Genomic DNA, 230,686 nt, shown 5'->3' with positions numbered 1-230,686 from the left:
ATTTCTAAGTATACGAGCAGACTTGCTTCCCAGTAAATTTGTCGAACAAATTCAAGACTTAGTTGACAAAGTACCACCTTCTCCATGGGAAGATATTAAACTAGTCTTAGAAAGAGAATGGGAGAGTCCGATTGAAGATAAGTTGCAATCAATTGAAAAAACAGCAATAGCTTCCGCATCAATTGGGGAAGTGTATCGTGGCAAACTAAAAGATGGAACGGATATAGCGGTAAAGGTGCAGAGACCAACCATACGGTCCATTATTCGAACTGATTTTCGTTCACTTTCTATTATTATTTGGTTTGCTCACCATTTTGCACCTGTTCCAAAGGGATTCATTAATTTTAAAATGTTGTTCCAAGAACTAAAAACAGTGATTGAAAGAGAAGTTGATTTTTACAAAGAGATGGAATCCGTCAACCATTTTCGTCAGCGATTCCAAACAATTGAAAAATTTATGATACCAAATGTATATCCGCAACTTTGCACCTCACAGGTTTTAGTGATGGATTGGGTGGAAGGAACAAGGATTACAGATGAGGAGTATTTAGACCGCCATTCTATTAATAGAGTAGAATTATCTCAACGGCTCTTTCGAATTTTTATTCCACAGTGGTTAGAAGCGGGGACTTTTCATGCAGATCCACATGCAGGTAACGTATTAGTAAAATCAGATGGGACGATTGTCCTAATTGATTTTGGAATGGTGGGGGAAATATCGAAAAAAGATGCTGCCAATTTCCAAGAGCTGTTACAGGCAATCCTAGCGAAGAATTATTCAATGGCAGTAAAAGTTTTGTTTGATCTAGGCTTCTTATTACCGGAAACAAATCTAAAAACGATGGAACCAATTTTAAAAGAAGCACTTTCAATTGATCTGAATCAGTTAAAGGAAATGGATCTGTTTCAAGTGAAAAAAGATCTTAATGAAATGGTAAAATCACTTCCCATTCAAGTTCCTACCAGATTCATCTTTTTTGGGCGTTCCTTTGTTACGATTGAGGGAATGCTTCATACCATTAATCCAAATCAAGAGTTTTTAGAAGTTGCAAAACCTGCTTTTATGGAGTGGTTGAACCAAGGGAACCAAAATAAATGGAAGCTAATTTTAAAATGGATTCAGTCACAGCCGATTTTCCAAGTGTTTCATGCTATTACTGAAATGATTGAAATCCCACATAAACTTCTTGCGGTAAAGGAATCTGAGAAGCAGAAAGAATTTCAATTTCAAATCTATGAAAATCAGAAAAAGCAGTTGTCTTATTTAGGTATACTTGGAGTTATTGGCACTTTTACCGGGACCTATTTAAATCATCCTTTAATTTGGAAAGGATCCCTTGGTATAGCCGGAATATCATTGGTATCTTACATAGTGTGCAGTGTGAGACAAATAAGGTGGCTTAAGAAAATCACCTAAAAAATAGAGGTAGACCTATGTCTGCCTCTATCATATGCATTTTAAAAATTATTCATCATTGTTTCATCCGTTGTAATTCCGCTTTTGCTACCCATCATTCCACCATTCACATGGCAAGCTTTGTACATTTCCTTTAGCTCTTCCTTGGTTGAGGTAGGATACATTTTTTCCATAAAAGGAAACATCTTTTCAAAGCTAATTCCATTACTAGATTCAGTGTTTCCTGCAGCAAAGACTGCAGTACCTGCTCCAAGAATTAAAGCCGCACTAATAATTCCAACTGCAAATTTCTTCATAATTGACTTCCTCCTTTTCTTTATCACAAACCCATCATAGCTCTAAATTTTGCAGATTGTATGCATTTATGGTGTTGATGTTATGAAGATTTTTAAGCGTGAAAGGGCACAATTTTACAGTTCATAGGTAAAAATATTGACAGAAAACAACTAGATATGTTATTAAAAAATAGTGGTTAGCACTCTCTTTTGTTGAGTGCTAAATGTAGATGCGGCTGAACGATACAGCCTCCATATATTTTTATGAAGTTGAAAATAAAGGAGAGGTCTTAATGGAAACAAAACAGTTTAAAGCAGAATCAAAGCGATTATTAGACATGATGATCAACTCCATCTATACTCATCGCGAGATTTTCTTACGGGAGTTAATATCAAACGCAAGTGATGCGATTGATAAAATCTATTACAAGGCATTAACTGACGACTCATTAAGTTTTGACCAAGATAATTATTTTATTAAAGTGGTTGCAGATAAAGAAAACAGGATCTTGAAAATAATAGATACTGGTATTGGTATGACCAAGGATGAGTTGGAAACTAACCTTGGGACAATTGCCAAAAGTGGTTCCTTGGCCTTTAAAAAAGAGAATGAGTTAAAAGATGGCTACGATATTATCGGGCAATTTGGTGTAGGATTTTATGCAGCATTTATGGTTGCAGACGTTGTTACCGTTATTAGTAAAGCTTTAGGAAGTGACGAGGCTTATAAGTGGGAATCCGAGGGTGCTGAAGGCTATACCCTTGAGATGGTTGAAAAGGATTCAGTTGGCACAGAGATAATTTTAAAATTGAAAGAGAATACAGAAGACGAAAGCTACGATGAGTATTTAGAGGAATATCGCTTAAAGTCGATTATCAAAAAATATTCAGACTTTATTCGTTATCCAATAAAAATGGACGTCACTGATAGAAGACTGAAGGAAGGCAGTGAATCCGAATACGAGGACTATCAAGAAGAACAAATAATTAATAGCATGGTTCCAATTTGGAGAAAGAATAAAAGTGAGTTAACAGATGAAGATTACCAAAATTTTTATGCTGAAAAACGCTATGGTTTTGACAAACCAATCAAACATATCCATATCAGTGTTGATGGAACGGTAAGATATAATGCGATTCTATATATCCCAGAAAAAATCCCATTTGATTATTATTCAAAGGAATTTGAAAAGGGCTTAGAGCTTTATTCTAATGGTGTTTTAATCATGGACAAGTGTGCAGACCTCCTTCCTGACTATTTTAGTTTCGTCAAAGGGATGGTGGATTCGGAGGATTTATCACTAAACATTTCAAGAGAAATGCTGCAGCATGATCGGCAGTTGAAACTGATTGCTAAAAATATTTCTAAAAAAATCAAAAGTGAATTGCAGAGCATCTTAAAAAATGAACGAGAAAAATATGAAGAATTCTATCAATCATTTGGCCGTCAGTTAAAATATGGTGTGTATAGTGATTTTGGTGCTAACAAAGAGGTATTACAGGATCTGCTCATGTTCTACTCTTCTAAAGAGAAGAAATTAGTTACATTAGACGAATATATTTCTAATATGCCTGAAGAACAAAAGTACATTTACTATGCAGCAGGAGATTCAATTGAGAGATTAGAAAAACTGCCACAGACTGAGTTCGTTTCTGAAAAAGGCTATGATATTTTATTCTTTACAGATGATATCGATGAGTTCGCAATTAAAATGGTAATGACATATAAGGAAAAGGAATTTAAATCAATTTCTAGTGGTGACTTAGGAATCGAAGGGGAAGAGAGCAAGGAAGATTCCGAAACACAGGATAACGAAAATCAGGAACTCTTTGACTTTATGAAGAAAACTTTAGCTGGCAAAGTGAAGGATGTTAGAATTTCTAAAAGGTTAAAATCACACCCGGTTTGCTTGGCAACTGAGGGCGAAATTTCTATCGAAATGGAAAAAATTCTTGCTGCAATGCCAGATAACCAAAATATCAAAGCAGAAAAAGTATTGGAAATCAACAAAAATCATGAAGTATTCCAATCGTTAAAAGAAGCATTTGAAAACGATAAAGAAAAACTAGATCTGTATACAAAATTATTATTTAATCAAGCACTATTAATAGAAGGATTACCTATTCAGGACCCAGTTGAATTTACAAATGATATTTGTAAAATTATGGTGTAGTGATAAAGTAATAAAAAACCGTGTTCACATTAGTGAGTACGGTTTTTTACATATTGTTCATTGAATATAATTACCCCATATAACTCTTACTAGTAAGTTAAAAAGTGAACTAGGGTTCATTTTTTTGCTGAAATATGTTATAATAAGTATAGTGCTTTAAAGAATGAATACATTAAAGCGAAATTACAGAAGGGTGTGACTAAATGACAGAAATCACTAAAACTACTATCCAACACCGCAAACTTCCCCTCAGTAAAGTGATTCTTCGAGTAATAGCCATTACAATTGGTGCCATTCTCATGGCCACAGGGTTAGAAATCTTTTTGGTTCCCAACCATGTCATCGACGGAGGGATAACAGGTATATCTATTATGCTTGCTCATATCTCCGGATGGAAATTAGGACTGTTTCTATTCATCCTCAATTTGCCATTTGTTTATTTAGGGTATAAACAAATGGGGAAAACCTTTGCGTTTTCTACCATATATGGAATTATTGTTTTATCCATATTCACTTCATTTTTTCATCCAATTCCACCCTTTACAGAAGATATTCTACTTGCCACTGTTTTTGGAGGAATGATCTTAGGTATAGGCGTAGGTTTGGTCATTCGGAATGGTGGAGCTTTAGATGGTACAGAAATACTTGCATTAGTGATTACCAAAAAAGTGCCTTTCTCTGTAGGGCAAATTATTATGTTCATAAATGTGTTCATTTTAGCTGCAGCTGGATTTGTCTTTACCTGGGATCGTGCCATGTACTCCCTTTTAGCCTATGTCATTGCTATGAAGGCTATAGATACCGTGGTAGCAGGATTAGAAGAATCTAAATCTGTATGGATTATTAGTGATGAAGCAGAAGAGATAGGAAATGCGGTAAATGCTCGTTTAGGACGGGGAGTAACCTATCTTAATGGAGAAGGAGCCTATACAGGGGATAATAAAAAGGTCATCTTTAGTATCATCACAAGACTTGAAGAATCTAAACTTACCACCATTGTGGAGGAAATAGATCCTTCAGCCTTTTTAGCAATCGCTGATATCTCAGAAGTCCGTGGAGGACGCTTCAAGAAAAGGGATATCCATTAACAATTAAAAATGGATCTGCCGGGTTAACCGGAGATCCATTTTTTTCTTTAATGACCAATTTCGACATCATCTACGTGGTTAATATGTGATTTATTTATTAAGATAAATACCACAGAAATAAAGACAAATCCTGCTCCCACTAAAAACGGAAGACTTGGATTATAAAGTTCTGCTAGTTTCCCAGCTGTAAATGGAGCGATCGCGCCTCCAATAAACCGAAGGAAGCTATAGGCTGCAGATGCAGTTGCACGCTCAACTGGTGCTGCATTCATTACTGCAGTTGTAATCAACGTATTGTTATTTCCTAAAAATGCTCCTGCTAAAATAACTGATCCAATGACTACCCATTGTGTAGAGGTCCAGACACCCATTGCAACAAGAAGTAGGGCGAATAGTGTTAACATAGCACACATTGACTTAATCGTGCCAAACCATTGTTGAAGCTTTGGAGCCATGAATACAGAAGTAACAGCCAATAATATACCCCATCCGAGGAAAACATAACCTAATCCATGCTCATCCAATCCCATAACAAAAGGAGCATAAGCTAATAAAGTAAAGAACCCAAAGTTGTATAAAGCCGCAGCAATACCAAATATTAATAAGGAACGGTGTTTTAAGGCACGGAATGGATCTAATAATGATGTTTTTGTTTGTACGTTAGTTGTTTTTGTAGCCTTAGGCATTAAAACAACTAAACCAATGAAAGCGATAACCATAAGGCACGCAACACCAAGAAATGGACCTCTCCATGACATAGCACCCAACCAGCCGCCAAGAAGTGGTCCTACAGATATACCAAGTCCTATGGCTGCTTCGTATAATATAATGGCTTTGGCTGTTCCGCTATTTGAGAGTGAAACGATGGCAGCTAAAGCGGTTGCCACAAATAAGGCATTACCAAGTCCCCAGCCTCCACGAAGTCCAACGAGTGTCCAAATGCCATTCGAAAATCCTCCAAGTGCTGAAAATACAGCAATGATGACAATACCAGCTAGTAAGGTCCATTTAATACCCAGCCTTGAGGAAATCATTCCAGTAATGAGCATGGCTACGGCCATAACGGCATTATAACTGGTGAATAGCAACGTTACTTGACTATGGGAAGCGTGTAATTGCTCCGCTATTGCTGGTAAAATCGGATCCACTAGACCGAGTCCCATAAAGGCAATAATACTCGCAAAAAAAACAGCCCAAACGGCTTTTGGCTGGGTTAATAAACCTCCCTTTTTAGTGTTGTCAGAGGGTGTTTTAGTAACAGATTGTGTTGAAGATGACATGGACATTTCTCCTTTTCTTATTTACTTTCTCCTATACCTTTATTTTTAATTAGGCTCTGTTAAACTAGCCTGTTGATTTCCGCTCCAGGCACTTCGCTTTCCGTGGGTGTTTCGGCGAGCCTCCTCGGCGCATGCGCCTGCGGGGTCTCCCCTGAACCATACTCCCACAGGAGTCTTCGTGCCTTCCGCTCCAATCAACAGGGTGTAAAAATCAACATTGTTCTTTAACACAGCCTTTAATTAATACCTAATTGGTTTCCTAGTTTTTCAATTAGTTGTATTATGAAAGTACATGATTGTATTATACAACTATTTTACACTACGTCAATAGTGTTTTCTGATGGGAATAGTCGTCCTTCATTATATATTAAAATTTCATTGTGTTATCATTAAGTATGAAGAAATTTGTTTAATTGTGGGGTTAATGTTATGAATGAACAATCTTTGGAAATGATTGAACTGGAATTGGCTATCTTAATTCGTCGTTCAACCTCTATTTCAAGTCATAAAAGACTAGGTACTCTTGATCGCTCTGCCTATCTATTATTGAGAAGAATCGCTAATAGAGGCGCTGCAGGTGTGAAAGTATTAGCAGGTGAATTTCAGCTGGATATCTCCACCATCAGTAGACAAGCAGCTGCTTTAGAGCAAAAGGGGTATTTATATCGTATACCTGATCCTTTAGACGGCAGGGCCTATTCACTTCAAATTACCGAACTGGGAACCAAGGTTTATAAGGAGCACAAGCAAGCACGGTTGGAGAGATTAGAAGAAGTGATCAATGATTGGTCAGAAGAGGAACGTAAAGTCTTTGGTCAGTTACTAAAAAAATTCAATCACTCTTTCATATAGCTTGATTAAAAAAGGAGCTTTCAAAGCTCCTATTTGGTTTCAACTAATGCAGCAAACTCTTTAATGGTGGTGGAGTAAGAGACTCGGACACGATGCATGAATAAAAATTCATCTGGCTGGCCTTTTTCAATAAATTGGCCAGGCTTTGTGGTTGTAGCAAATTTGTAGTATTTTTTTGTTTCCTCCACTACTTGTTCGTTAAAATGACCATATGGATAGGCAATGGCAATTACTGGCTTCCCGGTTACTTGTTCAATTTTCTCCTTTGACACTTGTAGCTCTTCCTCAAAATTCGTTATTTTTGGAAGATCTGCATGTGACATCGTATGGGATTGAACGGAGAAGATTCCGGAGTTCACCATTTCTTTAATATCTTCAGTGGATAATCGGTAGGAGCCGCTATCGATATAACCTCCAATGACATATTCTGTCGCGGTGGGATTGAATGTCTCATCCTTTAATTTTTGTAAAATATGAAAAGCATTCAGGTTATTTTTCATCCCGTCGTCAAAGGTAACAAGAATGGGCTTGTTGACTTTATTAACTTCTCCCCATTGCTCAAACGTAAGGAGTGTATAGCCATTATCCTTTAAATATTGCATTTGAGCTTCAAAATTTCCTGGTGTCACAAACAGTTCTTTCAATCCCTCACCATTAAATTCATCAATGGCATGATACATTAAGATTGGAACGTGCTGTTGAAAGGTTACAGTTGACTTAGCCAAAAGCTCATCCGAGCCAGTTATTGTCTTTCCGTATACCTCAATCTGATACTCTCCGCGCTTTCCTGAAAATTCTTTCGGGCCAAATAAAAACGATAATTCTTTCTCTTTTTCAGTAGATGGAAATAACTTGCCATTTTCCACCCCGTCAGCTGTTCTCCAAATAAAGTAACTAACTCCTGAAACATCTGTTGGAAGGTTGGTTGTTGTCAAAACAGCATTACTAGAAGCAAATGTTACTGCACTTATTGATAAATCCGCCTTTGGTTTGAATAAAGGGTTTTCTTTCATTTTAGGTGATACTTTGCTCATCTGGACTTGTTTTGTTATGGTTGATACTGATTTTGTTTTATTAATATCTTTGGCAATAGCTGTCTTTAAACTGCATCCTGTTTGTAGCAGTAAAGCACAACATAGCGCGAAATATAGAACCTTCTGCATTTCATCCATCCTTGTAAATAGTAATCTCGCAGAATATCATAGCACTTACTAGTGTTTTAGAGAAGATACTGGCAATACATTTTGAAAAAAATAAGAAAACTTAGACTACTATGAATACTGTTATTAATGAAATAACAGTTAAAAGAGAGACAAAGAAAGTGTTTTCCTGTTATTATTTTGGTGTAATAAAATGTTTATATACAAGTATATATTTTTATTTACAAGGGTGGGAGACAGATGACAGCGGACATAAAAAGAGTAGAACAAGACTTCTTAGGGAAAAAAGACATACCAGCAGATGCTTATTACGGGATTCAAACACTTAGGGCGGTAGAAAATTTCCCTATAACGGGCTATCGCATTCAAGAAGAACTCATTAAAGCGTTAGCGATGGTTAAAAAGGCGGCTGCAATCGCAAATATGAATACGAAACGGTTGTATAGTGGACTAGGAGAGGTTATTAGTCAGGCAGCCGATGAAGTCATTGAAGGCAAATGGAATGATCAATTTATCGTGGACCCAATCCAAGGGGGAGCAGGTACATCGATGAATATGAATGCAAATGAAGTCATTGCCAATAGGGCACTAGAGTTACTAGGGCATGAAAAGGGAGCTTATAACCATTTAAGTCCAAACACTCATGTGAATATGTCTCAATCGACTAATGATGTTTTCCCTACCGCTATTCATATAGCTACACTAAGAATGCTTGAAAAGTTACTTGAAACGATGAAAGAAATGAACAAGGTTTTCAAGACAAAAGCCAAACAGTTTGAAAATGTCATTAAAATGGGACGGACCCATCTTCAAGATGCAGTTCCGATTCGACTCGGACAAGAATTTGAGGCATATAGCAGAGTATTGGAAAGAGATATAAACCGTATCCATCAATCAAGGGCTCATTTATATGAGGTGAATATGGGGGCAACAGCAGTTGGGACGGGTTTAAACGCTGATCCAGCTTACATTAAAGATGTTGTCATTCAACTCGCAGAAATTAGTGGACTGCCATTGGTTAATGCTGAACATTTAGTGGATGCTACCCAAAACACGGATGCCTATACAGAGGTGTCAGCAGCATTAAAAGTTTGTATGATGAATATGTCGAAAATAGCAAACGACCTTCGCTTAATGGCTTCTGGTCCCCGTGCAGGATTAGCAGAAATTTCTCTTCCAGCACGTCAACCAGGATCATCTATTATGCCTGGTAAGGTAAATCCAGTCATGCCAGAGCTGATTAACCAAATTGCCTTCCAGGTAATTGGGAATGATCATACAATTTGCCTAGCTTCTGAGGCAGGACAACTCGAATTAAATGTAATGGAACCCGTTTTGGTGTTTAACTTGCTCCAATCTATCAGTATCATGAATAATGGTTTCGCTTCCTTTACTGAACATTGTTTAAAAGGAATTGAAGCAAATGAAGCCCGTATGAAAGATTATGTAGAAAAGAGTGTAGGAATCATTACGGCGGTTAATCCTCATTTAGGATATGAAATCGCAGCTCGAATTGCTAGAGAAGCGACGATTAGTGGTAAATCAGTTCGAGAGCTTTGTTTACAGCATGATGTGTTAACGGAAGAGGAACTGGATCTCATTTTAGACATTTATGAAATGACAAAGCCTGGGATTGCAGGGGCGGCACTTTTAGAACGAGACTAATCAACATTCGAATAGTAACAACAACAAAACAAACCCAAAGGAACTCTTTGGGTTTGTTTTGTTGAACAAATTATTTTTTCTCTTCTTTTTTCGCCATTTTTACCTCACCTAATGAACGATAAATTTGAGTATACATGCTGCCTTCTGCGACATGCTCTAGAAAAAAAGGACCAATAAGCTCTAAATATTCCTCGTCCTCGAACATTTTCTTACTTTGTAATTCCATTTCCGCTAACCCTTCATAAGTCGAAAGCAAGGCATAGGTATAGTCCTCCCCAGATACAGGAGTTAAAATCTCTACCTTATGGTTGTAGTTTTCATTTCTAAATTTTTTAATCTCTCTTAAATTATCGATTCCTTCTTTAAATTTATCCTGTTTAATAATAAACGTTTGGTAAACAAAAACGGACATTTTTAGCACCCCTAGAAAAATTTTTCCTAGGTTTAAACTTACCTTAAAGTTGGTAAATTATTCAGCTTTATGCCAATTAACATAAGAAGCTGGGGCTTAGTTGGGTGTAATTAGAACTTATTTCAAAATTTCACTTAATGGCACAAGTTGGTATCCGTTTGTTTTTAACCATGGTATAACTTGGTCGACTGCTGCTGGTGTATTAATTCCTCCAATATGCATGAGAAGGATATCACCATTACTTGCACCACCTTTAATTCGCTCAATAATTACATCAGTAGAAGGTTGCTGCCAGTCAATTGTATCAAGAGACCATTGAACGCTATATGAATAACCAGCTTCCCCAACAATTTTTAGAGCGTCTGTATTATAAGACCCATAAGGAAAACGGAAAAATGGACGTGGTGATTTGCCGGTTGTGTTTTTAATTATTTGTTCTGCCTTCAGTATATCCTGTTTAAATGCATTGGCTGTAGTTTTGACGGCATCAGGGTGTGAGTATGAGTGGTTTCCGATTTCATGCCCCTCATTGGTGATTCTTTTGGCAAAGGATGGATATTTCTCAACCCATTTACCTGTTAAAAAGAAGGTCGCCTTCACGTTATGCTTCTTTAAGACATCAAGGATGCTGATACCTGCTGCATCGCTCCCGGCATCAAATGTTAATGCAATTTCCTTTTGGTTTGTTTTTCCATTAGAAATGATGACAGAAGGACCAGTAGTTGGAGGAGTCTCCTGATTAGGCTGATTTCTTGGCGGTTCAACATTCTTTCCATACAATTTTAAAACCTGGCCAACATAGATAGTATCGGATGAGAGATTGTTCCAATTCTTGATTTTTTCTACAGTTACACTAGCTTTTGATGCAATGGACCAAAGGGTATCTCCTTTTACTACTGTATATTCAATGATTTCATCTTCAGGAATTTGAATGTTTACAGGAGTGGAAGGGGTAGGTTGATCTGGTTTTTCTTCATCAGGTTCGTCTACTGAAGGGGAGTCCTTGACAGGAGTTTGTTGTTTTCCTGGATCAGTTTCATTTTGTTTATCATTTCCAGATGGGATTTCTATTTTAGGAGGATCATTTTTCTCCTCGTCGTTATAGGCAAGGAAATTCAAATTCCAATCATGATAAAACAACATAAAAATAATTCCCACTAAGCAAATGGATGCGAGGATAAAGTAAAGCCACCTTAGTCCATTCTGTTTAAAATAAGATACAACCCCTAATATAAGAAACAAAGACAATAGCAGGATGGCAAGAAGAATTAAGGCATCTAACAAGATACATTCCCCCTTTTTGATCCGCAAAAGACATAAGAAACCGTAAAAATCCCTTTATTTATCCTATTTGTTAACTAACCTTTTATTTCCATATTTTTATTATAAGAAAAAGTAATTTTATTAAAGAGAGATAATGGTAAAATAAAATCTATTGGTTTCATTCCTTTTAATTGCAGGAAAATGAAAATAAAAATGGAATACTATCTGAAACCAAATCCAGTCTAAAAACGTCAAATAGTATGTGAAAATGAAAAAGGAAATAATTAGATTTAATAAATAAATGGGGAAAAGATGGGGGAACATGGGAAAACTCACAAGGGTTATTTCAATTTTATTGGCTGGGAATTTTGTGTTATTGGCAGGTTGTACAGATCAACCGATTAAAGAGACAAAGGCATCTGAGCAACAACCGAAGACAAAAGTAGAGAAAAAAGTGGAAAAGAAAAAGGAAGTAGAAAAGCCGGTGTTTGTAAGTATAATTGATCCGACAACAAAAGCAACTATAAAAACTTTTAATCCGAAGGAATTGGGCTTTTCTACTGACCTTGAAAAGTATAAAGCAGAGATTTCAAAAATAGCTAGAGAATTAGCGAGGGGAACGGAAACAACCCCTGGCTATGATAGGAGAATGATTCTAGATAAGCTAGATGGAATGGGCCAGGTTATAAAAGGGACACCACAAACCATATTAGATGAGGATGAATTGATAGAAAAAGTGACTCAGTCATCTGTAAAAGGTGGAAATGTGGAAGTGCCATTATATGTGACAGCAAGTGGATATAAAGTGGAAGATGCAGCCCATTTAGGGGAAGTCTTAGTCTCATCTTACACTACTCATTTTAATAGCGGTGTCGTTGGAAGATCGAAAAATATAGCTTTATCAGCACAAGCCATTAATAATGTTATTCTTGGTGAGGGGGACTCTTTCTCGTTTAATACGACTGTGGGCCCAAGTGACGCAGCCCACGGGTTTCAAAAGGCACCCGAAGCTTTAGAAGGGAAACTGGTTGATGGTATAGGTGGGGGTATTTGTCAAACGTCATCCACCTTATTTAATGCCATTGACAAATTAGGTGTAAGTTATATCGAAAAGCACCATCATTCACTACAGGTAGGGTATGTTCCAACTGGAAGAGATGCGACAGTATCCTATGGAGGTAAAGATTTTAGATTTAAAAATACGACAGGTGCGCCAGTCATCTTGAAGGCAATTGTAAGAAAAGGATCCTTAACCGTAGAGGTTAGGACCTCAAAAGCGTATCAAGACATGATAAAGAAACGAATGTAAAGCTACTATAGCTACTATTGAAAAATGCCCAGTTTGAAAGATACTGGGCATTTTTAATGAGCAGAATTCAAATTTTACTATTTGATTGATGTTTCCACGGAATTATCTCAATTCTTCCCAATCCGTATAATGTCCGCTTCCTTGGCAACCGGGACATTCAAACGAATTATAGTAGGCATATTCATTATAAGGGTAAACAGTATAGCCACGACCTTGACAATCTGGACACTTACCTAAATCTTTCATATTGGTTACGTGGTTTTGATACCTTGTTTCTCTCCATTGATTAAATGAGTTTAGAAGTCCCATCATTTTCACCTCATCTTTTTTTATATTATGATGAAAAAATGGAAATGTTATGCAAAAAAATTACTATTTACTATCTAAACTCAATTTCTTCAACCGGTATTGTAAGCTTTGGCGGCTTAATCCGAGTGACTTAGCTGCTCTTGAAATATTAAAATCATTTTTCTTTAGGACATGCTCAATATAGGTTTTTTCAAATAACTCCATTTGGTCTTTTAAAGGTATAGTTACATCTGAATTTTCCTTTAAAAATGTATCGACAGTGGATAATGGCATCATTCTCTCTTTTAGCTGCAGTTTGCTACGATATTGGTAGGGTAAATGGGAGTACATGATGACTTCTTCATCCATCATAATGTTCATCGCTGCTTCAATAATATGCTCAAGTTCACGAACATTCCCGTGCCAATCATATTCAAGGAAAGACAAATGGACTTCCTCTGATAATCCTTTTACATTCATTTGAAAGCGCTCATTATATTTATCAATAAAATGAGCTACCAATAATGGAATATCCTCTTTTCGATCTTTTAATGGAGGGACAAAGATTGTTACAACACCGAGCCGATAATATAAGTCTTTTCGTAATCGGTTATTGGCAATAGCATCAATCGGATCCTCATTCATGTTCGCAATAACCCTAACATCGATCGGTGTATCCTTCGTATCGCCTATTCTCTTTATTGTTTTTTCCTGAAGAACCCGGAGCAATTTCGCCTGAAGATTTAAATTTAATGAATTAATTTCATCAAGCAACAAGGTTCCACCATTAGCTTGTTCAAATAACCCGGGTGTGTCGACTGCACCCGTGAATGCTCCCCGCTTTGTGCCGAAAAGGAGACTTTCAATTAAGTTATCAGGCAGTGCAGCACAATTTTGTGAAATAAATGGAGCAGATAACCGCCCGCTGGCATTATGTATGCTTTGAGCAAAAAGTTCCTTCCCAGTCCCTGTATCACCGACAATCAATACATAAGAAGAGGTCCGAGTTGCACGTTTAGCAGATTCTTTAACCTCTAAAATTGCAGGACTAGTTCCTATAATGGAATCAAATGTATATTTTGTTGACTCCCTATTCAAATTACCTTTAATTAGCCGTTCAAGTTTAGTAACATCCTTTGCAATTTCAACTGCACCCTTAAGATTTTCATCTAAATAGATAGGAATAGTATTGTTGATCGTGGTAACTTCACGGCCCTTGTTATTAAAATAAGTTTGCTTTACGTTACTTGTTTCTTTCTTCTCCTGTAGTGCTTTTACGAGAGTACTAGATTGGTCATCCTTAAACATGAAGACATCGAGTAGGTTTTTATCCATTACATCATGTATGTCCATCGATTCCATTTGCATCATTTTTTTATTATAGATAATCGTTTTTCCGGTTTCATCAACCGCATGCACACCAACATCCACTTCGTCTAAAATCCGTTTATACATTTGTGTTAAATAGAGTAAATCATTCTTTGTTTTTTCCATGATGGTTCAAACCCCTTGTTAATACTTTATGCACCTATTTAATCAAAAAAAACTTGATAACGCAAAATAATTTTGCGGTTTTTGCAAAAAAAAGAGATTGTTAAGCAAAAAAAATTTGCATTATATTTTTAGAAACTCGTATCAACATGCAAAAATATTGTTGGCACGAAACTTGCAATATAGTTTTACGAAGATAAAAGGGGGAAACTGTAATGACAGTAGTAACAAATAAATCAACCGAAATCATTGAGCAGACAAATAAATTTGGTGCCAATAACTATCATCCACTTCCAATTGTAATTGCAAAAGCGGAAGGTGTATGGGTAGAAGGACCAGAAGGAAATCGTTACATGGATATGTTAAGTGCCTATTCAGCGGTGAACCAAGGGCATCGTCATCCAAAAATCATTCAAGCCTTAAAGGATCAAGCAGATAAAGTGACGCTCACGTCACGTGCCTTTCATAATGATCAGCTGGGACCTTGGTACGAAAAGATTTGTAAACTAACTAATAAAAATATGGCCCTTCCTATGAATACAGGTGCCGAGGCAGTTGAAACAGCGTTAAAAGCTGCACGGCGCTGGGGCTATGATGTAAAAGGTATTGCTGAAAATCAGGCAGAAATCATTGCGTGCACTGGAAATTTTCATGGAAGGACAATGGGTGCGGTTTCATTGTCGTCTGACCCTGAATACAAACGCGGTTTTGGTCCAATGCTCCCAGGCATTAAATTAATCCCATACGGTGATATTGAAGCACTAAAAGAAGCCATTACTCCGAATACAGCAGCATTCTTAATGGAGCCGATTCAAGGCGAGGCAGGAATCATTTTACCTCCTGAAGGATTTTTAAAGCAAGCTTCTGAATTGTGTGAAGAGCAAAATGTCTTATTCATCGCTGACGAAATTCAAGTGGGCTTGGCACGGACGGGTAAGATGTTTGCGTGTGACTGGGAAGAAGTAGATCCTGATATGTTAATTTTAGGAAAAGCACTTGGTGGCGGCGTATTCCCAATTTCTTGTGTTGTGGCTAATTCTGATGTATTAGGCGTATTTAATCCAGGCTCACATGGATCTACTTTCGGAGGAAACCCACTAGCATGCGCTGTCTCACTAGCTGCACTAGATGTAATTGAGGAAGAAAAATTAGCAGAACGCTCACTTGAATTAGGGGATTATTTTCTTGAACAATTAAATACAATCACCAACCCTATGATAAAAGACATACGAGGAAGAGGTTTGTTTATTGGGGTTGAGTTAACTGAAGCAGCAAGACCTTATTGTGAGGCTTTAAAGGAAGCCGGCTTATTATGTAAAGAAACACATGATACAGTGATCCGCTTTGCCCCTCCACTAATTATTACAAAAGAAGAGATTGATTGGGCCATTGAGAAAATCAAAAAGGTATTATCATAAAAATATTTAATTACAATAGGGGTGGCAAAGATGCCTGCAAATACGCTAGTAAATGAAATGACAAAGGAACAGCAAAAAGAACAAGAGTCATTAAATTTATTTTATTCAACCCAAACGGTCATTCAAAAAGCACTTAATAAGTTAGGATATACAAACGAAATGTTTGAGTTATTAAAAGATCCTATTCGTTTACTGACTGTCCGGATACCAGTAAGGATGGATGATGGTTCCGTTAAAATTTTCACAGGTTATCGCTCTCAACATAATGATGCAGTTGGTCCGACAAAAGGCGGCGTTCGGTTTCATCCTGAAGTAGATGAAGAGGAAGTAAAAGCGTTATCTATTTGGATGAGTTTAAAGTGTGGAATTACCGACCTGCCATATGGGGGAGGTAAGGGTGGAATTATATGTGACCCGAGAAAAATGTCTTTTAGAGAGCTTGAGAGATTGAGCCGTGGATATGTTCGTGCAATCAGTCAAATTGTTGGTCCGACAAAAGATATTCCAGCCCCTGATGTATACACTAATTCGCAAATCATGGCATGGATGATGGATGAATATAGCCGTTTACGTGAGTTTGACTCACCAGGATTCATCACTGGGAAACCACTGGTGCTTGGTGGTTCAAAAGGCCGTGAAACAGCGACTGCAGCTGGTGTGACGATTTGTATTCAGGAAGCAGTGAAGAAAAAAGGGATAGACTTAATAGGTGCACGAGTTGTTATTCAAGGATTTGGTAATGCAGGTAGCTATTTAGCTAAATTCATGCATGATGCAGGTGCAAAGGTCATTGCTGTTTCCGATGTATATGGCGGCGTGTACGATCCAAATGGGCTCGATATTAATAATCTACTAGATAGAAGAGACAGCTTTGGCACCTTCTCTCAATTATTTAAGAACACCATATCCAATAAAGAACTTCTTGAACTAGAATGTGATATCCTTGTTCCTGCGGCCATTTCAAATCAAATTACGGCCCAAAATGCTGCTAATATCAAAGCTGCAATTGTTGTTGAAGCGGCGAATGGACCTACTACGCTCGAAGCAACAAATATTCTAACAGAACGTGGAGTGCTTCTAGTTCCGGATATTTTAGCAAGTGCAGGTGGTGTAACCGTTTCCTATTTTGAATGGGTGCAAAATAATCAAGGATACTACTGGTCAGAAGAAGAGGTAAGTGAAAAACTTACTAAAGTTATGGTCGGATCCTTTGAAAATATTTACAACACGGCACAAACACATAGTGTAGATATGCGCTTAGCAGCTTATATGGTCGGTATTAAAAAAGTTGCTGAGGCCTCCCGTTTTCGAGGCTGGGTTTAATAAGATAAAAAAATGCTCTTTCCATTTATGTGGAAAGGGCATTTTTGCATGTAATGTGCAAATTATTTTAATATAATGCAAAAATATTTTGCATACTTGTTCAAAAAATGTTCAAAAATAGCCTTTGTTATTTTGGCATAGAAATTGCAAGTAATAAAGATTGGAATAGTAAAAATATTAGAAAGATTGAAAGCGGATTCTATAAAGGGGGAAGGTATATGAACTTAAACGAGAACAATGCAACACATGAATTAAGAAGAACAATGAAAACTAGGCATTTATTTATGATTTCTTTGGGTGGGGTAATTGGTTCAGGTCTGTTCTTGGGATCTGGTTACACCATTAGCCAAGCAGGACCTGCAGGTGCTATTCTTTCTTACATTGTTGGCGGGTTCATCATGTTCTTAACTATGCTTTGTTTAGGAGAATTATCCGTAGCCATGCCTGTTTCTGGCTCATTCCAAACCTACACAACAAAATTCATTGGACCAGGAACAGGGTTTGCACTCGGTTGGCTTTACTGGTTAGGATGGTCTGTAACGGTCGCATTAGAGTTATTATCTGCTGGCCAACTAATGCAGAGATGGTTTCCTGATTCTCCAGTGTGGATTTGGTGTGCAATATTTGCAATCGTATTATTTTCGCTTAATGCACTTTCGGCTCGAGCATTTGGAGAGACTGAATTTTGGTTCTCGAGCATCAAAATTTTTGCTATTTTAGCTTTTATTGTACTAGGTGGAGCGGCAACCTTTGGTTTAATTGACATGGAAGGTGGGAAACCAGCGCCATTTTTCTCTAATTTTACAGCTCACGGTCTTTTACCGCATGGATTTACTGCTTTAATAATCACAATGATAGCGGTTAACTTTTCATTCCAAGGTACAGAATTAATAGGTATTGCTGCAGGAGAGAGTGAAGAGCCAGAAAAGACGATTCCTAAATCCATTAAGCAAACCGTTTGGCGTACTTTATTTTTCTTTGTTTTAGCTATTTTTGTATTATCAAGCTTAATTCCTATGAAACAAGCAGGAGTAGTTGAGAGTCCATTTGTTGTTGTTTTTGATAGTATTGGTATTCCCTATGCGGCCGATCTAATGAACTTTGTTATTCTTACAGCATTACTTTCTGTTGCCAACTCTGGTCTATATGCCGCAACAAGGATGTTATATGCCATGTCAAAAGAAAAAATGACAAGTCCTGCCCTTGCAAAAGTTAATAAACAAGGGGTTCCTTTAAATGCACTAGTCTTGACGATAGGTATTGCTTTATTATCATTACTTTCAGGATTTTTTGCTGAGGAAACAGTCTTTGTTTGGCTGCTTTCGGTTGCAGGCTTAGGTGCACAGGTTGGGTGGATCTCTATTACGGCTTCACAGATTGCCTTCCGAAGAAAATATATCCGTGAAGGTGGGAAAGTGGAGGACCTAAAATTTAAAACACCACTTTACCCTTTACTCCCGATTATCGCATTAACCCTAAACTGTATTGTATTAGGTAGTTTAGCGTTTGATTCAGAACAAAGGCTGGCCCTTTATTTAGGAGTTCCATTTGTAGCAGCATGTTATTTAATCTATCACTTAAAAATTAAAAAGAACCGCGAGCAGGATGAGGTTAGGGAGCAAGAATTACAGCTTCAAGATAATAAAAAAATGGTTATCTAACACCTTTCAAAAACGTTTGGAGTTTTCCGAGCGTTTTTATTTTTGGATAATGTGTTGTAAACATCAAATAATAATGATTGAGGTGATATGTAATGGGCAAATGGAATGAGCAAGCGGCACCGAATAATAATCTGCCACCAAAAACAATTAAACCTTGGGAATTATTAAGTCAAGATACTGGGCATGAATTTTCCGAGGAATTATCCGATGGTGGAGAGCGGGACCAATTCATTGAGAGACAAAAAAACAACCCTAAGCTGAAATAGTCAGAAATAGTGACGATTTATAATTCGTCACTTTTTTTCATTCCATACTTTACAAAATATTTATGACGTTGTAGAATTTCTATGTACCTAACAAAACTAGGTAGGTGAAAAAATGTTTAACCGTGAATTGGTAAAAGGAAGCACATCGCTTATCTTGCTTCAATTATTAAACGAACGTGATATGTACGGCTATGAATTAGTAAAAGAGCTTGAACAGCGTAGTGATAATGGTCTGAGTGTCAAGGAAGGTACCTTGTATCCAGCACTTCATAAGCTTGAGAAGCAAGAGTACATTGAATGTTATTGGGTTGAGCAGGAAAAGGGTCCTGCACGGAAGTACTATCGAATTACTAAAGCAGGAAAAGAGTTATTAAGCGAAAAAACCCGTGAGTGGCAGGATTTTGTTAAAGTAATGAACAAGGTAATAGGGAGATCAAAGCATGGAACGGCCGAAGAATAGGTTTCTAGCAGAACTTGCTGAGGGATTAGGAAACCATACAGATAAGAAAAGTATCCTATTGGAATATGAGACACATATTGATGAAATTCTCCTTGAATCATCCCATATGAATGAAGAAGAGCTGACAAATCATATTGTAACTAGGCTAGGAAGTCCTGAGGAAATAGCTGAATTATGGAAGGATGAACTATCCGTTACTCCAAGTAACATGAAATGGCTGTTTATTCTACTCAATATCCTTTTTTTTGGGGGAGGCAGCGTATTAACGTTAGCTCATAATCTTTTCGAATGGGAATGGTTAACGAACATTTGGGATCATTTAACTTCTATTCCTATCATTATTGCCTTCCTGTACATGTTCTTTTGGGCATTGCTCGGATATGAAATCGGGAAGGGTTTTGGTCAAAAGGGTCGAACGCTTCTAAGAAAAACGTTCTTATTATCGCTCATTCCTAATTTAGTGTTGATGATTCTAACTGTTTTTCACATCATACCACATGCCTGGTTCGCCCCTTTATTAACAAAAACATTTATTATTGCTTGTATCATTTTTACGATTACTCTTTACCCGATTAGCTGGTTAGGATATCGGTGGGGGAGAAAAGCTTCGATATGAGCAGTTTTTTTTGCCTATATACCTAGTAAAACTATATATATAGAAAATCTATATAAAAAGAGGGATGCTACATGGAAATCAAGATTGGAAAATCAGATTGGTTGTTTTTATTGTTATGTTTATTGCTCGGGATCGTAGCCGAAGAAGCATTTTTCCGAGGTGAAGTAGGGATTTCCTATATTGTATTCATTATGTCATTCTACTTCGTCTTCTTTTGGAAATATCGCAGCTTTCCGTTTTCACATCAGCGATTAGGATACTTGATTGTTTGTTGTATATGGCTTCTATCAGCAAGTTATTTACTCAATGATAACCAGCTTTTCAAAGCGTTGAATATCGTTGTTATACCAGGATTGGTTATTTCTCATTTAGTATTAATAACAAGCCCAAAAAATTTCAAATGGAACCAGCCTGCATTTATCACTCTAATATTTTCAAGGCTCCTTGATATGTTTAAATATAACTTAAAATTCAGTTCGGTTTTAGGTGAAGGACTAAAGCATGGTGTGGGTGGCGACAAGTGGTTAGTATGGAAAAAAATATTAATCGGGGTTGTCATCTCAATACCTGTCTTAATGGTTGTATTGAGATTACTCATGTCTGCTGATACGCAGTTTGAACGAATCATTGGTGGGATTCCGGATTGGTTCAATGTGATGGACGCAGAAGGGGTGTTTCGTTTAATCGTCATCCTTATCTCTACATTTGGTTTCTTTGGCTTTATGCAAGTGCTTCTAATCAAGCAGATAAGTGTGCTTAAACAACAAGACAATACGGTAAAGTTTCAAATGGACGGAATTATTTCAATTACAGTACTTGTCCTCATAAATATTGTTTATATTTTATTTACGCTGGTACAGTTTAAATACTTCTTCAGTGGCACTCTACAAGATAACTACACTTACGCGGAGTATGCAAGAAAAGGCTTTTTTGAGCTTTTATTTGTCACATTAATCAATTTATCAATTACTATTATTGTCATCACGTTTGTTCAGCGGACGAATTCTTTTATCAAGCGATTTACGCAAGTATTGCTTACCATCCTTGTTCTTTCAAGCTCAGTGATGCTAAGTTCAGCATTTCTTCGGTTAGGAATGTATGAGGAAGCGTATGGCTTTACTTTTACCAGGGTGCTTGTCCATTCGTTTATGATTTTTCTGGTCATTATTTTTGCTTATTCCTTGGTAAAAATTTGGGTGGAAAAACTTTCATTATTTCACTTTTATTTTATTTCATCCATGATCTATTACACAGCAATAGCAGTAATTGACCTAGATAAAATCGTAATCAAAGAAAACATGAACCGCTTTGAAACAAGTGGCAAAATTGATATAAATTATCTCAATCAGTTATCATACACGGGGGTGGTAGGATTAATCACCCTTTATGAGGAAAATCCTGATATACCTGGCTTGCGAAACATCTTGCTGGATAGAAAGAGGGAAGCACTCACCACTAACCTTCCGTGGCAATCCTATAATATAAAAAGAGAGCAAGCTTTTAGTAAACTGAAAAAATTAGATTTGGAATAGAGAAAGAGAAAATAATAAAATAAAGCGAAAAACCGGGCCTTGGCCTGGTTTTTTGCTTTATTAAGGGAGTTTGGCTTGCATGCTTGTAGGATTTCTACACGAAATTATCGTTTTTCTACACATTTTTAAGATATTTCTACACAAAATCATCGTTTTTCTACACTCATTTATGATTTTTCTACACACTTCTGCCACTTTTCTACACAAAATCATACTATTTCTACAAATCTGCATTAATCAAAAAAAGAAGCAGGACCCACAACGTGAGTCCTGCTTCGCAAAATAAATATTAGTCACCATTAAACATATCAAAAATTCCTCGTGCGATACTACCTTCATCCTTTGAACCACCGCGAGAAGGAGCTGCAGCAAATACGCGGCTTGCTAGCCTGCTAAATGGTAGCGATTGAATCCACACAGATCCAGGACCGCGTAATGTGGCGAAGAATAAGCCTTCACCACCGAACAGGGCCGTTTTCACACCTTTTACAAATTCAATTTCATAATTAACATCGCTCGTCATAGCCACTAAGCAGCCTGTATCCACTCTTAAAGATTGGCCAGGAAGGAGGTCCTTTTTAATAATGGTTCCACCCGCGTGAACAAATGCCATGCCGTCGCCTTCAAGCTTTTGCATAATAAAGCCTTCGCCGCCAAAGAAGCCGACACCCAATTTACGTTGGAATTCGATACCAACTTGAACGCCTTTTGCAGCAGCTAAGAAGGCATCCTTTTGACAAATGATCTTCCCGCCATACTCACTTAAATCCATAGGAATGATTTTTCCAGGATAAGGGGAGGCAAATGAAACTCGCTTCTTACCCATGCCGGTATTGGTAAAGGTGGTCATGAACAAACTTTCTCCTGTTAGGACGCGCTTACCTGCACTGAAAAGTTTACCCATCAGGCCGCTACCACCACTGCTGGAACCGTCTCCAAAAATCGTTTCCATATGTATGTCATCTTCCATCATCATAAAGCTTCCTGCTTCGGCAACAACTGTTTCCTGAGGATCAAGCTCTACCTCGACAAACTGCATATCATCTCCATAAATCTTAAAATCGATTTCATGGTTATTCATCTATATCCCTCCAATTTTTATTAAAATATAAGTCCATATTTATTATAAAAAAATTAGGGAAAAAGTGCTAATTTTAAGGGAAGGACTTTATAGGACAAATAAAAAAGACGTCTGTCGAAACAGACGTCTTTTTGCGTATTGAGGCGAAAAACCACACTCCACATAGTGCGCTCCAAAAGGAATGTTTCTCGACTTACACAACTCAGCTCATCGCTTTGCTATTGTAACACGAATACTTTTAGTAAACAAGAGACATTCAAAGAAAAAAATTTCCATTACTTTTATAGAAAGTGCTTGATAATAATGTTGAATTATTCTATATTCAAATAATCAGATATACAAAATTATAAGATAAGAAGGGTTAATATGTTTATTGATAAAAGATTCCATGATTATTCCTTAAGGAATGTACCAAAGGATCTCCTGTCAGGATTGATTGTTGGCGTAATCGCTATTCCACTTGGAATGGCATTTGCCATTGCTTCAGGGGTGAAGCCAGAGTATGGAATCTATACGACCATTGTAGCCGGGATTCTTATCTCTTTATTTGGCGGATCCAAATACCAAATAGGTGGTCCAACTGGGGCGTTTATTCCTATTTTATTTGGAGTGGTGATGACCTACGGTTATGAAAATCTGTTAATAGCAGGGTTCATGGCAGGAGTTATCCTGCTTCTAATGGGTGTTTTTAGACTAGGTTCATTGATTAAATATATACCTAGACCGGTAACGATTGGATTTACGGCAGGTATTGCCGTTACCATTTTCACAGGGCAGATTGCAAGTTTCCTAGGTTTAGAGGGAATAAAAAAGCATGAGGAGTTTATTGAGAACATTAACGAACTAGCTGTACATCTAAATACGTTGAACTTTTTTAGTATTCTAACAGCAGCTATTTGCTTGCTTACTGTGATCCTTACACCAAGAATTGCACCTAAGGTTCCAGGTCCGCTCATTGGATTAATGGTTTCCACATTGGTTGCCACTCTTTTTTTTCCAAGTGAGGTGGCCACGATTGGAACTGCCTATGGTCAAATTCCAAGTACATTGCCGCAAATCCAAATTCCAAGCATTGATTTGGATATGATTATGAAGCTTTTAAAGCCGGCAATTGTCATTGCTATGCTGGGTGGCATTGAATCTTTGTTATCTGCAGTGGTAGCAGATGGAATGACCAATAGTCGTCATAGCAGCAATAAGGAGTTAATAGGGCAGGGAATAGCCAATATGATTACACCCTTATTTGGTGGGATTCCAGCTACCGGGGCTATTGCCCGTACAGCCACGAACATAAAGAATGGAGCGATTTCTCCGTTATCAGGAATTATTCATGGGATTGTCGTATTACTTGTTTTACTATTTTTCGCACCATATGCATCCTATATTCCTTTGGCAAGCATGGCGCCTATATTGATGGTAGTTGCTTGGAACATGAGCGAGAGAAAAGTGTTCTCTCATATATTAAAAACAAAATCGACCGATTCACTCGTCCTAGCAGTCACCTTTTTACTAACGGTTTTTGTTAATTTAACGACAGCTGTTGAAGTGGGTTTAGTGATGTCTGCCCTTCTATTTGCGAAGAGAATGAGCGATGTGATGGTTACGGCAAAAGCATTGCCAAATAGAGAACATAAACATGAAAAGGTAGAGACAGGAATGGTCTCAGATACACACGATTGCCCGCAAATTAGTATTTTTAATGTGGAAGGACCATTATTTTTCGGCGCTGCTGACACTTTTGAAAAAACAATTATGAGCACAATTAACTATCGGCCAAAAATTCTACTTCTCCGAATGAGCAAAGTACCTTTAATAGATACAACTGGAGAAGCAAATTTGTCTAGTATTGTTCACCATTTTTCGAAAAATGGTATAGTAATGATATCGGGTTTAAATCCTCAACCAGAAAATGTGTTGAAAAAGACAGGTTTATATCAATTAATCGGGGAAGACTACTTCTTCAATCATACAGGAGAGGCTATACATTATGCTTTAGAGCATATAAACAAAAATAAATGTCTAGGCTGCAAGCATTTTGCCTTTAGAGAATGTAAAAAGCTATCAGCTGTTGAGACGGTGGAAGGCGGTAGGAAGAAGCTAACTGCTACCATCTAAAAAAGTATAGGAGTGACCAAATTGAATCTTGAAATGCAGCAATTTAAGGCGGAATTCTTCAAGGCATTAGCACACCCTTTGAGAATCCGTATTTTAGAGCTCTTATCAGAAGGGGATAAAAGTGTAAACGAAATTCAAACACTCGTTGGAAGTGAAGGTTCGGCTGTTTCTCAACAATTGACCATCCTACGAGCTAAAAATATTGTGACTGGTACAAAGGAAGGAAATAAGGTAATTTACACTCTTAAGGATCCAATGATTATTGAATTGCTAGCTGTTGCCAGGCAGATTTTCAATAACCATCTCGTTGATACTATTACGATTCTGGATAAATTTAAAGAAGTAGACGAAGAAGCCACTGCAACACCGAAGAATTAATTTTCTTCGGTTTTTTAATGCCCGTTGGAAGAGAAAAAGAACCGGACCGGTAAATAGAAGAAGGTTCTAATGCCCGTGGTAAGTGTAAAAGTGCCGGACCGGTAAATAGAAGAAGGTTCTAATGCCCGTGGTAAGTGTAAAAGTGCCGGACCGGTAAATAGAAGAAGGTTCTAATGCCGGTGGTAAGTGTAAAAGTGCCGGACCGGTGAATAGAAGAAGGTTCTAATGCCGGTGGTAAGTGTAAAAGTGCCGGACCGGTAAATAGAAGAAGGTTCTAATGCCCGTGGCAAGAGAAAAAGTGCCGGACCGGTAAATAGAAAAAGATCCTAATGCCCGCTGCAAGAGAAAAAGTACTGGACTGGTAAAAAGAAGAAGGTTCTAATACCCCCCGGCAAGGTTGCATGGCTACTAAAGGTAAAGAACTTTTGTACGCTTAAGGGTGACTACTGTGCCCCGCAAGCCAATCTACCAGTCTTCGTGATCGGTGCTGACCAAGTCACTTGCACTTTTCTGATTAGAGAAAAAAATCTCTATTTTGTAATAATTTATACCTGTTTTTTACAAAAAAAAGATTACTATTAAGATGTAGCCAAATAAAGTCATTTTAGGAAGGTGATTCAAAGATGTATGACTTGGTATTGCTGCATCCCCCAACGGTATATGATTTTAGAAAGGAGATGCTATTTACAGGTCCAATTAGCGATGTCGTTCCTTCTTCTCCCGTATTTGAGATGTACCCGATCGGCTTAACTAGCATCGGAGATTTTCTTGAACGGTATGGACTAAAAGTAAAAATCATTAATATCGCCAATCGTATGTTATTAAACCCTAAGTTTGATGTAGAAAAGAAAATCAGGAAAATAAAAACAAAGGCTTTTGGCATTGACCTCCATTGGCTTCCACATGCTCATGGAAGTGTAGAACTAGCAAAAATCATCAAAAAATACCACCCAGATACCCCAGTCATGTTCGGCGGACTTTCCAGTACTTATTTTCACAAAGAACTCATCCAATATCCGTTTATTGATTTTGTTTTGCGCGGTGATACAACGGAAAAATTAATTCTCTTGCTCCTAAATAAACTAGAGGGAAAGGAAACGGACAGTTTTTCTGATATTCCTAATCTTACATGGAAAAAGGGAACGGACTATCACTATAACGATATGACCTATGTTCCTGATAGTTTAGATGAATTCGATTTTCCAGGCTATCGATACATCATTAGGTCCGTATTTAAATATTTTAATCTACTTGATCCATTGCCTTATAAAGGGTGGCTACAGTATCCGAATACAGCCATCTTAACGTCAAAAGGGTGTACCTATAATTGTTTGATTTGCGGTGGCTCAAAGGATGCCTATGAGCTAAACTGTAATCGAAAAAAACTGGTGATGAGATCGCCTAAAAAAATGCTTGAGGACATAGCATTTATTCAACGATTTACACGTGCTCCCATTTTCCTGTTAAATGATATTAGGCAGGGAGGAAAAGAGTACGTTGAGGAATTCCTTGCCGGGTTAGAAAAAATGAAAGTGAAGAATGAAATTGTGTTCGAAATATTTAATTATGCAGACGAAGAGTTCTTTAAACGACTCCATAAATCCATTCCGAAATACAGTATTGAATTGACACTTGAATCAGCAGATGAGGATATCCGAAAGTATAATGGGAAGCTTCCATGTTCAAATGAAAAGGTCATTGAAATGCTGCAAGCGGCCTTAAAACACAATTGTGCCAAAATTGATTTATTCTTTATGACGGGGATACCGAATCAAGATTATGAAAGTGCAATGAGAAATGTAGATTTTTGTGAAATTATTCACAAAAGATGTGACGGAAATCAACGTATTTCATATTTTGTTGCTCCGCTCTCACCCTTTCTTGATCCTGGAAGTCCTGCTTTTGAACATCCAGAAAAGTATGGGTATAAGAAATTCTGTCATAAGTTCGAAGACTTCCGGGAGGCAATGAGACAGCCTTCGTGGAAAAATATGCTGAGTTATGAAACAAACAGTATGACAAGAGCGGAAATCGTAAGAGCTACCTATGATTCGGCTTTAAAGCTAAATGGCTTTAAATATAAAAACAACCTGATTACAAAAGATGTCCATGATGAGGTAGCTGTTAAGATAGATAAATCATTGGAATTCCTCCAGCGCTTGGATAGGATCATTCTTCTGCCCAAATCAAAACAAAAGCAGGAAATGGAGAAAATTAAGGAAGAAGTAGACCAAATCAATCGTCACAGCATCTGTGGAAAAAATGAACTAAAGTGGGAGGTGAAAAAGCTATTTGCTGATTTCCCATCCTTAACCTACATCGGCCTGGAATTATTAGTGAAGGATATCATTAAAGGTGTAAAGTGCAGGGTAGGAAAAATCGACAGAAATATTGTTTTTACAGGTGAGTCTCAAAATAGTAGCATGGAAAAGTAATAGAATTTGAGATAAATATTTAATGTTAAAAATAAACTATTATTTTCCTACAAAAAGTGACAGATTGTTCGAAAGTAGACACTCTAAAAGGGTGCTTTAACCTATGAAATTTGACGAGAAACCCGCTAGAAATGTAGAATTGTGGCGGTTTGTGTCGCCCTCTCCTTAATTGACAGTTGAGCTAATCCCATGGTAAATTTTAATCAGCCGTTGCACGAGATTAGATTTATAAATTACTAGCTTGTTCAAAGTTTTAACCGATGTTTGGATGAGAAAAATATGTAAAGCTATCACGTTGTAATTTGGTGAATTTTACACATGGCTTTTGTTAGCCAATAGGAGGATTTTTTCACATGAAAAACGGTAAAGTAAAATGGTTTAACTCAGAAAAAGGTTTTGGATTCATCGAAGCAGAAGATGGAAACGACGTATTCGTTCACTATTCTGCAATCCAAACAGAAGGTTTCAAAACTTTAGAAGAAGGTCAAGAAGTTTCTTTCGAAGTTGTTGAAGGAGCTCGTGGACCACAAGCTGCTAACGTTACTAAGAAGTAATTCTAACTAAAACAAACTTTAACAGTCCGGACATTGTTCCGGGCTGTTTTTCATTTTTTCGCTCAAAAATCCTTATTTTACCCCATTCTATAATGATTTCCAGCCTCATTGTTATTGGTATTTTGCTATAATGGTAGTATTCGTAAAAGTAAAAGTAAAGTTAATGAAAATTGAGGTGATTCTGATGAAATTTATCCATACCGCGGATTGGCATTTGGGCAAATTAGTTCACGGTGTCTATATGACAGAAAATCAGCGCGAGGTTTTGGAACAATTTGTGGCTATTGTGGCCGAAGAGAAGCCAGATGCGGTTGTCATTGCAGGAGATTTATATGACCGATCCGTGCCTCCGACGGATGCAGTAGAGTTACTAGATGAGATTCTTTTTAAGATTAATGTAGAGTTGAAGACGCCTGTGGTTGCAATTGCTGGTAACCACGACAGTGCAGAGCGTCTGTCGTTCGGCAGCTCTTGGTATAAACATAGCCAATTCTATTTGTCTGGTAAATTAACAAACAGCTTTAAGCCTGTAAGCATTAATGGAGTGAACTTCTATCTTGTTCCTTATGCAGAGCCTGGGGTTGTCCGCCAGCTTCTTGAAGACGAGACGATCCACTCCCATCAAGAGGCCATGAAAGCACTGATCGGCAAAATGGAAGAATCATTAAATCCAAATGAACCGAATGTATTGGTAGGACATGCCTTTGTCCTGGGGGGCCAAACCTCTGATTCCGAGCGAGTATTATCTGTTGGTGGTTCTGGATGTGTGGGTGCTGAATTGTTCGAACCATTCTCTTATACAGCTCTAGGTCATTTGCACAGTCCTGATGCCATCAACCACAGTAAAGTGAAATATTCAGGTTCACTATTAAAATATTCTTTTTCAGAAGCAAAACAGAGAAAGTCCATCTCAATCATCGAAATGGATGAGAAGGGGAATTTTACCCATCGGTACCGCTCTCTTACTCCAAGACACGATATGCGCGAGTTAGAAGGCCATTTGGAACAATTACTCGACCCCCATTTTTATGAAAAAGAACTGGTCCATGATTATTTGAAAGTTACTCTGCTTGACGAAGGGGCACTAATAGACCCGATTAATAAATTGCGCCAAGTGTACCCTAATGTTCTACATCTTGAAAGAAAAATAGACATAACTGATTTGAAAAAGAAGCAGTCATTTAGCGCAATCCGCAGCGAGAAAAAGTCGGAGCTTGAGTTATTTGAACAATTTTACTCAGAGATCACTACATCTGATTTTACTAGTGATAAAAAAGAGGTAATGGCAGAGATTATCGAAAAAGTACTGCGTGAGGAGGGAATCAAATGAAACCATTAAAGCTAACCATGCAGGCATTTGGTCCTTATGCAGGCAGAGAAGAGATTGACTTTTCCCATTTAGGTAATCGAACGATGTTTGTGATTTCTGGTAAAACAGGCGCCGGTAAAACGACTATATTTGATGCAATTAGCTATGCAATCTATGGAAAAGCCAGTGGAGAGGATCGGAATGGTCCAGAACTTCGTAGTCAATTTGCCAGCGATGAACATTTAACAGAGGTTTCTCTCGATTTTTCTCTTCGGTATAAAGTCTATTCAATAACCAGGTCGCCACAACAGTTAAAGAAAAAGGACAAGGGAGAAGGATTTACGCAGCTAGGTGCAAAAGCCGAACTATATCGGTGGGATGAAAATGGCGAGAAAAAGCTGCTGGCATCAAAGATCAATGATGTGGAAGAAAAAATTAAAGAAATTATGCTGATTGATGCCAATCAATTCAGGCAAATTTTGATGATTCCGCAGGGTGAATTCCGAAAACTACTGACTTCAGACAGTAAAGATAAAGAAGTGATCCTTCAGCGCTTATTCCATACCCAGTTATATAAAATGGTCGAAGAGAAGCTGAAAATAGAAGCAACGGATCTTAAAAAAGCGGTAGAAGATCAAGTGAAGGCACGAAACGAGGCAATTCGCCGCATCCAAGCAGTGACAAACGAGGAGCTGCGGGAATATATAGAGGCAAATAGTGTAAATGATACGATTATTCTACCTCTCTTAAAGGAAGAGATCTCTGGAATAGGTGAAAGGCTAGAAGAACTGAATAGCCAGTTTAAAGTTAAGGGTCTCGAACAGGATAAACTGAAGGAACAGCTTTTTGAAGCGGAAGCGATTTTAAAACAGTTGCAGACCAAAGAGGATTTAAAGGAGCAAAAAGAACGTCTTGTAGCACAAGAAGCGTTATTTGCGGAAAAAGAAGTACAAGTCCAACGAGCACAAAAAGCCGCTCTTTTAGCAAAACAAGAGGAGCTTTGTCACCGGTTAAAGAAGGAAGTAGATCAACTTCAAATTAATGTTGATACTATAAAAGCGGAAATGGAAAAGCTTGATCAATTAATGCAGCAGTATGAGCAGAAACTCCAAATGGAACTTGAGCGAGAGAGTGAACGCCAAATAGCCCTCAATGAAGTCAATCAATTAGTAAATATGAAAGAGGATGTCTATTCATTTGCTGCCTTGCTTAAAGAGACATCACAAAAGGATGCTGAGTTAAAAGCAGCTCAAGAAAAATTGAGACAATCCGAGCAAGCAATTGACCATTTGTATGAGCATATTACTTCCCTTAACAAAGACAGGGAAGAGATAGAAAAAGGAAAGCTTAGTTACTTTGAAAATGAAAGTAAAATGGAAAAGCTCAAGGCTGAGCTGGAACGATTCGATAAATATGAGACCTTACTTGGACGCTACAAAAAGGCTGAACAGGCTTTAAGGACCAGTACTGGTCGTTATGAAAATACGGTTGCCAAATTTACAGACGCCAGAGCGCTTGTTGATGAACTAGAAACGAAATGGATGCATGGACAGGCAGCGATTTTAGCTGCAAAGCTTCAAACGGGTGAGGCATGTCCTGTTTGCGGCTCTGAGCATCACCCGACTCCTGCTCTACAGCACGAAGACGTTATTCCGACCGAGGATGATTTGAAAGTTGCAAAGGAACAGGCGGCTAAATGGGATAGAGAAAAATCATTGGATGAAGCGAATTTTTACCAAAGTCAATCCGCTGAAAGAACACAGAAGGATGCAGTTCAGGAAATGCTTCAAGAAATACGTTCCTACCGAGCTGATTTTTTAGAAGAGGATTTATTACATGTAAAAATGGAGACGACCACTGCGAAAAATCAACTTGTAGAGACTCAAAGCAAACTGGCTGTACAAATACAACAATTGGACTATATAAAGGGTGCCATTGAAAAGCATGAAGCTGAAAAAAGCGAGTTGCAGCTCGCTATTCAACAGTTAGTGGCAAAGGTAAACAAAGTAACTGTTGATTTTACAGAAAAGAAAACGAATTTGACAAGAATGATGAAGCTCATACCAGAGAATCTTCGTTCAGAAGTTGAATACGAAAAAACACTCAATGCTTCACGTAACCGCTATGAGATTCTATTGAAACAGTTAGAGGAAGCTCAACAACGCTTACAGGGAGTGAAAGAAAAGCTGTCAAATGAATCAGCTAGGTTGCAGGATGCCGAGAGTCACTTCTCCATCAAGCAACAGGAGCTTCTTACAGAACGGGAAATCTTTAAAGAAAAGTTATCTGAGCAAGGGTTTGAAAACTATGGTGTGTATCATTCTTCGAAACAATCGGAGGATGAAATCCGCAGACTAGAGGGGCAAATCCGTGCTTATCGAGAAGAGTTACGTTCTGTTACAGATCGTTTGAACGAGCTGACAGAACTTTTATCAGATGTAAAAACGCCTGATGTTGAGGGATTAAAACTAGAGCTTGCAAAACGAACAAGCGAACTGGAAGAGCTAAACCAGCAACGTACGGATTTGTTTGTTAAAAAGCGTGATAATGAAGAAATATACAGCAGGGTAGTAAGTTTGAATGAACAGATGAAGGTTCTTGAGGAAAGGTATAAGCTAATTGGACATCTTTACGAGATTGCCAAAGGGCAAAATAATTTCCGAATTACCTTTGAGCGATATGTGCTTGCAGCTTTCTTAGACGATATTTTGCGCGAAGCGAATGTTCGCTTAAGAAAAATGACATCGGGTCGTTTCGAATTGCTCAGAAAAACGGACCGAGCGAAAGGGAATGCGCAAAGTGGTTTGGAACTGCTTGTGTTCGATCAGTATACTGGCCAGGAACGTCATGTTAAAACATTATCTGGAGGCGAGAGCTTTAAGGCTTCCTTGTCGTTAGCACTTGGGCTTGCGGATGTGGTCCAAAATTATGCGGGCGGTGTGTCATTAGAGACGATGTTTATTGATGAAGGATTTGGTACGCTTGATCCGGAGTCATTAGACCAAGCGATTGAAGCGTTAATGGATATTCAAAGCAGCGGCCGGTTAGTTGGGATCATTTCGCACGTACCGGAACTCAAGGAACGAATTGATGTTAGACTAGAGGTTATTGCGGGTCAGACTGGTAGTAGGACGGAGTTTGTGTTTATTAATTAGGGGATATTTTAGATAGCGGAGGTTCGTTACTTTTCTACGCGACCGATTTCTGTGAGAGGATGATCGGAAGGGTTCGCAGGATTGGTCTATGCGACCTTTGATCGTGAAAAAATAATCGGAAGGTCTCGTAGGGAGGTTCTATGAGACCGTTGAGCGTGAAAAAATGAACGGAAGGTCTCGTAGGGTGGTTCTATGAGACCGTTGTCTGTGAAAAGATGAAAGAAAGGTCTCATAGGGTGGTTCTATGAGACCGTTGTCTGTGAAAAGATGAAAGAAAGGTCTCATAGGGTGTGTCTATGAGACCGTTGAGCGTGAAAAGATGAAAGAAAGGTCTCATAGGATGGTTCTATGAGACCGTGGAGCGTGAAAAGATGAAAGAAAGGTCTCATAGGGAGGTTCTATGAGACCGTTTAGCGTGAAAAAGTGAAAGAAAAGTCTCATAGGAAGGTTTTATGAGACCGTTGAGCGTGAAAAAAAGAAAGAAAGGTCTCATAGGAAGGTTCTATGAGACCGTTTAGTGTGAAAAGATGAAAGAAAGGATTAAGTCCATATAATTGTGTAAAAAGAAAATGAGTCAAATTAATTCCTCATGGCTACAATGTTATCAGCGACGAAAACAATGTGGAGGAATTAATTATGACTCAAATACAGTTTAACCTAAATATTGATGATTTAAAAGATTCTGTTATGAACTCTGATATAGACGCTGTCATCAAAGCTTCTATTGTCCTTGTATTAAACTCTGTTATGGAAAAAGAACGCGATGAGTTCTTACAAGCCGGTTCTTACGAACGTTCAAGCTTACGTCGTGACTACCGCAATGGATATTATGATCGTGATTTATTATTTAGCATTGGAAAAATTACGCTTAGAGTACCTCGTACTCGTAGTGGAGAGTTTTCAACTACAGTGTTTGAACAATATGCCCGGTGTGACCAATCATTTGTATTAGCTATGCTTGAAATGGTGGTGAATGGGGTTTCCACAAGAAAGGTTTCCAATATTGTGGAACAACTCTGTGGGAATAAGGTCTCTAAATCATTTGTATCCACTCTTACAGAAAAGCTAGATCCTGTAGTGAATCAATGGGCAAGTCGGCCCCTGAACACAATGTACTACCCATATATCTTTGCAGATGCCATGTATATCAAAGTAAGAGAACATAACCGTGTCGTATCTAAAGCTGTTTATATCGCAACGGCTGTTGACGAGAACAATAGGCGTGAAATTCTTGGTTTGAGAGTAGATCATAAAGAGAGTACTGAAGCTTGGCAGCGTTTCTTCCAATACTTACAGTCTAGAGGTCTACAATCACCTAAGCTAATCATTTCTGATGCACACAAAGGGTTAAAAGCTGCCATCGGAACGGAGTTTGTAGGATCTGCCTGGCAAAGATGTACGGTACACTTCAAAAAGAATATCATAACCCATATGCCTAAAAAGGGTATGGATGAAGTCAAAATCGGGTTAAAGAGAATATTTGAAGTAGCGACCGTAGAGGAAGCCAGAAAATATAAGAAAGAGTTCATTGAGCAATTTAGTGGCAATTCAAAATTAGACAAGGCCATAGAAATATTAGAGGAAGGCTTCGAAGATGCCATTCAATACTTGAATGAGAAACCGAAATATCATAAGCATATTCGAAGTACAAACTCGTTAGAAAGAATCAATGAGGAAGTCCGGAGAAGAGAGAGGGTAATTAGAATATTTCCTAATACACAGTCAGCTTTCAGATTAATTGGAGCGGTCTTAATGGACTATGCCGAGGAAGTAGGAAGAAGAATAATTCAGGACAAAGAAGAGAAAAAATAGCGACCCGAAGCGCGAATTTTTGGTGTACTGGAAGGGGGTACCCCCTTCCAGTACACCAAAAATAAATCATCTGCTTAACATTGCTTTTCATGAGGAATGAATTTACACATAATAATGGGCTTGACTAAAGAAAGGTCTCGTAGGAGGGTTCAATGAGACCGTTTAGTGTGAAAAAAGAAAGAAAGGTCTCATAGGAAGGTTCAATGAGACCGTTTAGTGTGAAAAAAAGAAAGAAAGGTTTCATAAGAAGGTTCAATGAGACCGTGGAGCGTGAAAAGATGAAAGAAAGGTCTCATAGGAGGGTTCTATGAAGCTAAAACAGTTGGACGGGTTCCTAGAAGGGTTTTAACTAAAAAAGCAGTGATAACCAAACTAGGTTTCACTGCTTTTTTCCCCCTAGTAACCCAAGTCTTTAGCCAGTGCTCGACCTGCTTGCCTTCCTGTAAACAGACAGCCTCCGACAAACGTTCCTTCTAAAGATCGGTAGCCATGAATTCCCCCGCCACCAAACCCAGAAACCTCGCCTGCTGCATACAGACCTGGCACAGGATGACCAGAGGAATCCAGGACTCGACCAGACAAATCCGTTTGAAGACCGCCCAACGTTTTACGACTCACAATGTTTAACCGCACAGCAATCAAAGGTCCCATTTTTGGGTCAAGAATTTTATGTGGGGGAGCAACCCTGATCAATTTATCCCCTAGGTAATTCCTGGCACCCCGCATAGCAGTAATTTGAAGATCCTTCGTAAATTTATTTTCTATTTCACGATCTCTCGCTAAAATTTGCCTCTCGATGTGATCAAGCTTAAGTAATGGATCACCAGTAAGCTTATTCATTCCTTCCACAAGTTCAGGAAGGGTATTAGCAATGACAAAGTCCTCGCCCTTATCCATGAAAGCTTTTACAGGCGCAGTTGGACCTGGAAGTACACGAGCCAGCACTTTCTTTATACTCTTTCCTGTTAAATCTGGATTTTGCTCGGAGCCAGATAAAGCAAACTCTTTTTCAATAATTTTCTGAGTTAAAATAAACCAAGAATAATCGTAGCCTGTCTTCATAATCGCTTCAAGAGTTCCTAATGTATCAAAACCCGGAAAATTCGGTGCAGGGAATCGATTTCCGTTCGCATCTAGCCAAAGTGAGGAAGGACCAGGAAGGATTCGGATTCCATGCATAGGCCAGACGGGGGCCCAGTTTTTTATGCCTTCGGTATAGTGCCACATTCTGTCGCGATTGACGATGCGTCCACCAGCTTTCTCTGTAATACCAAGCATCCTTCCGTCAACGTGTTCTGGTACACCTGAAATCATATTCTTTGGTACTGCTCCAAGCCGTGCAGGCCAATTTTTCTTAATCAATTCATGATTGCCGCCAATCCCACCGCTAGTAACTACTACCGCTGAACTAAGAAATTCAAAATCACCAATGACTTCACGGGAACTTGCTTCCCCTCGGGCAGCATTACTTAGCTCAAGGACGTCACCACGGACCCCGGAAACCGCTCCATTTTCCTTTAATAATTCATTCACACGATGACGAGCGCGATAATCGACAAGCCCATTCTCCATTGCTTTTCTGACTCGCTCCTCAAATGGTTTAACAAGACCAGGACCAGTACCCCAGACAATATGAAACCTTGGTACAGAATTACCATGTCCTTCCGCTGTATAGCCTCCACGTTCTGCCCAGCCGACCACAGGGAAAAAACGAATACCCATCCCAGTCAACCACTCACGTTTTTCGCCAGCAGCGAAATTCACATAAGCTTCTGCCCATTTTTTCCCCCAATAATCTTCATCCTCTTCTCGATCGAAACCTGCGGATCCTAGCCAGTCTTGCCAGGCCAAGTCACGGGAATCTTTTATTCCCATTCGTCTTTGTTCGGGTGAATCCACAAGAAATAACCCTCCAAAAGACCACCAAGCCTGTCCTCCGAGAGACGCTTCAGGTTCTTGATCTAAAAGCAGTACCTTCTTTCCTGCATCAGCCAGTTCGGCAGTAGTAACTAAACCTGCAAGGCCGGCTCCAACCACAATGACGTCAAATTTCAAATGATTTTCCTCCCCGTCTATAACAACCCGTATATGTTAATGGTAAATATTGTTTTCTGAAAAATCAATATCTTTTATCTAGATAAAATTGTTAATAATTATTTGATATGATTAAGTTATCAAAAAAAACAAATGAATGGAGTTTACTAATGATAACCGAAAAGGAAAAAATGCTAAACGGAGAAATGTATAATCCAGCAGACCCTGAACTAGTGAACGGCAGAGAGAATGCACGAAGATTAACTCGCTTATTTAATCAAACATTAGAAACAGAGGTTGAAAAACGAACCGAATTACTTAAAGAACTATTTGGAACAACAGGGGACATTATATATATTGAACCTACTTTACGGTGTGACTATGGCTACAATCTTCATGTGGGTGAGAATTTTTATGCAAACTTTGATTGCGTATTTTTAGATGTTTGTGAGATACGCATCGGTGATAATTGTTTTATTGCACCAGGCGTACATATATATACGGCTACACATCCAATCAATCCTTTTGAAAGAATTTCTGGTAAAGAATTCGGCAAGCCAGTCACAATAGGGGACAATGTATGGATAGGAGGAAGAGTGGTCATTAATCCAGGAGTAACAATAGGAAATAATGTCGTCATTGCATCCGGGGCAGTGGTTACAAAAGATGTACCCGATAACGTTGTCGTTGGTGGAAATCCCGCAAAAATAATAAAAGAAATTGATTGCTAAGAAAAAGAGGAGGAGGCTTCGTGATGATAAAAGCTGCAATATTTGATCTAGATGGCACTTTGCTAAATCGCGATGCTACTGTACATAATTTTCTCTTGAATCAATATGAAAGACTAAACAATTGGCTTGGACATATTCAAAAGGAAGAGTACATATCCAGGTTTACTGAATTAGAATGCCGTGGGTATGTTTGGAAGGATAAAGTTTTCCAAAAATTGATTGATGAATTTAAGATAAAAGAAATAAGCTACGATGACTTACTAAAAGATTATGTTAAGCACTTTAAGTACCATTGTGTCTCCTTTCCATATGTTACAGAAATGTTGGAGGAATTAAAGAGTCGGTCAATTTCTTTAGGATTAATTACAAATGGATTAGGAAAGTTCCAAATGGATAATATTAAGGCTTTAGGGATTGAAACATACTTTCAGACGATCCTCGTATCAGAATGGGAAGGAATAAAAAAACCGAATCCTGAAATATTCAAGAGAGCCTTGGATTCACTTGGAGTTCAGCCGAATGAAAGCATATACGTAGGTGATCATCCTGATAACGATATACGAGCAGCCCGGGCAATTGGAATGTTAGGAATTTGGAAAAAAGATGCACAATGGAACCATGCTGATTCAGATTTTACTATTCAAGGATTGGAGGAAATTCCTCCAATTATTTACTCGCTTACCGTTCCTTATTGTATCTGAGAATAGTTTGTCCATAAAAACGAGCCGATATTTTCCCGCTATTATCCAATCATAAACCATTTCCCTATAAACCAAAATAAGATAGTTCACTCATTCAAACAAAGGGGATGATGGAGTTTGAAATGGCACAAAACGATTCTTTCTATGATACAGCAACGACTGGACAAAAAAGTGGCTTTAGCAGTAGACACATCCACTAATGAAGCACCTGTTATCCTTATTAATAACATAGTAAAGCTGTTTGAAACCGTTAAGCCAGACACGCTCTTGGTTCAAGCAGATTTTAAGATCCGAGATATTTCCCCAGTAAAAAGCGAAACCCTTACTTTTTATACACATGGGAAATCTTCCTATACATTAGTGCTTGAGTGGGCAAAAGAAGAAAAGATAGACACACTGTTTTATATTACGGATGTAACAGGCTTTTTTTCAGAGGACATGGAAACAGTGGATTTTGAACTATTTTGGCTTGTACCTGGGCAATTCTTACCGAGAGTACCATTTGGAAAAGCAATTAAAGTGGCATAAGATTCCTATCCCTCACTTAGTGGGGGATATTTTATTTTCACAAAAGAAGGATAGCTGGAAATACAAAGCGAATAAATGGGGGAGAGAAAATTTTGTGATAGAAGTTAATTAATATAGACGAGGTAAGAAATGAATGATTAAAGAGATTGATTTACATGATAGACATTTAGCGTGTCAGTTGTTAGAGCTTCAACGGGCTTCCTACCAGGTAGAGGCGAAGTTAATAAATTTTTTTGAAATCCCTCCACTAAAAGAGTCTTTGGAAGAATTAATAGAATGCGGGGAAACCTTCCTCTGTTATTTTGAAGAGAAAACACTCGCAGGAGCGATTTCCTATACGGTGGATGGGGACGAAATGAAGATCTGCCGAATGGTTGTAAATCCTGACCATTTTCGAAAAGGAATTGCACAGAAATTGTTGAGGGAAGTAGAGAGCAGGAATTCGCAAATGTCCGTTTATCTAGTATCAACGGGTAAAGATAATCCCCCAGCCAAGAATTTATATCTGAAAAATGGATTTACATTCGTAAGTGACATTGAGGTAGTACCAGGATTATATATTAGTAATTTTGAAAAAAGAAAGGTGAAAGAAGCATGACAACAACAGCGTTATCTCATAAGCAATTAGCGGTGAATTGTTTTAATATGGTGTGGGACCTGCTCGATTTGGCTGAAAGAACAAAGGAAGAGGAAGAAAAGATGATTCATCTTGCTCATACTTCTTTTTGGCATTGGACTCAAGTTCCAGATCATACGGCAAAAAATCTATCAATTGGATATTGGCAATTATCTAGAGTTTATTCCACTGCTAGATTAGGTGAAAGAGCGGTTTACTTTGGTAAACAGTGCCTAGAGGTAAGTTTAGAACATAATATTGAACCATTTTATATTGGATATGCGTATGAAGCCTTATGTAGGGCATACGCTTTATTAGGTCAGACGGACGCTTCTCAAAAGGCGTATTCAACTGCATTAGAATATGTACAACAAATTGTAGATGAGAATTCAAAAGAGATGTTAGTAAAGGATTTACAGGCGATAGAATAAAACAGTGGAGGCTGCCTTTTTGGTACAGTCTCCACTGTTTTATTTGTCAAAATTAATCTCAAATTCTTGAATCGAACGGCGTTTTTCATCATATTTTTCGCTATAATTTCCGTTAGTAAATGAAGAGATTATGCTCCTCCAAAACGCTTGGGCTGGATAATTTCTTTCGATTTGTGTAATGTACCACTTACCGGGGAACATCGTAAAAAGTTTGTTTACAGCAAGTTTTCCAAACCCTTTACCATTATATTTACGAATGATAAAAAATTCGAGGATAGTGTTAGGTTCAGTTCCACTAGCACTTTCAACTAAAGCAAAACCAATAAGCTCATTGTCTTTCTTAATGAAAAAAGGGTGGAGGTTATGGCGGCTCCAGTATGGGGTTAAATCAAAAGGCTTGTAAAGCCCGTTCTCTTCAAGGGTAATAGTTGGCAAATACTGTGCAAATTCATAGATGTAGAATTGCATTAGGCTATGTAAACATTGCTCCTCTTCCTTTAAAACTCGTACTAATTCAATCATTTTATCCTCCGACATTCTAATTCTTTTATTACTACATTTGACATGTTGCCCTTATTTTCCTTTATTTGCAAAAAAGGAATTTTACAAGTATGAATCAAATAATAACTATATCAATATTCTAGAATACGAGGGGAACTAGATGGATGAATCAAAATTTTATGCTTATTGTTTGCAAGGAGATGTTCCAGCAGCCTATGAATACCTTCGCTCAATAAAGAATAAGAGCAAAAAAATACAAGCACTAGAATTGAAGTATCGATATAGATTCTTTACAGATAAACCAATCTTTCGGATTAAATCTAAAGATCCTTGGATTAGGAAAGTATTACTAGCTTTCTATCAATACTTTATTGCAGTTTTAACAAAACAGAATACATCAGAAGCAGAAATCCAACTAGCACAATCACTTGCAACATGTATTCCCAATAACCCTTCTGATATGGATCTTGATCAGATAGAAGGTCAATTAGAGGTGTTATTTAAAAATAAGGGCTATCACTTCTTAGGTGGTTTAACTGGCCCTTTTAGAGGTCCTTTTATATGGAAAACGATGGAAAAGAAAGATTTTAAGGTTGAACTTCCATACCATACGGAAGAGATAACCGTGTATTTTTTATCGGATTTTCTACTGCAAAGTTGGATACATTTTTCGACCTTTGGGGAAAAACGGGCAGGTGGCTGGGCAAAGCCTGAAGGACTTTATTTTGTAAATGATCGATCGAAGAAAAAGAAAATAAATCTGGATGGTACCGAGTTTCAAGTTAGCTATTTAAAACATGAGGCCCAGCATTTAAGTGATTATACACGTTTCCCTAACTTGAAACCTAAGGATTTAGAATACAGGGCAAAACTTGTAGAGCTAATTTACGAGCCAAAGTCTTTTAGATTACTAAAGAAATTCTTCTATGAGGGGAAAAATGACCCAAGGTTTCCCCATCCGTATTCATCTTATGTGTTAATGGAAAAATTAACTAGACTAGCTTTTGATCAAGACAAGGCAGAAGAACTCGAAAAATGGAAAACGATGACACCATCCTTGATTCAGAAATGGGCACGGAACTTATATGACGAGCATACTATGCAATTAGAGAAAATCGGAGCAAGGGTAGATGGGGTAATTTAAAAAATATGGCGGATATCAACACCTTGGGATTAGGCATTTTTTTATTTTATCATAATTAAGGTTAAGAAGGATTAACGCTTATTTTATGAATTAACGCTTATTTTTGTGATGATTTTTAAAATATCGGTAAAGGTATTTGTAATAAGGTATTAGGGTTTAGGAATTTTCGATTACTAGGCAGCAACTACATGTCCATTAAATTAAGACTTAGTTAAGCCCGGTAGAGAGTAGGAAATAACCCTAAGCAACCTTCTGCATGAGTTCGTCGCTCCAATAATGGGAATCACAAAAAACGTCCGTTTTGTGCAATTTTTTGCTTAAGCAACTGATTTCATTTTCCTTCACATGCTATGACACTGTATAAGAATTATAACCGATGAATCTTTTCAAAATGATCCAAAGACGTACACATTACCTCCTTAATTAAAATATGAAGAACATATTGCCGCAAATAGCTTGAAGTGCTTCAAACGCCCTTTTTTTGTAAGTAGATCTTGAATTAAAGAATTTAGTGGAGGTGTTTCTGAATAGGTTGCCAACATAAGATAACATACTAAAGAACAAGTCCCACCGTCTCCACCATTACATATGTTAGTGGATTTTTTGTTTTTTGTTGTGACGTAAAGCATAAAATTTCCTTTTGGAAACTTTATGCTTTATTTTTTTTTAGGAAATTTCATGCTTGATTAAGATCTATTATGTGTAATTGCCTATATTAAAGATATCCTCAACATTATCTCCTTATATTGTTTTTGATAACAATTTTTACAAACCCACTTTGTTTTAAAATATTTACTAAAAATGTTTTAAAAAATACGACCACACTTAGACATCTTATTTAATAAATCTGATATTTACCGCATTTAGACACTTTAGCTAAAGTAACTTCTTTCGCCCTCTTTTTAGCAATAATAGTTCAATTGGTTAATTTCCCAATTTGCAGTAACATGCGTATAAAAAGTAGTCTTTTATTCCATTTAACGAGTTATCGCAAATATTTACAAATCTTAACAAAATTTGCATTTCAATGGTACAATTATAAATAAGGATACATATAGTAATAACTTAATAATATAATTAATAACTATATTTAGGAGAAGGCTATGGAACAAGAACAATTAGAAAAGTTAGTTGATTCTGAAATTGAATTATTTTCATCAAAAATTAGTGTTAACATCATAGAGACTAAATCCCATCATGCAATTATGATTACAGGAATTGAAAATGAACCTACATTGATTCGAAGTATTGCAATATATATGGTTGCACTAATTGCGAATGCAATAGAGGCTAATCTTCAAATTAGAGCAGATTTAATACAGTATACAGAAGTTGGGATGGAAGAGATAGTAGAAAGTGTAATCGACACAATAGGTGAAACCAATAATCTTAATCAGGATTTCAAAGAGGATGAAAGAAATCCTTGGTTAGCTGAAGCATTGATACATCTTTTGTTGTTCATATCGAATAAAGTTAAGAATATACACCCTGTAGGAGAGGTTCTAGCGGTAGGGTTAGTTCACGATGACCCTAAAGATAAGGGGTTAGATTTAACTGCTTTATATCAGTCGGAAACACTTGGCTTAACCATAGGAGAATGTAAAGCATATAAACTCTATCCTAATAAGGCGATATCTAATGCTATGAAATTTTTCGATGGCGTAGATACTAATAGAAAAACTGGAAAAAGAATTAGATCACAAGTACAGATATTAAGAAATTTCTTACCGAAAGAGCTATCTGAATTGGCGACTTATGGGTTTTGGAATAATGAAAAATGCTATTTAACAACTCCTATATACGATAAGTCTATAAATACAGATTGGTCTAAAAATAGACATAAAACTCTAGGATTATTAAGAGTTCCTATTGAAAAAAGATTAATTATCCCTTTAGCAATCGAAGGATTTGATGAATTCTTTGATTGCTTAGCTGATGAAATGAGAAATTTTGTAGGGGAGTTTACAGATGTTTGATAATTACTCTTTTCTTTTGTTTAACAACTTACCCGATTTACCAAATTTTAATATAGAGGAATGCAGAAGGACATTATCAAAAGCATATATTTACTCTATCAAAATGAAATTAGGGTTAGTTCATAATGAATATAAGACAATAGACTTTGATATTTTAAGTGAGGAAGAGATAGAAAAGATTGAGGAAGAAATTGAACAGGAATCTACTAGTTTATATAACGAGTTATATCATGAATTAAGACGTTTAGGTGATTCATTAGAGAGTAGTGCAATCTTTGATAATATTGATAATGAAGAAAGTATAAAATCTGCTTCATTTGTAGCAGCTGAAGCTCTTTCATTACTTGCAACTTTATTAAACCAAGAAATGGAACAAAACATAGGCCTGATACTTTCAAATGAATTTATATATACAAGAACTGAGGCAGCTTTGTTATATTTAATTTCCGGTTACGATGCTAATGCTCAGACCGAAATTAATGAAGCTGTTAAAGTTTTAAACAACATACAGAATAACCAAGAAGAAGATGAGTTAATTCAAATTGAGAAGTGGTTTATTAATAATCTGCTTTCTTTAGTAACAAACAACTTATGGTCAATTAATCGTAATAAACCAATATTTAAGGATAAGCATTACAAAAAGTCTTTAAGGAATTTAATTTTTGAAAATAAAATTCAGATGTATTCACTCATAGGGGATTCTATTATATATTATATCGATTGGCTAACAGGGGATATGGAAGAAGGTTTAAGGAATTCATTAGAGATACTGTCACAAATTAATCACAGCTCCTATAAAAATAAATATGCACTTTACCCAGAGGTGTATCACTTTTCAAAGGTTCTAATAGTAATGATAACTGAAACATCAAAGAGATCCTTATTCCATCATACACCACTACCCCAAAAAGCTACTTTGGATTTTATTACATACCTAAAGGGAAGGGTTAAGGGGAATTATGAAAATAAATCTAGACCGTTTATTTGGGAATCAGCGAAAGAGTTCATTGAGGAATGTTTGCCCGGACCTAGTAAACATACAATAGTAAATCAGCCCACTGGAAGTGGGAAGAGTTTTATAGCAGAGCTTGCCGTTACACAGTCTTTATCAAATGGATGGGTTTTATATTTAGCTCCAACTAATGCTTTAGTCCACCAAATAAAAAAGGATTTAAAAAAATCTCTCCAATTCTATGGATCTATTGATATCAGAAGCTTTGTTGGTGGGGATGAATATACAAAGCTAGAAAATGAGTTACTAAATGAAATTGAAAATCCAAATAGGTTTGTAGCTGTAATGACCCCTGAAAAATGTGCAATGTCATTAAGAATTACACCAGAGATTTTTAATGATTGTTCATTATGTGTTTTTGATGAATGTCACTTATTAGGAGAAGGAACTAGAGGGGCAACGGTCGATTTGGTTCTTGGACAAATTATTGCTTTTAATAACAATATCAAATTTGTATTGATGTCTGCAATGCTAAATAACCCAAATGATCTTTCGGATTGGCTAAGAGATGTAACCAATAAGGAAACCAAAATCAGTTCAATTTCCTGGAAGCCTACCCGTTCTCTAAGAGGGGCAGTTGGTGTTGAATATAATGATTTTAAAATAGGACTGAAAGCCGCAAGGGATCAATTAAACGAATTACCTGATCATAGGAAAAACGTGAGTTTTGAACCGGTATTATCTATATTATACTCTCTTTCAGGTGTATGGAAAAATGATTATAATGACTATTCCCTAATGCATACAAATTTTAAGGCAAAATATAAACTGTCAAGAACAAAAAATAATGAAGATATTTGGAGGTATGGAGTTTCAGCAACAAGTTGGGTAAACACAACCTCTAAATTACTGGGGCTTTCATTTGCAGAAAAGGGAATTCCTACTCTTGTATTTATCCCAACCAATAGGCACTATCCATTTACTTTAGCAAAGGATCTCAATCTTAATCCTGAAGAAACTAATAATCTAAATGGGATAGAAGAAAGTTTATTATTCTTAGCAGAACAGGAATTAGGTACTAGCTCTGAGGTGAAGAATCTTTTAATTAACGGGGTTGGAGTTCATACTTCTTATATGTTAGAGACTGAAAAGGAAGCAGTAGAGCGTGCATTTGTAAATCAAAGCATACAACTTTTATTTGCCACAGGTACTTTAGCACAAGGGTTGAACTTACCCTCAGTTGCTGTTGTGGTTGCTGGTACAAGAATTGGTGATGCTAGGGAAGCGAATACTCCTGAAGCACGACGAAGATCAAAAGCCCTTATATTGAATGCAATTGGTAGAGCAGGAAGAGCGGGATTCTCCAATCAAAGCTTTAGTATCATTGTCCCTAACGATCCAATTATATATAAGCAAGAAAATGATGATATCGACTCAACGATTTCGGCCATAGATGTATTAAAAGATAATGATGCATCCATAAAAGTAAGAAGTCCATTAAGTCAATTTTTGTATAACGTTATTGATGGTTCAATACAAGCTGATAAAGCTTCCTTAGATGAACTTACCATTATGTCAATGTTAACATTTAATAATGAGCAAGAAGAGATAGAAAAAACAAAAAAAATAATAAGTAAAACCTATGCATCTTCAAATATGAGACAAATAATAGATGATGAGGCTTTAATTGTAGCAACTAATAATATCAATAGTATAAAAAAGGAATTTCTAAAAAATGCTGATGCACCTGAATGGTCAATAGAGGTTGCAAGAAAAGCTGGTTTTGATTTCTTTACAACTAATACTTTTATAAGCAATGTATCTACTACATTGCAAAATAGTAGTAAAGAAGAAATGCTTGAATGGGATATAAGAAATTGGAAGGACTTTTTATTTGAGTGTATGAAAAACTTACATCCATTTTTTATTAAAAGATTATTGCCAAATAATGTTACTCAGAAGCCTACATTTATAAATAAAATCGCTCAAGCTGTTGGTTTTAACATTGATAAAGAGGTGATATGGAATAAGCCTGACCAATGGGACAGCTATTGGGATGAGTTTTCCTATATTACATGGATGTATATGGAAGGCAGGAGTTTCGCTGAAATAGCAAAAAAGTATTTACATATAGATGGAATAGTGGAATATACAAGAACAGCTGGTAAGCCGATCCCAGATACATTAGCTCTAGTAAAAAAACAAATAGAGACTATTTCAAGTTATGCGGGATTAATGGTATGTATCTTAGAAGAAATTCTATTTAAAGATGAAATACTTCCTTTTAGTTTAAATGTTCTCCCTTTAGTAATCAAAAATGGTTTAAAAGATCACTCAACCTTTTATTGGCATAGCTATGGATTAAGAAACAGAATAGCTGCCCATACATTGGGGTCAATCCTTCCATTAGATGAATTTGTTAATGAAGAAACCTCTAGAAAAAACGTTCTTCGATTAAAGAGAGAGTGGCTTGACAATCAATTAGAATTTGAAACCATTACACATGAAGAAAATGAAATATTAGAGGCTGCATATATGATATTAAAAAATATATAAAAAATACGTTTGATCTAATAAACAGCAGATTAACTAGTAAATTTTAGTTATTATCAAAAGCGTTTCGAGGGGAACTTGGAACTAATGATCAAACAGAAGAAAGCCCTATAACTTAATTGAAAGAATTTATAAATCCTAAATAGAAATTTTCATCTGGGCCTCTTATTTAATAATAGGGGCCACTTTTTATAGAAAAAATTTTTTGATTAATAGTATATATAGATCGGAAAGGAATGGATATAAGTGGGATTAAAAATCTTTGCTAGAATAAAACTGCCCTATATTATCAGAATGAAGGAAGCGGAATTAATAAGTACTCGCTTGCCCGCAACAAATGAGTTTTCTGAGTTCGTTATTTCATTCTATCCAAATATTGAATCAAATGATGAATTATACAATCCCCAATATCCGGATAATAAATGTTTCTTTATTGAAATTGAGGCTGTAACAGAACTTTATAATCATGATGATTATAAGGAAACACAAACAGGTGTTTATAGCACCTATGAGCTTCCTGAAGATGATCAGCTAGTTATCTTTAGTATGTTAAAAAATAGACTTAATGAGTATTTTGATTATTTATCGGAAATGACAAAAATGTTTTGGATTGAAGAGTTACCCCTTAATCCTATGAGTGGCGCAATTGCTAAACGGACAGATTTTGTTTTTCTTCACCCGGATTGTAAAATAAGTGGTAGTTCAAGGCTTTGGAATACTTACAGCGATGATTTTCAAACCGACATTCGCCTGAAATCGGTAAAGACTCTTACGCAGGAAATAGCCGATAAATTCAGTAGTACGTATATTGTAAGAGATGTATGGATTGAGTATAAGAATAAGGCAAAAAGATCACTATTTAGTAGTGAATATACTGATTTTATTATTTATTGTGCAATAGAAGCAGAGTCATTTATTAAAAAAACTGTGAATTTTATTCGGGAACGTAATGTAGGTAAAGATATTGTTTTAGATAAGCTCATTGATACAGGAAAAAATAACTTCGTAGATTCATATTACAAAATCATATTAAAGTATATTACTGGAAAGAGCTTAAACGAGGTCGAACCTGAATTATATAGAAATTTAATAATCATATATAAGCTAAGGAACGCAATAATGCATCAAGGAACTATTGCGAAAAAGGACTTTAAAAGTGCTGGAATGGAAGGAGCGGAAGATTTAAATTTTGATACTTGTCTAGAGATCTATAATAAACTTCAAAAAGCTATACGAACAACTTTAAGATTGTTGACACCAACAATTGAGAATATAATTTAGATACTGATAACATCCAATGACATGTACCATCCATGCCATATTTTTTACCACTGAACAACAAAAAGTGTACTAAAAAATGATAGGATGTTTAGTACTTCAAACCCTCTGGTAATAAAAGAAAAAACATACTTTTGAGAAACAAAATGTTAAGTTGTTATCCAAATTGAATTGATTCTGGTCTTCCACCAACGGGCCATAAATGGAGTAACATATTAAAAATGTCGTTATTGATTGGCGAATTGTGGAAATTTTCACTTAAAGGGTGCTTATTACGAATAAGATTTAGGTGTTGAGCCCATACAATCTGATGCAATTGTCGAGGAATCCAATTTAATTATAAAAAGAGGTGCAATATGCAACAAAAATGGTATCAAAAATCATGGGGGATTATTTTCTAGGTAGATTAGGTTTGTCAAATTTACTAGATATGCTTCAGTTAGTTTTATCCGATGAGGAGACAACTCAATTAAAATACAAAGTTGATTTTTCTAAGGTAACAAAGGCAATTAATGCAAGAAATAAGTTTATTCACGAGGGAATAGACACGATTGGAATTACCAGTTTAGAAAAAGCAGAGGAATTTGTTAATGAGATTAACCAGTTATGTGTAGAACTTGGAAAGATTGTGGGTATTGATCATTCACTTGATGAAGAAAAAACTGGGTGGTACAACTAATTAAAAGAAACCGTTACAGGAAGAATATTTTCCATTGACAGGTTATTTTAGTTAGTTGAATTTGCGATAATCAAAAGGACCAAAATTGGTCCTTTTTCTTCTAAAAATATACCATAAAGCTAATTTTGAATACTTCTTCTTCTTTTTTTAAGTATATCTTCAAGTGCTCTATCCCTGATAGTTAGAGAAATCCCGTTACCCTTTTGTCTTTTAGGTTCCCTAGTTTTTTCTATATCATAGAGGTTAAACTCTCTTTTTTGGTCTGTGTAATTTACAAGTGCATCAGGTTCTTTCGGCTCTATTGGTACTAGCCCCATATATTTAAGTTCATTTCTTGTAAAAAGGTTGTCTGGCACTTCTTTAGGTAAATAACTTTTTAGTGTATTTTCCATCTTTATTTTTCCCTTCTTTTACTTTTAAAATAGTATCTTAACATCTGTTTTATAGAATAAACATCTTTAAGGATTCCAATCACATGCAATCCCATCATGATCACGATCTAAATCATGAGGATCTTCTTCTGGGCCACCATTGGCTTCATAAAACAGTTGAGCGTCTTCTTGAGTTTCAAAATCACTACAATCTTTATCAATACTAGTATAGGAATAAGGATTATCGTTTTCTTCGGAACTAGCTGGTTCGGAACTGTATGTGGATTGATAAATATAAATTCCTAAAATAGAAAAGATAACGAATCCGCCGAGTAACCAAGGAATAATGGCCCTTATAGAGAATGTTTTGTCATTTTCTCCAGCTGCGTTAGTTTCACTTTTCTTCGCCCTTCGTTTGGATATTAACCATGATAAGCCAATTAACACTAGAATACTGGTTAAGATCGTGGCCCAGATGTACTTTTGGAATAAATAATAGTAAACGTTCTGGCCTAGACTTCCGCCGCCGCCTTCGATGTAACCTGAAAAATAGCCTTTCTTATAGTAAACTAGTTCATTTTTATTCAAACCAACTTCGTAGTCATCGTAAGTATAACCCTCCACAGCAGCTTCGTATCCTTCGTCGTACCCATCATCAAATGCAGACTCTCGATCGATTGAGCTAATCTCTTCTCCATCATAATAGGCTTCCTCTTCCGATTCGGTTGTTGAGTCATCTGAAGAAATGGAAGCAGAAACTTCTTCTACCTCACTATCGTCCTCACTTTCCGCAACAGACCATCCTTCATCGTAACCTTCTAGGTAAGTATCATAATCGTAAGTATCGTCAGGTTCACTATTGTATTCATATTCATCTATGTAGTCTTGATACCCTTGCTCATAACCAGCGTCACGGCTATTTTTATAGCAAACTTCCAAACCTTCCTCATGTCCGTCTTCTATTCCTTGTTCGTACCCGTCTCCGAACGACTGGGGACCTTTCCACCACCATTCGTATTCTTCCTCACATTTAGAGGTATAACTGTATGCTAGATTATAACCTCTTTTGTATCCATCGTCATAATCACTTCCAGACGTTGAATCATGAGAATGATACTCCCCGTAATCTAGGCCCCAATCCTCGCAATTTGTTCGGCAAGTATGTCCGCCGCTACTATCGGTACCTCCTGGATGTGCTAGAGCTAAATTTGACGACATGAGCCAAAGGAACAAACCTATAAAGAAAATTCTTTTCCTCATTACAAACTCTCCTCTTGTTCTTTGATAATACTATTTTATCATTCTAGGATTATACAATATAGGAATATAATACTATTTTTATTACATTTAATTACCAACCTGTAAATTAGGTTAACCATGATAAAATTTACAAAAGAGGTGATTTTATGTTTGTTTCACCAATGCTTTTGCATCGTGCTGAGTCCGCATTTAATGATGAAGATTTTATAACCGAATTGTGAAATTGGATGGGATTCGAGTTTATTCATCTAAAGCCAGAAATACAGTGTAGAGTGAAATTTAGAAACTATACAAAACACGGAATGTTAAGGATTCCTTCTTTTGTTGAATATATGTTTTTAAAGTTTTTATCCAATAATAAAATGAATAAAGGACCCAAATGGGTCCTTTATTCATTTTACAAGAAATGTTCAAACCCCTCCACCACACGGAAAAGGAATTGTATTCATGGAACATGGATTTCGACTGTATTTTTACCTATGTTAGTCCAAAAAGAAGCCAACAAGGATTTTATTAGTGAATCCATATTGATAAATAAACTTTCCTAAATTAAGTAAATTAGGGAATATATAGTACTTTTATAGTAAAATAGATATGTATCGTAGTAGTTTTACTATAAGGGAGAGGACCTATGATGTTGCAGGAAAGAATTAACGAAATGGACAGTGGTATCTTAACTATTGAAGGGGATCGAGTTCATGTAATGGGGTTCCGAAACGAAAAAATGTTAATGTCTTTTTTACACAATGGTAAAAAAAATTGGAGTTCCATCGGGCTATATGGTTCTCAAGAGTTAGATTTCAGTAGTATCAAGAACGATGCATTATTTATTGTAATGAGGGACGGAAAAGAAATAGCAAAATATCAATATGTTCCATTACACAAAGAAACAATCAATTACGTTAACGAAGAGGGAAAGAAGGCATCAATGACATTTACCATAAGAAGGGGTGTGTATAGCGACCATTATCATTTTTTTAGCGAAAAAATATCCCGAACTTTTGAAAGTAAAGAATCGATTATCAACTACGTAAAAGAAGAATTTGGAACCATTATTGATTTTTCAATTATGGGAGATGAAACCATGAAAAATATGATATTAGTCGATATTGAAACAGGAGGGTTTGATGTAGATTTAGGGATACTTGAAGTTGCCCTTCTTGTAGTAGAGAACGGTGAAATCGTCCACGAAGAGCATTTGGCTGAAGTGGAAGATCCTTCTTCTATTCATTTAGGAATGGGAGCAGGTTATGCCGATATTTCTGAAGTCCAAACAAAAAAGGAAATCTTCAAAGAGATATTGGCCAAGTATAACTATCCCATTGTTGCCCATAATGTACCTTTTGATAGAAAATTTCTAGTTTACTACGGATGGTTAGATGAAGATTATGAGTGCTTTGACTCCATCCGAGCTATTAAATATGCGAATCCTAATTTATTTTCTTATTCTTTACATTACTTAGCATCCTTTTATGAATTAGAACTTCCTGTGAGCCATATTGCTTTAGATGATGTTAAAACGCTTTTTGAAGTCATTAAACGGTCAGCACCAACTACTTGGCTACCTTTATTTAAAGTTAAACCGAAACAACTAGACCATATCGTTGAAACCATTGCAAAAATTGAAGGGGAGAGTACTATTTTTCAAGGAAAAACGATTGTTTTCACAGGGACAAGCCCATTTCCTAGAGTACTAATGACGGAGATTGCATTAAAGTGTGGAGCAAAAGTCACTGGAAGCGTGTCTCCAAATACAAATTATTTAATTTGCGGCGAAAAACCTGGAAGTAAATTAGAAAAAGCAAAAGAACTTGATATTGAGGTTTTGACAGACATGTGGTTCCTTGATGCCGTTTCAAAGGAATTAAACTTAGATTCTGTTACAATTGAAAAAAATCGAGTTCCAATTCAAAGCAGTTTTTCAGAAGGTCCATATTCGACATCATACAAGAGACTACAAGAATTTAAAGGCAAAATTGTTAATATTGCATGTTTGCCCGCTAGAGTTCAATCTCAAGTTGAAGAAATCTTGAGTTATATGGAAGTTGGAGGACTAAGTAAAGGTTCGAATGGCTACAAAGTTGATTTAATTATTTATTCTGATAACGGCGACTACATGCTTTTAGAAAAGGCAAAATCAATGAACATTCAAACAATACCACTTTCTAAATTCAACAAAATGATTTTGTAAATCCCACTATGACTAAAAATTATAAAATTTTAAGGAGTGGAAACAAATGTTGTTGGATTTACATAAAGAAAATATAATAGGAAACTTTGTAACAGAAGTTGTGGAAGAAATGAATGAAGCTGACCGAACCCTTGATGCTGCTTTTACTCGAATTTCTGCAAAGTGGTTGGGGTACGAATTGGAAGATAATTATTTTGTTGATGGATCTGGGGATAGAGGTTTGGATTTTTGGTATCCAACCGATTCTGGTTTTGACCTATTCCAAGTAAAAACACAAGAAAATTTAGACCCAAATTACATAAGCAATACAAATTTTGATAAAACAGGAGTAATGGATTTAGTCCGAATAAAAAATTATCTTACTGATAAAGATGGCATTCCTGAGCATAATGAACGTTTGAAAAGATTTAAAGAACGGTGGACTCATGTAATTAGTTCAAAAAGATTAGCTGAAAAGGAAAATAATGTTGAAAACTTACCCATATCAGTAAATTTAAATTTAATCCTTATCGGAAATGGCTTAACAAAGCAAGCTAATGATGAGTTTGAAGCCCTTAAACGTTCTTTTCTTGCACCATTCCAGTTTGACGATAAGGTAAAGATTGAATTTAGAGCTAACTTAATTAACGTTTCGCATATTATAGAAGCAAAATGGCGAGAGGAAAATCGAGAATGGAAGAACATAAGTGGTAAAAAACAAAATTGGATTGAATTACGCTGCGAAAATAAGCAAATTCTTAACAATTCCCTTAGTGCCGTTTTTTATTGCCCTGCAATTGATCTTGTTTCAGCATATAACAATTTTGGTTATCAGTTATTTGAGCCAAATGTAAGATGTAATATAAAAAAATCCAAAGTAAATTCGGCAATTAAGGATTCTATTAAGCACCGTGCGTCAAGGAAAGAATTTCGGTACCTAAATAATGGGGTAACTATTATTTGCAACAATTATACTTCCCCTTCAGATAACAGAAAGTGGTTTAGAGTAACAGAACCAGGGATTGTAAATGGACTCCAAACTGTCATATCAATAACAGAAGCTTACAATGCTCTATCTAATGACGAAAAAGAGGACTTTGAAAAAAATTGTTATGTTTTAGTTAGGCTTCTCCTCACAAATGCTGTAAAAAATGTAGATAAAGTCGTTAGAGCGACTAATACTCAAAATAAAATGGAATCTAGAAACTTGCTTTCAAACAACCCTGAACAAATACTGTATGAGAAATTGTTCGCAGAATTGGGTTGGTTTTATGAAAGGAAACAAGGTGCTTGGGATGCATTTGCTATGGACTCAAAAAGATGGAGTACATTAAACAACAAAAGGAAATCGGATTTCCTTATAAATCCTAAACATTTAGGTTCAAAAGCGAGAACAGTTGATAATGAGAGCATTGCTCAAACGTGGATGGCATTTATCGGCTTCTCTGAAGAAGCTGTACATGAAAAATCTAAGATATTCGATAGAGAAGATTGGTATAATTTAATTTTTATGAATCGTCCACAAGAACACGGGTTTGATTATAAATACCATTTACAAACCTTATCTCAAGAATCTTTAAACATAGCACCTACACCTGAACTTTTGCTTGTTTCAAATATTGTAAGAAATTTCGCTAGAAATGTAACACCCTCAGCTAAAGAAAATTTTTCAGCGGCTTGCTTAAGAAACGGTATCGATCCAAGTAAAAAATCTAGAGAAGAAGTAATTGCGGAGTTATCAAAGGATAGTGAGTATCTTTTAGGACTTGCACTTTCAGGAATGTCATTTAATTTCGTAGAATACTTTGGGTATGCTTTATTCCGTGCGTTCGGCCCAAATATATATAACATTGGTCAATCACTTTTGAAAAATGGTGTTATGGCAGACCTATATTTAAAACAATCATATAAGGAAATAAAGGATATTGTTGATAAGGAATTCTTCGATAAAAACGATATTTTATGTGTTTTATGGTATTCATTTAGACATGTAATTAATGAAATGTTGAGTAGTTTTTGGGCAGAAAGTTTCCGTTCAGCTGGTAACAGGTCCAGATTTATCACTCAAAAAGATACTAGAACAAAAATTATTCAAGGTCTAGAAGACTTGCACAAATACACAATAAGGACGCAATATACAAAAATTTGGGCTTCTGGTATTGAAACCGATAAAGGTCTTTTTGGCTTTATCCAAGATAGTCTAATTAATCCTAGACAGAAGATTGGTGTAACAAGGACTTAAAGATACCTAATCAAAACCTATAAGAACCAACACTCATTGACACCGCTATGCAATTAAGGGGGTAGTTATCTGAAGCTTTTATTAAATACATTAATAGAATCTATAATTATTAAATCTAGAGAACAATTTGAAACTGAGTTAAAGGATTGGCTTTTAGAGAAGGGATACAATATATTGCAAAATCATTCCTATGTCCTTCCTAGTTGCTTACCTTCTCCAATCAATGTAGGGAGTGGCATAGCAGTATTTCACTCTGAATATTCTCTGGAACATCCACACCATTCAACATACAGACGATATTTTTTATCCCGTTGTTGGGATAATACCTTACCAATAATGACCTTTTTCGGTATGAACCCAAGTACTGCTTCATCTTGCTCTAATGACGATACTGTTGAATTTATGATTAAGGTTGCAAAATACAATGGATTTGGTTCCTTATTTGTGGTTAATACAAGTCCCTACATTAAGAGCGGTGAAACAAAAAAAGAAGATTTTGTAGTGGATAATGAAACATGGGAGTATATTCAATTTGCTGTTCAGCAAGCGAGTTTGGTGGTATTGGCTTGGGGAGGAAAGGGACAGAAATATGGTATTCCTACCTTAACAAGAGACTATCCACTAAGAGATTTATTAGCTGCCAATTCAGAAAATCTAAGATTATTTGAGTGGGGAGGACTTAGCACAACTCAAAAATTCCCTAAGCATCCTCTACAAAGAGATCCTTTTAGCAAGGACCATAAATTACTGACTTTTACGTTAGATGACTTTAATGCTATTATTCCTCGCTCAAATAAAATTTAAAACTGGATAAGAAATTAAAATAATTTGTTTATAGAAATATAGTTAAATTTCTTGGAATGAATATTATTATGTGTAATTCCTTATAAAAATTTAAGGAGGGGTATGAGTGAGCATAATAAAATCCTTAAAGAATATGTTAACAACTACAAACGGGACTCACCCGTCCGAAAAGAGTGGAACCCAAGTTATCAAGCAGAATAAGTACTACAAGACAACACATAAACACCTTTTTAACTTTGTTCAGAGTTTCCCGTTGAAAACTGAGACAGAGGATAATTGGGATAAGTTTTTTACCATAGAAAAGAACGATCCAAAATTAATTGGGTTTGAAAAGCGGTCTAAAAAGAAGTTCCGCCTTCTTTATAAATCGAATGAACAATTCGTCGTTTATGCTGCCTACATAATTGAGATCGTAAATAAGGACAATGTAAAACGGGTTATCTTAAAGGATACACCTATTGAGAAAATGTCTATTGTGGCTGCCAATGATAGAAATGTAATATTGCGTGATAAGGAAAATATTGCTTACATCAACTTGGAAAGTGGCATAGCATATGTCTATCATTTTGATTGGCAACCTTTTTCGAGTGCAGTAGGGGACAATTTTTGGTTGGTAGGTACAAGGCAAACTTATGAGGGTCCTGGTGAGTTATACATGTTCGGTACTAACGGTGAATTGAAATGGGGGATCAGCTTCACTGAGCCCCCTATGGATACAATGTTTGGGCCTGTTCATTTCACTACCTACCATTTAAAAGTATCAGACGACTACAGTGACATTTTTGTTTCCAGTATGGATAAGCTTTATAGACTTATCCCAAATGGAGAACTTAAGGCGAGAATAGCCATTTCTGAACTTAAGGAAGAGGAATTAAGAAGAAAACATGAGGAGACTCAAAGAGCATTATCGGTTCCGCCCAAAAATAGGGATGAAGCTATAAACAGAATAGCTCAACAAATCGGCGAGCAGTTTATTGCTGGCTTTAGCCGTTTGACGTTCCATTCTCCCTTCACAGGATTTGCTCACGACCCATCAACGGATATGCTATTTATTTTGGAATATGAGGGAAGGGTAACAGGCTGGGACTCAAATGGAAGGCTTATATGGACCAATACCTTTAAAGAAAAGGGAAGGTACATAGCATGGATTGATAATAAGTTGGTGCTTTCTTTTGTTACAGGAGAGACTCTTTGGTTAGACCGAAATGGATTTTTCGTATATGGAGCAAAACTGCCAAAAGAGGCATGGACAATTTCTCCGATTCCTAATCAAAACAAATATTTAATCGTTTGCCAAGACAATCGTTTATATGAACTAGATAAAGATAGCGGCGGAATTATTCCTGGGACTGCAGGACATCCTGGAATGGAGTTATTTACGATTGCAGGTCATAATATCTTTTTTGACGGAGAAGGAAATAAAGCGGGTTATTTTTGGCTTTCTCCTCTTGGGCATAAGTGGGGAATCTTTGAACGAACTGAAATTAATGGAACAAACCATCCAAAAAATATGTCAACTAGTGTTGCTCCAGAAATAAAAGAAGTTAAGCCATTTAAATTACTGTGGGAAATTAAGAGTCCAACTGAAGATGGTTTCTTTGGTAAAAGGATAGTAGATTTTAATAACCAACGGATATATGTGAGTGAGCGTCCAAAAGTAGATGCCAGAAAAATTTATGACACGGTGAAGGATGAAGAAGAAAGACGAAAATATTTTGATGCACAAGACTTAGTATGTCTTGATTTTAAGCAAAATAGATTGTGGTCAAAACGTTTTTACAACTATTTGTTTTCAGTATTCTTAAGCCCAGATAAAGAGCACATATTTATAGGGGTTCCGCTAAAGACGAACATTTCTTATGAACCTGGGTTTATTGTAGTCCTTAACAAAAATGGAGTGGAAGAAGGGAAAATTAAAGCACCAGCACACGGATTCCATATTGAATTTGTTTCAAATAATGAAGGTATTATTCACTTTACAGTTGATCGAGGTGAAGAACCAAAAATATATCAGTTCGTAAAAGATAATATGGGAAATTGGAAACTAGGTCAGCGAATGAATAAAGACCAACTGCAAGATGAGTTTGGAGCTGGAATATCACAACTTAACACAAGTAATTTTTCGCTTATCAGGACGGATAAAAAGAAGTATAAAGGGTATTTCGGCGGAAGAGAGCATGAATTAAAAGTGAATGCTGCGATATATGAGGCTTATAAAGTTGGGCAAAATAACCTATTAGCAAGAGTGGGCAATAAAACAATTACTTATTTTGACCAAGAGTTTAATAAACTTTGGGAGATTAAAACAGAAAATGCTGTATCTAGTGTTATATTAGGGATAAATACTTTTATCATCGTATCAAAGGACGATATTGTAGCCTACAATATAGCCGATGGTCAACAGAATTGGAAGATGGCAGCTCCTCCAAAATCACGTGTTAACAAAGTGTATTGGTCGCATAGAATGATTACTTTTATATGGCAATGTGGAAATGAACAAGAATTCTATGTTGCAACGGTTAATGAACAAGGGATTATGCGTAATAGTCAACTATTTAAGGACTTAACGTTCTACAACGATACAGTATTCAGTCAAGAACAAAATACCTTCATTATCCAAAAGTCGAAATCAATTGAAGGATATAAAATATATTGAATCCAAAGGGCATCTGGTAATTAACAGATGCCTTTTTTGTTTTTAAAAAAGCGCTCTGAATATTCCAAAATTTGTATATTGATTCTCGTTATATTACTATTTATTTCAATAATAGGTGATTCGATGGAGGGAATTTAATATGGCATCACAGTATCCTTACCAAAAAACCATCTCCAACACTCATTTAGGAGTTAGCAAAACAATAAAAGCCAAAACTTCGGTTGAGTTAGATAACAAAGTAAAAGAACAAATGGAAAAGTGGAAAATACAAGTGGGAAAATTGAAAAGCAAAAATAAAGAGGAAAAAGATTTATTGAAAGCCGAAGCACTTACTAATGAAGCGGATCAGTTAATTAATGAATACCGAAACTTACTAATAAATTCGGCAAAAATAACCCATGAAGTAAACTGGGACAACCTTTTAATAAAAAAGGAGTTTGAACCATTCATATTTAATGATGTTGCACCAAAATTAGAAGAGTATTTTAAGAAGCACAAGGTACCTGGCACATCGTTTTGGGAGGACCTCTTACCATTTATAAAAAACTCCCGTCTTAAGATTGAGGAGGCTGCTAGATTAGATTATGAAAGGGAATATAGCCTATATAGAGAAAGGAAGGAAAAGCTTTATCAAAAATATCTAGAAGAGCAGTCAATTTTTGAAGCGGGTAAAAACAGTCATAATGAATCAATTCTAAAAATTAAAAATGGTCTTATTGAAGGGGATAAACAGGCAATTTGTGAACATTGCGATTTAGTCATAAGGAGAGCACCTTTACCGAACGACTTTAATCCAAAGTTTGAGATTAATTATATAGAGCAAATGAAAACCTTAATCGTTGATTATACGCTGCCCACGCCTGATAGGATGCCAAGAGTTATTGAATATAAATACATCAAAACCAAAAAAGAAATAGCTGAAAAATTAATGAATCAGAAAGAATTTGATTCATTTTATGATAATGTCATTTACCAGCTGTCGTTAAAGACGATTCATGAACTTTTTAGTAGTGATACTCAAAACAACATTAATACAATTGTTTTTAATGGTATTGTTCATGGGACTAGCCCAGCTACTGGCAATTATTTTACATCGTGCATTATAACTCAAAGTGTTGAGAAAGAGGATTATCAACCCTTAAATTTAGAAAGAGTGAACCCTAAAGAGTGTTTTCGAAAGTTAAAGGGTCTTTCAATTGGTGCATTAAAAGACATGGCACCTGTGAAACCCTTTATGGAATTTACAAAAAACGAAAAAAGATTTGTTGAATCCAAAGACATTTTAATAGGGGTGGAAAATATCCCAAATATCTCTAAAATGCCCTGGGAGGACTTTGAGCATCTAGTACGTGGTCTATTTGAGCGGATGTTTTCTATTAATGGGAGCGAGGTAAGAACCACAAAAGCGAGCAGGGATGGCGGAGTGGATGTAATTGTCTATGATCCTGATCCAATTCGTGGAGGAGTATTTGTTGTACAAGCTAAGAGATATAATAATGTTGTACCAGTTTCCGCTGTAAGAGACCTTTATGGAACCATGATTAATGAGGGTGCTGTAAAGGGATTATTAGTGACCACTAGTTATTTTGGAAACGATAGCCATAAATTTGTGAAGGACAAGCCTATTACCTTAATTGATGGTTCATATTTAATGGAACTTTTTCAAAAACATGGTTATACCGTAAAAATAGCCAATGAATAAGAATCACATTTTGATATACTACAAAGACATTGAAAGAAAGAAAACCCAAAAATAATATGTGTGAACGTTTCTGAATGGTGGGAAAATCCCACCATTTCTTTTTATAGGCTTTAGAGACTTTTTTGCCTAATATTGATTATTTTGCTCCTGATCATAATGATTCATATTATCCTCTAAGTTGTCTTGGTATGAGTTCTCCCTCTGAACTAAGAATATTTCAATCAATTTACTTTAATTGGAATCAGTCAGTTAAAATGGATTTTATTGTTATATTGGATAACTGGAACAAATCATATTGTTTGTGCTTTAAAGGAATTTAGAGGTATGGATATTTATGGAAAAGTAAAAGGCGATGTAAAAAAACGCTGCAACACTATTTTAAAGAAATGAAAAGTTAGGAGATTAATATGCAAAGTTCCAATAGTATTCCTTTTAATTTATATGACCATATTGCAGTGCAATTCCCAGGTGCAATTTTTCTCGGTTATATAGTTTTCATCACGAATAAAGTATTCCAAATTAATAACTTAAAAAATGTAATTTAAAAATCTTAAATAATGAGCCGGATATGCCAGTGGATAATATTGCTCAAATGGTTGTAGTAGATATTTCGCTTCTTCACAAGGCCAAACTGAATTTAAAAGGAGGAGCGTTTATTATTTTGAAGATTGAATTACAGGTGATTCGCAAAAAGTAAAAACAAAATTAATATTACTGATTAGAATTGTCCCCTTATATTATTTGTTTTATATTACATCTTATTAAAAATGTTTATAAAAAGATAAATTAGTTAAAGATTATTATAGGTTAGCATTAAAAAAGAGATGAGGTTAACAAATGAAAGAATCAAGAGATTACTGGAAGATTAACCTTGAGGATGAATCAACAAGGGCTGTTCTGGATGAATATTTGTTAGGTTTAAAACTTGAAAATAAAGCAGAACGAACAATAAGAAATTATCGTTGGTTTTTAGAACGTTTCTTTAGTGAGTGTACAGTTCCTTTAAAACTATTAACATCTGAAGATGTGAGAAAGTATTTTAATCATTTCACAAAGAATAAAAAGGAAAAGACCGTGGACGCTTACCTATCGGCACTTTCTTCATTTTTTCAATTTTGCCTCGCTGAAGAGTATATAGAAAATGTAATTATCAAAAAAAGATGGAGACCCAAAATTCCAATCTCCTTACCCAAGTATTTAAATGAGAAGGAGTTTGCTAGGATGAAAATTGCGGCAGAAAATTTGGCTCCTCGTGATCGTGCGCTGATACTATTTTTATTTTCGTCAGGATGCAGAAGTTCAGAAGTTTCTAATCTATCTATTAAAGATGTCAATTTAGAAAAAAGAACTGCAGAGGTAACGGGAAAAGGAAAAAGAATTAGAAAGGTACATTTTTCTGAAGAGTGTGCAATTGTAATGAGAGAGTATTTACAAACAAGAACCTATAGTGGGGAAGATCCATTATTTTTGGATAATTCAGGTCAACGAATGCAAACAAATTCAATTTATTACATTACAAGAAAAATCGGTAAAATGGCCGGACTACAACAATCGGTACATCCACATTGTTGTCGCCATACATTTGCTACAAACATGCTTGCAAGAGGGGCCACCATTGAATTAATTGCAGATGAATTGGGACATGTAAATTTAAATACAACTCGAATATATGCAAGTATTCTAACAGAAGACATTATTTTATCTTATCAAAATATTATGGGGTAGATAACTATGAATCAAAAAGTAATAAAATCTTTTTTTGATGATCATCAATCTAGGTTTAGTCTAGAAACAATTAGAAGTTATAGACTTTCACTCAAACAATTCTTTAGCTTTTGTGTAAAGAACTATAATGAGGTTAAAGCAACTGATATAAGAGCTTGGCTTGCTTCAATGGAGGAAAAAAGTCTTAAAAAAAGCACCCTTCATATTAAACTTTCGGGTTTGAAATCTTTTTACCAATATTGTATGGAAGAGAATCTACTAAAGAAAAATCCAATGTTAACGATTAAAACCCCCAAAAAAGATGATGTCCTACCATACTACTTAAGTAAGCGTCAGTTTGCCCAACTGCAAGAATTAACACGAAACAATTACCAATTTCGCCCCATCGTAGAAACCCTATATTCTACAGGAGTAAGGGTTAGTGAGTTATTAGAAATCCAACTAGAAGACATTAAATGGGATACCCGGCAAATTTGGATAAGAAAAGGTAAAGGAACTAAAGAACGTTTTGTACTTTTTTCACACGATTGTGCGGAACGTTTAAAGATGTACTTGGAAAAGCGAGAAACAGAAAGCATTTTTTTATTTGCAAATCGAAGAGGGGGGAAACTACACAGAGAATATATACAAAAAAACTTTCGTAAGTTTTCTGAATCTCTTGGGTTTAAGGTGGCCCCCCATATTTTACGCCATACATTTGCAGCACACTTAGCAGAAAAAAATATGCCTCAAAGTTACATCCAGGATTTACTGGGGCATGTTGATATTAATAGTACTCGGATTTATACACGGTTAATGGAACATGCACGTAAAAAACAATATGATCTTTATCATTAGGGGTGAAAAGAGTGGACAATTACTGGGAGTTAACTAAAGACTTACCGAATGAAATCAATCAGGAAATCATCGGAGAATTTTTATTAAGTTTGAAAGTATCGAACCGAAGCCAAATAACAATAACTACCTATCGGAATTTTTTAGAGCTTTTCTTTGGAGAAATGAGAGAACCATATACTTTCTTGGAGTCCAATACAATACTAGAATGGTTTAAAAATAATGGTGGCCATTATAGTGAAGCAACGTTGAGACTCCGTTTAAGTATTCTTTCTTCATTTTATAAGTTTTGCATAAGTGAGGATTATATAGACAGCTCCCCAATAAAAAGCCGGTGGTTTCCTCGTCTTCCACAGTCACTTCCTAAGTATTTGGAGAAAGAGGAAATTGCTAAAATTCGCAATCATAGCGAATTTACCTCACTTCGAAATCAGGCGCTGGTAGAATTTATGCTAACAACGGGATGCCGTGTAAGAGAAGTAAGTGAACTGAATCGGGAAGACGTGGATCTTGAAAACCGAACAGCACATGTTGTAGGCAAAGGAAAAAAGATCCGATACGTACATTTCACTGAGAAGTGTGCTCTCTTATTGGAACGTTATTTTGCATTAGTACCAGATTCTCCAAAGCCGCTTTTTGTCACCTCTACAGGAAAACGCTTAAATGTTCGACCGATCCAGAAACTTTTAAAGAAGTTAGGAGAGAGCGCAAATCTGAAGACCAATCTAAACCCCCATCGACTACGTCATACTTTTGCAACAGAATTATTGTCAAAAGGGGCAGATTTATCGTTTATTGGGGATGAGTTGGGTCATAGCGATGTGAGTACTACTCAAATCTATGCTAGACTCCCCAAGAGGGAGATAATTGCGCTTTACCGAAAATATATGGGATAAGGGGAAAGGGATCTTGATAACCACAGAAATTTGTTTGAAGCGATTTAAGGATGATTATAGTTTTCGCTTAGAAGAAAGCACAGTGAAACAGTATATATTAGCAGTGGAACAATTAATAACTTATTGTGATAAACCATTTACTAAAATTAATTCGAAAGAAATTAGGAGATGGATGTTTTCATTGGAATTAAAAGAATATAAAGCAGGTTCTTTGAAAACTAAATTAGCTGGTGTCAAGCTGTTTTTTAAATATTGCATAGAAGAAGGTTTACTTACTAAAGATCCAGTGAAAAATATCCCGTTTCCCGAAGTGGAGGATAAACTACCGAGTTATCTTCAAAGTGATGAACTAATTCAATTGCGCGAATTAGTCAAAGGACAGATTGAGGAAAGAGCAGTTATTGAGGTGCTTTATTCCACGGGAGTGCGCCTTATGGAGTTAGTTGAAATAAAAAAAGAGGACATCAATTGGCATGAACGCATAATTACGATACCAAAAGGGAAACGTAAAAAAGAGCGCATTGTGTTATTTACACGTGAGTGTGCGGAACATCTGAAAGCCTATTTAGACGTACGTGAGGATACACTTCCGTTTGTTTTTGTAAATACTACAAGTACAGGCTCCATGTGTCCGCGTACCGTTCAATTAAATTTTCAAACCTATACAAAAAAGCTAGGTATTCACATGTCACCACATACATTACGCCATACATTTGCTGCCCATTTAGCAAAGAAGGGCATGCCATTGGAATGTATCCAGGTTCTATTAGGCCATAACGGTCCACATCAAACCCAGCTGTATGCTCGCTTATATCATCAAGCAAGAAAAGAGATATATGATCAATGGATGTAAGCGGATAGGAAAAGAGGGAACTATTCGTATAACACCAATTAACGCTTCAATAACTTCGTATAAAAATGTCTTAAACCCTTGGTACATATGGGATTAGACATTTTTTTTATTATATCATAATTAAGGTTAAGAAGGATTAACGCTTATTTTAAGAATTAACGCTTATTTTTGCGGAAATTCCTTAACTAACGGAGCAGAATAGTTTAAAAAGCAAACTTGGATTGGAAATACTACTAAGTAGAAATCCATACGAAATGAAGTGGTGTAATTGAAGAGTATATTACGTTTTATAGTGGTCTTTATTTTAATTTCAAGTGTAAACTTAGAAGCTCAAGCAAAAGAAATTAGTATTTCTGAACTTAAGGAAAAGGTTGACTTTAAAGTTCTTTTCCCTAAGCAGATACCTATCAATTGGTCATTAGAAATAAAGACTTATCCTTGGGGAGAAAAAGATAATATTACCCATTTTAGATTACATTATATAGAGAAAGAAGATAAGTATCTGATGATTGGTATCGAAGAAAGAAAGGCATCTGAAGGAATGGAAAAGAAGAAGCAAAATGGAGAAGAGATAAATATAAACGGTAATATTGGTTACTTTCAAGAATGGGCTGACAATGGCAAATTAGATAGAAATGGGCATTTAATTTCTGGTGGAATACTTTCTTGGATACAAGAAGGGACATACATAGAAATGGATAGCTCGAATGTTGAAAAGGACAAGATAATCGAAATTGCAAAGTCAATGAAATTGAACTAATGGGGGGCTGATCCAGGCAGGATTAACCGCCTTTTTTGTTGAACTCCTTATTGAACAAACGGGCAGGTTAGTTTAACAAGAAAAGAGGGAACTTTTTATTTAAGTTCCCTTTTAAATATCCATTTAATTAAATTTTTTCCTTGTTCAATACTAATATGCCCGTTTGATATTACCTTTAAGATAGAACGCCAAGATGAGATTAATATGGTCTCTAACGGTAAAGTTTTATTTGTATTTATCTTAGCTAGAAATTGCTCTATTTTATCTGTTTTATTGTAAGGAACTTCTTCACTAATCAATCTGCAAATATTAAATTTAACCGCAAAGTCTATACCAGTGATAAGTGCAGCCTCCAATGCTTTATCCGAATCTTCGAATAAAGAAGTAGCTCCCTCCATTCTATCAATAATTCTTTGTTCCATTTCGTTTCTAATAACTTCATATAACTTTGCTTTGGAACCAAAATGGTGGTAAACCGCACCTGTGGTCATATTAGCTTTGGTTGCTAATTCCGTGATATTTACTTCTTCATAACTCTTACTGCTGAATTCCTCTAATGCTACTTTAATTAAAATTTCTTTACTTGAACCTGGTATTGGTATCCATTCCTTCATAATTTAATCATAACATATTGACATAACCGACGTAAATAGATTATGTTATACATAATCAACTTACGATATACATAATTGATTTATGTGGCTGTAAATTTATTTAGGGGAGGAAGCAGTATGAAATTAACTTTTTTGTTCCATCCAGTAAAAAATCTTAAGGATTCAATAGAGTTTTATAGAGATACATTAGGTTTTGAAGAATCCTGGCGTGAAGGAGAACATACAGCCGCATTAAAACTGCCTGGTTCAGATGTTCAATTAATGTTGGAAGATGAGGACGAGAATGATGGATTACCAGCAGGTGGAATATTTTTGGTTGAAAGTGTGGACCAATATTATGCGGAGAATAATGGGAAACTAGTATTTATAAAGGAGCCAATTGATATTCCACCAGGACGCTATGCTATATACCAAGATAATTCTGGTAACCCAATTAGGATTCTTGATTTTTCTAAGGATAAATAAGCATTTACTGTGAACTCGTCAAATTTGACGAGTTTATTTATTTTATGTCTTTTTAAGGAGGATTCGGTTTATCTTGAACTAACGGGGGCAAGAGTGAAATAAGTAACGCATTCAAGATACGTTGCTTTATTTATATTTTTAAAAATACTTCCTATGTAATTGCTGCCTAATACTGCCACTTAACTGAGCATATATCCGGGTAGTTTCACTTTTCTCATGACCTAAACGTAATAAAAAACACTAGTCTCTACTAGTGCTTTTATGGTTTAATTTTAGCTTCGATTCTGTTCACAGTTTCTTTGATCTCTTGAATATTGGTATTTACTTCTTTTATATCCTTTTGTAATTCTAATAAGATTTCTAAGATTTGTTTATCCATTCCGTTCACCATCCATTTGATATTTTTTTAAGGTATTATATTACTCCTTGCTAATATTTTTACGAATTACTTCATATCTGCCACCCATACTTTTTGCTACAATCATCACTAAAAACAAAGTGTGCAACAGCTATTGTACACCGATAATTTTATTCTAAAGTATTCGGTTTATTATTTAGAATTTTGTTCATCATTAGATCGAATTTCAATTATCTCTCTAATATCTGTTATGTTTAAAGCTGCTGATAACCGTTTGATATGTTCAAAATCAATTCTCTGTCTCTTGTTGTTTGCAAGATTACATAAGGAAGAGTGACTAATTTTAGATATACGACCTAACTTACGAATGGATATATTATTCTTTTTAGCAAGTTCTTTGATTTTGATAACGATTTCCATTTAATTCGCCTTCTTACAACTTTTATTTGTGAGACTGATTTAAGGATATGAAATTTAACAAGGTTAAATAGTAATAAACTATGCGTACTACGAATAAAGGCACAATTGCAAATTCGCGCTGAGGTGAAGAGGGGGAGTTTGAGAGAGTGGCTTTCGAGGATATTACTGAGCTTACAATCCATGAATAATTGTTAGTACAGATTCAAGTTTATCATAATGTTCGATTTTTTGAGTCTTGAGATAGGTTATTTCATATTGATTATATTTAAAGCACACAGACAAGATTGGGGTTTGATCTTCTTCTTTGAAAGTTGAATAAATCTCAGTATGATAAAAATATCTCATGGTCTCTAACAAACTTTTCGTATGGGCTAAAGACATATTCTTTCAGCCTCCTTTCCTTTAAAGGGAGAAGAATAAGAAAAGTAGGAAAATTCCCGATAATTTTATTGTATTTTAACTTTAACGTGGAAATATTTTCCTTTCTGTAGGTAATTAGAAGCGTTTATTTCGTAATGCGAACATTGTGTATTAGTAAGATATTCCTTATTAACTAAATGAATGAGTAAGGAAGAAAATGTGAAGAAATGCACTTAAACGGGGGCTTGAGTTTAAGAAGGGTTTGCTGCGGCGATCCTTTTTTAGTCAGTAAAGAAAGGTTTATTCTATACATGTATAGAATAAGTAGTTATATCTGTTAAAGGTGGGTATTTGGATGCTTCAACATGAATATGGATGGGTTCGACAGACTAGAGGAACTCTGTTAGATTTTTGTGGGAAATTAGATCCCAATCATTTTACACATACAAATGGATTCGGTTGGGAAAGTGTAAGAGACACATTGGTTCATATAGCTGACTGCTATGTTGCATGGCTTGGCTCATTTGTTTTATTGAAGACGAAAAAACCACTTACACCAAGGGAAGAATTACAAAATCTCAGTTTAGAGCAAATAATAGCACGATTTGAACAAGTGGATTCAATAGTTAATGAATTATTAGAACTACATCGACAAAATTTAAACATGCTAATTGAGAGAGAAATCCCTTGGAGAGAAGCACCTGAACTATTATCTATTACTCCTTGTAAATTGCTAATGCACACCATCACTCACGAGTTTCATCACAAGGGACAAATAGTAGCAATGCTCCGTCAGATGGGTTATGAGCCCCCAAATACAGATGTATTAGGAACAGAAGATTAATATATTATAGAAATATTTTGGCGATGTTTAATGGACATTGCCTTTTTCGTTGAGTAAGTTTGTGAAGTATCGTACTTAAAGTCACGGGGGCATTAATTGAAGAAGAAGTTGCTTCTAAATCACAAAAAACCCTCTCGATTGAGAAGGGCTTTTATTAATCACAAATATGTAACAAGGATTTTATTTCTTTCTATGTAATATTTCAATGTAGAAAGTTGAGGTGATTATTTTGCCAAACTGGTTTAATGAACTGTCTGATTGGTTTTGGTATTATCGTCGAGGAAAAGTAAAATACAAAGTTTGGGATTTTGTTAATGAGTACAACGCTATGGCATCAAACGGAATAAATAGCTGTATGGAATTGTTACGGTAGTACTCCAGAAAAAGCTAAGGAAATGGCACTATTTAAGTTAAATAAAGCAATTATAGATTTAGGAAATAAAGTGGGATAGGGTGATTGACTTGAATACTTTATCATTTTGGTTGTATGCTATCGGTTCCTTATTAAGAGGAGGCATTATTTTACGTATTGATGGCAGATACACCCTTATCGAACTTTATCGTGATGTGGATTGCTATATGGCAACGGCAGCTACTTATGATTGCTTAGTTTCGAATTGTTTTATGGTACCTCAAAACAAACTGCAAAAGAAATGGCATTACTGAGGTTAGAGCAAGCACTAAAAATGGACGTAAAGAAAGAAGAGGAAGAAGTATTAGTAGAAAAGGATGGATATGTTTTTTATCGTAGAAAGAACTGACTAAAAGCCCCTCTCGATTGAGAAGGGCTTTTACCATATGATCATCATTTCTTCTCAATTATCATGAAAATAAGTCTCCTTTAGTCATGAAAAATTAGAAAAGGGCGTGACTGGATTAAAGCCAATATTAGTATTTACAGCTCTAATCCATTTTCATTCTTTGTGGTGCAGCAATGCTGCATGGTTAGCTAGCGCGTGAGGTTTGTTAAATGAGGAGGTGAAATTTGTATTTTGTAGAAATAAGTAAATAAATACATTGAGAGGAATATTCTAATGAACCTAACGATTATTAAGAGTGTTAGAACTAATAATTTTAAAGATGATCTTATCATGAAAAGATTTCAGATATGTGGAAAGAGGCATCAAGTCTTTGGAACACTCAGGATGAGGTTACTTATGGCCTGCATTATAATTACGAGAGTGATTATAAAGGCGATTATACATTAAGTGCAGCTATAGAGTGTTAACAATTCCACAATTAAAATTCCGAACACCAGAAAATATATATGGAATACTTACTGCTTGGAAGGAGATATGGGGACGTGAAGAGAAAGGGATTTTGGAAAGAGCTTACAATGAATCAAGAAAGATGAAAATCTATTACATCTATTATGTCGCATTTAAAATACGAAGCAATATTAACTATATCACTTGATATTTTGCTATATACTCATCAAGTTGCTGACTAATTGCAATTGTTTTTTCACTTGCAAGTCCCTCTTTTAACCCAGCTTGAATCATTTCTTTTCGTAAGGACTTGATTATTAATAATAAGTTACTTTTTTTATCAGTAATTGACAGTGATAACATAAGAATGTCTCCTATTTACAAATATTTACTAAAAAATATAACAAACAAAACGAAGTATGTACAACCCATTTAACAAAATAGACACAAATTGTTCAAATTTAAATCAATGTCATAATTCGACTGAAATGTGCAAAAAAAGAGATGGGTGCTTCTTGAACTATCGTGGTGCGTTGATCCAGGAGGAAGGATTAACGCCTTTTTTGTTGAATTTCTTCTTATTGAACAAACGGAGCAGTTTAGTTTAAGTACAATCCTTCACAAAGTTAGAAAAAAAGCCGAGTTCCACATTTGGAAATCAGCTTTTTTCTATATATTAATTTCTAATTATAATTGATTTAGTGGACTTCTTATGGTTAATTCAAATCTTTTAAATAACACGCATTCTGAGCTATCGTATCCGTCGTAATCTGCTTTAGGAGAAAAGGTCATCTAACCGTCTGGTAAACGAGGGCTATGGCTCCAGAATCAAATGTCTTGTTTTCGATCAGTTTAAGATTGATCTTCTCCTTGAGACCTTGGAATAACGGCAATCCGCTACCGATCAGGACGGGAGAAACCGTAATTTTATACTCATCTATTAAATCAAGCTGCATAAGGTAGTGTGCTAACCTAGGACTGCCGAGGATGACCATATCCTTGCCTGGCTGCTGTTTGAGGTTCTTGATTTCTTCCTTGACATCTTCTTTCACCAGTCTGGAATTGTTCCATTCGACTTTCTCCAACGTCGTGGAAAAAACGATTTTGGGTGTCTTTTCGATCCACTCGGCATGATTCCGTTCATGCTGCGAAGCTGAGGGGTCAGAAGGCACAGATGTCCAGTAACTGTGCATCATCTGATAAGTCTCACGTCCCCATATGACAGTGTCGGCAGTACTTAGAATTTCTTTCGCGTGTTTCTCCAAGTCAGCATCGTATGAAACCCAGCCAATGTCCATTCCACCGTTCGGACCTTCTACAAAACCGTCAAGCGATGCGTGCAGAAATAGAACGAGTTTTCTCATTTAAAGTCTCCTTTGTTCATGAGGGATATTTTTTTCATACTTCTTTACCTCCAATGTAAGTATAACCAATTTTTTATAAATTTTGGTAAAAAAGTTCTATAAGTTACACAATTAAAATAAATTGGGACGGTGCCAGCATCAGTCCCGTTTTGTTTTGTTATAGAGAAGATTGTGAAGAACTACACTTAAACAAACCGGGGGCTTTAGTTGAACAATGATAAATTACAAAACATAGTTAAGTGGTTTTTATTGTACCCACAAAAAGTAAAAAGAAAATCTCTAGTCTATTTTAGACTAGAGATTTTCTTTTTCTGTCTTTCTTTTATCGTACTTGGCTTTGAGAACTTTAGCACCTTTAACACTTAAACCAATAAGACCTAAACCACCCAAAATGATTATCCTTCCTGCCATTTGCCTACGTGGTCTGTAATGTACATAATCCTCATATCCATATAATTGTTCCAAAGTTTTATCTTTCCCGTATCTCAAAACTGTTTTTTTAGGGTCATTATCGCCCCAAGCATAAAAGTATTCATTAATTCTTTTTGATAATTTAGACATAATTATCCTTTCTTAAGCAAGTATTTGTTAAAACATACAAAAATTGTCTACACTCAAAATTTTACTATAAAAAGTATAAGGAATTAAATAGAGAAAAATATTAAAAATTATTTACTGCTCCCTAAGAGCACTGTTCTTAGGGGGAATTTGTTCTTGTCTTTCATCTTTGCAGGAGTGATATTGGTAACAATTTGTTCATTTACTAAATTCTATCAAAATTGTAAACTATCCTAGTAAGATTATAGAGAAAAAATGGGGGCATTAAGATTGAAAAAGACACTAAAAGCAATTACCGTAGTAGCGGGTCTCACATTATTTTCCGCACCAGTTGCATCTTTTGCAGCAACGAGCGGAAGTACGGCTGTTCATTACCAAAATCAGTGGGTTAAGAAAGGTTCTTATTGGACGTATTACAATTCTAAAGGAGTTTTACAAAAAGGCTGGCTCCTGTTAAAGAACAAGTGGTATTTCTTTGATACAAATGGTTATATGAAAACTGGTTGGGCTTCTATTAGTAGTAAATGGTATTATTTTGATGCAAGTGGAGTTATGAAAACAGGTTGGGCAAAGATTTCTAATCAATGGTACTTTTTTGAAGGTTCAGGTGCCATGAAAACAGGTTGGCTTAAATCCGGTCAAGACTGGTACTATTTAAGCGCAAACGGCGCTATGAAGACTGGTTGGTTACAATTAAGCGGTAAGTGGTACTTCTTAGATCGTTCATCTGGCAAAATGGCGCTTGGTTGGAAGGAAATTGATGGCAAAACGTACCACTTCTATAGTAATGGTTGTATGGCAACAGATACTACTATTGATGGAAAGCATGTCGGTACTGACGGAGCTGTCGATATTGACCAAACTGACTTGATTTTTAAATTGATAGACGGATACGCACGCGATTTGGGTTTATCCGTAGGCTATGATGAAGATATTGAAGCATATGCTTTTACTAACAATAATGGAGAATATGTAGGTGCTTTTTCCTTTGATGGTAGCGTGTACGGTGATCCTTCCTACTTAGAACTGTGGAAAAGGGTTGCTATTGAACTAGGGGTACCTGCAACAGAAGCTGAGCTTAATACTTTAGTAGAGCAAGCAAAAATAGACAAAATAGTTTTTATTGATGACATATTTATTCAATATGATGAAGAATCATTTTCAATTTTTTGGAATTTAGAGGAGTGAATTTTTCCGCTCTCTAAGACACGTCTTAGAGAGCATTTTTTATTTGCTATATAATATATATTAATAATAAAGGTAACATATATTTTGATAACGGGTTCCGTTCCTTATCACAAACATTGAAAATGCAAGTTAAATTAATGGCAATTTGCATATGAATTTGCCACTCGTTTTTTATTGATTTAAAGCCAGTTGTGTTGAAATTTTATTATGTGAAGAAATGTACTCACGCTAACGGGGCAGTTTAGTTCAATAAGGAGTGGTAAAATTTTATATATAAGGCATTGTTTTATATGGGGGTAACGAAGGTGGGGAAATTAAACAAAGAACTACTTATCTCAGAGATAAGGGATTTAGGATATAGTATCTCTTCAATTGAAGAATTGAAGAAAATAGATAATAAAAATAAAGATGTCATACCGATTATACTAAGACACTTATCGCAAATTACCGAGGTTAATCATAAGGAGTTCTTGGTAAGGTGTCTGGGAGTAAAGGGGTTCATTTCTGCCTCCATTCCGTTAATCAATGAATTTAAAAACTCGTCTAATAACACTTATAAATGGGCAATTGGCAATTCATTATCGTTAATTCTCGATAAAAGTTCATTAAATGAGCTTTTGAAGATTGCAACAGATAAGAAACACGGTACAGCAAGACAAATGATTGTGGATGGATTAGGTAAATTTAAAGACAAAAAGGTAATTCCTGTTTTGGTGGGGCTATTAGAGGATAAAGATGTCCAAGGACACGCACTATCAGCTCTTTCAAAATTTAAAGACCCTGAATTGATACCCCATATAAATCCATTCGTTAATCACGAAATAACTTGGATTAGAAATACTGCTAAAAGGACAATAAATAAACTCGAAAAACTAAACAAAGAATAAATAATCCTTATTCAGCTACCATGAAAATTAACTTCTGTAACTTCGGCAAAAAGGCAATACTTAAATAGACGCAGCTCATTCACTTTTTAAAAAAGAGCGGGCGACTGATCAAGGCTTATGGACTACGAGAATAATGGATTAAGATGCTTCGGTAATTGTCACATTATAACCTAAGTTTTCTAGTCTTCGAACCGAATGCCGTACAATAGATACTTGTCTTTGTTTATCAAAATAATCTTCGCCTAAGTCAACGTACATTTCTTTTCGGGTTAGTAGGTAATAGGCGATTCGCAACATCGCATGGGCGACTACAATTGCTGCCTTTTTCTTTCCTTTTCGTCCAGCTGTGCGTCTATACAGTGCACCGAGATAGTTCTTTGACCCTCTTACTGATTGAGCTGCTTCTGTTAATGCGGATCTTAAATATTTATTTCCCTTTTTTGATCTGCTAGATTTCCTTTTACCTGCGCTTTCATTGTGTCCAGGAACTAAGGCTGCCCATGAACACAAATGTGAGGCAGACGGGAATTGGTTTCCAACGTTCGTACCAATTTCAGCTAAGATTTGTTCAGCCATTCTTGTGGCGATACCAGGAATGGAATCGAGTCGTTCTATATCTTCTTGATAAGTGCTTACTCTTTGAGCAATCTCTTGATCTAACATTTCAATTTGCTCAGTTAGAAAATCAATGTGAGTTAAAATCGTTTTTAACATTAAGCGTTGGTGTGGGTTAACATAGCCCTGAAGTGCCAATTCAAGTTCTTCTTTTTTCTTTTTCATTGTACGACGAGCGAAGTTTGCTAGTTTTTCAGGATCATCTTCACCATCTGCGATTGCTCGAAGCATATCTTTCGATGAAACACCCATAATATCAGATACAACAGAACCTAGTTTGATGTTGGCTCCTTCTAAAACCTTTTGAATCCTATTATGTTGTCTAGCGCGTTCTTCAATGATACTCCGACGATAGCGTACAAGCTCCCGAAATTCTCGTTGATTCCGATCAGGAATGAAGCTTGCTTTCAGTAGTCCATGTCGAAGAAGTTGGGCTATCCATTCGGCATCTTTAACATCCGTTTTGCGTCCCGGAAGTGCCTTCATGTGTTGAGCATTTACAACTAAAAACTCTATTCCTTCGGACTCTAATAAGTTAACAATAGGTTTCCAATAAACACTCGTACTTTCCATAGCTACGTGAGTACAATTATTCTCCTTAATCCAGTCCAATAACTTTAATAGAAAAACTGTTTTAGTAGAAAATGTTTGAACCTCCTTTCCTTCTGAAGTCATAATACAAGCAGTGATATTATCCTTATGGACATCTAAACCACATGCTCTTTCAATGATTACATCCATTGAAATCTTCCTTTCTAGGCTTAGAAATTGGAGGCTGGTGCAACAATCAGAATTAGGATTAATCTACCATGAGTGCTTCCCGTAAGGGAGCGACAGTTTGTGGTGCACCGTGGTCGTTGGAGTCAGACTAACGGATGGGCTCTAAGGCACCATAGTTTATCGACCTTCCTCTCCCAGCCTTAGGAATAGTATCGACGGATTCAATATATTTTCATTCTTTGTGGTGAAGCGCCGATTTTGCGCTTCATGGATGGCTAACGGGTGCTTTACTTTAAGTAGTGTGGCTGCTTCGGCAGCCCTTTTGCTTGTTCCGCTAACGGCAGTTCAAGAGGAGTATATGCCTATTTCACCGAACTATTACCATATTGAAATAACTGACTAATAGGGGGCAAATATGGGGAATTCATTTTTGTTATACATTTTACATCTTTTATCAAACTTAGATAAACTAGCTTTATATTTTTTGGCAATAATGTCTATTTGGATATTTGTAAGATTGACTCAGATAGCTTTCCATTTAAAAGACATTAAGGAAGAGTTGAAGAAGAAAAGTTTGTGATTGGGATAAAATTAAGAACAAAGGCTTGAAATATGATTGCTCATCATAAGTAACCCGTTCTTCTTCAAGTAAAGGTGCAAGAATTGAAAATCTCCAGCTGCTATATTGGCGGCTGTTTTTATTGAGCTAACGGTGCAGTTTAGTGGAAGAATCATCTTTAGCTCTTATTCAATAATTGGGACATATTGTTGAATAACGACTCCTGAATTAGGAATTGTTTTATTCGGGTAATAGGTAGATTATTTAAAAAAGAAGGAAGTCAAAAAGACCACCATCAGGTGGACTTTTCTCTTTTGTGTGCCAGGCATGTTCATTAACTTGGCGGTGCAAGTCCGCTATGGGCGTTGGGATATGCGAACCATTAGCCGAAGGCAAGGGTGTCCGTGGCGACGCGGAATCTGAAGGAAGCCCTAGGCAAATCCTCGGTCTGAGGTACACGAATCACATTCGAGGTTCCTTTTTTTCAGGACGAGTCTGCAAAACAAGACAAAGTCCAAAATATCCCCGGATGGAAGAGGGAATAAATGTGGCAGATATACGAGGTGAAAGTGAATGAACTTACCCTGGGAGGTCTCTTAATACCCTTTAAAATGGAACCTGTTTAGCGATAAACAATTGAATTAAGAGAAGTCAGCCGAGGTCATAGTACCAACCTAACGGTTGGGAAGGACTGAACGAAAGGAGCGACCATGTTAGAGGAATTTACAAAAGGACGATGACACAGCCAACCATAAGGGCTTCATTGGATGAATGTGAACGGAATTCACAAGATTTTATTGAAGTGTGGAGTTCTTTTTGTACAAACTTGATGACATGGAAACAATATGGAATTTAATAATGAATTAATTCGAAGAATTACAAGTCGTGATAATCTAAACCAAGCCTTTAAAAAGGTTAAAAGAAACAAAGGAGCAGCAGGAGTCGATGAGAAAGATATAGAAGCTACTCGCCTTTACCTCAAGGAACACGGGAATGAGATTATTAGACTTATACAGGACGGCAAGTACAAACCTCAACCGGTAAGAAAGGTTGAAATTCCAAAACCAAATGGTGGAAAGCGGAGGCTAGGAATCCCCACCGTTGCGGATCGAATCGTTCAACAAGCTACTATCCAGGTACTAACCCCCATCTTCGATAGAAAGTTTAGTCGATACAGCTATGGGTTTAGGCCAAACAAAAGTGCACACCAAGCCATAGAGCAAGCCAGACTATACATTCAGGAAGGCTATCAATACGTAGTTGATATGGACCTGGAAAAGTTCTTTGATAAAGTTAACCATGACAAACTGATGTCTCTTGTCTCCGAAACCATCACAGATAAACCAACCCTTAAACTAATCCGGCGGTATCTACAGGCAGGAATTATGGAAAATGGTTTGGTCACCGTGAATAAAGAAGGTACCCCACAAGGGGGACCACTAAGTCCGCTGCTCAGCAACATCATGTTAAATGAACTTGATAAGGAATTAGAGAAGAGAGGACACAGATTTGTTCGGTATGCGGATGACTGTAATATCTATGTTAAAAGCCTGAAAGCAGGAGAAAGAGTAAAGCAGGGAATCACAGCCTTTATCGAAAAGAAATTAAAATTAAAAGTGAATGAAGAGAAAACTGCCGTGGGAAAGCCGATGGCACGTGTATTCTTAGGGATGAGTTTCTACTCTTCGAGAAGAAAAACGAGGATATACGTGCCAAAGAAGTCTAAACAGAGGTTCGAAGAGAAATTAAGAAAGCTTTCCAATCGGAACTGGGGAATAAGTATGGAATATCGGATTTCGAAGATTAACCAACTAATCCAGGGATGGGGAAACTACTTTAAAGTCGCTGATATCAAGAAATACGCACAACAGATTGATAAACATATCAGGAGAAGGCTTAGAGCATGTCGCTGGAAAGAATGGAAGAAGACTCGAACAAAATATCGGAACCTCAAATGGTTAGGCATTAAACCTAATGAAGCGTGGAGATGTGCCAACTCCCGAAAGGGATATTGGAGAAACTCCCAAAGTCCTGCCCTGCACTTAGCCATGGGGAAAGAATATTGGATAGAACAGGGATTAAAACAATTAAGTACTATTATTTCATAAACTTTCGAACCGCCGTATACCGAACGGTACGTACGGTGGTGTGAGAGGTCGGGGGTTAATCACCCCCTCCTACTCGATTTTATTATAATTAATCCCAGTTTTTAGAATGTTTCTTTATTAAAGCAATCATACTATTGATTGATGGAGAGAGCCACTTGTCCTTATGGTATGCAAGGAACGTAGAAATAGCTGGAAGTTCTGGTTCTACTTCCTCTCCATGCAATTTCTGACTTTCTAATTCTTCTTTCACTGAAAAGTAGGGTACCAATGAAATCCCTAATCCACTTTTAACACATTGTTTAATTGCTTCAATACTCTGGAAATCTAAACTTTCTTTCACATCCATTTGTTTAAATTTTATATAGTGATCAAAAACAGACTTATAACTACATGATCTTTCCGTATATAAAACAGTTCTTGAGTTTACTTGCTTTGGAGGGCTTATTAAAACCATTCTTTCTCTTTTTAAAATTTCACAGTTAAGCTCGGGAAGAGACCAATCATCTTTTTCTAATATTAGAGCTAAATCAATGTCCCCGTTTTGAAGAGTTGATGCAACCTGATAATTTTCTATTGATTTGAGTGAAAGGTTAACTTTTGGGTAAGACATTTTATATTCGAGAAGAATAGATGGCATCCGACCGATAGTAAGTGATTCCGATATCCCTATGGTCAAATCACCTGTTGGTTCATCACTTGTATTTAATGCTTGAGAATATAGTTCTATTATCTTCACAGCATAAGGAAGGAAATGATGACCATATTGAGTTAAAATAACTTTTTTCCCTAAACGATCAAATAATGGTTTTCCTACCTCTTCCTCCAGTTCTTTAATATGAGCTGTTACAGAGGACTGAGCGTAACCAAGATGTTCAGCTGCTTTTTTAAATCCTCCTTTCTCCACAATTGTCTTTAGAGTTATTAAATGACGAAGCTCCATGAAATTACATCCTCCACTACTTATCAGTTTTACTGAATTAAATATTCATTTATATCTATTTTACTAAACTAAGCCGGTGATTTACAATGGAACAGTACACAGATACAAAAGTCTGTTTAATGTGATTAGTTTCCACCTTAAAAGGGAGGATATGTTATACATGCAACACATCTTAAACATTAAATAGGAGGTAATAACCCTGACGGTAAAGATAAAGGTGTATTCAGATTATGTATGTCCTTTTTGTTTTTTAGCAGAACAACCTCTTAAGGAAGCCATAAAAGGAAAAGATGTAAAAGTGGAGTGGATGCCGTATGAGTTGCGTCCATATCCAAATGAAACATTAAAGCCGGAAGGACATTATTTACAAAGTACGTGGAAACAGTCCGTTTATCCAATGGCTGACCGCATGGGGACTGAGATTGTTCTTCCCAAAGTCTCTCCCCAACCACATACTCATTTAGCCTTTGAAGGTTATCAATATGCAAAGGAAAAAGGTAAAGGTAATGAATACAATGACAGAATGCTGCGTGCCTTTTTTCAGGAAGAACAAGATATTGGCAACATCAATGTTCTAACAAAGTTAGCTGGTGAAATAGGATTGAATGAAAAAGAATATAAGGAGGCTTTAACAACAAGAAGGTACAAAGATGCACATAAAAAAGCATTGAAACATGCTTATGAAGAAGCAAATATTACTGCCGTTCCGACGTTTATTATTGGTGATACCAAAATTGCTGGGGTGCGTTCTAAAGAAACTATTGAACAAATCATTAAGGATGAATTGGATAAACAAAAGCCTCAAATATTAACAGAAGGTATGACCTGCGGCATTGACGGATGTTAATTCATTCAATGAAATGGAAAATACTATATATGCTTTTAATTTGAAAGGGGTTTAATTCATGACAAATAAAGACTTGTTGTTTGAAAAAGTGACATTAGGTAGCACAACAATAGATAACCGGGTAGGAGTTGCCCCAATGACACGGACAAGTGCTACACCGGAAGGGTATGCAACCGATCAAATGCTTTCGTACTATACGTCATTTGCCCGTGGTGGATTTGGACTGATTATTACAGAAGGAATTTACCCGGATGATAAGTATAGTCAAGGGTATTTGAATCAACCAGGCATTGTTTATGATGAACAAGTACAAGCTTGGAAGAAAGTAGTGGATTCTGTTCATCAAGCTGGAGCTAAAATATTTGCACAGCTCATGCACGCAGGAGCACTGTCACAAGGAAATCGTTTTGTGAATGAAACGATTGCTCCTTCTGCAGTTCCACCAAAAGGTGAACAAATGGAGTTTTACGGAGGAAACGGGGCTTTTCCAACACCAAGAGAAGCGACAAAGGAAGAAATCACAGAAGTAATAAACGGATTTGTGAATGCGGCTAAACATGCCCAAGCAGCTGGATTTGATGGAGTTGAAATTCATGGGGCAAATGGCTATATATTAGACCAGTTCCTAACGGATTATACCAATCAGCGTAAGGATGAATATGGTGGTTCTACAGAAAATCGTGTGCGTTTACTGGTGGAAGTTTCGAAAGCTGTTCGGGAAGCTGTTGGACAGGACTACACCGTTGGGATCCGAATTTCACAAGGGAAAGTAAATGATTACTCACACAAGTGGCAGGGAAAAGAAAGAGATGCTGAGATTATCTTTGGTCAGCTAGTCCAAGCTGGTCTTGATTTTATCCATGTCACGGAATATGAAGCATGGCAGCCAGCATTTCCGGAAGGAGAAGGCACGACCGCAACCGATTCAGCTTTTGGAGATGGTGGAGATTCACTTGCAAGGTTAGCAAAAAAATACAGCAACTTACCTGTTATTGCGAATGGGCACCTTGAAAATCCGGGAGCAGCTACAGAAATCATTGGAAAAGGAGAGGCTGACGTGGTTACCTTAGGAAAGGGGGCGCTAGCCAACCATGACTGGGTAAACAAGGTGAAAGCCGGGGAACCTCTAGCCGATTTCCAGTCGGAAAAGATACTAAGCCCGAATGCTAAGATTAAAGATTTTGAAGCTCAGGTATAGCTGTCGTTTTGTATTATAAAAAAACTACATGGTGCGTTAATCCAAAAAGGATTAACGCCTTTTTTTGAACTGCTTATTCAACAATCGGGCGCTTTTCTTTAATAAGAAGGCGTCTTTTTTAAATGAGTAAGATTTAAGGACAATCCACTTATAAGGGATTGGATTATATAAAATGAATAAGAGTTTGTGAAGGTTTCTACTGCGCGAAACGTTTCCTTATAAGTGCCAAAACACGAAATAGGAGAATTGCTATTAAGCAATTACAACTGATTAATTGAAACCCGGAATGAAAGCCGTCATGTTGAGCTGAAACGAGTTATCTGAGCACATAATGATAGTAGTTAGAATGTGTATGAAGCTAGGTAAAGTCGGCTGAAATGAACCTAAGTTGCTTATCTGATAGGTCGGGATGCTACAAAATATCTATGGTGAGAATGTCCAACTGGACTGACGAACTTGCGAATGTACGGGTCTAGAAATTAATACGCTCGAAAGGCGTATGCTTCGAACGCAGTGTCAAACACCGGAAAGTACGAGTAGTGTATAGGAACTTCGGGATATCTAACAAATGAGGATATAGGTTGGCAGGCTTAAAGTGAGCACCTACGGATATATGTAAAGCTAGGTTAATCGGAACGTTGTAAGTAAGAAACATCTACTATTAAACGACTACTATCGGGATGGTGTTTATAAGCTAATTATTTATCGAAGTGACTTTATTCTTGCGAAAGTAGGGACACAGTACCGTTGAAGCGTGTAACGAACGTGGAGGGATAGTCCCAAGTCTTCTCTTTGAAAACTAACATAATTAAATGAAACTCACAGGGGCGAGTAAGATGATGGGATTTTCCGCAAGGAAGGAGAAACAATCCATCGGTGAGTACAGCTTTACGACATGCAGAATATTACGGTATGCAGGACATATTTGATGACCTTTATGAGCGAGAAGTAAAAACAATGCTACAAAGGGTTTAAGGCTATATGAACATATCATATCGAAAGACAATATCTTATTAGCCTTTCGAAACATTAAAGCGAATACAGGTTCAAAAACAGCTGGAACTGATGGCATCACGATTGGCCAATACAAGATTGAAAACGCTGATGAATTTATCGAGGAAATTCGAAAAGTATTACAGAATTATAAACCTCAAACGGTACGAAGGGTTGAGATACCCAAACCCAATGGAAAGAAACGTCCATTAGGTATTCCGACTATGAGAGATAGACTAATTCAACAGATGTTCAAACAAGTATTAGAGCCAATATGTGAAGCTGAATTTTATCACCATTCATACGGTTTTAGACCAAATAGGTCAACTCATCATGTAATGGCTAGATGTCAGTTCTTAGTCAATAATGTGAAGTTGCATCATGTAGTAGACATTGATATACAAGGTTTCTTTGACAACGTGAACCATTTAAAGTTAATTAAACAAATGTACAATATAGGCATACGGGACAAGAGTGTTTTAACGATTGTCTCGAGAATGCTAAAAGCACCAATCAAAGGCATTGGTGATCCAACTAAAGGAACTCCGCAAGGAGGAATCCTGTCTCCTCTTTTATCAAAAATTGTTTGAAATGACTTGGATTGGTGGATAGCTAACCAATGGGAATGCCTAAAAACAAAACATGCTTACTCGACCAATAGTAAGACAAGAGCGTTAAGGAAAACGAATCTCAAACAAATGTATATCGTTAGATATGCAGATGATTTTAAGATTTTCACAAATTCTCATCAATCAGCTATCAAATTATTTCACGCTACCAAGGAATACTTAAAAAATCAGCTAAACCTTGATATATCAACCGAGAAATCAGCGATTACTAATCTTAGAAAGAGGAAATCTGATTTTCTGGGTTTTTCTCATAAATCAGTAACCAAGCGTAATACATACGTAGCCAATACACACGTTATGGATAATAAGATGAAAAATATACTAGAAAAATTTAGATATTTAATTCGCGAAATCCAAAATAAACCAACACCACATACTGTCATGGATTATAACGCTTATATTCTCGGAATAAAAAATTACTTCAAGGTTGCGACTCATATCAATAAAGATTTTGGAAAAATAGCCTATCGTCTATTGAAAGCCATGTATAATCGTCTAAAACCAATTGGCAAATATGGAAAACCTATAAAACCATCAGAAACATACAAGAGACTTCATAAGAATAATTTCAGAACATAAAAAATTGCTGGTGCATATTTATTTCCATTAGGAGATATTCAAACAAAGAATGCCATGAACTTCAGTCAAGATATATGTAATTATACAAAAGTAGGAAGGCATAAACTTCATCAAAAACTTAGAGCCGACGTTGCCATAGAAATTAACAAAATGTTAAAAATACCTTCAAGCAAAGACAATTTTGAAATTGCAGATAACAGAATTTCAAGGTACTCAATGCAATTAGGAATATGTGCAGTAACAGGGGAATTCTTAACATCTAATCAGGTACACTGTCATCATAAGTTACCCCGTCATTTGGGAGGTACAGATGAGTTTAATAATCTTGTAATCGTACATAAAGATGTCCATAGATTAATCCATGCTACAAGTGAAAAGACGATTGAACGATATAGGAACGTTCTTCAATTAAATGGAAAACACTTGAAGAAGCTAAACCAATTTCGTAAAGTATGTAATTTAGTTGCTTTAGTCTAAAAGAATAAGAGGGACGCCTAATGCGGTGAAAGCCGCACGTTGGGTGTGGAGCAGGGGAAAAGATGGAGATTACATCAAAGTCTTACCTATTGCTATTAAACAAACGGTGCGATGCTTCAATAAACGAAGAATCGCTTTTTCTTTATTCAAGTAACGGAGCTGTTTAGTGAAAAAGAAACTCAAAAATGGGCAGAATTAATTATTCAAATTCGTGGGGATGAGAGGTAAGTCTACAGATAATAGACTACTATTTTTTATTCCATATTATTAATAAAGAATTATGGTCGTAGAACCTTTTACGTTAACTAACAGCAGGAGTGTAACAGAATGGATATTATAATACAAGTTGAATTATAATTTAGAAAATAGATACTAAAAGGAGTAGATTTATAATGGAAAAGGTCACACCATTTTTAATGTTTCAAGATGGCAAAGCTGAAGAAGCAATGAATTTTTACACATCTCTGATTGAGGATTCAGCAATTACAAATATTGTTCGATATGGTGCAAATGAGAGTGGGAATGAAGGAACTGTCATGCAGGCTACTTTCACTTTAAAAGGACAAGAATTTATGTGCAGTGACAGTAATGTAAAACATCAGTTTTCCTTCACACCTTCGTTCTCAATATTTGTTACTTGTAATACTGAAGAAGAACTTGACAATCTTTATCAGAAACTGAACGAAGGTGGACAAGCACTTATGCCACTAGGAAATTATGGTTTCAGTAAGAAATTTGGCTGGCTAAATGACCGTTTTGGAGTTTCGTGGCAACTAAATCTACCTAAATAATAAAAGAACTTAATACCCTGTTCATACCAATAATAAAAAGCATAAATTGTTAAACTAACTGGGGGCATTAGCGAAAGAGCGAGGCTGTCTTTTTGATAGTTTTTCTTATTGAAGTAACGGAGCAGGTGTGCGGCCGAGCCTAGGTCGTATCATATAGCGGGTGGGATTCCCGTCGAGTAAGAACTAGCCATTCGCTCGTAGCGAGTCTTGGAGGACTATGGGTAACTCTAGTCTTTAAGCGTAGACAGTTAGGTGGCGGGCCGAAAGCCAAACGGCTGAAGGGATTGAGCTCCATAATCGTTAGTAAACCGAGAGGGCTGATGCCTTACCTGCGTGCAGAAAGCAACATTTTATCCTTCGTCAAAGGCAAGAAGGATGAAACCTCTCTGGAGTCAAAGACCTTGGCACGTTACACATTGATATGATACGGCAACTCGGGAGACCCTACCGGTCTTTTCTACTTTATAGAAGAGTATGGTCTACAAGCGATAATAAGCAAGGAAACCAAATGCCGATGTAGGGAGTCGGATAGCAGCGTAGTACCAATGAAGTTGGGTAATGCCGATGGAGGAAAGGCTAGCTACCAGTTATCACCCTTACTAGGGACACATTTACTACACACAGAGGTAGGAATAATAAATGGAAACAAAACTACTAAGGATAGCAGAATTAGCAAAATCCGAGCCCAAAATGAAATTCACATCTCTTGCGCATTTATTGAATGAGCAATCCTTAACTCAGTGTCATCATGAATTGTCTAATAAAAAGGCAACTGGTATCAACGGTACGACAAAAGAACAATACAGTGACAGCTTGGACGAAAACATAGTGAACTTAGTAAGCAGGCTTAAAAGCAAAAGTTATCGTCCTGTTCCAGTAAGAAGAATGTATATCCCAAAGCTCAACTCAAACAAGAGGAGACCATTGGGAATACCGGAACATGAAGATAAAATTGTTCAAAAAGACATTACGAAAATACTAAATGCCATCTATGAAAATGACTTTCTAGACTGCTCATTTGGGTTCCGTCCAAATAGAAGCTGCCACGATGCGCTGAAAATACTGAATCAATATATTGAGAAGAGAGCAGTAAGTAATGTAGTCGATGTGGATATTAAAGGCTTCTTTGATAACGTTGACCACAAATGGATGATGGAATTCTTGAAACTTCGTATCACTGACCCTAACCTACTGAGAATAATCAGCAGGTTTCTTAAAGGTGGATACATGGAGGAAGGTAAGAAATATAAGACAGATAATGGTACACCGCAAGGTGGAGTAATATCTCCGATATTAGCCAATGTCTATCTCCATTACGTTCTTGATCTATGGTTTGAAAAAGTGGTTAGGAAACAATGTAAAGGCCAGGCATATATAGTAAGATACGCAGATGACTTTGTTTGTTGTTTTCAGAATAAAAGTGAAGCCGAGCAATTCTTCCATTCATTAAAATCGAGATTAAAGAAATTTAACCTGGAAATAGCCGAGGATAAAACTAAAATTATTCCCTTTGGAAGGTTTGCAGAAAATAATGCAAAGCGTGATGGGAATAGTAAACCAGCTACGTTTGATTTCCTTGGGTTTACCCACTATTGTGGGAAAAGCAAACAAGGGAAATTTCGGGTAAAACGGAAATCTAGCAGGAAGAAAGTCCAAGGCAAACTAAGAGAATCTAAAGAATGGCTAAAGGCTAATAGAAATAAAGATATTCATACGATTATGGATAGATTTAGACGCTCACTAATAGGCTATTACAACTATTATTGCATCACGGATAACACTCAAATTGTTAACAACTTTAAAGAGAAAATCGAATACTTACTATTTAAATGGCTCAATAGAAGAAGCCAAAGGAAGTCCTTCACATGGGATAAATTTAATCTTTTTCTGAGTAAATATCCACTTCCTTTACCAAGAATCAAAGTGAACATCTATGAACTTCGAAAAGAGATTAGCTACATTCTGTAAATGATAACTAGGAGGAGCCGTGTGCGTTAATAGCGCAAGCACGGTTCTGTGAGGGGGAGGAGTACAATTTACCGTAAGGTAGAAAGGCTCCCTTCTACTCGACTAATTGAAAAAGGGATAAAAGCTTATTGTGTAGAATTATTAAAATGACAAAAAAACTAATAATGTAAATTTGGTTAGTGTATTAAAAAGTTTCACATTTTGTAAGTAAGGATGGGAACAGATGAGGAAAACAATGCTTGGGTTTTCATTAATGTTATCAGCTTCACTTGGATTAACCCCCATAATCAACGGTATAATGAAATATGTTTTGGGTTATAGCGGACCTTACCAGAAATGGCTCATATTGAATTTTATTACACGCTCTCATTTGCAATATTTAATTTTGTTGTTGATAGGGATTTGGATAATAGGTTTGTATATCTTATTCAAGGAATATGTTTCAAAGGATTGATATGGTATATAAAGCAAAGAAGACCTCGCGAAGTGCAAGGTCTTCTTCTATAACAAATAACTAATAGGCGTATTTGCAACTCTTTTGCTTGTTTAGCTAACGGAGCGATTGCGGAACCAGGCAATCGCTTTTTGTTCTAATGGAGCAGTTTAGTTCAAGAAGGATTTATTGGTAATTTTGTGGAATTAGATGTTGAATAGAAAAAATCTAGGGGGTCCGATTAAGTGAAAGAAAACATAAAGATTATTTGCTTAATTACTATCGCTATTAGTTTATCTATAATTGCTTACAATTCATCAAAAGAAGTCTCTTATCTTCAAATGATCGAAGAAAAGTTATTTACTATTGGAGAAAGAATAAGTAACTTGAGATAAAAAGTTCTTTTTCATCCATTGAAAAAGTACGATGGTTTAATTTAGGCATTGTACCTTTTGTACTTTGTGAAAAAATTAACTTAAACTAATGGGTGCGATGATCCGAGAAGCATTGTCGCCCTTATTTTGTAAAAGTCTTATTGAACAAACGGTGCAGTTTAGTTGAAGAAGAAAAACGAAGAATGCGTATTTGACCCAAAAGGCGACGCAGAAAAAATAAAAAATGGCATCATGTTGATGCCAAATTAGTTTAATCTTTTAAATTTTTTCCTAGTCGCTAATTTGTGTGCAGAAACGTATATCACTGAGTATAAGGGAATAGAAAAACCGAATTTCCAATTTGTGGGTTCATAAATTCCAAGCCATTTAAAGAATGGTTCTCCTACAAATGCTGTTAATATTCCGAATACGATTCCAATAAACCATGGGTTTCTATTGTGGAAAAATTGAATTAAAAACATAACGCTTATTGGCATTAATGAAAAATCAAATGGTAAGTATGAAGGAATCGCTGGTGTAACGGGTCTTAAATAATTCCAAAATGACAGTTGTACACCGATATTGTCGGCTGTTACCGACACAAGACATACGAAAAAACCAGAGTAAAGTAGACGATCTGTACTTTCTCTATTTCTAAAAATAACCCAGAGTACAATTGGAATTATTGTTAATGCAATACCTAACCACCATTGCCAAGTGAATAGTACTTCTTGTTTCCAGGAATTCATCCTGTGGTCATATGCTTGATGATATTCCCAAAATGATTTATGCATTCCAGATGTTGAATGCATGATAATCCCCCTCGTTAAATGTGATATATACATTTTGCCATATAAGGCATTCTTTAAACCAAAGAGGCTTTATCAATTTATGCATCGGGCAAGGAATGAAAATATATATAAATTTGTATCGTCTTTCGAACAAAAGACACCATTAAAGGTTCCAATAAAGATTTACTAAAATAATCTATAAAAATCTAAGTTCATAGGAATAGCCCAAATATATGCACCAATTAGTGCTGCTGGTCCCATTAAGTAATTTAGATCTTAGGTAACCATTTAAATAAAAATCGGAAAATAAAAAATGTAGAAAACATAAAAAATGTAATTAAGAATTCAGTGTTTCATCTTTTGATAAGTTAATATGTATTGATCTAACTTTTGACTAATTTCTAATGTTTTCTGGCTTGCAAATCCTTCTTTATAACCTATTTCAATCATTTCTTTTTGTAATGATTTGATTTCAAGCAATAAAGGGATTTTTATATCGAGAGTGGGAATTGGTAACATTAAACTAGCTCCTATTTAAAATTTTTTGAAAAACCTATCAAAAACCGTGACTATACTCATAGGGAAAATTTAGATAAATAGTCACTTTGATAATTATACAAAAAAGTAGAAAAATTGGAACGGATTCGACAAAAGAATTCAAAGTTAGACATAGGAATCTAGTTGCACTTTTCGATGATAGGCAACACTATCGAACCAAATTGCGAAGTTTAGCATTACAAAGAGGGTACTAATTAAATTCTTAGATACCCTCTTAATGACATTATTTTACCTAGACAATCATTAGTATCCTCCACGCATGAAGGATGCGCCAACAATGATTAAAAGGATGAATAGAACAACAATCAAAGCAAAACTTGTACCCATTCCGCCGCCGTCGTAGCTCATAGATACTCACCTCCTTATTTAAGAAGTAATACATTTTATGCTGTAAGAGATAACTTGAAATGGACAAGTATGGAATTATTCTTAAAAAAGTTGTTTAATCGCACTTCGATGATATTGTGAAGAAATGTACTTAAGCTAACGGGTGCGTTTCTTCAATACTTAAAAGGGAATTAGACCAGAACTTAAGGTCCAAGGTAGGTACCTAGTATTATTTATTCCAAACATCCCGCCAGATGGCAGCACACAAAGATTGGCTCCTCCCGAGTGGACAATGATGGATCGAGAATTTATTGATGGGAGCAGGCTCGGGAGCTTGCTCTTTTTTCATTTCTTCAATATGATTGTTTGGCTCTATTATTTAATATTCCTTTAGAAATCCATTGCCTTTCTATAACAAATTTATACAAAATTATACAAAAAAGTAGATATTTCTCGATATTTTAATATAATTATGCTATTAGTATAGTTGTGACTATTTTACTATTTGAAATGGGGTGCATAAATGTTAAAAGTACTACAATCATTGCGATTCAAAATGCTTTCTCTATTAATTATACTTTTGGTTATCCCTATTTCCATTGCAGGTTATTATTTATATTTGCATATAACCGATGATTTAACACAAATGGAAAAAGAAAGAGTTTATTCAACAAGTCTGGCAAGCGATAAACTAATAATGAACTTGGGCAATCAACTTTTAGACACGGCAAAGTCTAACGCCTATTGGGAAGATTATAGATTGGCAGTTGAAACCAAAGATGTAACATGGATAGATGATAATGTTAACACAATAAAAAGTACTGTTCCTAATTTACATTTTATTGCAACAACAGACTTAGATGGAAATGTCCTATCAGAGGTCGGAAATGTGAAAGAGTTTTCTGGCAAACTGAGTAATCCCGAGATTAAAGGGAAACTGAAAAATATCAATGACTTTTCAGGTCTTATAACTACCTCAAAAGGATTAGCAGTTATCGCTGTCTCAAAAATTACCAACGAAGAAGGCAATGCCAGCCCAACAGGGATAATAATTTTCGGGAGAATACTGGATAATAAGGCTCTAAATGAAATTAAGGCAACTTTACATACTGACATTGCTATATTAACCGAAAATGGAACATTATTAACTACTTCGTCTAAAGTTGATAAAAGTAAACTTTTACATTACGTAACTGAAAAGAATCCAAATCTGCTGAGTTTTAATACCTCACATTTTAAATCAATTGAATATGCTGAAATGGTATCTGCATTAAAAGACTTTACCAATAAACCGATAGGCGTTTTATTGGTGAACGAAAAACAAACAACAAGTACATCTGTTAAAAGCAGTTTAATCAACGTTTACCTTCTCATCAGTATGATTTTCATTTTTATATTGGGATTACTCTCTTTATTGATTTATAAGTTTATTATAAAACCCATTCAGCAAATAGTAGCCATCTCAGAAGATGTTTCAAAAGGAAACCTGAAAAATGAAGTAAACCAAAAGATCCTTAAGCGAAAAGATGAGCTGGGTACATTAGGTTTTTCAATGAATATTTTAATTATGAATTTCCGAAATTTAATGAAGGAAATTAAGAAAAACATCGATCATTCAGCCAATAATGCCCAAGAATTAGAAGGATCTATGAATAAAGCAAACGATTCCGTAAATAAGTTAGTTGTTTCTATTCAGCAAGTAGCAGGAAACACTAGTTTGTCTGCATCCAATATTGAGGAAATCGCTGCAGCAGTGGAACAAATGAGTGCTTCTATTAATTTAGTGGCGGAAAACGGGGAAAGTTTAGCAACTTCAGCTGAAGAAACTTCTTCTGCTATTCAAGAGATGATGGCATCCATTGAACAAGTGGCTGCTAATGTGAGTAATACGGAAGAAACGGTTGACCAGATTTCAACTTCCATTGAAGAAATGAGCCATTCTATTAAAGGTGTAAATAATAATGCCAATATATTAGCTTCAGCTTCAGAACAGACCGCTGAAACGATTGAGGAGATGGTAGTATCCATTAAGCAAGTGGCAGATAGTGCCCAAACAGTGAATCAACTTAGTCAATTCGTAAAAGGAGATGCACTTGAGGGAACTGCTTCTTTAAACGAAACATTGAATGGAATGAATGAGATTTCTCAAGCCATTGAACAAGCCAGCCTGGTCATGGAGTCATTAGGGGAAAATTCCAAAGAGATTGGCAGTATTATTGAGGTAATTGATAACATTGCCGACCAAACAAATTTGTTAGCGCTGAATGCAGCGATTGAAGCGGCCCGAGCGGGTGATCACGGAAAGGGCTTTGCAGTGGTTGCTGAAGAAGTGCGTAAACTAGCGGAACAGTCTGCTAATGCAACGAAAGAAATTGCTGTTCTGATTAAGGGAATTCAATCGGAAACTACCATTGCAGTCGCCTCTATTAAAGAGGGAACCGAAAAAGTTAATCAAGGAAATCGTTTAGCAGCAAAAACGAATCAGGCGATTATAAAAATTACAGACGGAATTGCTCGAGTAACAGAGGAAATGAACCAGATTGCAAAAGCAACAGTGGAACAAAGCGCTAAGAGTGAAAGGATCATTCAGTCAGTTGAAAATGCTAAAAAACTAGCAATGGAAATGACGCTTTCTACCAAAGAGGAGACAATCACTGCTGAAGAAATCTTTAACAGAATCCTCACAATAAAAGAACAAATTCAACAAATTTCTATTGCAACCTCTGAACAAGCAAAAGGCAGCCAAGCAATCGTTGCAGCAGTAGAGGACGTAACCCATAAATCTAGTTCTGTGACCATTGCAACAAAGGAGCAAGGACTTACTGCTGAGGACATCGTTCAAAATATCAATATCATGAAAGAAATGACTAGAGAAATGACAATTGCAACGAATGACCAAGCAAGATACGGAAAGGAAATTGCATTAGAAGTAGAGAATGTCCTTAAACAAACAGAAGAATTATATAATAGTATTGAAACTCAAACAAAAGAAGTAGGAGATGTAGCCCAAGTAATGATCAATGTTAGTACACAAGCCGAAAACTAAAAAATGACTTTCATCTTGTGATAACTAACAAAAGTTACTGCATATATAAATCGTAAAAAAGAAGACAAATTTCAAATGCTAACAATGGTAGAAGAATGTGTTGAGTCTTTTGGGCTCCAAGTACCAGGTGGCACTTTAGAGCCAGGAGAAAAATTGGAAGATTGTTTGTTAAGAGAGATCTATGAAGAAGCTGAACTTAGCAATGTAAAAGTAAATTCATACTTGGGAGAACATACTACTTTCTCAAAAAGAAAAACGCAGTGATAACTAGACACTACTTCCACTTAATATTAGAAGAATATAGAGATGAATTTACAGTTATTACCGGAAGTCGAGATGAAGACAATGGTTGGATTTATCATTTTCGCTGGATTGACATTGAAAGTGAATCTAATCCAACACTTGGAGGTCATTTAGGATTCGGTCTAACTAAGCTGTATAAATGTTTGTTTGGATAATGGATTTCTAGATAGTTTTTCACTAACGGTGCAAGAGTTAAAGATTGGGATGGCTGCGGCTATCCCGTTTTCTTTTTGTGCTAACGAAGCAGGAGTGGAAGAAGGATTTGGGAATAAAACATCGAATATAAGATACTTTTTGCATAAAACGTAATTCATCGTGGAAGGGTGAAACAAATTGAACCAACGCAAGTGGGTTACCGTATTGAGGCGTTTGTTGATGATAACAGGAGTTGTTTTGTTCATTATCCACGCATTCTTAGTCGCACCAGAGACTCCGTTTACATTATGGATTAACAGATTGGGCGGTCTTTTCTTTTTTAGTGGTGTCATTGTAGGTGGGGTTGAAGCGTATATGAAAAAACATAAAATTGTAGGTTATATATTGTTGGGGATAGGCAGTCTTATGATTTTTGATTTTGTTTGGTTGAAATTTTGGTTACATAAGTTTTAACAAAGTCAGACCTGTCCTTATTGAACTAAAAGGGTGCGATGCTTCAATAACGAAGGATCGCTTTTTCCTTATTAAAGTAACGGGCAGTTTAGTGCAAGAAGGAATTCAACTATGGGTAGCGAATATTCAATAGATCCAAGGTGATGGTAATATAGGCGAATTGATTCAATTTAAATGTATAGGGGGGAAAAGATTATTAAAAAATTTAAAGCTAGTCTAGCAGTTTTAACTATTTTTCTATTGGTAGCTTGCAATACAACTACTTCTAAATCAAAGGACAAAATAGAACATTTCTCTTCTAAAGAAAAGGCTTTTCAACATTACATAAAAATTGAAAATGTTGCAGGCAGTATTGATTTAATTACTACTTTACAAGGAGACAAGTTATTAGTAACCCAAGAGAGTACCAATATTTATTTTGTTGGAGAATTAAAAAAGGAAGCCAATGGGTTTTTTGCTGAGAAAATTACACCAGGTTTTCAGTTGACCGCAGAAACAGGTTTTGAACTAAACACAATGAATGGCAATAAATACACAATTTATTTTAAAAAGACTAAAGATGAACCTAATTACGTTTCAGTATCTAACGGTGAATATTTTGTCTCTATTCTAGAAGGGCATACCTTAAGTGAAGACATATTGACTGCAAAAAATGTAATAAATGATGTTGAAAATGTGAAAAAGTAAATTGGCTAAAACGTGTAAAAGAAGTTGAATTAGCTGCATTAAGGCAGCTTTTCTTTTGCACTAACGATGCAGGGTAGTTCAAGAAGGAAATATATATTAATCAAGAGTATAGTATCCTTATGATAATAAGTTATTAAGGAAAAGGAGAACTGATGGAGATTAATAATAGGATTACTGCTATATTGATTGAAAACTATGGAATTGAAGCAACGTCAATTGAACAACGTCCAGGCGGCTGGTCGGCTTTAGCATTTTTCGTGGAAGATCAATGTAAAAAGTATTTTTTAAAAGTATATAACAAAAGAAAGCCGTCCATTGCTCCATATATTGATGCAATTGATAGATATACTCCCTTAATAAAGTGGATGTATAACCATACTGATTTAAAAAACAATCTCGCTAATCCAATCTTTACGAAATACAAAAGTAATAAATGCGAAGACGAACAGTACGTGTATTTGCTTTCAGAATATATTGAGGGAACTACCATTGGAGACAAACAGCTAAGTCAAAATCATGTGAATGAACTGGCTAAGATTCTTGGATTACTTCATATGAACACTTCAAATATTCCTAATGGACTAAAACAGCAGCAGGTAAACGAAAATTTTGACATAGATTTCTGCGAAAACTTATATTCTTTTATAAAAAAGGATTTGGAAAATAAAGATAATAGGGTTTTAGAAATTGTGAAGCCTTATACCGGCACTTTATTAGAAAAGATTAACAGAAAGAGGTATTTATCAAATACTTTGATAAGCAAACCATATCAGTTTGTTTTGTCTCATGCAGATGCTCATAATTGGAATGTTATGCAAGGGGAATACCTTGTGCTTATTGACTGGGAATGTCTAAAACTTGCTCCACAAGAACAAGACCTGATTTTAATCATTACAGAGCCATATGCTGGACAATTCGTAAATGAATACAGGAAATATATGAAGTATGAGTCTCCTGATTTTGATGCCTTTGAATTTTATTTCTTAAAGAGGAAACTTGAAGATATATGGGAGTGGATTAAGAACTTACGTTTTGAGGGTCATATTAGATCGGAGGAAGTAACACTCGAACTTCTAAAGTTGAGTCTTGATTCCTGTACAAGAACTGAGAGCTTTCGGTCGGAGATTCAAGAAGTCTTTAATTAAAATGTAAACATAGATATTCTTGTTTAACAAACGGGGGCTTAAGTTATATATGAGGTTCTGGCAATGACTGTCACTGTTGCGGTCATTTTTTTATTGAACTAAAGAGGCAGGTGTGCGGCCGAGCCTAGGTCGTATCATATAGCGGGTGGGATTCCCGTCGAGTAAGAACTAGCCATTCGCTCGTAGCGAGTCTTGGAGGACTATGGGTAACTCTAGTCTTTAAGCGTAGACAGTTAGGTGGCGGGCCGAAAGCCAAACGGCTGAAGGGATTGAGCTCCATAATCGTTAGTAAACCGAGAGGGCTGATGCCTTACCTGCGTGCAGAAAGCAACATTTTATCCTTCGTCAAAGGCAAGAAGGATGAAACCTCTCTGGAGTCAAAGACCTTGGCACGTTACACATTGATATGATACGGCAACTCGGGAGACCCTACCGGTCTTTTCTACTTTATAGAAGAGTATGGTCTACGAGCGATAACAAGCAAGGAAACCAAATGCCGATTGTAGGGAGTCGGATAGCAGCGTAGTACCAATGAAGTTGGGTAATGCCGATGGAGGAAAGGCTAGCTACCAGTTATCACCCTTACTAGGGACACATTTACTACACACAGAGGTAGGTATTATATAATGGAAACAAAACTACTAAGGATAGCAGAATTAGCAAAATCCGAGCCTAAAATGAAATTCACATCTCTTGCGCATTTATTGAATAAGCAATCTCTAACTCAGTGTCATCATGAACTGCCTAATAAAAAGGCAACTGGTATTAATGGAACGACAAAAGAACAATACAGTGACAGCCTGGACGAAAACATAGAGGACTTAGTAAGTAGGCTTAAAAGCAAAAGTTATCGTCCTGTTCCAGTAAGACGAATGTATATTCCAAAACTCAATTCAAACAAGATGAGACCATTGGGTATACCGGAACATGAAGATAAAATTGTTCAAAAAGGCATTACGAAGATATTAAATGCCATCTATGAAAATGACTTTCTAGACTGCTCATTTGGGTTCCGTCCAAATAGAAACTGCCACGATGCGCTGAAAATACTGAATCAATATATTGAGAAGAGAGCAGTAAGTTATGTAGTCGATGTAGATATTAAAGGCTTCTTTGATAACGTTGACCACAAATGGATGATGGAATTCTTGAAACTCCGTATCACTGACCCTAACCTACTGAGAATAATCAGCAGGTTTCTTAAAGGTGGACACATGGAGGAAGGTAAGAAATACAAGACAGACAATGGTACACCGCAAGGTGGAGTGATATCTCCGATATTAGTCAATGTCTATCTCCATTACGTTCTTAATCTATGGTTTGAAAAAGTGGTTAGGAAACAATATAAAGGCCAGGCATATATAGTAAGATACGCAGATGATTTTGTTTGTTGTTTTCAGAATAAAAGTGAAGCCGAGCAATTCTTCCATTCATTAAAAGCGAGATTAAAGAAATTTAACCTGGAAATAGCTGAGGATAAAACTAAAATAATTCCCTTCGGACGGTTCGCAGAAAATAATGCAAGGCGAGAGGGAAACAGTAAACCAGCTACCTTTGATTTCCTAGGGTTTACCCACTATTGCGGGAAAAGCAAACAAGGGAAATTTCGAGTAAAACGAAAATCTAGCAGGAAGAAAGTCCAAGGCAAACTAAGAGAATCTAAAGAATGGCTGAAGACTAATAGAAATAAAGATATTCATACAATTATGGATAGATTTAAACGCTCACTTATAGGTTATTACAACTATTATTGCATCACGGATAACACTCAAACTGTTAACAACTTCAAAGAGAAAATCGAATACTTACTATTTAAATGGCTAAACAGAAGAAGTCAAAGGAAGTCCTTTACATGGGATAAATTTAATCTTTTTCTTCGTAAATATCCACTTCCTTCACCAAGAATCAAAGTGAACATCTATGATCTTAGAAAAGAGATTAGCTACATTCTGTAAATGATGACTAGGAGGAGCCGTGTGCGTTAATAGCGCAAGCACGGTTCTGTGAGGGGGAGGAGTACAATTTACCGTAAGGTAGAAAGGCTCCCTTCTACTCGACTAGTTAAAAAGGAAATTGGGTAATATATGGAACGTTTTGGAATATGGTTCGTATATAAATTTAAAGAGATAATAAATAAAGTTTTAATGGTTCTATATGATTACTAGATATCAGGAGCAGATGCTCCACAGATTGCATTTTAATGAAGAGGCATTTTTCGTTAGGTGCGTTGAGCCCTTTTGAACCTCCCTACTTAAAAGTAAGGCCATTATTGTCATTCCACTATTGATAAGGAGTAAAATAGGAGTATTGAAAGAAAAAAATTGGGGGTATAAAATTGGAAAATAAAATATCCAACGGTAAAGCTATTGCATCTTTAATTCTAGGTATTCTATCAATTATTACTGTAATTCTTCCGGGGGTCATACTTGGCATAATTGGTCTTATACTTGGAATTATCGGCTTAAAAGAAATAAATGGTTTTACTCAGCAGGGGAGGAAAATGGCAGTCGCAGGAATCATTTGTAGCGGTATCGGTATTTCATTTTCGATACTAGTACCAGTTATCGGTTATTTAGTTTTTATGACCAATATTTTTGATTAAAAAAGGGTGATTATATAGTAATTCAAGTGGCAGCAATGATGGCTTTTGTTAAGTAATAATGGGTGCAAGAGTTTGAAGTAGGATCCCATTTTTGGTCGTCCTCATCTTGTTCTAACGGGGCAGGATTGTTGAAGAAGATATTTTTTAAATATAAAATGTTAAAGTACATAATTTGTATATATAGGGGATGGGAGAAATGATAAAGGGGCTTTATGAAGCACATTTACCTGTGAAAAATTTAGAATTTTCAATTGAATTTTACCGAAAATTAGGTTTGAAATTAGCTTGGCGTAATGAAGACAGTGCATTCTTTTGGATAGAAGAAGGAAAAAGCTGGTTGGGATTATGGGAAGGAAAGGAATACCAAACTCCATACCATCCTTCTTTAAAGCATATTGCATTTAGAGTCACATATCAGGATTTAAAAGAGTCTTTAAAATGGCTTGAATCCATCCAAGTTGAACCTGTACAATTTGGAAGAAGAACATCAATAGAACCATTTATAAGACCAAATCAAGGAAATGCATCGGTATATTTTAATGACCCAGATGGAAATAGTTTAGAATTGATGTGCTATGTTGACGTTCCAAATGAATTAAAACATATTACGGAGAAGTTGTCAGTTGAGGACTGGGAGAATTTAGTTAATAATAAATTAAAATAATCAAACCCTCTTTTCCTTGATATTGTGAAAAAACGCACTTAAACAAACGGGGGCTTTAGTTGAAGAAATAACAAAGAGGCTTAGAGAGGTTTCCTTTAAGCCTTTTTGATGTGAAATATACTAAAATCTTTCATTTAGCCTAAAAACGTCTGAATAACCAACCACACATTTAATCCCAATATAGTGATAGCAAATAGTGTGGCTAATACTGTTGTTATTCGTTTATTCGTTAATACCCCCATTAGATCTTTCTTTTGGGTAAAGTAGATTAATGCAATAATGGGAAAAGGCAAAACAATACTTAAAACAACTTGGCTAATAACAAGTGTTCGGGTTGGGTCGACCCCCATTGCAACGATTATTACCGTTGGGAGCATGGTAATCAGACGACGGAACCAAAGCGGTATGGTAAAACCAACAAACCCTTGCATGATCACCTGGCCAGCCATCGTACCAACCACAGAACTTGAAATCCCTGAGGCAAGTAAGGAAATGAGAAACACACTAGCTGCGGCAGAGCCAAGCAACGGAGTGAGTGTGTGATAGGCAGATTGAATGTCAGCAATTTGACTGTGACCAGAAGAATTGAAGACAGATGCCGCCATGTACATCATCGATAAATTAACGAAACCAGCTAAGGTCATAGCAATGAAAATCTCTTTCGTACTAAACTTTTGGATTTTCACTTTTTCTGAGTCATTTCGAGGAACAATCCGTCCTTGAGTTAAACTAGAGTGTAAATAAATCGCATGTGGCATAACTGTAGCACCGATTACTCCAACTGCAAGCAGGATACTTTCATTATTGCCTAGCCATGGGACAACACTATGATAAGCAATTTGCGAAAGATCTGGTTGCGATAGCACGGTTTCCACTAAGTAACATAACCCAATCAATACGGCAAATGCTGCAATAAACTTTTCAAGTGGGCGAAATCCATACTTTTCTAACAATAATATTAAATAGGTAACAACCCCGGTAATAATAGTAGCAAATAACATTGGTATACCTGCAAGAAGGTTTAAGGCCAGTGTTGCTCCTAAAAATTCTGCAAGATCGGTTGCCATTGCTGCTAACTCTGAAACAATCCACATAATTAGGACAAGCCATTTTGGCATATAATCCCGACAAATTTCAGGGAGACTTCTACCTGTTGCAATACCTAGTTTTCCTGACATGTTTTGTAAAAGCATCGCCATTAAGTTGGCTAAAACAATTACCCATAACATTTTATAACCAAAGCGTGCACCGCTCTGAATGTTAGTAGCAAAATTCCCTGGATCGATATAAGCAATGGAGGCAATGAAGGCGGGCCCAAGGAACGGTAGTAATGCCCGTATGCCTTTAACCTTTCCGTCAATGGCATCTCTAGCGGCAGAAACTGTTCGGTGTTCTGCTGCTCGAGCCCCTTCAACTGCTAGTGATTCGGTCTGGCTCATAAGACACCATCCTTTCATTTTGTTTGTTTTTCTGTAATGCAAGGTTTGTTCGCGAATGAACAAATGTTGCATCAGTGCAAATTTATAAAACTATTATATATAATCTACAAAGATTTGTGAATACTTTTGCCTATGATAGAAGATTAAACTTTGATTAGAATGGGCAGTAACTGTCTAAAAATGTTCTCTTGAACAATTGCTCTATAAAGGCTACAGTTATATGAAAGAACGATTTTAAGAAGGTGGCAAACTTGGAAAAACGATATTTTACAATTGGTATGGCAGGGCATATTGATCACGGGAAAACATCCTTAACAAAAGCGCTGACCAATGTGGATACAGATCGGTTAAAAGAAGAAAAAGAACGACAAATCTCCATCGAATTGGGATTCGCTCCTCTGTATGAAGATGACGAAATACAGATTTCAGTGATAGATGTTCCAGGCCATGAACGGTTTATTAGGCAAATGATAGCTGGAGTAGCGGGAATCGATTTGGTGGTGTTAGTGGTAGCTGCGGATGAAGGCGTTATGCCGCAAACTAGGGAGCATTTAGATATATTAAAATTCTTAGGTGTAAAAAATGGTCTGATTGCCATCTCTAAAATTGATCGGGTAGATGAAGAATTCATTGAACTTGTTAAGGATGATATTTTAGAAGAGCTAATGGGGACTGTTTTTGAAGAAGCCCCTTTTGTACTTGTAGACAGTTTATCAGGAAAGGGCATTGAGGAAATAAAAAATGTAATTATTAAAACGCTAAAAGAACAGGAAATGCGAGATGCGAAAGGGGCATTCCGTCTGCCAATCGATCAAGTGTTTACCGTGAAAGGTCAAGGAACCGTTGTTCGTGGAACTGTTTATGAGGGAACGGTGGAAGAGGGACAAGTGCTGAAGATCATGCCTAAAGGACTGGAAGTAAGAGCACGGCAGATTCAAGTACATCATAAGCCTGCACAAAAAGCCTATGCAGGCCAAAGGACAGCGATTAACCTCTCTAGTATTTCAAAGGAAGATTTAGAGCGGGGGGATGTTCTCGTTTCTTCCGAGCATTTTATTGTTACAAAAACAGTAGATGTTGCTATTCGTGTGGTTGAGGATCTTGAACATATGGTCAAGCAGCGGATGCCAATTAAACTACATATTGGAACAGCAGAGGTTATGGGTAGAATTGTTTTCTTTGATCGTAACGAAATTAAAGAGGAAAATGGAGAAATCCTTTGCCAGCTTCGTCTAGAAGAAGAAATCCTAACAAAGCGGGGCGACCGCTTTATTCTACGTAGACCTAGTCCACAAGAAACCATCGGCGGTGGCTGGGTAATTGATCCACGTGGAAGTAAGTACCGATTCGGGAACCAAACCATAGATGAGCTGGAAAAGAAAAAAGTAGGCTCACCAAGAGAACGGATTACTGCGGCTCTAATTGAAGCGAAGAGTCTTCCGTTAGCGGAGTTAATAAAACGTACTGCACTGGATGAAGCGATATTAATTCAACATTTAGATAATCCTGAATTTGTTTTCTACAATGGAAAAGAGTACACATTACAATTATTAATTAATGCCATAGAAGAAGACATATTCGATCGATTACAGGAATTTCATCTGTCTCATTCAATGAAAATCGGTATAAATAAAGCTGAGTTGTTACAAACCATGCAAAAAGGATTTCCAAAATCCTTACTTGATTTTGTCGTGGAAAATGGAATATCTAAAGGAGTATTTAATCGGAAAGAACAATTTGTATTCCTGGCTTCCTTTGTACCACATGTTCCAAAAAACTGGTCAAGGCGGACAGAGAATTTGCTGGAGGAAATGAAAAAGGATGGCTTAAAGGTCCGCTACTTAAATGACTATTTTTCAGCAGCAGGGATTCCTGAAAATCTTGTATTCGATTTAAAAAAGTTTTTAGAGGAACAAGCACTAATCGTACCATTAGATGAGCAATTTGCCTATCACTTAGATATTTTTACTGAGGCTGTTAGTAAGCTTCAAAGTCAAACCGGATCTGAATTTGAGGTTGGCGAAGCAAAGGATATCTTAGACTTATCGAGAAAATATATGATTCCATTTTTAGAAAGATTGGATGCCAAAGGATTAACAAAAAGAGTAGAAAATAAGCGCAAATGGGTTAGTTAAAAAAATCCTCTATTCCTTGCTGGAATAGAGGATTTTTTTACGATTACGAAAGGAATTCAGCAGGGTTTAAGCCAAGTTCACGACAGATATCAGCCACCATTTGTTTTTCATTGTTGTCAAAATTTCCATCCGCATAGCCGATTGCAATGCAATAACGGGCAACCAATCGGGCTATTTCAGGTTTGGTTCTTACTTTTCCAAGAGCTCGGAACGCTTCTGCGCTGCCCATCATCCGATCATTTTCAATTCTAGAAACAAAGAAGTTGAATTTCTGAATGACCTTATTGGTGTCAAAGACTCGTAATTCATCACTTTGATGAACAAATTCTATCATTTTCTGACGTTCCACTGTGTCTAGATATCCATCAGCCATGGCTACCAACGCGCAAGCCGCTACAACTGCTTCAAGAACATCCTGGCTTTTATAACGATTAAATAATTCTTGTGCTCTTCTTTTTTGATTATTGGCCCATTCCGCATAATCTGTTTGGGAAGGGGACCATGTACTGCCACAGTTATTACATGAGAACTTTAGTTGATTCTTTCCAATAAAGCCGCCAAGTAAACCAACTGGCCCAAGGATTAACCCTCCAATAGCCGCTTTTCCTAGTCCGAATCCTTTTTTACCCGTTCGAACATTAGAGGAATGACAGCGAGGACATACAATTTCGTCTCCACCATACGTATGGTTGGAACCAGAAGTCGATGGAAAGGCAGACTGTGCCGGATATCCATAAGAAGGCTGCTGGAACGCTGAGTCTGGCTGAAGATGAACTGGCTGTTGGTAGGAGGTTTGCATTCCTTGGCTTTGCTGGTATGGATTTCTATTATTTTGTTGGAACGTTTGTGATTGCTGATTATAGTTAGTGGTAACGTTTGGTTGGTTAGTAGATTGTTGGTAGGGCAGTGTCGATGGCGCACTCACAGGAGGGTCATCAACAGTAATCCCAAAATTCCGGCATAGTGCTGCTAATCCGCCTTGAAAGCCGCTAGCGATCGCATTGAATTTCCATTCTCCATTATGCCGGTATAATTCAGCAGCAACTATCGCTGTTTCCACGGTAAAATCTCTACCAAGGTTAAATCTAATTAATTCTTCGTTGGTCATTTCATTAAAGATGCGAACATAAGCATCGGATATTTGTCCAAAATTTTGCCCTTTAACCTGTGCATCGTGAATCGTGATCGTAAAAGCAATGCGGTGGATATGGGATGGGACACGATTTAAATCTATTCTGATTTGTTCGTCGTCTCGCTCTCCAACTCCTGTGCGGTTGTCACCGCTATAAATGATTGAACCATTTCCACCAGAGGGATGATTGTAAAAAACAAAGTCTTGATCACTATTTGCCTTGCCAGATTCTCCTAGTAAAAATGCTGAAGCATCCAAATCAAAATTTGACCCCATATGACTAATATTCCAACCTAAGCCGACTACGACATTTTGAATGCTAGGATATGATTTCGTTAAATCCACTTTTTGCCCCTTGCTAAGAGTAACACCCACATTTTCCACTCCTCACAGTATTTTTCATATGTAAATAATATATCTACTCTCATTAAACATAAACATCCCATTAACAAACCACTTATATAATTTACGGAAGTAGGGGCGAAAAGTTTCAGATAAATAAAAAAGAAAGGACTAACTCTAAAAATAAAGTTAATCCTTTCTATCATACTGCAAAATCATCCAGTCTTTTCTTCTTTTTCAAGAGGCTTAGAATATTCTTGCTCCCAGAAATCGGCATCTTTAATCCCTAATTTTACAGGATCAAACACCGGATCTTTTCCATCTTTAAGCTGTGCTTCGTAATCTTTAAGTACTTTAAGTGCTGGTTTTGTCAGAAGGAGAATGGCAATAATATTTAACCAAGCCATACTTCCAACACCAATATCACCTAATGTCCACGCAAGGCCTGCAGTTTTTACACTGCCATAGAATACCATTCCTAAAATAGCAATTTTGAGCACATAGTCAGTCCACACACGTTTTACTTTTTGATTGATATAGGCAAGATTGGTTTCTGCCATATAATAATATGCCATAATCGTCGTGAATGCGAAGAAGAATAAAGAAATGGCTACAAACGGAGCTCCAAAGCCCGGCATAACCGATTCAACAGCAGATTGTGTATACGCTGGACCAGGTTCGATATCTCCAAGATTATTGACAATTTGCGCCTTTCCTTCTGGGGCAACATTATACATGCCAGTAATAAGAATCATGAACGCAGTGGCCGAACAAACAAATAAAGTATCGACATATACGGAAAAGGCTTGAACAATCCCTTGCTTTGCAGGGTGGGAAACCTCGGCTGCCGCTGCAGCATGTGGGGCAGTACCTTGTCCTGCTTCATTCGAATAAATACCACGCTTAACTCCCCAAGAAATGGCTGCACCTAAAATTCCTCCGAAGGCAGCATCTGCACCAAATGCGCTGGAGAAGATTAGTTTTAAGACCCCAGGAAGCTCAGAAATATTTAATGCAACAATAATAAGAGCAACGAGAATATAACCTAATGCCATGAAAGGAACAACGAATTCAGCTACACGTGCGATCCGTTTAACACCGCCAAATATGATTGCTGCTAGAAAAATGACTAGAGCAGCACCAGTAATTGCCGGACTAATTCCAAAGGCATTATCAACACTAGCCGCAATACTATTTGCTTGAACCCCAGGTAAAAGGACCCCTGTAGCAATAACAGTTACAATGGCAAAAAGGACTGCATACCATTTCATCTTTAATCCTTTTTCTATGTAATAGGCTGGCCCACCACGGAATTGTCCGTTTTGTTTAACTTTGTATACCTGACCTAATGCTGCTTCAACAAATGCTGAACCTGCTCCTAAGAAGGCAATAGTCCACATCCAAAATACGGCACCAGGTCCTCCAAAAGCAATAGCTGTTGCCACGCCCGCAATGTTACCAGTCCCTACGCGACCAGATAAGGCAAGGGTTAATGCTTGGAAAGATGAGATCCCAGCATCTGATTTTCCGCCTTTAAACATTAATGGAATAATGTCCTTCATATGTCTTACTTGCAGAAATCTTGTAGCAAAAGAGTAAAATAAACCTACACCTAAGCATAAATAAATGAGTGCCGGGCTCCAAATAATCCCACTTAGCCAATTAACAAACTGTTCCATATATTTCCCCCTTTGTTTAGATTACTTTTTTATTATATAACAGAGTATTATGTAATTAAAAGAATTTTTTTAATTGTGTAATTATTCTAATATATTAACACGTTAATGGATTAAAAAGCGTACCGAACGTTGAGGTTCAATGCGCTTTGTCTTGTTTATTTTTTGGCTTTGTTAAACTTGTCTGTTGATTTCCGCTCCAGGCACTTCGCTTTCCGTGGGCGTTTCGGCGAGCCTCCTCGGCGCTTGCGCCTGCGGGGTCTCCCCTGAACCGTACTCCCACAGGAGTCTTCGCGCCTTCCGCTCCAATCATCAGGGTATAAAAATCAACAAAGTTCTTTAACACAGCCTACTTTTTTATAAATGGCCACCAGTTGGCTTGACCGAAGGTTTTGACCATAACTGGTACGAATAGTGGTAAAACTACGAGGGAGTATAAGGCCAATCCTATTAATAGAATGGTAGCTATTTCAAGCAATGATAATACACCTGATGGCATCATTGCTGCGAAAGTACCACCTAAAATAACGGCTGCAGAAATAATGACTTTGCCCATTTTTTTCATAGAGAGAAGGATTGCTTGTTGGACTGACATATCTCGATATTCGTTAAATCGATCCATTAAGAAAATGCTGTAGTCGATACCTAGCGCCACCAAAATGACAAATGCGAAGAATGGTACCGCCCAGCTGATACCTGTATAGCCTAACCAATTCACAAAAATCGTTTCAGAAATGGCCATGGAGGTAAAGTAGGTTAAGACTAATGAGCCGATTAAATAGAGTGGCATAATGAGCGAGCGAAGTAAAATAATTAATATAATACTAATACCTACCAACATTAAGACAACTGTACGAGAATAATCAGCTTTTGAAATGGTGTCTAGATCATAGTGCATGCTAGAAACACCGCCAACTGCTACTTTCGCATTCTCAAGCTTAGTATCCTTGACTGCTCGTTTGACCGCCTGCTTAATTTCTGGAATACGGTCAATTGCTTCATTCGAATAAGGATTTTTATTGAAAACCACATCAATAGTCATTACTTTACGGTCGTTTGACATATAAGCATCAAGAGCCTGCGCAAAGTCCTTACTGTTAAGCACTTCTTGTGGAATGTAAAAGCCATTCTGTTTTTGCTTAGACACAGCGGAAAGATAATCTTGTGCAGAATCTAGTCCATCATATACTTTATTTAGACCATCAGCACTTTGGGCCAATCCGTCTGAAAGCACCATTGTTTGACTTTTCGTTGTTTCAAACCCTGTCAGAAGCTGCTTCTGACCCTCACTAATAGTATTTAATCCCCCAGTAAATTGCGGAATCCCATTAACTGCTTTTGCCTGACCATCAGCCATTTGATTGAGATAGCCTTCTAGTTGGTTGATACCTGAGATGATTTGCTCCATCCCTTTAATTAACGCTTCCTGACCTGCAATTATTTCGGTAAATTTACTGTTGGCATAAGCGATCCCATCTTGGGCACCTTTTAAGCTAGTATTTAGTTGATCCATCCCTGCAGACAATTCTTTAGTAGCTGATTGAGAGCCCTGAACAGTCTGTTTAATAGTTTGATAGTTTTGATTCTCTTGTATACCAATATAATCTTTTTCCAAATTACTAAAATATGGATTTGTGGATAGTAATGCTTGGTGCAGAGAGTCTAGTCCGCTTGCCGTTTTTTCATAGTTCTCTCTTAGAGTACCTAACCCAGCTTCTGTTTTTTTGTATCCGTCAAGGAGCTGTTTACTTCCGGCTAAAATATCAGCAGAATTTGCCTTAATCTGCTCCAATCCTTTTTTAGCCTTACCAGCCCCTATAGAACCAGCTTCCAGTCCCTGTTCAATCTGTGAGAGACCACCTTGTAACTCTCCCAATTTTGTTTTTATCGTATTGGTTCCGGTAATTAACTGACTAATTCCATCAGTTGCTTCTTGCATTTTTGGTTGGTTCGAGCTCATTTGGCTTGCCGCTTCTTCTAGGCCGTCACTGATTTTTTTAATTCCCTCATTACTCTGGCCAAGCCCGTCTTCTAGACTAACAACTTGTTTAGAGATGTAAAAGTCGTCAATGGGTGTACCAGTTGGACGTGTAACAGAACGTACGCTGTCTACATCGTTCACTTTTTTTAACTCTTGACTAATTTTTTCTGTAATCGCAATATATTCCGATGTGTTCATTTGATCATCATTTTTAATGACAATTTGAGTTGGCATGGATTCACCAGGTCCAAATGAATCAGAGATAATATTGAAGCCTTTTATAGAAGGGTATTCATCGCTAATTTCTTCAAGCGAGTTAAATGACAATTGATCATCATAGGTAAATAAGAATGGTACGGATATAAGAGCCACTAGGATAAAAGCGATTAAGGGACGTGCTAACGCAAATTTACCCATAAAGCCCCAAAATTTACTTTCACCGTGCTCAAGGTTCCCCTTTGAGGGCCAAAACAGTTTTTTACCTAATACAGCCATGAAGAAAGGGACGACGGTGACGAGTGCAACTAACAAAATGGCCACACCCACAGCTACCGCAGCAGCAGATTTGTAAAGCTGGAATGTGGAAAGTCCGATGGATGCAAATCCAATCATCACGGCAACCCCACTAAAGAATACCGTCTTACCTGCTGTACGATAAGTGGTGATAATAGCTTCAGTTACATCTTTTCCTTCAGCCACTTCTTCTTTAAAACGGCTTAGGAGCAAAATACAATAGTCGGTTCCTATTCCAAAAAGTACAGCTACTAAGAAAATCTGAGTAAAGGTTGATAACGGAAAATCAACCTTATCAACTAACAGTGCGACAATGGATTGGGCAGTAAGGTAACTAAAACCTACTGTAACCAAGGGAATAATCGGGGCTATAGCGGATCTAAAAACAAGTAAAAGGACAACTAGAATGAATCCAACGGTGATGCCCTCTGTTTTTTTCAATCCTTCTTGAGAATTGGTAATGAGATCCTCACTAATTACCCAATTCCCTGTGTAATAATGATCGAGTTTAATTTGATCAATGGCATCATACAAATTTTTTGAAATCTCTTTTGCTTCCCGATTATTGGCTGTTACCTTCACAGAAACCAAAATCGTTTTTCCATCCTTCGCAACAAGCTGGTCTTTTAATTCCTCTTGTTTAAAATGAGTGAGGATTTCTGTGATGCCAAGTTCTTTTTGATTTTCCTCCAGCGTAGAAACCGCTTTTTCTGCTTGCGCAAAATCTTCTTTGGTCAATTTCTTATCGCTATGGAACACGAGTGCAGTTTGTAAGTCTCTGCCTTTATTTTCACTGGATTGAACGTCATTGAGAATTTTCTCAGCAATGGTTGAAGAGTAACCTTCTGGAACGGAAATTTGCCCTTTCTCCCGAACAAGGCCCTCCATATTTGGTGCCACCATAAAAAGAGTAGCAATCACAGCAATCCAAGCGGCTAGAATGAACCATTTTCCTTTGATAATTGTGTTCAAAGATTATTCCCCCAGTTCTTCCTTGTTCTTGTTGGATAAGAGTGACGCTAATTTTTCATACGTATTCATAAAATTCACTATTTCTGTCTCATCAAATTGGGTAATGATGGATTCAACTAGTAGTCGTACTTTTTCCTGGCAATCTTGGTATAAGGTATTTCCTGCTTCTGTTAACGTTAAATAAACAACTCTTCTGTCGTTTTCATCACGTGTTCTCTGAATCAGACCTCTATCTGCCATTCGATTAATGATGGCTGTTATTGCACTTTTATTTACTTCAAATGCATCTGCTAATTCAGAAGAGGTACATTCCTTAGCTTGGTGAATGTATCTTAATATGTAGTGCTGATCATTTGTCAGTTCATTTCCGATTTGACCCTTAATCAAAGATTCTGCTTTTTTATGGACTTGAAAAGACAGCGTCACATAGCGATCAATTAATTCTTGAATGGTTTTGTTCTCCATATATCGTTCTCCTCACTTTTCGGACAAATAGTTAAACTCTTTAACTATTCACTTGTTTAACTATAAAACAAGGTGAAATTCACGTCAATATTCCCTTAAGGAAAAATTAAGGAAACGTCGCAATAATATTTTATGACAAACTTTGAGCTTCCTAGGGAACTGCCTAGGGTTAGAAAAGGAGCAGAGCATGATGAAAAAATGGGTAATGTTAGCAGTTGGAATATTGGTTGCTGGTTTTGTTGGCTATCAATATTATTCATCAAAAACAAGCAGTCAAACAGTTTCAGCACAGGTAAGAACAGCTACGGTACAAAAAGGAACGCTAGAAGTTAAAATCAGCGGATCAGGAACAGTTCAACCCGTTACAAGTGAAGATATTAAAGCCAAGGATAATAATGAAATTGATGAAGTTTTAGTTGCTACGGGGGAAGAGGTAAAAGAGGGTGATGAACTGATCACATTTACTGATGGAAGCGATCCGATTACAGCACCTGCGTCCGGAATTGTGACTACTTTATCCGTTTCTGCAGGTGAACGGACAACAAGTGGACAAGTTGTTGCACATGTTACGAACTATAAAGACTTGGAGACAGTGGTACAAATAGATGAACTTGATATTCCTAAGATTAAAAAAGATCAAACAGTAAATATCAAAATAAATGCCTTCCCAGACCAAACATATACAGGTAAGGTAACAGATATCGCTGAAGAGGGAACTTCATCCAATGGTGTGTCTACCTTTGATGTAACGATACATATTGGTAAACCAGATAATCTTAAAGTAGGTATGAGTACAGAGGCTAGTATTTTAACAGCGAGTAAAAAGGATGCATTATATGTACCGCTAGATGCCATTCACAGCAGTAATAATGAAAAATATGTCCTAGTAATATCAGCCCCGGACAATTCACAATCAAATGGTGGAACAGAGCAACAAATGGTAAAAACGGGATTAGCTAATGAAGATTATGTAGAAATTACCGAAGGTTTAAAAGAAGGAGAAGTTGTTCAATTACCACAGCTCGCCACTGGAACCTCTTCAAGCAATATGAGAGGCTTCATGCAAGGTGGAGGATTTGGCGGTGGAAATATGGGCGGAATGGGCGGTTTTAACCGTAGTGGTGGTCGTCAAGGACAATTTAGTGGAAGGGCCGGTAACTGATGATAGCTAAACCAATTATTCAAATCAAAGATTTAATGAAGACCTACCAGCTTGGAGGAGAAACTGTCCATGCTCTCAATAAAGTATCAATTGAAATAGAGCAAGGAGAATTCTTAGCCATCATTGGTCCATCTGGTTCTGGTAAATCCACACTAATGAACATGTTAGGCTGCCTCGACAGACCGCAGTCGGGAACATATTTATTGGATGGAAAAGACATCAGCAAAATGAATGACAATCAATTGGCGACGATTAGAAATAAAAAAATAGGATTTATCTTTCAAAATTTTAATCTCTTAACTAAGTTAACAGCACTTGAAAATGTAGAATTGCCATTGTTATATAGTGGGGTTCCCACCAAAGAACGACGGGAGAGAGCTTTAGAAAGTCTTGAAAAAGTAGGATTAAAGGAGAGGGCCGGCCATTTGCCAACCCAGCTTTCGGGAGGACAGCAGCAACGGGTAGCGATTGCTAGAGCGCTTGTTGGAAATCCATCCATTCTTCTTGCGGATGAACCTACAGGGGCACTGGATAGCAAAACTAGTAAAGAAATTCTACTAATTATGAAAGAGCTAAATGAATCAGGGCATACGATTATTTTAATAACGCATGATTTAGCGATCGCAAAGCAAGCGAAGAGAATGGTTAGTATTCAAGATGGCCAGCTTCAAGAAAACGGGGGTGAACTTGTTGGCAATCTTTCAATCTATTAAAATGGGACTCCGCAGTATTAGAGGGAATAAGCTTAGGTCTGCTTTAACAATGCTGGGAATGATTATTGGAGTGTCCTCCGTCATCATCCTTGTTTCAATTGCACAAGGATCGGCCAAAAATGTGACGAGTCAGATTAATCAGCTTGGAACGAACCTCTTAACGATTAATACCTTTGGCACAGATTTAGCATTATCAGAAGATAAAATCGATGGACTTGGTAAACTAAATGGTGTGAAGGCTATTTCTCCTGTTGTTTCTGGACGGGTAAATGTTAAAAAAGATAAAACCTCTTCACAAGTGACACTAACGGGAACAAATGCTGCTTATTCCACTGTGCGTGACACAAAGGTGAGTGCGGGGCGTTTCATAACAGATCTTGATATCGAATATAGACAAAAAATTGCAGTAATCGGAGCAGATACGGCTTCTACCTTTTTTGGTGCGGAAACCCCAGTGGGTCAATACATTCAAATTGAGGGAACATCCTTTAAAGTAGTCGGTGTCCTAGTATCAAAAGGGAGTTCACTTGGACAAAGCGGTGATAATGTGGTTATCGTCCCACTAAGTACGGGACAGCGTTTAGTCAAGAGTACAACAATTAATCAAGTATATCTTCAAGGAAAAAGCGAAGAGCAAATGGACTATGTCATGAATGAAGTGGAAATGAAAATGGCTTCGTTATTTCCTAATAAGAGTGATTCCTATAGTGTAACAAACCAGCAGGATTTAATGGATACGATGAGTTCTGTGACAGATACGATGACTATGATGCTTGGCGGGATTGCTAGTATTTCTCTACTTGTCGGTGGAATAGGAATTATGAATATTATGCTTGTATCTGTTTCAGAACGAACCAAAGAAATTGGTATTCGTAAAGCAATAGGGGCGAAAAGACGAGATGTCCTTTTACAATTCCTAATTGAAGCGGTTGTCTTAAGTGGAGTAGGTGGGGTTATTGGGATATTAGCAGGAGTAGGCATAGGAAAACTATTATCCTCTCTTTTAAGCTTAACCGTATCGTTTACTTCTTCAGTAATGATATTATCGTTTTTATTCTCGTTAGCAGTAGGTGTGATTTTTGGAGTATTCCCTGCTAATAAAGCTTCTAAGTTGAATCCGATTCAAGCACTGAGATATGAATAGTGAAACAAAACGGATCGCACCTTTTGCGGCCGCTTTGTTTCCTCTATAATATTAAAATAGATCTTTTTACTAGGAGAGATAGAGATGCGTTTACTAGTTGTCGAAGATAATCTTTCGTTGTTGGAATCAATTGTTGAACTATTATCAGATGAATTTGAAGTGGATCAGGCAACGAATGGGGAAGATGCTTTATTTTTAGCCATGCAAAATATCCATGATGTGATTGTATTGGATGTAATGATTCCTGAAATAGATGGATTTGAAGTGCTCCAAACAATAAGAAAAGAAGGCTTAAAAATACCAGTTCTTTTTCTAACAGCCAGAGATTCCCTTGAGGACCGTGTGAAGGGACTTGATAGCGGTGGAGATGATTACTTAGTGAAGCCATTTCAAGCGGCTGAGTTAAAGGCAAGGATTCGTGCATTATTACGAAGAAGCGGCAGCCTAACAACAAATCAGACTCTTCAATATCGTGGAATTGAATTGTTGGGAAAAGAAAGAGACATTCTTGTAAACGGAGATCCAATTAAACTTACCTCGAAACAATATGAGTTATTAGAATATCTGATTCAAAATAAAGGGGCTATTTTAACAAAAGAACAAATATATGATCGTGTTTGGGGTTTCGATTCTGATACAACAATAGCAATCGTTGAGGTCTTCATGCATCATCTTCGTAAAAAACTTGAACCTTCAGGGTATCATGTTGATATAAAAACGATTCGTGGCGTAGGTTACATGCTTAACGAAGAATAGGGGGCGCAAATGTTCCGGCAAACTCATATACGATTAACCTTTATTAATTCACTTGTCTTTATTGTCCTCATTAGCATTCTAGGAAGCACCATCTATTTTTATACAGATAGTAGATTATATAAGGATGTCAATCAGTCTTTACAAGAATCTCTTAACCATTTTCAGGAGCAGCCAAGACCTGGTATTGGTCCTGATAAAGATGACATGCGAGAGGGAGAAGGGAAGTCTTTCCTGCGGGTCATGAGAAGAGACCCGAGAATTATGACATTAATATGGGATTCAAATAAGAAACTTATAGCAGAGCAAAATCGTGAAGCGGACCTGTTTCTCGATCATGAAAACGCGATTCGTCCTAAGGCATTAAACCGCCTGCAGGACGTAGATGTGGAGGAGTTTTCTTATAGGTATGTAGCGTTTGAGGTTGACCATCCTGAATTTGGGAAAGTGACGGTCCAATTTATTCGAAACGTTAACTCTGAAAAAGAATTACTCAACCGGTTATTATTAATTATTACAGTTGGTATTGGAATTGGAGTGGTATTAGCTGTTTTCTCTGGATATTTCTTAGCAGGCAAGGCGCTAGTCCCAATCAAAAGAGCATGGCAAAAACAGACTGAATTTGTATCGGATGCATCACACGAATTAAGAACCCCTTTAGCTGTAATCCAGGCAAAAACGGATATTCTTTTTCGATCACCGAGTTCAACAATTCAAGATAAAATTTTAGATATATCCGCGATTTCAAATGAATCACGAAGACTCTCGAAACTCGTTACTAATTTATTGACGTTGGCAAGATCTGATTCTGATCAAATTGAAATGAAGAAAAAAGCTTTTCGGCTAGATGAACTATTAAAAGAAATTATTCATCATTATGAAGAAATTACGATGTACCAAGAAAAAACGCTTCAGATGAGTGCGCTGGAACCTGTTGAATTCTTTGCGGATAAAGAAAGAATTCACCAGCTTATTGTCATTCTACTAGATAATGCAATGAAATACACAAAGGAGGGAGGAGAAATTCTGTTATCGTGTAGACAAAGTCACTCCTCCATTTATTTGGAAGTGAAAGATAACGGGATTGGAATCCCAGAAGAAGATATTCCAAAAATCTTTGATCGTTTTTATCAAAGTGACAAAGCACGTACTGCAGCTGAAGGAATAGGTTTAGGCTTATCTATTGCAAAATGGATCATTGAGAAACACCATGGAAGGACAAAGGTTCAAAGTAGCCTTGGTAAAGGAACGACAATAGAGATTATTTTTCCGAGAGCCCAAAAAAATTAAATTTGGGGTCTTTTTTTTTAAGGAAATCTTAAGGAACGCCCACGATAATGAATTTATTCATTGAAACAACCATTTGAGGGGAGAAGTACTGTCATGAAGAAAATGAAAAAAGCGCACCTATGGATTGGCTTAATTGCATCAGTATTAATTTTTATGGAGTCTATTACAGGGCTACTAATGAATGAACCTTGGTTAATCGGTCAAACACAAATGGAAGGTGGAAGAGGAAACTTTCAACAAGGCCAATTTAATAGAGGACAATTCAGGCAGGGTGAGGGAGAAGCAAACGGCCAAATGCAAGGCCCGAATGGCTTTAATGGAACTAACCCATCACAGGGACAAGCTGGCATGCAGGGCGGACAAGTTCAAGGAACTGGTGGGTTTGGCAGAAATAGAAACTTTCCAGAGGGGGTTCGTGGAGAAAGGTTGGGACAAGGCTCATTCATGAATACAATCCGTGGTCTTCATGAAGGTAGAATTGGTAATACAGATGTGAAATGGTTAATTGATTTAGCAGCAATTGCGATGATGTTCCTTACTGGTTCAGGTATTTATTTATCTGTTCAAATCCTTCGTGCAGACAATAAAAGGAGAAAGCGTCAATTAGAGAACATGGAAGTTTTGTAAGATAAATACCCGAAAAAGGCTGACAATACTGTCAGCCTTTTTCTTATACTATTCAACAATGATGGTGCCTTTAAACATGTCCATACCGCAGCTAAAGGTGAATTCGCCTGTCTTCTCAGGAGTAAAGGTAAGATTTGTTGTGCCTACTTTTAAGTTGACATTGTTAATATTAAAGTCTGGAATCTTAAATGTAGATAAACAGCTATCTTCCAGTGGATTGTTAATTTCAAGTTCTACAGGTACACCCTTTTTTACACGAATGACGTTTGGTGTATATCCAGTTTCTGTTACGAGCATTTTTACTTTAGGTGAACTTTCTTTAGTGACATCCACCTCTGTTTTAGGCGTTTTTTGGGTGCTAGTTTCCTGATTAGCCTGGGTTTGTGTCGTCTCGCTTTGACCAGGAACCTCTACCATATCCGTGCTATACATAAACAAAAACAGTGAGACTAGTACAACTCCGCCTGCAATTATGGCAAAAGGTGATAGCTCATTGGTATCGATAGAAAATTTATTATTTGTAGTCACATAAATATAGACAATTACAAATCCGATAATAACAATATAGAAACCTAATAATATACCTAGTAAAATGGTAGGGTTGATATATTGTAAGAATAACCCAAGAATGGCTCCATTAATTCCCCCGATTAATCCAAATATGGATGACATCAGTATTGCTAGTAACCCAATTGGGTGTCCTGCTAAGAAGCCAATAACGAATCCTATGATCATGCTGACGCCAACGACTAAGAATGTCTCGCCCGAATTGATTCCAATGATACTGCCAGTTAACAAGCCAGTAATAATGGCAATCACCATGCTAAGCAGGATACCCGGGGTGTTATTCAGCTTTATTTTATTACGGTATACAAGAAAAATAGAATAACCAGTCCCTAACGCAACGATCACTGCCGATATGATTGAAAAAATAGTCATCTTTTTGTCTCCTCTAATGTGGGCTTATTCAATTTTTTAAATAGGCTGTGTTAAAGAACATTGTTGATTTTATACCCTGTTGATTGGAGCGAAGCGCCTGGAGCGGAAATCAACAGACGAGTTTAACAGAGCCTTAAATAAACAACATAAGAGTATTATAAATGTAAATATTGGTTTCAAAATTGTCTATTAAGTGATTTATATGAACGTTTTATGAATCTTGCTGAGGAAATAGGTGGAGGAAGGAATTTTGGAGCCAGTTCTAGTCTTTTTTCTCTTTATCAATCGTATTTTTATAAATTCGTTTAAGGGCTTCATTTTGCATTCTAATGTATTCAAGTAAAAACTCTTTCTCTTCTTTCTCTACGTCGACCGGGTCCTTTTCTTCTTTTGTCATGAAAGTCACCTCTTCACTTAATTACTTGAATTTTACACGTTTTATACTGAAGTTTAAAGTCAAATCTAAATTTACTCACACTCCGTTGCAAAATATTTCCCTTTTCGAATTGACTTTTAAGCAGATGAAATATATAATTTCTTCAAAAATACTATTGAAACGATGATGGGGATTAGTAAAATGAAGGTGTCTTACCAAGAGAGGAAACTATTGGTGCGAAGTTTCTTAAGACGGTCGTTTGAACCTGCCTCTGAGTTCTGTATCGGATATTTTGAAGATACATGCGGATCAAATCCGTTATCATGCAAAGAGTTTAAAGCGAATGCTTTATGAATTTAGGGTGGTACCGCCAGGCCATGGTCCCTTTTTTGGGAACAAGGCCTTTTTGCATTTTAATCGGAATCTCGTTGTTGTATTTATTTTTTAAAAAATGAATGAGGTGTCAAAATGGCAAAGGAATTTGTAAAAGATGTTACTGCGATGGATGAGGACTTCGCACAGTGGTATACAGATGTTGTAACAAAAGCTGATTTAATCGACTATTCAAGCGTTCGCGGATCGATGATTATCCGTCCGTATGGATATGCTTTATGGGATAACATTAAAAATGAATTAGATCGTCGAATCAAAGAAACAGGACATGAAAATGTCTATATGCCTCTATTCATTCCAGAAAGCTTACTACAAAAGGAAAAAGACCATGTTGAAGGCTTTGCTCCTGAAGTAGCATGGGTTACACACGGCGGTTCTGAAGAGTTAGCAGAGCGTCTAGTTGTTCGCCCAACTTCTGAGGTTCTTTTCTGTGAGCACTATAGCAATATTATTCATTCGTATAGAGATTTACCAAAGCTTTATAATCAGTGGGCTAACGTAGTTCGTTGGGAAAAAACAACACGTCCATTCTTACGTACATTAGAGTTTTTATGGCAAGAAGGCCATACAGCCCATGCAACGGATGAAGAGGCAATGGAAGAGACCATTAAAATGCTAAATGTATATGCAGCCGTTTGTGAAGAAATCCTTGCGATTCCAGTTGTAAAGGGACAAAAAACGGAAAAAGAAAAGTTTGCTGGTGCAAAAGCGACATTTACCATTGAAAGCTTAATGCATGATGGAAAAGCATTACAGTCTGGTACCTCTCACCACTTTGGTACAGGTTTTGCGGAAGCCTTTAACATTCAGTACACGGATAAAGAAGGTAAACTACAGTATGTTCACCAAACATCTTGGGGCTTTACAACAAGAATCATTGGGGCGCTAATCATGGTTCATGGTGATGACCGCGGTCTAGTCATTCCTCCAAAAGCAGCACCAACACAAGTGATGATTGTGCCAATTGCTCAGCATAAAGAAGGCGTTTTAGACTTTGCATATGATTTGAAAAAGTCACTCGGGCAGGTGGCTCGAGTTGATATTGATGCAAGCGATAAAAAGCCAGGCTGGAAATTCAATGAGTATGAAATGAAAGGTGTTCCAGTTCGTTTAGAAGTTGGACCAAAAGACATTGAAAATAAACAGGTTGTTTTAGTAAGACGTGATACTTTAGAAAAAGTGATCGTTCCTATGGATGAGTTAGAAACAAAACTTGTTGCGTTACTTGATGAGATCCAGTCTAATTTATACAACAAGGCATTGAATCATCGTGAAGAAAGAACTTCTGTTGCAACTACACTTCCTGAGTTAAAAGAAACTCTAGAAGCAAAGCCTGGCTTTATCAAGGCTATGTGGTGTGAAGATGTAGCTTGTGAGGACAAAATTAAAGAAGAAATTGGGGCAACATCAAGATGTATGCCATTTGAACAAGAACAAGTTTCTGATAAATGTGTATGCTGTGGCAAAGAAGCTACTAAGATGGTTTATTGGGCAAAAGCATACTAAGATTGGGGGCTCTTCCTTTATGGAAGGGCCTTTTTATGTGGATTTGTAGATATAATTCGAAACCGTGTAGATAAAACTTGAATTCGTGTAGATATAATGTAAAAGTGTGTAGATAAAATCTAAAACTGTGTAGAAAAACCCTAATTTTGTGTAGAAATAATCCAAAAGTGTGTAGAAAAAATTTTAATAAAAAGGAATTTACTGCGTCCTAGCGAATTTTTATAGTAGTTAAGAGGAGGATTTGAATATGAAACCGATATTATTAGACTTTCCAGAGGAGTTTTCCACCAAGCGACTACTAATTCGCAAACCGATGCCTGGAGATGGCAAGGACGTATATGATGCGATGCAAGCTTCCATGAACGAATTGAAAGAATGGATGCCATGGGCCCACAGAGAACAAACTGTAGAGGATGTAGAAGTAAATATGAGGGATGCTCATGCGAAGTTTTTAACACGTGAAGACTTACGGCTGCATCTCTATGATAAAGAAACCGGGGAATTTATTGGTTCATCAGGCTTGCATAGAATTAACTGGCATGTGCCAAAGTTTGAAATTGGCTATTGGATTGATACCCGACATAGTGGAAAGGGCTATATTACTGAGGCAACAAAAGCTATCACAGAATTTGCCTTTACTGAGCTTAAGGCCCGCAGAGTGGAAATTCGTTGTGACTATAATAATACGAAAAGCCGTGCAATCCCAGAAAAATTAGATTTTACATTAGAGGGAATCTTAAAAAATGATGGATTGTCGGCTGATGGGAAAGAAGTAAGAGATACGTGTGTATATGCAAAGATTAAATAACGAAAAAGAGGTTGACCCCTTGTGAGTCAACCTCTCTATTAATCTAGTAAGTATCTCTTTAAATAAAACTTTGTAATGGCTAAGTATTCACGAGTATATGATTTCACGACAGCTTGTACGGGAGTTTTTGCAGGTAGTCCTTCTACATCTAAACCCTGGTCACTTGCTATAGAAACCGCACGATAAATATGAAACGTATTGGTCACAACTAATCCTGACTGTGCATTTTTCGGAATCAACTTCATTGAGTATTTAATATTCTCATAGGTATCAGTAGAGCGGTTTTCCATTAGTATGCGAGACTCACTTATGCCCAACTTAATTAGCTCTCTTCTAATCGACTCAGCCTCAGAAATATCCTCACCAGGACCTTTCCCACCAGAAGCAATAGCAATGGTATTTTCGTTTTCCTTTAAATAACTAGCAGCCGCCTTAATACGACTTGCAAATGCAAGAGAAGGAACAGTTCCTTTTACCCTTGCCCCTAGAACAATGATATAATCTGCATGTTTGGGCACTTCTGTTTGAATATGTTGACTAATCTTAAACTGTAATACACCAACATAAATCAGTCCTAGTGCCACAAGAATACTCAAATAGGACAACATCCTTTTCTTATTTTTCATCCATTCCAATCCATTTCATATGATTTTTTTAAACTATTAAATCTATCTTTATAATAGAATAAATTGGATAAAATAACCAACATATTTTTCCATAAAAAAAGAGGCTGAGATTCAGCCTCTTTATTCACATACCCAAGACAACCCAATTGTACCAACACCCGTATGCACTCCTGCAACCGTAATAAGCATTAATATTTCCGTTTCGATACCAGGAATGTTTTCTATAATTACCTTTTCCAGTTCTGTTGCTTTTTTGATATCGTTTGCATGAACAATGGCAACCTTTTTCACAGATTTGGTTTCAAGGTCCTCTTTCAATTTATTTACAAGCCAAGCAATGACCTTTTTCTCTGTACGAACTTTGTCTTTAATTTTGGCTGCGCCTTCTTCAATCGATAAAATGGGCTTTATGTTAAAAAGGGATGCTAATATTTTTTGGCTACCTGACACCCTGCCGCTTTTATGAAGTTGATCTAGGTTTGAAGGAACTAGGTATAAGCGAGTTTGGTCAAGAAGTCCGTTTAGTTGGGTCATAATATCATTTATTTCCAAGCCCTGGTCAGCAAGTTCAATTCCTCTTTTAACTAAAAAGGAAAGAGGAAACGAACCCGTTTGCGAATCGAGTGCATATAGTTTAAAGTCTTCCATTTCAGCTGCCATTACGGATGATTGATAGGTTCCAGTTAGAAGGCTAGAAGCGTGAATGGCTACTCCAAAATCGTACTCGCCCTTCAATTGATTATATAAGTCTACAAAGTCAGAAATAGAGGGCTGAGAGGATTGAAATTTACCTTCCTCATTTTTCATTCTTTCATAAAATTCTTCTTCAGTAATATCAACTGTTTCCTTGTAAAATTCATCATTAATTACAACGTGCAGGGGAATTACATGTATATGATTCTGCTCTATAAATTCTTTACTTAGAGATGCAGTCGTATCAGTGATCCACGCAATCTTTGCCTTATTCATATAATCCTCTTCCTCCAGTGGAAATCTCTATTTTAATTACAATATACCCTGAATAGTGCCTACTACACGTGTAACTTATTCATTATTTCACAATTCTATCAATAAGTATAAAAATAGGAAAAAGGGTACGTAGTATTAATATCTAAATAAACAATACAAGAGCGATAAATAACTCGTCAAGTTACATTTGTCATACCCAAACCTAACTATTTTTATCATTTACACTACACATAAAAAAAGGGAGATTTGAAAGGGAATTTAACAAATCTATGATTTTCGAACTAGTTCAAATTATTCAAATATAACGATGTGTGATTTAAATCACTTAGTTCATGTGGTGAATTTCATATAATCACTATGCAGACAGTGAAAACGTATTTAGGAGTGATTATTTTGTTAGAACAAAAAACAATTGAAATTATTAAATCTACTGTACCAGTACTAGAAAAGCATGGAGAAACGATTACTACACGATTCTATCAACTTATGTTTGGAAATCATCCTGAACTATTAAATATCTTTAATCATGCGAACCAAAAACAAGGACGCCAACAAAAAGCATTAGCAGGCACAGTTTATGCTGCCGCAATGTACATTGATAACCTAGAAGCCATTCTTCCAGTAGTAAAACAGATTGCCCATAAGCACAGAAGTCTTGGGATTAAACCCGAGCATTATCCGATTGTTGGAAAGCATTTGTTACTAGCAATTAAGGATGTATTAGGAGATGCAGCCACTGATGAGATCATTGATGCTTGGGGTCAAGCCTATAACCTAATTGCTGACGCCTTTATCAGTGTCGAGGCTGAGATGTATGAGGAGGCTGCAACGCAAGATGGCGGCTGGGATGGATTCCGAAATTTTGTTGTAGACCGAAAAGTAGTTGAAAGCGATGTAATTACCTCTTTTTACTTAAAACCAGAAGATAAAAAGGGAATTGCCACATTTATTCCCGGTCAGTATATTAGCATCAAGATGGAAATTGGTGGAGAAGAGTTTACGCATATTCGTCAATACAGCTTATCCGATGCTCCAGGAAGAGACTATTACAGAATTAGTGTGAAACGAGAAGCGGGAACTGAAAATCCTGACGGAATGGTATCAAACTATCTTCATGATGATGTTAAGGAAGGCAATCTATTAAAAGTAAGTGCACCAGCTGGTGATTTTATTCTTGATACGGAAAAGAATACACCTGTTGTTTTACTTAGTGGTGGAGTAGGATTAACACCAATGATGAGTATGTTAAAAACGCTAGTTGAAATTCAGCCTAGTAGGGAAGTAACTTTTGTACATGCAGTTGCGAATAGTAATGTGCATGCACTTAGAAATGAAGTGGAAGAGCTATCAAAGCTAGAAACAGTTAATTCCTTTTTCTTCTATGATTCCCCTACTGAAGAAGATCGAATGAATAATCGTTTTGATGTAGAAGGATATATTACACGTGAATGGTTGGAAGATAAGGTTTCTGTAGATCATGCAGACTTCTACTTCTGTGGACCGGTTCCTTTTATGAAGGCAATCAATCGCTCTTTAAAAGACCTAGGAGTAAAGGAAGATAGAATTCACTTTGAATTCTTTGGCCCAATGGGTAATTTAGAAGAATAGAAAGAAAATGAGGCCGGTTCCCAAAATGGGAATCGGCTTTTTATATGTTTACTAGGAAATTTTAAAAAGGATCGAGTGTGGATAACTGAACTAGTTGTCCGAATCTAGCTCCAGCGCCTAGCCCCTCGGGTCAAATAACCTTCGGCAAGAAAAGTCAAAAGGCGGACTTTTCCCGCCGAAGAACATTTGCCTGTCGGGGCTGAACGAGGCGCTTCCGCCTTTTGTTCTTTGCTAAAAAAGTTAAGAATTCATGAACGTTAATGAGTTTAAGACCTTGAAAGTTTGATTCAAGCTTGAACTGTGATTAAATAATAGAAAAGGCCGCCAGAAAGGATGTTTTTAATGAGTAAGAATGTCATACGTTCTATTACTGCCATCGCCGTATTATTTTGCCTCGTCTGGCTTGTAGGGCTCGGCTGGGCGGTAGGGGAGTATTATGCTGGGAACAAAGAAAAGGTTCCGGAAAGATCCACTGCTACCAATGAAGTCAAGAACACAAAGGGCCTGACGATAGTGGCTTTAGGTGATTCGTTAACAAGAGGAACCGGTGACGAAACGGGTAAAGGCTATGTAGGAATTTTAATGGATGAAATAAAAGAAAAGACCAAACGCCCTGTTCAACTAACGAACCTTGGCATAAATGGACAAAGATCAGATCAACTTCGTAAACAGGTTCAAGAGAAAGAAGTGGGGAGACAAATTGAAAAAGCTGATTTAGTTCTTGTAACAATTGGTGGAAACGATTTGTTCCGTGGGGGACAAGGATTAAATGACTATGGAACAGGAGATATTTCCACCATTGAGAAAAAATATCTTGAAAACCTAAAGGTTATTTTTGAACAAATCCGAAGAAATAATCCTACTGCCAATGTTTTCTTTATTGGCTTGTATAATCCATTCATCGATTTGGATCAAGGGAAAGAAATGTCGAAGGTCGTTCGTCATTGGAATTATGATAGTGCAGAAATAAGTGCAGCTTTTCCAAAGATTATTTTCGTTCCAACCTTTGACTTATTTGAGTTAAAAGTCAATGATTATCTGTATTCTGATAAGTTTCATCCAAATTCAAAAGGATACCGTTTAATTGCAGAACGTGTAGCCTCATTGCTCACCTGGTAAGGAGAGGAAACCGATGGAGAAAAAAATTACATTAGAAGTAAAAAATTTAAAAAAAGAAATCGGAAGAAAAGAAATCATTAAAGGGTTAACTTTTGAATTACGTGAGGGTGAAGTGTTTGGTTTCTTGGGACCGAATGGAGCTGGGAAAACAACAACGATCCGTATGCTTGTTGGTCTAATAAAGCCAACCTCCGGAAGTATCCAAATTTGTGGATACAATATTGAAACTCATTTTTATGAGGCAATGAAAAACCTTGGCTGTATTGTTGAAAACCCAGAATTATATCCCTATCTTTCAGGGTATAATAACCTGCTTCATTTTGCCCGAATGATTGAAGGAATTGGAGAAGAGCGAATCAAAGAGGTGACAGAATTAGTTGGCCTTAGTGAAAGGATTCATGATAAAGTGAAAACCTACTCATTGGGGATGAGACAGCGTCTAGGTATTGCTCAAGCCTTGTTAGGAAAACCGAAAGTGCTAATTCTTGATGAGCCAACTAATGGGTTGGATCCGGCTGGAATCCGTGAAATGCGCCAGTTCATTCGCTTTTTAGCAGAGAAAGAAGGACTAAGCGTCCTTGTCTCCAGTCATTTATTAAGCGAAATTCAATTACTCTGCGATCGAGTTGCTATTATTTCAAAAGGCACAGTCATTCGGACTGATACAGTTCATCATTTGTTGTCAAATCGGGAAAAAGTAGTTTGGCAAGTTCATCCGATTGAAACGGGAAGAAACATATTAGCTTCCTTAACAGCGATTGAAGAGAGAGAAGATGGTAGGATTATGACAGAATTTGACGAGCGAAAAATTCCAGAATGGAATAAACAGCTTGTTCTTGCAGGTGTTTCTGTTACTGAAATGAATCGAAAAATGCCAGTACTTGAAGATTTATTCCTCGAACTTACTGGGGGTGACTCCATTGAATAAATTGATTCAAAATGAAATGATGAAATTGATTGCCAAAAAAAGGCTAATAGTCATTGCCATCATTATTGGCGTTTTAGTGGTGTTATTTACATATGCACAATATAAACAGGTTGAAACGCAACGAGAGAAATTAGGTACTAGTGATTGGCGTACGATTTTGCAGCAGCAAATTGTGGATACCACTAACCGGTTGAGTAGTAGTCGAATCACTGATGAATGGAAGAAACAACTGCAAATATCCTTACAGCAACAGCAATATTATCTTGACCATGATATTAATCCTGCTGAGCCTGGCGCACCTACATTTATGAGGGTCTTTTTTGAAAATTCGATTGACCTGTTTATTCCTTTAATGGTTATGGTTATTGCCAGTGATTTAGTTTCCTCTGAGCATAGTTTAGGGTCAATTAAGCTTTTGCTGACGAGGCCGGTAAGAAGATGGAAGGTATTATTGAGCAAATATATCACACTGTGTTTAGCTGTATCGTTAATTATTGCCATCGCAGGGATCCTTTCTTATCTTATTTCTGGATTGGTTTTTGGATATAGCGGATGGGGGGCACCCATTTTAACAGGGTTTAATGTGACGGAATCGGGATTAAATACTTCAGAGGTGAAGCTCATCAGCCTGTGGAAGTTCCTGCTAATGGACTTTGGGCTAGTATGGTTTGTCTCTATCGTTGTTGGAACACTCTCGTTCATGTTATCTGTTTTAATTCGAAGTACAGCAGCAGGCATGGGAGTGATGCTGGCTGCTCTCATCTCAGGAGCCATTTTAAGTAATATGGTTTCATCATGGGAATCGGCTAAGTATTTCTTTATGGTCAACCTACGTTTAACAGATTATATGAAGGGTTCTGCTCCTCCAATCGAAGGAATGAACCTCTCCTTTTCAATGATGGTGTTATTCGTTTGGTGGGCAGCAGCATTACTCGTATCATTTGTAGTCTTTACAAAAAAAGATGTTTATTAATATTCGGCTTTGTTAATGAGCAATGTTGAATATAATAACAATGTTGATTGGAGCGGAAGGCGCGCAGACTCCTGTGGAAGTACAGTTCAGGGGAGACCCCGCAGGCGCAAGCGCCGAGGAGGCTCGCCGAAACGCCCACGGAAAGCGAAGCGCCCGGAGCGGAAATCAACATACAAGGTTACAGAGCATAATAATTGAGGTTAACTCCTTTGCAATGGAGTTAACCTTTTTAGTTTTCAAAGGAAATCATAATGACGTTTGTAAAAATAGTTTAAATTTGATAGAAAATTATAAATTTTATAAAATAGAATAATATAAATGCACCTAAACGGAGGGGAAAATATGGCATTTAAAATTAAAAAAATTGACCATATCCAACTTGCGGCACCAAAAGGCTGCGAAGAGGCTGCAAGAAACTTTTTTGGGGAAATTCTTGGACTAATGGAGGTAGAGAAGCCAGATGAATTAAAAAAGCGAGGTGGAGTTTGGTTTGAGTTTGGAACATTCCAGCTCCATATTGGCGTCGAAGTTCCTTTCTCACCTGCAAAAAAGGCTCATCCTGCGTTTGTTGTTGAAAATATTGAGGAATTAAAAAGACACCTGAGTAGAAATGAGATCACATTTCAAGAGGATGATAATCTTCCTGGAGCCAGCCGCATTCATGTAAATGACCCATTTGGTAATCGACTTGAATTTCTAGAATGGGAATAATTCAATTTTTAACCCATTCTTTATAAAAGGCTGTGTTAAAGAACATTGTTGATTTTTTACACCCTGTTGATTGGAGCGGAAGGCTCGAAGACTCCTGTGGGAGTACGGTTCAGGGGAGACCCCGCAGGCGCTTTTCTCCGAGGAGGCTCGCCGAAACGCCCACGGAAAGCGAAGAGCCTGGAGCGGAAATCAACAGGCTTTTAACAGTGCCTATAAAGAATAGCCCCATTCCAGCATTGGATATGGGGCTTAAAGTATTTTTAATAGGGATGTAAGATTTTTCTAATCAATATACAAGCAGGGTGAGGGGACAGCCTGCTTAAGGGAATCAACTCAATACCTATTGCTACTGTTTAACAGTTACTTTTACTTGTTCATGACTGACACCTATGTGCTGTTTGAAAATTAAAGAAGGACCACCAAGGTTAAAAAGGTAACGAGCCTCAATAACCTGTTTCATAAATGCAGCGAATAACCCAGATAGACGGAAGTTTCCGACCTTTCCTACTGCTGCCCAGTTTCCAATTGAGGCAACAGAGCCTTTATGATGGTATTCAAATGCTTTCAATTCACTACCACGAAGTGTAGCAACTATATTTTTTGCACAAATATCCGCTTGTTGTAAAGCCACTTGAGCAGTAGGCGGTAAAGAAGATTTTTCATCCTTCATGAATAATGAGCAATCACCTATACTAAAGATGTTTCTCATATTCTCAACCCGTAAATAGCGGTCTACCGGAAGTTTGCCTTTCATCATTGGTAAGCCACATTTTTGAATAATGGTATTTCCTTTTACCCCGCAAGACCAGATTAACGTTTTTGTTGGGATTTCCATACCGTTCTCAAGGTAAACCTTTTCGGGAGTGTACTCTAAAATCTTCATTCCTGTTAATAGTTCAACATTAAATTTTTCTAACACTTCAGTTGTATACTCGATTGATTCTTTAGGGAAGAAAGGAATGACGGAAGGTGCAGCTTCAATCGCAACAATTTTTACTTTTTCAAAGGGCACCTCGTATTGTTTACAAAGCTTTGGAAGACCTTCTGCAAGTTCACCAAGCATTTCAACTCCTGTAAATCCACCACCTGCAACAACAAAGGTTAGGCGTGCAGGATCTAGATCTTCTTTGTAAAGGTTTAGTTGTTTAATAATTTGATTATATATTGCTTTTGAACTTCTAAAGCTTCGAATCTCAAATGCATGCTCTTTTATTCCAGGAATTCCGAAGGTCTCCACTTCAAATCCAAGTGCAATTAACAAGTAATCATACGGAGCAGTATCGCCACCTTCGAGGTGTACTTCCTGGGTATTAATATCGATTGAGGACACAGTTCCCTTTTTAAAATAGGTCTTGGCTGGATCAATTAGTTCAGGAATAGACATAGCAATTTGTTTATCAGCTGCGGTCCCGACACCTGTTTTATGCAATTGTGTCGTTATATAGTGATAATCGTGTTTATTAATTAAAGTTACATCTGCTTCACCCGATTTTAGCAACTTCTCAAGTTTCTTACTCGTAATAATCCCACCGTATCCTGCACCTAAAATAACGATTTTGGGTCTTTTCATAATAATCACTCCCATTTTCTATAAAGAATACTTTTGGTCTAAAATGTGAAATGTTTCACATAAAAACTTTTAAAAATAAGAGCTAAAAGCCCTTTTTATGTGAAATATTTCACAAACCTTCTATATTCATAGAATACGATAAATTGAAAGTTAACACAAGTAATTTATCCACTAAAATTTTGACAAAATGGTAAATTATTTTTAATAAATTGGGAAAGATAACCACGTGCCACAAATTGATCAAATTAATGTAAAAATAAGAAGTGGAAGGTGTCTAATATGAAAATAAAAATGTTACTTTTGGCAATGGGTTTATTGTTTTCACTGCCAGGATTAGCTTCAGCTAATCATCTTGAACAAAGCGATCATGGAGAAAAAGCACCTTGTGATTGTCATGATGAAGGGAAGCACCATCATCATATGATGCATAAAGATTGGCAAGCACATATGGCAGAAAAAGAACAAAAACTGTTAGCATGGGTAGATCAATATACTCCTAATAAAAAAGCAGAGTGGACCAAAGTGTTAGAAGAGAAAAAGGCACTTCGTAATAAATGGATGAGTCCTGAAAATGCATCAAAGCGTGAGCAGTGGAAAAAAGAAAGAATGGCCAAAATGGAAGAACTAAAAAAGCAATTTGATCAAGGTAAAATAACGAAAGAGGAGTATATCCAAAAGGCACACGATGGTAAAGTCATGGGTCACTGGAAAACCTTCCATGAACTACGCTTAGCTGTAGAGAAAAAGGACAATCAGCAGGCTGCAAATCTCCTTAACCAGCTTTTAGAACAATACAAACAGCATAATCAGAAAATGAATGAGATGCTGACAAAATGAGTAATAAAAAACTAATGATGGCAACACTTGGTTTAGGCGCTGCTTTCATATTAAGAAATGAGAAGTCACGAAAAATCTTAAAAGAACAATTTCAGGCCTTTGCAGAAAAGTCCAGAAAATAAAACAACCCCCATTGCCTGTGTGTCTAGGTAATGGGGGGGATTTTATTTCTTTAAATCGATTTTATCCTGTTTTACTTCTTTGATATCTTCTTTTATTTCCTCTTTTATATCATCCGCAATGCCTTCAGTTGCTTTTTTAAATTCACGAATTGACTTACCAAAAGCACGTCCAATTTCAGGCAATTTGTTTGGACCAAAAATGACTAAGGCAACAATTAAGATTAAAATTAACCCGGGAAAACCAATATTCGAAAACATTATTTCACTCCTATTGATGAGTTGTAATCATTCTAATCAATATTATACCGTTATATTTTAAATAGTACTAGTAGATAGACTAAGCGAAGGTAGCGTGCAGCATAAATATAACTAAGAAAGCAATGGCTAACTTTAAATGCCAATTCCGATCTGTTCGTTTGAACCGGTTTATTCCCATTACCATTAGGAACAAAAGTACAATAACAGCTCCCATTCCGGATAAATAAGTAAAGTTTACCTTAAAGCCTCGTATAAGCGCTAAGAAACTGTGCAGAAACACTATACCTGCAGATAGAAGACCGACTGGTACATGCCATTTTCGGACAATCTTTGCAATAGACTGAACAAGAGGCTTGATTTGAATTTGTCCCAACTGAAGTGTCTTTAATTGCTTTTGCTTTAATACCCAAAAGACAGGATAGATGGCTAAAGCTGCAAAAAAGCCAATTCTTGAAATAGAACCCAACTGTTTAAATGTCCCTTTATAGTGGCGAAAGTCTTGGCTCATTAGCTCTTGGTGGTTAATCGAGATATACAGTAATCCAGTTAAAACTAAGATGACTGATAACAGTAAAAAGCTGATCAATAATTTGCGTTCCTTGGAATTAGGTATTTTCCTTGATAGAAAAGTATTTTTTTTAGCTGAAATAGAATGTTCTTTTATGGGAATCACAACCTTCCTTAATAGATGGCTACTATTTTCGAACAACCTCATTGTTAGCATTATCTTTTCTATAAAAATCAATTATCGCATGATCCGTATATACCCAGCCTTTCCAACCTATGTGAATTGTATCCTTCATAAAGTAAGGGTCATATTCATGATTGGAAAAGTCCGCTACTTGAAATCCCTCAGACTCAATTTGATTTTTTATCCGCTGATAATAGGAGAAACGGCCCTCCTTGGGAAAACCAGTATAGTCATACCATTTTCCGTTCACTGGAACGGAGATAAACAATGGTTGAGCACCATTTTCTTTAAGCACATCGAGAACTAATTGAAAATCCTCATATTCTGGGGATTCTCCATAAGTGGAACCTTGTTTTTTATCCTTCAATGACGGGACCAATTTTTTTATTTTACTGTACTGGTTATTTGCTATATAAAAGTGATTGTTTGTCGATTTTTTTTCACCAAACTGGACTGCTAAAGACTCTAATTCCCCCCAAGATTTATTTTTTACTTTAGGAGAAATATCCTGGTTTCGGTGAATACCGCCTGCTAACGTATAATATAGATCCTTCTTTTCTAGCAAATCTCGATAAGCATATCCAAAAGGACGCACAAATGAAGCTTTCCGTTTCACCCACGGGTTCTTTGATATTTCTGCTTTATAGATGGTTGAAAGAATGGGATCATTTTCGATTGGTGAAAAAGTTAATAATCGTTTAATTGCTTTCTTTTTAATTACTGGATCAATATTTTTGTTAAAAGCAAAATCATATCCTTGTAAGGCTGAATAATTAGGAGCAAAGTGAGATTCGTCAGTCCCGTTCGGCTGAAACCATTGTGGTGACAAAACGAAAACGATTTTTTTCCCTTTTAATTGTTTAGTATGTTCAGAGAAATTTAATAAGTGTATTAACGATTCAGTTCCACCTCTTCCAATGAGAAAAGGCGTGAAATCGGCATTTGTCTCTTTAAAATAGTTGGATGGATGAAAGCGATCCAACCTTGCTAGCTCGGACGATCCGTAAATAGGCAAGAATTGTGGATCCTCCAACATTTTTTGTTGAACGAACTTTCCTTGAAACATAAAAGGGTTTAATTCTGTTGCCGCTTGACTGATTCTAGATTTCGGTATCATCGATTCTATGAACTGATTAGGTATGAGAACCAAAGTTATCAAGAAAATGAAAGCTAGGATTAATGGTGCGAAAAGCGGTTTATTCATTTCATATCAGCCAGCTGTAAAGCAATATTGTTAGGTGTATTCCAAAGGTCCCGATCAAACTCAGAAATGGGTACAAGAATACCTAGACGTTCTTCTATTTGGATTAGCAATTCAACTGTTCCGAATGAATCTAATAGACCGGATTTAAATAGATCAACGTCGGGGTTTTCCTTAACAACCTCGTCTTGACAAACTTCTGCTAAGATTTCAATAACTTCATTTTTAAATTCGACTAATTCTATACTCATGATATTTAGACTCCTTCTTTAAATAGTTGTCCAGAAAAAAGATAAAAACCAAAACAAACGAAATGGAAGGTAATGACAATGGCCAATATATGAGTGAATTTATTTTGCGGCCACCATTTATGTTTTTTATTAAACTGCTCAAACGAATTGTATAAGACCATTAGTAAGGCATGATATATTCCATAGAGAATATATTGAATTTCTAAACCATGCCAGACACCCATAATCATGAATAAAAGGATGTAACCTAGGTTGGAAACAACATTTCGATTTTTAATCCACTTTTTCTTGGTCATCCAAAAAACAAAACGCATATACACATAATCTCGGAACCAAAATGAAAGACTTAGGTGCCAACGATTCCAAAAGTCTTTGATATTTCTACTAATAAAGGGCCTATTGAAGTTTTCAGGGGATTTAATTCCCATCAAATAACTAACACCAATGGCAAATGCACTGTAGCCTGCAAAATCAAAAAAGAGATAAAAGCTATACGCATACATGTAGTAAAGATGATGCTGAAACTCACTATGTGCAATAAATCTTAGATTAGCGATAAAAAAGTGGTTAATAGAATAGCCAATTATATATTTATATAAAAAGCCCAGGAAAATTTTGTTGATTCCCTCATATAAAAGGACTTTATATTCCTCTCCTTGTATCTCCCTTTGCGCATCCTTTTCAAACCGACGATATCTGTCGATGGGACCAGATGAGATGGTGGGGAAAAATAATAAAAAATATAACAACTGGAAGAGGGGGGGAACCTTTTTAATGAGGCCGTCCCTAGTTTCCATAATTAACTGAGTGCCTTTAAACGTTAAATAAGAAATACCAAGAAAACCAATCCAATTAACTTGTGAAAAGTATGGCATCAGCTTGGACAGGCCTAATGGAAGGATAGAAAGGAAAACAGCCAAATAAAAAATGATAGCTCCATTTGCCTTCCTTCTATAGTGAATATACCCATAAAATAAGATAATCTGCCAAATGATAAATAGGATTAATGCAATCGTACCTTGTAAATTGGATGCAAAAATGAGACTTAAGCCAATAATTGTAACTAGCAAATTATAGCGATAAAATCTTTTCCCTAGTAACCCTAGTACAATCGTTGGTGTTAACAGGATGGCGACGATGAAAAAGAAAGTAAAGGAGCCATAGGGTGTCATAGCAAAACCAGTTCCTTTATTCTTTTTCGATCCATTTTTCCATTTGCCGTCATCGGAAGTTCATTAAAATAAGTGAATTTCCTCGGTATCATATAAGCAGGAATCATTCTGCTTAAATCTTTTTTTATGGCGCTTGTTAATTGGTATTCTTTTTCAAAGGTGTGTTTTGCCGGGATAATAGCTGCTAGTAAGTACTCAATCTTTTCCCCAGAATCTATCGGAATTACAAGTGCTGACTGGACAAATGGTGATTGTGAAAGCTGATATTCGATTTCTTCCAATTCCATACGATAGCCATGAAGTTTAATTTGGAAATCGATTCGCCCTTGATAAAAAAGATACCCTCTAGAATCCATAAAACCAGCATCACCTGTGCGATAGGCTTGTTCACCTTTATATGTGAAAAATGCTTTATCAGTTAGCTCTGGTTGACCCAAATATCCCTTGCTGACACCTGGCCCTACAATGATTATTTCACCTTTTTCACCATTGGACACAAGGTTGCCATTCTCATCCAGAAGTAAAATCTGCGTATCTTGCTTTGGATTCCCAATAGGAAGTGTAGGAAAGTCCTTCATTATTTCGTTGGATATCTCAATGGATGTGACAGCTACAGTCGCTTCAGTCGGTCCGTACGTGTTAAAACACTTGGCACGCGGAAAACGAGTCATCAGTTGCTGACAGATTCCATGAGGTAGCACTTCTCCGCAAAATAAAAAAACTGAAAGTTCGGGAAGCAGCTCTTCATTAAAAGATGGATCCATCAAACACATTTGTGCAAAAGAAGGAGTAGATGTCCAAACATGAGCATTCGAGCGTCGCAATTCCTCAAAAAGAAACTTTGGTTTTTCAATCATTTCTTTTGTAACGGCAAAAAGTGTTCCTCCAGTCATAAGAGCAGGATACAGGTCCATTACAGAAAGATCAAAGGAATAGGGTGCTTGGTTCAAGAATCTTAACTGGCCGTTAATTGGAAAATCCTCAACCATCCAATCTAAAAAGCTTTGTAAGTTATTAACGGATATTTGAACACCTTTAGGAGTTCCCGTACTCCCGGATGTGTAAATGATATAAAAATTATCGTTACCTTTAACCCAATTTGATTGATCTACTGGCCCCGTTGCGGGAAGGTCAACCAGAATCTGTTCAAATGCTATTGTTCTGACATTGCAGTCATTAAAAGGTAATAGTTGATTTGTTGTATTGATGATTAACCCTGGTTTCGCACTTGTGATGATATGATTAATCCTCTCAGGCGGGATAGATATGTCCACCGGGATATAGGGATGCCCTGCTTTTACACTTCCCAAAAATGAGACGACTAAGGATACATCCATATGACCGTAAAGTAGGATTGGTAATTGCTTTTCTAATGTTTGTTTTTTTATGAAGGCAGCAACCCTCTCAGATTGATCCCAAAGTTCTCCATAGGTGATTTCCTGGTTTGGTGTGATATAAGCAATACTGTTTGGCTGTATATGTGCAATGTTTCTAATGTGATGTAAAAGTTTCATGGTAGAGCTGCCTCCTATTAAAAATCATTGTAAATATAGGTGCCGGCGCTTGCGTCATTAAATCCATACATGAAAAATAATAAAAGTAGAATTAGAAAATAATAGACAAAGCGTCCAAACCATTTAAGCTTTTGATTTGAAAAGATAACTTTAAATTTATTGAACATGGTGGTTCAACCCCATTGAAAAATTTGAACTTACTTATCATAATGCGATTTGCCTTTTTAAACATTAAAATAAGATGAGGATACAATTAAATTTTCATTATTTAATTAGAAAATTCGATAGAAAAAAGGCTAAGTGGTGAACACTTGGCCTTTACCTGTAACCATTTTAAAGAACTAAGTAGGATTGTACGTAATGGTAGAGAAGCTTAGCTGTATTTTCGATGGATGATTGATGTGTACGTTCAAAAGCGTGAGATGAATCAATTCCAGGACCAATTAATCCATGGACAATATCATGACCAGAGCGGATCGCAGCTGATGCATCTGAACCATAATACGGATAAATATCAAGTTTGTACCCAATATTATTCTCCTGTGCTAGACGAACTAAGTTTTTTCTCATTTCATAATGATAGGGACCACTTGCATCCTTCACACATATGGACACGGTATATTCATCGGTTGATTGTCCGTCCCCCATAGCTCCCATATCCACTGCTAAGTATTCAACCGTTTCAGGTGTAATATTGGAGTTGCCTCCGTATCCGATTTCCTCATTATTTGAGATCAGAAAATGAGTGGTATACGGTAAGGTTAAGTTTTCTTTTTTAATTTGCTTGATTAATTGAAGAAGAATGCCAACACTTGCTTTATCATCCAAATGGCGTGATTTAATATATCCGCTTGGTGTTATTTCTACACGTGGGTCAAATGAGACGAAGTCACCGACTTCAATTCCAAGGGCACGAACTTCCTCGGCATTAGTGACTTTTTCATCAATACGAATTTCCATATTATCCTGATTTCGTTCTGCTTTTCCAGCATCTTTATACACATGGACGGATGTTTGATGCATTAAAATAGTGCCAGTAAATTTCTTTCCATTGCTTGTTTCAATTTGGCAGTATTCGCCTTCTATCGAGTTATATTTAAATCCTCCAATCAAATCAATTTTTAATCTGCCATTTGATTTAATTTCCTTTACCATCGCACCAAGCGTGTCAACATGTGCTGTAAGCATACGATGCTTGCTGGAATCTTTCCCGTCAATTGAAGCAATTAGACCGCCTTTGCGGTTTCTATAAGTAGTAATTTGTAACTCCGCAAGAAATTTTTCAACAAAGGTAATCACTTCATTCGTATTACCAGAGGGACTTGGGATGGAGACTAGCTCTTTGATTAAATGTAATGTGTCCTCTGTATATGTATTTGTCATTGCACTTGCTCCTTTCAGAATCTTCATTCTTATTATACATAAATTTAGAAAATGATGTATTTAATCCCAGTATGAAGGCAATATTTTTTAAGTGGTTGCATAGAGTAACATGTATTCATTTTTTCCTAGGAGTAAGGAAATGAAAAAGTGGGTATAAATGTAATGATTTATTCGACTAGGAAAATTAACGGAGGAGAAAAAGTTGACCAGAGTTGAACTATATAATCAAAAGCCAATGCAATTTTCTTGGAAGGGTCTATTCTTTTTCATTCTAATGAGCTTGATTATTGCCGCAGGTATTATTTTCTTTCACTATTATGATCAAAGTTCGATAAAAATAGAAGCACCATCAGAAAAATTAGGGCAGAAGGTCGTAATAGAGCTGCCAAATGGTCAAAAGGTGTATACGTATGACAATTTAATTTATAAAAAAGATGGAAAGACTTATTATAAGGGAGAACGAAATACCATCGACTTAACCGGTGGAACCGTGGCATATGAAGAATGGAAATAGAAAAAAGCGAACGACTGAATAAGTCGCTCGCTTTTTTGTTGGGATGGTATTTATTTAAACCAGCCCTTCTTATTAAACCAAATGGACATTCCAATTCCCACTAGTACCATTACAAGGAGGGTGGCAAAATAGCCGTATTTCCAAGTTAACTCTGGCATGTAGTGGAAATTCATGCCGTACAAGCCAGCAATAAAAGTAAGCGGCATGAAAATGGTTGTTATAACGGTAAGGACCTTCATGACATGGTTCGTCTGATGAGAATTAATTGAAATATAGCTATCACGAATATCTGTTGTTAATTCCCGATTGGCTTCAATCATCTCTGTTAATTTTAACAAATGGTCATGAATATCTGAAAAGTATTCGTTTCTTCCTCTTATAAAAGTCACCCTTTGAGAGTTTAAGATTCTATAGATAAGATCCCGCATAGGTGTGATCGTATGCCTTAAAGAAAGAAGATGGTGTCTTGTATCAAATAAAACTTCTAATAATTCTTCCATTGTTCTTTTTTTCGAATTCTCATCAATTTCATTTAACATATCTTCAATTTGATAGACGAGTGGAAAATAATTATCGACCATTTTATCAAGTACATAATATAAAACATGGGAAGGGTCCCATTTCTCAATGCTTGTTGAAAGAGTTAACCTTCTCCATACCTCATCAATTTCAGAGGATGGGTTGTGGTGAAAGGTAATTACATACCTTTCACCAAGAAAGATATCAAGCTCTTCCTTTGTGATGGTTTGTTGATTTAATGCCTGCGTGACAAAAAAAGTATAGTTTTCATAATAGTCTAGCTTTGGTCTTTGCAATTGATGAATACAATCCTCAATGGCAAGCGGATGGAAAGAAAGAGGGGTCCTTAGAAATTCAATTTCTTCATTTGTTGGTTCATGAAAATCAATCCAATACCATTGATAATCTCCGTTGACGAGTTGAGAGATGTCAATGTCTCTAACAATTTCATAGCTATTGGTTACTGCAATGGTTCTAATCATACAATCTCCTTATTGATAACATACTACCTACAATATAAAGGATAGGGTTTCAAAAAACAGCATTAATCAATAAAGTTTATCTTTTTTATTTATTAAGACACTTTCTCGAACCCACCTTTGACGGCTTCTCCGCTTCTGCAACCCTTGATACAAACTTTGCAGGCCAAGAAAAAATACTGTAATGATTCCACTAAATACAATAAAAACAGTGAAATATTCGAAAGGATTATATGACTTGAAATGATCCCAATGGATCGTCCCTTTTAAATCATGGGTAAAGAGGTTCATACTGAATATGCCACAAACAACCGTATATAAGGTTAAGACTAATAGTAATAAGCTGTCTCTTTTTGTAATGATATTTTCTTCATATTTAAAAAGGCTAAAAAGAGTTTCTTTTGTATTGGTGTATAAATGATTTATTTGAAAACTATTTCTTAATTGCTTAAAGAGTTCGTGACCTTTGGTTTGTGCAGGAAAAATATTGAAATAGTAATTAGAAGTAAAAGAGTTGATCATATAATTGAGCCGCTCAAATTCGTTGGTTGCCTCATCAATATTTATTTCCGAATACGTTTTAGCAATTTTTAAAAAGACCAATTGATGAAATAGATTGATTATCACTGAATAATAGTATGGTCCATAATATTGGCTAATCAACCGATTGTTCTCAATTTGCTTGTCATTTGAAAAAATTGAAAAGCTTAATTCATCAAAAGTCATAGGAACTCTAACTTCTTCCTCCTGATAAGAAACAAACGAATGAACATACATTTTATTAGGCGTCAGCAGCGAAACTGCTTCTTTACACAAAAATTTCTGTAAGGGTGGAACTAAAGTAGAAAACACGAAATCTCCTACAGTTGAGTACGTTTTTTCGTTAAATGAAATTTCAGTTGTTTGCTTAACCGTAGGAGTGGAATCAAGAAATCGAAAATAATTAGCAAACTCAAGTACTTGAGAAAATGGTAAATGGTTTATTTCAGCCCGTATCGTTATAAAACCAAGTTCATAGGGACAAATAAAAACATCAACCGAGTGAATCTGAAAAGGGATTGGTGTATTCAAAACGATCATAGAAGCATCAAGGTTGAGATTTTTAGAGTACCTGTGAAGCCCTTTTGGTTGAGTATCTTTTGGGAATAGAATCGTATTCGTTATAGGAAGGAAAAAAGCTTCCAATTCATTATGGTTAACATTGTATCTGCCATAATAGGCCGTTTCTTTATTGAAATCATTTAATTGAAACGGCGCAAAATCATGAGTTTGTAAATAGTCTGAGAAGTGTTGACTACTACTGGCCTCCCATGAAATGGGGAAGATGAATTGAAAAAGGGCGGTAGAAACTTGTTTTTCTTTCAAATCGGTGTGCTGCATGGAAAATGATCCTTTCAAATTAAAGTTTCCTAAAAACAAGTTACCCAAAAAGAAAGAAACTTAACCAATAAACAGATATACAAAAAGGCATTCCATTTATGGAATGCCTCGAGATTATGCCAATGGGGCTGTCTCTTTATTACGCATGGATTGTGGAATGTAAACACAGAATGGCTCACTTTCCATATAATCACCTGTTACAGCATAGGTTCTAGAGCGAGATCCTCCGCAAATCTTATTATACTCACAAACTCCACACTTACCTTTATAATTATCAGGTTGGCGCAATTCTTTAAATACTTTTGATTCTCGATAGATTTCAGCCAGTGGTGTTTCGCGAATATTTCCACCTACAATTGGAAGGAGTCCACTAGGCATGACATCTCCAATATGAGAAACAAACGCAAAGCCATTTCCATCATTCACACCCTTCGGCGCACGCTTTAATCCATCATGCATAGAGGCAAAATCTGTAGTAATAGAATCTTCGTAATGGATTTCACCTTTATCAATTAATTGATCACGGGTTTTTTGCTGCAAGACGACTCTACGATAGTGCTGTGCTGCTGTAGTTTTGATATCATATGGTGCTGTTTTGCTTAGTTCATACAGCCAACGAAAAACTTTTTCATGCTCAGCTGGAGAAATACAAGCGTCCATTTGACCTCTTCCAGTTGGCACTAGTAAGAATATGTACCACATAACCGCACCAAGATCAGCTACTAATTTTGACATTTGTTCAAGTGAATCATAGTTGTAACGGGAGATAACAGTATTGATTTGCAATGGCATTTCTAATTCGTTTAGATATTTAATTTTTTCGACAGTTAAATCGAATGAACCAGGAGTTCCACGGAAATGATCATGTATTTCTGGCGTTGGTCCGTCTAGACTAAAGCCCCACCGTGATAGCCCGACTTCCTTGGCACGCTCCATTTTCTCCTTGGTTACATTAGCAGTCGCACTAGGTGTCATAGACACACGCATACCTTTTTTGACTGCATAATCAGCAAGTTCGAATAAATCCTCTCGCATCATGCAATCACCGCCTGTGAACACAAGCATAGGATTATCCATCTCGTAAATTTGATCAATTAAATGGATTCCTTCTTCGTGTGACAACTCTCTTGGGTCTGCCGTAAGCTGTGCATCGGCCCGACAATGAACACACTTAAGCTGACAAGCTCTTGTCACTTCCCAAATAACAATAAAGGGGTTTTTGTCATAATCAATACCATTCTGCATTCCATGTCCATGAGGGTGTCCCATGCCATGAGGATGTCCTTTTCCAATTCCTTGCATCTTCATCACCAAGATTCATAATTATTTTATAAAACATAAAAAGTGTTTCTATAGGTTTATTATAGTTTTGATATCTCACCGTGGATGAAAGGTTTGTTACAATATTTCTACATTACGTTTTTGTTTTTTTATGGCTTTGTAAACTTGTCTGTGGATTTCCGCTCCAGGCGCGAGCAGTTCGTGGGTGTTTCGGTGAGCCTCCTCGGAGAAACGAGCCTGCGGGGTCTCCCCTGAACCATTCTCCCACAGGAGTCTTCGCGCCTTCCGCTCCAATCAACAGGGTTCTTTAACACTGCCTTTTTTATAAAAAATAATAATTTTTCCAGTTGGTGAATTTTCTTCCATGTAAACCATATCTTTGGGATTTCATCCAATTTCATTCTCCTTTATGATAGAGAGGCAAAACAACTTAAGGGAGAGCAGCCATCCATGAAAAAACATCTACTGACTGTAGTCACAACTGCCGGCATCTTATTAACTTCTTTTGGTGGGAATGCAAGTGCACATGAAAATATTTATACCGTACAATCGGGTGATACCCTCTGGAAAATCTCGCAAAGTAATCAAGTATCGATTGCTGATTTAAAAGCTTGGAATCAACTTACTAGTGATACAATCTATGTAAATCAAAAACTCTCATTATTGGCACCACATAGCCATGAAACAGCCACAACCACCTATACAGTCCAAAAAGGTGACTCTCTTTGGGGCATAAGTACCCGCTTTCAACTATCAATCGCTCAACTAAAATCTATTAATAACATTACTTCAGATACTATCTATATCGGACAAGTATTAAAGGTTTCACTGACATCAATATCTGAACCAAAACCTGAAACTACTGTGTCTAAAGCTGATTTGGTTATTTCTGAAGCAAAAAAATATATTGGTACACCGTATTTATGGGGTGGCATGACGCCGGCAGGTTTCGACTGCAGTGGATATACTAGTTATGTGTTTAATAAAGTCGGGATAACCATTCCTAGAACAGCGGCAACACAATGGTCTGGTTTAAAAGTGATTAGTACCCCATTGCCTGGAGATCTTGTGTTTTTTGAGACATATGCACCCGGTCCCACACATGTTGGAATTTATCTAGGGGATAATAAGTTTATCCAAGCGGGGTCTTCTGGCGTTTCCATCGCTGATATGACAAACTCATACTGGAAACCTAGGTATCTTGGTGCTAGAACCGCATTTTAATAGAATATGGAAAAAAGTCTTTCATCAATTGATAAAAGGCTTTTTTTACATGAAATTTCTGAATAGTTATACTTTAAGAAAAGTGGATTTAGCTTTATACTAATGAAGAATATTTTTGACGGATGTCACTCTTTTGGGGGTTTTGATGTTTAATTTAACTCTATATCATGAGGTTTTTTATCAGTCTAGAATTCCACAAGTAATTGCTTCAATAGATTTATCAAAAATACAATACAATCCGGCTTTTTGTGACTTTTTAGGTTACACGATGGATGAAATCTCAGAACTTACAATTGAATTCTTCTCACATCCAGAGGATATGCCAATGGATGCCCAATTGTTTGAAGGAATTTTAAGCGGAATTAGAGATGAGTATCAGCTTGAAAAAAGATTTATTCATAAGGTAGGAGATATTAAAACAGGTATTTTAAATGTATCAAGAGTTCGAGAACAATCTACTGGTGAGGAATTTTTATTAGGTCAAGTACTGGATATTACAGAGAAGAAACAGATGGAGATGGCACTTAGACATCGTGAGAAGAAATACCGTCTTCTTGCAGAGCACTCTTCAGATATGATTATGTTACACAAAGTAGATTTTACATATCTCTACGTATCTCCATCGGTAAAAACGGTTTTAGGCTACGAACCTTTCGAATTAATTGGTAAAAATCCAAGTCAATTTATCCATCCAGATGATCGTGATGAAATGAGGAGGCAGTACCGTCTTTCAGCTAATCAAGATTCGCAATTAATTACATATCGATGTAGGAAAAAGGATGGTTCCTATATTTGGATTGAATCAACTACAAAAACCTTATCTGATAACGAGAGTGGTGAACCGAAAGAAATCGTTTCCGTTTCTCGAGATATCCAGCAACGAATGGAAACAAACGAAATGTTACGAAAATCTGAAAAGTTGGCAGTTGTTGGGCAAATGGCTGCTGCAGTAGCTCATGAAATTCGTAATCCTTTAACACCAATCAAAGGTTTTATGCAACTGTTACATTCTGAAAATGAAATCAACCCGATATACCTAAAGGTAATCCTAGATGAATTAAAACGGGTGGAGAGTATAATTTCAGAGTTTTTAACAATGGCGAAGCCCCATACAGAAAAAACGACATTTGTTCATATTAATGATGTTGTGAAACAAATAGTGCAACTTTTACAGACAGAAGCACTTATGATGAATAAAGAACTAAATTTCTTTTCCAGTGAATTCATTCCTGCAATAGAAGGGGATCCGAATTCACTCAAGCAGGTATTCATGAATGTCATTCAAAATGCCCTCGATGCAATAACTGAGCAGGGACGAATTGAAGTAAATATTTCAAAAGACAAAACAGGAGTTATTGTTCAAGTAGTTGATAACGGGTGTGGAATTCCACAGGAAAGACTATCTAAACTTGGGGAGCCTTTCTATTCCACTAAAGAAAAAGGCACAGGTCTTGGATTAATGACAAGCTATCGTATTATAGAAAGCCACAATGGAAAAATCAATATTGAAAGTATGGATGGTGAAGGTACCACAGTAACGATTTGGTTACCTTACTCAATTAATTAAATAAATCATAATGAACGGAGTAATCAATGGCAAAAAAAATTAGTAGTATTAGTATTGTTCTATTGATTATCATGATTGGATTCATCTGGAAGGAAGAATTGCTTTTATTAGTCAAACAGGGAGGAACACTATCTGTTTTTATTAGTATTCTTCTTGTGGTTATTTGTGTGTTCTTTCCAGTCATTCCTTATCCGATTTTAGCTGGGGGGATTGGAGCTGTCTTTGGAGCTCCAATGGGTACAGTCATATCCTTATCAGGAGCTATGGTTGGTACTTTGTTTCTTTTTTACTTGAGCAGATATGGGTTTAGGGATGTCGCACAAAAAAAGCTCGAAAAGTATCAAAAAGTAAAAGAATACGAGGAATTCCTGTTGAGAAATTCCTTTCTAGCGATTTTAACCAGTCGATTAATTCCTATTATTCCTGCACCTGTTATTACAATTATTTGTGGACTTAGTCAGGTCCATTGGCTTCCATTTTTTATTGCGTCAGCCATTGGAAAACTTCCTAACACTCTTATTTTATCTTTTGCAGGAGCTACATTTAGTAGCAATAAGCTTTTTTCATTTGGTTTATATGGTATTTACTTACTTTTTATTTTATTGGTTAACTTTTTATACGTTTATCGTAAATCAGCGAAAAAATCTATTGATTAGATAACTTTTTGGATGGTTAGATCAGTTTGCTTATCAACAATGATGACTTCTTTAAAAAAGCTTTTTAAGATAAGCCATTTTGCAGGGTATGTATAAATAAAATCCTCCATTGCATGTAACGAATAATGAATGAAACAATCAAAACTGTTTTGATGCTTTTTGAGATCATATAAAAGTGCATGTGGTACCGTATAATACTCATTCAATTGGTAAGGATTGAGTTTTGTATTTTGAATATTATGCTCTGCCATGAAATTTCTAATTGATTGTTCCTGGAGGTCAACACTTTCTTCTTTTGATAGTCCATTGATACAAATTCGATTATTAACAAAATAAATTCCCTTCATTCATTTACACCTCTCCGAATACTTTACTTGGTAATGTTATTGACAGTTTGAGAGAGAAGTATACTTATTTCAGGAATACATGAGTTTAATGGATGTATTTGTTTTAAAGAATATCGGGGAGAAGGACTATCAAAAAAAATAATATAACTCTAATCCATTTTAAAAAATGGATTTTTTTTTTATAAGTGTAAAGAAAATAGCTTTTTATTATATAAGAATAATGTAATTCTGAAAAAAATCCTTTGCTTAGTTTGTGGATCGTGAAAATTGTTGATAAATGATGATTTTTAGAGAATGCAATTTAGCATTACATTCATTTCTAGAAAATAAAGTAATTGTGTAGCTTTTTACTAGAAAAGGAGGATAGGTGCAGAGATTTTTCGCTTTAATGCGACAAAGAATTTGAGCCGAGCATAGCCTAAGAATAGTTTCCGGAGGCATAAATGAAAAAAATATTTTTTCTACTACTATCCATGTTTCTATTATTAAGCACCATTCCTGCATTCGCACAGGGAAAGTCACCATCAACTATTAATCTCACTGTTATATTTAAAAATCAAAAAATACCTGTTGAAATCATTGAAAAACTTAAGAAAAAGAATGCAGTCATTGTCTCTGAATTTCCGGAGTTAGGTGCAATACAGGTACACGGCTCTGCAGATTTAATACCTGCTTTGCAGATGGAATCTACTGTTCAATCAGTATCACCTACTATCATCCATACTTTAGAGAAAAGTAAAGTGGTGAAATATGATGAGTCAAAGCACTTAAAGCCATTATTGGAAAAAGGAAAGCCATTGGAAGGCGGAATAGGGCATGATCCTGGCAGTCCTTTCCCAGATGATTTCCCATTATTACACCACATGTTTCAATGGGATATTAAACGGGTAACCCACTTTGGGGATAGCTATCAGACTGGAAAGGGTAACCACAACGTGGTTGTAGGGATTATTGATACAGGTGTAGTCACAGAACACCCGGATTTAAAAAAGAATTTATTAGGTGGGAAAAACTTTGTCCCAGCTGGGGGTATAGATGGACAGGATCTTACTGAAACAGGTAATCCAGTTGATTTTGAAGATCGAAACGGCCATGGGACTCATGTAGCGGGAACTATTGCTGGTAATGGACAAATTCGAGGTGTAGCACCTGAAGTAGGATTTAAATCCTATCGTGTTTTTGGAGCTAAAGGTGGTGCAGCCACTACGACAATCGTAAGTGCTATAATGGCGGCCACAATTGATCACGTAGATGTTATTTCTATGAGCCTTGGGGGCTATGATGCAGCCGGTCAAATATTATGGACTGACCCTGCAACAGGAATAACCTATAAGCTTGGAAATGAAGTGGCTGATATGAAGCTGTATAAGCGGGCAATTAAGTATGCTGTAGATCATGGGGTAACGGTAGTTGCAGCAGCAGGGAATGATCATGTTAATGCTACAAATAAAAAGGAAGTTACCGAGTTTCTTAATAATGAGCTTGGACCACAAGGCTACAAATTTGTAGGTGCAGGCTTTGAAGTACCTGGTTCCTTGCCAGGGGTCATTACCGTTGCCGCTACCGGCCCAGATGATATTAAAGCATCCTATTCCAATTATGGTGCGGGATATGTTGATGTAACAGCACCTGGTGGCGATGGAGAGCGTTATCCTGACTGGTCGTGGTATGAGGACTTAAACTTTAGTTCCTATCTTGATAATGACTATGCCTTTATGGCTGGAACCTCAATGGCTACACCAAAGGTATCTGCTGTAGCAGCACTAATCATTTCCCAACAGGGAAAAATAGGGCCTATCAAAGTGGCACAAAAAATTAAAGATACAAGTGAAGAACTTGGAACTACAGGAAAAGACATTTATTACGGGAATGGTATGGTTCAAGCACCAAGAAAGCCTCAAAAGCTTGATCCAATGGTAGATTGGCAGAAAAACTATGGCGGGCTTGGGCTAGATGGCGCTGAAAAAATAGTACAAACCAAAGATGGCGGTTACTTAATCTATGGTGGTACGGATTCCTATGTAAAAGGACCTGAAACAGAATTGTATCTAATAAAAACTTATGCAGATGGAAGGATAGAATGGAGAAAAACATTGGGGGAATTAGGTGATGATATACCGACTGATCTGAAACCTACAAGTGACGGGGGATTCATCCTTCTTAACTATAACACGAATAGACAGGAAGATGGGACCTATCTAAATATTGTCTTATATAAATTAGCTTCAAACGGGGCAGTTCAATGGAAGAAAGTTTTTGGTGGGAAAAATGAAACTCATTATGGAAAGTCCTTAGCAGTATTAAAGGATGGCTATATTATTGCGGGATCAAGGAATGGGGATGCATATTTATTAAAGACTGATTTAAGTGGAAATCCTGTATATGAGAAGAGCTATGGCGGTAAAGCAAATGACAGTGCATCAGTTGTTAAGAGCACCCCTGATGGAGGACTTATTGTTGGAGGAAGCACTTACTCAAATGGGGAAAATGGTCATAAGTTAGATTATTATGTGTTCAAGGTTAAGATGAATGGAGAGAAAGAATGGGAAAAGATGTATGGTGAAGGTGATTTAATAAATGAAACCATTAATGATATTGAACTTAGTAAAGATGGTGGCTATATATTAATTGGTTCAAAAATGCAGCCAATAAATGAAGGATATATAGTAAACTATATTCCCTCTATTTATTACTCGAAAATTAATTCGAAAGGAAATGCCATTTGGGAAAAGAACTTTGGAGGAAAATTAACCTACGAAGAAGCCTTATCTGTTAAGGCAATTTCAGATGGAAATTACATTTTAGCCGGTTCAATGGAAAATGGGGAGTTAAATAAAGATGCATATGTTCTTAAATTCAATGACAAGGGTGATACCATCTTTGAAAAAACATTTGGTGGAGAATTAAGTGACTTTGCTTCAGACATTCAAGAAACAAAAGATGGATTTATTCTTGCTGGAAATACAAAATCATTTGTAAATGGGTTTAAAGAAAGCTACGGTGTTGGTGGAGACAGAGATGTTTTCATTATAAAATTGAAGAAATAACCTTATTAGGGGCGGCCTGCTAACAGCTTTTCAGAGGCAGCCCTTTATTTTTTATTAATAAACAAAAAAATAGCCATAGCAATATAAACTGAAAACAGTAGTAGTAAGAAAAGCGGAAGCGAGAGTATAGTTTCGGTCATTTTCTCACGTCCTCAGCGTTATTTTAGTTCATGATACAACGGGTGAAAAAAGTATAGTAAGATGGCTATAACCGGGATGGAACACATCATGGCAGCCAACGGCTTTTTATGGTGTATACGCAAAATAATAAACATGATGGTATTAAAAACAGTTGACCATATAGGACTCCAATCATTTTCATAAAGGAATAAGCCTCTTTTGTAAAATAAGAGTTCTATTATTGAAAAATAAGCAATCCAAACCGCAATATAGAGAACCCCTTTTCTCCCTTTTGGAAAGTACTGCAGATAAATCATAATAACCACAGGAATAACGAAAAAAGAAAAGACCAACTCAATGATCGTATGATTCAACCATTCCACAGTTACCGCTTTGTATGCCCAAAGAGTATGGTTGAAAAAAATAAAATTATAAGCCAAGTTACATATGATAAAATACTGAATAGTTGGATAAAACTCTTTCCAACGCTTCCAGTCTACAAAGATTTTAGCAAAAATAATATATACAACGATTACAATAACAAGATACACAGGCAAAATCCTTTTTTAGTATTTATGTTAACCAAAAAAATAAAAATGTATGTATACCAATTTTTATAGGAGAGAGAAAATGTTTAGTGCAATATTTCATGGCTTCATTTTAGCATTTGGACTCATTCTGCCATTAGGAGTTCAAAATGTGTTTGTTTTTAATCAGGGGGCGTTGCAGCAAAGGTGGGTCTACGTTCTCCCCGTTGTGATAACTGCTTCCCTTTGTGATACACTTTTGATTTCCCTAGCTGTCTTTGGGGTTTCAGCCGTTGTCTTAGGGGTAGCATGGATTAAGGTTACGCTCATTCTCACTGGCATTCTGTTTTTATTTTACATGGGATATACCACCTGGAAAAGCCATGCTCATACAGAAGAAACAACGAATCAAAGTTTTTCGCCACGTAAGCAGTTTGTATTTGCGGCTTCAGTTTCACTTTTAAATCCTCATGCTATTATGGATACGATTGGAGTGATTGGGACCAGTTCCTTGTCCTATTCAGGATCGGCAAAGATTGCCTTCGTGTTGTCCTGTATTTTTGTATCGTGGATGTGGTTTTTTGGACTCTCACTTGCAGGAAGAATGGTAGGAAAGCTTGACCAGTCTGGAAGATTTATTCTTGTATTAAATAAACTATCAGCAGTAATTATGTGGGGAACCGCCATTTATCTTATCTTTTCATTAAACTATTAATAATAAAAAAAATTACCCGGCACAAATGCCGGGCATTTCCATCTATATATTAAGGGGGGCGGAGGTTAAAGGTTCTTCCGTGAACCTATTTATATCTTAGTAAATAAATATGAACAAACTATGAAGGAAAGATTAATAGTTTAAGAAAGGTGAAAAGGATGAAGGATTATCATTGCTGTGCCACCTGTAAGCACTTTAAAATAGAAAAGAAGAGCAGTAATATAGCCTATTTCTGCAGCCGCTTAGGTTACCAAACCAAAACCAATTATAAATTTAACTGCTGGGATCCAAAAGAACAAATTAAGAATTTAATGGCGGGCAGAAATAAAAAGTAATAGTATGAAAGGTAATCTATTTAATATGACAGATGTCATTGATTCCATTCATTTAACGTGTTATTTTCTTAAATATCCCATTTCCAACTTGGGAGGATTTGAAGGGAGAGATGAATCGTGGCAACAACACATACGTTTTCCAAACAGGAGGAAATAGCTAACTCGATTACACATGGCATTGGGGCATTACTAAGCATTTCCGCCTTAGTCATTTTAATCGTATTTGCTTCACTATATGGAACTGCCTGGCATATTGTCAGTTTTACGATTTTTGGAGTAACAATGCTCCTCCTATATATGTCTTCAACCCTGCTACATAGCTTGCCTGAGGGAAAAGCAAAGGACGTATTTGAAATATTTGACCATTCCTCCATTTACTTTTTTATCGCCGGAACATATACCCCTTTTTTACTAATAGTAATCAAAGGGGCAATGGGGTGGACACTATTTGGGGTAGTATGGGGACTTGCCATTGCTGGAACAATTTTTAAATGTTTTTTTGTTAAAAAGTATCTGTTTACATCGACCTTGCTTTATGTGGTTATGGGTTGGTTAATTGTTTTTGCATGGAAATCACTTGCTGCTAATTTGTCCCCACAGGGCATGACGTACTTAATAATAGGCGGCGCACTGTATACGCTAGGAGCCATTTTTTATGTTTGGCGAGGATTTAAATATCATCATGCCGTTTGGCATTTATTTGTAATGGCAGGAAGTACAGCACACTTTTTCTGTGTGTTACTCTATGTTTTACCAATAAAATAAAAATAGCATCCAAGAGTAACGGGTTCTGTTACCTATCACAAAACTTAAAAATGTATATGAAAATGGCCATTAATTTGTATGTGAATTTGATGGTCATTTTTTATTGATATAACGCTGAAAATCACAAAAATAGGCTTGAAACTGTAGTCCAATTTGTGTATCAAAATGTTGGATTACAGAGACTTCTGTTACCTTACATTTTAGACTGCAAAATGCTATTTTTTTTATTAAAAAACCACGCTTTTCTTTGGTCTTGGCTCTGTTATTATTCCATTTTTGATTTTTCGTGGAGGTATGAGAATACATAGGCGGAGAATTTCCGGTTAATGTATAAAGAGGAAGAGTAAAAAGCAGATATAAGCGGAGATATTCCGGTTAACTGCTCTAAATAAGACAAAATCCAAAGATTTTGATCATATAACCGGAAAAACTCCCTTTATTTTTAAGGAAATATGGGTATTTCCCAAGATAAACGGAATTTTTGCGTTTATTTTTATAAGAAATCCACATCCAGTTGTAACCGAGCCTTGACCTTAAAATGCTCTATACATTAGGTTTAACGGCACTTTGTAATATTTTTACATAACAAAAAGCCCTGCATTTAGCAGGACAAAATGTATAACAAATAGGAGCACATTTTTAAATGCATTTTTATAAAATGTGACAAGTATCCGAACCCGTTAATCCAAGAGGGTGCTGTTTTTTATAGAAAGTAATTACACATGTTTCATTTTTCTAAAATGCATAGATTCCTTTGAAAACCATAAGCTCATTAAAAAACTGGCGATCCCCGTAATAATTAATACGGTTCCAATTACTTTCATGCTTTCAGCTGATATTTCTTCCCCAAAAATTAATCCTAGTATGATGGAGGATAAAATGGAGCCTAAGTACCTGCAGGTTTGAAACAGTCCTGAAGCTGTACCGACAATTTCTTTAGGACTCTCTTTGACCATTGCCACTTGGAGAACCACATTTCCAATTCCATAGCTTAAGCCCATAATCGATAAAATGATGCCAATCCCCCAGTAAGAAGAGCCAACAAAAAACATGGTAAAGCTTAATCCTCCAACAATCGAGAGAAAGGCACCAATAACAATTGGCTGGTATACTCCTTTTCTGTCAATCCATTTCCCTGTTACAGATGAGATTACAATGCTAATGCCTGACATAAATAGCATTAACAAGCCACTCTTTTCGACACTTAAGCCTAGCACCTCTTGAAAGTAGCTGGGGAGTCCAAAGAATAAACAATAAAAAAAGATATTTAATAGAATGAACTGAATATATACCATAGAAAGCTTAGGGTGTGATTTGAAAATTCGAATGTCGATAAATGGTTCTGTTACATTTAATTCTCTCCAGAAAAAAAGACAAAAGAAAATAACACCTGCGATTCCTGAAAAATATTGAATCTTGGTTTCAAAAGATAACAAAAACCATAAAAAGAACACCATACCTGCGGCAAAGAAAATCATCCCCATAAAATCCATATGAGCAAATAACCTTTTTAAATGTTCCTTATCCTTTTTAACATCCTTAGGAAACATGTACCAGCCTAGCAGAAAACTTATGATAATAAACGGGAAGTTTACCCAAAAAATGGCTGGCCAGCCTCCCCACACAATTAAGAAACCTCCAATTGTTGGACCAAGAGCTACCATCGCTGAAGCAAAAATAGAAAGAACAGCTAGTGCGGATGCTTGTTTTTCTTTAATATTATCTCTAATTAATGCCATACCGGAGGGATAGATGGCGCTACTGCCAATGGATTGAACAAGTCTCATACCGAGCAATAAGAGAAAGGATGTTGATAATGGTGCTCCAATTGCGGAGAGTGCAACGAGCACTAATCCTATTAAAAAGGTCTTTTTCCTTCCAAATAAATCACCTATTTTTCCTGTAACAGGTTGAGCAACAGCACTTGCTAAATAGAAGCTAGATATTAGCCAGGATACAGTTGCAAAGGAAAGCTGAAAATCCTTTTGGATACTATGTAAGGCTAAAGCAATCATGGAAGAGTTAAGGGGATTTAACATCGTTCCAGTTGCAACAGCTGATAAAAATAGCGTACGATTTTTCTTCATGACTTCATCCTTCACTGATTTCAAGTTATACCTTTCCTTAATATACCAAAATAAAGTTAAAATAGTGATAAAATATGATAATAATGAAGAAAAAATGGGAGGCAACTATGGAAAAAGATAAAACGCTGTTAGAGCTAGCTGGCATGAAACTGAAAGAGGATGGATTTCACAGGCCTTATTTTGAGCTAGAAGAAAATGATGGGGTAGTTATGCTAGCAAAGGAAGGAGATTCATTCCTATTAATTGAACAATTTAGAAAACCGGTAGGAACAACTGTACAGCAATTACCGGGTGGTGGTGTGAAAAAGGGGGAGGAGTTGGAGCAGGCAGCAAGACGTGAATTTTTAGAAGAAACGGGTTACCAATGTGGTACCGTCCATTATCTTGGGTTTTTACAACCTGCATCCTGGAGAACAAATGAAATTACCCATGCTTTTTATACAGAGGAAATTGGAACAAAACAGCACCAACAGCTTGAAGAACATGAGAATATTAAGGTGATAAAAGTAAAAATAAGTGAGTGCCTCATTAAAGTGAAAGAAAATAAGATGAACGATTCGGAGTTATGTTATGCATTATTGCAGTCCATTTTAAAAGGATATATTACTGTCCAGTCATCAATTAATAGTAAAAGCTAAGAATAAGGGAAGACTATCTCCAATTATTCACTTTAGCCAGTGTGGGAGATTGTTCCGGATGAAAAATAATAAACAAGTAATGAAGCAATTAGAAAATAAAACATATTTGATAGGGAAAATGGCTCTGGCATCTGCACTATCCTGGGAGATTGCCCAACTTGCTGGCTCGAATCATCCATATTTAGCACCTATTTCGGTCATTCTTTGTATGCAATCCACAGTAAATCAATCCATTCAATTTTCATATCACCGAATGGTTGGAACCATTATGGGAATAGGTATTACCGTCCTCTTATCCCCTTTTTTACAAGTTAATGGGTGGACATTAGGATTATTAATACTATTAGGCTGTTTTATTGCCAAATGGATGAAGAGCGATGAAACAGTGATTCATCAACTTGCTTTAACAGTGTTACTAGTCTTTGTGATGGAACATAAATCACATGACTATCCAATTGACCGATTTCGAGACACGCTGATTGGGGCAATTGTTGCAGTTTTGGTCCATATGCTTGTAAAACCCCCCAATTATACTAAGCAGGCTATAAAAGTAATCCACCATTTTTCAAATCAAATGACAATGAAGATAAACCGAGTTGCAAACTGGATCGAACAAGGACTTGATCAAAAGGAAGGTTATGCGCTGCAATTAGAAGTAAAACAATTACTTCAAGAGTTACATCAAATGAAAAATGTAGTACATGATGCTGAGGAAAGTCTTAAATTCAATCCTTTTGCGAATAAGACGAAAAAGGACCTTCAAGAAAATAAAAAGAAGATGACCATACTAACGCAAGGATACACATATTACTCTAGTGTTATTCGATTATTCTTGGAGTGGGGTGCAGCTGGAACAATTACATCCTCTCACCAACTTGTTTGGGCAGAACAATTACTTGCGTTAAAACCAATCTTTTTTGTCAACGATAGCTTAAAGCTTTCGGGAGAGACAATAAAGGTCAAGATTTCTCCAGATCTTGAACCACAGCAGTATCACATATCGTTATACACCGAGACATTGTCACTATTAAATCAAACAAACGTTATGTTAGAAAGTAAGAATTAATTTGGCGGAAGAATGAAGTACGGCCGCATCATTTCGTAATCCTCATGTTCAAGCATGTGACAATGCCATACATATCGACCAGTGTAAGGGGAAAATGGGATAATTATTCGAGTGATATGGCCAGGTGGACATTTGACGGTGTCCTTCCAGCCTCGTTCTCCTAAGTCAGGGAGCATCGGAGCACCTGTGAACTTAATTTGTTGTGTTCGTTTAAAATGCTTCACGTCAAAAGGCTGGCGGTCAAGGATTTGAAATTGAACTAAATGGATATGAATCGGATGATCATCCCCATTGGTATTAATAAAATTCCATAACTCAATAGACCTAACCTGTGGATTTTCTGTTATCGGAAAGTCCCATTTTTTTTTATCTAGGAGAAAAAGTGATCTACCGTATGAGTCCTTTTCTTCACTCAACTCTAACCATCTAGTTCTTTTTGCCATTGGTACTTGAAGTTTAGTAATGGGACCTAAATAGGCAGGAATTACACTTGTATCAATCCTTGACTGAGATTTAGATACCCGAAACTGCATAACGGTTCCAGTTGTGTTCGGATTCACGGGATCCCCAGAAGGGAAGTGTGTTGGAGCGTCATTTTTCAATAGAATGGACTGGCCTTCCAAATTACTAAAGTCAATGATGATATCCATGCGCTCGGCCGGTGCAATCAGTAATGTTTTTACACCAATTGGTTGTTCTAGAAATCCACTATCTGTTCCAATTTGATAAAACAGTTGATTAGAGTCAAGACTTAGTCGGAAAAAGCGGGCATTGGCTGCGTTTAACAGACGGAACCGATACTTTCTTGGCTCTACTTCTAAATAAGGCCAAGCAGTTCCATTAACAACGATGGTATCTCCAAAGAAAGATGGAATAATAGATGGTTTTATACCAGAGAGATTGTTCTCCGGCTGAAAGGGGTAGGATAATGAGCAATCCTCATGAAAAGAACGGTCTTGAAGAAGTAATGGAATTTCAAATTTTCCAGTTGGTAAATTTAACGAACGTTCATGCTTGTCTCGGATAATATAATACCCAGCGAGCCCCGCGTAGATATTCAGACGAGTTAATCCAATGGCATGATCATGGTACCAGAGGGCCCTGGAACTTTGTTGGTTTCCATATTCATAAATCTCTTTTTCAAAAAAAGGACCCTTCACACGAAAATCTTTGGTAAACCAAGCATCAGGATAGCCATCACTGGCAGGTTCTGTTCTGCCTCCATGAAGGTGGACAACTGTTCGAACATCAGGTTTCTCCTTCTCTGCCCCATGAACTGTATGATCAATCGGAAAAAGGTGATGATTGGGAAGTTTATTTTGCCATTTTACATACACCCTTTCACCCGCTTCAACCTCAAAAGTTGGTCCCGGATACATCCCTTCATAACCCCACACCCTTGTTTTTGGTAAATCACTATGTAGAGACTGCATTGTTTCGATCATATTCACTTCATAATACGTATATTTGTCTGTTTTCCATTTAGGTTTTAATACTGGCGGGATGGTTAAAGGATCTTTGAATTTTGTTAGTTTCATTGAAATGCTCCTTCCAGCTAGTGATTAATAATGATTATGTTGGGAGGTAAGGAAAAATTAATCATTCTAGGAATAGCTTACTGATTAATATAAATAAGGTAGAAATTTAGTGGTGAAGTGGGGGGCTTCCATGGATGATATTTATCCAATATTCGAAGTGATGGAAAAGAAGGGGAGAAAAGCATTAGCTACAATTATTAGTGTTAAAGGTTCAGCCTATAAAAAAGAAGGAGCAACGATGATTTTTTTTGAAGACGGTTCTTATAAAGGAATGTTAAGTGCCGGCTGTTTAGAAACGGATTTAGCCATACGAGCAAAGAAAGTAATGAGGGAACAGGAGGCAGAGATCCTTCAGTATGATTTAAGTGAAGAAAATGATTTTGGATGGGGTCAGGGAGCTGGCTGTAATGGGACCATCGATATTCTACTTGAGCCATTGACTTCACAATTAATCGAGGATTATAGGCATGTAAAAAAGTTATTGAACAGTCATAAGCCAGTGATTGCCTTAAAACGGCTAGATGAACTTGGAGAGTATGTGTTTATTGAGGAGGAGGGTGCGTCATTCGGGAACTGGTCCGGGAAAATACCGGTAATTGAGTTTACCTCAAAAAGTGGCGTTATGACAGAGAAATCTATTTTTCAGCATACGTATCAGCCTAAGCCACGTTTAATTGTGTTTGGAGCAGGACCTGATGCTATTCCACTTGTCACACTGGCAGTGGAAACAGGTTTTTCTGTGTTTGTCTGTGACTGGCGAAGCGATCTTTGTCAGAAGAATAACTTTCCAACTGCAGAACATGTTATGGTTGGTTTTCCCAGTGAATTAGTAAGTCAGTTATCTTTTTCTTCTTATGATTTTGTGGTTATTATGTCTCATCATTTTCAAAGGGATCAGGAATTTCTCCTTCATTTACTTCATGGAAATGTTAGATATTTAGGAGTTTTAGGACCAAGAGAAAGAACAAAGAGGTTGCTTAACGGTGAAGAGATCCCTACATGGATTTATTCGCCGATTGGAGCACCCATTAAAGCAGTAGGGCCTGAAGAAATAGCAGTAAGCATTCTTGCAGAAATGATTGAGGTTTGGAGAAAACCAAGACATGAACGAGTGGAACTGTTATGGACCATACCCGATTAGTAGGGATTTATCTTGCAGCTGGTAGGAGCAGTAGAATGGGCTGTTCTAAACTGAATTTACCACTTGGAAATAGGTTTGTAGGGAGCATGGCGTTTCAGGCGGCCTTGGATTCCAAGCTAGAGGCTGTCATCACTGTCACGCGAAAGGAAGATTCGCTTCATTGGTTAGCTCCTTTTTCGGAAATGTTGGGTTGGAGGTTAGTAGATTGTGATCAGGCAGACCGAGGGTTAAGTGCTTCATTGAAAGCGGGAGTGAGTGCGGCTTCACAGTTGGGGGCTTCCGGGGTGGTGGTGCTTTTAGCAGACCAGCCTAATGTCACTTATTGGATGATTAATCGGTTAATAGAGGAATTCTTGGTTGCCCCAGACTATTCCTATATTGCGTACACTCACAATGGGGTTTCGAAACCACCCATTCTTATTACTAAGCGCATTTTTTCACTTATTGAAGATTTAGAAGGTGATCAAGGAGCACGGGAAATCATTCGAGGAAGGGAGAGTGAAACTGGGAAACAAATATTACTAGAAAGTAACGAGTGCTTTTTTGATGTGGATACCATGGAAGATTATCAGTTTGTAAAGAAAATGTGGCAAAACATAAGGTGAGGGGAGGGGTGACGTTGGAGATTCTTGGAAAGAGCGTGATTCGTAAAGAGGCGAGGGATAAGGTAACAGGTCGGGCAAAATATACGAATGACTATCAACCATTTCCAATGCTTTCAGTAAAAATGGTCATTAGTCCATATGGTCATGCAAAAATTGTAAGCATAGATACAACCGATGCAAGGAAGGTACCCGGTGTCAGAGCAATCCTTGCCGGCCAACAGTTCCCGCTAACAGGAGAAGCCATTCGCGACCGGCCACCAATTGCTGTTGACAAGGTGCGTTATCACGGTGAACCAGTTGCACTCGTTGTGGCTGAAACACCGGCACAAGCCAAGAAAGCAGCAGATCTAATTAACGTCCAATATGACCTACTGCCAGTTGTCAATTCACCAACACAAGCAATCCAAAAGGACGCCCCACTAGTACATGAACGTTTAGGGGAATATAAAAAAGAGAAAGATGTCTACCCGGTGCCTGACACCAATATTGCCACACATATTAAAATTCGGAAAGGCAATATGGAAAGGGGGTGGAATGAAAGTGAAATAGTGGTGGAAGCGAGTTTCTCCTTCTCTCCTTCTGATCACGCCGCGATGGAGACTAGGTGTGCAACAGCAGAGATTCTCCCAGATGGTAATATAACCATAACTACCTCTTCTCAGGCACCATTCATGGTAAAAAGGCTTATTTCCGACTATTTCGGTGAGGAAATTGGGAAGATAATAGTCCATACCCCGCTTGTTGGAGGAGCATATGGTGGGAAGGCTTCCGTCCAACTCGAGGTGCTGGCCTACTTGGCATCTAAGGCAGTTGGCGGAAAAGCCGTGAAAATACTTAATACAAGAGAAGAAGATATACTCACCTCTCCGTGCCATATCGGTTTAGATGCAACGGTTAAATTGGGGGCCGATCGAACAGGAAAAATCAGGGCTGCTAAAATTCGATATTTATGGGACGGAGGAGCGTATTCCGATAAGGCAACCGATTTAACGAGGGCAGGAGCGGCCGATTGTACTGGACCGTATCATATGGAGAATGTTTGGTGCGATTCCTATTGCATGTATACCAATCATCCCTATGCAGCACCATTTAGGGGCTTTAGTCATTCTGAGCTTTCTTTTGCCATCGAAAGAACACTGGATTTGCTTGCACAGAAATTAAATATTGATCCCCTTGAATTAAGAAGGATGAACGCGATTTTGCCTGGACATACCACACCAACAAGAGTCAGATTGAATAAGAGTAATGTAGGAAATCTGCCTAAATGTATTGATAGAGTAAGAGAGTTAATCAACTGGGATGAAGGGCCAATTAAAGAGGTGAATGAAAGATTTATTCGTGTCAAGGGAGTCAGTTGTAGCTGGAAAACCTCAACAATTGATCCCAATGCACCTTCAGGAGTTATTCTCACGTTTAATCCGGATGGTAGTATCAATTTAATGTCCGGAGTGATTGAAATTGGTACAGGAACAAAAACCGTTCTCGCTCAAATTCTTGCTGAGCGTCTGAAAATGGATGTGAACAAGATTCATGTACGAATGGAAGTGGATACCCAGACAACGCCTGAACACTGGAAAACGGTCGCAAGTAGGGGAACGTTCATGGCCGGTAGAGCCCTTTTAGAAGCAGCTGATGATGTTATAAGGCAGCTAAAAGATATCGCTTCTACCGTTTTAAGGGCCCCGAAGGAAGACTTAGAAGTAGGGAACAGTCGTGTATATTTGCGTGACGACCCAGCTATTGGTCTTGATTTTAAGGATATAGGATATGGCTATGAATATCCTAATGGAAATTCTATTGGGGGGCAAATTATCGGCAAGGGGAACTTTATTTTAAGACATCTTACACATCTAGACCGCGAAACAGGTGCAGGAAAACCAGGTCCAGAGTGGACGGTTGCAGCGTACGGTGTGGAGGTGGAGTTTGATAGGAGAGATTACACGTATCGATTACTAAAAGCCGCAACAGTGGTTGATATTGGGAAGGTATTAAATGAAAAAGCAGCACTCGGACAGGTCATGGGAGCGATGAGTATGGGTCTCGCCTTTGCGGGTCGAGAAACTTTTTACTTTGATGACCTGGGCAGAGTATTGAATCCACAGCTAAGGACGTATCGACCATTAAGGTATGGTGAAAATCCAGAGTATTTGGTGGGATTTATTGAAACGCCTCAGCTAGACGGACCCTACGGAGCCAGGGGTGTAGGAGAACATGGACTCATGGGGATGCCGGGAGCGCTTGGGAATGCTTTATCAACAGCAGCTGGTGTATCCCTACATCATCTACCGTTACTACCAGAATTAATATGGAAAGCAAAGGAGGCGGCTAAGTAATGCTTCCTTTTGATTTCGAATTTTATCAACCAGAAACATTAGAAGAAGCTGTCCATCTCTACCAAACCTTAGATCAGCAGGGTAAACAGCCAATGTTTTTCTCTGGAGGAACAGAATTGATTACCCTCGGTCGCATTGATATGGCGTATACAGAAGCTGTTATTAATATAAAGGGTATTTCCGAATGTAATGTCATGCAGGTAAGTAGAGATCATTTGTTGCTTGGAAGCACGCTATCTTTAACAAAAATAGAAGAAGCTAATCTTTTTCCACTGCTGACAAAAACAGCTAGTGAGGTAGCTGACCATACAGCGAGAGGAAAAATTACGTTAGGCGGTAATATTTGTGCAAGAATTTTTTATAGAGAAGCGGTTCTTCCATTCTTACTGGCAGACAGTCAATTATTCATCACAGGACCCGAAGGAAAAAAAGTAGTGCCAATAAATGATATGTTTCAGGGTCAGTTAAAATTAAAGAGTGGTGAATTATTAGTACAATTAGTAACAGAAAATCGTTTTGTGAGAGCACCCTATTTTAGTATGAAACGACGCCAGCAATGGGAAACTGGCTATCCCTTAATCACAGTGGCAGCTTTAAAAATTGCTGAAGAGATACGGGTAGCAGTAAGTGGGTTATGTCCGTTCCCTTTTCGGTCATCGGAAATGGAGGAAACTCTGAATAACAGAAGCTATTCAGTAGAGGAAAAAGTGGAACGGGCGTTATCCTCACTGCCCAATCCAATTTTGGATGATATTGAGGGTTCTGCAGATTATCGTTTATTTGTATTACGACATTTATTGTTGGATATGATGGCCACCTTAGAAAGAGGAAATACTTGAAAGCGGTAATAAGGGAGATGGTAGATTGAAATCAAACACAATTACCTTACAGGTTAATGGTGAAAGCCGAGTAACCACTGTGCGCTATGCTGATACTCTGTTATATACATTAAGGGGGAAATTGGGTCTTACTGGAGCTAAGCCAGGCTGTTTAAATGGGGACTGTGGGGCCTGTACGGTTACTATTGACGGTTGGCCAATGAAATCCTGTTTAATGCTAGCTGTGGAGGCTGTTGGGAAAAAGGTGACAACTATAGAAGGGCTTCAGGGGACACCCATTCAACAAGCTTTTATAGACAACTTTGCTTTTCAATGCGGATATTGCACTCCAGGGTTCATCATGAACTGTCATGCATTAATTGAAAATCATCCGAATGCGAATGACTCAACCATTAAAGAGTGGTTGGAGTCGAATATTTGCCGATGCACGAGCTATTTAGAAATTGAGAAGGCGGTAAAATCAGTACTATCCAAAAAATAAGGTGCCATATTAGGCACCCTATGATTGAACGACTATTTATTCCTCAGTTGAAAATACGTATCAAGAACCTTGCGGCCAATTTTTAAATTAGCTCTATTATCAACCTTTCCTTGATAGGCCCAAGGAACAATCACGGCCATCGCGACCTCAGGATTCGTGCTTGGGGCATAACTTACCAGGCTTAGATTCATGACCGGGGGCGGCTCTTTCCCAAATTGGCTTCTTAATGGTCCGTCATAAAAGGCTTCTGCCGTTCCTGTTTTCCCTGCTGGAGAGTACTTAACATCGCTAAAAAACTTAGTTGCTGTTCCACCAGGCTCCTGCATCACTTTCTTAAATCCTGTTTGTACACGGGTCATCCATAGTTTTTTAACATCTATGGTATTGAGCACAGTTGGTGTCATTTCCTGTGCGACAGGCCCGAGTTCTTCGCCATCCTCTGCAGAATGTCTAATTTGCTTCACTACATGTGGCTGCATTCGGTTGCCCCCATTGGCAATGGTTGCAACGTATTGAGCAAGTTGCATCGTTGAGTAGGTATCATATTGACCAATAACAAGGTCTAGTAAATAACCAGGTAGCTTACTCTGTCCTTTAAATCCTGTCTGCTCATTTGGTAAATCGATACCCGTTCTTGTGCCCAAACCAAATGAGGAGAAAGAATTTCTAATCGTTTCAAATGCTTTCGGATTAGAAAAATTTAATGGTTTTTCATACTCATAATGTCCTTGTCCGATACGGATTGCCGTATGAAACATATAAACGTTAGATGATTTTTTCAAGGCGTCTATTTCATTTACTCTTCCCAAATACGCATATGACTTCTTTATTGGGGTGTCTTTGATTTTTAAACCCGTATCATCAAATACCGTTCCAGGAGAAATTGCTCCAGTTTTAAATCCAGTTAGAATAGTTGCGCCTTTAACAGCGGAACCAACATTATATGTAGTAGTGAAAGTGCCTAGTGCATCATCCATCATTTCCACTATTCCGGTGTCAGGATCTTTTACAATCTTTTTTCCAGACATCGCTAATACTTCACCAGTATGTGGGTCCATTAAAACCACGTAAGCCCGATCTGTTAGTACAGTCCCGGGTGATCTCTTTGCTGCCCAAAGCTCATCTTCAATTATTTTATCTACTGCCATTTGCAGTTCCATATCGATTGTAAGGACAAGGTCGTTTCCTTTTTTTCCGTCAGTCACAGGTTGTGTCTCGATGACGCTTCCTGTCTTATCGGTAATGTTTTTTACTTTGGATTTATAACCGTGTAGAACATCTTCATATTGCATTTCAAGCTGGCTCTTGCCGACGCGGTCGTTACGACTGTATCCTCTTGCCAAAAAATAATCTAATTGTTCTGCAGGCAACCCCTCATCAGATTTTGTTACTTTTCCTAATACTGATCGCAAGGTATCTTTAAATGCGTAAGCACGGTCCCAATCTGTCGTTGTTTCTACCCCCGGAAGAGATTGAAGATTTTCACTTACAACGGCAAATTCCTTATCGGTCACGTTTTCATTTTTTACAATCTGTGGTGTGAATTTATAACCGCTAATAAATTCTCGGTAGATGGCCATGACCTCGAGATCATTCGCAGTTAAAGTTTGTAATTCAGCATCGGTCACTCGATCTACTTTTAATTTGTAGAGTTCTTTATCTGTCATTTTTTTGTTAGCTAATAAGGCTTTTTCTTCTTGTGTAATTTTCTTATCTGCAAGCTTCGGATGTTTCATGATCCAGAAATCTTTTTTTTCCCTTAGAGTGACCTTATCGGTATTTTTGTCAATCAACTGTGCTAGTTTTTTGGCAGTCCCAAGCATTTCCTTCTGGGTAAACCCCTCATTTGTGAAGGTAATGGCACTTTTAGGGATATTGTCAACAACCACTTTAAAATCTCTATCAAACATCTTCCCTCTGGGGACAGGATTACTAACTGTAATATCTTCTTTTCTCTCTAGGTCTCGTTTAAAGTTTTCACCATAAACAATTTGAACAAAGCCTAGGCGTAATATAAGTATTGAAAATAATAAAAAGACACTAAAAAAAAGGATATTTAATCGAAAGGGGAAATGGGACTTTTTCTTATTGGGTTTCTCCAAAATGTAACACATCCTTTTACACTCTAGCTTGTGGTCAGTATTTATTATGCCTTATCCATTAAGAAGGAACAACAAGAATTGGAAAATAAATGCTAAAAATAACAAATACTATAAAAAATACCCTTTATTAACATATCGGTGAGAATCATAATTTTACCATTAATAGGTAGGCTGTGTTAAAGAACAGTGTTGATTTTTTTACCCTGTTGATTGGAGTGGAAGGCACGAAGACTCCTGTGGGAGTACGGGTCAGGGGAGACCCCGCAGGCGCAAGCGCCGAGGAGGCTCGCCGAAACGCCCACGGAAAGCGAAGTGCCTGGAGCGGAAATCAACAGACAAGTTTAAAAGAGCCAATAGGTAAAAAATATGCCTGATTTGGTCGAGGATCTTAAATTTATTGTCAATGAAACTGTTTTTTAATTTTTTCCCTAATTTGAATTTTTAATTTATAATTAAGTTTGATGTTGTTGCAACATCAGCAAACTTTATAGACATAGAAAAGAGCGATGAGGAGGTCTACATAATGGAACAAAAAGTAATGGATCCAACAGTAAAAAAAGCGTTGGAGCAGTTCAAGGCGTTAGATGAAAAGATTACTCATTTTTCAAGTATTATAGGATTGGCAGATTGGGATCAAAAGGTGATGGCTCCGAAAAAAGGGAGAAATGTGTTTGCTAAAGCAGCAGGAACCCTTAGAACGGAAGTATTTAAGCTTTCGGTCTCACAAGAAATGGGTGACCTGTTAGAGACATTATCGTCTACTGAAAAAACTGAGGGATTAGACGAAATGACAAAAGCGAAAGTACGAGAATACAAAGAGTATTATCAAAAATCTAAAAGTATACCAGCTGACCTTTTTCAGGAATATAGCATACTTACAGCCCAAGCAAATGATGCCTGGGAAGAGGCTCGGGAAAACAATGATTTTGCCCGTTACCTTCCTTCCCTAGAGAAAATAGTAGAATATAAGCGTAAATTTGCTGAAATTTATGGCTATGAGGAGCATCCATACGATGCATTGTTGGATGAGTTTGAGCCAGGATTAACTGTGAAAAAACTAGATCCATTATTTGCGAAGTTAAGAGAATCTAGTGTAAAGCTATTAGAACGCATTAAGAATAATGGAAAACCAACCAAAGTAGAAATTTTCGATCAATCATTCGAAATTGAAAAACAAAAAGAATTTAATCGGTATATTTTACCTATAATTGGTTTTGATATGAACGCAGGAAGACTGGACGAAACGGTTCATCCATTTGCACAAACCGTTAATACCGGGGATGTACGTTTAACCACCCGTTATTTAGAAAAGAACGTCCGATCCGCTTTATTTGGGACGATTCACGAGGCGGGGCATGGAATTTATGAACAACATGTTAATCCTGCTTTCGAAGAGTCGGTCCTTCAAAGCGGCGCATCCTTTGGTATTCATGAATCACAATCTCGATTCTTAGAAAATATGGTTGGACGCAGTAAGGAATTCTGGAAGTATTTTTATCCAAAGCTTCAGGAGTATTTTCCAAACCAATTGGAAAATGTTTCGGTTGAAGAATTCTATTGTGCAGTTAATACAGTGCAGCCATCATTTATCCGTGTGGAAGCAGATGAACTAACTTATAATCTTCACATCATGCTTCGTTATGAAATCGAAAAAGCCTTAATTGGCGGTGAGATTGAAGTGAAAGACCTTCCGGCCATTTGGAACCAAAAAATGCAGGATTACCTTGGTGTTACACCTAATACGGATACAGAGGGCGTTCTTCAAGATGTCCATTGGTCCTTTGGTGGAATTGGTTACTTCCCGTCCTATTCATTAGGTAATCTCTATGCTGCCCAAATCCTTCGTACCATTCAAAACGAAGTACCGGAGTTCAATAACTATATTGAAAACGGACGGTTTGATTTAATTCAGGAATGGTTAAAGGAAAAGATTCATCAGTACGGCAAGCTTTATACGCCAAATGAGTTAATTGTAAGAGTAACAGGTGAAGAATTAAACGCAGATTATCTTGTGGAGTATTTAGAGAAGAAATATACGGAAGTATACGAACTATAAAGGATGAAATGTTGATGCAGGAAACTTTAAGCTTTAAAAAGAAAATCACTACAAAAGACGAACTTCGAAATCTGATGGGGACTCCTAGTGAAAGAGCACAAAAAAAGGTGATTAACCATTTAGATATTCATTGTAAAAATTTTATTAGCTTGTCGCCATTTTTGGTTATGTCCACTGCTAATAAAAGTGGCCATTGTGATGTTTCACCGCGAGGTGACCAGCCTGGTTTTGTATTGGTGTTAAATGATAATCAACTTATCATACCTGAAAGACCAGGAAACAAACGAGTAGATTCCATGAATAATATTCTTGAAAACCCTTTTGTCGGACTGCAATTTTTGATCCCAGGTCTTGGAGAAACACTTCGTGTAAATGGGAAAGCTTGTATAGTAACAGATGAGGATTTATTAGAGAAAATGGCGGTTAATGGGAAGGCTCCTTTAGTGGGAATTGGGGTTGAGGTTGAGGAGTGCTTTATTCACTGCGCTAAAGCCTTAATCCGTTCTGGCCTTTGGAAGCCTGAGAGTTGGTTGGATAAGAAATCTTTACCAAGAGCTGCAAAAATTTTAGCTGATCACACCAATATCAAGGATGTAACCGTGGAGGAAATGGAAGCAAGCCTTCATGAGGGGTATGAGCAAAGATTGTATTAATCTTTCTATAGACCATTGACATTTTATTGGAAGTTTGATATATTATTAGTAATAAAATATTTCCTTTTTAAAGGGGAGTAGCTGCTACAATAAAGTCGTCATTTCGAGAAACATGTTTCTCCGGCTTTATTGGCAACATGGACGTTGTTAGCAAGACCTTTACTTTACGGTAAAGGTCTTTTTATGTTTTTTAAGGCCTTTACTGGTAAGCGGTAAAGGCCTTTTTATTTGGCGTTAGGGAGTATTATAGAAAAAATATACCTTTTAGAGGAGGAATTTTCATGGATGTATCTCTATTATTCGAGTATGGCTGGGTATTGCTTATTCTCATTGCGCTTGAAGGTCTTTTAGCAGCAGACAATGCGCTAGTGCTAGCAATTATGGTTAAGCACCTTCCTGAAGAAGAGCGGAAAAAAGCTTTATTTTATGGTTTAGCTGGCGCCTTTGTATTCCGCTTTGCCTCATTATTTGTCATTTCATACCTTGTAGATGTTTGGCAGGTTCAAGCGATTGGAGCACTTTATTTATTATTTATGGCAGGTAATCATGTTTTCCGAAAGGTAATTAAGGGAAAAGCAAATTATATGAAGGAGAAGAATGAGAGTAAAAAAGCGGGTGGTTTCTGGAGTACGGTGTTTAAGGTGGAATTAGCTGATATCGCCTTTGCTGTAGACTCCATCCTTGCAGCTGTAGCAATGGCTGTTGTTCTTCCGGATACTCCGTTACCTAATATTGGTGGATTAGATGGTGGTAAGTTCTTAGTTATTTTTGCAGGTGGTATTATTGGCCTGATCATTATGCGTTTTGCAGCCAATCTCTTTGTGAAGCTTCTTGAAAAAAAGCCGGGGTTAGAAATCGCTGCCTTTACAATCGTGGGCTGGGTGGGGGTGAAATTAGCTGTCTACACACTTTCGCACCCTTCGTTAGCTATATTAAATGAGGAATTTGCTCATTCGACTGAATGGAAAGTAACATTTTATGTTGTATTAGTCGGGATTGCTGTGGCAGGGTTTCTGTTTTCTAAAGATAAAGCTGAAGAGCCCGTGCATAAAGCCAAGGCGTTATAATGAAGACTCGCCAATTGGCGAGTTTTCATTTTACTATGATTATTTGACATACTAATCCTGAGGGAAGAGATATTAATGGAAAGTCTTTAAAATAGAATATCTATATGCTAAATTTCGTTGACGGATGAGGGATACGGTCGCATAGCCAGGTTCTATGAGCCCGAAATGGTTGAAGGAGAAGGGATACGGTCGCATAGAGAGGTTCTATGAGCCCGAAATGGTTGAAGGAGAAGGGATACGGTCGCATAGAGAGGTTCTATGAGCCCGAAATGGTTGAAGGAGAAGGGATACGGTCGCATAGAGAGGTTCTATGAGCCCGAAATGGTTGAAGGAGAAGGGATACGGTCGCATAGACAGGCTCTATGAACCCGAAATGGTTGATGAAGAAGGGAAACGATCGCATAGAGAGGTTCTATGAGCCCGAAATGGTTGAAGGAGAAGGGATACGGTCGCATAGAGAGGTTCTATGAGCCCGAAATGGTTGAAGGAGAAGGGATACGGTCGCATAGAGAGGTTCTATGAGCCCGAAATGGTTGAAGGAGAAGGGAAACGGTCGCATAGAGAGGTTCTATGAGCCCGAAATGGTTGAAGGAGAAGGGAAACGGTCGCATAGCCAGGCTCTATGAACCCGAAATACCTGAAGGAGAAGGGAAACGGTCGCATAGCCAGGTTCTATGAGCCCGAAATACCTGAAGGAGAAGGGAAACGGTCGCATAGACATGCTCTATGAACCCGAAATACCTAATGGAGAAGGGGTACGGTCGCATAGACAGGTTTTATGAACCCGAAATGGTTGATAGAGAAAGGAAACGGTCACGTAGACATGTCCTCCGTCAATTTCCATCTAGTCTGATGTTATTTGTAGTTCTACAATGGGATAAAAATAGAAAGGAATATCATAATGAGTTTAAAAATAAGACTTGTCATCGCATTTTTTATAAGCGCTATTTCCATATTGGGCTTTAGTTTGATATCATTGTTTATTAGTGACCAAAAGATCAATCAATTCGATCATCAAGTTATCGATTATATTCAAGGCTTGGAATCGATTGGATTAACACGCACGATGAAGTTTTTTACCACGATTGGATCGGCTCCTGTTGTCATAGGACTGAGCATGTTACTTTTATTATTCCTTTACAAAGTATTGCATCATCGTTTAGAACTAATCTTATTTGTGGCAGCTATCATGGGTTCAGCGATATTAAATGAACTCTTGAAACAATTTTTTAAAAGAACACGACCAGAATTACACCGCTTAATCGAAGTTGGGGGATACAGCTTTCCTAGCGGACATGCAATGAATGCTTTTACAGTATATGGAGTCGTATCCTTTCTGTTGTGGCGACATATACCCAACAGATGGGGAAGGGTGCTGTTGATTTTTGTGAGCGTGGGAATGATCCTATCCATTGGGATTAGCCGAATCTATTTGGGAGTCCATTATCCAAGTGATATTATTGGCGGGTATTTTGCCAGCGGCTTTTGGTTAACAACTGCGATTTTGTTTTTCCAATTTTATATGGAAAAGAAGTATAATAAGAAACATAAGCGAGAAAAAGAAGTGGCTTAAATTTTATAATTTTTTTTGGAGTGATACATATTATTAGAAACAGTATTCCTAATCTATTTACCCTTGCAAATTTATTCTTTGGCTTTTTGTCGGTAATGTATTCGGCACAAGGAGACTACAAAAATGCAGCCATATTAATTTTGATTGGCATGATGCTCGATAGCATGGATGGACGAATTGCACGGATGCTTCGTGTAGAAAGTGATTTAGGTAAAGAGCTCGACTCATTGGCTGATATCGTAACCTTCGGGGTTGCACCTGCGATGATGGCCTATTATTCATATTTCAGTGACTTTGGAGTAGCTGGAATGGCCATTGCCGGTCTATTCCCATTGTTCGGTGCCTATCGACTTGCACGTTTTAATATTAACGCTGTAAAATCCTCACTTAAGTATTTTACGGGTGTTCCGATTACGGCAGCAGGGGGATTATTAACACTTTTAACTTTGTTTCATGGAAAAATGCCTGCAATTATTCTTCCGATTGCTTTTTTCGTTCTTTGCTATTTAATGGTGAGTACGATAAAAATTCCTAGTTTAAAGGATATTCCGCTACCAAAATACGGAATTATTATTACTCTTTTTCTCGGTTATGCTATTTACCTTGTATTTAAAAAAGAACAGCATCGCTTTCCATACTTCATCTATGTAGCCATTCCTCTATATGTTGCCTTTATCGGGTATCAATTGGTACGTACCAAAAGAAAAAATAATACAAAATAAAAAGGGTGTCAGGTATCATGTGAAAAAAATACACATGGTGCCTGACACCTTTTTATTATTATAGGAAAGCATAAAATTCCGCTTTGAGAATTGTCCAGCTCCAGCGCCTAACCCCTCGGGTCAAATAACCTTCTGCAAGTAAAGTCAAAGAGCGACTTTTCTTGCAGAAGAACATTTGCCTGTCGGGGCTGACCAAGGCGCTTCCGCTTTTCGTTTTTACATTCCAAATGACATAACCCAGATAGAACCTCCAACTGTTACGACTGCAATGAAAAAGGCATAACCGATGTTAACCAAATTGGACTTGCCGTCTTCACCTTCGTTCATATGCATGAACATGAACAGTTGTAGTCCGGCTTGGATTACAGCAAGTGAACCAATAATCCAAAGGATTGTTTTAAATGGTAATGATGTTTTAAGTGCTACACCAAGTGCTGCAAAGGTGAGCACAAGTGATAAAATAAATCCTAAAACATGTGTAAAGGGAAAACCTTTTGTATTTTTAGCCATTTAACCCACCATCCTTGCTAAATACACAAATGTAAAGATAAAGATCCAAACAACATCTAAGAAGTGCCAGTATAAGCCGATAATAAAGGTCTTTCTTGCTGTAACTGGTGTTAAGCCTCTACGTAAGATTTGGAGGATAACCATAGAAGCCCAGCCAATACCCATGGATACATGGAGACCGTGCGTGCCTAACAAGACAAAGAAGCTTGAAAGGAAAGCACTAGTCTGCATGGTTGCACCTTCATGGACATAGTGAATAAATTCAGTGATTTCCATGAAAACAAACCCAGCACCCAGCAAGATCGTAATAATAAACCATAATAACATTCCATTACGGTTATGACGGCGCATTTCGTAAATCGCTAGTCCCATGGTAAAACTACTAGTTAACAATAGGATAGTTTCCACCATGACATCTTTTATCTCAAAGAGGTCCTTTGGAGTTGGACCCCCTGCATATCTAGTATTTAATACGGAAAATACTGCAAAGAGTGTTCCAAAGAGGACAATTTCCGCCCCAAGGAAAATCCAAAAACCTAGGATATTCATTCTGTTTTGCTCTGTTTGATATTCGAGAGGCAATGCTGTATTCACATTAGCTGACATGGTTGTTCACCCCTTTATCGATGTTCCGCCATGCTTTTTCAGTTGCTTTAATTTCATCGACTGGAACATGGAAACCATCATTATAATCAAAGGATCGTATGATTAATCCTGCTAAAATCCCTACTGTTGCGACAAGAGCAGCAATCTTCCATTCAAAAACTAAGAAGAAACCTGTAATGCCAAAAACAACGCCCATATAGAATGGCAAGCCTGAATTACTTGGCATGTGAATTTCTTTTATTTCATCATCCTTAAGTGATAAACCTTCATTGTTTTTCTTCATATACCAGAAAGCATCAAGTGATTTTACTTCTGGAAGCTTTGCAAAGTTATAGAATGGAGCAGGTGAGGCAGTCGCCCATTCAAGTGTTCTTGCATCCCAAGGATCGTTCGAGATATTGCGGTCTGCATAACGAGCACTCCAGTAAATGTTATAACAGAGGAAACCAAAGCCTATTGCTAGAATAACCGCACCGATGGCAGATAATAGGAATAAAGGAGCATATCCAGATTCAACAGAATAGGTATATGAACGTCGAACCGCTCCGTTTAAACCTAGGAAAAACATTGGCATAAACGTTAGGTTGAATCCAATGACGAAAAACCAGAAGTGTAATTTTCCAAGTTTCTCATTTAACATATGGCCAAACATTTTTGGCCACCAGTAGTAAAGACCAGCAAATACAGCAAACACAACACCAGGTATTAATACATAGTGGAAGTGAGCTACTAGGAACAACGTATTGTGATATTGATAATCCGCAGCACCCATTGCAAGCATAACTCCAGTTACTCCACCAATTACGAAGCAAGGAATGAAGGCCAGTGCCCAAAGCATCGGTGTTGTAAATTGGATTCGACCTTTGCGCATCGTGAATAACCAGTTAAACATTTTAACACCAGTTGGAATGGCAATCATCATAGTCGTAATCGAGAAGACTGAGTTAACTGCTGGTCCAGCGCCCATTGTGAAGAAGTGGTGAACCCATACTAGCATACTTAAGAAAGCAATACCTACAACGGAAAAGACCATTGATTTATACCCAAATAACATTTTTCGAGAGAAAGTAGAGATGACCTCTGAGAACATACCGAAGGCTGGAAGCACAACAATATACACCTCAGGATGACCCCATAGCCAGAACAAGTTGGCCCACATCATGTCCATCCCACCGCCGCTTAGCGTGAAGAAATGGGTGCCGAAAATACGGTCAAATGTCATTAGACCAAGCGCAACAGTAAAGATTGGGAAGGATGCTACGATAATGATTGATGCAACAAATGATGTCCAAGTGAACATCGGCATTCTCATTAGTTTCATCCCTTTTGTTCTCATTTTTAAGATCGTCACGATAAAGTTAATACCTGTCATCAATGTTCCAATACCGGCAATCTGTAAGGCAACTGCATAATAGTTGTTACCGATACCTGGGGTAAATTCTTTCCCGGCAAGTGGGAAGTAGGCTGTCCATCCAGCATCTGGTGAACCACCAATAACAAACGAGATGTTAAATAGCATCGCACCGCTAAAGAATAACCAGAAGCTAAGAGCATTTAATTGCGGAAATGCTACGTCCCGTGCACCAATCTGAAGCGGAATTACGACGTTCATTAAGCCAATTAAAAGTGGCATTGCCGCAAATAAAATCATGATTACACCATGAGTGGTGAAAATTTCGTTATAATGCTGTGCGTCTAAAAATTGCATTTCAGGTCGTGAGGTTTGGGCTTTCATTAATAGTCCATCTACACCACCACGGAAAAACATTAAAACACCTGAAAGGATGTACATGATACCAATTCGTTTATGATCAACCGTAGTGATCCATTCACGCCAAAGCCATTTCCATTTTTTTAAATAGGTAACACCAGCTACAATACCTACCATTGTTAGTGCAATAGCAATCTGTGAACCTAGTATTAACGGGTTTCCGACGATAAAAAAGTCATGCCAATTAATGCCCATCGTGTTCACCTCCATTTGAATTTCCATCCATATCTTTCGTTGACTCACTGTCAGTTTCTTTTTCTTTAAAAATCTTACCTTTCACGCCATGGACTTCATACAATTCAGGGTTTGTATAAGTCTTAGAATTCATTTTAGCGTGATCAACCCATGCTAAATGTGTACCGATATATGTTTCCCGGCCTAAATGTGTTGGCTTGAGGAGTTCAAAGTATTTATTCTCTGTTAATTTCGGAGCCTTTTCTTTAACTTCTTTTACCCACTTTTCAAAGTCTTTGGGTGATTTTGCTTCAACAGTAAACTCCATACCAGCGTATCCTTGTCCGTTAAAGTTGGTATTTCTACCTAAAAATTCTCCTGGCTTATCAGCAGTAAGGTACAATTGAGTTTCCATCTTATTCATTGTGTATTTTTGACCGCCTAATTCAGGCACCCAGAAAGATTGCATGGTACCAGCTGAAGTTAATTTAAATTCAACAGGTGTGCCTGCAGGGATGTTTACGTAATTGACTGTTTCAATGCCTTGATCAGGATAACTGAAAATCCATTTCCAATCGGCAGATGTAACATGAATGACAATCGGATCTTTTTTCTCATAGCCTGCAGGAACTTTTTCAAGCTTATAAATCGTTTTTACTGTTGGAATGGTTAGAGCAATAACTATTAAAATAGGAATAATAGTCCAAATAAACTCTAATTTTGTACTTCCATGTTCTTCAGGTGGCTCGTAATCTTTATTTTCAGGTGTTGCGCGGTATTTCCAAATGATATAACCAAATAAACCAAAAACGACAACAACAACAAGGAGCATGAAGATTAGTGACCAATTGATTAAGTCAAGAATATCTCTTGCTGCAGGACCTTTGGGTTCAAAAACAAGCATATTCGTATCGCAGCCGCTTAAAAGCAATACAGGTAGTAAAGCTAATAGTGGAACGAAGTAGTTCTTTTTAAACATTGAGATTTTTCCCCTCCAATAATTGTTCGTTTTTTCACATTTGTTCGTGAATTCATTCACAAACTTTGTTAGAGCCATTCCTTCGCCTTAAAGAAAATAGAAACACAATTAAATTAATTATTAGATAATAATAATTTGTATGTTCGTTTTCCATAACACAATATTAACAACATAGATGTGATGTTAACATAGGTTTTTGTAAAAAGTTGTGACAAATTTGTTAAGGATATAAAATCCTATTCATGGGATGATTTGGTAAAAGGGGTGCAAATGGCATTCTGTAGCACTTAATGTTGTCTATTTCCCTGCAAACATGGGATAATAATAGGGAATACATAGAAAGAGGAGAGCATAATAATGAAGGTCAAAATTAACCGCAATGCAGCAAAAGCATTGAAAAAAATGCTAGATCAAGAAGAGGCACAAGGAAAAATGTTTCGAGTTTATGTGACAAGTGTTCATGGAGATCATGCCCACTATGACTTGATGCTCGATACTCCAACAGAAAATGATGTAGTGGTTCAATCGGATAAGGATATTGATTTTATTGTAGAAAAAAATAATGACTATTTAGATAATGTTTGGATCCAATTCTTCCATGTCCCAAATGAAGAATGGCTAATTACCAATCCATCAAAGGGTGTCCATCATCATCATTAAAAATATAAAAACGTTTGGAGAGTAATCCAAGCGTTTTTTTTAACTGAAATTTTCTAAATACTTGAAATTGTTTATATTTTTCTCATATAATCCTATTATTGCTATCTTAGAACAAGGCAGAGTTAAAGAAAAGTGTGATCTTTACACCCTGTTGATTGGAGCGGAAGGCACGAAGACTCCTGTGGGAGTATGGTTCAGGGGAGTCCCCGCAGGCGCAAGCGCCGAGGAGGCTCGCCGAAACACCCACGGAAAGCGAAGTGCCTGGAGCGGAAATCAACAGGCAAGTTTAACGGAGCCTAGAAAAAGGAGATTATTTATGATTCGTCGTTTTTTTTCTTATTATCGTCCGCATAAGAGACTGTTTATGTTTGACTTTAGTAGTGCGGTTATCGTAGCCATTTTGGAATTGGCTTTTCCGTTAGCAGTGCAGTGGTTTATTGATAAATTACTACCTGGTGGTGACTGGCAAACGATTGTGGCAGTTAGTATCGGTCTTTTCCTTCTATATTTATTGAGCACCTTCTTACAATTTATTGTGAATTACTGGGGGCATAAGCTGGGAATTAATATAGAAACAGACATGAGGCAAGAGTTATTTGAACATGTTCAAAAACAATCGTTCCGATTCTTTGATAATACGAAAACTGGGCATATTATGAGCAGAATTACGAATGATCTCTTTGATCTTGGTGAACTCGCCCATCATGGACCAGAAGATGTATTTATTGCAATGATGACCTTTATTGGTGCGTTCTGGATTATGTTGACGATCAACGTAAAACTAGCATTTGTTGCTATTTTAGTACTTCCATTTTTAATGATACTAGTTGTTGTTTGTAATTTGAAAATGAATAAAGCATGGGGGCAAATGTATTCAAGCATTGCGGATGTGAATGCACGAGTAGAGGACAGTGTATCAGGGAGTCGCGTCGTTCAATCGTTTACAAATGAAGAATTTGAGATTGCTAGATTTAAAAAGAACAATAAAACCTATCGTGCAGCAAAATTAGGTGGATATCGGGTTATGTCATTTAGCTTATCAGGTATATATATGATGACACGTTTCATAACCATTGTCGTTCTCGTTTATGGGTCATGGTTGAGCTTTACAGGACAATTGACGTATGGATCCCTAGTTGGGTTTGTTCTATATGTAAATGTTCTATTTAAACCGATTGATAAAATCAGCGCCATTATGGAACTTTATCCAAAAGGAATGGCAGGCTTTAAGCGATTTATTGAATTAATTGATTCAGAACCGGAGGTAAAGGACACAAAAGATGCGGTTGAGGTTGATTCATTGGAAGGAAATATTGTGTTTAATGATGTTTCTTTCCATTATGACAGGCATAAATCTGTTCTTGAAAATATTCATTTGGAAATCCGGGCGGGTGAAACGGTGGCTTTTGTTGGCCCATCTGGAGCAGGAAAAACAACCATTTGCTCGCTAATTCCAAGATTTTATGATGTAAATAACGGAGGAATCACCATCGACGGCATGGATATTCGTGACATGACGAAAAAATCGTTACGCTCACAAATAGGAATTGTCCAGCAAGACGTGTTTCTATTTACTGGAACTCTCCGTGAAAATATTGCATATGGGAACCAATATGCAACGGATGAAGAAATTGCTGATGCCGCACGCCGTGCACATCTTGAGCAGTTCATTGCTTCTTTACCGGACGGTTATGAGACGCAAATTGGTGAAAGAGGTTTGAAACTTTCCGGTGGCCAAAAACAGCGTATAGCCATTGCACGAATGTTTTTAAAGAATCCTCCGATATTAATCTTGGATGAAGCCACCTCTGCTTTAGATACGGAAACGGAGATGGTGATTCAAGAAGCACTGATGGAGCTTGCTCAAAACAGGACTACCCTTATTATTGCCCACAGACTTGCGACCATACGTAACGCGGATCGCATTATTGTAGTAACAGAAGATGGGATTGCAGAGGAAGGTCGTCATGCTGAGCTAATTGAACAAGATGGTATTTTTGCAAACCTTCATCGTGTGCAATTTCAGAGATAAACCACAAAAAGAACTCTTCCGAACATAGAAGAGTTCTTTTTGTGGTTTAATATAATATAATTATGTCACCTATGGGTTTTGATTATTTATCCAAAAAGGTGTTACCCTAGTAAGGTAAAAGGGCGAAAGGAGAATTCATACAATGGAAAATTTTTTAAATGATGTAGAGATCAAACTTGTCGCGCTCGATATGGATGGCACTCTTTTGAATAAAAAAGGCCAGATATCTGATGCCAACCGCCAAGCGATTAAAGAGGCACAGGAAAAGGGGATTGCTGTTGTATTAAGTACCGGACGTTCCTTTCATACAAGTCGGGAGCATGCCGAATCACTTGAGCTCACCTCTTATTTAGTAACAGTAAATGGCAGTGAAGTTTGGGATGATAAACGGCAATTAGTGGAAAGAAATCTGGTGAACCCCAAGCTGATCCAATGGATGTGGGAATTAACACAACAACACCAAACAAAGTTTTGGGCAATCAGTACAGAGCGCAGCTGGCATAATGAAATGCCTGAGGACCTACATAGTATTGAGTGGTTAAAATTTGGATTTACTATTGACGATGATGCAACAAGAGAGCTAATTAAACAAGAGCTTGAAGCAAAAGGTGAGTTTGAATTAACTAATTCAACCTTAAAAAATATTGAAGTGAATCCAGTGGGTATTAATAAAGCGGTAGGGCTAAGTATGGTCTGCAGTCGCTTGGGGATTGAAATGAAAAATGTTATGGCAGTTGGCGACAGTATGAATGATTTAATGATGATTAAAGAAGCTGGAATCGGTGTAGCGATGGGGAATGCCCAAGACATTGTGAAAGAATCTGCTGACTGAATTACCTCAACAAACGAAGAGGACGGAGTTGCAAAAGCCATTTATAAATGGGTTCTCTGAAGGAACGGAAAGATAAAAACATTTTTATTTAGCAAAATGGAAGATAAAATGAACAGGAATAAATGGGAGCGACTAGTACCCGTGAAGGAAGAATCAAGAAAACGGGCTCATAGGGCCCCTCTACGTGACCTTTTTAACTTGAAAATCAAGAAAACGGGTTCATAGAACCCCGCTACGCGACCTTTTTAACTTGAAAATCAAGAAAACGGGCTCATAGGGCCCCGCTACGCGACCTTTTTAACTTGAAAATCAAGATTTCGGGTTCTTAGGACCTCTCTACGCGACCTTTTTAACTTGAAAATTAAGAAAACGGGCTCATAGGGCCCCGCTACGCGACCCTTTTAACTTGAAAATCAAGATTTCGGGTTCATAGGACCTCTCTACCTGACCTAGCCGAATAGCCCGTTTTGGATATTGTCCTTCATCATTCAAACGAAGGGCATAAAAAGTTATATAATAATTTTTTTGAAAATATGAGTATAATGTTTTAATTTGCGGGTAAAAATAATCAAGCAAGTAAATTGCAATTTCATGTATAAGGTACATGCTAGGAGGCTACAAAGAAATGGAACATGGTAAAGTAAAATGGTTTAACAGCGAAAAAGGATTTGGATTCATTGAGCGTGAAGGTGGAGAGGACGTATTTGTACACTTCTCTGCAATTCAAGGCGAAGGATACAAATCATTGGATGAAGGTCAAGAGGTTACGTTTGAAATTGAAAATGGTCAACGTGGACCACAAGCGGTTAACGTACGTAAAGCATAATGACCCACCAATAGAACAGACTCCAAAACGGGGTCTGTTTTTTTTATGGAAAAAAGCTTCCGCCAACATGGCGAAAGCTTATGAAATCTCATTTACATATTTCCTGTACTCTGCCAACTTGTCCATCTGTTAGCCTGACTTTAATCCCATGGGGATGAAAACTTGAATTGGTAAGAATATCCTTAACCACACCTGCAGTTAGTTTGCCGCTTCTTTGATTAGCCTTTAGGACAATTTTAACTGCCAATCCTGGATGAATATCCTTTCGGTTTTGACCGTTAGACACCCATTTTTCTCCGTGAGTTACTTACTTTCTTGGATTGCTGACTTTTCATTTTTTGCGTAGCATTAGCGTTATTTGATGAGGCATTCCCTGCAGTCGCTTTATTTTTCTTATTTAAAAGCTGCTGTTTCATCGCTTCTTGTAAACTGACCTTCTTTTTTGTTTCCTCTGTTTGATTTATTTCACTCATAAAAATCCTCCTATAATAAACGTTACCTACAGTATAATCTATTTTTTTCTATATTAAAAATGAATCCTTACAGTTGAAACAAATTTTTAGGACGTAATTTCTTAATTTTGGCATAACGTCCTATATTTTTAATACGTATGTAGTAGTGGGTACATGTTAATTAATTGATAATCAATACTAATTTATAATTATTATAAATTAGTATTGATTTTAATAAGATTTATATTATAATCTAGTTAAGTTTAAAAAATAGTTTACGAGGTGATTAGATGAGTAATATTAACAAGCATTTAACAACAGGAAATGGGGCACCAGTTGGTGATAATCAAAATTCTATGACTGCTGGTTCACGCGGCCCAACATTACTCCAAGATGTACATTTACTTGAGAAATTAGCACACTTCAACCGTGAACGAGTACCTGAGCGTGTGGTTCACGCAAAAGGAGCTGGAGCACATGGCTATTTTGAAGTGACCAATGATATGTCCAAATACACAAAGGCAAAATTGTTCAATGGTGTGGGAAAACAAACTCCAATGTTTATTCGATTCTCAACTGTAGCTGGTGAACTTGGCTCAGCTGATACAGTTCGTGACCCACGTGGTTTTGCTGTGAAATTTTACACTGAAGAAGGAAACTATGATTTAGTAGGAAACAATACACCTATCTTCTTTATTCGTGATGCGATTAAATTTCCTGATTTTATTCATACGCAAAAAAGAGATCCTAAAACTCACTTGAAAAATCCAAATGCAGTTTGGGATTTCTGGTCCTTATCACCAGAATCGTTGCACCAAGTGACGTATTTAATGGGTGATCGTGGATTACCAGCAACACTTCGTCATATGAATGGATACGGCAGCCATACCTTCAAATGGGTAAATCAAGAAGGTGAAGCTGTTTGGGTAAAATATCATTTTAAAGCGGAACAAGGTGTCAAAAACATGTCACCTGATGTGGCAGCAAAATTAGCAGGTGACCATCCGGATTATCATACAGAGGATTTATATAATGCCATTGAAAATGGTGACTTCCCTGCATGGAGACTCCATGTTCAAATCATGCCATTTGAAGATGCTGATACGTACCGCTTTGATCCATTTGATGTGACGAAAGTATGGTCACACAAGGATTATCCACTAATTGAGGTAGGTCGTATGGTCCTAAATCGCAATCCTGAAAACTACTTTGCTGAAGTAGAGCAGGCGACATTCTCTCCTGGAACAATGGTTCCTGGTATTGAAGCATCACCGGATAAAATGCTTCAAGGTCGCATTTTTGCTTATTCTGATGCTCATCGCTATCGTGTAGGACCAAACCATAATTTACTTCCAATTAACCGTCCTAAGGCAGAGGTAAATAACTACCAACGTGATGGTGCAATGCGTTCTGACAATAATGGAGGCGGCTCTGTTTACTATGAGCCAAACAGCTATGGTGGACCAAAAGAAGCACCAGAACATAAACAGACTGCATTCCAGGTTTCAGGTGTAGCCGAGCAGGTAGCCTATGACCAAAATGATCACTATACGCAGGCTGGTGACCTTTACCGTTTAATGTCCGAAGAGGAAAGAGCACGACTTATTGAAACCATTGTTGGCGCAATGAAGCCAGTTGAAAGAGACGATATTAAACTTCGTCAAATTCAGCATTTTTATAAGGCAGATGCAGAGTATGGTGAGAGAATAGCTAAAGGCTTGAATTTAGCCATTCCACAAGAAGTGAAGTAAAACAGCAAGATTATTAAACCAGTAAGGCCGTTCATAAAAGCTGAACGGCCTTTTTTCATGGTATTATGTAGATAGTAAAATTATGGAGGAATTGGTATATGAATCAACCAATTGCAATTGTCACTGGGGCTTCAAGTGGTTTTGGACTATTAACAACAATAGAGCTGGCTAAAGCCGGTTTTCAAGTAATCGCTACTATGAGAAATAAAGAAAGAAGCGGGGAGCTCCTAAAGGAAGCAAATAGACTTACAATACAATCGAATTTGATTGTATGTGAACTTGATGTTACCTCTGAGGCTTCGATTGAACAATTAGCTGCTCGGATTAAAAGCATAGGCCGGGTAGATGTTCTAGTGAACAATGCTGGCTATGCTGCGGCCGGGTTTGTTGAGGAAATTACAATGGAGGAATACCGAAAACAATTCGATACTAATTTCTTTGGCGTCATAGCAGTAACCAAGACTGTTCTTCCTTTTATGAGAAGTCAGGGGAAAGGGAAAATTATTAATGTAAGTAGCATAAGCGGGAAAATCGCCTTTCCAGGACTATCACCATATGTTGCTTCCAAACATGCGTTGGAAGGCTGGAGCGAAAGCTTACGATTAGAGTTATTACCGTTTGGGATCGCTGTCACGTTAATTGAACCAGGGTCATATAAGACCAATATCTGGTCGTCCGGTAAACAAGTTACCACACAATCACTACAAACAGATTCACCCTATTATAAATATATGAAGAGTATCGAGGACTACATTTCTTCAGGGGAAGGACAGTTTGGTAACCCTAAGGATGTAGCAGAGAAAATAGCCAGTATTGCTTTAGACGATGGGTCTAGTTTAAGGCATCCAATTGGAAAAGGAGTGAGGACAACTCTCCTATTAAGAAATCTCATCCCATGGAAACTTTGGGAGAAGATTTTTATTAAAAAACTGAATCGATAAAAGATAATACTAAAAACTCAAATAATCTACAAATTTCGACAAAATCTTCTTCTTTTTCCTATTAAACTAGTACTTAGTTACTAGGAGGGAAGGATAGTGTTAATAAACAGAATAATTATTTTCGTGCTCTATTTCTTACTGATTTCACAGGGGGTCTTGGTCCAAATAGTAAAAGCTGATCAAAACCAAGAATTTAATACCCTTCAGGCAGATCTAGCCCAATACATAAAGCCATACCAAGGAAAAGTGACCCTTCGTTATCAAAATCTAGTTACAAATGAAGGTTATTCATTAAATAGCAATACGGAAGTGCCAGCTGCAAGTACCATCAAGCTTCCGTTAGCTTTATATGTGATGAAGCTTGCAGATGAGGGGAAAATTAACTTAAACGAAACATTAACATATCAAAGCCGGCATTATTATGGCGGCAGTGGTGTCATCCAAAATGACAAGGTAGGTTCAGTCTATACCATTGATGAACTTGTCGAAAAAGCGTTGATTTATAGTGATAATATTGCATTCATTATGTTGAAAGAGCGGGTGGGACCCAATCAGTTTGTTTCATTTTTAAAAAGCCTCGGAGCTGAGTATGCCTATCCAGGTGGAAGGAATACGACCTCAGCTGACGATTTAACCCTATATACAGGAGAACTGTATCGTTACGCAAACCAAAGCGCCAATGGAAAAAATCTTGTCCATTACCTTGAACATACGGTTTATAACACCACCATTCCACAGGGAATTAAGGATGTGCAGGTTGCTCATAAAGTTGGAATGATTCCAATGAATTTAATATACAACGATGCGGCCATTGTTTTTGCAGATGAACCGTATACGCTTGCGATTACGACAAGAGGGATTGCCTATGAAAAATCACAAGAGGTAATCGCAGAAATCGCCTCAATCGTTAACAATCATCATCAGTTGATTGCGAAAGAAAGAAGTAAAAAGCTGGCGATAACAGTAGGAGCAAAAATTGACAGCATATCAATGCCTATTGAAAAAGGATCCTTTTATTCTGACGTTTTAGAAAGAAAACTGTATAGGAATTTGTATAACCCTTCTAATGACAATGGGTATTTTGGAAGGTTCTCTCCCTATCAGCAGCTCGTAGCTATTCAATTTGAAACAAAGAATCTTCGCACACCATTTGGAACTGATAATTTTACAATTAATTGGAAATGATAGGTGTAATAAGAGCGCGAAGGAGCATCCTGGTGAATCTGAATGTAATATACGGGGCCATATATATTTTTTCAGCAATCAAATGGGGAGATTGGAAAAACTGGAAAGCTTATTATCCCACCTTTCTCTTTTTAATGGTAGGTGATTTGGTCTACCAATATTTGTTCTATAAGCATAGTATGTGGGAATACGTGCCTGTAGGAAGTGATAAAGGTTGGGCTAAACACACTCATATAGCCTTTCTGGTTATGTTAATTAAGTATCCTATTACTATTAGTATATTTCTCGGTCATATGCCGAAGTCTTTCAAGAGGAAACTAGTGAATATCCTTTTTTGGACCTTTATATATACGCTAAATGAATATGTTGATTTAAAATTAGGGGCATTGGTTCATAAGAATGGTTGGAATTTAGGTTGGTCGGCCATTTTTAGTTTCGTTATGTTTTCAGTTCTAGCGATACATTATTATAAACCATTTTTAGCTTGGGTTCTGTCTGCCCTCTATGCAACTTTACTATGGTATGTTTTTGATATTTCATCAAGTATTTTAAAATAAATGGTTTTCTCAAAACATCCTTTTATAAGGTTGTTTTTTTTTCTAAAATGGCTTTGTTAAACTTGCCTGTTGATTTCCGCTCCAGGCGCTTCGCTTTCCGTGGGCGTTTCGGCGAGCCTCCTCGGCGCTCACGCCTGCGGGGTCTCCCCTGAAACGTACTCCCACAGGAGTCTTCGCGCCTTCTGCTCCAATCAACAGGGTGTAAAAATCAACATTGTTCTTTAACACAGCTTTTTTTAAATAAGAAATAACACAGGAAGTCGAAATATTTTTGCAGGACTTTAAGGGATATTATTAGAATAATAGAAATATGATGGAACAAAGGGGGGATTAGCTTGGGAATCCAAGTAATTGAAAAAGAAGAAATTAAGGTTGTGGGAATTTCGTGGACAGGTACTTACGCAGAAGTAAGCACCATCCCGAGTCTCTTTAACAAAATGGAATCACGATTGCAAGAAATACCCTATCAGTCAAAAGAGCCTGTTCTCATTGCACCTTTTCATAGCAGGGAAACAGAGTTTACCTATTACGTCACAACACCCGTAGATAAACTTGACGCGATCCCAGAAGGAATGGTTGGATTTACGATTCCAAGTAAAAATTATGTATACACTACCCATAAAGGAACACCAGAGGAAGTAGAAAATACATACCTTCGACTGTTCAATTGGATGAAAGAATATGGATACGAGCAGGATCACCATGCATTAAGTTTGGAAGTTTATCAAGAAGAGCATAAACATCAAAATGCAACGGGAGATCTTCATTTTGAAATTTATTTACCTGTAAAGACTTATAAGGAATAAGTAACGGCCAAGTTCCGGCCGTTTTTTTGTTTGAACATATCAAAGGCATTTTCCTTTACTGTTTAAAAGAAGTATAATAACATTTAATATATCTAAATAATTCCTTCGGGGTCAGGTGAAATTCCTAACCGGCGGTGATGAAGCTATGCTTCTTAGTCCGTGACCCGTTTGTCTGCTTGGATAAACGGTGGATCTGGTGAAACTCCAGGGCCGACAGTTAAAGTCTGGATGGGAGAAGGAAAAACGAGGTTTATGGGTAGGGTGAAGTGTACCTATTTTTAAGCTTTTATTTCCTAATGTCTTTAACGACCCTGAAGAATTAATTTTCTTCAGGGTCTTTTTTAATCCTTTTCAAAGGAGAAGAAATAATGAACGATACATTTTACATGAATCTAGCTTTAGATCTTGCCAAAGGAACGCTAGGTCAAACTACTCCAAACCCTGTGGTAGGTGCTGTACTGGTGAAGGATGGCCAAATTATTGGAATGGGTGCCCATTTAAAAGCAGGTGAAGCACATGCAGAAGTACATGCCATTCAAATGGCAGGTGAAAATGCCAAGGATGCTACTTTGTATGTAACACTTGAGCCATGTAGTCATCATGGAAAAACACCGCCCTGCAGTGACTTAGTGATTAGAACTGGGGTAAGGAAAGTATTTGTGGCAACAACTGACCCAAATCCACAAGTAGCAGGAACCGGAATTGAACGAATCAAAAAGGCAGGAATTGAAGTGGAGGTTGGTTTACTCCAAGAGGAAGCTCGTGAGCTGAATAAAGTCTTTTTTTATAACATTCAAACAGGCCTACCGTATGTCACATTAAAATCGGCAGCAAGTTTAGATGGGAAAACGGCAACGGTAACTGGTGAGAGTATGTGGATTACCGGTGAGCAAGCAAGAGCTGATGTTCATCAGTTTCGCCATCAGCATGACGGGATATTAGTTGGTGTTAATACCGTATTAAAGGACAATCCATCGTTAACAACAAGAATGTCTTCTGGTGGCAAAAATCCCATCCGAATTATTCTTGACACACACCTAAGAACGCCAATCAATGCCAAGATTGTTACTGATCATCAAGCACCGACTTGGATTGTGACAGGGAATGATGTAGCCCGTGAGCAAATCCATCTTTTTATGGAACGGGGCGTTGAAATAATCAAAATGGAAACGAACCACATACGTATAAAGGATTTACTCGGTATTCTCGGAAAGAGGGGTATGACTTCACTTTTTGTTGAAGGTGGTGCAGAAGTGCATGGCAGCTTTTTAGAGGAACGATTTTTTCAACAGATTATTACCTATATTGCACCAAAATTAATTGGTGGAAAATCGGCGCCAACTTTATTTGGTGGCCATGGGATCGAAAAAATAGCTGAAGCCGTTTCATTGAACATTAAACAAGTGGATAGGATTGGTAATGATATAAGAATCATTGCAGAACCTATGTAAGGAGAAGAAACTAGTATGTTTACTGGAATCGTTGAAGAAATAGGAAGCATTGCCAATATCCAAAGAACGGGTGAATCGTTTGTTCTTACGATTGAAGCGAAAAGAATAATTGAAGATGTTCACCTTGGTGACAGTATTGCTGTCAACGGAGTATGTCTGACCGTCACTTCTTTTTCCGGAAAGCATTTTACCGTTGATGTCATGCCTGAAACGGTGAAAGCGACGAGCTTACATACAATAAGGCGTGGTTCAAAAGTTAATTTAGAGAGAGCGATGGCTGCAGGGGGAAGATTTGGAGGTCACTTTGTTTCTGGCCATATTGATGGGACTGGGGTCATTAAAAGGAAACAGGCGCTTGAGAATGCGGTTTATTATGAAATTGAAGCAGAGCCCGATTTACTGCGATATGTCATATTAAAGGGATCGGTTGCAGTAGATGGGACAAGCTTAACAGTCTTTGCTGTAACAGAGGACAGCTTTACTTTATCATTAATCCCTCATACATTAGCTGAAACAGTACTAGGGTTAAAGGGCTCTGGGGATATTGTGAACCTCGAGTGCGATATGATCGGTAAATATGTAGGTCATTTTTTAACAAACCTAACAGATGATTCAAAGCAAAAGAGTCGAAAAGGAATAACTGCTAATTTTTTAGAAGAAAATGGATTTTATTAAAATATTTCTTTTCGAACGGCTATGGGTTAATTGATAAAGGCTGTGTTAAAGAACAGTGTTGATTTTTACACCCTGTTGATTGGAGCGGAAGGCACGAAGACTCCTGTGGGAGTATGGTTCAGGGGAGACCCCGCAGGCGCTAGCGCCGAGGAGGCTCGCCGAAACACCCACGGAAAGCGAAGTGCCTGGAGCGGAAATCAACAGGCAATCTTACAAAGCCTTGATAAAAAAAGGAGTGGTTTGGCATGTTTAATACGATCGAGGAAGCTTTATCGGATCTGAAAGAAGGCAAGGTTATCATTGTTTGTGATGACGAAGATAGAGAAAATGAAGGGGACTTTATTGCCCTGGCTGAAAAAACTACCCCTTCTGTTTTAAATTTTATGGTAACTCACGGCAGAGGGCTTGTGTGTGTACCGATAGAAGAAGAGTTAGCGCAAAAATTAGATTTAATGCCAATGGTTTCTAAAAACACAGACCCTCACGGAACCGCCTTTACAGTCAGTATTGATCATAAGTTTTCAACGACGGGTATTTCCGCCTATGAACGGTCAGCCACAGTCTTGAGCATGCTTGATCCTGAAGCAAAAGCAAGTGATTTTAAAAGACCCGGTCATATCTTTCCGTTAATCGCAAAAAAAGGTGGAGTCTTGCGACGTACAGGACACACCGAGGCAGCTGTAGATTTAGCTAGATTGTGCGGCTCCAAGCCTGCAGGGGTCATTTGTGAAATCATGAATGAAGATGGGACAATGGCTCGAGTTCCTCAACTTAGAAAAATAGCGGATGAGCTAAACGTAAAAATGATTACCATCAAAGACTTGATTGAATATCGAAACAAAAAGGATAACTTGGTCAAACGTGAGGTGGAAATCAATTTGCCTACCGAATTTGGCACCTTTAAAGCTGTGGGGTATTCCAATCTTGTAGATGATAAAGAACATGTTGCATTAGTGAAGGGTGAAATCGACCCTGAAACACCCGTCCTTGTCAGGGTTCATTCAGAATGTTTAACAGGGGATGTATTCGGTTCCTACCGCTGTGATTGTGGGCCACAGCTTCATGCAGCCTTAAGTCAAATCAATCAAGCGGGAAGTGGCGTGCTTTTGTACATGCGCCAGGAAGGACGCGGGATTGGTCTGTTAAATAAAATGAGAGCATATAAGCTGCAAGAAGAAGGCTATGATACCGTTGAAGCGAATGAAAAGCTTGGCTTTGGAGCAGATTTAAGGGAATACGGCATCGGGGCTCAAATACTGAAGGACTTAGGCATTAAGAAAATGATGCTGTTAACAAACAATCCCCGAAAAATAAAAGGTTTGAAGGGGTATGATCTTGAAGTAGTTGAACGGGTGCCACTTCAGATGGAAATGAGAAAAGAAAACGCCAATTATTTACGGACAAAGCATGATAAGTTAGGGCACATGTTTCATTATTAATATATGCTGTGTTAAAGAACATTTCTGAATTTTTTACCCTGTTGATTGGAGTGGAAGGTGCGAAGACTCCTGTGGGAGTATGGTTCAGGGGAGACCCCGCAGGCGCTAGCGCCGAGGAGGCTCGCCGAAACACCCACAGAAAGCGAAGCACCTGGAGCGGAAATCAACAGGCAATTTTAAAGAGTCAATATATAAATTATATGGAGGCATTTACATGGGACACACATTTGAAGGAAATTTAGTAGGATCAGGATTAAAAGTTGGAATCGTGGTTGGACGTTTTAATGAATTTATTACAAGTAAATTATTAGGTGGAGCACAGGACGCGCTAAAAAGACATGGTGTTGATGAAGCAAACGTTGATATCGCTTGGGTGCCAGGTGCATTTGAAATTCCGTTAATTGCTCAAAAAATGGCAAATAGTAAAAAGTATGATGCAGTCATCACGCTTGGTACGGTTATTCGTGGCTCAACGCCTCACTTTGATTATGTTTGTAATGAAGCAGCTAAAGGTGTTTCAGCAACTGCATTAACTAGTGGCATTCCAGTTATTTTTGGGGTGTTAACAACAGACTCCATTGAACAAGCTATTGAGCGTGCGGGAACTAAAGCAGGCAATAAGGGCTGGGATGCTGCTGTTTCAGCCATCGAAATGGCTAATTTATGTAGAAATATCGAGCAATAAGAAAGCAGACATCTGATGAAGTTTGGGTTTGATATCGATGACACATTAATAAACCTAAGAGAGCATGCCTTTCATTTGTATAATAAAAAATTACAGAAGGCTGTTCCTATTGAAGCTTATCTTAGCTTAACAACTCTTGAAATCCATGAGCCTTTCGGGTTAAGTGATCAAGAAGGGAGCAGGATGTGGCGTGATTCCTTGGAGGAGATTTATAACACGGACTGTTTACCGTTTCCACATGCCGTTGAGGTTCTGAACGAGCTTAAACTTGAAGGACATGAGATTTATTATATCACCTCAAGACCAGTGGAGCATTGTGAACGTACGAGAAACTGGCTAGTAAAGGCTGGTTTTCCCGTCGATGAACATTCTTTTTATTGCGGGATGAAGGATTCAGAAAAGATTAACATCATTAAAGATTTAGGGTTAGATTATTATTTTGACGACAAGCCCGCAGTATTGGAGACTCTTAAGGAGTCAGGATCAAAAGTATTAATGAAAAACAGCTCTTACAACCAACACATTCAACTGCCAAGAATACATTGTTGGTCACAGCTGAAGAAAACTCTACTTGAAGATAAAAAATAAAAATAGGAGAAGGCTATGTGTGCCTTCTCCTATTTTTTTATGGAAAACGACTAATATTTTTACAATTGAATTCCAATTTTTAATTAATTCCTGCTAAAATTACAAAATGTAGTGTAAAATTACACAATTATTTTAAAGTTTTAATTTTTTATCAGCGAATTTTCTGGGTTTATCGGCGAATCTAGAAATTTATCAGCAAATTTTCAACTGTTATCAGCGGATTTAAGAATTTATCAGCGAATCAAAAAAAGCACCAATATATAGATATTAAATGTATACAAACCTGACTATCTTTTACTATAATAGTGTTAACATAAAAAAATAGCTCGGTAAAACAGGTGCTAAGGTCTTAGATAGACTTTTAGCTTAATAGGGAAGTTGGTTAAAGCCAACGCGGTCCCGCCACTGTAAATGGGAGTAACCTAAACATGTCACTGTCGATAGATGGGAAGACTTAGGGAGCGATGATCATGAGCCAGGAAACCTGCCTGTTTTTGAACACAACAGCCTACGCGGATAGGAGAGTGTTAAGAACAGAAGCGGTTTCTCGTTTCCTCCTTAACGTACATAACACTCCTCCTCCTTTTAGGGGGATTTTTTTATGGCTATTTAATTAGGAAAGGAAGAGTTTCAAAATGATGAAGAAAAGAAATTTGTGGATGGTCATGCTGTTAATTTTTACATTATTCACGAGTGGGCTACAAGCTCCTGTACTAGCAGCCGACTTAGCGAAACAAGGGTCCATTACAGTTTTGGGATTGGATGGAGCCAACCCAATCTTAGCAAAAACCACTGTTCAAATCAGTGACACTGAAACAGCAACAGAAGCGTTAACTGCAGCTGTTGGTGAAAGCAATGTTGAATTTACTGATACCTCCAATGGAAAAATGCTCATTGGAATTAATGGGGTAAAAGCAGAAGGGACAAATTATTGGGCATTTTTTATCAATGGTGTTGCAGCACAGGTTGGTTCTGACACCTATGTTGTCCAGAATGGTGACCAATTAACGTTCCGTTTGACAGATTGGACAAAAAAACCACAGAATACGGTTTCGCTCAAAGTGGTTAATAGTGATAAAAATAACGTTACTGATCAATCAGGAATTGAAGTGATTGGAAGTCCAACTGCATTTCAACTATTACAAGTAATTCTTGGCCCTGATAAGGTTGGATATAGTGAAAGTCAGTACGGAAAAATGATTACCTCTATTAATGATATACAAGCAGAAGGGACAAATTATTGGGCTTTTTACGTAAACGATAAAATGGCCGAGGTTGGTGCAGACAGCTACCCGCTTCAACCAGGAAACCAAATTAGCTTTAAACTTGAATCTTGGGAAAATGGATCAGGTGATGGTAACACAGGAGGAGAAACAAACCCGAATCCTTCTGGTGGAACGCTTACTGAAAAGACAATTCAAGCTTCCGTCGATTCAGCCAGCAAATATGTGTTGAAGAATAATCTAGGCGAATGGGAAGTAATTGCCTTAAAACAAACAGGACAGACCATTCCTGCTACATACCTTACATCAGTAAAATCACTAGTCAGGGAAAAACAAGGGAAGTTCAATAGAATCACCGATACAGAGCGATATGTTCTCGGAATTCTTGCAGCTGGTGGTGACCCATCAAATGTAGGTGGCTATAACTTGGTGGAAGCCATTTACAATGGTAATGTGACAAAGCAAGGCTTAATCGGCGTGTCATATGCTTTAATTGCTCTAGATAGTGCGAACTTTTCCATTCCTGAATCAGCACAATGGACGCGAGAAAAGATAGTGAAGCATTTATTAGATAGGCAAAATCAAGATGGCGGATGGGCTTGGGATGAAAGTGCTACTAGCGATATTGATACAACCGCGATGATTTTAACAGCACTTGCTCCATATAGTAAGCAGCCTGAAGTGAAGGGCAAGGTAGATGCTGCCATCCAGTATTTATCCACACAATATCAAGCTTCAAAAATAGATAATAGCTCAACTGCAGCACAGGCCATCATTGCCCTGACAGCTTTAGGGGTGGATTCGAATGCAGCTCCATTTAAAGGACTTGTTGAATATTTTCTATCCTTCCAAAATGCCGATGGCGGCTTTGATTGGCAGGGAGGAGATGTAAGTGACCCATTCACTACTTCACAGGGAATCCAGGCGCTAGCTGCTTATCAGTTGTATACAACAGGAAAAGGCTCATTATATCAGCTTCCATTAGTTGAACAAAAGCCGGAAACAGAGAAGCCTGAGACTGAGACTCAAACACCTAGTGAGGAGGCACCAGTACAGACAACTCCTCATCAAGATAATGGTAGTAATAGTGTGAAGGGACATACGTTGCCAAATACTGCTACAGATAGTTATAACCTGCTCATGGTTGGTCTTTTGATTATGCTAATCGGAAGTCTAGTTTATATGAAGCAAAGAAAAAGATTTTCATAAGTGAAATATGGCCCCTTCTTCTATTTAGGAGGGGCACCCTAGAGGAGGCGCATCTATGAAAAAATGGATGAAAGGTACAGCATTTCTTAGTCTATTATTCGTTTTGTTCTCCTTAGTTGGATGTAGTTCGAATGAACAAACTACGAAGGAAACAACCAAAGAAGAAAAAACTGTTCATGTAGAAAAACAAAATGAAGAAGAAAAAAAGGAAGAGGCAAAAGTAGAACCGAGTAGTGAACAAAACAAACCTACGGATTCATCAACGGTTGCTTCTGAAGAAAAGAAGGAAAATCAGTCTACATCACCAACCAGTACGTCGAAGCAAACGAGTCCATCTAGTCAGCAACAATCGCCGACGACCAAAAAAAATACGGCTGTGACGACAAATAAAAGTAGTACGCCGACGACTACGCCCCAAACACCAACGTCGACTACACCGGTATCAAAGCCAAGTACCACCACACCACCAAAGCCGGCAAATACGGTAACGTTATCGATTGTTGGACCAAAGGATCAGGGCATCATTGTTGCTGCAACAAAAGTTAGTTTTAAAGACGGGGACACCATTTATGATATTATTTTAGCAACAGCTAAAAAACATGGTATTGTGATTGATTCCCGAGGAAGCGGGGCAACTGCCTATATCGAAGGAATTGATAATATTTATGAGTTTGATTATGGTCCAAAAAGCGGTTGGGTATTTGAGCAAAATGGAATTAGTCTCACTAAGAGTATTGGTGTTACAAAAATCAAAGATGGTGATCGGATTGAATGTATCTATACCGAATAACATAAGGGGGAACTGGGGATGAAAGGTCGTTTTGAACGGTTTCATCCTCTTGTGTCCTTTCTTTTTTATGCTGGGGCCATTTCGCTGTTAATTCTTATGCTACATCCCATTTTTCTCGGTGCGGCCTTAATAGTCATTTTAATGATTAACTTTATTCATGATCAGTTAAAGGGACTGAGACGCTGGTATATCTTTATCATCAGTACCTTCCTTCTCATGCTTGTCACAAATCCTTTATTTAATGAAAGAGGACGACATTTGCTTTTTGATATCAATGAGCATCGGGTGACACTTGAGGCTGTCCTGTATGGAGGAATGGATGCTGTATCTATAATAGGAATTATTGCGTTATTTATTTCGTATAACATAATCATGACGCCTAACAAGCTATTATTTTTGTTTGCAAAAATCCTCCCACAATTTGCTGTTCTTCTTATGCTGACTCTAAGGTTTATTCCGTTAATGAGAAGGAGAATGGAGGAAATCTCGATTGTTCAAAGGAGCAAGGGGAATTCTATGAATCAGGGGAAATGGAAAACAAGGATGAAGATGGGCATGCTTTATGTGCAAACACTGTTAACCTATTCGCTTGAGGAAGCCATTCAAACAGCTGATTCAATGAATGCGAGGGGCTATGGCCAAGGTCGGCGTACTTCTTACGAATATTTTAAGTTTAAGAAAACAGATTTCCTTTCAATGTCTTATTTAGTTGTTCTTTTTGCTATCATTTTATTTGAGCGATTTTCAGGCTTTGGTGTATTAACAATCTATCCAATTATGGAAGCTTGGCAGTTTTCTGTAATGGATACCTTAGCTTTTTTATGTTATTTTATGTTCTTAAGTTTTCCATTAATAGTAGAAGTAGGTGGAATGGTCCGATGGCGTTTATTGAAATAAATGATGTTACCTTTACATACCCAGGCAGTTCGGAACCAGCCATAAGGAACCTATCACTTACTATTAATAAAGGTGAATTCGTCGTGCTGTTCGGTGCTTCCGGTTCTGGAAAAAGCACACTTTTACAATTGTTAAAAAAAGAAATCCAGCCACATGGAAGCCTATTAGGGATGATGACGATTAATGGGGAAAGTCTTCAGGAGGCAAAGGATACTTCGAACAAAATCGGCTTCGTCTTTCAAGACCCGGAAAATCAGATGGTTGCGGATGATGTGCTTCATGAAATAGTCTTTGGCCTTGAAAATATTGGACTTTCCACGAATGAAATGAGAAACAGAGTAGCCGAAATGGTTCATTTTTTTGGTGCTGAACCATTGCTGCACAAAAAAGTGCATGAACTCTCAGGTGGAAAGAAACAACAAATTAACCTCGCTTCAGTTTTACTTATGCAGCCAGATATTTTGTTGCTCGATGAACCAACTGCACAGTTGGATCCAGTGAGTGCACGGGAATTTTTAGATATCTTAAAGAGACTGAATGATGAATTTGGGATGACAATTATTATTGCAGAACATCGCCTTGAAGAAGTTTTTACATTGGCGGATCAAATTGTCATGATGGATCAAGGAAGGGTGCAAATGTCAGGTGAGCCGCGAGAGGTGCTTCCTGAAATTTGGAAATCATCAAACAAGGTTTTTATTCCTAGTATTCCAGCTTTATTTTTAGAATCGGATGGCAAGGGAATGATGCCTCTTAGTGTTAAAGAAGGTAGGAAATGGGTTCAAAAGTCAGAGTTACAGCCTATTTATCTGAAAAAAAACAATCCTTTTAATTCACTCGGCGATGAATTGATCAAGGGGATTAATGTTTCATGTCGCTACGATAAGCAGGGAGATCTTATTTTAGACGAGCTTGATCTAAGTCTGAAGAAAGGCGAATTTTATGCTTTGTTGGGTGGAAATGGTTCAGGTAAGTCTACCTTACTCAAGTCTCTAGCAGGTTTATTGAAGCTGGAAGGCGGAAAAATTCTTCTCGAAGGCAAGCCCTTAAAAGGGTATAAAAACAAGGAATTAACCGGAAAAATTGGCTATTTACCGCAAAATCCTAAATTGTTTTTTATTCAGGAAACGATTGAAAAGGAAATCAAGGAAACAATGACACAATGGAACGTAACTGACATGAATGAGGTAGAGAACTTGTTAGTCGAGTTAGGGATTGCTCATTTGACATCAAGTCACCCATACGATTTAAGTGGGGGGGAGCTTCAAAAGGCGGCACTTGCGTGTGTATTATTGAGAAAGCCAGAATTACTGTTGCTGGATGAGCCAACAAAGGGACTGGATCCCATCTCAAAAGAAAATTTAGCAAACATTCTAAATGATTTACGTAGGTCTGGTATGACTATTTTCATGTCGACTCATGATGTGGAATTCGCGGCACAGTACGCAACCAAATGTGGAATGATGTTTCAAGGGAAGATTACCTCTGAGGATGAACCTAAGAAGTTTTTTAAAGGAAATTTCTTTTACACAACGATGATTCAGCGGATTTTCCGTGATAGAACGACAAATGCCCCGATGACGCTAGAGGAGGTTATTCGTCCATGCGTAGTTACAAAGGGCTAAAAACGATACTCGTCTTATTTACATTAGTGCTTATTTTGGGCTTTACTTATTTATTTGAAGATGCCTATTTATGGTTAAGCTTTGGTTTCGTCTTTCTTGCTATTTTGATTTTTCTCGTCCGTTTTGAACGTCGAAAGGTGGAACCTCGTGAGCTTGTTTTATTGGCAGTTTTGGCCTCGATTGCTGCCGTTGGTAGGATTCCGTTTGCGAGCCTTCCAAGTGTTCAGCCAACAACCTTTGTCATTATGATGTCTGGCTTTGTATTCGGTGCTGAAAGCGGGTTTATTATTGGGGCCGTGGCAGCACTTGCTTCTAATATGATTTTGGGTCAAGGTCCATGGACTCCATGGCAGATGGCTGCATGGGGATTAGTCGGGTTATCGGCAGGATGGCTGCGAAACACAAAGATACTGACTAGTAAAACGGGTCGGATTATTTTTGGAATTGCATGGGGTTATTTGTTCGGGTGGGTAATGAATCTGTGGGGGTTTTTATCAATTGTTCAATCAGGAAGCCCATTTGAGTGGAAGGAGTTCATAGTTTATTTAATAGGGAGTGCTACTTTCGATACGATGCATGCCGTTTCAAATGTAATCTTTTTACTTTTGTTTGGTGAGGTTTGGATAAAAATTTTGACCCGGTTTAAGCGGAAATATGGATTATTAAAATAAAGTAGTAACTTAGAATTAAATCAGAAAAAATTTCTCTCTGACCGAACAATTTCCCTCCTATTTGGTCAGAGATGGCACTACTACCTAACAATAAATTTATTTGAATAAATTCATAGGCACATTAAACCAATTCCATAGAAAAATCATCCATATTAAAGAAATTGCCCATGCTAGAAGCGGCTTCAAAAAATGAACTCTCAATACGGTAAACATGACAATATTAAAACAAATGGACCACATTAAATTCCAACTGTGATCATAATTTATTAAGTTTAAAAAATAAAAATTTATTCCTTCAATTCCACTATAAAGGAACACCCATAAACTAACCCAAAGGACTTGTTTTTTTATAGAATGGGGATAATGCCCAAGGTAAATAAGAATTGTTGCAGGATAAACTATGATAGCAATCATTAAATTGATGGCCATATGACCAATTAGGAATTGTTGTCCAAAATACACTTCTTGGTATGACCACATACGATAATCATGAAGCAAACTGTTTTTTAGTAAATCGCCCCCGATAAAAAATAAAATTGTGGAGTAATAAGCCTTCCAGTTTTTCCAATCTCCCCATTTAATTCCTGCTAGTAAAAACAGAGCATTAAATACAAAATGCATACAATCCCTCACTCATATATTTCCTGAAATTATATAAAGAGCATGTAAATGTCCACCTAAAGCATTCTATTATTTTTAACCAATAAAAATAAATTCATTCACTTTACAGATATTTCTCGTAGCTTCTTAAATTAGACAAGAGGCTGACCCCTTTGCTTCATGGTCAGCCTCTTCATTTATTGGTTGTATTTTTCTATGAGTGTGTTGAGTGCTTTTCCGACATTATATAATATGTTATCCAAGCCCTTTTTCCATTCAGGGGCTTGTTCTTTTATGGTTTCCCCTAATTTTTGCGCATTCTCATTTAATTCTTTGCTGATTTTCTTTGCTTGCTCATTAATCCGTTTCTTTTGTGCAGTTTCGCCAGCCAGCTGGGCATTAATAGAGACAACATCAAATGATTCCTTTGGAAGATGACGGCTTGACTCTTCCATAATTGCTTTAAAGATAGGTACAACATTTGAAGAACTTGAGCTAGGCAGGTAATGCTGCTTATCTGTTTGGTCAAAACCGATCCAAATGGCACCAACGAGATTTGGGGTATATCCCACCATCCATTGATCCTTCGTACCGCTTGCACTAAATGGTAGCTGTGTCGAACCAGTCTTTCCGGCTAATTGAAGACCTGGAATTCTAGCACGCTTGCCTGTCCCTGTTTCGACGACATTTAACAGCATTGAGGTTATTTCATTCGAAACCTCTTCAGTTGTAACTTTGGTTGTATTTGCTTCATGCTCTGCAATGATATTTCCAGTTGGGCCGACGATTTTTGTAATTAAGTGACTATCCTGCCGCTTTCCGCCATTTGGGAAAACAGAGAAGGCGTTAGCTAATTGAACCGGTGACACACCTTTATTCATACCCCCAAGTGCAATTGCCAAATTTTTATCTTCTTTTTCAACAGGAATGCCGAACCGCTTAAGTGAATCCATTCCTTTATTTAAACCCACTTCATTTAAAAGCCAAACTGCCGGAATATTTAGTGACTCTTCAAGTGCTTTATACATTGGCACCTTTCCTTGATAGGTTCTTGAAAAATTCTCCGGTTTATAATTTCCAAAGGTTATTGGCTCATCTTTCAGTTCAGATGAATAGGAATAGCCTTCTTCTAGTGCAGGAGTATATACAGCTAGCGGCTTCATTGTCGAACCAGGCTGAGCCCTTAATTGTGTAGCTCGGTTAAATCCACGAAATACATGCTCACCGCGGCCGCCAACAAGTGCACTAACACCCCCCGTTTGAGGATCCATTAATGCCGAACCACTTTGAACTAAAGAGTTTCCTTTCCCCTTTGGAAATAGGTAGTTCTTGCTATACACCTTTTCAAGACCTGCTTGCAGATTTTGATCCATTTCTGTATAAATCAGGTATCCTCTTGTTAAGATTTCATCTTGAGTCAATCCATATTTGGAAATGGCCTCATTTAGAACCGCATCCACATAGTAGGGATATTTTCTCTCAACAAAGCTTCCTCCACCATCGTTGAGACGGATTTTTTGTTTCTTAGCCTTAGTGTATTCAGCATTGGTAATCATTCCGAGTTCTTTCATTTTCGCTAAGACTACATTTTTTCGTTTCATGGCTAAATCATAATTTTTATATGGGTTAAGGTAATTGGGTGCATGAAGTAGACCAGCAAGCATCGCTGCTTCACCGACAGTTACATCTGAAATGTTTTTATTAAAGTATTTTTTTGAGGCATTGCCAATTCCCCATGAGCCGCTCCCAAAATAAACTTGATTCAGATACATTTGCAGGATTTCTTCTTTTGTATATACCTTTTCAATTTTTACAGCTAAAAATAATTCTTCTGCTTTTCTCTTGTACGTACGTTCGGGCGAAAGAAGGGCATTTTTCGTAAGCTGTTGTGTTAAGGTGCTACCCCCTCCAGTAATTCTTCCAGCAAATAAATTACTAAAAAACGCACGAGCAATCCCTTGAATATCAAAGCCACTATGTTCATAAAAGCGTTCATCTTCAATGGCGACGACGGCATTTGGAACATATTTTGGCAGTTCATTCATTTTTACACCCTTTGTACGATTCGTTGCCACATTCGTAGCTACCTTCCCACTCTTATCATAAATTACAGTGGGCTGACTTAAACCTTGCTTTAATGACTCTACATTGGCTCTTGTGGCAAGCCAGCCAAAATATGAGATGGTCACTAAAACGACGACAAGGATGATTAACAAAAATATTTGGGTGAGATGTCTCTTCATCCAGAAACGACGCAGCATGTCCCAAAGTGGATGTAATTTCTCCATGTGATCTCCTAACTTTTAAAAGGAATTTTTGATTCATATATTATAAAATTTCTAGCAAAAAAAGACCAACAAAAGTGTTTTTCCTACTATTATCCCCTTAAATTATTTCATTATTTGGCTAGAATTAACTATTTTATAAAAATCTGTAGGGGTTGTTTCGCCAAACATCGTCTATTAAGTTGAATTGAGTGAGAAACAGGAGGAAGCTATGATTACGATAAAAAATGTAAGCCATGATTTTGTGATTGGGAAAAAAGGAAGACAAACCATTATTCCGGTGCTTAGAGATATTTCACTCACCGTGGAAAAAGGGGAAATAGTAACGATTGTTGGCAGAAGTGGTTCAGGGAAATCGACCCTGTTAAATTTAGTTAGCGGTTTTATTCATCCGAAAGAGGGGGAAATCTGGATTGATGGAGAAAAGGTTTCGGATTTAAATGAGACGAAATTTGCTGATTTCAGGATTAATAATCTAGGATTCATTTTTCAAAGCTTTCAATTGATTCCCAGCATGACTGCTTTTCAAAATGTAGAGCTTCCATTGATATTAAAGGGTGTAAGCGAGAATCTGAGAAAAGAACAAACCGAAGAGATGTTGAAAAAAGTAGGTTTACTAGATTATCAGGATCATTATCCTGGGGAGTTATCTGGTGGTCAGCAGCAACGAGTTAGTATTGCAAGAGCCTTAATTGTGAATCCTCCAATTATCCTGGCAGATGAACCTACAGGTAGTCTTGATAGTGAAACAGAGGAAGAGTTACTGGAATTTATCACAGAGTTGAATCGGGATTTAGGCATTACGTTTTTGATTATTACACATGATGAAAAAGTGGCCAATATCGGTAATAGAAAAATAGTATTAGCGGATGGTCGTATGGAACAGGGGGTGCTAGTATGAAGCTAAAAGACCAATTCCGTTTTGTTAGACAAAATATGAAGAAAAATAGAACAAGAGTATATATGACGATACTTGCCACCGCAATGGGATGTGCCTTCCTAATTGTACTAGCCTCAGTTGGCTTTGGGTTACAGAAATCAGTGGTAAAAGAAATTACCGAGCGCAGGGTCATTACCCAAATAGACGTCCATGGGAAAGAGATAAATGATCAAGGAGGCTTTCAACAGCTGACAGTTCGTGACATTCGAATGTTTGAAAAAATAGAGAATGTTAAGGCGGTTACAAGAAGAAAAATGCTCCAGCAGGAAAGTACGTTTACAATTGGTGAGTACTTAGAGGGGACACAAACCTTTGTAGCCCATTTTCCTTCCGAAGTGAAGGCCGGCTTTGAACTGTCGAAGGGGCGGTTGCCAACAAGTAAAAATGAGGTAGTCGTCGGGTATAATTTTCCTCTCAATCTAGCTATAAAGGATGCAGATGAGGGCATCTACGATGAGAAGGGGCAGGTAAAAGCGGAATATCGCTATCCAGGGAAGTTAATCGGTGAAACCATGGAACTAACTGTTAGGCAGTTTAAAGATGGAAAGGAAGAAGAGAAGAAAATTCCATTATCAGTGGTAGGAATCTCCAAAAAGCCAACAAAAGAGTGGGCGGAAGATCGAAGTGTATTTATATCGGATGAGATGTTAAAGGAAATCGAGAGCTTTACGGGAACACCGAAAGGCATCATGCTTGACCCTAATAATGAAAAATTAGAAGGAATCGATGCTAATGGAGAGACCTATGATGAAGTGAAAATCTATGCCAAAAATATGGAAGCGGTCCAAAGTATTTCAGATCAATTAAAAGAGAAGAAATATGCTACATATTCAGTTGTTAATGAATTAAAAGAAGTCAATATGATATTTATGATTGCAAAAGTGGGCCTAATTTTTATTGGAACAATTGCTATCTTAATTGCTTCCATTGGAATTTATAATACGATGACCATGGCAGTTACAGAGCGGGCACCTGATATTGGTATTATGAAAGCAATCGGTGCTAATCCGAAAACAATTAAACGAATCTTCCTGCTCGAAAGTAGTTACATCGGCTTGATTGGTGCTGTGATTGGAACAATTGTCTCATACGGAATTAGCATTACTGTAAATTTTGCAGTCCCTTTAATTATTAAAGAGGCATTTGGACAAGAAACTGATTTAAATATAACATTTAGTTATATTCCTTTTGAGTTACCGATTATTTGTATCTTGATTTGTTATGGAGTCACCCTTCTGTCAGGATACCGACCAGCACAACGAGCAACAAGAGTAGATGTACTAAAAGCCATGAGAAGAGAAATATAACATAAAATCAGGTTCCAATTGGGGACCTGATTTTTTGGTGTCAAAAAATAATTCTGGAAATCAGGACAATCAAGGACAACCAATATGAATCCAAACATATGCTAATAAAAAGATGTATTCGGATTTAGAGGGGAGAGGGAGTCATGATCAACTGGAAAGTTCGTTTAAGAAATAAGCATTGGGTTATTGCATTTATCTCACAAATTATGATTTTAGCACAAATGGTACTAGCTGGATTGAATACTTTAGGGGTAACTAGCTTCCAACTTACAGACTCAGTTCAAAGCACCATTTTAACAATAGTCAATGCAGTATTCGTTATTTTATCCATGCTAGGTTTTGTACAAGACCCAACGACCAAGGGCTACGGTGATAGTGAACGAGCATTAAACTATAAGGATCCCAATTAATTAAAGGGGTAGAGGGCTCAGTCATCCTAGTTGATGGCTGACCTTTTTTGTTAAGGAGGTATGCTGGAAAAATAGGAAAATTCTTTACATTTATTCAATTAAATAGTTAACTAAATAAGCATACTCCAAAATTTGTGAGGTTTTACATATGAAAACATTGAAAAACTATGTGGGTCAATTTCATCCAATCGTATGGGTGTTATTAATTGGGACTGTCTTATCAAGAGGTTCTGCATTTATGACTTTGCCATTTCTCTCAATCTATTTATCAAGACACATGGATCTCTCACCAATTATTATTGGTGTAACTGTCGGGATGAGCCCGTTAATGGCAACGGTAGGTGGATTCATTGGCGGCCATTTATCAGACCGCTTTGGACGAAAACCAGTCATGCTTATTGCTTTGTTTACAGTAGCCTTTGTTTATTATGGTTTTACCGTTGCTACTAGTCCGGGTTGGTTTATTCTGTTAAATGCCTTAAACGGATTGAGTAATTCGTTCTTCGAACCGACCGCTCAAGCCTTAATGGCCGATTTAACCGTAAAGGAAAAGAGGATGAAGGTGTACTCCTTACGATATACAGCCATGAATATCGGAGCATCCGTTGGTCCGCTGATTGGAGCCTATTTAGCTAGTACATCAGCTAAATTATCCTTTGCCATAACCGGAACGTTTTATTTATTTTATGGAATGGTTTTGGTTTTCTTTTTACAAAAACTTGTCTTCCCGAAAGTAGAAAATATCAAAAAGGGTGCCTCTTTTGGAGATGCCTTTAGGATTGTTAAAAGAGATAAGGCTTTAAGATATCTTATCTTGGGAATCATCTTGGTGAATATGGGGTACGTTCAAATAGATTCTAATTTACCGCAAATATTAGAAGGAACGGTAGAAAATGGCGTGGTTATATTCTCCATGCTTATCACTATTAATGCAATAATGGTTGTATTGCTGCAAATGCCAATCAGTCACATCGCAGAGAAATTTAGGTTAATGCAGGTCATGGTGGTCGGAGCCGTTTTTATGGCCGCAGGTTTGATTGGCTTCAGCTTTGTTAATGGCTGGGTTACAGCTATTGCTGCCATGGTATTGTTAACGGTGGGGGAAATATTAATCTTTCCATCCAATAGCATGATGATTGATCAACTAGCTCCTGAACATCTTCGGGGAACTTATTTTGGTGCAGCTCAATTTAGAAAGATAGGTAACTTTCTTGGACCAATTATTGGCGGGTTCCTTCTAAGCCATTTTCAAGGGCAGATCATGTTTTGGACCATTTCCTTGTTAACTCTTGGAAGTATTATTTTCTTTTCAATCGGTAACAAGTCTTTCATTAAAGCATCGGAACAATCAGCCGAAAAAGCGGTTTAACAATAGTTGATAAAAAAAGCCCAAGGACGAAAAAAAGTCCAAGGGCATTTTTTTATCGAAGAATATCCTCGATTCTAGTAAGGGTGTCTTCGTTTAATTTCACACCTGAAGCCTTCACATTTTCTTCTACTTGTTCAGGACGACTAGCCCCTACTAACGCACTTGCCACATTACTTTGTCTTAATATCCAAGCAAGAGCAAAATTCGCAAGAGTAAGATTATTATCAGCGGCAACTTCTTTTAAAAGTTCGACTTTATCTAGATTCTCTTCCGTTAATAATCCAAAAAGACCATTGTATTTTTCCTGAGCAGCACGACTTCCTGCAGGAGCCTTTTCACCTTTTTTATACTTACCTGTTAATACACCTTGTGCAAGTGGTGACCAAACAACCTGACCAATTCCGTGCTTTTCACTTACAGGCAGGACTTCTTTTTCAATATAACGCTGTAACATGCTGTATTGAGGTTGATTAACAACTATACGATCTAGAAGTTTCTTATCAGCAAGATGAACCGCTTCTGAAATTTGTTCCGCCGTCCATTCACTAACACCAACGTACAACACTTTTCCTTGACGGATTAAGTCATCAAGTGCACGTAATGTTTCTTCCAATGGTGTTTCCGGATCATACCGATGGCAATAATAAATATCTACATAGTCAGTGTTAAGGCGCTTTAAGCTGGCATGGCATTGTTCCATGACATGCTTTCGAGAAAGTCCTCGGTCATTAGGACCGTCACCCATTGGCCAAAATACTTTCGTTGCCAGCACATAGGAATCACGCACATATTTCTTTAGTGCCTTCCCGACAACAATTTCAGCTTCTCCACGCATATAAACATTGGCTGTATCAAAAAAGTTAATGCCTAAATCATAGGCTTTATCAATAGACGCAGCTGCATTATGCTCTTCCACATATCCACCGTATGTAAGCCAACTGCCTAAACTTATTTCACTCACTTTTAAACCGGTATTTCCCAATCGCCGATATTCCATCTAACTTCCCCCTAATAAAAGTTTCGTGACTCAAAATAAAAATACTACATTATTTACTAATTTGTCTACAATTTGGTATATATTTGGTAATATAGATATAGATAAACAGTTTAATAGAATCAGTTTGATGATTTATAGTACTTCTTTTTAGATTTTTGAATAGGAACTATTCTGAAGAAAAGGGGGGTCCTTATAATGTCATATTGGATCACAGTATTTGTATTGTTTATTGTCCTATATCTTGTTGTTGAGGAACTCATCTATTATTTTTGGAATCGATATGTATACGGACCTAACCTTGAAAGAAAGAACAAATGGAAGAAAAGAATATCAACTATTTGGAAAGTAATGACCACTATACTGACTTTCTTCAAGAAAAAGAAGCCTATGGAAATACAGGAAACAAATGAGGAGAAGAGCTCAATGTGAAAGTTGAGCTCTTTTCCTTTTTTTCGTAGTAATCATCCTTCATTAGAAGGCTGATTATTTTTTTTCTTTTTGATGTAGTAACGAAGGGCTTTAATCATAATTGCAGTGCCAAAAAAAACAATAATAATGTATTCAGCTGCCTCCATGACCTTAAAAGGGTTAATAGCTTTCCAAATTAATTTTCGAGGTTCAGTACCCATAACAAGGTCTAAGAAGCCAATCATACCCATCAATCCACCTGCAATAACAAATGAAACCAATATTTGCTTCAACTGTTTCACCTACAATCTCCAGTATCTTTATTTTTGTTCTTTAAACCATCCTTATGCATGTATTTCTAAATGTTTTTTGGAAGAAATGGATAGAAGAGTTCACGTTGGGGAAAATAACCATTACGAATTGTTAATGCTGAGGTGGTAGCTTGTGTCGATCTTGTCAAGTATGTTGAAAAAGAAGCAAAAAAGGAGACAGAATGATAATTATAGACAGCAGCAAGATCCACTTAAGCCAGAGGATTTGCCGATACTTAGGGAATATAAGGATAATATTTCCCGCATAAAAGAAGAGTTTGGGAAAAGCGCTGATATCATCATTCGAGAAGTAAAGATAAGCAGCTATAAAGGAGCTCTTGTATTTGTTGATGGTTTAGCGGATAGTCATTCCATCAGTGACTTTATTTTAGAATCTTTTATGGAAAAAGAACTTCCACTTGAGCGGATTGATCTCTTTCAATACGTAATTGAGAAGGCTGTTGCGCTTGGCAGTATTTTGACAATTGATAATTGGAATCAGGTTTATGATAATTTGTTATCAGGAAATACCATTATTTTTTTAGAAGGTCACAACCAAGCCATTAGTGCGGAGACAAAGGGTTGGGAAAAGCGGGCCATTTCTGAACCAACAACACAACTATCTATACGCGGACCGAAGGATTCTTTCACAGAAACACTCCGTACTAATACAGCTTTGATACGGAGAAGAATTAAAAGTCCTAATTTATGGTTGGAATCAATGAAATTAGGCACGGTAACACAAACTGACATTGCGTTGATGTATATTAAAGGAATTGCAAACGAGAAAATTATATCTGAACTTAAGGAAAGATTAAATCGAATTGATATTGACGGTATTATTGCCTCAGGCTATATTGAGCAATTAATTGAAGATCAAACCTGGACAACTTTTCCGACTACCTATCATACCGAAAGACCAGATGTTGTTACTTCTCATTTACTTGAAGGGCGAATTGCCATTATTATTGATGGAACACCATTTGTACTTACCGCGCCTGCCCTTTTTATTCAATTTTTTCAGGCACCAGACGACTATTATTCACGTTTTGATATTTCAACGGGTATCAGGATCCTAAGAATCTTGGCATTTTTGATTGCCCTTATTGGACCCGCTACCTACATAGCGGCTACAACCTTTCATCAAGAAATGATTCCGACTACCATGGCCATTGCGATTGCGGCCCAAAGAGAAAGTGTTCCCTTTCCAGCATTTGTTGAAGCATTAATCATGGAGGTTACATTTGAAATTTTACGGGAGGCAGGCTTAAGACTTCCGCGCGCGGTCGGTCAGGCCGTTTCCATTGTGGGTGCGCTCGTTATTGGTCAAGCTGCCGTGCAAGCAGGGTTCGTTTCCCCAGTAATGGTTATCGTTGTGTCAATCACGGCCATTGCTAACTTTTCAACACCTATTTTTGCGATGGCAATTGCAGCTAGACTGCTTCGCTTTGCTTTAATGGGACTTGCCACCATTCTAGGCTTTTATGGAATGATGCTGGGACTTATGTTTATAGCGATACATTTATGTTCGCTTCGCTCGTTTGGAATTCCTTATATGATGCCAATCGCACCTTTTAGCATCCGTAACCAGCAGGACGTATTTCTCCGGTTTCCTATTTGGGCCTTTAAAAATAGACCTCAATTTATTAGTCAAGGCAATATAGTTAGAACAGGGGAAAATCAAAAGCCAGGTCCACCTAAAGCTGATGAGCAACCAAATGATCAATCAGATAAAGGTGATCAGTCATGAAAAAATGTTTAAATACTATAATAATTTTACTGTTGCTTTTACCCGTTCTTAGTGGATGCTGGAATCAGAAGGAATTGACGGACCTGGCCTTTGTCATGGCATTGGGAATTGATAAAGGTAAGGAAAAAAAATTTAATTTGTCCTTTCAACTTGTGAATCCTGGCAATGTATCATCTGGTCAATCAGGTGGAGGAAACGGACTGCCCATTGCAGTTTATAGAAGTTCTGGGGATACCATCACTGAAGCGGCAAGAAATGCTACCAAGAAGGTTTCAAGAAGGCTGTATTATGCACATACAAACGTGGTGGTCATAAGTGAAGAGGTGGCAAAGGAAAGCTTGCTATATGTGCTGGATGCGTTGGATCGGGATCCTGAATTTCGAACCACAACAGAATTAGTCATCGCGAGAGGTTCAAAAGCAGAGGATATAGTAACGACGTTGACTATTCTGGACCGACTTCCAGTAACTAAAATTACAAAGCAAATTAAATTCTCAGAATCTATGCTTGGTGAAAATATGAGCTTAAATATTGACGATTTTCTCACTGGGTTAATTAGTAAGGGGAAACAGCCTTTAGCTAATGGTTATAGGCTTGTTGGTGACAAACCAAAAGCAAGGAAAGCAGAAAATCTTCAAAAGACGACAACGGATGCTTTTCTACAATCTGATGGTTTAGCCGTTTTTAATAAGGGGAAATTACATGGCTGGATCGAACATGACAAAGCACGTGGTATATTGTGGGTTCTCGATAAAGTACATAGTACGGATATAAATATTAACTGGGAAGGAAAGAAAAATGCACTTTCCATCGCACCCATACGTTCTAAAACAAAAGTTTCTGTTCGTATGGTGAATGACAAACCGATAATAAATGTAAAAAATGAGAATGAAGGGTGGATAAGCGAAGCGAATACGGCAATAGACTTAGATAATCCAGAAGTCATTGCTCAAATTGAAAAATTAACGGAGAAAGAAATAACTAAGCAGATCCGAGCCTCGGTGAAGGAAGCGCAAAAGTTAAAGACAGATATTTTAGGATTTGGTGAAAAGGTTCACATTGCAAATCCTCCTTTATGGAAGAAAATACAAGGAAATTGGGATGAAGAATTTGCAGACTTACAAGTGAATGTCCATGTAGATTCTTATATTCGAAGAGAAGGAATTCGAACAAAGCCATTTTGGTCAAATATGCAGCAATAGCTTTTTGGAAAGGGGGATCTAGATTGGAGAAGGCAAAAATAAAGGCATCACAATTATTCGTGCTTGTTGTGTTGTTTGAGATGGGCAGTGCGATACTTGTAGGTCTTGGAGCACAGGTGAAACAAGATGCATGGATAAGCATTTTGCTTGGGTTGGTGGGCGGATTAGGAGTTTTCCTAATATACTATCGTTTGTTTCTCTACTATCCAGATCTTCCTATTACGAGCTATGTACAAAAGATAACCGGAAAATGGATAGGACGAATGATTGGTTTCCTTTACGTTATTTATTTTTTGTACTGCGCATCCAGGGTGTTGCGGGACTTTGGAGAATTATTAACGTCAACCATATATACAAATACACCGTTAATAGTTATTAATTGCTTAATGATGGTAACAATTATTTATGCTATACATAAGGGATTTGAGGTAATTGCAAGAGTTGGCGAGCTGTTTTTTATGATTATATATATAATGGCTGTTGTCGGTTTTTTACTCATTATGTTTTCCGGACTAATTCATTTACAAAATCTAAGGCCCGTATTAGAGAACGGATTTATGCCAATTGTAAAGACTTTTCTTGGTGAAACAATCACATTCCCGTTTGGTGAAATGGTTGTATTTACGATGTTACTTCCATATATAAATGACCCGAAAAAGGTAAAGATTGTTTGTATGGGGGGGATGATATTAAGTGGAATTAATATCACAATAACATCGATTATTAATATTGCGGCTCTAGGAACGGATATTTTTATGAGAGCTAATTTCCCGTTGTTAACCACCATTAGTAAAATCAGAATCGCTGAATTTATCGAACGGCTTGATGTTTTCTTTATGCTATATTTAATTGTAGGCGGTTTCTTTAAGATCACGTTATATTTCTATGCGGGAGTTGCGGGAGCAGCAGATATTTTCAAGTTTAATAAACTCCGAAACCTCAGTCTTCCACTAGGGGCTTTTGTTCTATTTGCCTCAATAACAATTGCATCTAATTATGCGGAGCACATAAAAGAAGGACTTCGTATCGTACCGATTTATTTACATTGGCCATTCCAAATCATTATTCCATCAATGCTATTGGTTATTGCTTTTTTCCGCAATCGAAAAAAGAAAGCAAATCAATAAGAAAAGCGGAAGCGCCTTGTTCAGCCCCGACAGGCAAATGTTCTTCTGCAAAAAAAGTCGCTCTGTGACTTTTATTGCAGAAGGTTATTTGACCCAGGGGGCTAGGCGCTGGAGCTGGACAATTCTCGAAGTTGAATTATACTCTCTAATTATGTGAAAAAGACTGCCTTTTTTGGCAGTCTTAATTTTAGTTCTTTTTAGAGTTATGTTGCTTAATTGGCAACACTATGCTGACAGTTGTACCAAGGTTTTTTTGACTATCAAAATGAATGGTTCCCTTGTGTGATTGAACAATTTTATAGCTTACTGTTAAGCCTAATCCAGTCCCTTTTTCCTTTGAGGAGTAGAAAGGTTCGCCAATTTTTTCTAATCTCTCTTTTGAGATACCGCACCCACTGTCCTTAATCGTAATACAAATCTTCTCAACTGCTTGCTCGGCACTAATCGTTACCGATTTACCTTGTTGGGATGCCTCTATTGCATTTTTAATAATATTAATAAATAATTGTTTTAATTGGTTTGGTTCACACTCAAGTATAAGAGGTTCTTTAGGGAAATTAGAATTAATTTGGATATTATATAAGCTTGCTTCTGTGCTCAGCAACGAAATAACATCCTGTAACAGTTTATGAATATCTGCGTTTGTAAACTTAAGAACCTGTGGTTTTGCCAAGAGAAGAAGCTCTCCTACAATATGATTAATCCGATCGAGTTCGTCTAACATGATTTGATAGTAATATTGATGCTTCTTATCTTCCATTTGTAAAAGCTGCACAAAACCCTTTAAAGAAGTAAGAGGATTCCTGATCTCGTGGGCAACACTTGCAGATAATTCACCAACGACAGAAAGTTTTTCTGTTCTTCTAAGGCGTTCCTCTGTTTTTCTTAAAGTAGTCACATCTCGTCCAGTGCCAATAATACCAGTAATGGCACCTTCAATATTGATAGGGAGTGACGTACATTGTAACGTAATCATCTCTCCGTTTGCATGTGGGACATTTATCTCGTACATAACAGGTTTAACCTCTTCGACAACGGAGGCAATAAACTGGTTGACTTGTTTTTGATACTCTTTCGGTAATAAGGATTTTATATTTTTTCCAATGATATCATCTCTGTTAAAACCAGTAATGACCTCGAAGTGAGGATTGAGATTCGTAATATTTCCTTTCAAATCCATTAGATAAACAATATCAGGACTGTATTCAAATAATGATTTATATTGCTGTTGGCTTACCAAGAGTTCTCTAGCCATTTTCTTTTTTTCAGTAATATCACGACCAATAATGACCAGGCCCTGTCTGCTTCCATCTGGATTGAAAAGAGGGACTTTAATCGTATCAAAGGTTTTTGTCGTTCCGTCTGGAACTGGAAGAACTTCTTCAATTCGAATAATGTCCCCATTTTTCCAAGCTTCCTCATCCGAAATTTCACAATACCGGAGGGCATCCGCATAAAAATCTGTATACTCGGCTAACTCGGAGTCCTTTTTCCCACGATAATCCACATGTTCTAGCTGAAACAATTGCAAACCAAAATTATTGGCCTCAATCCATCGTCCTTCTCCATCCTTAAAATTAACAAAGTCAACCATCGCGTTAATTAAGGTGGATAAGCGCTTTTGGTCTTCTCGTGAGACGGATAATTCATTGGTCTTATTAATGAAAAAATAAATGAAGCCTCCAGTGATGAGTATATAAAGGACCTCTTTAGATCGTTCAATAATCCAAATAAGTGAAGTAGGAACGAATGTTTCGATAAGATAATTTGAACCATATATCCAAATTAAACTACCTAAGAAATAGAATAGGACTAGTTTGAATTTTTGTTTCTGCATGGAAATCTCCAGTTCTTTCAAGGAAACAAGTTCTCCTAGAATGAGTAATATATATCTATTGTATATAGTACTAAAAAATTATTTATTTTGGAATAATGCAATACTGGAAAAAAGCAGAGGAGCACTTGGATGCAGCCTCTGCTTTATTATATTGGTATTTAATTGAGCCGTGTTAAGACCTTAATGCATATTCTTTGACCATTTCTTTTGTGACAAGCTTTCGGAAAGGAATGATTCCTTGCTTTGCTAGGGTGTTAATTTGATTTGTCATTTCGTTAATTTTATCGGTTGTGAACTCTTTTCCCTGCTTGCATAAAAGTAACGCTTCTTCGATAAAATGCTCTCTTTGCTGGTCGAGCAGCAGGAAGCGATTAATCTTTTGGTTTTGCTTGTTTACATGTTCGGATATTGCTTTATGTACGCTCATGTTTTTCATCTCCTATGGTTCATCCATTTAAGTATTAGTATATTCTTCTGCCAAGTATAAGTAGATCTCTTTCAATGCCGTCAAGTTCTGCAATCTTCGGAAGATGTGCCCATTTTTCAAAGCCAAAGCTGTTAAAAAGCTTTATGCTGGGGTCATTATGGCCAAAGATAAATCCAAGTAAGGTTTTAATTTCAAGGGCTGGGCAAGCATCTATTGCTTTTTGTATAAGAAACTTACCGAGTTTCTTTCCACGAAAATCCTGATGAATATATATACTGATTTCAGCTGTTCCATTATAGGCTGGTCTGCCATAAAACGACTGATAACTTACCCATCCGCAAATTAATCCTTGACTTTCGACTACCCAAAGTGGACGAAAGGAAGGGGAGTGCTCGTGAAACCATTGGGTCCGGCTTTCAACAGTTACTGGCTCAAGGTCAGCGGTAACCATTCTCCCAGCGATGGTTGAATTGTATATGTCAACGATAATCGGTAAATCAGTTATTTCTGCGTCTCTTATTGTGAAAGCATCGTACATACTCTAGTCCACTCCATTAGATAATAATTTAATTAGATTTTATGATATCCTTCTAAACATACATTTTCAATCATAATTTTTCGTTTATTTCATATTAAAAGAAAAAAGCTGACTCATTGTGTTGAGTCAGCCTTCTTCTTGATGGAGGCAGCGATCTGTGTCACCCCATCATTCGTTTCGATGCCATTACACTTACCAACGGTGTGCTTTGGCATTACTCCTTAAGATGATTGTGTTTTGCGTCACCTGTGTTTGCCCATTCACCTGAGATTTCTGGCGTTTTGGCCTTGTAAACGTGTGGTGAAAAAGCTCTGAGTGTGGATCCAAATGATCTCTGTAGCTCATCTAAAATCACCTCATCATAGGATTTGAAACGATGATATTCGCTATGGAACATCATTATTATTATTTGTAAAATCAACAGAAATTACTCACTTATTTAAATATCAGTGATGCATGAAAAAAGATGGAATGGTTTATTCTAATGAAGCAGAACGAACTATCTAATAATTAATTAAGATTGTTTGACGGACTTTCTTTGATTTCAGTGGATGAAGGACAAAATTTGGTCTGAGCACAAAGATTTTGTCTTTCGTACGGGTGATGAAGGACAAAATTCGATTTGAACACAAAGATTTTGTCTTTCATACGGTTGATGAAGGACAAAGTTCGATTTGAATACAAAGGTTTTGTCTTTCATACGGTTGATGAAGGACAAAGTTCGATTTGAATACAAAGATTTTGTCTTTCATACGGTTGATGAAGGACAAAATGCGATTTGAATACAAAGGTTTTGTCTTTCATACGGTTGATGAAGGACAAAATTCGATTTGAACACAAAGATTTTGTCTTTCATACGGTTGATGAAGGACAAAATTTGATTTGAACACAAAGATTTTGTCTTTCATACGATTGATGAAGGACAAAATTTGATTTGAATACAAAGGTTTTGTCCTTCATAAGGTGGATGAAGGACAGGACAAGCTTGAAATGCCGTAGGTTTGTCTTTCACCAAGACTCAAGCACAAAATAGATCAAATGAAACCGCTTCAAAAACATTAATAAAGTGTTCACATGTATTGTCATAAAATTGAGGTACAATGAATACGTAAAATAGTTTGTGAGATTATTCACGTAACTAAAATAACAGCACGGTAAACAAAAAAAGAGGCGAACAAATGATGGCACATCTATCAATAAGCGCACTTCTCATACGATTCCTTTTGGGTGGTTTAGCAGTTGTTGCTTGTACAGTGGTAGCAAAAAAATTGGGAGAAAAAGCAGGAGGAATTTTTGCAGCCTTTCCTGCGGTGTATCTTGCGGCATTATTAACAATAGGACTTGATTTTCATGGTGCGCAGCTGATTTCACATTCGATTATGTTATCAAGGGGAGCCATCTTTGGAATGGCAATCAACATCATAGTTGCTCTTATCGCAGGCTATCTTTTACCGAAAGTAGGCTGGAAACGGGGCATCCTTCAATCCATGGCTTTCTGGTTTACTATTTCAATAGTAGTTGTCATTATTACATCTCATTAAACGAAAAAGGTGACAAACATGAATAAACAGGACTTATTTATTCGATTCCTACTCGGTGGAACTGCGGTTTCACTAAGTTATTTAATTACAATCATTTCTCCGTGGAAAATGCTTGCTGGAATTTTTGCAGCTTTTCCTGCCGTAATGCTAACAGCGGTTATCATGGTCGGCATTGCTTCCGGTACAAAGAAAGCAACCAATATTGCCCGAGGGTCTGTATATGGAATGATGGGCGGAATTATTTGCGTGATTACAGTCCTCCTTACCTTGCAATCCACTAGTAATTGGCTCTTAAGTATTACCATAGGATTGCTATCATGGCTAACAAGCTCTATTGCGATCTCTACATTAAGAGAACGTATGGCAATAAAAAAAGCCGTCCACCACATATAATTTGTTAAAAAAATCCTTTAGCGGAATTAGAGCTGAAGGATTTTTTTAACAAGTTTCATCACTTTTAACTTGTATTATCTGAAATTTCGGAATAAAATAAAATTAACATACCAACCGGTAGGTATGTTTTCGGATAACCTATCATATACTTTCTAAGAAGAAAACTAGAATAAAAGAATAGAATGGAGTGAAGGAAATGCATTTACGTTTGACCGACGAGCAAAAAATGGTGCAGAAAACAATTAGGAGATTTGTTGAAAAAGAACTCATTCCACTTGAAAACGATGTATTAAGAAACGAACGAGAAGGAAAGCCTAGTCTCCCGCCAGGAAAATTAAAAGAGCTTCAATTAAAGGCAAAGGAAGCAGGCTTCTGGGGAATTAACACACCTGAAGAATACGGCGGAGCTGATTTAGGGCAAATGATGATGGCCATTGTGTTGATGGAAGTGTCGAAGACCTTTGTTCCATTCCAATTTGGCGGCTCAGCAGATAATATTCTTTACTATGGAAATGAAGAACAAAAACAAAAATATTTAATTCCAACTATCAATGGGGAGAAAAAATCCTGCTTTGCTATGACTGAACCTGGTGCAGGCTCTGATACGCAAAATATCAAAATGACAGCGGTCAAGGACGGAAATGAATGGGTATTGAATGGTGAAAAAACATTTATTACAGGTGGTAATGAAGCCGACTTCGTTATGGTTATCGCCATTACAGATAAAGAAAGGCATCAAGAAACACGTGGACGAGAAGGTGTGACCTGCTTTATTGCCGACCGCGATATGGGCTGGAAATCGGAGTATATACATACGATGGGAGAATGGGGTCCAGCCGGCTTAGTATTTGATAATGTCCGTGTTCCGGAGGAAAATATCCTGGGTGAATTACACAAGGGCTATAATTTGGGACTTGAATGGATTGGTTTTGCAAGATGGATTGTTGGTGCAAGAGCTGTTGGATCGGCAGAACGTTTATTGCAAATGGCAATTGATTATTCGAAAGAACGAATTACCTTTGGTAAACCGATTGCAGAAAGACAAGCCATCCAATGGCAAATCGCGGATTCTGCCGTTGAACTTGAAGCTGCAAGATGGTTAGTTTTAAACGCAGCGTTTACGCTTGACCAAGGGGAGGATAATCGTCACCTCGCTTCCATGGCGAAATTATACGGCTCCAATATGGGGAATAGAGTAGTTGACCGTGTCTTACAAATTCATGGCGGGATGGGCTACACAAGAGAATTGCCAATTGAACGCTGGTACAGAGAAGCTCGCCTTTGGAGAATTTACGATGGTACCGATGAAATCCAGCGCATGATTATCGCACGTAACCTTATTAAGGGACACGTAAAAATTGGTCAATACGTTTAAATTGTAAGCGCTATTTAAAAGGTAGTGTTAAGGAACATTGTTGATTTTTATACCCTGTTGATTGGAGCGGAAGGCACGAAGACTCCTGTGGGAGTATGGTTCAGGGGAGACCCCGCAGGCGCATGCGCCGAGGAGGCTCGCCGAAACACCCACGGAAAGCGAAGTGCCTGGAGCGGAAATCAACAGACAAAGTTTAACAAAGACAAAAAGAAAAACAGGAGGAGTAGAAATGGCAGGTAGATTTGATGGGAAAGTGGCATTTGTAACAGGCGGAAGCCGTGGAATCGGAAAAGGAATTGTTGAGCTTTTTGCAGAAGAAGGCGCAAAAGTAGCCTTTATCGACTTAAATGAAGAAGCATTAAGCCAAACAACAAGTGAATTAAAAGAAAAAGGATACGAAGTATACTCTAAAGTGGCAAACGTTACCGATGCCGAGCAGGTAGAAAATGCGGTAAAAGAGGTTTACGAAGCCTACGGATCGGTTGATGTTCTAGTAAATAATGCGGGAGTCATCCGTGACAATCTGTTATTTAAAATGACAGATTCTGATTGGCAAACAGTCATGGATGTACATTTAAAAGGCTCATTTAATGCGGCACGTGCCGTACAAAAATATATGGTGGAACAAAAATATGGACGTATCATCAATATTTCATCCACTTCTGCCCTTGGTAATCGCGGCCAAGCCAACTATGCTGCCGCCAAAGCTGGGTTGCAGGGCTTCACAAAGACACTGGCAATAGAACTTGGAAAATACGGTATTACGGCCAACTCCGTAGCGCCAGGCTTTATTGAAACAGAAATGACGAAAGAAACGGCTGCAAGAATTGGAATTCCATTTGAGCATCTTATTCAAGCAAGCGTTGCTAATATTCCGGTTGGAAGAAGTGGAAAGCCAGCGGATATTGCCAATGCTGTAGCCTTCTTTGCTGACGAAAAATCGTCCTTTGTTAATGGACAGGTAATCTATGTGGCCGGCGGACCAAAATGCTAATTATGTGAGGTGAGGATGAATTGTTTAAAGATCAAATAGGTAAACAATCAAACAAGGTAAAAAATACCGTTGAAAGAGGAGCCGTCAAGAAATTTGCGGAAGCGATTGGCGACCTTCATCCTATTTATGTTGATGAGGACACAGGAAGATTGTCTCGATTTAAAAACAATATTGCCCCTCCCACCTATCCAAGAGTATTCGATTATGGAGTAGTTGAGGGCTTGAACCTGCCTAATAAAGGCTTAATTCACGGGGAACAAACCTTTCACTATGCACGACCATTATTGGTTGGGGAAGACGTGTACTGCTATTCCAAGGTAAAAAACTACTTTGAGAAAAAAGGGAATTTTGGCGAAATGGGATTCCTTGTCCTTGAAAGCTTTGGTGAGGACGAGGCAGGGAATGTCATCTTTAGTTCAACTTCAACAGTTGTCATATCTGAAGCTGTGAGGAAGGTGTTGGTAAAGTGAGTACACTAGCACAATTACAAGTGGGAGAGTCAATTAATGAGGTTCAGCTTGCCCCTGTTTCAAGGATGGATCTTATTAAATATTCAGGTGCTTCAGGGGATTTTAACCCGATTCACACCATTGATGAGGAAGCCAAAAAAGCGGGGCTGCCAGGAATCATTGCACATGGAATGTGGACTATGGGAAATTTGGCAAAGCTCTTTACTTCTTATTATGAAGAGGGATTTGTTAAGGATTACTCCATCCGCTTTAAGGGCATGGTGTTTTTAAATGATGTCGTTACGCTCAAAGCAACGTTAAAAGAAAAACAGGAAAACACCCTCCGTTTCCAGGTTCAAGCAGTGAACCAGCAAGGAAATGAAGTGTTAAAGGGTGAGGTAGTTTATCACCAATACGAAGTGGTTAGAGAATAATAGGATTTGAAAAGGCTCCCGGCATGGAAGAGGTCTCTCGCCTTCATGCTGGGTTTATTTCTATCAAATTTCAGGGAAGCATGAATGAATATTAATAAAGGGTGATGAAATGACAACCAAAATGAAAGTGAACTATCAGCCGCCAGTTTTTTCGACAGTAGAGGAAGAAAGGCAGCATTTAAAACAAAAATTAGCTGCCGCCTTTCGATTGTTTTCTAAATTTGGCTTTGATGAAGGGGTTGCAGGACATATTACTGCACGTGACCCAGAGCGGAAGGATCATTTTTGGGTGAATCCTTTTGGCATGCACTTTAGTCAAATCTGTGCCTCCGATTTAATTCTTTGTAACCATGAAGGCGAGGTGGTGGAAGGACATTATCCTGTAAACCGTGCCGCTTTTGCCATTCATTCTCAAGTCCATGCTGCAAGGCCTGACGTTATAGCAGCTGCCCATGCTCATTCTGTTTACGGTAAATCCTGGTCTTCCCTTGGGCGCCTCCTTGACCCAATCACACAGGATGCGTGTGCTTTCTATCGTGATCATTCCTTATACGACGACTTTACCGGTGTGGTTCTAGAAATCGAAGAAGGAAGACGGATCGGAAAAGCACTTGGAAACAATAAGGCATGTATTTTAAGGAACCACGGATTGTTGACGGTTGGAGGATCAGTTGATGAAGCCGCATGGTGGTTTATTACTATGGAACGTTCCTGTCAAGCGCAGCTTCTTGCAGAGTCAGCAGGCAAGCCTGTTGTCATTGATGATGAAGACGCAAAAGCCACATATGAGACAGTAGGTGTTCGTACTGCTGGCTGGTTCCAATTTCAGCCATTATGGAATCGAATCGTGAAAGAACAGCCGGATCTTTTAGAATAATGACTCTGATCTGAAAAGAGGACACATTCTCTTTTCAGATGTATACATATGGATTTGGGAGGATTGGCCATGAAAATAGGTGTAGCAGGTACCGGTGCAGTAGGAGGTTATTTCGGTGCGCTTTTAAAAAAAGCGGGAAACGAAGTAATTTTTCTAGCAAGAGGAAAGAATTTGGAAAGAATGCAGGCAGAAGGATTAACGGTTGAGAGTGAAGTGGAACGTTTCTCTGTTGATGGAGAGTTTACAGACAGTTATGAGTCTTTTATGGATATTGACCTCCTGTTATTTTGTGTTAAATCAACCGATACCATAGAGGTTGCGGAAAAATTCCATCCCCTGTTAAAAGCATCCTGCTTGATTATGACCCTCCAAAACGGAGTGGATAATGAAGAAATATTAAGTGAAATCTTTGGTAAAGAACGTATTGTATCTGCAGCAACGTATATTCAAGCAATGGTGACGGATACGGGTGTGGTGAAGCAAATTGGCGTTCCTCCACAGTTAGTTATTGGCACTTTAGACAGTCAGTTAGCGGAAAAAGCAAATGAGATTTCCACCTTTTTTAATGCTGCTAATATCATAACCTATCCATCTAGCAATATTTTACACATTAAGTGGAAAAAGCTACTTTGGAATGTCACCTTTAACCCGTTAACTGCCTTAATGGAAGTAAAGGTTGGCGCCATTTACGACGATGAAGGCCTATATCAAACAGCTCTAACCATCTGTAAAGAGGCAATCGCTGTCGCCAATGCCGCTGGAATGGAAATCGAAGAAGATTTCTATGAAACGATTTTCGCTCAAGGGAACCTTGCGAAAGAACATCAACCCTCCATGCTACAAGATAAATTGAAAGGGAAAGCGTTGGAGGTAGAATCCATCAGCGGATACATCGTAAGAAAAGGAAGAGAAGTAAAGGTGGATACCCCTGTTTTGGGAACTATCTATCATCTTTTAAGTTATCAAGCTAAAAAAAGCTCTAATAGCGAGGTGAAATGACTTGGAAGTACAACGAGATCGTCCCTGGATGGATTATTACCCGGAGACTACGGACCTTTCTTTTGAGATTCCGGAATGTAACCTATATACATTGTTAGAAAAGACGGTAGAAAAATACGGTGAACAAATTGCTATTATTTATGAAGAAGATAAGATCACATACAACCAATTGAAGAACCAAGTAGACCGACTTGCAAACGCTTGGAAACAGTTCGGGATTCAAAAAGGAGAGCGGCTGGGGTTAATGGTCTCGAACCAGCCTTCTTATGTGATTTCCTATTATGCAGCTTTAAAAATTGGAATGATTGTCGTTCAAATTAATCCGCATTATACCCCACGAGAATTACTAGAAATTTTCCATGACTCAGATGTAGCTTATTTAGTTTCAGAACCTGAAAACCTGGAGAAAGTAAGATACCTACAAAATTCCCATTCCTTTAAATATATTTTTGTAACTGAAAGAACCATAGAATCAGATTGTTTTTCATGTATTCTCGATTTAATCCGTCATGCCGAGCCATTACAAGAAGCATGTTCCATCACAGCTAAGGAGGATATTGCTGTTATTCAATACACCGGCGGTACAACGGGGAAAAAGAAAGGAGCTATGCTAACCCATTTTAATTTAATTGCCAATGTCATTCAAAGTAAGGCTCTCTACGGCGAGCGAATGTTCGTTGGTGAAGAAACCATTCTAACAGCAACCCCGCTTTATCATGTGTACGGGATGACAAGTGGAATGAACCTTAGTATTTATATCGGTGCTGCAAATGTGTTAGTGAATAAATTTGAGATTAAAAAGGTTCTTGAAGTAATTCAAGCACACAGTCCGACTTTCTTCCCGGGTGTACCCAAAATGTATAATGCCTTTGTTCATTACCCTGAGATAGACCGTTACGATTTAACCTGTTTTAAAATGTGCTCGAGCGGTTCCGCACCACTTCCAGTTGAAATTATCAAGAAATTTGAAGGGTTGACGGGCGTTTCAATTGGGGAAGGTTATGGGCTCTCAGAAACCTCGCCCACGACGCATCGAAACCCGCCAGAAGGGTTGACCAAAATAGGAAGTATCGGAATTCCTGTGCCAAAAACAGATTGTAGAATTGTAGATGACAATGGCGAGGACCTTCCAGAGAAAAGTATTGGGGAATTATTAATTAAGGGTCCACAGGTGATGATGGGCTACTGGAATAAGCCGGAGGAAACCAAACAGGCCCTTCGCGATGGCTGGTTCTATACTGGTGACCTCGCAACGATGGATGAGGACGGTTACTTTTATATCGTTGGCAGGAAAAAAGAAATGATTATTGTCGGTGGCTTTAATGTGTACCCTCAAGAAGTGGAAGGGATCCTTTATGAACATCCAGATGTACTCGATGCTGCAGTGGTAGGTATCCCTGATAAAAATTCTGGTGAGCTGGTAAAAGCATTTATCGTGCCAAAAGCCGGAGCTGAAATCAATAGTAACGAGTTAAAGAGTTACTGCTATCAACATCTTACCCGATACAAGGTACCCAAACAATTTGAAATCATAGATTCTCTGCCGCGAAATGCAGTAGGAAAAGTATTAAAACGAGTTCTTCTAGAAAAAGAAAAAAATCGAGTCTAAGTACATTTGGAGGTGTCACATGAATTTCGAATTAGATGAAGACATTCTTTTTTTGAAAAAGAACGTCAGGGATTTCATTCAGACAGAGGTAGAAGCAGTTGCCATGCAAATTGAGGAAGAGAACCACATACCGGAAAGGATTATTCAGCTGTCAAAAGAGATGGGCCTCTTTGGTCTAAGTATTCCTGAAGAATATGGCGGTCTTGGAATTGGAATGGTCGGTAAATGCGCCTTATACGAGGAAATCGGTCAAACACATAACGGATATACGACTTTAATTGGAGCCCATACCGGTATCGGATCAGTAGGAATTGTAGAAATGGGGAACGAAGAGCAAAAGAGAAGATATTTACCTGATATGGCGAACGGGGATAAAATAGGTGCCTTCGCTTTAACCGAGCCTGCCGCCGGTTCTAATGCCGCCAATTTAAAAACAACAGCTGTTAGAAAAGGAAATACTTACGTTCTTAACGGTTTAAAACATTATATTACTAACGCAACTGAAGCAAGCGTTTTTACAGTGATGGCGGTAACCGACCCGGAAAAAGGGGCCAAGGGAATTACCTCGTTTATTGTAGAAAAGGATTTTCCAGGGTTTCAGGTCGGTGCGGTTGAGAAAAAAATGGGCTTACGTGGATCACATTCAGCGGAATTAATCTTTGAAGATTGTGAGGTTCCGGTTGAAAACGTGCTCGGTGTAGAGGGTCAAGGCTACGTGAATGCGTTGAAAATTTTAGCAAACGGCCGTGCGGGCTTGGCCTCTCGTAATCTTGGTTCCTGTCAAAAGCTTTTGGACATGTCAACAAGATATGCCAAAGACCGAATCCAATTTGGAAAGCCGATTATCTCAAACCAGGCCGTGAGCCATATGCTGGCAGAGATGGCGGTGGAAATAGAAGCGTTAAGGTCGTTTACTTACAGGGTGGCATGGATGGTAGATCAAGGAATGAAAGTCATTAAAGAGGCGGCCATGCTTAAGCTATATGGATCAGAGGTTTACAACCGGGTTGCAGATAAGGCCGTACAAATCCATGGAGGTCTTGGCTATATTGCAGATTACCCAGTGGAACGCTTTTATCGTGATGCAAGGATTACAAGAATCTATGAAGGAACATCAGAGATTCAGAAAAATATCATTGCTGCCCAGTTAGAAAAAGAATACAGCTAATCTAGTAATATAGGAGGATATTCATGAATGATATTGTGATCCTTAGTGCCGTTCGTACACCAGTCGGCAGGTATGGCGGTGCATTAAAAAGTATGAATTCAGGGACTCTTGCTTCTATCGTCATTAAAGAGGCGGTGAAAAGAGCAGGAATTAGCCCTGATCAGGTCGATGAAGTCATTTTAGGCGAAGTCCGTCAATCTACTGAATCCTCTAATGTCGCTAGGGTCGCTGCATTACGCGCAGGAGTCCCTGAAACCGCACCGGCGTTTACCATTAACCGCTTATGTGCATCAGGGCTGCAGGCTATTGCATCAGGTGCCCAACAAATCTCTAGCGGACAAGCGGAAATCGTTGTGGCCGGTGGAACAGAAAGCATGAGCAATGCCCCGCTTTATCTAAGAAACTCTCGATTCGGTGGTGATAACGCAAAACTAATCGATTCCAATACGGAAGCGGGACAACAGCCTCAGGAAATCTATGGAAGTCAGTTAGGAATGGGAATCACTGCTGAAAATGTCGCTGAGAGATTTTCAATTTCACGGGAGGATCAAGATGCTTTTGCATATGAGAGTCAATTACGGGCAGCGGCAGCTTTAAAAAATAATCGGTTTGAGGATGAAATTGTCCCCGTTGAGGTGAAAGGAAAAAAGAGTTCGATTACTTTTTCGGTGGATGAACATCCAAGACCGGAAACTACAATCGAAACATTAAGAAAGCTTAAACCTGTTTTTAAAGAGAATGGCACGGTCACTGCTGGTAATGCCTGTGGACGTAATGACGGAGCAGCCGCCTTAGTGTTAACGTCTCGTAGCCATGCAGAGGGAATGGGTTTGAAGCCAATGGCTAGAATCGTGGATTGGTCAGTGGTTGGAGTCTCACCAGAGGTTATGGGAATTGGTCCGGTGCCAGCTGTGAAAAAACTATTGGAACGAACAGGGTTTACACTTGCTGATATTGATTTATTTGAGTTAAATGAAGCGTTCGCCTCCCAGGCATTAGCTGTAATTCGTGAATTAAATCTTGATCAGGATAAGGTGAATGTGAACGGGGGTGCGATTGCACTTGGACATCCCCTTGGGGCCACGGGTGCAAAAATCATCACTACTTTAATTTACGAACTAATCAGGCAACAGAAAAAAAGAGGCATAGCCACTTTATGTGTTGGCGGAGGACAGGGAATGGCTATGATGGTAGAGATTACTACTTAAAGGAGAAAGACGAATGAAAATGCCCGAAACTACATCAACATTTTTCGACTATATGGGTTTTAGTGGTGAATGGTCGGATTCGTTTCAGTTAGAAATTGACATGCAGCCGCATTTGCTTCAGGATGACGGAACCGTTCATCCTGGGGTCTTCTCCACCATGCTTGATATTATAATGGGAGCAAACATCTCTTTAGAGACCCAGTCATTCGCCGCTACCATTAACCTAAATCTATCATTCTTTGATCTTTTACCAAAAGAAAAATATCGTGCAGAAACAACAGTTTTGAACCAAGACGGAAAATATGTCACGGCGGAAGGGACCATTTACGATCAAAATCATTCGCTTATTGCGAAAGGGATAGGGACATTTAAAACAAGTCCAATTATACAAGGATAGTAAGTAGGTGGGGATAAATTGTCGGTCTTGAATACGGAGCTTCATAAATATATAGAGAATAATCCGTTCAATAACCATATCGGTTTTGAACTAGTAACTGAAAAGAAAGATGAAATCCTTCTTAAGCTTTCACTGAAAAGAGAGCTCCTAAATACTAATAAAACTGTTCACGGAGGAGTACATGCCTCCATGCTGGACACCGTGCAATCCATCGTTCTTCGATCGATTTATCAATCCCCGGTAGCAGCAATGAATTTAGATGTCCATTATTTTTCACCAGCTAATTCTGGCCATCTCTTTGCTAAAGCAAAAATCCTTCAAAAGGGTTATAAACTGGCTACTATTGAAGCGGAAATAGTAGACGATCATCAACAATTGATAGCAAAAGGAACTGGCATCTATCGGATTATTAGAAAAGGATAGGGTCCAGAAGACTTTTCTACTATACTAATGAGGAATTTGTCGAATGACTGGATGTTGAATATTCTAAAAATTTCTAATATTATAAGATTAATAACATACCAACTAGTTAGTATGTTTGAGATGATATAAACCAAGCTTTTTGGATGAATGAATTTTATGAAAAGACGATACCAATTGAGTTGATAGAAATAGGAGGAAATAGAATGCACGTAAAAGATCTTTTTGATCTCAAAGGAAAAGTAGCCATTGTTACAGGTGGTGGCAGAGGATTAGGACAGCAAATTGCAGAGGGATTTGCGGAAGCAGGGGCAAATGTAGTGGTCTGCTCCAGAAGACTGGAGGCCTGTGAAGAAGTGAGTGAAGGGCTGAAGAAGCTTGGGGTTGAGAGCTTTGCATTACAATGTGATGTTACAAACCCTGAAGATGTTAAGCATGTCGTCGAGAAGACCGTTGAAAAATTCGGAAGGATTGATATTCTCGTCAACAATAGTGGTGCGTCATGGGGAGCACCAGTCGAAGAAATGCCACTTGAGGCTTGGTACAAGGTAATGAATGTGAATGTTACGGGCACCTTCTTAATGAGTCAGGCTGCTGGAAAAGTAATGCTTGAGCAGAAAGCAGGGAAAATTATCAATATCGCTTCGGTTGCGGGTTTAAAAGGCAGTAACCCTAAATATATGAATGCTATTGGCTATAACGCAAGTAAAGGAGCCGTTATTACGTTTACGAAGGATTTGGCAGTGAAATGGGGACCACAAGGAATCTATGTGAATGCGATTGCTCCAGGCTTTTTCCCAACAAAAATGTCCAAAGGGTTACTAGACCAAGGTGGAGAAGCGATTCTCGAAGGCACACCATTAAGAAAGTTCGGCTCGGATACAGACCTTAAAGGTGTGGCGTTATTTTTAGCATCGCCTGCCTCTGATTTTGTAACCGGTGACATTATTGTAGTTGATGGCGGAGCACATGCCATGTAAATGACATAATCCAAAAAATTGGGGGGATTTACACAATGAAAAGAGATGCAGTGATTGTTGCAGCGGTGCGGACGGCGATTGGCAGACAGGGAGGTGCACTTGCAGGTGTTCCAGCCCATGTCTTAGGTGCAGAGGTTATTAAAGAAGCAGTGAAACGTGCAAAAATTCAGCCTGAAATGATTGACGATGTGATTTTCGGCAATGTGCTTTCAGGGGGAGGAAATATTGCTAGATTAACAGCTTTACAGACAGGATTATCGCTAGATTTACCTGGGTTAACGGTGGACCGGCAGTGCGGATCGGGAATTAATGCGATTAATCTTGCCGCGCAAGCGATTCGGGCCGGAGACGGAGATGTGTATATTGCCGGTGGGACGGAAAGTATGAGCCGGGCTCCATATTTAATGGATCGTCCAGAAAAACCGTTCAGTCCTATGCCGCCAAGCTTCCGGAAGTCTCAACTGTCTCCAAAGGAAATTGGCGACCCACCAATGGGGATTACTGCTGAAAATCTCGTTGAAAAATACCAAATCTCACGGGAGGAACAGGATCAATTTTCCCTCCAAAGTCAACAGCGGATGGCAGTTGCGATGGAGGAAGGACGGTTTGAAGAACAAATTGTGCCAATCACCATTCCTGTAAAAAAGGGTGAACCTGTTGTATTTAATAAAGATGAGCACCCAAGACCACAAACGACTTATGAGGCATTGGCGAAGCTGCAGCCTGCGTTTCTAAAGGGTGGAACGGTCACTGCTGGAAACAGTTCAGGATTAAATGATGCCGCATCGGCCCTTGTCATTATGTCGAGAGAAAAGGCAGAAGAATTAAATCTCACTCCGCTTGCGGTTGTACGTCACTATGCTGTCGCAGGTGTTGATCCAAATATTATGGGTATTGGACCAGTACCTGCCGTAAGAAAGGTAATGGAAAAGTCTGGTCTATCCATCGAAGAAATGGACTTAATTGAAATTAATGAAGCGTTTGCCTCACAGGTACTCGCATGTAACCGCGAGCTTGGTATGGATCTTGAAAAGGTAAATGTGAATGGTGGAGCCATTGCCCATGGACATCCACTAGGTGCTACAGGTGCCATCCTCGTCACAAAGGCAGTCTATGAACTAAAACGGTCAGAGGGACGATTCGCCCTCATTACCGCCTGTATTGGCGGAGGCCAGGGAATCGCCACCATTATTGAACGCGAATAATACCGCGGTGAGGTTGATTCAATGTAAGGGAGTCAACCTCACCACAGGGTTATTGCCGAAAGGAAATATCCAATGAAGCGAAAATTAATGGAGACTGGAATCCAGTTGTTTGATCAAAATGGATTTAAATCCACGTCTGTACAGGATATTGTTCAATCACTGGGTGTGACGAAGGGAACCTTTTACTATTATTTTAGCAGTAAGGAAGAACTGCTAAAGGATATCCACTTAACCTATATCGAGGAACTGGTAAAAAAACAGGAAGTAATCCTCAATAATTCTTACTCTGATTGTATAAAAAAACTATATGAGATTGTGTTTATGCTAATCAGCAGTATCAAGACGGAACGGCCGAGCGCACGCATTTTTTCAAGGGAAATGCGGCATTTAAGTGAAAAATATATTGAGGAAATCAAAGAAAAACGAACGCTGTTTCGGAAAAATACACAAAGACTAATTGAAGATGGTATTCATCAAGGCAGATTTAAATCAGGTCTTCGCGCTGATATCCTAACGATGGGAATTCTGGGAATAACGAATTGGAGTTTTTATTGGTTTAACCCAACCGGGGAAGTCCCGGAGGAGAAAGTCGTGGAGATATATGTAGATATGATCTTAAATGGAATCGTAAAAAATGACAGCGTTTTCAATAAAATCTAATATTCTATTTAATCAGGAGGATATGCAATGCTTACTCTTCATTACGAATACTGGCCAAAAATCTCTAAATCATTGAAAGTTCCTGCAACCTCTCTTTATGACAACTTACGAGTGAGTGCTGCCCGTTATCCGGACCAGGCTGCCATTTTTTATTACGGAAACAAGCTATCCTATCAACAGCTGGATGAGGAAGTGAATGCGCTAGCCGGATACCTACAACATAAGCTTGGGGTAAAAACGGGTGAAAAAGTATTGCTTTTCATGCAAAATTCACCACAATTTGTGATTGGTTATTATGCGATTTTAAGAGCAAATGCCGTGGTTGTTCCGATCAATCCGATGTTAGTTGCCGATGAATTAGAATTTTACGTGCGTGACTGTGAAATCAAGACAGCTCTTGCAGGTCAAGAATTATATGACCGAGTCCGTCCATTATTAGGTACGACTACACTAGAAAACTTACTGCTTGCAGCCTATTCAGATTATGCAGGGACCGGGTTTGAAGAGATGCTTCCAAAAGAGGTGGAAGCACCAAGTGTCCCATTTTCTGAGGCTGGTCACTATCTTTGGAACGATGCCATTCAAGCTAAGATAGCTCCATCTGAACATACAGCAAAGGGAAATGACCTCGCAGTCCTGCCATATACATCAGGAACAACGGGTCTGCCAAAAGGTTGTATGCACACAAATCGGACGGTAAACGCGAATACTGTAGGCGCTTATCATTGGTCAAATACTACACCAAACGCCGTGCATTTAATGTCCCTACCGCTTTTTCATGTAACAGGGATGGTGCACAGTATGCATATGCCAATCTACAGCGGAAGTACAATGGTCATTCTGACAAGATGGAATCGAGATGCGGCAGTCGAAATGATTAAAAGCCTTCAATGTACCCATTGGGTAACAATTGCCACGATGATCGTCGATTTCTTAGCCAATCCAAAGCTGAAAGCAGAGGATATCTCCTCTTTAACCTCTATTTCTGGTGGAGGTGCTGCCCTTCCTGAGGCGGTAGGGGAAAAGCTATTTAAGTTATCGGGTTTACGGTTTGTCGAGGGTTACGGTTTATCTGAAACGATAGCTCAAACGCATTTCAATCCAGCAGAGCGTCCAAAGATGCAATGTCTTGGGATTCCCTCCTTTGATGTCGATGCCAAAATTATCGAGCCAGCGACAGGAAAAGAGCTGGGTGTTGGGGAAGTAGGGGAAATTATCGTCAATGGCCCGCAGGTAATGGTTGGTTACTTTAACCGCGACGATGAAAATAGAAGTGCTTTTATTGAAATAGACGGAAAATCGTTTTTTAGAACAGGGGATATCGGCCGCTATGATGAGGAAGGCTATTTCTTCATGGTTGATCGTGTGAAACGGATGATTAACGCATCTGGATATAAGGTATGGCCAACTGAAGTGGAATCGTATCTGTATAAGCACCCAGCCATTCAGCAGGCTTGTGTGGTGGGGGTACCTGATCCAAGAAGAGGGGAGACGGTGAAGGCTTTCGTTATATTAAACGAAGGTTTTGAAGGAAAAGTGAGCGAAGAGGAAATTATTGAGTGGTCGAAACAGCATATGGCTGCCTATAAATACCCAAGACTCATAGAATTCCGCAAGCAGTTCCCAATGACCTCAAGTGGAAAAATCTTATGGCGTACGCTTCAAGAAGAGGAAAAAGAGAAGGTAACAAATAACGTACAGTAATTTGGTTGAGAAAAGGGAGCTGACCGAATGGAACGCTCCCATATAGAAATATTTTATATGAATTGAAATTTCAAAAAAGTATAAGGGGGAAGCTATGGAGATTCTTATTCAGCAGCTGTTTAATGGCTTAACCATTGGAAGCGTTTATGCCCTTGTTGCCTTAGGATTAACGCTCGTTTATGGTATATTGCACATTCCAAATTTTGCGCATGGAGCATTATACATGATGGGTGGATACATAACCTTAACAATGATGACCAAGTTTGGGCTTCATTATTGGGTCGCTATTTTTGTTTCAATTCTAGTTGTGGGTCTTCTTGGTGTCATGATGGAACGGTTTGTCTTTCACCCGCTTAGAGAAGCACCGCCCATCCACGACAAAATTGCTGCCATTGGAATTCTCTTATTCTTAGAAGCTTTCGCCCAATTTTATTGGGGGGCAGAATATCAAAGTATGCCAACACCGTACGGGCAGGTTGTTCAACTATTTGGATTGACGTTTACGATGCAGCGAATCCTGATTGTTGTTGCCGCCATTGTTGTCATGATTCTACTCTATCTTTTCTTGAAAAAAACCTTCACAGGGGCAACCATCATTGCTATGTCACAAAATCGTGAAGGAGCCAACCTGGTGGGTATTAATACAAACAAGGTGGCCATGTTAACCTTTATGATTTCTGGCGGGCTTGCTGCCATTGCATCCTCTCTGTCTGCACCTATTAATCTAGTGTTTCCAGGAATGGGACAGCTAGTTATTCTTAAAGCCTTTGTTATCATTATCCTCGGTGGTATGGGTAGTATCCCGGGAGCCATTGTCGGTGGATATATTTTAGGCTTTAGTGAAAGCTTAGGCGCAACCTACATTTCTAACGACTACAAAGACATCATCGCATTCGTCCTTCTTGTCATCATCTTAACTGTTAAACCAACGGGATTGTTTTCTAAGGGGGGACATTAATGGGAAAGGTATTTAATCAAAGAAATGTGATTATTGTTTTAATCCTATTTGCGGTTGGGTTCCCTTTAGTATCTAATAACAATTACTTCATCCACATCATGACTCTTTCTTTTATTTGGATGATTGGTGTCTACGGATTGAATTTACTAGCAGGTTATACGGGGTATCTTTCGCTGGCCCATGCTGGCTTCTTTGGGATAGGAGCTTATTCCTTAGGGATCTTAACCGTAAAAGCAGGGATGAATTTCTGGGCGGCTTTCTTTTTATCCCTGGTAATTACTAGTGTACTAGGTTTCCTTGTTGGTTTAATCGCCTTACGGACGAAAGAACACTTCTTTGCGATTTATACTCTGTGCCTGGGCTACATTATCTATCTCGTTATTGATAAATGGGACAGCTTAACAGAAGGTGTTCGCGGGTTAATTGGAATTCCTGCACCTGCAGGATTTGGTCCTATTACCTTTGAAACAGAGGTTTCACACTATTATTTAGTGTTGTTCTTCTTACTTCTCGTGGTTCTTGTCATGTACCGAATTATTCACTCCCTATCAGGTCGGACCTTTATTGCGATTCGAAACAGTGAAGATTTAGCACAAACCATTGGGATATCCACCATGAAAAATAAACTAACAGTCTTTGTATTGTCTACGCTCTTTGCTGGATTATCTGGAGCTCTATATGCATCATTTGTGCGTTTTATTGGTCCAGATATTGGTTCAATCACCATTACCTTTGACCTATTAACCTATTTGCTTGTAGGCGGAATTGGTACGCTAAGCGGTCCTCTGGTCGGCACCTTGCTTATTGTTTGGTTGTCACAGCAACTCCAGGATTTTCAGCAGTACAGGATGCTTATTTTCGGCCCTGTCTTAACCCTGCTGGTCATTTTCTATCCACGTGGAATTGTGGGAGCGGTCTCAAGTGGGATGGCTAAACGGAGAGCGAAAAAGGAACAGCTGCAGCTCACTAATACAGCCCGTGCAAGCGGTAAGCCATTCATCGACCGTGAAAAGCAAGTAGAGGAGGTATAGGGATGCAATTTTTGGAGACGAAAAATCTAACAAAGAAATTTGGCGGCCTTGTTGCCGTGAATCAAGTAGATTTTACGATTGAACAAGGAAAAATTAATGCCATTATTGGTCCAAATGGAGCCGGGAAGTCGACCTTTTTCAACTTAATCAGCGGTTTTCATCAACCAAGCTCAGGACAGGTGATTTTTAAAGGAAAGGATATTACCACGTTACCTTCCAATAAAATCGCAGAGCTTGGAGTGGCACGAACCTTCCAAACAACGAATTTGTTCGAACAATCCACAGTGCTTGACAATGTCATCGTTGGACATCGCTTGCGGACGAAATCCAATTTACTGGATGCCATTTTTCGTACACCACGCTTAAGAAACGAAGAGGAGCAATGCCGCGAAAAAGCAATGGAAGTATTGGAATTCGTTGATTTAAAACAGGCAGCCAATAAACTCGTTGGCAGCTTAACGCAGGAAGAAAAAAAGCGAACGGCATTTGCCTTGGCGTTAGCAACGGATCCTGAGATTGTATTTCTAGATGAACCAGCGGCCGGTGTAAACCCGGATGAAACAGAAGGGTTGGCAGATTTGATGAAAAAGATGGTAAGTAAAGGAATCACAGTTTGCTTAATTGAGCACAAAATGTCGATGATTATGAGAATTGCCGATAAAATTATGGTTCTGAATTATGGGGAAAAGATCGCCGAAGGCAGACCGGAGGAAATTCGTAATAATGAATCGGTTATAAAAGCGTACTTGGGAGGGAGCGCCATTGCTTAGTTTACAAAATGTCTCTGTCAAATACGGTAGTTTTACAGCCATTCAAAACGTGAACATTGAGGTTAATGAAGGCGAAATCGTCGTCCTATTGGGATCAAATGGGGCCGGAAAAAGTACGACCTTTCGAACCATTAGCGGCCTAAGTAAGCCTGCCACTGGAGAAATCCTTTTCGAAGGCAAAAGATTGAATCGAACGTCGGCTGATCAAATTGTAAAATTAGGAATCGGTCAATGTCCGGAGGGAAGGAAACTATTCCCTGCCATGTCTGTCCAGGAGAATCTTAGAATGGGTGCCTATGTACACCGTGGAAAAAAGGAAGAATACAAGCATTCTCTTGAGCATGTATACGAGCTGTTTCCAATTCTGAGGGAAAAAAAGAATGATGCTGCAGGTTCTCTAAGCGGTGGTCAGCAGCAAATGCTTGCGATTGGCAGAGCATTAATGTCAAAACCGAAGCTGATGCTGCTTGATGAACCCTCTATTGGTCTTGCGCCGTTGATTGTGGAGCAAATGTTTGAGGTTATTCAAAAAATTAACCAAGAGGGGACTACCATCCTGTTAGCAGAACAAAATGCGAATGCTGCTTTAAAAATTGCAGATAAAGGCTATGTATTTGAAAATGGCTCCATCGTCCTTCAAGGCACTTCAGAAGAATTATTTGCGAATGATGAAGTGAGAAAAGCGTATATAGGTGCGTAATCTATTGACTGGCTGCACTTTTAAGGGGGTGAGGAAGGGCTTATTACCACTGTCAATATCTGAATATTTTTAAAATATAAGGGGGAAAACCAATGAAAAGATTAAAATCTCTTTTGATGCTGAGTTTGATCTTCGTAGTAATTTTCAGTTTGGCAGCATGTAACAGTTCATCCAATGAATCAGCAAACACCAAACCGTCCTCAGGAGGCGGCGGTGACAGTAAATCTGAAGAAACAGGCACAGTTAATATTGGTTATACTGGACCATTAAGCGGCCCGGCTGCCTTTTATGGTGAGCGTACTTTAAATGGTGTAAAGATGGCGGCAGAAGAGATTAATGGAGCCGGTGGATTTGAAGTAGGCGGAAAGAAATTCAAGCTGAATATTGTTTCGTTGGATGACAAATACCTTCCAAATGAAGCTGGAGCTAACGCCAAAAGGCTGATTCAGGAAAACAAAACACCAATCATTTTCACTCCGCACAGCGGTGGTGTCTTTGCACTACAAGTATTCAACCAACAAGATAAATTCCTCATTGGTGCTTACACAAGTGAACCGAAAGTGTCTGAAGTGGGCAATAACCTAACCGTACGTATTCCTCCTCGTTATGATGGATATTTAAAGCCGTTTACAGACTATGAAATGAAGAAATTCGGTAAGAAAATTGCCTTTCTACCAACTGCGTCTCAATACGGAAAAGACTGGTCTGAAAAGCTGAAAGCGCATTGGGAAAAAGAAGGTGGGAAGGTTGTTTACAACTCTGCCATCGACTTTGCGAAAGAAACAGATTTCTTCACGACAGTTACAAATGCGTTAAAGGAAAAGCCAGATGTATTGTTTATCGGTGGTGCATCTGAACCGACTGCAAAAGTAGCGAAGCAAGCACGTGAGCTAGGCTTTAAAGGCGGTTTTATCGTAATGGACCAAGCAAAATTTGATGAAATGAAAAAGGTAACTGGTTCTTATGATTTGTTAAATGGTTCAATCGGCGTTATGCCTCTTATTGAATCAAAAAGCCCAGCTATTCCTGATTTTGCTAAGAAATACCAAGAAAAGTATGGAGAGACTCCTGGATCAGAAGCAGGTCTTAATTACATTGCGATGTACATTTTTGTAGAAGCAATGAAAGCGGCAGGCTCTGTTGACGATGCAGAAAAAATCCAAGCCAAAATGCAGGATGGCGTAAGCAATATTCCTGATAATGTGAAAATATATGACTTTACGAAATTTACTGGCGGCGGCTTCGATGGTGAATTAGAGGTTGCAGCGGTAGAGGACGGAAAAATCGTGCCAATCAAGATTAAATAATAGGTAACTATGTAACTCTCCCCCTTGTATTACATCCGACCACCACTTGGTGTTTAGTATACAAGGGGGATTTTAATAGTTTTATGACATAATCTTGGGTTACTAGAAATATAGTCTATTGGTCAACCCTCCTTTAGATGTGATTGGTTCTATGTATGCGACCAAAATCTCTTAACAAACGAAAGAAAGGTCGCCTATAAGGGCTCTATGCGACCGAACCAGCTGGAAAAATGAAAGAAAGGTCGCCTATAAGGGTTCTATGCGACCGAACCAGCTGGAAAAATGAAAGAAAGGTCGCCTATAAGGGTTCTATGCGACCGAACCAGCTGGAAAAACGAAAGAAAGGTCGCCTATAAGGGTTCTATGCGACCGAACCAGCTGGAAAAATGAAAGAAAGGCTCCTATGAGGGTTCTACGCGACCGAAACAACTGATAAAACGAAAGAAAGGTCTCCTATGAGGGGTTCATCGCGACCAAAGCTTCTTGAAGTTCAAAAGATTTGGAGCATTCAAAGCCTCTTATCGTTCAGAAGGGAGGAGCCATCACATGGTTAAAATTATTCCTCTAGAGCTACAAACACACTTTGCCGAAGGAACGGTGAATGCCTTCTTGGTCATTGGAGAAACCGTTACCTTAGTGGATACCGGAAACCCCGGCAGAGAGTCCTATCAACAGTTAAAGAATCAACTACATAATCATGGCATTCAATTAACAGATATTGACCATATTGTCCTCACCCACATTCATATAGACCATGCTGGTGCCATCCCACATCTTCAAGAAGAAGTTGATATTCCTATTTTTGTACATGAACAGGCGGCCGGGTCCATCAACTCTGATATTCACGAGTATCAAAGAGTTCAGCAATTTTTTGACCAGTTTGTAACAAGCTGCGGTGCCGACCCGAAAAAGCATATTATTAAGCGTCCATTTCATGAGGAAATTTGGCAGAATGTCACTTTTTTAAAAGAAAGAGACCAGGTTCCTCTAGGTGGAAGGAAGTTTGAGGTGGTGCATGTTCCAGGACACAGTCAATGTGATCTGTTGCTGTGGAGCCCTGAAACCGGGGAAACATTCGCTGGCGATCATTTATTAAAGGCCTTTTCCGTAAATGCCTTTATTGAACCGCCAAATCCAGGGGAGCTAAGTCGACCGCAACCATTATTACAGTATAGGGATTCGATGGAAAAAGTCAGTCAGCTGCCACTTGTGACGATTTATCCCGGCCATGGGGAGGTATTTACTGATCACGTATCATTAATCAAAACAAGATTGAGTGAACAGGAAAAGCGCTGTAAACAGATTCTATCTATTCTTGATCATGGGGAAAAAAGTATTTTTGAGATTTGCAGCGTGATGTATCCTCGATTAAACGGTAGAACGGTGTTTTTGGGGCTATCACAAATCCAAGGTCATTTAGATTTGCTTGAGCAAAGACAGCAGGTCAGATACGAAAAACAAGGTTCTAAAGTGGTGTACCGAAAGGAGCGGATTGGATGAAACTTAAGGAGCTGCTTGAAACAAATATAACTAATTTTGGAGAGTACCCTTTTTTATTTTTCAAAGAAAAGTCCTACACAAATGTGGAAACGAAACAATTTGCAGACCAATTTGCTCATGGCCTACGGAAACTTGGGATAAATAAGGGTGACCGTGTCATGATTTGCATGCCCAATTGTCCGGAAGTCCTCTTCTCCTATCAAGCGATCACAAGAGCGGGTGCCATCATTGTACCAGTCATGTTTACGCTTCACCCGAAAGAGCTTCACTATATCGCTGAGAAATCTGGTGCCAAAGCAGTGATTACTTCCTCGTATGTGTTAGCTAATGTGGAAAAATCGCTTGAGGGATTAGCTGCCAAACCAGAGTTAATTGTGGTCGACCAACCTTCGTCGAGTCAGGTGAAAAACTTTTACGAGGTGATGGTTCAGGACAATGGTTCTCTCGATGAAGGGGTGACAGAAGAAGATACCGCGGTCATCTTATACACCTCAGGAACAACAGGAAATCCAAAAGGAGTTCTCTTGACCCATAAAAACCTATTTTCCAATGCTGGAAATTCGGCGAAACATAATGAAACAGAGCGGGGAACAACACTAGGTGTCCTGCCGCTTGCCCATGTCTATGGCCTAACAGTTTCCAATGTTTGCTACTTAACAGGCAGTTCGATCGTAGTTTTTTCGAGCTTTGATATAAAAGAAGTGTTTAAAGCCATTGAAACCTATAAGGTTCGGACGTTTTCCGCGGTACCAGCGATGATTCATGCGATGTTATCCTTTCCCGGGGCGGACCAATATGATACCTCCAGCCTGGAATCGGTCGGATCAGGTTCAGCGCCTCTGCCGGTGGCGTTACTCCATGCGTTTGAACAAAGGTTTGGAGCGAAGGTGTACGAAGGCTATGGTTTATCTGAAGCTGCACCTGTTGTGACGGCCCATCGGAAAGGAATCGAGATTAAACCTGGCTCCGTCGGGATTCCGATTCCAGGGGTAGAAGTGATGGTGGTTAATGAGGAGGGCGAGGAGCTTCCTTCCGGTGAAGTAGGGGAGTTGATTGTCCGTGGTGACAATGTC

210 protein-coding genes, 2 pseudogenes, 2 riboswitches and 1 other annotated feature (2 of these 215 cut by a window edge) are annotated in these 230,686 nt (G+C 37.7%); of the genes and pseudogenes, 148 read left to right on the top strand and 64 right to left on the bottom strand.

Going from position 1 to position 230,686, the window contains the following annotated elements; genetic code table 11:
- Positions 1-1,417 carry the 3' portion of an ABC1 kinase family protein gene (locus RCG25_RS16595; protein WP_308079934.1) on the top strand. Its footprint begins 191 nt before the window's first position, so 1,417 of the gene's 1,608 nt are visible here — the last part of the coding sequence; its start codon lies beyond the left edge, outside the window; it ends in the stop codon at positions 1,415-1,417.
- A gap of 41 nt (positions 1,418-1,458) precedes the next feature.
- Here RCG25_RS16595 and RCG25_RS16590 read toward each other — a convergent pair whose 3' ends face one another.
- Positions 1,459-1,713, bottom strand: coding sequence for a hypothetical protein (locus tag RCG25_RS16590; RefSeq protein ID WP_308079933.1), 255 nt, complete (start codon positions 1,711-1,713; stop codon positions 1,459-1,461).
- Between the two features lie 272 nt (positions 1,714-1,985).
- Between RCG25_RS16590 and htpG the strand changes: the two genes are divergently transcribed.
- The gene (gene htpG, locus RCG25_RS16585; RefSeq protein WP_308079932.1) at positions 1,986-3,866 is read left to right on the top strand and encodes a molecular chaperone HtpG; all 1,881 of its coding nucleotides are present in this window, start codon (positions 1,986-1,988) and stop codon (positions 3,864-3,866) included.
- Positions 3,867-4,069: 203 nt separating this feature from the next.
- Positions 4,070-4,954: a YitT family protein gene (locus RCG25_RS16580; protein WP_308079931.1), complete on the top strand. Its 885-nt coding sequence runs from the start codon at positions 4,070-4,072 to the stop codon at positions 4,952-4,954.
- Positions 4,955-5,001: 47 nt separating this feature from the next.
- Here RCG25_RS16580 and RCG25_RS16575 read toward each other — a convergent pair whose 3' ends face one another.
- A complete protein-coding gene (locus RCG25_RS16575; protein ID WP_308079930.1) occupies positions 5,002-6,234 on the bottom strand; it encodes an MFS transporter in 1,233 nt (410 codons plus the stop codon).
- A gap of 429 nt (positions 6,235-6,663) precedes the next feature.
- On the opposite strand from RCG25_RS16575, the gene RCG25_RS16570 reads away from it, so the two are divergent.
- Positions 6,664-7,086 carry a MarR family winged helix-turn-helix transcriptional regulator gene (locus tag RCG25_RS16570; RefSeq protein ID WP_308079929.1) on the top strand — a complete coding sequence of 141 codons (423 nt, stop codon included), beginning with the start codon at positions 6,664-6,666 and terminating at the stop codon, positions 7,084-7,086.
- 29 nt (positions 7,087-7,115) lie between these two features.
- On the opposite strand, the gene RCG25_RS16565 is transcribed toward RCG25_RS16570, so the two are convergent.
- Positions 7,116-8,249 carry a polysaccharide deacetylase family protein gene (locus RCG25_RS16565; RefSeq protein ID WP_308079928.1) on the bottom strand — a complete coding sequence of 378 codons (1,134 nt, stop codon included), beginning with the start codon at positions 8,247-8,249 and terminating at the stop codon, positions 7,116-7,118.
- Positions 8,250-8,486: 237 nt separating this feature from the next.
- On the opposite strand from RCG25_RS16565, the gene aspA reads away from it, so the two are divergent.
- Entirely contained in the window at positions 8,487-9,911 is a 1,425-nt protein-coding gene (gene aspA / locus RCG25_RS16560) for an aspartate ammonia-lyase (RefSeq protein WP_308079927.1), read from the top strand.
- Positions 9,912-9,981: 70 nt separating this feature from the next.
- Here aspA and RCG25_RS16555 read toward each other — a convergent pair whose 3' ends face one another.
- Together RCG25_RS16555 and RCG25_RS16550 are read right to left on the bottom strand one after the other, a co-directional pair.
- Positions 9,982-10,323, bottom strand: a complete 342-nt coding sequence (locus tag RCG25_RS16555) for a hypothetical protein (RefSeq protein WP_308079926.1) — start codon at positions 10,321-10,323, stop codon at positions 9,982-9,984.
- Positions 10,324-10,440: 117 nt separating this feature from the next.
- Positions 10,441-11,607 carry a polysaccharide deacetylase family protein gene (locus tag RCG25_RS16550; RefSeq protein WP_308079925.1) on the bottom strand — a complete coding sequence of 389 codons (1,167 nt, stop codon included), beginning with the start codon at positions 11,605-11,607 and terminating at the stop codon, positions 10,441-10,443.
- A gap of 301 nt (positions 11,608-11,908) precedes the next feature.
- Between RCG25_RS16550 and RCG25_RS16545 the strand changes: the two genes are divergently transcribed.
- A complete protein-coding gene (locus RCG25_RS16545; protein ID WP_308079924.1) occupies positions 11,909-12,895 on the top strand; it encodes a VanW family protein in 987 nt (328 codons plus the stop codon).
- A 102-nt stretch (positions 12,896-12,997) separates the two neighbouring features.
- Here RCG25_RS16545 and RCG25_RS16540 read toward each other — a convergent pair whose 3' ends face one another.
- Together RCG25_RS16540 and RCG25_RS16535 are read right to left on the bottom strand one after the other, a co-directional pair.
- A complete protein-coding gene (locus tag RCG25_RS16540) occupies positions 12,998-13,207 on the bottom strand; it encodes a methionine aminopeptidase (protein ID WP_308079923.1) in 210 nt (69 codons plus the stop codon).
- Positions 13,208-13,267: 60 nt separating this feature from the next.
- Positions 13,268-14,677 carry a sigma-54 interaction domain-containing protein gene (locus tag RCG25_RS16535; protein WP_308079922.1) on the bottom strand — a complete coding sequence of 470 codons (1,410 nt, stop codon included), beginning with the start codon at positions 14,675-14,677 and terminating at the stop codon, positions 13,268-13,270.
- A gap of 212 nt (positions 14,678-14,889) precedes the next feature.
- Between RCG25_RS16535 and RCG25_RS16530 the strand changes: the two genes are divergently transcribed.
- From RCG25_RS16530 to RCG25_RS16500, 7 genes are all read left to right on the top strand, one after another.
- Positions 14,890-16,092, top strand: coding sequence for an ornithine--oxo-acid transaminase (locus RCG25_RS16530; RefSeq protein ID WP_308079921.1), 1,203 nt, complete (start codon positions 14,890-14,892; stop codon positions 16,090-16,092).
- Between the two features lie 57 nt (positions 16,093-16,149).
- Positions 16,150-17,415, top strand: coding sequence for a Glu/Leu/Phe/Val family dehydrogenase (locus tag RCG25_RS16525; RefSeq protein WP_308084202.1), 1,266 nt, complete (start codon positions 16,150-16,152; stop codon positions 17,413-17,415).
- Between the two features lie 218 nt (positions 17,416-17,633).
- Complete coding sequence (locus RCG25_RS16520) at positions 17,634-19,076, top strand: amino acid permease (protein WP_308079920.1); 1,443 nt, start codon at positions 17,634-17,636, stop codon at positions 19,074-19,076.
- A gap of 92 nt (positions 19,077-19,168) precedes the next feature.
- Complete coding sequence (locus RCG25_RS16515; RefSeq protein ID WP_308079919.1) at positions 19,169-19,342, top strand: hypothetical protein; 174 nt, start codon at positions 19,169-19,171, stop codon at positions 19,340-19,342.
- Positions 19,343-19,454: 112 nt separating this feature from the next.
- Entirely contained in the window at positions 19,455-19,802 is a 348-nt protein-coding gene (locus RCG25_RS16510) for a PadR family transcriptional regulator (RefSeq protein WP_308079918.1), read from the top strand.
- Positions 19,783-20,418, top strand: a complete 636-nt coding sequence (locus RCG25_RS16505; protein ID WP_308079917.1) for an HAAS signaling domain-containing protein — start codon at positions 19,783-19,785, stop codon at positions 20,416-20,418. Before RCG25_RS16510 ends, RCG25_RS16505 begins: the two co-directional genes overlap by 20 nt.
- A gap of 71 nt (positions 20,419-20,489) precedes the next feature.
- The gene (locus tag RCG25_RS16500; protein WP_308079916.1) at positions 20,490-21,950 is read left to right on the top strand and encodes a DUF4153 domain-containing protein; all 1,461 of its coding nucleotides are present in this window, start codon (positions 20,490-20,492) and stop codon (positions 21,948-21,950) included.
- A gap of 289 nt (positions 21,951-22,239) precedes the next feature.
- Here RCG25_RS16500 and RCG25_RS16495 read toward each other — a convergent pair whose 3' ends face one another.
- Positions 22,240-23,031 (bottom strand): TIGR00266 family protein, encoded by a 792-nt coding sequence (locus RCG25_RS16495; RefSeq protein ID WP_308079915.1) that lies wholly within the window; start codon positions 23,029-23,031, stop codon positions 22,240-22,242.
- Between the two features lie 366 nt (positions 23,032-23,397).
- Here RCG25_RS16495 and RCG25_RS16490 point away from each other — a divergent pair, with 366 nt between their 5' ends.
- The 7 genes from RCG25_RS16490 to RCG25_RS16460 all read left to right on the top strand — a co-directional run bounded on the left by RCG25_RS16490 (position 23,398) and on the right by RCG25_RS16460 (position 34,789).
- Entirely contained in the window at positions 23,398-25,146 is a 1,749-nt protein-coding gene (locus RCG25_RS16490; RefSeq protein ID WP_308079914.1) for a SulP family inorganic anion transporter, read from the top strand.
- Positions 25,147-25,167: 21 nt separating this feature from the next.
- The gene (locus RCG25_RS16485) at positions 25,168-25,524 is read left to right on the top strand and encodes an ArsR/SmtB family transcription factor (RefSeq protein WP_308079913.1); all 357 of its coding nucleotides are present in this window, start codon (positions 25,168-25,170) and stop codon (positions 25,522-25,524) included.
- 623 nt (positions 25,525-26,147) lie between these two features.
- A complete protein-coding gene (locus RCG25_RS16480; protein ID WP_308079912.1) occupies positions 26,148-27,959 on the top strand; it encodes a TIGR04190 family B12-binding domain/radical SAM domain protein in 1,812 nt (603 codons plus the stop codon).
- A 353-nt stretch (positions 27,960-28,312) separates the two neighbouring features.
- Positions 28,313-28,513 carry a cold-shock protein gene (locus RCG25_RS16475; RefSeq protein ID WP_007083969.1) on the top strand — a complete coding sequence of 67 codons (201 nt, stop codon included), beginning with the start codon at positions 28,313-28,315 and terminating at the stop codon, positions 28,511-28,513.
- A gap of 184 nt (positions 28,514-28,697) precedes the next feature.
- Positions 28,698-29,843: an exonuclease SbcCD subunit D gene (locus RCG25_RS16470; RefSeq protein WP_308079910.1), complete on the top strand. Its 1,146-nt coding sequence runs from the start codon at positions 28,698-28,700 to the stop codon at positions 29,841-29,843.
- The gene (locus RCG25_RS16465) at positions 29,840-32,977 is read left to right on the top strand and encodes an AAA family ATPase (protein WP_308079909.1); all 3,138 of its coding nucleotides are present in this window, start codon (positions 29,840-29,842) and stop codon (positions 32,975-32,977) included. Before RCG25_RS16470 ends, RCG25_RS16465 begins: the two co-directional genes overlap by 4 nt.
- A gap of 636 nt (positions 32,978-33,613) precedes the next feature.
- Positions 33,614-34,789 carry an IS256 family transposase gene (locus tag RCG25_RS16460; RefSeq protein WP_308079908.1) on the top strand — a complete coding sequence of 392 codons (1,176 nt, stop codon included), beginning with the start codon at positions 33,614-33,616 and terminating at the stop codon, positions 34,787-34,789.
- 396 nt (positions 34,790-35,185) lie between these two features.
- On the opposite strand, the gene RCG25_RS16455 is transcribed toward RCG25_RS16460, so the two are convergent.
- A complete protein-coding gene (locus RCG25_RS16455; RefSeq protein WP_308079907.1) occupies positions 35,186-36,844 on the bottom strand; it encodes an FAD-binding dehydrogenase in 1,659 nt (552 codons plus the stop codon).
- 149 nt (positions 36,845-36,993) lie between these two features.
- Between RCG25_RS16455 and RCG25_RS16450 the strand changes: the two genes are divergently transcribed.
- The 5 genes from RCG25_RS16450 to RCG25_RS16430 all read left to right on the top strand — a co-directional run bounded on the left by RCG25_RS16450 (position 36,994) and on the right by RCG25_RS16430 (position 39,830).
- Positions 36,994-37,554, top strand: a complete 561-nt coding sequence (locus RCG25_RS16450) for a sugar O-acetyltransferase (protein WP_308079906.1) — start codon at positions 36,994-36,996, stop codon at positions 37,552-37,554.
- Positions 37,555-37,577: 23 nt separating this feature from the next.
- A complete protein-coding gene (locus tag RCG25_RS16445; protein WP_308079905.1) occupies positions 37,578-38,255 on the top strand; it encodes an HAD family hydrolase in 678 nt (225 codons plus the stop codon).
- Between the two features lie 117 nt (positions 38,256-38,372).
- Positions 38,373-38,783, top strand: coding sequence for a vWA domain-containing protein (locus RCG25_RS16440; protein ID WP_308079904.1), 411 nt, complete (start codon positions 38,373-38,375; stop codon positions 38,781-38,783).
- A 133-nt stretch (positions 38,784-38,916) separates the two neighbouring features.
- Positions 38,917-39,381, top strand: coding sequence for a GNAT family N-acetyltransferase (locus RCG25_RS16435; protein WP_308079903.1), 465 nt, complete (start codon positions 38,917-38,919; stop codon positions 39,379-39,381).
- On the top strand, positions 39,378-39,830 hold the full coding sequence (locus RCG25_RS16430; protein ID WP_308079902.1) for a hypothetical protein: 453 nt from the start codon (positions 39,378-39,380) through the stop codon (positions 39,828-39,830). Before RCG25_RS16435 ends, RCG25_RS16430 begins: the two co-directional genes overlap by 4 nt.
- Before the next feature lie 39 nt (positions 39,831-39,869).
- On the opposite strand, the gene RCG25_RS16425 is transcribed toward RCG25_RS16430, so the two are convergent.
- The gene (locus RCG25_RS16425) at positions 39,870-40,352 is read right to left on the bottom strand and encodes a GNAT family N-acetyltransferase (RefSeq protein ID WP_308079900.1); all 483 of its coding nucleotides are present in this window, start codon (positions 40,350-40,352) and stop codon (positions 39,870-39,872) included.
- Positions 40,353-40,491: 139 nt separating this feature from the next.
- Here RCG25_RS16425 and RCG25_RS16420 point away from each other — a divergent pair, with 139 nt between their 5' ends.
- The 5 genes from RCG25_RS16420 (at position 40,492) to RCG25_RS16400 (ending at position 48,913) form a co-directional block, all read left to right on the top strand.
- Positions 40,492-41,475, top strand: coding sequence for a hypothetical protein (locus RCG25_RS16420; protein WP_308079899.1), 984 nt, complete (start codon positions 40,492-40,494; stop codon positions 41,473-41,475).
- Between the two features lie 1,103 nt (positions 41,476-42,578).
- Positions 42,579-43,451 (top strand): hypothetical protein, encoded by an 873-nt coding sequence (locus RCG25_RS16415; RefSeq protein ID WP_308079898.1) that lies wholly within the window; start codon positions 42,579-42,581, stop codon positions 43,449-43,451.
- The gene (locus RCG25_RS16410; protein WP_308079897.1) at positions 43,444-46,959 is read left to right on the top strand and encodes a DEAD/DEAH box helicase; all 3,516 of its coding nucleotides are present in this window, start codon (positions 43,444-43,446) and stop codon (positions 46,957-46,959) included. The genes RCG25_RS16415 and RCG25_RS16410 overlap by 8 nt, the downstream gene beginning before the upstream one ends.
- A gap of 243 nt (positions 46,960-47,202) precedes the next feature.
- Positions 47,203-48,237, top strand: coding sequence for a hypothetical protein (locus RCG25_RS16405; protein WP_308079896.1), 1,035 nt, complete (start codon positions 47,203-47,205; stop codon positions 48,235-48,237).
- Between the two features lie 409 nt (positions 48,238-48,646).
- Positions 48,647-48,913 carry a hypothetical protein gene (locus tag RCG25_RS16400; RefSeq protein WP_308079895.1) on the top strand — a complete coding sequence of 89 codons (267 nt, stop codon included), beginning with the start codon at positions 48,647-48,649 and terminating at the stop codon, positions 48,911-48,913.
- A 119-nt stretch (positions 48,914-49,032) separates the two neighbouring features.
- On the opposite strand, the gene RCG25_RS16395 is transcribed toward RCG25_RS16400, so the two are convergent.
- Positions 49,033-49,305 (bottom strand): hypothetical protein, encoded by a 273-nt coding sequence (locus RCG25_RS16395; RefSeq protein WP_308079894.1) that lies wholly within the window; start codon positions 49,303-49,305, stop codon positions 49,033-49,035.
- A gap of 66 nt (positions 49,306-49,371) precedes the next feature.
- Positions 49,372-50,544 carry a YHYH domain-containing protein gene (locus RCG25_RS16390; protein WP_308079893.1) on the bottom strand — a complete coding sequence of 391 codons (1,173 nt, stop codon included), beginning with the start codon at positions 50,542-50,544 and terminating at the stop codon, positions 49,372-49,374.
- A 631-nt stretch (positions 50,545-51,175) separates the two neighbouring features.
- Here RCG25_RS16390 and RCG25_RS16385 point away from each other — a divergent pair.
- The 11 genes from RCG25_RS16385 to RCG25_RS16335 all read left to right on the top strand — a co-directional run bounded on the left by RCG25_RS16385 (position 51,176) and on the right by RCG25_RS16335 (position 65,186).
- Positions 51,176-52,735, top strand: coding sequence for a 3'-5' exonuclease (locus RCG25_RS16385; protein ID WP_308079892.1), 1,560 nt, complete (start codon positions 51,176-51,178; stop codon positions 52,733-52,735).
- Positions 52,736-52,781: 46 nt separating this feature from the next.
- Positions 52,782-54,956, top strand: coding sequence for an AIPR family protein (locus RCG25_RS16380; protein ID WP_308079891.1), 2,175 nt, complete (start codon positions 52,782-52,784; stop codon positions 54,954-54,956).
- 174 nt (positions 54,957-55,130) lie between these two features.
- Complete coding sequence (locus RCG25_RS16375; RefSeq protein ID WP_308079890.1) at positions 55,131-55,760, top strand: DUF1643 domain-containing protein; 630 nt, start codon at positions 55,131-55,133, stop codon at positions 55,758-55,760.
- Between the two features lie 106 nt (positions 55,761-55,866).
- Positions 55,867-58,416, top strand: a complete 2,550-nt coding sequence (locus RCG25_RS16370) for an ornithine cyclodeaminase (RefSeq protein WP_308079889.1) — start codon at positions 55,867-55,869, stop codon at positions 58,414-58,416.
- Positions 58,417-58,555: 139 nt separating this feature from the next.
- The gene (locus RCG25_RS16365) at positions 58,556-60,118 is read left to right on the top strand and encodes a restriction endonuclease (protein WP_308079888.1); all 1,563 of its coding nucleotides are present in this window, start codon (positions 58,556-58,558) and stop codon (positions 60,116-60,118) included.
- Between the two features lie 568 nt (positions 60,119-60,686).
- Complete coding sequence (locus RCG25_RS16360) at positions 60,687-60,815, top strand: hypothetical protein (protein ID WP_308079887.1); 129 nt, start codon at positions 60,687-60,689, stop codon at positions 60,813-60,815.
- Between the two features lie 140 nt (positions 60,816-60,955).
- On the top strand, positions 60,956-61,843 hold the full coding sequence (gene xerA, locus RCG25_RS16355; RefSeq protein ID WP_308079886.1) for a site-specific tyrosine recombinase/integron integrase: 888 nt from the start codon (positions 60,956-60,958) through the stop codon (positions 61,841-61,843).
- Positions 61,844-61,849: 6 nt separating this feature from the next.
- Positions 61,850-62,680 (top strand): tyrosine-type recombinase/integrase, encoded by an 831-nt coding sequence (locus RCG25_RS16350; RefSeq protein WP_308079885.1) that lies wholly within the window; start codon positions 61,850-61,852, stop codon positions 62,678-62,680.
- Positions 62,681-62,691: 11 nt separating this feature from the next.
- Positions 62,692-63,573: a tyrosine-type recombinase/integrase gene (locus RCG25_RS16345; RefSeq protein WP_308079884.1), complete on the top strand. Its 882-nt coding sequence runs from the start codon at positions 62,692-62,694 to the stop codon at positions 63,571-63,573.
- 13 nt (positions 63,574-63,586) lie between these two features.
- Positions 63,587-64,426 (top strand): tyrosine-type recombinase/integrase, encoded by an 840-nt coding sequence (locus tag RCG25_RS16340; RefSeq protein WP_308079883.1) that lies wholly within the window; start codon positions 63,587-63,589, stop codon positions 64,424-64,426.
- 268 nt (positions 64,427-64,694) lie between these two features.
- Positions 64,695-65,186: a DUF4367 domain-containing protein gene (locus RCG25_RS16335; RefSeq protein ID WP_308079882.1), complete on the top strand. Its 492-nt coding sequence runs from the start codon at positions 64,695-64,697 to the stop codon at positions 65,184-65,186.
- Positions 65,187-65,281: 95 nt separating this feature from the next.
- Here the strand turns inward: RCG25_RS16335 and RCG25_RS16330 are convergent, their stop codons facing one another.
- A complete protein-coding gene (locus RCG25_RS16330; RefSeq protein WP_308079881.1) occupies positions 65,282-65,800 on the bottom strand; it encodes a TetR/AcrR family transcriptional regulator in 519 nt (172 codons plus the stop codon).
- A gap of 117 nt (positions 65,801-65,917) precedes the next feature.
- On the opposite strand from RCG25_RS16330, the gene RCG25_RS16325 reads away from it, so the two are divergent.
- Positions 65,918-66,265 (top strand): VOC family protein, encoded by a 348-nt coding sequence (locus RCG25_RS16325; RefSeq protein ID WP_308079880.1) that lies wholly within the window; start codon positions 65,918-65,920, stop codon positions 66,263-66,265.
- 138 nt (positions 66,266-66,403) lie between these two features.
- On the opposite strand, the pseudogene RCG25_RS26110 reads toward RCG25_RS16325, so the two are convergent.
- Positions 66,404-66,490 (bottom strand): annotated as a pseudogene (locus RCG25_RS26110) (integrase); the annotation flags it as partial.
- Positions 66,491-66,815: 325 nt separating this feature from the next.
- Entirely contained in the window at positions 66,816-67,043 is a 228-nt protein-coding gene (locus tag RCG25_RS16320; RefSeq protein ID WP_308079879.1) for a helix-turn-helix domain-containing protein, read from the bottom strand.
- 715 nt (positions 67,044-67,758) lie between these two features.
- Between RCG25_RS16320 and RCG25_RS16315 the strand changes: the two genes are divergently transcribed.
- Together RCG25_RS16315 and RCG25_RS16310 are read left to right on the top strand one after the other, a co-directional pair.
- A complete protein-coding gene (locus tag RCG25_RS16315; RefSeq protein WP_308079878.1) occupies positions 67,759-68,247 on the top strand; it encodes a DinB family protein in 489 nt (162 codons plus the stop codon).
- 602 nt (positions 68,248-68,849) lie between these two features.
- Entirely contained in the window at positions 68,850-69,008 is a 159-nt protein-coding gene (locus tag RCG25_RS16310; protein WP_308079877.1) for a hypothetical protein, read from the top strand.
- A gap of 642 nt (positions 69,009-69,650) precedes the next feature.
- On the opposite strand, the gene RCG25_RS16305 is transcribed toward RCG25_RS16310, so the two are convergent.
- From RCG25_RS16305 to RCG25_RS16295, 3 genes are all read right to left on the bottom strand, one after another.
- Positions 69,651-69,818, bottom strand: a complete 168-nt coding sequence (locus tag RCG25_RS16305; RefSeq protein WP_308079876.1) for an aspartyl-phosphate phosphatase Spo0E family protein — start codon at positions 69,816-69,818, stop codon at positions 69,651-69,653.
- 425 nt (positions 69,819-70,243) lie between these two features.
- Positions 70,244-70,819: a dihydrofolate reductase family protein gene (locus tag RCG25_RS16300; RefSeq protein ID WP_308079875.1), complete on the bottom strand. Its 576-nt coding sequence runs from the start codon at positions 70,817-70,819 to the stop codon at positions 70,244-70,246.
- Positions 70,820-71,113: 294 nt separating this feature from the next.
- Positions 71,114-71,380: a hypothetical protein gene (locus tag RCG25_RS16295; RefSeq protein ID WP_308079874.1), complete on the bottom strand. Its 267-nt coding sequence runs from the start codon at positions 71,378-71,380 to the stop codon at positions 71,114-71,116.
- 267 nt (positions 71,381-71,647) lie between these two features.
- Between RCG25_RS16295 and RCG25_RS16290 the strand changes: the two genes are divergently transcribed.
- Positions 71,648-72,565, top strand: a complete 918-nt coding sequence (locus RCG25_RS16290; RefSeq protein ID WP_308079873.1) for a hypothetical protein — start codon at positions 71,648-71,650, stop codon at positions 72,563-72,565.
- A gap of 305 nt (positions 72,566-72,870) precedes the next feature.
- Complete coding sequence (locus RCG25_RS16285) at positions 72,871-73,452, top strand: HEAT repeat domain-containing protein (RefSeq protein ID WP_308079872.1); 582 nt, start codon at positions 72,871-72,873, stop codon at positions 73,450-73,452.
- A gap of 138 nt (positions 73,453-73,590) precedes the next feature.
- Here RCG25_RS16285 and RCG25_RS16280 read toward each other — a convergent pair whose 3' ends face one another.
- The gene (locus RCG25_RS16280; protein WP_308079871.1) at positions 73,591-74,808 is read right to left on the bottom strand and encodes an IS110 family RNA-guided transposase; all 1,218 of its coding nucleotides are present in this window, start codon (positions 74,806-74,808) and stop codon (positions 73,591-73,593) included.
- A 1,383-nt stretch (positions 74,809-76,191) separates the two neighbouring features.
- Here RCG25_RS16280 and ltrA (RCG25_RS16275) point away from each other — a divergent pair.
- Complete coding sequence (ltrA, locus tag RCG25_RS16275; RefSeq protein ID WP_308079870.1) at positions 76,192-77,454, top strand: group II intron reverse transcriptase/maturase; 1,263 nt, start codon at positions 76,192-76,194, stop codon at positions 77,452-77,454.
- A gap of 88 nt (positions 77,455-77,542) precedes the next feature.
- Here the strand turns inward: ltrA (RCG25_RS16275) and RCG25_RS16270 are convergent, their stop codons facing one another.
- Positions 77,543-78,394, bottom strand: a complete 852-nt coding sequence (locus RCG25_RS16270) for a LysR family transcriptional regulator (protein WP_308079869.1) — start codon at positions 78,392-78,394, stop codon at positions 77,543-77,545.
- 199 nt (positions 78,395-78,593) lie between these two features.
- Here RCG25_RS16270 and RCG25_RS16265 point away from each other — a divergent pair, with 199 nt between their 5' ends.
- The 6 genes and pseudogenes from RCG25_RS16265 to RCG25_RS16240 all read left to right on the top strand — a co-directional run bounded on the left by RCG25_RS16265 (position 78,594) and on the right by RCG25_RS16240 (position 86,704).
- Complete coding sequence (locus RCG25_RS16265; protein ID WP_308084201.1) at positions 78,594-79,241, top strand: DsbA family oxidoreductase; 648 nt, start codon at positions 78,594-78,596, stop codon at positions 79,239-79,241.
- Positions 79,242-79,299: 58 nt separating this feature from the next.
- Positions 79,300-80,439, top strand: coding sequence for an NADH:flavin oxidoreductase (locus RCG25_RS16260; protein ID WP_308079868.1), 1,140 nt, complete (start codon positions 79,300-79,302; stop codon positions 80,437-80,439).
- Positions 80,440-81,315: 876 nt separating this feature from the next.
- A pseudogene (gene ltrA / locus RCG25_RS16255) lies at positions 81,316-83,117 on the top strand (group II intron reverse transcriptase/maturase).
- Positions 83,118-83,509: 392 nt separating this feature from the next.
- Positions 83,510-83,908 carry a VOC family protein gene (locus RCG25_RS16250; RefSeq protein WP_308079867.1) on the top strand — a complete coding sequence of 133 codons (399 nt, stop codon included), beginning with the start codon at positions 83,510-83,512 and terminating at the stop codon, positions 83,906-83,908.
- Positions 83,909-84,547: 639 nt separating this feature from the next.
- On the top strand, positions 84,548-85,876 hold the full coding sequence (gene ltrA / locus RCG25_RS16245; RefSeq protein WP_308079866.1) for a group II intron reverse transcriptase/maturase: 1,329 nt from the start codon (positions 84,548-84,550) through the stop codon (positions 85,874-85,876).
- A 678-nt stretch (positions 85,877-86,554) separates the two neighbouring features.
- Positions 86,555-86,704, top strand: coding sequence for a hypothetical protein (locus tag RCG25_RS16240; RefSeq protein ID WP_308079865.1), 150 nt, complete (start codon positions 86,555-86,557; stop codon positions 86,702-86,704).
- A gap of 245 nt (positions 86,705-86,949) precedes the next feature.
- Here RCG25_RS16240 and RCG25_RS16235 read toward each other — a convergent pair whose 3' ends face one another.
- The 3 genes from RCG25_RS16235 to RCG25_RS16225 form a co-directional block, all read right to left on the bottom strand.
- The gene (locus tag RCG25_RS16235) at positions 86,950-87,495 is read right to left on the bottom strand and encodes a CBO0543 family protein (RefSeq protein WP_308079864.1); all 546 of its coding nucleotides are present in this window, start codon (positions 87,493-87,495) and stop codon (positions 86,950-86,952) included.
- A gap of 324 nt (positions 87,496-87,819) precedes the next feature.
- A complete protein-coding gene (locus RCG25_RS16230; RefSeq protein WP_308079863.1) occupies positions 87,820-87,993 on the bottom strand; it encodes an aspartyl-phosphate phosphatase Spo0E family protein in 174 nt (57 codons plus the stop codon).
- A 282-nt stretch (positions 87,994-88,275) separates the two neighbouring features.
- On the bottom strand, positions 88,276-88,359 hold the full coding sequence (locus RCG25_RS16225) for a YjcZ family sporulation protein (protein WP_308084200.1): 84 nt from the start codon (positions 88,357-88,359) through the stop codon (positions 88,276-88,278).
- Positions 88,360-88,882: 523 nt separating this feature from the next.
- Here RCG25_RS16225 and RCG25_RS16220 point away from each other — a divergent pair.
- From RCG25_RS16220 to RCG25_RS16185, 8 genes are all read left to right on the top strand, one after another.
- Positions 88,883-91,405, top strand: coding sequence for a methyl-accepting chemotaxis protein (locus RCG25_RS16220; protein WP_308079862.1), 2,523 nt, complete (start codon positions 88,883-88,885; stop codon positions 91,403-91,405).
- A 75-nt stretch (positions 91,406-91,480) separates the two neighbouring features.
- Entirely contained in the window at positions 91,481-91,669 is a 189-nt protein-coding gene (locus tag RCG25_RS16215) for an NUDIX domain-containing protein (protein ID WP_308079861.1), read from the top strand.
- Between the two features lie 372 nt (positions 91,670-92,041).
- On the top strand, positions 92,042-92,317 hold the full coding sequence (locus tag RCG25_RS16210; protein ID WP_308079860.1) for a hypothetical protein: 276 nt from the start codon (positions 92,042-92,044) through the stop codon (positions 92,315-92,317).
- A 174-nt stretch (positions 92,318-92,491) separates the two neighbouring features.
- Positions 92,492-93,004 carry a hypothetical protein gene (locus RCG25_RS16205; protein WP_308079859.1) on the top strand — a complete coding sequence of 171 codons (513 nt, stop codon included), beginning with the start codon at positions 92,492-92,494 and terminating at the stop codon, positions 93,002-93,004.
- Positions 93,005-93,156: 152 nt separating this feature from the next.
- Positions 93,157-94,149, top strand: coding sequence for an aminoglycoside phosphotransferase family protein (locus RCG25_RS16200; RefSeq protein WP_308079858.1), 993 nt, complete (start codon positions 93,157-93,159; stop codon positions 94,147-94,149).
- A gap of 626 nt (positions 94,150-94,775) precedes the next feature.
- The gene (gene ltrA / locus RCG25_RS16195) at positions 94,776-96,104 is read left to right on the top strand and encodes a group II intron reverse transcriptase/maturase (RefSeq protein WP_308079857.1); all 1,329 of its coding nucleotides are present in this window, start codon (positions 94,776-94,778) and stop codon (positions 96,102-96,104) included.
- Between the two features lie 380 nt (positions 96,105-96,484).
- Positions 96,485-96,751 (top strand): DUF4190 domain-containing protein, encoded by a 267-nt coding sequence (locus tag RCG25_RS16190; RefSeq protein ID WP_308079856.1) that lies wholly within the window; start codon positions 96,485-96,487, stop codon positions 96,749-96,751.
- A 196-nt stretch (positions 96,752-96,947) separates the two neighbouring features.
- Positions 96,948-97,415 (top strand): VOC family protein, encoded by a 468-nt coding sequence (locus RCG25_RS16185; RefSeq protein ID WP_308079855.1) that lies wholly within the window; start codon positions 96,948-96,950, stop codon positions 97,413-97,415.
- A gap of 134 nt (positions 97,416-97,549) precedes the next feature.
- Here RCG25_RS16185 and RCG25_RS16180 read toward each other — a convergent pair whose 3' ends face one another.
- Positions 97,550-98,854, bottom strand: coding sequence for an Nramp family divalent metal transporter (locus tag RCG25_RS16180; RefSeq protein WP_308079854.1), 1,305 nt, complete (start codon positions 98,852-98,854; stop codon positions 97,550-97,552).
- Between the two features lie 278 nt (positions 98,855-99,132).
- On the opposite strand from RCG25_RS16180, the gene selB reads away from it, so the two are divergent.
- Positions 99,133-100,989 carry a selenocysteine-specific translation elongation factor gene (gene selB / locus RCG25_RS16175; protein WP_374121082.1) on the top strand — a complete coding sequence of 619 codons (1,857 nt, stop codon included), beginning with the start codon at positions 99,133-99,135 and terminating at the stop codon, positions 100,987-100,989.
- Between the two features lie 43 nt (positions 100,990-101,032).
- On the opposite strand, the gene RCG25_RS16170 is transcribed toward selB, so the two are convergent.
- The 4 genes from RCG25_RS16170 to RCG25_RS16155 all read right to left on the bottom strand — a co-directional run bounded on the left by RCG25_RS16170 (position 101,033) and on the right by RCG25_RS16155 (position 108,070).
- Entirely contained in the window at positions 101,033-102,496 is a 1,464-nt protein-coding gene (locus RCG25_RS16170) for a TerD family protein (RefSeq protein WP_308079852.1), read from the bottom strand.
- 182 nt (positions 102,497-102,678) lie between these two features.
- Positions 102,679-104,142, bottom strand: a complete 1,464-nt coding sequence (locus RCG25_RS16165; RefSeq protein ID WP_308079851.1) for an alanine/glycine:cation symporter family protein — start codon at positions 104,140-104,142, stop codon at positions 102,679-102,681.
- Between the two features lie 346 nt (positions 104,143-104,488).
- Positions 104,489-107,605, bottom strand: a complete 3,117-nt coding sequence (locus RCG25_RS16160; RefSeq protein WP_308079850.1) for an MMPL family transporter — start codon at positions 107,603-107,605, stop codon at positions 104,489-104,491.
- Between the two features lie 3 nt (positions 107,606-107,608).
- A complete protein-coding gene (locus RCG25_RS16155) occupies positions 107,609-108,070 on the bottom strand; it encodes a MarR family winged helix-turn-helix transcriptional regulator (protein WP_308079849.1) in 462 nt (153 codons plus the stop codon).
- A 187-nt stretch (positions 108,071-108,257) separates the two neighbouring features.
- On the opposite strand from RCG25_RS16155, the gene RCG25_RS16150 reads away from it, so the two are divergent.
- From RCG25_RS16150 to RCG25_RS16125, 6 genes are all read left to right on the top strand, one after another.
- Complete coding sequence (locus tag RCG25_RS16150; protein WP_308079848.1) at positions 108,258-109,232, top strand: efflux RND transporter periplasmic adaptor subunit; 975 nt, start codon at positions 108,258-108,260, stop codon at positions 109,230-109,232.
- Positions 109,232-109,945 carry an ABC transporter ATP-binding protein gene (locus tag RCG25_RS16145; protein ID WP_374121003.1) on the top strand — a complete coding sequence of 238 codons (714 nt, stop codon included), beginning with the start codon at positions 109,232-109,234 and terminating at the stop codon, positions 109,943-109,945. Before RCG25_RS16150 ends, RCG25_RS16145 begins: the two co-directional genes overlap by 1 nt.
- Positions 109,914-111,089 carry an ABC transporter permease gene (locus tag RCG25_RS16140; protein ID WP_308084198.1) on the top strand — a complete coding sequence of 392 codons (1,176 nt, stop codon included), beginning with the start codon at positions 109,914-109,916 and terminating at the stop codon, positions 111,087-111,089. The genes RCG25_RS16145 and RCG25_RS16140 overlap by 32 nt, the downstream gene beginning before the upstream one ends.
- 84 nt (positions 111,090-111,173) lie before the next feature.
- Entirely contained in the window at positions 111,174-111,845 is a 672-nt protein-coding gene (locus tag RCG25_RS16135) for a response regulator transcription factor (RefSeq protein ID WP_308079847.1), read from the top strand.
- A 9-nt stretch (positions 111,846-111,854) separates the two neighbouring features.
- Entirely contained in the window at positions 111,855-113,132 is a 1,278-nt protein-coding gene (locus RCG25_RS16130) for a sensor histidine kinase (protein ID WP_308079846.1), read from the top strand.
- A gap of 93 nt (positions 113,133-113,225) precedes the next feature.
- Positions 113,226-113,759, top strand: a complete 534-nt coding sequence (locus RCG25_RS16125; protein ID WP_308079845.1) for a PepSY-associated TM helix domain-containing protein — start codon at positions 113,226-113,228, stop codon at positions 113,757-113,759.
- 48 nt (positions 113,760-113,807) lie between these two features.
- On the opposite strand, the gene RCG25_RS16120 is transcribed toward RCG25_RS16125, so the two are convergent.
- Complete coding sequence (locus tag RCG25_RS16120; protein WP_308079844.1) at positions 113,808-114,698, bottom strand: cupredoxin domain-containing protein; 891 nt, start codon at positions 114,696-114,698, stop codon at positions 113,808-113,810.
- Positions 114,699-114,960: 262 nt separating this feature from the next.
- On the bottom strand, positions 114,961-115,095 hold the full coding sequence (locus tag RCG25_RS16115) for a hypothetical protein (protein WP_308079843.1): 135 nt from the start codon (positions 115,093-115,095) through the stop codon (positions 114,961-114,963).
- 153 nt (positions 115,096-115,248) lie between these two features.
- Positions 115,249-115,463 (top strand) — a binding site (T-box leader).
- A 79-nt stretch (positions 115,464-115,542) separates the two neighbouring features.
- Between RCG25_RS16115 and proS the strand changes: the two genes are divergently transcribed.
- Positions 115,543-116,973, top strand: coding sequence for a proline--tRNA ligase (proS, locus tag RCG25_RS16110; protein WP_308079842.1), 1,431 nt, complete (start codon positions 115,543-115,545; stop codon positions 116,971-116,973).
- 247 nt (positions 116,974-117,220) lie between these two features.
- The gene (locus tag RCG25_RS16105; RefSeq protein ID WP_308079841.1) at positions 117,221-117,781 is read left to right on the top strand and encodes a GNAT family N-acetyltransferase; all 561 of its coding nucleotides are present in this window, start codon (positions 117,221-117,223) and stop codon (positions 117,779-117,781) included.
- 38 nt (positions 117,782-117,819) lie between these two features.
- Here the strand turns inward: RCG25_RS16105 and RCG25_RS16100 are convergent, their stop codons facing one another.
- Both RCG25_RS16100 and RCG25_RS16095 read right to left on the bottom strand, forming a co-directional pair.
- Positions 117,820-118,407, bottom strand: a complete 588-nt coding sequence (locus RCG25_RS16100; RefSeq protein ID WP_308079840.1) for a YdcF family protein — start codon at positions 118,405-118,407, stop codon at positions 117,820-117,822.
- A 120-nt stretch (positions 118,408-118,527) separates the two neighbouring features.
- A complete protein-coding gene (locus RCG25_RS16095) occupies positions 118,528-119,376 on the bottom strand; it encodes a DegV family protein (protein ID WP_308079839.1) in 849 nt (282 codons plus the stop codon).
- Positions 119,377-119,769: 393 nt separating this feature from the next.
- Between RCG25_RS16095 and hmpA the strand changes: the two genes are divergently transcribed.
- From hmpA to RCG25_RS16070, 5 genes are all read left to right on the top strand, one after another.
- Positions 119,770-120,984 (top strand): NO-inducible flavohemoprotein, encoded by a 1,215-nt coding sequence (hmpA, locus tag RCG25_RS16090; protein WP_308079838.1) that lies wholly within the window; start codon positions 119,770-119,772, stop codon positions 120,982-120,984.
- A 342-nt stretch (positions 120,985-121,326) separates the two neighbouring features.
- A complete protein-coding gene (locus RCG25_RS16085) occupies positions 121,327-122,103 on the top strand; it encodes an SGNH/GDSL hydrolase family protein (protein ID WP_308079837.1) in 777 nt (258 codons plus the stop codon).
- A gap of 13 nt (positions 122,104-122,116) precedes the next feature.
- The gene (locus RCG25_RS16080) at positions 122,117-123,031 is read left to right on the top strand and encodes an ABC transporter ATP-binding protein (RefSeq protein ID WP_308079836.1); all 915 of its coding nucleotides are present in this window, start codon (positions 122,117-122,119) and stop codon (positions 123,029-123,031) included.
- Positions 123,024-124,004 carry a DUF2705 family protein gene (locus RCG25_RS16075; protein WP_308079835.1) on the top strand — a complete coding sequence of 327 codons (981 nt, stop codon included), beginning with the start codon at positions 123,024-123,026 and terminating at the stop codon, positions 124,002-124,004. The genes RCG25_RS16080 and RCG25_RS16075 overlap by 8 nt, the downstream gene beginning before the upstream one ends.
- 342 nt (positions 124,005-124,346) lie before the next feature.
- Entirely contained in the window at positions 124,347-124,715 is a 369-nt protein-coding gene (locus RCG25_RS16070) for a VOC family protein (protein WP_308079834.1), read from the top strand.
- A 346-nt stretch (positions 124,716-125,061) separates the two neighbouring features.
- Here RCG25_RS16070 and RCG25_RS16065 read toward each other — a convergent pair whose 3' ends face one another.
- Complete coding sequence (locus RCG25_RS16065; protein ID WP_308079833.1) at positions 125,062-126,285, bottom strand: NAD(P)/FAD-dependent oxidoreductase; 1,224 nt, start codon at positions 126,283-126,285, stop codon at positions 125,062-125,064.
- A gap of 279 nt (positions 126,286-126,564) precedes the next feature.
- Between RCG25_RS16065 and RCG25_RS16060 the strand changes: the two genes are divergently transcribed.
- Both RCG25_RS16060 and RCG25_RS16055 read left to right on the top strand, forming a co-directional pair.
- Positions 126,565-127,122: a hypothetical protein gene (locus RCG25_RS16060; protein WP_308079832.1), complete on the top strand. Its 558-nt coding sequence runs from the start codon at positions 126,565-126,567 to the stop codon at positions 127,120-127,122.
- Entirely contained in the window at positions 127,119-127,244 is a 126-nt protein-coding gene (locus RCG25_RS16055; protein ID WP_308079831.1) for a hypothetical protein, read from the top strand. The genes RCG25_RS16060 and RCG25_RS16055 overlap by 4 nt, the downstream gene beginning before the upstream one ends.
- 42 nt (positions 127,245-127,286) lie before the next feature.
- Here the strand turns inward: RCG25_RS16055 and RCG25_RS16050 are convergent, their stop codons facing one another.
- The 8 genes from RCG25_RS16050 to RCG25_RS16015 all read right to left on the bottom strand — a co-directional run bounded on the left by RCG25_RS16050 (position 127,287) and on the right by RCG25_RS16015 (position 133,714).
- On the bottom strand, positions 127,287-127,502 hold the full coding sequence (locus tag RCG25_RS16050; protein ID WP_308079830.1) for a twin-arginine translocase TatA/TatE family subunit: 216 nt from the start codon (positions 127,500-127,502) through the stop codon (positions 127,287-127,289).
- A 79-nt stretch (positions 127,503-127,581) separates the two neighbouring features.
- Positions 127,582-128,088: a hypothetical protein gene (locus tag RCG25_RS16045; RefSeq protein WP_308079829.1), complete on the bottom strand. Its 507-nt coding sequence runs from the start codon at positions 128,086-128,088 to the stop codon at positions 127,582-127,584.
- Between the two features lie 109 nt (positions 128,089-128,197).
- Complete coding sequence (dltD, locus tag RCG25_RS16040; RefSeq protein ID WP_308079828.1) at positions 128,198-129,397, bottom strand: D-alanyl-lipoteichoic acid biosynthesis protein DltD; 1,200 nt, start codon at positions 129,395-129,397, stop codon at positions 128,198-128,200.
- Entirely contained in the window at positions 129,394-129,645 is a 252-nt protein-coding gene (gene dltC / locus RCG25_RS16035) for a D-alanine--poly(phosphoribitol) ligase subunit 2 (RefSeq protein ID WP_308079827.1), read from the bottom strand. Before dltC ends, dltD begins: the two co-directional genes overlap by 4 nt.
- A 5-nt stretch (positions 129,646-129,650) precedes the next feature.
- Positions 129,651-130,817 (bottom strand): D-alanyl-lipoteichoic acid biosynthesis protein DltB, encoded by a 1,167-nt coding sequence (gene dltB / locus RCG25_RS16030; RefSeq protein WP_308079826.1) that lies wholly within the window; start codon positions 130,815-130,817, stop codon positions 129,651-129,653.
- The gene (gene dltA, locus RCG25_RS16025) at positions 130,814-132,331 is read right to left on the bottom strand and encodes a D-alanine--poly(phosphoribitol) ligase subunit DltA (protein ID WP_308079825.1); all 1,518 of its coding nucleotides are present in this window, start codon (positions 132,329-132,331) and stop codon (positions 130,814-130,816) included. Before dltA ends, dltB begins: the two co-directional genes overlap by 4 nt.
- Positions 132,332-132,348: 17 nt before the next feature.
- Positions 132,349-132,498, bottom strand: coding sequence for a teichoic acid D-Ala incorporation-associated protein DltX (gene dltX / locus RCG25_RS16020; RefSeq protein ID WP_308079824.1), 150 nt, complete (start codon positions 132,496-132,498; stop codon positions 132,349-132,351).
- Positions 132,499-132,664: 166 nt separating this feature from the next.
- Positions 132,665-133,714, bottom strand: a complete 1,050-nt coding sequence (locus RCG25_RS16015; protein WP_308079823.1) for a M42 family metallopeptidase — start codon at positions 133,712-133,714, stop codon at positions 132,665-132,667.
- A 202-nt stretch (positions 133,715-133,916) separates the two neighbouring features.
- Between RCG25_RS16015 and RCG25_RS16010 the strand changes: the two genes are divergently transcribed.
- Positions 133,917-134,228, top strand: coding sequence for a hypothetical protein (locus RCG25_RS16010; RefSeq protein ID WP_308079822.1), 312 nt, complete (start codon positions 133,917-133,919; stop codon positions 134,226-134,228).
- A gap of 50 nt (positions 134,229-134,278) precedes the next feature.
- Here RCG25_RS16010 and corA read toward each other — a convergent pair whose 3' ends face one another.
- From corA to RCG25_RS15990, 4 genes are all read right to left on the bottom strand, one after another.
- Positions 134,279-135,229: a magnesium/cobalt transporter CorA gene (corA, locus tag RCG25_RS16005; RefSeq protein ID WP_308079821.1), complete on the bottom strand. Its 951-nt coding sequence runs from the start codon at positions 135,227-135,229 to the stop codon at positions 134,279-134,281.
- A gap of 66 nt (positions 135,230-135,295) precedes the next feature.
- Positions 135,296-136,624 (bottom strand): hypothetical protein, encoded by a 1,329-nt coding sequence (locus tag RCG25_RS16000; protein ID WP_308079820.1) that lies wholly within the window; start codon positions 136,622-136,624, stop codon positions 135,296-135,298.
- A gap of 96 nt (positions 136,625-136,720) precedes the next feature.
- The gene (locus RCG25_RS15995) at positions 136,721-137,875 is read right to left on the bottom strand and encodes a TIGR04053 family radical SAM/SPASM domain-containing protein (RefSeq protein WP_308084197.1); all 1,155 of its coding nucleotides are present in this window, start codon (positions 137,873-137,875) and stop codon (positions 136,721-136,723) included.
- A gap of 161 nt (positions 137,876-138,036) precedes the next feature.
- The gene (locus RCG25_RS15990) at positions 138,037-138,282 is read right to left on the bottom strand and encodes a hypothetical protein (RefSeq protein ID WP_308079819.1); all 246 of its coding nucleotides are present in this window, start codon (positions 138,280-138,282) and stop codon (positions 138,037-138,039) included.
- A gap of 55 nt (positions 138,283-138,337) precedes the next feature.
- Between RCG25_RS15990 and RCG25_RS15985 the strand changes: the two genes are divergently transcribed.
- The 3 genes from RCG25_RS15985 (at position 138,338) to RCG25_RS15975 (ending at position 141,334) form a co-directional block, all read left to right on the top strand.
- On the top strand, positions 138,338-139,111 hold the full coding sequence (locus RCG25_RS15985) for a C40 family peptidase (RefSeq protein ID WP_308079818.1): 774 nt from the start codon (positions 138,338-138,340) through the stop codon (positions 139,109-139,111).
- A 145-nt stretch (positions 139,112-139,256) separates the two neighbouring features.
- Positions 139,257-140,678 (top strand): PAS domain-containing sensor histidine kinase, encoded by a 1,422-nt coding sequence (locus RCG25_RS15980; RefSeq protein WP_308079817.1) that lies wholly within the window; start codon positions 139,257-139,259, stop codon positions 140,676-140,678.
- 26 nt (positions 140,679-140,704) lie between these two features.
- Positions 140,705-141,334 (top strand): TVP38/TMEM64 family protein, encoded by a 630-nt coding sequence (locus tag RCG25_RS15975; RefSeq protein WP_308079816.1) that lies wholly within the window; start codon positions 140,705-140,707, stop codon positions 141,332-141,334.
- Here RCG25_RS15975 and RCG25_RS15970 read toward each other — a convergent pair.
- Positions 141,331-141,681, bottom strand: coding sequence for a hypothetical protein (locus RCG25_RS15970; protein WP_308079815.1), 351 nt, complete (start codon positions 141,679-141,681; stop codon positions 141,331-141,333). The genes RCG25_RS15975 and RCG25_RS15970 overlap by 4 nt on opposite strands.
- 443 nt (positions 141,682-142,124) lie before the next feature.
- Here RCG25_RS15970 and RCG25_RS15965 point away from each other — a divergent pair, with 443 nt between their 5' ends.
- Positions 142,125-144,728, top strand: coding sequence for a S8 family peptidase (locus RCG25_RS15965; RefSeq protein WP_308079814.1), 2,604 nt, complete (start codon positions 142,125-142,127; stop codon positions 144,726-144,728).
- Between the two features lie 158 nt (positions 144,729-144,886).
- Here RCG25_RS15965 and RCG25_RS15960 read toward each other — a convergent pair whose 3' ends face one another.
- Entirely contained in the window at positions 144,887-145,399 is a 513-nt protein-coding gene (locus RCG25_RS15960; protein ID WP_308079813.1) for a CBO0543 family protein, read from the bottom strand.
- 79 nt (positions 145,400-145,478) lie between these two features.
- Between RCG25_RS15960 and RCG25_RS15955 the strand changes: the two genes are divergently transcribed.
- The 3 genes from RCG25_RS15955 to RCG25_RS15945 all read left to right on the top strand — a co-directional run bounded on the left by RCG25_RS15955 (position 145,479) and on the right by RCG25_RS15945 (position 147,190).
- The gene (locus tag RCG25_RS15955) at positions 145,479-146,090 is read left to right on the top strand and encodes a LysE/ArgO family amino acid transporter (protein WP_308079812.1); all 612 of its coding nucleotides are present in this window, start codon (positions 145,479-145,481) and stop codon (positions 146,088-146,090) included.
- 158 nt (positions 146,091-146,248) lie between these two features.
- Complete coding sequence (locus RCG25_RS15950; RefSeq protein ID WP_308079811.1) at positions 146,249-146,425, top strand: hypothetical protein; 177 nt, start codon at positions 146,249-146,251, stop codon at positions 146,423-146,425.
- 117 nt (positions 146,426-146,542) lie between these two features.
- On the top strand, positions 146,543-147,190 hold the full coding sequence (locus RCG25_RS15945) for a PAQR family membrane homeostasis protein TrhA (RefSeq protein ID WP_308079810.1): 648 nt from the start codon (positions 146,543-146,545) through the stop codon (positions 147,188-147,190).
- Between the two features lie 716 nt (positions 147,191-147,906).
- Here the strand turns inward: RCG25_RS15945 and RCG25_RS15940 are convergent.
- Positions 147,907-149,277 (bottom strand): MFS transporter, encoded by a 1,371-nt coding sequence (locus RCG25_RS15940; protein ID WP_308084196.1) that lies wholly within the window; start codon positions 149,275-149,277, stop codon positions 147,907-147,909.
- 107 nt (positions 149,278-149,384) lie between these two features.
- Between RCG25_RS15940 and RCG25_RS15935 the strand changes: the two genes are divergently transcribed.
- Both RCG25_RS15935 and RCG25_RS15930 read left to right on the top strand, forming a co-directional pair.
- Entirely contained in the window at positions 149,385-149,915 is a 531-nt protein-coding gene (locus RCG25_RS15935) for an NUDIX hydrolase (RefSeq protein WP_308079809.1), read from the top strand.
- Positions 149,916-149,973: 58 nt separating this feature from the next.
- Positions 149,974-150,981, top strand: a complete 1,008-nt coding sequence (locus tag RCG25_RS15930) for an FUSC family protein (RefSeq protein ID WP_308079808.1) — start codon at positions 149,974-149,976, stop codon at positions 150,979-150,981.
- On the opposite strand, the gene RCG25_RS15925 is transcribed toward RCG25_RS15930, so the two are convergent.
- Positions 150,978-152,519: a multicopper oxidase family protein gene (locus tag RCG25_RS15925; protein ID WP_308079807.1), complete on the bottom strand. Its 1,542-nt coding sequence runs from the start codon at positions 152,517-152,519 to the stop codon at positions 150,978-150,980. The two genes, RCG25_RS15930 and RCG25_RS15925, sit on opposite strands and share 4 nt — an antisense overlap.
- 130 nt (positions 152,520-152,649) lie before the next feature.
- Between RCG25_RS15925 and RCG25_RS15920 the strand changes: the two genes are divergently transcribed.
- Genes RCG25_RS15920 through RCG25_RS15900 form a run of 5 tightly spaced genes read left to right on the top strand, consistent with a single transcriptional unit; the run spans position 152,650 to position 157,918 of the window.
- Complete coding sequence (locus RCG25_RS15920; protein WP_308079806.1) at positions 152,650-153,660, top strand: XdhC family protein; 1,011 nt, start codon at positions 152,650-152,652, stop codon at positions 153,658-153,660.
- Positions 153,642-154,265, top strand: coding sequence for a nucleotidyltransferase family protein (locus tag RCG25_RS15915; RefSeq protein WP_308079805.1), 624 nt, complete (start codon positions 153,642-153,644; stop codon positions 154,263-154,265). The genes RCG25_RS15920 and RCG25_RS15915 overlap by 19 nt, the downstream gene beginning before the upstream one ends.
- A 14-nt stretch (positions 154,266-154,279) precedes the next feature.
- The gene (locus RCG25_RS15910; protein WP_308079804.1) at positions 154,280-156,598 is read left to right on the top strand and encodes a xanthine dehydrogenase family protein molybdopterin-binding subunit; all 2,319 of its coding nucleotides are present in this window, start codon (positions 154,280-154,282) and stop codon (positions 156,596-156,598) included.
- The gene (locus RCG25_RS15905) at positions 156,598-157,437 is read left to right on the top strand and encodes an FAD binding domain-containing protein (RefSeq protein ID WP_308079803.1); all 840 of its coding nucleotides are present in this window, start codon (positions 156,598-156,600) and stop codon (positions 157,435-157,437) included. Before RCG25_RS15910 ends, RCG25_RS15905 begins: the two co-directional genes overlap by 1 nt.
- 25 nt (positions 157,438-157,462) lie before the next feature.
- Positions 157,463-157,918, top strand: a complete 456-nt coding sequence (locus RCG25_RS15900; RefSeq protein WP_308079802.1) for a (2Fe-2S)-binding protein — start codon at positions 157,463-157,465, stop codon at positions 157,916-157,918.
- 32 nt (positions 157,919-157,950) lie between these two features.
- Here the strand turns inward: RCG25_RS15900 and RCG25_RS15895 are convergent, their stop codons facing one another.
- Entirely contained in the window at positions 157,951-160,032 is a 2,082-nt protein-coding gene (locus tag RCG25_RS15895) for a peptidoglycan D,D-transpeptidase FtsI family protein (RefSeq protein WP_374121001.1), read from the bottom strand.
- A gap of 511 nt (positions 160,033-160,543) precedes the next feature.
- On the opposite strand from RCG25_RS15895, the gene RCG25_RS15890 reads away from it, so the two are divergent.
- From RCG25_RS15890 to pssA, 5 genes are all read left to right on the top strand, one after another.
- Positions 160,544-162,076, top strand: coding sequence for a carboxypeptidase M32 (locus RCG25_RS15890; protein WP_308079800.1), 1,533 nt, complete (start codon positions 160,544-160,546; stop codon positions 162,074-162,076).
- Between the two features lie 8 nt (positions 162,077-162,084).
- Positions 162,085-162,729: a pyridoxamine 5'-phosphate oxidase family protein gene (locus RCG25_RS15885; RefSeq protein WP_374121000.1), complete on the top strand. Its 645-nt coding sequence runs from the start codon at positions 162,085-162,087 to the stop codon at positions 162,727-162,729.
- A gap of 281 nt (positions 162,730-163,010) precedes the next feature.
- On the top strand, positions 163,011-163,796 hold the full coding sequence (locus RCG25_RS15880; protein WP_308079798.1) for a TerC family protein: 786 nt from the start codon (positions 163,011-163,013) through the stop codon (positions 163,794-163,796).
- Between the two features lie 901 nt (positions 163,797-164,697).
- Positions 164,698-165,369 (top strand): phosphatase PAP2 family protein, encoded by a 672-nt coding sequence (locus tag RCG25_RS15875; RefSeq protein ID WP_308079797.1) that lies wholly within the window; start codon positions 164,698-164,700, stop codon positions 165,367-165,369.
- Between the two features lie 20 nt (positions 165,370-165,389).
- Positions 165,390-166,091 (top strand): CDP-diacylglycerol--serine O-phosphatidyltransferase, encoded by a 702-nt coding sequence (gene pssA / locus RCG25_RS15870; RefSeq protein ID WP_308079796.1) that lies wholly within the window; start codon positions 165,390-165,392, stop codon positions 166,089-166,091.
- Between the two features lie 216 nt (positions 166,092-166,307).
- On the opposite strand, the gene qoxD is transcribed toward pssA, so the two are convergent.
- The 4 genes from qoxD to qoxA are packed head-to-tail and all read right to left on the bottom strand — an operon-like array spanning position 166,308 to position 170,131.
- A complete protein-coding gene (qoxD, locus tag RCG25_RS15865; protein ID WP_308079795.1) occupies positions 166,308-166,601 on the bottom strand; it encodes a cytochrome aa3 quinol oxidase subunit IV in 294 nt (97 codons plus the stop codon).
- Positions 166,602-167,207 carry a cytochrome aa3 quinol oxidase subunit III gene (gene qoxC / locus RCG25_RS15860; RefSeq protein ID WP_308079794.1) on the bottom strand — a complete coding sequence of 202 codons (606 nt, stop codon included), beginning with the start codon at positions 167,205-167,207 and terminating at the stop codon, positions 166,602-166,604. It abuts the gene before it with no gap.
- Positions 167,197-169,173 carry a cytochrome aa3 quinol oxidase subunit I gene (qoxB, locus tag RCG25_RS15855; RefSeq protein WP_308079793.1) on the bottom strand — a complete coding sequence of 659 codons (1,977 nt, stop codon included), beginning with the start codon at positions 169,171-169,173 and terminating at the stop codon, positions 167,197-167,199. Before qoxB ends, qoxC begins: the two co-directional genes overlap by 11 nt.
- Entirely contained in the window at positions 169,163-170,131 is a 969-nt protein-coding gene (qoxA, locus tag RCG25_RS15850; protein ID WP_308079792.1) for a cytochrome aa3 quinol oxidase subunit II, read from the bottom strand. The genes qoxB and qoxA overlap by 11 nt, the downstream gene beginning before the upstream one ends.
- 357 nt (positions 170,132-170,488) lie before the next feature.
- Here qoxA and RCG25_RS15845 point away from each other — a divergent pair, with 357 nt between their 5' ends.
- From RCG25_RS15845 to RCG25_RS15830, 4 genes are all read left to right on the top strand, one after another.
- Positions 170,489-170,791 (top strand): iron-sulfur cluster assembly accessory protein, encoded by a 303-nt coding sequence (locus RCG25_RS15845; RefSeq protein WP_308079791.1) that lies wholly within the window; start codon positions 170,489-170,491, stop codon positions 170,789-170,791.
- 316 nt (positions 170,792-171,107) lie between these two features.
- A complete protein-coding gene (locus RCG25_RS15840; RefSeq protein WP_308079790.1) occupies positions 171,108-172,823 on the top strand; it encodes an ABC transporter ATP-binding protein in 1,716 nt (571 codons plus the stop codon).
- 142 nt (positions 172,824-172,965) lie between these two features.
- Positions 172,966-173,655 carry a Cof-type HAD-IIB family hydrolase gene (locus RCG25_RS15835; RefSeq protein ID WP_308079789.1) on the top strand — a complete coding sequence of 230 codons (690 nt, stop codon included), beginning with the start codon at positions 172,966-172,968 and terminating at the stop codon, positions 173,653-173,655.
- 625 nt (positions 173,656-174,280) lie between these two features.
- The gene (locus RCG25_RS15830; protein WP_308079787.1) at positions 174,281-174,481 is read left to right on the top strand and encodes a cold-shock protein; all 201 of its coding nucleotides are present in this window, start codon (positions 174,281-174,283) and stop codon (positions 174,479-174,481) included.
- 88 nt (positions 174,482-174,569) lie between these two features.
- Here RCG25_RS15830 and RCG25_RS15825 read toward each other — a convergent pair whose 3' ends face one another.
- Positions 174,570-174,767, bottom strand: coding sequence for a YwbE family protein (locus RCG25_RS15825; RefSeq protein WP_308079786.1), 198 nt, complete (start codon positions 174,765-174,767; stop codon positions 174,570-174,572).
- Entirely contained in the window at positions 174,760-174,954 is a 195-nt protein-coding gene (locus tag RCG25_RS15820; protein ID WP_308079785.1) for a hypothetical protein, read from the bottom strand. The genes RCG25_RS15825 and RCG25_RS15820 overlap by 8 nt, the downstream gene beginning before the upstream one ends.
- A 269-nt stretch (positions 174,955-175,223) precedes the next feature.
- Here RCG25_RS15820 and katA point away from each other — a divergent pair, with 269 nt between their 5' ends.
- The 15 genes from katA (at position 175,224) to RCG25_RS15745 (ending at position 191,426) form a co-directional block, all read left to right on the top strand.
- Positions 175,224-176,684, top strand: coding sequence for a catalase KatA (katA, locus tag RCG25_RS15815; protein WP_308079784.1), 1,461 nt, complete (start codon positions 175,224-175,226; stop codon positions 176,682-176,684).
- A 98-nt stretch (positions 176,685-176,782) separates the two neighbouring features.
- Positions 176,783-177,625, top strand: coding sequence for an oxidoreductase (locus RCG25_RS15810; RefSeq protein WP_308079783.1), 843 nt, complete (start codon positions 176,783-176,785; stop codon positions 177,623-177,625).
- Positions 177,626-177,721: 96 nt separating this feature from the next.
- Positions 177,722-178,810, top strand: a complete 1,089-nt coding sequence (locus RCG25_RS15805) for a serine hydrolase (RefSeq protein ID WP_308079782.1) — start codon at positions 177,722-177,724, stop codon at positions 178,808-178,810.
- Between the two features lie 32 nt (positions 178,811-178,842).
- On the top strand, positions 178,843-179,367 hold the full coding sequence (locus RCG25_RS15800) for a CBO0543 family protein (RefSeq protein ID WP_308079781.1): 525 nt from the start codon (positions 178,843-178,845) through the stop codon (positions 179,365-179,367).
- 335 nt (positions 179,368-179,702) lie between these two features.
- On the top strand, positions 179,703-180,173 hold the full coding sequence (locus RCG25_RS15795; RefSeq protein WP_308079780.1) for a GyrI-like domain-containing protein: 471 nt from the start codon (positions 179,703-179,705) through the stop codon (positions 180,171-180,173).
- Between the two features lie 97 nt (positions 180,174-180,270).
- A riboswitch (FMN riboswitch) is annotated at positions 180,271-180,417 on the top strand.
- A gap of 124 nt (positions 180,418-180,541) precedes the next feature.
- A complete protein-coding gene (gene ribD, locus RCG25_RS15790) occupies positions 180,542-181,624 on the top strand; it encodes a bifunctional diaminohydroxyphosphoribosylaminopyrimidine deaminase/5-amino-6-(5-phosphoribosylamino)uracil reductase RibD (RefSeq protein ID WP_308079779.1) in 1,083 nt (360 codons plus the stop codon).
- 15 nt (positions 181,625-181,639) lie between these two features.
- Positions 181,640-182,299: a riboflavin synthase gene (gene ribE / locus RCG25_RS15785; protein ID WP_308079778.1), complete on the top strand. Its 660-nt coding sequence runs from the start codon at positions 181,640-181,642 to the stop codon at positions 182,297-182,299.
- A 245-nt stretch (positions 182,300-182,544) separates the two neighbouring features.
- Positions 182,545-183,738, top strand: a complete 1,194-nt coding sequence (locus tag RCG25_RS15780; RefSeq protein ID WP_308079777.1) for a bifunctional 3,4-dihydroxy-2-butanone-4-phosphate synthase/GTP cyclohydrolase II — start codon at positions 182,545-182,547, stop codon at positions 183,736-183,738.
- Positions 183,739-183,952: 214 nt separating this feature from the next.
- Positions 183,953-184,423 (top strand): 6,7-dimethyl-8-ribityllumazine synthase, encoded by a 471-nt coding sequence (gene ribE, locus RCG25_RS15775; RefSeq protein ID WP_308079776.1) that lies wholly within the window; start codon positions 183,953-183,955, stop codon positions 184,421-184,423.
- A gap of 15 nt (positions 184,424-184,438) precedes the next feature.
- The gene (locus RCG25_RS15770) at positions 184,439-185,011 is read left to right on the top strand and encodes a 5' nucleotidase, NT5C type (protein WP_308079775.1); all 573 of its coding nucleotides are present in this window, start codon (positions 184,439-184,441) and stop codon (positions 185,009-185,011) included.
- A gap of 319 nt (positions 185,012-185,330) precedes the next feature.
- Positions 185,331-185,518: riboswitch (cobalamin riboswitch) on the top strand.
- A 128-nt stretch (positions 185,519-185,646) separates the two neighbouring features.
- Positions 185,647-187,443: a DUF4430 domain-containing protein gene (locus RCG25_RS15765; protein ID WP_308079774.1), complete on the top strand. Its 1,797-nt coding sequence runs from the start codon at positions 185,647-185,649 to the stop codon at positions 187,441-187,443.
- 55 nt (positions 187,444-187,498) lie between these two features.
- A complete protein-coding gene (locus RCG25_RS15760) occupies positions 187,499-188,233 on the top strand; it encodes a DUF4430 domain-containing protein (RefSeq protein WP_308079773.1) in 735 nt (244 codons plus the stop codon).
- Positions 188,234-188,251: 18 nt separating this feature from the next.
- On the top strand, positions 188,252-189,130 hold the full coding sequence (locus tag RCG25_RS15755; protein WP_308079772.1) for an energy-coupling factor transporter transmembrane component T: 879 nt from the start codon (positions 188,252-188,254) through the stop codon (positions 189,128-189,130).
- Complete coding sequence (locus tag RCG25_RS15750; protein WP_308079771.1) at positions 189,112-190,755, top strand: ABC transporter ATP-binding protein; 1,644 nt, start codon at positions 189,112-189,114, stop codon at positions 190,753-190,755. The genes RCG25_RS15755 and RCG25_RS15750 overlap by 19 nt, the downstream gene beginning before the upstream one ends.
- Positions 190,734-191,426, top strand: a complete 693-nt coding sequence (locus RCG25_RS15745) for an ECF transporter S component (protein ID WP_308079770.1) — start codon at positions 190,734-190,736, stop codon at positions 191,424-191,426. Before RCG25_RS15750 ends, RCG25_RS15745 begins: the two co-directional genes overlap by 22 nt.
- Before the next feature lie 96 nt (positions 191,427-191,522).
- Here the strand turns inward: RCG25_RS15745 and RCG25_RS15740 are convergent, their stop codons facing one another.
- Positions 191,523-192,047, bottom strand: coding sequence for a CBO0543 family protein (locus RCG25_RS15740; RefSeq protein WP_308079769.1), 525 nt, complete (start codon positions 192,045-192,047; stop codon positions 191,523-191,525).
- 176 nt (positions 192,048-192,223) lie between these two features.
- Positions 192,224-194,314, bottom strand: a complete 2,091-nt coding sequence (locus RCG25_RS15735; protein WP_308079768.1) for a transglycosylase domain-containing protein — start codon at positions 194,312-194,314, stop codon at positions 192,224-192,226.
- Positions 194,315-194,522: 208 nt separating this feature from the next.
- Here RCG25_RS15735 and RCG25_RS15730 point away from each other — a divergent pair, with 208 nt between their 5' ends.
- The 4 genes from RCG25_RS15730 to RCG25_RS15715 all read left to right on the top strand — a co-directional run bounded on the left by RCG25_RS15730 (position 194,523) and on the right by RCG25_RS15715 (position 198,337).
- The gene (locus tag RCG25_RS15730; RefSeq protein WP_308079767.1) at positions 194,523-195,212 is read left to right on the top strand and encodes an ABC transporter ATP-binding protein; all 690 of its coding nucleotides are present in this window, start codon (positions 194,523-194,525) and stop codon (positions 195,210-195,212) included.
- Positions 195,209-196,558: an ABC transporter permease gene (locus RCG25_RS15725; protein ID WP_308079766.1), complete on the top strand. Its 1,350-nt coding sequence runs from the start codon at positions 195,209-195,211 to the stop codon at positions 196,556-196,558. The genes RCG25_RS15730 and RCG25_RS15725 overlap by 4 nt, the downstream gene beginning before the upstream one ends.
- A 143-nt stretch (positions 196,559-196,701) precedes the next feature.
- Positions 196,702-196,968 (top strand): phage holin, encoded by a 267-nt coding sequence (locus RCG25_RS15720; protein WP_308079765.1) that lies wholly within the window; start codon positions 196,702-196,704, stop codon positions 196,966-196,968.
- A gap of 148 nt (positions 196,969-197,116) precedes the next feature.
- Positions 197,117-198,337 carry an MDR family MFS transporter gene (locus RCG25_RS15715; protein ID WP_308079764.1) on the top strand — a complete coding sequence of 407 codons (1,221 nt, stop codon included), beginning with the start codon at positions 197,117-197,119 and terminating at the stop codon, positions 198,335-198,337.
- Positions 198,338-198,389: 52 nt separating this feature from the next.
- Here the strand turns inward: RCG25_RS15715 and RCG25_RS15710 are convergent, their stop codons facing one another.
- Positions 198,390-199,334, bottom strand: coding sequence for an aldo/keto reductase family protein (locus RCG25_RS15710; protein WP_308079763.1), 945 nt, complete (start codon positions 199,332-199,334; stop codon positions 198,390-198,392).
- A 195-nt stretch (positions 199,335-199,529) separates the two neighbouring features.
- On the opposite strand from RCG25_RS15710, the gene RCG25_RS15705 reads away from it, so the two are divergent.
- On the top strand, positions 199,530-199,763 hold the full coding sequence (locus RCG25_RS15705) for a hypothetical protein (RefSeq protein ID WP_308079762.1): 234 nt from the start codon (positions 199,530-199,532) through the stop codon (positions 199,761-199,763).
- Between the two features lie 32 nt (positions 199,764-199,795).
- Here the strand turns inward: RCG25_RS15705 and RCG25_RS15700 are convergent, their stop codons facing one another.
- Positions 199,796-200,044, bottom strand: a complete 249-nt coding sequence (locus tag RCG25_RS15700) for a YczF family membrane protein (RefSeq protein ID WP_308079761.1) — start codon at positions 200,042-200,044, stop codon at positions 199,796-199,798.
- Between the two features lie 160 nt (positions 200,045-200,204).
- Here RCG25_RS15700 and RCG25_RS15695 point away from each other — a divergent pair, with 160 nt between their 5' ends.
- The 3 genes from RCG25_RS15695 to RCG25_RS15685 are packed head-to-tail and all read left to right on the top strand — an operon-like array spanning position 200,205 to position 204,132.
- A complete protein-coding gene (locus tag RCG25_RS15695) occupies positions 200,205-201,803 on the top strand; it encodes a spore germination protein (RefSeq protein WP_308084195.1) in 1,599 nt (532 codons plus the stop codon).
- Positions 201,800-203,005, top strand: a complete 1,206-nt coding sequence (locus RCG25_RS15690; protein ID WP_308079760.1) for a Ger(x)C family spore germination protein — start codon at positions 201,800-201,802, stop codon at positions 203,003-203,005. The genes RCG25_RS15695 and RCG25_RS15690 overlap by 4 nt, the downstream gene beginning before the upstream one ends.
- A gap of 23 nt (positions 203,006-203,028) precedes the next feature.
- Entirely contained in the window at positions 203,029-204,132 is a 1,104-nt protein-coding gene (locus RCG25_RS15685; RefSeq protein ID WP_308079759.1) for a GerAB/ArcD/ProY family transporter, read from the top strand.
- A 187-nt stretch (positions 204,133-204,319) separates the two neighbouring features.
- Here the strand turns inward: RCG25_RS15685 and RCG25_RS15680 are convergent, their stop codons facing one another.
- From RCG25_RS15680 to RCG25_RS15665, 4 genes are all read right to left on the bottom strand, one after another.
- On the bottom strand, positions 204,320-205,969 hold the full coding sequence (locus RCG25_RS15680; protein WP_308079758.1) for a PAS domain-containing sensor histidine kinase: 1,650 nt from the start codon (positions 205,967-205,969) through the stop codon (positions 204,320-204,322).
- Positions 205,970-206,141: 172 nt separating this feature from the next.
- Entirely contained in the window at positions 206,142-206,396 is a 255-nt protein-coding gene (locus RCG25_RS15675) for a YpbS family protein (RefSeq protein ID WP_308079757.1), read from the bottom strand.
- A 34-nt stretch (positions 206,397-206,430) separates the two neighbouring features.
- Positions 206,431-206,934, bottom strand: a complete 504-nt coding sequence (locus RCG25_RS15670; protein WP_308079756.1) for a GNAT family N-acetyltransferase — start codon at positions 206,932-206,934, stop codon at positions 206,431-206,433.
- 192 nt (positions 206,935-207,126) lie between these two features.
- Positions 207,127-207,279, bottom strand: coding sequence for a YpzG family protein (locus RCG25_RS15665; RefSeq protein WP_308079755.1), 153 nt, complete (start codon positions 207,277-207,279; stop codon positions 207,127-207,129).
- 833 nt (positions 207,280-208,112) lie between these two features.
- Between RCG25_RS15665 and RCG25_RS15660 the strand changes: the two genes are divergently transcribed.
- The 24 genes from RCG25_RS15660 to RCG25_RS15545 form a co-directional block, all read left to right on the top strand.
- Positions 208,113-208,475 (top strand): DUF3147 family protein, encoded by a 363-nt coding sequence (locus RCG25_RS15660; protein ID WP_308079754.1) that lies wholly within the window; start codon positions 208,113-208,115, stop codon positions 208,473-208,475.
- A gap of 18 nt (positions 208,476-208,493) precedes the next feature.
- Complete coding sequence (locus RCG25_RS15655) at positions 208,494-208,868, top strand: DUF3147 family protein (RefSeq protein WP_308079753.1); 375 nt, start codon at positions 208,494-208,496, stop codon at positions 208,866-208,868.
- 196 nt (positions 208,869-209,064) lie between these two features.
- Positions 209,065-210,243: an acyl-CoA dehydrogenase family protein gene (locus RCG25_RS15650; RefSeq protein WP_308079752.1), complete on the top strand. Its 1,179-nt coding sequence runs from the start codon at positions 209,065-209,067 to the stop codon at positions 210,241-210,243.
- Between the two features lie 229 nt (positions 210,244-210,472).
- Positions 210,473-211,237, top strand: a complete 765-nt coding sequence (gene fabG / locus RCG25_RS15645; protein WP_308079751.1) for a 3-oxoacyl-ACP reductase FabG — start codon at positions 210,473-210,475, stop codon at positions 211,235-211,237.
- Positions 211,238-211,257: 20 nt separating this feature from the next.
- On the top strand, positions 211,258-211,707 hold the full coding sequence (locus RCG25_RS15640; RefSeq protein WP_308079750.1) for a MaoC family dehydratase N-terminal domain-containing protein: 450 nt from the start codon (positions 211,258-211,260) through the stop codon (positions 211,705-211,707).
- Positions 211,704-212,120, top strand: a complete 417-nt coding sequence (locus tag RCG25_RS15635; RefSeq protein WP_308079749.1) for a MaoC/PaaZ C-terminal domain-containing protein — start codon at positions 211,704-211,706, stop codon at positions 212,118-212,120. The genes RCG25_RS15640 and RCG25_RS15635 overlap by 4 nt, the downstream gene beginning before the upstream one ends.
- Before the next feature lie 109 nt (positions 212,121-212,229).
- Positions 212,230-212,997 (top strand): class II aldolase/adducin family protein, encoded by a 768-nt coding sequence (locus tag RCG25_RS15630; protein ID WP_308079748.1) that lies wholly within the window; start codon positions 212,230-212,232, stop codon positions 212,995-212,997.
- A 69-nt stretch (positions 212,998-213,066) separates the two neighbouring features.
- Positions 213,067-213,996 (top strand): ketopantoate reductase family protein, encoded by a 930-nt coding sequence (locus RCG25_RS15625; RefSeq protein ID WP_308079747.1) that lies wholly within the window; start codon positions 213,067-213,069, stop codon positions 213,994-213,996.
- 1 nt (position 213,997) lies between these two features.
- Positions 213,998-215,605: a long-chain-fatty-acid--CoA ligase gene (locus RCG25_RS15620; protein ID WP_308079746.1), complete on the top strand. Its 1,608-nt coding sequence runs from the start codon at positions 213,998-214,000 to the stop codon at positions 215,603-215,605.
- A 19-nt stretch (positions 215,606-215,624) separates the two neighbouring features.
- On the top strand, positions 215,625-216,773 hold the full coding sequence (locus tag RCG25_RS15615) for an acyl-CoA dehydrogenase family protein (protein ID WP_308079745.1): 1,149 nt from the start codon (positions 215,625-215,627) through the stop codon (positions 216,771-216,773).
- Between the two features lie 23 nt (positions 216,774-216,796).
- Positions 216,797-217,981, top strand: a complete 1,185-nt coding sequence (locus RCG25_RS15610) for a thiolase family protein (protein WP_308079744.1) — start codon at positions 216,797-216,799, stop codon at positions 217,979-217,981.
- A 13-nt stretch (positions 217,982-217,994) separates the two neighbouring features.
- A complete protein-coding gene (locus tag RCG25_RS15605; RefSeq protein WP_308079743.1) occupies positions 217,995-218,378 on the top strand; it encodes a PaaI family thioesterase in 384 nt (127 codons plus the stop codon).
- Between the two features lie 18 nt (positions 218,379-218,396).
- On the top strand, positions 218,397-218,801 hold the full coding sequence (locus RCG25_RS15600; protein WP_308079742.1) for a PaaI family thioesterase: 405 nt from the start codon (positions 218,397-218,399) through the stop codon (positions 218,799-218,801).
- Between the two features lie 203 nt (positions 218,802-219,004).
- Complete coding sequence (locus tag RCG25_RS15595) at positions 219,005-219,778, top strand: SDR family oxidoreductase (RefSeq protein ID WP_308079741.1); 774 nt, start codon at positions 219,005-219,007, stop codon at positions 219,776-219,778.
- Between the two features lie 35 nt (positions 219,779-219,813).
- Positions 219,814-220,983: a thiolase family protein gene (locus tag RCG25_RS15590; protein WP_308079740.1), complete on the top strand. Its 1,170-nt coding sequence runs from the start codon at positions 219,814-219,816 to the stop codon at positions 220,981-220,983.
- Between the two features lie 72 nt (positions 220,984-221,055).
- Positions 221,056-221,643, top strand: a complete 588-nt coding sequence (locus RCG25_RS15585) for a TetR/AcrR family transcriptional regulator (RefSeq protein ID WP_308079739.1) — start codon at positions 221,056-221,058, stop codon at positions 221,641-221,643.
- A 27-nt stretch (positions 221,644-221,670) separates the two neighbouring features.
- Complete coding sequence (locus RCG25_RS15580) at positions 221,671-223,347, top strand: long-chain fatty acid--CoA ligase (RefSeq protein ID WP_308079738.1); 1,677 nt, start codon at positions 221,671-221,673, stop codon at positions 223,345-223,347.
- Between the two features lie 94 nt (positions 223,348-223,441).
- Positions 223,442-224,305, top strand: a complete 864-nt coding sequence (locus tag RCG25_RS15575; RefSeq protein WP_308079737.1) for a branched-chain amino acid ABC transporter permease — start codon at positions 223,442-223,444, stop codon at positions 224,303-224,305.
- Positions 224,305-225,336: a branched-chain amino acid ABC transporter permease gene (locus tag RCG25_RS15570; protein WP_308079736.1), complete on the top strand. Its 1,032-nt coding sequence runs from the start codon at positions 224,305-224,307 to the stop codon at positions 225,334-225,336. The genes RCG25_RS15575 and RCG25_RS15570 overlap by 1 nt, the downstream gene beginning before the upstream one ends.
- 2 nt (positions 225,337-225,338) lie before the next feature.
- Positions 225,339-226,106 (top strand): ABC transporter ATP-binding protein, encoded by a 768-nt coding sequence (locus RCG25_RS15565; RefSeq protein WP_308079735.1) that lies wholly within the window; start codon positions 225,339-225,341, stop codon positions 226,104-226,106.
- Positions 226,099-226,806: an ABC transporter ATP-binding protein gene (locus RCG25_RS15560; RefSeq protein ID WP_308079734.1), complete on the top strand. Its 708-nt coding sequence runs from the start codon at positions 226,099-226,101 to the stop codon at positions 226,804-226,806. The genes RCG25_RS15565 and RCG25_RS15560 overlap by 8 nt, the downstream gene beginning before the upstream one ends.
- A gap of 92 nt (positions 226,807-226,898) precedes the next feature.
- Positions 226,899-228,113 (top strand): ABC transporter substrate-binding protein, encoded by a 1,215-nt coding sequence (locus RCG25_RS15555; RefSeq protein ID WP_308079733.1) that lies wholly within the window; start codon positions 226,899-226,901, stop codon positions 228,111-228,113.
- Positions 228,114-228,659: 546 nt separating this feature from the next.
- Complete coding sequence (locus RCG25_RS15550) at positions 228,660-229,613, top strand: MBL fold metallo-hydrolase (RefSeq protein ID WP_308079732.1); 954 nt, start codon at positions 228,660-228,662, stop codon at positions 229,611-229,613.
- Positions 229,610-230,686: the 5' portion of a class I adenylate-forming enzyme family protein gene (locus RCG25_RS15545; protein WP_308079731.1), read on the top strand. 444 nt of this gene lie beyond the right edge of the window; only the first 1,077 of its 1,521 coding nucleotides appear in the window; it begins with the start codon at positions 229,610-229,612; its stop codon lies off the right edge, out of view. The genes RCG25_RS15550 and RCG25_RS15545 overlap by 4 nt, the downstream gene beginning before the upstream one ends.

Origin of the sequence: Neobacillus sp. PS2-9 (assembly GCF_030915525.1) — a bacterium.
Lineage (GTDB): Bacteria > Bacillota > Bacilli > Bacillales > Cytobacillaceae > Neobacillus.
The sequence above is the reverse complement of the archived record's forward strand: the minus strand, read 5'-3'. Positions and strand labels throughout refer to the sequence as shown.

What these genes read in the sequence shown, in the direction of transcription:
- RCG25_RS15615 (WP_308079745.1), top strand. Translation starts at nt 215,625, where the DNA reads ATGAATTTCGAATTAGATGAAGACATTCTTTTTTTGAAAAAGAACGTC.
- RCG25_RS16570 (WP_308079929.1), top strand. Translation starts at nt 6,664, where the DNA reads ATGAATGAACAATCTTTGGAAATGATTGAACTGGAATTGGCTATCTTA.
- RCG25_RS16165 (WP_308079851.1), bottom strand. Translation starts at nt 104,142, where the DNA reads ATGGAACAGTTTGTTAATTGGCTAAGTGGGATTATTTGGAGCCCGGCA.
- RCG25_RS16540 (WP_308079923.1), bottom strand. Translation starts at nt 13,207, where the DNA reads ATGATGGGACTTCTAAACTCATTTAATCAATGGAGAGAAACAAGGTAT.
- RCG25_RS16535 (WP_308079922.1), bottom strand. Translation starts at nt 14,677, where the DNA reads ATGGAAAAAACAAAGAATGATTTACTCTATTTAACACAAATGTATAAA.
- RCG25_RS16150 (WP_308079848.1), top strand. Translation starts at nt 108,258, where the DNA reads ATGATGAAAAAATGGGTAATGTTAGCAGTTGGAATATTGGTTGCTGGT.
- RCG25_RS16015 (WP_308079823.1), bottom strand. Translation starts at nt 133,714, where the DNA reads ATGACAAATACATATACAGAGGACACATTACATTTAATCAAAGAGCTA.
- RCG25_RS15585 (WP_308079739.1), top strand. Translation starts at nt 221,056, where the DNA reads ATGAAGCGAAAATTAATGGAGACTGGAATCCAGTTGTTTGATCAAAAT.
- RCG25_RS15835 (WP_308079789.1), top strand. Translation starts at nt 172,966, where the DNA reads ATGGAAAATTTTTTAAATGATGTAGAGATCAAACTTGTCGCGCTCGAT.
- RCG25_RS15915 (WP_308079805.1), top strand. Translation starts at nt 153,642, where the DNA reads ATGGACCATACCCGATTAGTAGGGATTTATCTTGCAGCTGGTAGGAGC.
- RCG25_RS15895 (WP_374121001.1), bottom strand. Translation starts at nt 160,032, where the DNA reads ATGTGTTACATTTTGGAGAAACCCAATAAGAAAAAGTCCCATTTCCCC.
- RCG25_RS15695 (WP_308084195.1), top strand. Translation starts at nt 200,205, where the DNA reads ATGTTGAAAAAGAAGCAAAAAAGGAGACAGAATGATAATTATAGACAG.
- RCG25_RS15975 (WP_308079816.1), top strand. Translation starts at nt 140,705, where the DNA reads ATGGCAAAAAAAATTAGTAGTATTAGTATTGTTCTATTGATTATCATG.
- RCG25_RS16295 (WP_308079874.1), bottom strand. Translation starts at nt 71,380, where the DNA reads ATGTCTAAATTATCAAAAAGAATTAATGAATACTTTTATGCTTGGGGC.
- RCG25_RS16260 (WP_308079868.1), top strand. Translation starts at nt 79,300, where the DNA reads ATGACAAATAAAGACTTGTTGTTTGAAAAAGTGACATTAGGTAGCACA.
- RCG25_RS16155 (WP_308079849.1), bottom strand. Translation starts at nt 108,070, where the DNA reads ATGGAGAACAAAACCATTCAAGAATTAATTGATCGCTATGTGACGCTG.
- RCG25_RS15710 (WP_308079763.1), bottom strand. Translation starts at nt 199,334, where the DNA reads ATGGAATATCGGCGATTGGGAAATACCGGTTTAAAAGTGAGTGAAATA.
- RCG25_RS15840 (WP_308079790.1), top strand. Translation starts at nt 171,108, where the DNA reads ATGATTCGTCGTTTTTTTTCTTATTATCGTCCGCATAAGAGACTGTTT.
- ltrA (WP_308079857.1), top strand. Translation starts at nt 94,776, where the DNA reads ATGGAAACAAAACTACTAAGGATAGCAGAATTAGCAAAATCCGAGCCT.
- RCG25_RS15885 (WP_374121000.1), top strand. Translation starts at nt 162,085, where the DNA reads ATGTTGATGCAGGAAACTTTAAGCTTTAAAAAGAAAATCACTACAAAA.
- RCG25_RS16490 (WP_308079914.1), top strand. Translation starts at nt 23,398, where the DNA reads ATGTTTATTGATAAAAGATTCCATGATTATTCCTTAAGGAATGTACCA.
- RCG25_RS16105 (WP_308079841.1), top strand. Translation starts at nt 117,221, where the DNA reads ATGAAACCGATATTATTAGACTTTCCAGAGGAGTTTTCCACCAAGCGA.
- RCG25_RS15670 (WP_308079756.1), bottom strand. Translation starts at nt 206,934, where the DNA reads ATGTACGATGCTTTCACAATAAGAGACGCAGAAATAACTGATTTACCG.
- RCG25_RS15605 (WP_308079743.1), top strand. Translation starts at nt 217,995, where the DNA reads ATGAAAATGCCCGAAACTACATCAACATTTTTCGACTATATGGGTTTT.
- RCG25_RS16070 (WP_308079834.1), top strand. Translation starts at nt 124,347, where the DNA reads ATGGCATTTAAAATTAAAAAAATTGACCATATCCAACTTGCGGCACCA.
- RCG25_RS15770 (WP_308079775.1), top strand. Translation starts at nt 184,439, where the DNA reads ATGAAGTTTGGGTTTGATATCGATGACACATTAATAAACCTAAGAGAG.
- RCG25_RS15985 (WP_308079818.1), top strand. Translation starts at nt 138,338, where the DNA reads ATGAAAAAACATCTACTGACTGTAGTCACAACTGCCGGCATCTTATTA.
- RCG25_RS16420 (WP_308079899.1), top strand. Translation starts at nt 40,492, where the DNA reads ATGGATGAATCAAAATTTTATGCTTATTGTTTGCAAGGAGATGTTCCA.
- RCG25_RS15590 (WP_308079740.1), top strand. Translation starts at nt 219,814, where the DNA reads ATGAAAAGAGATGCAGTGATTGTTGCAGCGGTGCGGACGGCGATTGGC.
- RCG25_RS16205 (WP_308079859.1), top strand. Translation starts at nt 92,492, where the DNA reads ATGTATAGGGGGGAAAAGATTATTAAAAAATTTAAAGCTAGTCTAGCA.
- RCG25_RS15735 (WP_308079768.1), bottom strand. Translation starts at nt 194,314, where the DNA reads ATGGAGAAATTACATCCACTTTGGGACATGCTGCGTCGTTTCTGGATG.
- RCG25_RS16200 (WP_308079858.1), top strand. Translation starts at nt 93,157, where the DNA reads ATGGAGATTAATAATAGGATTACTGCTATATTGATTGAAAACTATGGA.
- RCG25_RS15655 (WP_308079753.1), top strand. Translation starts at nt 208,494, where the DNA reads ATGAATAAACAGGACTTATTTATTCGATTCCTACTCGGTGGAACTGCG.
- RCG25_RS15880 (WP_308079798.1), top strand. Translation starts at nt 163,011, where the DNA reads ATGGATGTATCTCTATTATTCGAGTATGGCTGGGTATTGCTTATTCTC.
- dltD (WP_308079828.1), bottom strand. Translation starts at nt 129,397, where the DNA reads ATGAATAAACCGCTTTTCGCACCATTAATCCTAGCTTTCATTTTCTTG.
- RCG25_RS15570 (WP_308079736.1), top strand. Translation starts at nt 224,305, where the DNA reads ATGGGAAAGGTATTTAATCAAAGAAATGTGATTATTGTTTTAATCCTA.
- RCG25_RS16085 (WP_308079837.1), top strand. Translation starts at nt 121,327, where the DNA reads ATGAGTAAGAATGTCATACGTTCTATTACTGCCATCGCCGTATTATTT.
- RCG25_RS16520 (WP_308079920.1), top strand. Translation starts at nt 17,634, where the DNA reads ATGAACTTAAACGAGAACAATGCAACACATGAATTAAGAAGAACAATG.
- RCG25_RS15950 (WP_308079811.1), top strand. Translation starts at nt 146,249, where the DNA reads ATGAAGGATTATCATTGCTGTGCCACCTGTAAGCACTTTAAAATAGAA.
- RCG25_RS16145 (WP_374121003.1), top strand. Translation starts at nt 109,232, where the DNA reads ATGATAGCTAAACCAATTATTCAAATCAAAGATTTAATGAAGACCTAC.
- RCG25_RS16325 (WP_308079880.1), top strand. Translation starts at nt 65,918, where the DNA reads ATGAAATTAACTTTTTTGTTCCATCCAGTAAAAAATCTTAAGGATTCA.
- RCG25_RS15820 (WP_308079785.1), bottom strand. Translation starts at nt 174,954, where the DNA reads ATGAGTGAAATAAATCAAACAGAGGAAACAAAAAAGAAGGTCAGTTTA.
- dltB (WP_308079826.1), bottom strand. Translation starts at nt 130,817, where the DNA reads ATGACACCCTATGGCTCCTTTACTTTCTTTTTCATCGTCGCCATCCTG.
- RCG25_RS16525 (WP_308084202.1), top strand. Translation starts at nt 16,150, where the DNA reads ATGACAAAGGAACAGCAAAAAGAACAAGAGTCATTAAATTTATTTTAT.
- RCG25_RS16270 (WP_308079869.1), bottom strand. Translation starts at nt 78,394, where the DNA reads ATGGAGCTTCGTCATTTAATAACTCTAAAGACAATTGTGGAGAAAGGA.
- RCG25_RS16470 (WP_308079910.1), top strand. Translation starts at nt 28,698, where the DNA reads ATGAAATTTATCCATACCGCGGATTGGCATTTGGGCAAATTAGTTCAC.
- RCG25_RS16565 (WP_308079928.1), bottom strand. Translation starts at nt 8,249, where the DNA reads ATGCAGAAGGTTCTATATTTCGCGCTATGTTGTGCTTTACTGCTACAA.
- RCG25_RS16480 (WP_308079912.1), top strand. Translation starts at nt 26,148, where the DNA reads ATGTATGACTTGGTATTGCTGCATCCCCCAACGGTATATGATTTTAGA.
- RCG25_RS15715 (WP_308079764.1), top strand. Translation starts at nt 197,117, where the DNA reads ATGAAAACATTGAAAAACTATGTGGGTCAATTTCATCCAATCGTATGG.
- RCG25_RS16215 (WP_308079861.1), top strand. Translation starts at nt 91,481, where the DNA reads ATGCTAACAATGGTAGAAGAATGTGTTGAGTCTTTTGGGCTCCAAGTA.
- RCG25_RS16050 (WP_308079830.1), bottom strand. Translation starts at nt 127,502, where the DNA reads ATGTTTTCGAATATTGGTTTTCCCGGGTTAATTTTAATCTTAATTGTT.
- RCG25_RS15930 (WP_308079808.1), top strand. Translation starts at nt 149,974, where the DNA reads ATGAAAAATAATAAACAAGTAATGAAGCAATTAGAAAATAAAACATAT.
- RCG25_RS16060 (WP_308079832.1), top strand. Translation starts at nt 126,565, where the DNA reads ATGAAAATAAAAATGTTACTTTTGGCAATGGGTTTATTGTTTTCACTG.
- RCG25_RS16445 (WP_308079905.1), top strand. Translation starts at nt 37,578, where the DNA reads ATGATAAAAGCTGCAATATTTGATCTAGATGGCACTTTGCTAAATCGC.
- xerA (WP_308079886.1), top strand. Translation starts at nt 60,956, where the DNA reads ATGAAAGAATCAAGAGATTACTGGAAGATTAACCTTGAGGATGAATCA.
- RCG25_RS15935 (WP_308079809.1), top strand. Translation starts at nt 149,385, where the DNA reads ATGGAAAAAGATAAAACGCTGTTAGAGCTAGCTGGCATGAAACTGAAA.
- RCG25_RS16125 (WP_308079845.1), top strand. Translation starts at nt 113,226, where the DNA reads ATGAAGAAAATGAAAAAAGCGCACCTATGGATTGGCTTAATTGCATCA.
- RCG25_RS16300 (WP_308079875.1), bottom strand. Translation starts at nt 70,819, where the DNA reads ATGAGAAAACTCGTTCTATTTCTGCACGCATCGCTTGACGGTTTTGTA.
- proS (WP_308079842.1), top strand. Translation starts at nt 115,543, where the DNA reads ATGGCAAAGGAATTTGTAAAAGATGTTACTGCGATGGATGAGGACTTC.
- RCG25_RS15690 (WP_308079760.1), top strand. Translation starts at nt 201,800, where the DNA reads ATGAAAAAATGTTTAAATACTATAATAATTTTACTGTTGCTTTTACCC.
- RCG25_RS16130 (WP_308079846.1), top strand. Translation starts at nt 111,855, where the DNA reads ATGTTCCGGCAAACTCATATACGATTAACCTTTATTAATTCACTTGTC.
- RCG25_RS15555 (WP_308079733.1), top strand. Translation starts at nt 226,899, where the DNA reads ATGAAAAGATTAAAATCTCTTTTGATGCTGAGTTTGATCTTCGTAGTA.
- corA (WP_308079821.1), bottom strand. Translation starts at nt 135,229, where the DNA reads ATGATTAGAACCATTGCAGTAACCAATAGCTATGAAATTGTTAGAGAC.
- RCG25_RS16555 (WP_308079926.1), bottom strand. Translation starts at nt 10,323, where the DNA reads ATGTCCGTTTTTGTTTACCAAACGTTTATTATTAAACAGGATAAATTT.
- RCG25_RS15745 (WP_308079770.1), top strand. Translation starts at nt 190,734, where the DNA reads ATGCGTAGTTACAAAGGGCTAAAAACGATACTCGTCTTATTTACATTA.
- RCG25_RS16120 (WP_308079844.1), bottom strand. Translation starts at nt 114,698, where the DNA reads ATGACTATTTTTTCAATCATATCGGCAGTGATCGTTGCGTTAGGGACT.
- RCG25_RS16460 (WP_308079908.1), top strand. Translation starts at nt 33,614, where the DNA reads ATGACTCAAATACAGTTTAACCTAAATATTGATGATTTAAAAGATTCT.
- ltrA (WP_308079866.1), top strand. Translation starts at nt 84,548, where the DNA reads ATGGAAACAAAACTACTAAGGATAGCAGAATTAGCAAAATCCGAGCCC.
- qoxD (WP_308079795.1), bottom strand. Translation starts at nt 166,601, where the DNA reads ATGGCTAAAAATACAAAAGGTTTTCCCTTTACACATGTTTTAGGATTT.
- RCG25_RS15920 (WP_308079806.1), top strand. Translation starts at nt 152,650, where the DNA reads ATGGATGATATTTATCCAATATTCGAAGTGATGGAAAAGAAGGGGAGA.
- RCG25_RS15725 (WP_308079766.1), top strand. Translation starts at nt 195,209, where the DNA reads ATGAAGCTAAAAGACCAATTCCGTTTTGTTAGACAAAATATGAAGAAA.
- dltX (WP_308079824.1), bottom strand. Translation starts at nt 132,498, where the DNA reads ATGTTCAATAAATTTAAAGTTATCTTTTCAAATCAAAAGCTTAAATGG.
- RCG25_RS15905 (WP_308079803.1), top strand. Translation starts at nt 156,598, where the DNA reads ATGCTTCCTTTTGATTTCGAATTTTATCAACCAGAAACATTAGAAGAA.
- RCG25_RS15595 (WP_308079741.1), top strand. Translation starts at nt 219,005, where the DNA reads ATGCACGTAAAAGATCTTTTTGATCTCAAAGGAAAAGTAGCCATTGTT.
- RCG25_RS16425 (WP_308079900.1), bottom strand. Translation starts at nt 40,352, where the DNA reads ATGATTGAATTAGTACGAGTTTTAAAGGAAGAGGAGCAATGTTTACAT.
- RCG25_RS16250 (WP_308079867.1), top strand. Translation starts at nt 83,510, where the DNA reads ATGGAAAAGGTCACACCATTTTTAATGTTTCAAGATGGCAAAGCTGAA.
- RCG25_RS16220 (WP_308079862.1), top strand. Translation starts at nt 88,883, where the DNA reads ATGTTAAAAGTACTACAATCATTGCGATTCAAAATGCTTTCTCTATTA.
- katA (WP_308079784.1), top strand. Translation starts at nt 175,224, where the DNA reads ATGAGTAATATTAACAAGCATTTAACAACAGGAAATGGGGCACCAGTT.
- RCG25_RS15660 (WP_308079754.1), top strand. Translation starts at nt 208,113, where the DNA reads ATGATGGCACATCTATCAATAAGCGCACTTCTCATACGATTCCTTTTG.
- RCG25_RS15965 (WP_308079814.1), top strand. Translation starts at nt 142,125, where the DNA reads ATGAAAAAAATATTTTTTCTACTACTATCCATGTTTCTATTATTAAGC.
- RCG25_RS16450 (WP_308079906.1), top strand. Translation starts at nt 36,994, where the DNA reads ATGATAACCGAAAAGGAAAAAATGCTAAACGGAGAAATGTATAATCCA.
- RCG25_RS15995 (WP_308084197.1), bottom strand. Translation starts at nt 137,875, where the DNA reads ATGGGACACCCTCATGGACATGGAATGCAGAATGGTATTGATTATGAC.
- RCG25_RS15720 (WP_308079765.1), top strand. Translation starts at nt 196,702, where the DNA reads ATGATCAACTGGAAAGTTCGTTTAAGAAATAAGCATTGGGTTATTGCA.
- RCG25_RS15760 (WP_308079773.1), top strand. Translation starts at nt 187,499, where the DNA reads ATGAAAAAATGGATGAAAGGTACAGCATTTCTTAGTCTATTATTCGTT.
- htpG (WP_308079932.1), top strand. Translation starts at nt 1,986, where the DNA reads ATGGAAACAAAACAGTTTAAAGCAGAATCAAAGCGATTATTAGACATG.
- RCG25_RS16410 (WP_308079897.1), top strand. Translation starts at nt 43,444, where the DNA reads ATGTTTGATAATTACTCTTTTCTTTTGTTTAACAACTTACCCGATTTA.
- RCG25_RS15610 (WP_308079744.1), top strand. Translation starts at nt 216,797, where the DNA reads ATGAATGATATTGTGATCCTTAGTGCCGTTCGTACACCAGTCGGCAGG.
- aspA (WP_308079927.1), top strand. Translation starts at nt 8,487, where the DNA reads ATGACAGCGGACATAAAAAGAGTAGAACAAGACTTCTTAGGGAAAAAA.
- dltA (WP_308079825.1), bottom strand. Translation starts at nt 132,331, where the DNA reads ATGAAACTTTTACATCACATTAGAAACATTGCACATATACAGCCAAAC.
- fabG (WP_308079751.1), top strand. Translation starts at nt 210,473, where the DNA reads ATGGCAGGTAGATTTGATGGGAAAGTGGCATTTGTAACAGGCGGAAGC.
- RCG25_RS16510 (WP_308079918.1), top strand. Translation starts at nt 19,455, where the DNA reads ATGTTTAACCGTGAATTGGTAAAAGGAAGCACATCGCTTATCTTGCTT.
- RCG25_RS16475 (WP_007083969.1), top strand. Translation starts at nt 28,313, where the DNA reads ATGAAAAACGGTAAAGTAAAATGGTTTAACTCAGAAAAAGGTTTTGGA.
- RCG25_RS16385 (WP_308079892.1), top strand. Translation starts at nt 51,176, where the DNA reads ATGATGTTGCAGGAAAGAATTAACGAAATGGACAGTGGTATCTTAACT.
- RCG25_RS15780 (WP_308079777.1), top strand. Translation starts at nt 182,545, where the DNA reads ATGTTTAATACGATCGAGGAAGCTTTATCGGATCTGAAAGAAGGCAAG.
- RCG25_RS15980 (WP_308079817.1), top strand. Translation starts at nt 139,257, where the DNA reads ATGTTTAATTTAACTCTATATCATGAGGTTTTTTATCAGTCTAGAATT.
- qoxA (WP_308079792.1), bottom strand. Translation starts at nt 170,131, where the DNA reads ATGTTTAAAAAGAACTACTTCGTTCCACTATTAGCTTTACTACCTGTA.
- RCG25_RS15650 (WP_308079752.1), top strand. Translation starts at nt 209,065, where the DNA reads ATGCATTTACGTTTGACCGACGAGCAAAAAATGGTGCAGAAAACAATT.
- selB (WP_374121082.1), top strand. Translation starts at nt 99,133, where the DNA reads ATGGCAGGGCATATTGATCACGGGAAAACATCCTTAACAAAAGCGCTG.
- ribE (WP_308079778.1), top strand. Translation starts at nt 181,640, where the DNA reads ATGTTTACTGGAATCGTTGAAGAAATAGGAAGCATTGCCAATATCCAA.
- ribD (WP_308079779.1), top strand. Translation starts at nt 180,542, where the DNA reads ATGAACGATACATTTTACATGAATCTAGCTTTAGATCTTGCCAAAGGA.
- RCG25_RS16230 (WP_308079863.1), bottom strand. Translation starts at nt 87,993, where the DNA reads ATGTTACCAATTCCCACTCTCGATATAAAAATCCCTTTATTGCTTGAA.
- RCG25_RS16575 (WP_308079930.1), bottom strand. Translation starts at nt 6,234, where the DNA reads ATGTCATCTTCAACACAATCTGTTACTAAAACACCCTCTGACAACACT.
- RCG25_RS16225 (WP_308084200.1), bottom strand. Translation starts at nt 88,359, where the DNA reads ATGGGTACAAGTTTTGCTTTGATTGTTGTTCTATTCATCCTTTTAATC.
- ltrA (WP_308079870.1), top strand. Translation starts at nt 76,192, where the DNA reads ATGGAATTTAATAATGAATTAATTCGAAGAATTACAAGTCGTGATAAT.
- RCG25_RS15875 (WP_308079797.1), top strand. Translation starts at nt 164,698, where the DNA reads ATGAGTTTAAAAATAAGACTTGTCATCGCATTTTTTATAAGCGCTATT.
- RCG25_RS15630 (WP_308079748.1), top strand. Translation starts at nt 212,230, where the DNA reads ATGACAACCAAAATGAAAGTGAACTATCAGCCGCCAGTTTTTTCGACA.
- RCG25_RS16320 (WP_308079879.1), bottom strand. Translation starts at nt 67,043, where the DNA reads ATGGAAATCGTTATCAAAATCAAAGAACTTGCTAAAAAGAATAATATA.
- RCG25_RS16395 (WP_308079894.1), bottom strand. Translation starts at nt 49,305, where the DNA reads ATGGAAAATACACTAAAAAGTTATTTACCTAAAGAAGTGCCAGACAAC.
- RCG25_RS15665 (WP_308079755.1), bottom strand. Translation starts at nt 207,279, where the DNA reads ATGAGCTACAGAGATCATTTGGATCCACACTCAGAGCTTTTTCACCAC.
- RCG25_RS16330 (WP_308079881.1), bottom strand. Translation starts at nt 65,800, where the DNA reads ATGAAGGAATGGATACCAATACCAGGTTCAAGTAAAGAAATTTTAATT.
- RCG25_RS16515 (WP_308079919.1), top strand. Translation starts at nt 19,169, where the DNA reads ATGGGCAAATGGAATGAGCAAGCGGCACCGAATAATAATCTGCCACCA.
- RCG25_RS16360 (WP_308079887.1), top strand. Translation starts at nt 60,687, where the DNA reads ATGCCAGTGGATAATATTGCTCAAATGGTTGTAGTAGATATTTCGCTT.
- RCG25_RS16080 (WP_308079836.1), top strand. Translation starts at nt 122,117, where the DNA reads ATGGAGAAAAAAATTACATTAGAAGTAAAAAATTTAAAAAAAGAAATC.
- RCG25_RS16365 (WP_308079888.1), top strand. Translation starts at nt 58,556, where the DNA reads ATGGCATCACAGTATCCTTACCAAAAAACCATCTCCAACACTCATTTA.
- qoxC (WP_308079794.1), bottom strand. Translation starts at nt 167,207, where the DNA reads ATGTCAGCTAATGTGAATACAGCATTGCCTCTCGAATATCAAACAGAG.
- RCG25_RS15765 (WP_308079774.1), top strand. Translation starts at nt 185,647, where the DNA reads ATGATGAAGAAAAGAAATTTGTGGATGGTCATGCTGTTAATTTTTACA.
- RCG25_RS16305 (WP_308079876.1), bottom strand. Translation starts at nt 69,818, where the DNA reads ATGTTATCACTGTCAATTACTGATAAAAAAAGTAACTTATTATTAATA.
- RCG25_RS16465 (WP_308079909.1), top strand. Translation starts at nt 29,840, where the DNA reads ATGAAACCATTAAAGCTAACCATGCAGGCATTTGGTCCTTATGCAGGC.
- RCG25_RS16530 (WP_308079921.1), top strand. Translation starts at nt 14,890, where the DNA reads ATGACAGTAGTAACAAATAAATCAACCGAAATCATTGAGCAGACAAAT.
- RCG25_RS16415 (WP_308079898.1), top strand. Translation starts at nt 42,579, where the DNA reads ATGGAACAAGAACAATTAGAAAAGTTAGTTGATTCTGAAATTGAATTA.
- RCG25_RS15675 (WP_308079757.1), bottom strand. Translation starts at nt 206,396, where the DNA reads ATGAGCGTACATAAAGCAATATCCGAACATGTAAACAAGCAAAACCAA.
- dltC (WP_308079827.1), bottom strand. Translation starts at nt 129,645, where the DNA reads ATGAGTATAGAATTAGTCGAATTTAAAAATGAAGTTATTGAAATCTTA.
- RCG25_RS16055 (WP_308079831.1), top strand. Translation starts at nt 127,119, where the DNA reads ATGAGTAATAAAAAACTAATGATGGCAACACTTGGTTTAGGCGCTGCT.
- RCG25_RS15550 (WP_308079732.1), top strand. Translation starts at nt 228,660, where the DNA reads ATGGTTAAAATTATTCCTCTAGAGCTACAAACACACTTTGCCGAAGGA.
- RCG25_RS16390 (WP_308079893.1), bottom strand. Translation starts at nt 50,544, where the DNA reads ATGAGGAAAAGAATTTTCTTTATAGGTTTGTTCCTTTGGCTCATGTCG.
- RCG25_RS15580 (WP_308079738.1), top strand. Translation starts at nt 221,671, where the DNA reads ATGCTTACTCTTCATTACGAATACTGGCCAAAAATCTCTAAATCATTG.
- RCG25_RS15565 (WP_308079735.1), top strand. Translation starts at nt 225,339, where the DNA reads ATGCAATTTTTGGAGACGAAAAATCTAACAAAGAAATTTGGCGGCCTT.
- RCG25_RS15755 (WP_308079772.1), top strand. Translation starts at nt 188,252, where the DNA reads ATGAAAGGTCGTTTTGAACGGTTTCATCCTCTTGTGTCCTTTCTTTTT.
- ribE (WP_308079776.1), top strand. Translation starts at nt 183,953, where the DNA reads ATGGGACACACATTTGAAGGAAATTTAGTAGGATCAGGATTAAAAGTT.
- RCG25_RS16100 (WP_308079840.1), bottom strand. Translation starts at nt 118,407, where the DNA reads ATGAAAAATAAGAAAAGGATGTTGTCCTATTTGAGTATTCTTGTGGCA.
- RCG25_RS15970 (WP_308079815.1), bottom strand. Translation starts at nt 141,681, where the DNA reads ATGAAGGGAATTTATTTTGTTAATAATCGAATTTGTATCAATGGACTA.
- RCG25_RS15940 (WP_308084196.1), bottom strand. Translation starts at nt 149,277, where the DNA reads ATGAAGAAAAATCGTACGCTATTTTTATCAGCTGTTGCAACTGGAACG.
- RCG25_RS15810 (WP_308079783.1), top strand. Translation starts at nt 176,783, where the DNA reads ATGAATCAACCAATTGCAATTGTCACTGGGGCTTCAAGTGGTTTTGGA.
- RCG25_RS15955 (WP_308079812.1), top strand. Translation starts at nt 145,479, where the DNA reads ATGTTTAGTGCAATATTTCATGGCTTCATTTTAGCATTTGGACTCATT.
- RCG25_RS16065 (WP_308079833.1), bottom strand. Translation starts at nt 126,285, where the DNA reads ATGAAAAGACCCAAAATCGTTATTTTAGGTGCAGGATACGGTGGGATT.
- RCG25_RS15740 (WP_308079769.1), bottom strand. Translation starts at nt 192,047, where the DNA reads ATGCATTTTGTATTTAATGCTCTGTTTTTACTAGCAGGAATTAAATGG.
- RCG25_RS16500 (WP_308079916.1), top strand. Translation starts at nt 20,490, where the DNA reads ATGGAAATCAAGATTGGAAAATCAGATTGGTTGTTTTTATTGTTATGT.
- RCG25_RS16280 (WP_308079871.1), bottom strand. Translation starts at nt 74,808, where the DNA reads ATGGATGTAATCATTGAAAGAGCATGTGGTTTAGATGTCCATAAGGAT.
- RCG25_RS16545 (WP_308079924.1), top strand. Translation starts at nt 11,909, where the DNA reads ATGGGAAAACTCACAAGGGTTATTTCAATTTTATTGGCTGGGAATTTT.
- RCG25_RS16495 (WP_308079915.1), bottom strand. Translation starts at nt 23,031, where the DNA reads ATGAATAACCATGAAATCGATTTTAAGATTTATGGAGATGATATGCAG.
- RCG25_RS16435 (WP_308079903.1), top strand. Translation starts at nt 38,917, where the DNA reads ATGATTAAAGAGATTGATTTACATGATAGACATTTAGCGTGTCAGTTG.
- RCG25_RS16180 (WP_308079854.1), bottom strand. Translation starts at nt 98,854, where the DNA reads ATGAGCCAGACCGAATCACTAGCAGTTGAAGGGGCTCGAGCAGCAGAA.
- RCG25_RS16350 (WP_308079885.1), top strand. Translation starts at nt 61,850, where the DNA reads ATGAATCAAAAAGTAATAAAATCTTTTTTTGATGATCATCAATCTAGG.
- RCG25_RS16185 (WP_308079855.1), top strand. Translation starts at nt 96,948, where the DNA reads ATGATAAAGGGGCTTTATGAAGCACATTTACCTGTGAAAAATTTAGAA.
- RCG25_RS16135 (WP_308079847.1), top strand. Translation starts at nt 111,174, where the DNA reads ATGCGTTTACTAGTTGTCGAAGATAATCTTTCGTTGTTGGAATCAATT.
- RCG25_RS15925 (WP_308079807.1), bottom strand. Translation starts at nt 152,519, where the DNA reads ATGAAACTAACAAAATTCAAAGATCCTTTAACCATCCCGCCAGTATTA.
- RCG25_RS15730 (WP_308079767.1), top strand. Translation starts at nt 194,523, where the DNA reads ATGATTACGATAAAAAATGTAAGCCATGATTTTGTGATTGGGAAAAAA.
- RCG25_RS15750 (WP_308079771.1), top strand. Translation starts at nt 189,112, where the DNA reads ATGGCGTTTATTGAAATAAATGATGTTACCTTTACATACCCAGGCAGT.
- RCG25_RS16580 (WP_308079931.1), top strand. Translation starts at nt 4,070, where the DNA reads ATGACAGAAATCACTAAAACTACTATCCAACACCGCAAACTTCCCCTC.
- RCG25_RS16235 (WP_308079864.1), bottom strand. Translation starts at nt 87,495, where the DNA reads ATGCATTCAACATCTGGAATGCATAAATCATTTTGGGAATATCATCAA.
- RCG25_RS16115 (WP_308079843.1), bottom strand. Translation starts at nt 115,095, where the DNA reads ATGACAAAAGAAGAAAAGGACCCGGTCGACGTAGAGAAAGAAGAGAAA.
- RCG25_RS16505 (WP_308079917.1), top strand. Translation starts at nt 19,783, where the DNA reads ATGGAACGGCCGAAGAATAGGTTTCTAGCAGAACTTGCTGAGGGATTA.
- RCG25_RS16315 (WP_308079878.1), top strand. Translation starts at nt 67,759, where the DNA reads ATGCTTCAACATGAATATGGATGGGTTCGACAGACTAGAGGAACTCTG.
- RCG25_RS16590 (WP_308079933.1), bottom strand. Translation starts at nt 1,713, where the DNA reads ATGAAGAAATTTGCAGTTGGAATTATTAGTGCGGCTTTAATTCTTGGA.
- RCG25_RS15575 (WP_308079737.1), top strand. Translation starts at nt 223,442, where the DNA reads ATGGAGATTCTTATTCAGCAGCTGTTTAATGGCTTAACCATTGGAAGC.
- RCG25_RS16095 (WP_308079839.1), bottom strand. Translation starts at nt 119,376, where the DNA reads ATGAATAAGGCAAAGATTGCGTGGATCACTGATACGACTGCATCTCTA.
- RCG25_RS15705 (WP_308079762.1), top strand. Translation starts at nt 199,530, where the DNA reads ATGTCATATTGGATCACAGTATTTGTATTGTTTATTGTCCTATATCTT.
- RCG25_RS15625 (WP_308079747.1), top strand. Translation starts at nt 213,067, where the DNA reads ATGAAAATAGGTGTAGCAGGTACCGGTGCAGTAGGAGGTTATTTCGGT.
- RCG25_RS15680 (WP_308079758.1), bottom strand. Translation starts at nt 205,969, where the DNA reads ATGCAGAAACAAAAATTCAAACTAGTCCTATTCTATTTCTTAGGTAGT.
- RCG25_RS15830 (WP_308079787.1), top strand. Translation starts at nt 174,281, where the DNA reads ATGGAACATGGTAAAGTAAAATGGTTTAACAGCGAAAAAGGATTTGGA.
- qoxB (WP_308079793.1), bottom strand. Translation starts at nt 169,173, where the DNA reads ATGGGCATTAATTGGCATGACTTTTTTATCGTCGGAAACCCGTTAATA.
- RCG25_RS15890 (WP_308079800.1), top strand. Translation starts at nt 160,544, where the DNA reads ATGGAACAAAAAGTAATGGATCCAACAGTAAAAAAAGCGTTGGAGCAG.
- RCG25_RS15845 (WP_308079791.1), top strand. Translation starts at nt 170,489, where the DNA reads ATGAAGGTCAAAATTAACCGCAATGCAGCAAAAGCATTGAAAAAAATG.
- RCG25_RS16380 (WP_308079891.1), top strand. Translation starts at nt 52,782, where the DNA reads ATGTTGTTGGATTTACATAAAGAAAATATAATAGGAAACTTTGTAACA.
- RCG25_RS16430 (WP_308079902.1), top strand. Translation starts at nt 39,378, where the DNA reads ATGACAACAACAGCGTTATCTCATAAGCAATTAGCGGTGAATTGTTTT.